Origin of the sequence: Pseudoalteromonas sp. MMG024, from assembly GCF_021654175.1 — a bacterium.
Classification (GTDB): domain Bacteria; phylum Pseudomonadota; class Gammaproteobacteria; order Enterobacterales; family Alteromonadaceae; genus Pseudoalteromonas.
Genome location: NZ_JAKFZO010000010.1, coordinates 1 through 203,872 on the forward strand (window position 1 = coordinate 1; position 203,872 = coordinate 203,872).

188 protein-coding genes and 4 pseudogenes are annotated in these 203,872 nt (G+C 41.2%); 109 read left to right on the forward strand and 83 right to left on the reverse strand.

Translation table 11 applies throughout. The features are described 5' to 3' along the window. A partial coding sequence (locus L1068_RS10945; RefSeq protein WP_237130291.1) for a hypothetical protein occupies positions 1-288 on the forward strand: 288 nt, incomplete at its 5' end. 496 nt (positions 289-784) lie between these two features. On the opposite strand, the gene L1068_RS10950 is transcribed toward L1068_RS10945, so the two are convergent. Further along, entirely contained in the window at positions 785-1,828 is a 1,044-nt protein-coding gene (locus tag L1068_RS10950) for an IS110 family transposase (protein ID WP_237130292.1), read from the reverse strand. Positions 1,829-2,014: 186 nt separating this feature from the next. Here L1068_RS10950 and L1068_RS10955 point away from each other — a divergent pair, with 186 nt between their 5' ends. Next, positions 2,015-2,524, forward strand: coding sequence for a hypothetical protein (locus L1068_RS10955; RefSeq protein WP_237130293.1), 510 nt, complete (start codon positions 2,015-2,017; stop codon positions 2,522-2,524). Positions 2,525-2,751: 227 nt separating this feature from the next. Here L1068_RS10955 and L1068_RS10960 read toward each other — a convergent pair whose 3' ends face one another. Further along, positions 2,752-3,255 carry a lactoylglutathione lyase family protein gene (locus L1068_RS10960; protein WP_237130294.1) on the reverse strand — a complete coding sequence of 168 codons (504 nt, stop codon included), beginning with the start codon at positions 3,253-3,255 and terminating at the stop codon, positions 2,752-2,754. 102 nt (positions 3,256-3,357) lie between these two features. Here L1068_RS10960 and L1068_RS10965 point away from each other — a divergent pair, with 102 nt between their 5' ends. After that, positions 3,358-4,263 carry a LysR family transcriptional regulator gene (locus tag L1068_RS10965; RefSeq protein ID WP_237130295.1) on the forward strand — a complete coding sequence of 302 codons (906 nt, stop codon included), beginning with the start codon at positions 3,358-3,360 and terminating at the stop codon, positions 4,261-4,263. A gap of 20 nt (positions 4,264-4,283) precedes the next feature. Here L1068_RS10965 and L1068_RS10970 read toward each other — a convergent pair whose 3' ends face one another. The 4 genes and pseudogenes from L1068_RS10970 to L1068_RS10985 form a co-directional block, all read right to left on the reverse strand. Then, positions 4,284-4,637, reverse strand: coding sequence for a hypothetical protein (locus tag L1068_RS10970; RefSeq protein WP_237130296.1), 354 nt, complete (start codon positions 4,635-4,637; stop codon positions 4,284-4,286). Between the two features lie 132 nt (positions 4,638-4,769). Next, positions 4,770-4,898, reverse strand: a pseudogene (locus L1068_RS10975) (LysE family translocator); the annotation flags it as partial. Positions 4,899-5,204: 306 nt separating this feature from the next. After that, positions 5,205-5,333, reverse strand: a pseudogene (locus L1068_RS10980) (LysE family translocator); the annotation flags it as partial. Between the two features lie 9 nt (positions 5,334-5,342). Beyond that, on the reverse strand, positions 5,343-5,678 hold the full coding sequence (locus tag L1068_RS10985) for a DUF2834 domain-containing protein (protein ID WP_237130297.1): 336 nt from the start codon (positions 5,676-5,678) through the stop codon (positions 5,343-5,345). 426 nt (positions 5,679-6,104) lie between these two features. Between L1068_RS10985 and L1068_RS10990 the strand changes: the two genes are divergently transcribed. From L1068_RS10990 to L1068_RS22060, 5 genes are all read left to right on the forward strand, one after another. Beyond that, positions 6,105-6,809, forward strand: a complete 705-nt coding sequence (locus L1068_RS10990) for a spondin domain-containing protein (RefSeq protein WP_237130298.1) — start codon at positions 6,105-6,107, stop codon at positions 6,807-6,809. Between the two features lie 12 nt (positions 6,810-6,821). Further along, positions 6,822-7,532 carry a spondin domain-containing protein gene (locus L1068_RS10995; protein WP_237130299.1) on the forward strand — a complete coding sequence of 237 codons (711 nt, stop codon included), beginning with the start codon at positions 6,822-6,824 and terminating at the stop codon, positions 7,530-7,532. Positions 7,533-7,677: 145 nt separating this feature from the next. Continuing rightward, the gene (locus tag L1068_RS11000; RefSeq protein ID WP_237130445.1) at positions 7,678-8,412 is read left to right on the forward strand and encodes a response regulator transcription factor; all 735 of its coding nucleotides are present in this window, start codon (positions 7,678-7,680) and stop codon (positions 8,410-8,412) included. Beyond that, positions 8,409-9,884, forward strand: a complete 1,476-nt coding sequence (locus L1068_RS11005; protein ID WP_237130300.1) for a HAMP domain-containing sensor histidine kinase — start codon at positions 8,409-8,411, stop codon at positions 9,882-9,884. Before L1068_RS11000 ends, L1068_RS11005 begins: the two co-directional genes overlap by 4 nt. 153 nt (positions 9,885-10,037) lie before the next feature. Beyond that, positions 10,038-10,595 carry a prepilin-type N-terminal cleavage/methylation domain-containing protein gene (locus L1068_RS22060; RefSeq protein WP_275419480.1) on the forward strand — a complete coding sequence of 186 codons (558 nt, stop codon included), beginning with the start codon at positions 10,038-10,040 and terminating at the stop codon, positions 10,593-10,595. 15 nt (positions 10,596-10,610) lie between these two features. Here the strand turns inward: L1068_RS22060 and L1068_RS11015 are convergent, their stop codons facing one another. The 3 genes from L1068_RS11015 to L1068_RS11025 all read right to left on the reverse strand — a co-directional run bounded on the left by L1068_RS11015 (position 10,611) and on the right by L1068_RS11025 (position 12,871). Continuing rightward, entirely contained in the window at positions 10,611-11,735 is a 1,125-nt protein-coding gene (locus tag L1068_RS11015; RefSeq protein WP_237130301.1) for a hypothetical protein, read from the reverse strand. 86 nt (positions 11,736-11,821) lie between these two features. Further along, positions 11,822-12,589, reverse strand: coding sequence for a helix-turn-helix transcriptional regulator (locus L1068_RS11020; protein ID WP_237130302.1), 768 nt, complete (start codon positions 12,587-12,589; stop codon positions 11,822-11,824). 102 nt (positions 12,590-12,691) lie between these two features. Next, positions 12,692-12,871 (reverse strand): hypothetical protein, encoded by a 180-nt coding sequence (locus L1068_RS11025; RefSeq protein ID WP_237130303.1) that lies wholly within the window; start codon positions 12,869-12,871, stop codon positions 12,692-12,694. Between the two features lie 173 nt (positions 12,872-13,044). On the opposite strand from L1068_RS11025, the gene L1068_RS11030 reads away from it, so the two are divergent. From L1068_RS11030 to L1068_RS11050, 5 genes are read left to right on the forward strand one after another with little or no spacing between them, the layout of a single operon-like run. Beyond that, complete coding sequence (locus tag L1068_RS11030) at positions 13,045-14,403, forward strand: DASH family cryptochrome (protein WP_237130304.1); 1,359 nt, start codon at positions 13,045-13,047, stop codon at positions 14,401-14,403. Next, positions 14,404-15,855 carry a deoxyribodipyrimidine photo-lyase gene (locus tag L1068_RS11035; protein ID WP_237130305.1) on the forward strand — a complete coding sequence of 484 codons (1,452 nt, stop codon included), beginning with the start codon at positions 14,404-14,406 and terminating at the stop codon, positions 15,853-15,855. Beyond that, the gene (locus L1068_RS11040) at positions 15,855-16,007 is read left to right on the forward strand and encodes a DUF2256 domain-containing protein (protein ID WP_237130306.1); all 153 of its coding nucleotides are present in this window, start codon (positions 15,855-15,857) and stop codon (positions 16,005-16,007) included. Before L1068_RS11035 ends, L1068_RS11040 begins: the two co-directional genes overlap by 1 nt. Then, complete coding sequence (locus tag L1068_RS11045; RefSeq protein WP_237130307.1) at positions 15,997-17,556, forward strand: cryptochrome/photolyase family protein; 1,560 nt, start codon at positions 15,997-15,999, stop codon at positions 17,554-17,556. Before L1068_RS11040 ends, L1068_RS11045 begins: the two co-directional genes overlap by 11 nt. A gap of 54 nt (positions 17,557-17,610) precedes the next feature. Next, positions 17,611-18,267, forward strand: coding sequence for a flavin reductase (locus tag L1068_RS11050; protein WP_237130308.1), 657 nt, complete (start codon positions 17,611-17,613; stop codon positions 18,265-18,267). 76 nt (positions 18,268-18,343) lie between these two features. On the opposite strand, the gene L1068_RS11055 is transcribed toward L1068_RS11050, so the two are convergent. From L1068_RS11055 to L1068_RS11065, 3 genes are read right to left on the reverse strand one after another with little or no spacing between them, the layout of a single operon-like run. Next, positions 18,344-19,534 carry a hypothetical protein gene (locus L1068_RS11055; RefSeq protein WP_237130309.1) on the reverse strand — a complete coding sequence of 397 codons (1,191 nt, stop codon included), beginning with the start codon at positions 19,532-19,534 and terminating at the stop codon, positions 18,344-18,346. Between the two features lie 16 nt (positions 19,535-19,550). Continuing rightward, complete coding sequence (locus L1068_RS11060; protein ID WP_237130310.1) at positions 19,551-19,961, reverse strand: phosphate ABC transporter substrate-binding protein; 411 nt, start codon at positions 19,959-19,961, stop codon at positions 19,551-19,553. Between the two features lie 14 nt (positions 19,962-19,975). Further along, positions 19,976-21,055: a porin gene (locus tag L1068_RS11065; protein WP_237130311.1), complete on the reverse strand. Its 1,080-nt coding sequence runs from the start codon at positions 21,053-21,055 to the stop codon at positions 19,976-19,978. Positions 21,056-21,213: 158 nt separating this feature from the next. On the opposite strand from L1068_RS11065, the gene L1068_RS11070 reads away from it, so the two are divergent. Further along, the gene (locus L1068_RS11070; RefSeq protein WP_237130446.1) at positions 21,214-22,827 is read left to right on the forward strand and encodes a HAMP domain-containing methyl-accepting chemotaxis protein; all 1,614 of its coding nucleotides are present in this window, start codon (positions 21,214-21,216) and stop codon (positions 22,825-22,827) included. 53 nt (positions 22,828-22,880) lie between these two features. Here L1068_RS11070 and L1068_RS11075 read toward each other — a convergent pair whose 3' ends face one another. Further along, entirely contained in the window at positions 22,881-23,411 is a 531-nt protein-coding gene (locus L1068_RS11075) for a GNAT family protein (RefSeq protein WP_237130312.1), read from the reverse strand. Positions 23,412-23,619: 208 nt separating this feature from the next. Between L1068_RS11075 and L1068_RS11080 the strand changes: the two genes are divergently transcribed. Further along, on the forward strand, positions 23,620-24,405 hold the full coding sequence (locus L1068_RS11080) for a hypothetical protein (protein ID WP_237130313.1): 786 nt from the start codon (positions 23,620-23,622) through the stop codon (positions 24,403-24,405). A gap of 294 nt (positions 24,406-24,699) precedes the next feature. Continuing rightward, positions 24,700-25,239: a hypothetical protein gene (locus tag L1068_RS11085; RefSeq protein WP_237130314.1), complete on the forward strand. Its 540-nt coding sequence runs from the start codon at positions 24,700-24,702 to the stop codon at positions 25,237-25,239. Between the two features lie 133 nt (positions 25,240-25,372). On the opposite strand, the gene L1068_RS11090 is transcribed toward L1068_RS11085, so the two are convergent. Further along, positions 25,373-27,220, reverse strand: a complete 1,848-nt coding sequence (locus L1068_RS11090; protein WP_237130315.1) for a TonB-dependent receptor — start codon at positions 27,218-27,220, stop codon at positions 25,373-25,375. Between the two features lie 178 nt (positions 27,221-27,398). Here L1068_RS11090 and L1068_RS11095 point away from each other — a divergent pair, with 178 nt between their 5' ends. Then, positions 27,399-27,920: a peptide-methionine (S)-S-oxide reductase gene (locus L1068_RS11095; protein ID WP_237130316.1), complete on the forward strand. Its 522-nt coding sequence runs from the start codon at positions 27,399-27,401 to the stop codon at positions 27,918-27,920. Positions 27,921-28,384: 464 nt separating this feature from the next. On the opposite strand, the gene L1068_RS11100 is transcribed toward L1068_RS11095, so the two are convergent. Further along, positions 28,385-28,693: a hypothetical protein gene (locus L1068_RS11100; RefSeq protein ID WP_237130317.1), complete on the reverse strand. Its 309-nt coding sequence runs from the start codon at positions 28,691-28,693 to the stop codon at positions 28,385-28,387. 244 nt (positions 28,694-28,937) lie between these two features. On the opposite strand from L1068_RS11100, the gene L1068_RS11105 reads away from it, so the two are divergent. After that, positions 28,938-30,857 (forward strand): S9 family peptidase, encoded by a 1,920-nt coding sequence (locus L1068_RS11105; RefSeq protein ID WP_237130318.1) that lies wholly within the window; start codon positions 28,938-28,940, stop codon positions 30,855-30,857. Between the two features lie 425 nt (positions 30,858-31,282). Here the strand turns inward: L1068_RS11105 and L1068_RS11110 are convergent, their stop codons facing one another. Together L1068_RS11110 and L1068_RS11115 are read right to left on the reverse strand one after the other, a co-directional pair. Continuing rightward, the gene (locus L1068_RS11110) at positions 31,283-31,495 is read right to left on the reverse strand and encodes a cold-shock protein (RefSeq protein WP_138632900.1); all 213 of its coding nucleotides are present in this window, start codon (positions 31,493-31,495) and stop codon (positions 31,283-31,285) included. A 285-nt stretch (positions 31,496-31,780) separates the two neighbouring features. Then, on the reverse strand, positions 31,781-32,428 hold the full coding sequence (locus tag L1068_RS11115) for a peroxiredoxin-like family protein (RefSeq protein ID WP_237130319.1): 648 nt from the start codon (positions 32,426-32,428) through the stop codon (positions 31,781-31,783). 106 nt (positions 32,429-32,534) lie between these two features. On the opposite strand from L1068_RS11115, the gene L1068_RS11120 reads away from it, so the two are divergent. After that, complete coding sequence (locus tag L1068_RS11120) at positions 32,535-33,416, forward strand: LysR family transcriptional regulator (RefSeq protein ID WP_237130320.1); 882 nt, start codon at positions 32,535-32,537, stop codon at positions 33,414-33,416. Positions 33,417-33,465: 49 nt separating this feature from the next. Here the strand turns inward: L1068_RS11120 and L1068_RS11125 are convergent, their stop codons facing one another. The 4 genes from L1068_RS11125 to L1068_RS11140 form a co-directional block, all read right to left on the reverse strand. Continuing rightward, positions 33,466-35,115: a hypothetical protein gene (locus L1068_RS11125; RefSeq protein WP_237130321.1), complete on the reverse strand. Its 1,650-nt coding sequence runs from the start codon at positions 35,113-35,115 to the stop codon at positions 33,466-33,468. Positions 35,116-35,413: 298 nt separating this feature from the next. Next, positions 35,414-36,676, reverse strand: a complete 1,263-nt coding sequence (locus L1068_RS11130) for a peptidoglycan DD-metalloendopeptidase family protein (protein ID WP_237130322.1) — start codon at positions 36,674-36,676, stop codon at positions 35,414-35,416. Position 36,677: 1 nt separating this feature from the next. After that, positions 36,678-37,988 (reverse strand): M23/M56 family metallopeptidase, encoded by a 1,311-nt coding sequence (locus tag L1068_RS11135; RefSeq protein ID WP_237130323.1) that lies wholly within the window; start codon positions 37,986-37,988, stop codon positions 36,678-36,680. 3 nt (positions 37,989-37,991) lie between these two features. Beyond that, positions 37,992-38,366: a BlaI/MecI/CopY family transcriptional regulator gene (locus L1068_RS11140; protein WP_054980283.1), complete on the reverse strand. Its 375-nt coding sequence runs from the start codon at positions 38,364-38,366 to the stop codon at positions 37,992-37,994. 350 nt (positions 38,367-38,716) lie between these two features. On the opposite strand from L1068_RS11140, the gene L1068_RS11145 reads away from it, so the two are divergent. After that, a complete protein-coding gene (locus tag L1068_RS11145; RefSeq protein WP_237130324.1) occupies positions 38,717-39,931 on the forward strand; it encodes a hypothetical protein in 1,215 nt (404 codons plus the stop codon). A gap of 60 nt (positions 39,932-39,991) precedes the next feature. Here the strand turns inward: L1068_RS11145 and L1068_RS11150 are convergent, their stop codons facing one another. The 3 genes from L1068_RS11150 to L1068_RS11160 form a co-directional block, all read right to left on the reverse strand. Next, complete coding sequence (locus tag L1068_RS11150) at positions 39,992-40,756, reverse strand: transporter substrate-binding domain-containing protein (protein WP_237130325.1); 765 nt, start codon at positions 40,754-40,756, stop codon at positions 39,992-39,994. A gap of 123 nt (positions 40,757-40,879) precedes the next feature. Next, positions 40,880-41,188 carry a hypothetical protein gene (locus L1068_RS11155; RefSeq protein WP_054980280.1) on the reverse strand — a complete coding sequence of 103 codons (309 nt, stop codon included), beginning with the start codon at positions 41,186-41,188 and terminating at the stop codon, positions 40,880-40,882. A gap of 226 nt (positions 41,189-41,414) precedes the next feature. Next, positions 41,415-42,716, reverse strand: coding sequence for a hypothetical protein (locus L1068_RS11160; protein WP_237130326.1), 1,302 nt, complete (start codon positions 42,714-42,716; stop codon positions 41,415-41,417). A 234-nt stretch (positions 42,717-42,950) separates the two neighbouring features. On the opposite strand from L1068_RS11160, the pseudogene L1068_RS11165 reads away from it, so the two are divergent. The 5 genes and pseudogenes from L1068_RS11165 (at position 42,951) to L1068_RS11185 (ending at position 47,551) form a co-directional block, all read left to right on the forward strand. Beyond that, positions 42,951-44,009, forward strand: a pseudogene (locus tag L1068_RS11165) (peptidase M42). 561 nt (positions 44,010-44,570) lie between these two features. Continuing rightward, the gene (locus tag L1068_RS11170; protein WP_237130327.1) at positions 44,571-45,602 is read left to right on the forward strand and encodes a nitronate monooxygenase; all 1,032 of its coding nucleotides are present in this window, start codon (positions 44,571-44,573) and stop codon (positions 45,600-45,602) included. Next, positions 45,599-46,180 (forward strand): Crp/Fnr family transcriptional regulator, encoded by a 582-nt coding sequence (locus L1068_RS11175; RefSeq protein ID WP_237130328.1) that lies wholly within the window; start codon positions 45,599-45,601, stop codon positions 46,178-46,180. The genes L1068_RS11170 and L1068_RS11175 overlap by 4 nt, the downstream gene beginning before the upstream one ends. A gap of 50 nt (positions 46,181-46,230) precedes the next feature. Further along, positions 46,231-46,734 (forward strand): YgjV family protein, encoded by a 504-nt coding sequence (locus L1068_RS11180; RefSeq protein WP_237130329.1) that lies wholly within the window; start codon positions 46,231-46,233, stop codon positions 46,732-46,734. A 163-nt stretch (positions 46,735-46,897) separates the two neighbouring features. Next, positions 46,898-47,551 carry an XRE family transcriptional regulator gene (locus L1068_RS11185; protein ID WP_237130330.1) on the forward strand — a complete coding sequence of 218 codons (654 nt, stop codon included), beginning with the start codon at positions 46,898-46,900 and terminating at the stop codon, positions 47,549-47,551. A 21-nt stretch (positions 47,552-47,572) separates the two neighbouring features. Here the strand turns inward: L1068_RS11185 and L1068_RS11190 are convergent, their stop codons facing one another. Together L1068_RS11190 and L1068_RS11195 are read right to left on the reverse strand one after the other, a co-directional pair. Next, a complete protein-coding gene (locus tag L1068_RS11190) occupies positions 47,573-48,349 on the reverse strand; it encodes a transporter substrate-binding domain-containing protein (protein ID WP_237130331.1) in 777 nt (258 codons plus the stop codon). A 184-nt stretch (positions 48,350-48,533) separates the two neighbouring features. Beyond that, positions 48,534-49,733, reverse strand: coding sequence for a PQQ-dependent sugar dehydrogenase (locus L1068_RS11195; RefSeq protein ID WP_237130332.1), 1,200 nt, complete (start codon positions 49,731-49,733; stop codon positions 48,534-48,536). On the opposite strand from L1068_RS11195, the gene L1068_RS11200 reads away from it, so the two are divergent. Beyond that, positions 49,718-50,161 carry a hypothetical protein gene (locus L1068_RS11200; RefSeq protein ID WP_237130333.1) on the forward strand — a complete coding sequence of 148 codons (444 nt, stop codon included), beginning with the start codon at positions 49,718-49,720 and terminating at the stop codon, positions 50,159-50,161. The genes L1068_RS11195 and L1068_RS11200 overlap by 16 nt on opposite strands. A gap of 29 nt (positions 50,162-50,190) precedes the next feature. Here the strand turns inward: L1068_RS11200 and L1068_RS11205 are convergent, their stop codons facing one another. After that, complete coding sequence (locus tag L1068_RS11205; protein WP_237130334.1) at positions 50,191-50,487, reverse strand: DUF6482 family protein; 297 nt, start codon at positions 50,485-50,487, stop codon at positions 50,191-50,193. 202 nt (positions 50,488-50,689) lie between these two features. Between L1068_RS11205 and L1068_RS11210 the strand changes: the two genes are divergently transcribed. Further along, on the forward strand, positions 50,690-51,412 hold the full coding sequence (locus tag L1068_RS11210) for a hypothetical protein (RefSeq protein WP_237130335.1): 723 nt from the start codon (positions 50,690-50,692) through the stop codon (positions 51,410-51,412). Positions 51,413-51,788: 376 nt separating this feature from the next. Continuing rightward, positions 51,789-52,157: a hypothetical protein gene (locus L1068_RS11215; protein WP_237130336.1), complete on the forward strand. Its 369-nt coding sequence runs from the start codon at positions 51,789-51,791 to the stop codon at positions 52,155-52,157. 449 nt (positions 52,158-52,606) lie between these two features. Here the strand turns inward: L1068_RS11215 and L1068_RS11220 are convergent. Beyond that, positions 52,607-52,720: pseudogene (locus L1068_RS11220) on the reverse strand (IS110 family transposase); the annotation flags it as partial. A 342-nt stretch (positions 52,721-53,062) separates the two neighbouring features. On the opposite strand from L1068_RS11220, the gene L1068_RS11225 reads away from it, so the two are divergent. From L1068_RS11225 to L1068_RS11260, 8 genes are all read left to right on the forward strand, one after another. Next, complete coding sequence (locus L1068_RS11225) at positions 53,063-53,326, forward strand: hypothetical protein (protein WP_237130337.1); 264 nt, start codon at positions 53,063-53,065, stop codon at positions 53,324-53,326. Between the two features lie 284 nt (positions 53,327-53,610). After that, positions 53,611-54,444: a DUF3626 domain-containing protein gene (locus L1068_RS11230; protein ID WP_237130338.1), complete on the forward strand. Its 834-nt coding sequence runs from the start codon at positions 53,611-53,613 to the stop codon at positions 54,442-54,444. An 81-nt stretch (positions 54,445-54,525) separates the two neighbouring features. After that, positions 54,526-55,371, forward strand: a complete 846-nt coding sequence (locus tag L1068_RS11235; protein WP_237130339.1) for an alpha/beta hydrolase-fold protein — start codon at positions 54,526-54,528, stop codon at positions 55,369-55,371. A gap of 217 nt (positions 55,372-55,588) precedes the next feature. Continuing rightward, positions 55,589-55,891 (forward strand): hypothetical protein, encoded by a 303-nt coding sequence (locus L1068_RS11240; protein WP_237130340.1) that lies wholly within the window; start codon positions 55,589-55,591, stop codon positions 55,889-55,891. After that, the gene (locus L1068_RS11245) at positions 55,891-56,430 is read left to right on the forward strand and encodes a hypothetical protein (protein ID WP_237130341.1); all 540 of its coding nucleotides are present in this window, start codon (positions 55,891-55,893) and stop codon (positions 56,428-56,430) included. The genes L1068_RS11240 and L1068_RS11245 overlap by 1 nt, the downstream gene beginning before the upstream one ends. A gap of 642 nt (positions 56,431-57,072) precedes the next feature. Next, positions 57,073-58,698, forward strand: a complete 1,626-nt coding sequence (locus L1068_RS11250; RefSeq protein ID WP_237130342.1) for a chitinase — start codon at positions 57,073-57,075, stop codon at positions 58,696-58,698. Positions 58,699-58,995: 297 nt separating this feature from the next. After that, positions 58,996-59,784 (forward strand): hypothetical protein, encoded by a 789-nt coding sequence (locus tag L1068_RS11255; protein WP_237130343.1) that lies wholly within the window; start codon positions 58,996-58,998, stop codon positions 59,782-59,784. 377 nt (positions 59,785-60,161) lie between these two features. Continuing rightward, positions 60,162-62,408 (forward strand): TonB-dependent receptor, encoded by a 2,247-nt coding sequence (locus L1068_RS11260; protein ID WP_237130344.1) that lies wholly within the window; start codon positions 60,162-60,164, stop codon positions 62,406-62,408. 569 nt (positions 62,409-62,977) lie between these two features. On the opposite strand, the gene L1068_RS11265 is transcribed toward L1068_RS11260, so the two are convergent. After that, on the reverse strand, positions 62,978-63,748 hold the full coding sequence (locus tag L1068_RS11265) for a hypothetical protein (RefSeq protein ID WP_237130345.1): 771 nt from the start codon (positions 63,746-63,748) through the stop codon (positions 62,978-62,980). Positions 63,749-63,958: 210 nt separating this feature from the next. Here L1068_RS11265 and L1068_RS11270 point away from each other — a divergent pair, with 210 nt between their 5' ends. Next, the gene (locus tag L1068_RS11270; protein ID WP_010558275.1) at positions 63,959-64,756 is read left to right on the forward strand and encodes an ion transporter; all 798 of its coding nucleotides are present in this window, start codon (positions 63,959-63,961) and stop codon (positions 64,754-64,756) included. Between the two features lie 132 nt (positions 64,757-64,888). Then, positions 64,889-65,356, forward strand: coding sequence for a YHS domain-containing (seleno)protein (locus tag L1068_RS11275; protein WP_138630656.1), 468 nt, complete (start codon positions 64,889-64,891; stop codon positions 65,354-65,356). Positions 65,357-65,359: 3 nt separating this feature from the next. On the opposite strand, the gene L1068_RS11280 is transcribed toward L1068_RS11275, so the two are convergent. Then, on the reverse strand, positions 65,360-66,286 hold the full coding sequence (locus L1068_RS11280) for an AraC family transcriptional regulator (protein ID WP_237130346.1): 927 nt from the start codon (positions 66,284-66,286) through the stop codon (positions 65,360-65,362). Positions 66,287-66,633: 347 nt separating this feature from the next. Here L1068_RS11280 and L1068_RS11285 point away from each other — a divergent pair, with 347 nt between their 5' ends. Further along, on the forward strand, positions 66,634-66,987 hold the full coding sequence (locus tag L1068_RS11285) for a glutaredoxin domain-containing protein (RefSeq protein WP_343221915.1): 354 nt from the start codon (positions 66,634-66,636) through the stop codon (positions 66,985-66,987). 110 nt (positions 66,988-67,097) lie between these two features. Further along, a complete protein-coding gene (locus L1068_RS11290) occupies positions 67,098-68,156 on the forward strand; it encodes a kelch motif-containing protein (RefSeq protein WP_237130348.1) in 1,059 nt (352 codons plus the stop codon). 99 nt (positions 68,157-68,255) lie between these two features. On the opposite strand, the gene L1068_RS11295 is transcribed toward L1068_RS11290, so the two are convergent. After that, on the reverse strand, positions 68,256-69,881 hold the full coding sequence (locus tag L1068_RS11295; RefSeq protein ID WP_237130349.1) for an endonuclease: 1,626 nt from the start codon (positions 69,879-69,881) through the stop codon (positions 68,256-68,258). Positions 69,882-70,107: 226 nt separating this feature from the next. On the opposite strand from L1068_RS11295, the gene L1068_RS11300 reads away from it, so the two are divergent. The 4 genes from L1068_RS11300 (at position 70,108) to L1068_RS11315 (ending at position 72,514) form a co-directional block, all read left to right on the forward strand. Next, positions 70,108-70,704, forward strand: a complete 597-nt coding sequence (locus L1068_RS11300) for a Crp/Fnr family transcriptional regulator (RefSeq protein ID WP_237130350.1) — start codon at positions 70,108-70,110, stop codon at positions 70,702-70,704. Between the two features lie 82 nt (positions 70,705-70,786). Next, positions 70,787-71,413: a nitroreductase family protein gene (locus tag L1068_RS11305; protein WP_237130351.1), complete on the forward strand. Its 627-nt coding sequence runs from the start codon at positions 70,787-70,789 to the stop codon at positions 71,411-71,413. Then, positions 71,410-71,862 carry a DMT family transporter gene (locus tag L1068_RS11310; RefSeq protein WP_054980244.1) on the forward strand — a complete coding sequence of 151 codons (453 nt, stop codon included), beginning with the start codon at positions 71,410-71,412 and terminating at the stop codon, positions 71,860-71,862. The genes L1068_RS11305 and L1068_RS11310 overlap by 4 nt, the downstream gene beginning before the upstream one ends. 4 nt (positions 71,863-71,866) lie before the next feature. After that, positions 71,867-72,514 carry a GNAT family N-acetyltransferase gene (locus L1068_RS11315; protein WP_054980243.1) on the forward strand — a complete coding sequence of 216 codons (648 nt, stop codon included), beginning with the start codon at positions 71,867-71,869 and terminating at the stop codon, positions 72,512-72,514. Here L1068_RS11315 and L1068_RS11320 read toward each other — a convergent pair. The 5 genes from L1068_RS11320 to L1068_RS11340 form a co-directional block, all read right to left on the reverse strand. Further along, positions 72,503-72,985, reverse strand: a complete 483-nt coding sequence (locus L1068_RS11320; RefSeq protein ID WP_054980242.1) for a DUF2938 family protein — start codon at positions 72,983-72,985, stop codon at positions 72,503-72,505. The genes L1068_RS11315 and L1068_RS11320 overlap by 12 nt on opposite strands. Before the next feature lie 141 nt (positions 72,986-73,126). Next, complete coding sequence (locus tag L1068_RS11325) at positions 73,127-74,464, reverse strand: DUF3526 domain-containing protein (RefSeq protein WP_237130352.1); 1,338 nt, start codon at positions 74,462-74,464, stop codon at positions 73,127-73,129. Beyond that, entirely contained in the window at positions 74,461-75,861 is a 1,401-nt protein-coding gene (locus L1068_RS11330) for a DUF3526 domain-containing protein (protein ID WP_237130353.1), read from the reverse strand. The genes L1068_RS11325 and L1068_RS11330 overlap by 4 nt, the downstream gene beginning before the upstream one ends. 3 nt (positions 75,862-75,864) lie before the next feature. Further along, on the reverse strand, positions 75,865-77,880 hold the full coding sequence (locus L1068_RS11335; protein ID WP_237130354.1) for a TonB-dependent receptor: 2,016 nt from the start codon (positions 77,878-77,880) through the stop codon (positions 75,865-75,867). 22 nt (positions 77,881-77,902) lie between these two features. After that, complete coding sequence (locus L1068_RS11340) at positions 77,903-78,607, reverse strand: ABC transporter ATP-binding protein (protein WP_237130355.1); 705 nt, start codon at positions 78,605-78,607, stop codon at positions 77,903-77,905. Positions 78,608-78,854: 247 nt separating this feature from the next. Here L1068_RS11340 and ltaE point away from each other — a divergent pair, with 247 nt between their 5' ends. Then, positions 78,855-79,856, forward strand: a complete 1,002-nt coding sequence (gene ltaE, locus L1068_RS11345) for a low-specificity L-threonine aldolase (protein WP_237130356.1) — start codon at positions 78,855-78,857, stop codon at positions 79,854-79,856. A 97-nt stretch (positions 79,857-79,953) separates the two neighbouring features. Here the strand turns inward: ltaE and L1068_RS11350 are convergent, their stop codons facing one another. After that, a complete protein-coding gene (locus L1068_RS11350) occupies positions 79,954-81,015 on the reverse strand; it encodes an OprO/OprP family phosphate-selective porin (RefSeq protein ID WP_237130357.1) in 1,062 nt (353 codons plus the stop codon). Positions 81,016-81,129: 114 nt separating this feature from the next. Between L1068_RS11350 and L1068_RS11355 the strand changes: the two genes are divergently transcribed. Then, complete coding sequence (locus L1068_RS11355; RefSeq protein ID WP_237130358.1) at positions 81,130-83,091, forward strand: methyl-accepting chemotaxis protein; 1,962 nt, start codon at positions 81,130-81,132, stop codon at positions 83,089-83,091. A gap of 85 nt (positions 83,092-83,176) precedes the next feature. Here the strand turns inward: L1068_RS11355 and L1068_RS11360 are convergent, their stop codons facing one another. Continuing rightward, the gene (locus L1068_RS11360) at positions 83,177-84,373 is read right to left on the reverse strand and encodes an AraC family transcriptional regulator (RefSeq protein ID WP_237130359.1); all 1,197 of its coding nucleotides are present in this window, start codon (positions 84,371-84,373) and stop codon (positions 83,177-83,179) included. 146 nt (positions 84,374-84,519) lie between these two features. Here L1068_RS11360 and L1068_RS11365 point away from each other — a divergent pair, with 146 nt between their 5' ends. Continuing rightward, on the forward strand, positions 84,520-85,188 hold the full coding sequence (locus tag L1068_RS11365; RefSeq protein WP_237130360.1) for a DUF2306 domain-containing protein: 669 nt from the start codon (positions 84,520-84,522) through the stop codon (positions 85,186-85,188). Positions 85,189-85,354: 166 nt separating this feature from the next. Here L1068_RS11365 and mtnK read toward each other — a convergent pair whose 3' ends face one another. Continuing rightward, positions 85,355-86,557, reverse strand: coding sequence for an S-methyl-5-thioribose kinase (gene mtnK / locus L1068_RS11370; RefSeq protein ID WP_237130361.1), 1,203 nt, complete (start codon positions 86,555-86,557; stop codon positions 85,355-85,357). 121 nt (positions 86,558-86,678) lie between these two features. Here mtnK and mtnA point away from each other — a divergent pair, with 121 nt between their 5' ends. Further along, complete coding sequence (gene mtnA / locus L1068_RS11375; RefSeq protein WP_237130362.1) at positions 86,679-87,701, forward strand: S-methyl-5-thioribose-1-phosphate isomerase; 1,023 nt, start codon at positions 86,679-86,681, stop codon at positions 87,699-87,701. A 52-nt stretch (positions 87,702-87,753) separates the two neighbouring features. Here the strand turns inward: mtnA and L1068_RS11380 are convergent, their stop codons facing one another. Genes L1068_RS11380 through L1068_RS11390 form a run of 3 tightly spaced genes read right to left on the reverse strand, consistent with a single transcriptional unit; the run spans position 87,754 to position 89,590 of the window. Further along, complete coding sequence (locus L1068_RS11380) at positions 87,754-88,296, reverse strand: acireductone dioxygenase (RefSeq protein WP_237130363.1); 543 nt, start codon at positions 88,294-88,296, stop codon at positions 87,754-87,756. Beyond that, positions 88,293-88,979 (reverse strand): acireductone synthase, encoded by a 687-nt coding sequence (gene mtnC, locus L1068_RS11385; RefSeq protein WP_237130364.1) that lies wholly within the window; start codon positions 88,977-88,979, stop codon positions 88,293-88,295. The genes L1068_RS11380 and mtnC overlap by 4 nt, the downstream gene beginning before the upstream one ends. Further along, positions 88,976-89,590, reverse strand: coding sequence for a methylthioribulose 1-phosphate dehydratase (locus tag L1068_RS11390; RefSeq protein WP_237130365.1), 615 nt, complete (start codon positions 89,588-89,590; stop codon positions 88,976-88,978). Before L1068_RS11390 ends, mtnC begins: the two co-directional genes overlap by 4 nt. A gap of 154 nt (positions 89,591-89,744) precedes the next feature. Between L1068_RS11390 and L1068_RS11395 the strand changes: the two genes are divergently transcribed. The 3 genes from L1068_RS11395 (at position 89,745) to L1068_RS11405 (ending at position 92,255) form a co-directional block, all read left to right on the forward strand. Next, entirely contained in the window at positions 89,745-90,839 is a 1,095-nt protein-coding gene (locus tag L1068_RS11395; RefSeq protein WP_237130447.1) for a methionine aminotransferase, read from the forward strand. Continuing rightward, a complete protein-coding gene (locus L1068_RS11400; protein ID WP_237130366.1) occupies positions 90,827-91,618 on the forward strand; it encodes an amidohydrolase in 792 nt (263 codons plus the stop codon). Before L1068_RS11395 ends, L1068_RS11400 begins: the two co-directional genes overlap by 13 nt. Positions 91,619-91,724: 106 nt before the next feature. After that, positions 91,725-92,255: a CIA30 family protein gene (locus tag L1068_RS11405; RefSeq protein WP_237130367.1), complete on the forward strand. Its 531-nt coding sequence runs from the start codon at positions 91,725-91,727 to the stop codon at positions 92,253-92,255. Positions 92,256-92,464: 209 nt separating this feature from the next. Here L1068_RS11405 and katG (L1068_RS11410) read toward each other — a convergent pair whose 3' ends face one another. Continuing rightward, a complete protein-coding gene (gene katG / locus L1068_RS11410) occupies positions 92,465-94,732 on the reverse strand; it encodes a catalase/peroxidase HPI (RefSeq protein WP_237130368.1) in 2,268 nt (755 codons plus the stop codon). A gap of 329 nt (positions 94,733-95,061) precedes the next feature. Here katG (L1068_RS11410) and L1068_RS11415 point away from each other — a divergent pair, with 329 nt between their 5' ends. Beyond that, positions 95,062-95,970 (forward strand): hydrogen peroxide-inducible genes activator, encoded by a 909-nt coding sequence (locus L1068_RS11415; RefSeq protein WP_237130369.1) that lies wholly within the window; start codon positions 95,062-95,064, stop codon positions 95,968-95,970. Between the two features lie 358 nt (positions 95,971-96,328). After that, positions 96,329-98,488 carry a catalase/peroxidase HPI gene (gene katG / locus L1068_RS11420; RefSeq protein ID WP_237130370.1) on the forward strand — a complete coding sequence of 720 codons (2,160 nt, stop codon included), beginning with the start codon at positions 96,329-96,331 and terminating at the stop codon, positions 98,486-98,488. Between the two features lie 132 nt (positions 98,489-98,620). Here katG (L1068_RS11420) and L1068_RS22070 read toward each other — a convergent pair whose 3' ends face one another. The 12 genes from L1068_RS22070 to L1068_RS11470 all read right to left on the reverse strand — a co-directional run bounded on the left by L1068_RS22070 (position 98,621) and on the right by L1068_RS11470 (position 110,166). Further along, positions 98,621-98,755 carry a hypothetical protein gene (locus L1068_RS22070; RefSeq protein WP_267884436.1) on the reverse strand — a complete coding sequence of 45 codons (135 nt, stop codon included), beginning with the start codon at positions 98,753-98,755 and terminating at the stop codon, positions 98,621-98,623. 25 nt (positions 98,756-98,780) lie between these two features. Continuing rightward, the gene (locus L1068_RS11425) at positions 98,781-98,921 is read right to left on the reverse strand and encodes a hypothetical protein (RefSeq protein WP_157813533.1); all 141 of its coding nucleotides are present in this window, start codon (positions 98,919-98,921) and stop codon (positions 98,781-98,783) included. Between the two features lie 605 nt (positions 98,922-99,526). Further along, on the reverse strand, positions 99,527-100,036 hold the full coding sequence (locus L1068_RS11430; protein ID WP_237130371.1) for a helix-turn-helix domain-containing protein: 510 nt from the start codon (positions 100,034-100,036) through the stop codon (positions 99,527-99,529). 307 nt (positions 100,037-100,343) lie between these two features. Further along, complete coding sequence (locus L1068_RS22075) at positions 100,344-100,478, reverse strand: hypothetical protein (protein WP_275419482.1); 135 nt, start codon at positions 100,476-100,478, stop codon at positions 100,344-100,346. A 26-nt stretch (positions 100,479-100,504) separates the two neighbouring features. Next, a complete protein-coding gene (locus L1068_RS11435) occupies positions 100,505-100,645 on the reverse strand; it encodes a hypothetical protein (RefSeq protein WP_157813533.1) in 141 nt (46 codons plus the stop codon). Between the two features lie 253 nt (positions 100,646-100,898). Then, entirely contained in the window at positions 100,899-101,570 is a 672-nt protein-coding gene (locus L1068_RS11440) for a hypothetical protein (RefSeq protein ID WP_237130372.1), read from the reverse strand. A 189-nt stretch (positions 101,571-101,759) separates the two neighbouring features. After that, on the reverse strand, positions 101,760-104,870 hold the full coding sequence (locus L1068_RS11445; RefSeq protein ID WP_237130373.1) for a CusA/CzcA family heavy metal efflux RND transporter: 3,111 nt from the start codon (positions 104,868-104,870) through the stop codon (positions 101,760-101,762). Between the two features lie 16 nt (positions 104,871-104,886). Next, complete coding sequence (locus tag L1068_RS11450; RefSeq protein ID WP_237130374.1) at positions 104,887-106,131, reverse strand: efflux RND transporter periplasmic adaptor subunit; 1,245 nt, start codon at positions 106,129-106,131, stop codon at positions 104,887-104,889. Between the two features lie 7 nt (positions 106,132-106,138). Further along, positions 106,139-107,416 carry a TolC family protein gene (locus L1068_RS11455; RefSeq protein WP_237130375.1) on the reverse strand — a complete coding sequence of 426 codons (1,278 nt, stop codon included), beginning with the start codon at positions 107,414-107,416 and terminating at the stop codon, positions 106,139-106,141. 83 nt (positions 107,417-107,499) lie between these two features. Then, the gene (locus L1068_RS11460) at positions 107,500-108,462 is read right to left on the reverse strand and encodes a M56 family metallopeptidase (protein WP_237130376.1); all 963 of its coding nucleotides are present in this window, start codon (positions 108,460-108,462) and stop codon (positions 107,500-107,502) included. A 3-nt stretch (positions 108,463-108,465) separates the two neighbouring features. Next, positions 108,466-108,852, reverse strand: a complete 387-nt coding sequence (locus L1068_RS11465) for a BlaI/MecI/CopY family transcriptional regulator (RefSeq protein WP_237130377.1) — start codon at positions 108,850-108,852, stop codon at positions 108,466-108,468. Positions 108,853-109,815: 963 nt separating this feature from the next. Next, positions 109,816-110,166, reverse strand: a complete 351-nt coding sequence (locus L1068_RS11470) for a hypothetical protein (RefSeq protein WP_237130378.1) — start codon at positions 110,164-110,166, stop codon at positions 109,816-109,818. A gap of 299 nt (positions 110,167-110,465) precedes the next feature. On the opposite strand from L1068_RS11470, the gene L1068_RS11475 reads away from it, so the two are divergent. Continuing rightward, positions 110,466-110,981 carry a M23 family metallopeptidase gene (locus L1068_RS11475; RefSeq protein WP_237130379.1) on the forward strand — a complete coding sequence of 172 codons (516 nt, stop codon included), beginning with the start codon at positions 110,466-110,468 and terminating at the stop codon, positions 110,979-110,981. Here L1068_RS11475 and L1068_RS11480 read toward each other — a convergent pair. After that, positions 110,978-112,723, reverse strand: coding sequence for an MFS transporter (locus tag L1068_RS11480; RefSeq protein ID WP_237130380.1), 1,746 nt, complete (start codon positions 112,721-112,723; stop codon positions 110,978-110,980). The two genes, L1068_RS11475 and L1068_RS11480, sit on opposite strands and share 4 nt — an antisense overlap. Positions 112,724-112,946: 223 nt before the next feature. On the opposite strand from L1068_RS11480, the gene L1068_RS11485 reads away from it, so the two are divergent. The 3 genes from L1068_RS11485 to L1068_RS11495 all read left to right on the forward strand — a co-directional run bounded on the left by L1068_RS11485 (position 112,947) and on the right by L1068_RS11495 (position 116,043). After that, entirely contained in the window at positions 112,947-113,753 is an 807-nt protein-coding gene (locus tag L1068_RS11485) for a methyltransferase (protein ID WP_237130381.1), read from the forward strand. 147 nt (positions 113,754-113,900) lie between these two features. Then, positions 113,901-115,421 carry a tryptophan 7-halogenase gene (locus tag L1068_RS11490; RefSeq protein ID WP_237130382.1) on the forward strand — a complete coding sequence of 507 codons (1,521 nt, stop codon included), beginning with the start codon at positions 113,901-113,903 and terminating at the stop codon, positions 115,419-115,421. A gap of 301 nt (positions 115,422-115,722) precedes the next feature. Continuing rightward, entirely contained in the window at positions 115,723-116,043 is a 321-nt protein-coding gene (locus tag L1068_RS11495; protein WP_343221914.1) for a GNAT family N-acetyltransferase, read from the forward strand. Between the two features lies 1 nt (position 116,044). On the opposite strand, the gene L1068_RS11500 is transcribed toward L1068_RS11495, so the two are convergent. From L1068_RS11500 to L1068_RS11510, 3 genes are all read right to left on the reverse strand, one after another. Then, positions 116,045-116,290 (reverse strand): TIGR03643 family protein, encoded by a 246-nt coding sequence (locus L1068_RS11500; protein WP_237130384.1) that lies wholly within the window; start codon positions 116,288-116,290, stop codon positions 116,045-116,047. A gap of 156 nt (positions 116,291-116,446) precedes the next feature. Beyond that, positions 116,447-116,746, reverse strand: a complete 300-nt coding sequence (locus L1068_RS11505; RefSeq protein ID WP_237130385.1) for a hypothetical protein — start codon at positions 116,744-116,746, stop codon at positions 116,447-116,449. Between the two features lie 116 nt (positions 116,747-116,862). Then, positions 116,863-117,216 carry a MerR family transcriptional regulator gene (locus L1068_RS11510; protein WP_237130386.1) on the reverse strand — a complete coding sequence of 118 codons (354 nt, stop codon included), beginning with the start codon at positions 117,214-117,216 and terminating at the stop codon, positions 116,863-116,865. Between the two features lie 90 nt (positions 117,217-117,306). Between L1068_RS11510 and L1068_RS11515 the strand changes: the two genes are divergently transcribed. The 6 genes from L1068_RS11515 to L1068_RS11540 all read left to right on the forward strand — a co-directional run bounded on the left by L1068_RS11515 (position 117,307) and on the right by L1068_RS11540 (position 122,523). Then, positions 117,307-118,110, forward strand: coding sequence for an aminotransferase class IV family protein (locus tag L1068_RS11515; RefSeq protein ID WP_237130387.1), 804 nt, complete (start codon positions 117,307-117,309; stop codon positions 118,108-118,110). Between the two features lie 189 nt (positions 118,111-118,299). Then, positions 118,300-119,976: an ATP-binding protein gene (locus L1068_RS22135; RefSeq protein ID WP_237130388.1), complete on the forward strand. Its 1,677-nt coding sequence runs from the start codon at positions 118,300-118,302 to the stop codon at positions 119,974-119,976. 122 nt (positions 119,977-120,098) lie between these two features. After that, the gene (locus L1068_RS11525) at positions 120,099-120,347 is read left to right on the forward strand and encodes a hypothetical protein (protein WP_010558230.1); all 249 of its coding nucleotides are present in this window, start codon (positions 120,099-120,101) and stop codon (positions 120,345-120,347) included. A gap of 222 nt (positions 120,348-120,569) precedes the next feature. Continuing rightward, positions 120,570-121,301, forward strand: a complete 732-nt coding sequence (locus L1068_RS11530) for a cytochrome b/b6 domain-containing protein (protein WP_237130389.1) — start codon at positions 120,570-120,572, stop codon at positions 121,299-121,301. A gap of 8 nt (positions 121,302-121,309) precedes the next feature. Beyond that, positions 121,310-121,828 carry a hypothetical protein gene (locus L1068_RS11535; RefSeq protein ID WP_237130390.1) on the forward strand — a complete coding sequence of 173 codons (519 nt, stop codon included), beginning with the start codon at positions 121,310-121,312 and terminating at the stop codon, positions 121,826-121,828. 80 nt (positions 121,829-121,908) lie between these two features. After that, positions 121,909-122,523, forward strand: coding sequence for a flavin reductase family protein (locus tag L1068_RS11540; RefSeq protein WP_237130391.1), 615 nt, complete (start codon positions 121,909-121,911; stop codon positions 122,521-122,523). A gap of 30 nt (positions 122,524-122,553) precedes the next feature. Here L1068_RS11540 and L1068_RS11545 read toward each other — a convergent pair whose 3' ends face one another. Both L1068_RS11545 and L1068_RS11550 read right to left on the reverse strand, forming a co-directional pair. Further along, the gene (locus L1068_RS11545; RefSeq protein ID WP_237130392.1) at positions 122,554-122,979 is read right to left on the reverse strand and encodes a response regulator; all 426 of its coding nucleotides are present in this window, start codon (positions 122,977-122,979) and stop codon (positions 122,554-122,556) included. Between the two features lie 35 nt (positions 122,980-123,014). Beyond that, positions 123,015-123,962 (reverse strand): glycosyltransferase, encoded by a 948-nt coding sequence (locus L1068_RS11550; RefSeq protein ID WP_237130393.1) that lies wholly within the window; start codon positions 123,960-123,962, stop codon positions 123,015-123,017. Positions 123,963-124,160: 198 nt separating this feature from the next. Between L1068_RS11550 and L1068_RS11555 the strand changes: the two genes are divergently transcribed. The 16 genes from L1068_RS11555 (at position 124,161) to L1068_RS11630 (ending at position 144,110) form a co-directional block, all read left to right on the forward strand. Beyond that, on the forward strand, positions 124,161-125,324 hold the full coding sequence (locus L1068_RS11555) for a glycosyltransferase (protein WP_237130394.1): 1,164 nt from the start codon (positions 124,161-124,163) through the stop codon (positions 125,322-125,324). Continuing rightward, complete coding sequence (locus L1068_RS11560; RefSeq protein ID WP_237130395.1) at positions 125,314-126,705, forward strand: oligosaccharide flippase family protein; 1,392 nt, start codon at positions 125,314-125,316, stop codon at positions 126,703-126,705. The genes L1068_RS11555 and L1068_RS11560 overlap by 11 nt, the downstream gene beginning before the upstream one ends. After that, positions 126,692-128,086 (forward strand): O-antigen ligase family protein, encoded by a 1,395-nt coding sequence (locus tag L1068_RS11565; RefSeq protein WP_237130396.1) that lies wholly within the window; start codon positions 126,692-126,694, stop codon positions 128,084-128,086. The genes L1068_RS11560 and L1068_RS11565 overlap by 14 nt, the downstream gene beginning before the upstream one ends. After that, the gene (locus L1068_RS11570; RefSeq protein ID WP_237130397.1) at positions 128,076-128,777 is read left to right on the forward strand and encodes an acyltransferase; all 702 of its coding nucleotides are present in this window, start codon (positions 128,076-128,078) and stop codon (positions 128,775-128,777) included. The genes L1068_RS11565 and L1068_RS11570 overlap by 11 nt, the downstream gene beginning before the upstream one ends. A 10-nt stretch (positions 128,778-128,787) precedes the next feature. After that, complete coding sequence (locus tag L1068_RS11575; RefSeq protein ID WP_237130398.1) at positions 128,788-129,897, forward strand: glycosyltransferase; 1,110 nt, start codon at positions 128,788-128,790, stop codon at positions 129,895-129,897. 121 nt (positions 129,898-130,018) lie between these two features. Next, positions 130,019-132,055 (forward strand): LruC domain-containing protein, encoded by a 2,037-nt coding sequence (locus tag L1068_RS11580; protein WP_237130399.1) that lies wholly within the window; start codon positions 130,019-130,021, stop codon positions 132,053-132,055. Positions 132,056-132,064: 9 nt separating this feature from the next. Beyond that, complete coding sequence (locus L1068_RS11585) at positions 132,065-132,505, forward strand: hypothetical protein (protein ID WP_237130400.1); 441 nt, start codon at positions 132,065-132,067, stop codon at positions 132,503-132,505. A gap of 173 nt (positions 132,506-132,678) precedes the next feature. Further along, positions 132,679-134,145: a GNVR domain-containing protein gene (locus tag L1068_RS11590; RefSeq protein WP_237130401.1), complete on the forward strand. Its 1,467-nt coding sequence runs from the start codon at positions 132,679-132,681 to the stop codon at positions 134,143-134,145. Positions 134,146-134,156: 11 nt separating this feature from the next. Then, positions 134,157-135,233 carry a glycosyltransferase gene (locus L1068_RS11595; protein WP_237130402.1) on the forward strand — a complete coding sequence of 359 codons (1,077 nt, stop codon included), beginning with the start codon at positions 134,157-134,159 and terminating at the stop codon, positions 135,231-135,233. Between the two features lie 10 nt (positions 135,234-135,243). Further along, on the forward strand, positions 135,244-137,037 hold the full coding sequence (locus tag L1068_RS11600; RefSeq protein WP_237130403.1) for a sugar transferase: 1,794 nt from the start codon (positions 135,244-135,246) through the stop codon (positions 137,035-137,037). A gap of 148 nt (positions 137,038-137,185) precedes the next feature. Continuing rightward, positions 137,186-137,509, forward strand: a complete 324-nt coding sequence (locus L1068_RS11605) for an STAS domain-containing protein (RefSeq protein ID WP_237130404.1) — start codon at positions 137,186-137,188, stop codon at positions 137,507-137,509. A 15-nt stretch (positions 137,510-137,524) separates the two neighbouring features. Further along, positions 137,525-138,367, forward strand: a complete 843-nt coding sequence (locus L1068_RS11610; protein ID WP_237130405.1) for an OmpA family protein — start codon at positions 137,525-137,527, stop codon at positions 138,365-138,367. A gap of 5 nt (positions 138,368-138,372) precedes the next feature. Beyond that, positions 138,373-140,460 carry an SLBB domain-containing protein gene (locus L1068_RS11615; protein ID WP_054981068.1) on the forward strand — a complete coding sequence of 696 codons (2,088 nt, stop codon included), beginning with the start codon at positions 138,373-138,375 and terminating at the stop codon, positions 140,458-140,460. Beyond that, on the forward strand, positions 140,457-141,167 hold the full coding sequence (locus L1068_RS11620; RefSeq protein WP_237130406.1) for an AAA family ATPase: 711 nt from the start codon (positions 140,457-140,459) through the stop codon (positions 141,165-141,167). The genes L1068_RS11615 and L1068_RS11620 overlap by 4 nt, the downstream gene beginning before the upstream one ends. Before the next feature lie 2 nt (positions 141,168-141,169). Then, positions 141,170-142,639 carry a SpoIIE family protein phosphatase gene (locus tag L1068_RS11625; protein ID WP_237130407.1) on the forward strand — a complete coding sequence of 490 codons (1,470 nt, stop codon included), beginning with the start codon at positions 141,170-141,172 and terminating at the stop codon, positions 142,637-142,639. 37 nt (positions 142,640-142,676) lie between these two features. After that, positions 142,677-144,110, forward strand: coding sequence for a sigma-54 dependent transcriptional regulator (locus L1068_RS11630; RefSeq protein ID WP_237130408.1), 1,434 nt, complete (start codon positions 142,677-142,679; stop codon positions 144,108-144,110). Positions 144,111-144,127: 17 nt separating this feature from the next. On the opposite strand, the gene L1068_RS11635 is transcribed toward L1068_RS11630, so the two are convergent. Further along, on the reverse strand, positions 144,128-145,135 hold the full coding sequence (locus tag L1068_RS11635; protein WP_054981064.1) for a glycosyltransferase family 4 protein: 1,008 nt from the start codon (positions 145,133-145,135) through the stop codon (positions 144,128-144,130). A 25-nt stretch (positions 145,136-145,160) separates the two neighbouring features. Between L1068_RS11635 and L1068_RS11640 the strand changes: the two genes are divergently transcribed. After that, entirely contained in the window at positions 145,161-145,478 is a 318-nt protein-coding gene (locus L1068_RS11640) for an Hpt domain-containing protein (RefSeq protein WP_054981063.1), read from the forward strand. Here L1068_RS11640 and L1068_RS11645 read toward each other — a convergent pair. Continuing rightward, on the reverse strand, positions 145,475-146,365 hold the full coding sequence (locus tag L1068_RS11645; protein ID WP_054981062.1) for a gluconeogenesis factor YvcK family protein: 891 nt from the start codon (positions 146,363-146,365) through the stop codon (positions 145,475-145,477). The genes L1068_RS11640 and L1068_RS11645 overlap by 4 nt on opposite strands. Positions 146,366-146,837: 472 nt before the next feature. On the opposite strand from L1068_RS11645, the gene L1068_RS11650 reads away from it, so the two are divergent. Then, positions 146,838-148,841 (forward strand): PAS domain-containing sensor histidine kinase, encoded by a 2,004-nt coding sequence (locus L1068_RS11650; protein ID WP_237130409.1) that lies wholly within the window; start codon positions 146,838-146,840, stop codon positions 148,839-148,841. A gap of 255 nt (positions 148,842-149,096) precedes the next feature. Here the strand turns inward: L1068_RS11650 and L1068_RS11655 are convergent, their stop codons facing one another. The 3 genes from L1068_RS11655 to L1068_RS11665 all read right to left on the reverse strand — a co-directional run bounded on the left by L1068_RS11655 (position 149,097) and on the right by L1068_RS11665 (position 151,535). Then, positions 149,097-149,309: a hypothetical protein gene (locus tag L1068_RS11655; RefSeq protein WP_237130410.1), complete on the reverse strand. Its 213-nt coding sequence runs from the start codon at positions 149,307-149,309 to the stop codon at positions 149,097-149,099. Positions 149,310-149,488: 179 nt separating this feature from the next. Then, positions 149,489-150,997, reverse strand: coding sequence for an ATP-binding protein (locus L1068_RS11660; RefSeq protein WP_237130411.1), 1,509 nt, complete (start codon positions 150,995-150,997; stop codon positions 149,489-149,491). Continuing rightward, the gene (locus L1068_RS11665) at positions 150,987-151,535 is read right to left on the reverse strand and encodes a heme NO-binding domain-containing protein (protein ID WP_237130412.1); all 549 of its coding nucleotides are present in this window, start codon (positions 151,533-151,535) and stop codon (positions 150,987-150,989) included. The genes L1068_RS11660 and L1068_RS11665 overlap by 11 nt, the downstream gene beginning before the upstream one ends. 115 nt (positions 151,536-151,650) lie before the next feature. Between L1068_RS11665 and L1068_RS11670 the strand changes: the two genes are divergently transcribed. The 3 genes from L1068_RS11670 to L1068_RS11680 all read left to right on the forward strand — a co-directional run bounded on the left by L1068_RS11670 (position 151,651) and on the right by L1068_RS11680 (position 157,372). After that, positions 151,651-152,937, forward strand: coding sequence for an HD domain-containing phosphohydrolase (locus L1068_RS11670; RefSeq protein ID WP_237130413.1), 1,287 nt, complete (start codon positions 151,651-151,653; stop codon positions 152,935-152,937). A 278-nt stretch (positions 152,938-153,215) separates the two neighbouring features. Next, a complete protein-coding gene (locus tag L1068_RS11675; protein WP_237130414.1) occupies positions 153,216-156,311 on the forward strand; it encodes an efflux RND transporter permease subunit in 3,096 nt (1,031 codons plus the stop codon). A gap of 2 nt (positions 156,312-156,313) precedes the next feature. Continuing rightward, positions 156,314-157,372, forward strand: coding sequence for an efflux RND transporter periplasmic adaptor subunit (locus tag L1068_RS11680; RefSeq protein WP_237130415.1), 1,059 nt, complete (start codon positions 156,314-156,316; stop codon positions 157,370-157,372). Between the two features lie 52 nt (positions 157,373-157,424). On the opposite strand, the gene L1068_RS11685 is transcribed toward L1068_RS11680, so the two are convergent. Next, positions 157,425-157,649 (reverse strand): hypothetical protein, encoded by a 225-nt coding sequence (locus L1068_RS11685; protein ID WP_054980836.1) that lies wholly within the window; start codon positions 157,647-157,649, stop codon positions 157,425-157,427. A gap of 148 nt (positions 157,650-157,797) precedes the next feature. On the opposite strand from L1068_RS11685, the gene L1068_RS11690 reads away from it, so the two are divergent. The 3 genes from L1068_RS11690 to glnD all read left to right on the forward strand — a co-directional run bounded on the left by L1068_RS11690 (position 157,798) and on the right by glnD (position 162,506). Continuing rightward, on the forward strand, positions 157,798-158,724 hold the full coding sequence (locus tag L1068_RS11690; protein ID WP_237130416.1) for an AEC family transporter: 927 nt from the start codon (positions 157,798-157,800) through the stop codon (positions 158,722-158,724). Between the two features lie 352 nt (positions 158,725-159,076). Beyond that, positions 159,077-159,916: a putative beta-lysine N-acetyltransferase gene (ablB, locus tag L1068_RS11695; RefSeq protein ID WP_054980838.1), complete on the forward strand. Its 840-nt coding sequence runs from the start codon at positions 159,077-159,079 to the stop codon at positions 159,914-159,916. Positions 159,917-159,959: 43 nt separating this feature from the next. Further along, entirely contained in the window at positions 159,960-162,506 is a 2,547-nt protein-coding gene (gene glnD / locus L1068_RS11700; RefSeq protein WP_237130417.1) for a [protein-PII] uridylyltransferase, read from the forward strand. A 39-nt stretch (positions 162,507-162,545) separates the two neighbouring features. Here glnD and L1068_RS11705 read toward each other — a convergent pair whose 3' ends face one another. After that, positions 162,546-163,040 carry a MarR family transcriptional regulator gene (locus L1068_RS11705; protein ID WP_054980840.1) on the reverse strand — a complete coding sequence of 165 codons (495 nt, stop codon included), beginning with the start codon at positions 163,038-163,040 and terminating at the stop codon, positions 162,546-162,548. 239 nt (positions 163,041-163,279) lie between these two features. On the opposite strand from L1068_RS11705, the gene L1068_RS11710 reads away from it, so the two are divergent. The 4 genes from L1068_RS11710 to L1068_RS11725 all read left to right on the forward strand — a co-directional run bounded on the left by L1068_RS11710 (position 163,280) and on the right by L1068_RS11725 (position 167,786). Further along, entirely contained in the window at positions 163,280-163,675 is a 396-nt protein-coding gene (locus L1068_RS11710; RefSeq protein WP_054980875.1) for a DUF2391 family protein, read from the forward strand. 150 nt (positions 163,676-163,825) lie between these two features. Beyond that, a complete protein-coding gene (locus L1068_RS11715) occupies positions 163,826-166,477 on the forward strand; it encodes a PAS domain-containing protein (protein ID WP_237130448.1) in 2,652 nt (883 codons plus the stop codon). 2 nt (positions 166,478-166,479) lie between these two features. Beyond that, the gene (locus L1068_RS11720) at positions 166,480-166,878 is read left to right on the forward strand and encodes a response regulator (protein ID WP_054980842.1); all 399 of its coding nucleotides are present in this window, start codon (positions 166,480-166,482) and stop codon (positions 166,876-166,878) included. Next, positions 166,875-167,786, forward strand: a complete 912-nt coding sequence (locus L1068_RS11725; RefSeq protein WP_054980843.1) for a GGDEF domain-containing response regulator — start codon at positions 166,875-166,877, stop codon at positions 167,784-167,786. Before L1068_RS11720 ends, L1068_RS11725 begins: the two co-directional genes overlap by 4 nt. A gap of 128 nt (positions 167,787-167,914) precedes the next feature. Here the strand turns inward: L1068_RS11725 and L1068_RS11730 are convergent, their stop codons facing one another. The 3 genes from L1068_RS11730 to L1068_RS11740 form a co-directional block, all read right to left on the reverse strand. Next, on the reverse strand, positions 167,915-168,115 hold the full coding sequence (locus L1068_RS11730) for a hypothetical protein (RefSeq protein ID WP_237130418.1): 201 nt from the start codon (positions 168,113-168,115) through the stop codon (positions 167,915-167,917). A 64-nt stretch (positions 168,116-168,179) separates the two neighbouring features. Next, on the reverse strand, positions 168,180-168,491 hold the full coding sequence (gene maoP, locus L1068_RS11735) for a DUF413 domain-containing protein (protein ID WP_237130419.1): 312 nt from the start codon (positions 168,489-168,491) through the stop codon (positions 168,180-168,182). After that, complete coding sequence (locus L1068_RS11740; protein ID WP_237130420.1) at positions 168,491-168,751, reverse strand: hypothetical protein; 261 nt, start codon at positions 168,749-168,751, stop codon at positions 168,491-168,493. The genes maoP and L1068_RS11740 overlap by 1 nt, the downstream gene beginning before the upstream one ends. A gap of 288 nt (positions 168,752-169,039) precedes the next feature. Here L1068_RS11740 and L1068_RS11745 point away from each other — a divergent pair, with 288 nt between their 5' ends. Beyond that, positions 169,040-169,867, forward strand: coding sequence for a LysR family transcriptional regulator (locus L1068_RS11745; protein WP_237130421.1), 828 nt, complete (start codon positions 169,040-169,042; stop codon positions 169,865-169,867). Between the two features lie 9 nt (positions 169,868-169,876). Here the strand turns inward: L1068_RS11745 and L1068_RS11750 are convergent, their stop codons facing one another. From L1068_RS11750 to rimK, 5 genes are all read right to left on the reverse strand, one after another. Beyond that, positions 169,877-170,824, reverse strand: a complete 948-nt coding sequence (locus L1068_RS11750; RefSeq protein WP_237130422.1) for a zinc transporter ZntB — start codon at positions 170,822-170,824, stop codon at positions 169,877-169,879. A 14-nt stretch (positions 170,825-170,838) separates the two neighbouring features. Next, positions 170,839-171,729 carry a mechanosensitive ion channel domain-containing protein gene (locus tag L1068_RS11755; RefSeq protein WP_237130423.1) on the reverse strand — a complete coding sequence of 297 codons (891 nt, stop codon included), beginning with the start codon at positions 171,727-171,729 and terminating at the stop codon, positions 170,839-170,841. 129 nt (positions 171,730-171,858) lie between these two features. Beyond that, on the reverse strand, positions 171,859-172,290 hold the full coding sequence (locus L1068_RS11760) for a RimK/LysX family protein (RefSeq protein ID WP_237130424.1): 432 nt from the start codon (positions 172,288-172,290) through the stop codon (positions 171,859-171,861). After that, complete coding sequence (locus L1068_RS11765; protein ID WP_237130425.1) at positions 172,287-173,321, reverse strand: succinylglutamate desuccinylase/aspartoacylase family protein; 1,035 nt, start codon at positions 173,319-173,321, stop codon at positions 172,287-172,289. Before L1068_RS11765 ends, L1068_RS11760 begins: the two co-directional genes overlap by 4 nt. Before the next feature lie 20 nt (positions 173,322-173,341). After that, positions 173,342-174,247, reverse strand: a complete 906-nt coding sequence (rimK, locus tag L1068_RS11770) for a 30S ribosomal protein S6--L-glutamate ligase (protein WP_237130426.1) — start codon at positions 174,245-174,247, stop codon at positions 173,342-173,344. Positions 174,248-174,384: 137 nt separating this feature from the next. Between rimK and L1068_RS11775 the strand changes: the two genes are divergently transcribed. From L1068_RS11775 to L1068_RS22080, 4 genes are all read left to right on the forward strand, one after another. After that, positions 174,385-175,227 carry a LysR family transcriptional regulator gene (locus tag L1068_RS11775; RefSeq protein ID WP_054980852.1) on the forward strand — a complete coding sequence of 281 codons (843 nt, stop codon included), beginning with the start codon at positions 174,385-174,387 and terminating at the stop codon, positions 175,225-175,227. Between the two features lie 192 nt (positions 175,228-175,419). Then, entirely contained in the window at positions 175,420-176,145 is a 726-nt protein-coding gene (locus L1068_RS11780) for a GGDEF domain-containing protein (RefSeq protein ID WP_237130427.1), read from the forward strand. Continuing rightward, complete coding sequence (locus L1068_RS11785) at positions 176,121-176,300, forward strand: hypothetical protein (protein WP_237130428.1); 180 nt, start codon at positions 176,121-176,123, stop codon at positions 176,298-176,300. The genes L1068_RS11780 and L1068_RS11785 overlap by 25 nt, the downstream gene beginning before the upstream one ends. A 269-nt stretch (positions 176,301-176,569) precedes the next feature. After that, positions 176,570-177,706, forward strand: a complete 1,137-nt coding sequence (locus L1068_RS22080; protein WP_054980855.1) for a methyl-accepting chemotaxis protein — start codon at positions 176,570-176,572, stop codon at positions 177,704-177,706. A gap of 59 nt (positions 177,707-177,765) precedes the next feature. On the opposite strand, the gene L1068_RS11800 is transcribed toward L1068_RS22080, so the two are convergent. The 7 genes from L1068_RS11800 to L1068_RS11830 are packed head-to-tail and all read right to left on the reverse strand — an operon-like array spanning position 177,766 to position 185,109. Then, entirely contained in the window at positions 177,766-178,371 is a 606-nt protein-coding gene (locus tag L1068_RS11800; RefSeq protein WP_237130429.1) for a DUF3365 domain-containing protein, read from the reverse strand. Between the two features lie 12 nt (positions 178,372-178,383). Next, positions 178,384-179,013, reverse strand: a complete 630-nt coding sequence (locus L1068_RS11805) for a hypothetical protein (protein ID WP_237130430.1) — start codon at positions 179,011-179,013, stop codon at positions 178,384-178,386. Then, the gene (locus tag L1068_RS11810; protein ID WP_237130431.1) at positions 179,006-180,634 is read right to left on the reverse strand and encodes an ATP-binding cassette domain-containing protein; all 1,629 of its coding nucleotides are present in this window, start codon (positions 180,632-180,634) and stop codon (positions 179,006-179,008) included. The genes L1068_RS11805 and L1068_RS11810 overlap by 8 nt, the downstream gene beginning before the upstream one ends. Then, positions 180,624-182,285 carry an ABC transporter transmembrane domain-containing protein gene (locus L1068_RS11815; RefSeq protein ID WP_054980859.1) on the reverse strand — a complete coding sequence of 554 codons (1,662 nt, stop codon included), beginning with the start codon at positions 182,283-182,285 and terminating at the stop codon, positions 180,624-180,626. The genes L1068_RS11810 and L1068_RS11815 overlap by 11 nt, the downstream gene beginning before the upstream one ends. After that, complete coding sequence (gene cydX / locus L1068_RS11820) at positions 182,278-182,394, reverse strand: cytochrome bd-I oxidase subunit CydX (RefSeq protein ID WP_010603848.1); 117 nt, start codon at positions 182,392-182,394, stop codon at positions 182,278-182,280. The genes L1068_RS11815 and cydX overlap by 8 nt, the downstream gene beginning before the upstream one ends. 10 nt (positions 182,395-182,404) lie before the next feature. Next, positions 182,405-183,538 carry a cytochrome d ubiquinol oxidase subunit II gene (gene cydB / locus L1068_RS11825; protein WP_138628254.1) on the reverse strand — a complete coding sequence of 378 codons (1,134 nt, stop codon included), beginning with the start codon at positions 183,536-183,538 and terminating at the stop codon, positions 182,405-182,407. Further along, a complete protein-coding gene (locus tag L1068_RS11830; RefSeq protein ID WP_237130432.1) occupies positions 183,535-185,109 on the reverse strand; it encodes a cytochrome ubiquinol oxidase subunit I in 1,575 nt (524 codons plus the stop codon). Before L1068_RS11830 ends, cydB begins: the two co-directional genes overlap by 4 nt. A 257-nt stretch (positions 185,110-185,366) precedes the next feature. Here L1068_RS11830 and L1068_RS11835 point away from each other — a divergent pair, with 257 nt between their 5' ends. The 13 genes from L1068_RS11835 (at position 185,367) to L1068_RS11895 (ending at position 203,583) form a co-directional block, all read left to right on the forward strand. Next, positions 185,367-186,701 carry a sigma-54-dependent Fis family transcriptional regulator gene (locus L1068_RS11835; protein WP_237130433.1) on the forward strand — a complete coding sequence of 445 codons (1,335 nt, stop codon included), beginning with the start codon at positions 185,367-185,369 and terminating at the stop codon, positions 186,699-186,701. A gap of 382 nt (positions 186,702-187,083) precedes the next feature. After that, entirely contained in the window at positions 187,084-188,103 is a 1,020-nt protein-coding gene (trpS, locus tag L1068_RS11840) for a tryptophan--tRNA ligase (protein ID WP_237130434.1), read from the forward strand. Between the two features lie 312 nt (positions 188,104-188,415). After that, positions 188,416-188,715: an isoamylase early set domain-containing protein gene (locus L1068_RS11845; protein ID WP_010558178.1), complete on the forward strand. Its 300-nt coding sequence runs from the start codon at positions 188,416-188,418 to the stop codon at positions 188,713-188,715. Between the two features lie 5 nt (positions 188,716-188,720). Continuing rightward, positions 188,721-190,727, forward strand: coding sequence for a 4-alpha-glucanotransferase (gene malQ / locus L1068_RS11850; protein WP_237130435.1), 2,007 nt, complete (start codon positions 188,721-188,723; stop codon positions 190,725-190,727). Further along, positions 190,714-192,912: a 1,4-alpha-glucan branching protein GlgB gene (glgB, locus tag L1068_RS11855; RefSeq protein WP_237130436.1), complete on the forward strand. Its 2,199-nt coding sequence runs from the start codon at positions 190,714-190,716 to the stop codon at positions 192,910-192,912. Before malQ ends, glgB begins: the two co-directional genes overlap by 14 nt. Further along, positions 192,912-195,038 (forward strand): glycogen debranching protein GlgX, encoded by a 2,127-nt coding sequence (glgX, locus tag L1068_RS11860; RefSeq protein ID WP_237130437.1) that lies wholly within the window; start codon positions 192,912-192,914, stop codon positions 195,036-195,038. Before glgB ends, glgX begins: the two co-directional genes overlap by 1 nt. Before the next feature lies 1 nt (position 195,039). Beyond that, the gene (locus tag L1068_RS11865; RefSeq protein WP_237130438.1) at positions 195,040-197,550 is read left to right on the forward strand and encodes a glycogen/starch/alpha-glucan family phosphorylase; all 2,511 of its coding nucleotides are present in this window, start codon (positions 195,040-195,042) and stop codon (positions 197,548-197,550) included. Beyond that, positions 197,543-198,862 carry a glucose-1-phosphate adenylyltransferase gene (gene glgC, locus L1068_RS11870; protein ID WP_237130439.1) on the forward strand — a complete coding sequence of 440 codons (1,320 nt, stop codon included), beginning with the start codon at positions 197,543-197,545 and terminating at the stop codon, positions 198,860-198,862. Before L1068_RS11865 ends, glgC begins: the two co-directional genes overlap by 8 nt. Before the next feature lie 9 nt (positions 198,863-198,871). Next, complete coding sequence (locus tag L1068_RS11875; RefSeq protein WP_237130440.1) at positions 198,872-200,419, forward strand: glycogen/starch synthase; 1,548 nt, start codon at positions 198,872-198,874, stop codon at positions 200,417-200,419. 145 nt (positions 200,420-200,564) lie between these two features. Continuing rightward, the gene (locus L1068_RS11880; protein WP_237130441.1) at positions 200,565-201,440 is read left to right on the forward strand and encodes a polysaccharide deacetylase family protein; all 876 of its coding nucleotides are present in this window, start codon (positions 200,565-200,567) and stop codon (positions 201,438-201,440) included. Between the two features lie 36 nt (positions 201,441-201,476). Beyond that, positions 201,477-201,863 carry a peptidyl-prolyl cis-trans isomerase gene (locus tag L1068_RS11885; RefSeq protein WP_237130442.1) on the forward strand — a complete coding sequence of 129 codons (387 nt, stop codon included), beginning with the start codon at positions 201,477-201,479 and terminating at the stop codon, positions 201,861-201,863. After that, on the forward strand, positions 201,857-202,765 hold the full coding sequence (locus L1068_RS11890) for a hypothetical protein (RefSeq protein ID WP_237130443.1): 909 nt from the start codon (positions 201,857-201,859) through the stop codon (positions 202,763-202,765). The genes L1068_RS11885 and L1068_RS11890 overlap by 7 nt, the downstream gene beginning before the upstream one ends. 188 nt (positions 202,766-202,953) lie before the next feature. Further along, positions 202,954-203,583: a hypothetical protein gene (locus L1068_RS11895; protein WP_237130444.1), complete on the forward strand. Its 630-nt coding sequence runs from the start codon at positions 202,954-202,956 to the stop codon at positions 203,581-203,583. The last annotated feature ends 289 nt before the right edge of the window (positions 203,584-203,872 follow it).

Consider the following 203,872-nt stretch of genomic DNA (forward strand, 5'->3'; position numbering starts at 1 on the left):
CAACCCTCAAGAACGACTGTGAAGCATGACTCTAAAGCAAAGCTGGATCCAAACACCGCTTTAATGATTAAAGATCTTTATAGGTCAGTTCAAGCTACCATAAAAACTGATAATTTTCGTGGAATGGATGGTTCAACATGGTGCTTCAAGCCCAAAAATGGAAATACTTACTCAGAAACTTGCCTTTGGTCGCCTTATTCAAATACAGAACGCAGGAATTTAACTGATTTGGTAACACTTGGTAATAAACTGTTTGAAATATCTAATTTTGAAAGTGTTCAGCAATAGGCATATAACACATATGAACCTTCTCCGGTCAAGTAAGCATAACGATTCTTTTTAGCTGCGTTTGAGCAGCTAATTTGTTTTAGCAATCTTTTAAATCTGTTCAACTTCGCTATGTCGGTTAGCCGTTAAAATCGTTTACGACAAACACATATAGGGGCGTTACGCAGTAATCTCTTATTGCGATCTCATCGCTGCCTAAATCAGTCGATACAACTTATCGTTTAGGGCCACTAGACATTCATCGGTTAACCTTAATCTGGCGCTACTCAAGGGGATGGCTCATTCGTCCAGTTAGTTAAAGGCTCAGCCAAGGTGTAAACGATTCAATTCATTGCTTAAATTAATGCGCACCAATGGGGTGTCTAATCAAGGCCAAATAGCTTATTACTGCGACAACACTTACCTGTCACATTCAGCTTTTGCTGACTTAAACACAAATAACGCGTGGTTGTTCATGTTTATCTAGTTAGGTGTAAAGCTCACCCCATTGTGCGACTTAGCTTTTTAAAAAACGTTCATCATCGAATACCGTTTTGTTCTTCAACATAAAATAAACACAGCGTCCTAATTTATGAGCGAGTACTGAGAGTGCCTTGGCTTTGCTCATACGTTTTTGTAATTTGTTTAAGTAGCGTCGAGCTTTGTCGTTGCCACGTAAATAAAGTACTGCAGCTTCACTGAATGCCCACTTTAAGTGGCCATTGCCAATTTTATTGCCGCTGGTGCCATAGGTTTTACCAGCAGATTCCGCTTTGCACTTAACGAGCCGACAATAAGACGCGAACGTTTGTACAGATTCAAAGCGGTTAATGTCACCAATTTCATACAAAATTGTCATGGCTAAAATAAGCCCAACACCCGGTATGGTACGCAGTTGTGCATAATAGTTTGGTTGATGCTTTTTAGCTTTGCTTTCTAAATAATATTCCAGCTTTTTAAGCTCTTCGGCGTAGGCATCGAGAATGGCTATATCAAAATTAACATTGCGTTGAACAGCTTGGTCGTCAAAGCGCGTTTGGAATTCTTGGCGAACACATTTGTTTTTCATATGCAGTTCAAGCGGCGGGTAGTTGTACTGACTATTTGTGTTAACTATATGCGCTTTCAGTTGTGCGCCATGCTGAACCAGTCGTGTTCTTCTGCGAAGTAAATCGCGTGTTGAACGCATATTAGCAGGATAATTGTAAGCTAGCGGGAAATTGCCACCGCGCAATAGGCTTGCGATTTTATAAGAATCAATCTTATCATTTTTGGCTTTGCCACCATGAATGGCTTTCATATAAAGGGCATGACCAAGTACAAAATCAACATCATGCTCAGCACATAAGTCACTCATCCAATACCAACAATGCATGCATTCGACACCAATAATAATATCTTCAAGGTATGGCGTAATTAAGCTAAGTAATTCAGTTTTATCGGCTTTTATTTTCTGATGAACCACTTTATTGCCACGCTCATCAAGAATGCACACGTATAAAATGCGTGCATGAAGGTCAATTCCACAATAATATTTGTGAAAAGTAGTATAGAATTTCATTGAGCTTTCTCCTTTTGGTTTGGTCGCCTTGAAGTTTAGCTGTTCGCTAAACTTCGGGGAGAAGGTTCAATAAGTATCAAGTGCCTAAACAAAAGGACGCAAAACAGCAGGCTTGCGCTCCTTCGTCGCTAATTTTAGCCTGCTATTTCGCGCCGGTTAGGCAAGCGTTATAAGTCTTTGGGTAATATGGAACATTTAAAGATCGCATTGCTTTTTCTCGCCATCATTTCAGCACCCGTTAGTGCTGAAAAATACCTGTATGTGAGCGGCGTCATTGGTGATAAAGAGTTCTACCAAATGGACTCCGAAGCCCAAACTATCAATTTTGGAGGTGACTCTAAATCAGCCGCTGACTTTTGCGATGGTAAGGAATTTCACTGCTTTATCAGCTTAAGGCTTAGCTTTTCTGTTCCTACATCTAGCATTCCTAGAAAGTGGAGTTATAGGGGGATTCACTTTTCCTCTTCCGAGTGCAACGAAGTTCTGGTTGCTCTAGGAAGAAAATACTCAGACATTTGCGTTATTGAGGGGCCGATGGGTTCCAGAGAAACCAACAAAAAAATGCTATGGTATTACTCGATTAAAGATGGTCTGATTGCATTCAGGGCTGTCAATCAGACAGAGCTACGTTCAGTCTGGGATATGCACTTTTTAGCTGGGACTTCTGGTTTTGGCGCATCAAAAAAAGACTTATAACAAGCTAGTGTAGCAAGGGCCAGCAAGCTGGCCGGGACACTCAAGGCCAACCCATTTTTTGCGCAGGCTCCGCCATTTTAGCGCAAAAATCTGTGTTACCCTTGGTGCCCCTAACTAAGGCGTTACGAATGACAGCTAATGGCACTTTTAAGCCTTTAACGGCGACTGTTAAAGGGGCTGATTACTTAACTAACTGTTACATAATCAGCCTAGCAGGAATGTAACAGTTAGTTATAGGCACCACTTGCATAGTGTAATTCGTAACTGTGGCTGTATATTTCTAAGATATTGCCAAATGGGTCTTCCATATAAATCATACGGTAAGGTTTTTCACCTGGGTAATAATAGCGTGGTTTTGCCATGCGTTTTTTACCGCCTGCGGCAACGATTTTTTCAGCTAACCCCTCTACATCTGGGTCTTGCACACAAAAGTGGAAAATACCTGTTTTCCAATATTCAAAGTTATCTTTTGGGTTTTCTTGGTTCTTAAATTCAAATAGTTCAACACCAATACGGTCACCAGTAGATAAATGAGCAATGCGAAAACGCTGCCAGCCAGCGCCAAACACATCGGTACACATCTCGCCAATTGGTGAGTCGTCTTCAATAATTTCAGTTGGTTTCATAATTAAATACCAGCCTAACACCTCAGTGTAGAATTTTACTGCGGCTTCTAGGTCAGGTACTGAAATACCAATGTGCGAAAAACTTCTAGGGTATGTGTGTGACATTGTGTTTCCTTTTTTAACAAGAAAAATTACTTGTGCTAAGCCTAGTTAATCAACTAAATTAATTAAAATTATTAAATTTTAGAAAACCTATAATTTAAAATTATGATGTTAAATAACATATGGTTAAAAACTTATATCACCCTAGTTGAGACAAAAAGTTTTACCAAAACCGCAGATTTATTAGCAATGACACAACCGGGTGTTAGCCAACATTTGCAAAAGTTAGAGAGTTATTGCGGCCAAGCTTTAATAAAGCGCTATGGCAAAGCATTTGAAATTACCGAACAAGGAAAGTTGGTATATGACTATGCATTGTCGACGTTTAAGGGGCAGATTGATTTACTCGAGCAACTAAGTTTTGATGATAAACACAGTGGGGTGTGTCGTATTGCATGCTCTGGCGCAAATGCATTATCTCTGTATGAAAAGCTTATTGCACAACAAGTTAAGTTGCCAAAGCTGGTGTGCGAGCTTGAAATTGCGCCAAACGAACGTATTTTAGAGCACATACAACAAGGCTCAATTGATTTAGGCATTGTTAACCACTATTCAGCTGATAAAGGGTTTTCAGCAACGCCCTTAAGTCATGAAAAAATTTCTGTGGTGATGGCAAAAGCTTGGCAAGGCACGATTACATCGTTTGATGATTTATGCCAACGCGGGTTTATTAATCACCCAGATGGCAAGCACTACCTAAGCATGGTGTTTAATCAACTTGATAAACACCCTAGCAGTATTGAACTTATGCCAGTTAGCGGTTATATCAACCAGCTCAATCAAATTCTTTTACCTGTATCTAAAGGGTTGGGTTTTACCGTTTTACCGCAAGTAGCAATTGCTCATTCACCTTTTAAAGACGTGCTTTGTGAATTTGAATTACCTAAACCAATTTCACAGCCAAGGTATTTAGTTAAAAAATATCAGCGAGACTTACCTGCTCGTTTCGACCTCGTAATGGATATAATAAGTGAGCATTTTGATGGTTCAACCGATGTATTATTTAAGTAACTGGGAAATAATCTCGTGCATTACCGGTAGTACGATAACACCAATAAACCAGCCATAGATAAATTAAATATGCGCCTGTGGCTTTGACTATTGAGTGCGTTTTGCAGCATAGAACCGAACAACAGCCACACGCCAACACAAGACACAATAAAAAATGTCAGTGAGATAATTAATAGCTGAGTGAATAGATCGCCACCGCTTGAGGTAAACGCTGCTATAGCAACTGTTGCAACAATCCATGCTTTAGCATTTACCCATTGAAACAGCGCACCTTTCATAAACGAAAAAGGGGTTGCTTGACGGCTCTTTTCAACATCTGAGCTGCTACTTGCAATAAGCCAGGCTAATACCAATTCACTTAAGTAGCTGATCATCCTAGCGGACTAAATATCATGCTAACTGCGTTAGAATTTATCAATGTAGAACACTACATAAGAAAAATTCCGCCTTGTTACCATTTCATTTATCCAGCGCTATCCCTGATCACATACTTAACAGAATTGGTATAAATATAGTAAATAGCCAACGCCCACGCATTTAATAATGAAATGTAACGTGGGATAAAGGGTAAAAAGCTGAGCGAAACCAAACCCTACAACCAGCAGCATTACGCTAAAACCAATACAAATACTTAGGGTCTGTTAATCTTTGCTGTTCTATTTTTGTTCTTTTTGAGCGTGCTTTTATTGCGGCGCTCGATGTGTGGCCTAGCAATCAAAGCTAATATCGAGCAAAGCTTCTGCGTCCTGCTCACGCCTCTTACCTACATCCATGTAGGCAACAATGAGAAAAGTGCGCTCAAAAGAACCGTTCGGCAGCGCTTGATTGGATTTTCTACTGTGTTATCGCCTGACTTACATAGAATAGCTATGCCACGCAGCCTCTGCCTTGTATAAAAGCCAATCAAACTGCTGCAAAAACGAACTTGAAAGATCAACAGACCCTATTAGCAGTGGCAAGCTTTTTTGAACACCAAAATTCACCCCAGAGGTCATCACCATAATATTGTTAGGACCCGGTGTAACCGATGATGAAATAGCAAAAAGCGTTACTGCCAGCAAATAATCCATGTAAATTCTTTAAAATGACTTTGCGTGAGTTAGGCGCGTATCTTGCTCACGGGTACGCAAATATAAATAAAGTGGTAAACCACATGACACGCCCACACATACTGTGCCCACAAGCGCTAAGTACCAATACGCAACTTTATTTGTTTTTGCATCGACAATAATAAAAACAATTAAGATAATTGCGGCAATTAACACATCAAGCCAAGCGAATAGGCTAATGGGATTGGCCGATGCCGATTTAACAAATAAAGATAGATTTGCGCCATTTTCGATTAGCCAAGGTAGAAACGCACCATAAGGAATAATGCTGCCTAAAAGTGCAGCTGCGAGATAAAGGTACTTCATATTATGTTGAACATCCATTTCATGTTTTATGCAGTAACCTAACCTGAGTTCGGGGTAATAAATTACTTTCTAGCAGCTATTTTTACTTATTACTGCGTTAAATTTGTTTGCAATAGACTCGCTATTGACGCACAAATTTGCCTTGTTACTGTGAAAAACTATCAAGCTAGAAGGTATGAAACAACATAGCTCAAATATTTCAAATGTTTAGTTAACTTCTTAACCCGAATTCAGGTTAGCTAGCCAAGGCGTATTTTGCGTTACAGATTAATTTATATGTTGCCAATGCTCAATTGAGCAATTCTTATTCATTTATCGCAAGTTAAAATTTTTTATGAAATCGTGATGAATTTGTGAGATTTCGGTGATGGCATTGAGAACTTTGTTTTTCATAGTGAAAGGGTCAAAAACAACCGAGAACAAATTATGAAGACACAAATCCTTTCACTTTTTGCTACGAGTGCACTTCTTGCAGCTGGCAATGCAAGTGCTGCAGATATAGATGTAAAAATTACTAACTTAACCCAAGGTATTTACTTCACGCCGTTACTTGTTACGGCGCATTCGAGTGATGCCATGTTGTATAAATTAGGTGAAGCGGCTTCACCTGAACTGCAAGCAATGGCCGAAGGCGGCAGCTTAGATGGGCTTGTAGCTATGGTAAATGGTATTGGTGCAGATACCATGGCAAATCCTGCGGGTGGTTTACTTGCCCCAGCCATGAGTACCATGACCAACTTAATGACAACCGACGGCAATACCCAATTATCAATTGTCGGTATGATGCTGCCAACCAATGATGGCTTTGTTGGCCTAAACAATTGGAGTATTCCAAGCGAAGTGGGCACTTACACCGTTTATTTAAATGCCTATGATGCGGGCACCGAAGCCAATAATGAGTTAGTAAAAAATGGATCTGGTGCACCGGATGAACTTGGTATTCCGGCGTCTCCTGGAGTTGCTCCAGGCGAAAATGGCACAGGCGTTACCACGACCGAAGAGAATAAAATGATCCATGTTCACCGCGGAAACCTTGGCGATGACAATGCTTCTGGCGGTAGTAGTGACTTACATAATACAGTTCACCGCTGGTTAAACCCAGTTGCAAAAGTAACAGTCACTGTGAAGTAATTGGGGGTCATTATGAGACTTAGTAAAATTTTGATCCCAGCAGCATGTTTAGCGCTTGTTGCCTGTGGGGATGACGATAACGACAAAATGAAGGTTGAGCCACCAGTAGTCACGCCGCCAACCACTATGACCTATGAATTTATGGTAACTGCCGTGAATTTAACGCAGGCACAACCTATGTCGCCGCTAGGCAGCGCTTTACATACCTCGGGTCAATTCTGGCAAATTGGTGAAATGGCATCTGAGCCACTCGAGGTACTGGCAGAATCAGGTGATAACTCGGGCCTTTTGGCGTTAGATGTGGTGAATGCAAGCACATCAAGTGACGCAGTATTAATGCCGGGGCAAAAAGTTGAGCTAATGCTCACAAGCGAGATGCTTGAAGGTCAAAAATTATCATTAATTTCCATGATGGTGAATACAAATGATGGCTTTACCGGTCTTAATGCCATAGATGTTTCTTCAATGAGTGTAGGGGATATGCAGTACTATAAAACCTTTGCTTATGATGCGGGCACAGAAGCCAACTCTGAAGCGCCAGGTACCATACCAGGGCCTGCCGATGGAGGTGAAGGTTTTAACAGTGCACGTGAAGAAATAAATAAAGTTGCGATGCATCCGGGGGTTGTTGGACAAGATGATGGGCTTAGTACTTCGGTATTAACAAGTCTTCATAAATTCGACAATCCGCTATTGGCTGTCACCGTAACACGCGTTAAATAGGCCGGCGATTTGTTTTGCCACGTTGAATAGTGTGCTGCAGTAAACCCGAGTTAGCACTTTAAACCACTGTAGCGCACTTATTTAGTGTACCTTGTTGTTGTCTTCGTCGGCCTATCTTATTTCTATAATAAGCAGAGGTGTGATGATGCAACACTCGGTACTGATTGTTGAAGATGATCAAGATATTGCGGGGTTACTGCAGGTTCATTTAAATGAACTTAACTTGCATGTAGATCATGTTACAACTGGTGAAGCGGCACTGGCCCAATTAGCAAAACAAGATTATCAAATTATCTTACTGGATATAATGTTACCCACAGTAGACGGGCTAACCTTATGCCGCGAAATAAAAACCAAAATGCCCGAGGTGAGCGTGGTACTACTCACATCTAAAAGCAGTGAAATGGATCGTATTATTGGCCTAGAAATGGGCGCAGACGACTATATTTGCAAACCGTTTAGCTATCGTGAATTTCAGGCGCGTATCAAAACGCAAATTAGGCACATCCGCTTATTGCAGCAAAGCCAAGCGCAGAGCATGCAAAACAGCGAGCAGCCGCAGGTGCTTAATTTTGGTGCCCTGCACATCGACCCCTTTAGTCATGAAGTGCGCTTTCAAGGGGAAGACTTACCGCTTACCGCAACCGAATTCGACTTAATGGTATTTTTTGCAAAACACCCAAATCAGGTGTTTTCAAGAAGCCAATTGTTAGAGTCAGTTTGGGGTTACGACCATAGTGGCTATGAACATACCGTCAACTCACATATCAATCGGTTGCGAGGCAAACTCGAAAAGCATGCTAAACAGCATGTTATTGAAACGGTTTGGGGTGTTGGTTACAAACTCAATGCGAAATCTTTGGCTGTTGCTGCACTATGAAAAACTCGCTTTATACCAAGCTCTCACTCACATTAGCGAGTATATTCATTCTTACTGCCAGCCTTTTTTTATGGTGGACACAAAGTGTATCGCAAGTAAGCCGCGCACAGGCAGAGCAAGCACTGCACTTGGGTTTGGCCGAACATTTAGCCAATGATAATCCACTGTTAAAACAAGGGGTATACGATTACAAGGCATTAGAGAATTTGTTTCATACCTTAATGGTACTTGGCCCTGCGTTTGAGTTTTATTTTGTTGACCCAAGTGGCAAATTACTGACGTTTTCAGCGAAACCAGGGCAAGTTAAACGCCAGTTTATCGATTTAGCGCCACTTGTTACCTTAATTGAAGATCAGTCTAATTTACCCATTTACGGTGATGATCCGCGCAATTTTGACCACAAAAAGATTTTTTCAGTGGCCCCTGTGTATAACGGCGATACACTACAAGGTTATTTGTACGTGATTATTGGCTCATCTATTTATGATTCTATTTTTGCGTCGATTAAAAGCTCAGAGCAAATTTTAGTAAGCAGTATTTGGTTGGTATTAGGTTTGGGCTTTTTGCTGATTAGCATGTTAGTGATTTTTCGCACAATTACTAAACCACTTAAAACCTTAAGCAGCTTCATTAAAAAAGTGGATAAAACCGAATTTGATATTTCAGAACTGCCTTTACTAGATTGGCCGAAGCAACATAATGAAATTCATCAACTTGGTGCGGCGGTAAATCGCATGCTTATCACCATCAATCAGCAAATGATGCAGCTCACTAAACTTGATGAGCAGCGCCGCGAGTTACTTGCCCATTTATCTCATGATTTGCGCACGCCACTTGCCTCGCTGCAAGGCTATTTAGAGTTACTAAACAAAGAAGCGCCCAATGCTAATGAAAAAGCCGCTCATTATTTAAATGTAACATTGAAAAATTGCGGTCAATTAAAAGTCTTGATCGATCAAATCTTTGAACTTGCTCATCTTGAATCTGGTCAAACCAATATTAATCTGGAAGTGTTTAACTTAGGTGAGCTGATTTACGATGTGATGGCAAAATTTGCCCTACGCGCTGAAAAAGCCGGCATTCAATTACAAGTGCATCCAAAAGAATGCGATTTTAGTGTTTATTCAGATATCGCAAAGTTAGAGCGTATTTTAACAAATTTAATCGAAAATGCGCTGCGTCATACTAATCAAGGCGGAACAATTAGCGTTAACGTTATTTTAGACTCGAACCAGTACAAAATTGTTGTTGCCGATAGCGGCGTGGGTATTAGCAGCGAAGATTTACCCTATATTTTTGAAGCGCGATACCGCGCAAGTAACAGCCTAGGTTGTAAAAAGTCCCATGCGGGATTAGGGCTTGCAATAACAAATCGCTTAATTCAGCTGATTAAATCCGACATCAAAGTAAAAAGTGAACTTGGCAAAGGCACTGAATTTGCGTTTACCTTACGTGCTTCCAAACCTGTTTAAAGTTTATTTGGTATTTTAATTGGTATTAGTGGAACACGGATGTTCGCTATTTTAATTATTTGAACATTTCCCCCAGAAGGCTTACTCTGTAAGACATACATAAGGATTTCCCTTATCCATTGAATGCTTAACGTTAAAAGATGTACAACGGCTATGACTTCTCACCGCGGCTTTACCTTAATTGAATTGATTTTAGTGATTGTTGTACTCGGCGTGTTAGCCGTTGTTGCTGCGCCTAAGTTTCTTTCACTTAATCGCGACGCAAACATTGCAACACTTAAACAAGTTGCTGCAGGGTTAGATCAGCTTACCGATGGCATTTACGCTAAAGCTGTAATTCAACATAAGCACAAAGTCAGCAATGAGTCCGTTACCATTAATGGGGTGACCGTTAATACCTATTTTGGTGCGCCGCAAGAAATTTGGAATAACGCATTGGGCGATTTAATGGACGGTGATTTTAGTTATGTGGGCAATGGTTATTTTGATTTAGGTGCAAGTTTAGTTGCGAGCTATAACTGCCAAGAGCGCTTGTGTGTGATAGATCAAACCCCGGCATCTTATGTAAATAGCAGTATTCAGGGCTGGGGATTATTTATTTTCCCTAAAGGCTACAGCTTACAAGACGAATGCTATGCCTATTACGCTTTTGCAGAAAATGGCAGCCAAGTTACCAGTAAAGTGGCCTCTACCGTTGATACTGGCTGCTAGTTTAGATTGGCCGAATCACTTTTGCTGAATACTAACACCCTCAAATTCGGTTAGTTCCAATGGCTGCGCCTTCAAATAGTGATTAAAAAAGCGCTGCATATGCTGTTTTACAATGTTATGCATGGTGTTTTTATCAACCTCGCTCGGATAACCAACAATCCAGCGGTTTTGGTCGGTAAAGTCATTATGCTGGCTGCCGTGAATTGATACCAAAATGCTGTCACCTTGGTTCGCGTGATAAATTGGCTCTAGCTGTGAAAAAGGATTTTCCGAGCGAAATAGTAAAAGTGGTTTGTTTAATGGATTTACTGCCACGTTGCCCAATACGATACCATCCATATTTGCTGCGGCCTTACATACTAAAAGTTGCTGGCAGGCATTCATTGCAGCACTTGCGCCTAAGCTAAAACCTAACGTGCCTACATTGTTTAAATTGAGCTGATGTTCAAATTGCCCGCTTTCTTGTGCTAACCACTGGTATGCAGCGAGCACATCTTTAGCAATTTCAGGGGCAACGAGATTATCAAAATATGCGCGACCAGTGGGTGTTTGCACATCGTGTTTGCCAGTTGGTAAATACAGCCCTTTTTGCTCGCCATTTTGAAAACTGGTAACGCCAGCCAAATAGGTGTGATTAATTGAAACCACAGCAAAGCCATGGCTCGCCAGCACTTCTTGCAGCTCGGTGTTGTCAGCATTAAAAAGTCCTAAGCCATGAGAGTAAAAAAGCACCGGCCAGCCATTTTCCGGATGATATGCAATTGGCGCTTTTGAATTTGACCAAGACAACATGCTTTGCAGTTCATGTTGCTGTGGGTGAATTGGTGCATCTTGTGGCCTAAGAGCAGATAGGTAATCGACTTGGTGTTGCCATTTATCAAAGTAGGGTTGGTAGAGAGTTGAACGTAATTGGCTCGGGTAATGCACACGAAGCGTAAACTGTCGCAGTTCGCCGAGTTCTGGAGCCAGTTTATCTTCGCGGTAGTCGGTAATATCAAACTCCATAATACCAACACGATATTGCCCGCTTGGTGCGGGGTAAACATGTTGTGCAGATGGGTTCTCAAACAGTGCATCATCGCTATCACACGCAATTAATAACAACGACAAACAAAGCGCAAAAAGTGTTTTGTAGTTCATAAAGTTCTCCTTTTGTTTAAAGGCTTTATGGTGCTGCGTTTCGCGTTTGGTGTCGTCTTATTGGCGTTTTTGTACGTACAGATTCGCTAATCTGTACTTAATACTTGGGATTTATACTCGCTTGGGGTGAGATTGCGATATTTTTTAAATGCCGCATTAAAGGTCGATTTAGCATTAAAGCCCGCTTGCATCGCAATTGTTAACATTGGCATATGTGGCTGATTTTTAATTAGGTTGCAAACGTATTCAATTCGCCGTTGATTAATTAAATCAATAAATTTTATTCCCAAGTGATGGTTTAACACCTGCGAGAGCAAATAGGGTTTCATTGCCAAGTGTTCGGCAAAGGTTTGTAAATTAAGATTTGGATCGGTAAAAAGCTGCTGCTCATCAAGCAAGGTTAAAATGTGCTCGGCAAGAAATGCATCTTCACTCGCGTGCAATTTTTCTTTGTTAGTATTTGCCACTTGTTTAGCTTTAAAATCAAGTAGCTGGGGTTTTAGTAATAACACATAAGTAATGGCATACATCGCACAGCACATTAGTAACTGGGGCAAAGGTAAGCTGGTTTGCAACATATATTGAAACGGAATAACAGAAATAGCTAAAAATAAGCTGGCGCATATTCCCCACAACAACAGCATATTTTCGTTGCTAAGAGTGGCTGAAAAGCGCGCTTGTTGTTTGCGATATCGCCTGACCGTTACACATGCCCAAATGGTAAAATAAAGATAAATAATCAGTAAAAAGTAGCCCGATAATTCGTGCCGTAATGACAACACAGTGCTTTTAGGGTTGTAAAGAAAATCAATAACAGAAATATTAAGCGCCAGCCAAGGCGCGAAGTAACACATAATTTCGCGTTTTGACGGCATCGAACCGATGCAGCTGCGAATAAAAACAAAAAATAAAATGGCGTAAATTGCTCCCCAACATGCGTTTAGACGCGACGAAAGCTAGTTATGCTGACCGGCAAATACCAAAAAGAGGTCTAAAGCAAAGACCAAATGGATCAGCATTAAGATTTTAAACTGCTTAAGTTGTTTTGATTTATTGTACAAAAAGCCAGATAACACCAAACTCTGGGCAAAACCGGCTAATAGAATCGCTGTGATCACATTTACTTCCTCACTCATACCGCTAGCGACACACAATACCAAGGCTAATTGACAATAATGTTTAAACAAGCCCTTTGTGATAAATGCACAATGCTATGGGGCGGTTTAAAAAGGCGCTCTATTGTGTTGAACTTTTTAACCTTGAGTTGCGTACTTATTGCTATAGTTTGCAACAGGTTCGGTTTGAAATAGTGCTTAAAACCCTTTATTGGTTTACCCATGATTTACGCTTAAGTGATAACGCTGCGCTTGAATATGCGCTGAAAAACAGTGAACAAATCGCCTTTGTTTATGTGCTCGATCCCAGCACGAAAATTGCCAACAATTATCACAGTCAATTGCTCGGCTATCATCAAACACGCTTTATTTTAAACGCCTTACAAGAACTCGCCGACGAGCTACAAGCACTGGGTCATCAGCTAATTGTGTTAGAAGGCGAGACTCAAAGTGAAGTAGGTGAGTTTATTTCTGATCATGACATTAATCAGCTGGTGGTTGCAGAGCAAGTGGGTGAATACGAAAGGCGTAAACTAACTGAATTACAAAGCACCCATGCAAACGTTAACTTCACGCAGTTTTGGCAACATACACTGTTTATACAGCATCAAATTGCTGAGCTCGACTGTATGTCGGGCAGCTTTAGTAAATTTCGCAATAAAGTTGAGAAAAAGCCATTAACAGTTTCAACACCAACCTCATTGGAAAATACTTTAACGCCAGAGCATTGGCCCAAAGCTATTAAGGTTAATGACAATCGTGTGCTGCTTGCTTGGTTTGAGCGTTATGGTGGGGCTTATACAATGCCCAATGAAATGCCGTTTTTTGCAGGAGAGCATGCGGGTAAATATCACTTAGTGAGTTACTTAAATAGTGGTGCAGCAAAAACCTACAAACAAACCCGCAACGAACTTGATGGCTGGCACAACTCGACAAAATTTAGCCCTTATTTAGCGATAGGTAATTTATCACCACGGCAAATTTGGCATGCGGTATTACAATATGAACAATCGGATGGCGCCAACGAATCAACGTATTGGATTAAGTTTGAACTGTTATGGCGCGAGTATTTTCAGTGGCTTAGCTTAAAATTAGGCGAGCGCCTTTACGCGTTTTCAGGCCTCAGTGAAACAAAACCACTCACTAGCTTTTTTGCCGAGCGATATCAAAAGTGGTGTAGCGGTAATACGCCTTACCCGTTAGTTAATGCACTTATGAAGCAACTTAACGCTACCGGTTATATGTCCAATCGTGGCAGGCAAATTGCGGCAAGTTGTTTTGTAAATGAGTTACAGCTTGATTGGCGCTATGGTGCTGCTTATTTTCAACAGCAACTGATTGATTTTGATGTGGCGTCAAATTGGGGCAATTGGCAGTACATTGCAGGTGTTGGTGTTGATCCGCGAGGCGGGCGGCATTTCAATATTGAAAAGCAAACCGAGCTGTTTGATGCAAACGGCATGTTTATTCGAAAGTGGCAAGGTTCAGCGGTTGGCTCACAGCTTGATGCTAATGATGCAGCAGATTGGCCAATTTTAAGCGATGTAACTTAAATGAGCATTGCAGTTGTTTGGTTAAAACGTGATTTACGCCTATCTGATCACGCGCCATTGTTTGAAGCAGCAAAAACGGGGCTACCAGTATTATTGGTGTACTGTTTTGAAGACATGTTGCTTGACGATGCGCACTATTCTGAGCGCCATTGGCGCTTTGTCTCGCAGTCATTACGCGATATGGCAAACAAGTTGCCAGCAGGCGCTTTGTATGTCGCAAAGGGTGATGCGCTAGCAGTATTTCAAGCACTTAATCTTAAATACGATATTTCGCAGGTGCTTTCTCATCAAGAAATTGGCCTTGATAACACCTTTTTACGTGATAAAGCGTTTGCTACTTGGTGTAAAAGTAATCAAGTCATCTGGCATGAAACCCCGTTAGGGGCGGTACAACGCGGCTTAACCCATCGCACTCATTGGGATGAAAACTGGCAGCAGGTAATGCGTGCGCATTGTTTGAATCTTGATTTAAACAAGGTTAATTGGTTTAAAAATAATGAGTTTGAATGTCAGTTGCCACACTTTGAAACGCGCTTTCAAAATATTCAGGGACAGTTCCAAAATGGCGGCGAAAGCGAAGCATTTAATGTACTCAATGATTTTTTTACCGCTCGCGGTAAAGAGTATGCATTTAACCTTTCAAGCCCAAGTTTAAGTCAAATTCATTGCTCGCGATTATCGCCGTATTTGGCGTGGGGCAATATTAGTTTGCGCCAGGTGTATCAAACGGTACTCAGTCACTGGCAAGTTCCCGGCTGGCGTAGAAGCCTTGTTGCTTTTACATCACGACTTCATTGGCATTGCCACTTTATTCAGAAATTTGAAAGCGAGTGCGAGATGGAATTTCGCCACGTTAACAAAGGGTATGACGACTTACCACGGGTGACAGGTGGTTTAGCAGAGCAAAGATTGCACGCTTGGAAAACGGGGCAAACTGGTATTCCTATGGTTGATGCCTGTATGCGCTGCCTAATTGAAACTGGCTATATTAATTTTCGCATGCGCGCTATGTTAGTTAGTTTTTTGTGCCATCACTTAGAACTTGATTGGCGCAGCGGTGTAGCGCATCTTGCCAGTTTATTTTTAGATTTCGAGCCCGGTATTCATTACAGTCAATTTCAAATGCAAGCGGGTGTGACTGGCATTAATACCATTCGAATTTATAGCCCCGTAAAACAAGGGGAAGAAAAAGACGTGAAGGGCGACTTTGTTAGAAAGTGGGTGCCTGAGCTTTGTGAAGTACCAGCGCCATTGATCCACAGCCCGTGGCAGCTATCACAAATGGAACAAATGATGTATGGCTTTACATTGGGTGAAGATTATCCTAAGCCGATTGTTGATGTAAAACAAAGCTATAAAGATGCACAAGCGTTACTTTGGTTATGGCGTAAAAAACCAAAAGTTGTGATTGAAAGTAAGCGGTTACTTAATCGCCATGTTAGGCCAAATTAGTGAAAAAATCAGAACTACCCACAAAAATATGCCAAGTGTGTGAACGCCCATTTACATGGCGTAAAAAGTGGCAGCGAGATTGGCACAACGTAAAATACTGTTCAAAACGCTGTGCGGGTAACCGACACAAAGGAAAGTATAATGACCAATGATCTTCGTTTAATTTTAGGCGATCAGCTTAATGCGCAGCATTCATGGTTTAAAGAAAAGTCGCACAATGTGACATATGTGATTGCAGAGTTACATCAAGAAGCGAGTTACACCACCCATCATATTCAAAAAATATCGGCGTTTTTTGCGGCAATGCAGGCATTTTCCAGCGCATTAGAAAAAGCTGGCCACAAAGTGATTTACTTAACTTTAGACGACACGCAAAAGTACGCTGATTTACCCGACTTATTAAATCATTTAATCAAAGAGCACGGTATTCGTTCTTTTTGCTATCAACTGCCAGATGAGTATCGTTTACGCGCCCAGTTAAGTGATTTCTGTCAAAGCCTTTCTATCGACTACAAGGTGTTTGATACCGAGCATTTTTACTTGGCTGATAATCAATTAGGCGGGTATTTCAAGCAAGGTAAAAAACACCGGTTAGAGCATTTTTATCGTAAAATGCGCGCGGAATTTAATGTTTTAATGGATGGCGATGAACCCCTTACGGGGCAGTGGAACTTCGATAGTCAAAACCGCAATAAGTTAAAAGCCTCTGATCTTGCCGATATTCCTGAGCCATTAGTGTTTGCTAATGATGTCCGTGACATTCTGACACGCATTGCAAGGCATGGCATTAAAACTATGGGTAAAGCGGAGAAACAATTGCTGTGGCCAATCAATCGCAGTCAAGCAAAGCAGCTGCTCGTTTTTTTCTGTAAGGTGCTATTACCAAAATTTGGTCAATTTCAAGATGCGATGACAGGCAAGCTTATTGAGTTTGGCGAGGATAAAGGTTGGAGTTTATACCACTCGCGATTATCGTTTGCCATTAATGCAAAAATGATAAGCCCCCATAGCGTCGTGAATGCTGCAATTGACGCATTTGAACAAAACGACGACATAGATATTGCCCAAGTAGAAGGCTTTGTTAGGCAAATTTTAGGCTGGCGTGAATTCGTGCGCGGTATTTATTGGGCTAATATGCCCAATTACGCATCGCTTAATGCCTTAGATGCTAACTTGCCACTGCCAAGTTGGTTTTGGAGTGGAAACACCAAAATGCGCTGCCTGTCTCATGCGATTACGCAATCACTTGATTTTGCTTACGCTCACCATATTCAACGCTTAATGGTAACAGGTAATTTTTGTTTAATTGCAGGTATTCACCCAGATGAAGTTGATGACTGGTATTTAGGTATTTACATCGACGCCCTTGAGTGGGTTGAAATGCCAAATACCCGTGGGATGAGCCAGTTTGCCGATGGCGGTATTGTTGGTTCTAAAGCCTATGCCGCAAGTGGTAATTATATTAAAAAAATGAGTGATTATTGCAGTGATTGTCACTATAAAGTAGCTAATACTGTGGGTGATGATGCTTGCCCGCTTAATTCACTTTACTGGCAATTTATGGATAAACATAAAGACAGTTTTACCAATAATCCACGCACTAAAATGGTGTTAAGTAACTGGCTTAAAAAGCCACAAGATGATCGCGAGAAGGTGCTGAGTCGCGCGCAGTTTTTACTGCAAAATCTTGAAAATTTGTAATCGATAACGTGTGGTTAAGCGTATAGCAAAGCAAATGACTTTAAGGCAAATGCAATGATAAAACACATAACTCAAGATGATATTAAAGCGATGGAACAGCGAGAGCGTGCGCGGTTAATTAATAGTTTATCTGGCTTTAAAAGTGCAAATTTAATTGGTAGCCAAAACGCATCTGGCATTACCAATTTGGCGATTGTAAGCTCAGTATTTCATTTAGGCGCAGATCCTGCGCTAATAGGCATGATTATCCGCCCAGATACTGTTCCCAGAGACACGTTAAGCAATATAAAAGCTACCGGTGTCTACACCATTAATCACGTAAATTCATTAATTTGGCAACAAGCTCATCAAACATCAGCCCGTTACGATGAAAGTGAATCTGAGTTTGAGAAAGTAGCGCTTACAGAGCAGTTTGAGAAAGGCATAGATGCGCCATTTGTTGGTGAATCGCAAGCCAAATTTGCTCTTGAATTACGCGAAATTAAACCGCTCGAAATTAACGGCACGGTATTAGTCATTGGTGAAATAACCCATATTATTGTGCCGGATATTGCACTTTGCAAAGACGGTTATATTGATATTGAAGCGCTTGATACCGTCGCGATTTCAGGTCTTGATAGCTATCACACAACCGATCGACTAGGGCGATTAAGTTATGCGAAGCCTAATACAAAACCACAGTTATTGAACATTGAAGGTGACGTTTGCTAATCACATTGGTTTAACCTATTCCATAAAAAAGCCCTACTCAAAAAGAGTAGGGCTTTTGCTTTTAAGGAAATAATAATTAGAACACCAGGTCCACACCAAAGGTCACTAAGTCGGCGTCGTTGTTGCTTAAATCATCTTCAAAGTGGGTGAATTCCACTTTAAATGCTGCTGATGGATGGAAGTCATATCGTACGGTAAACGAATATGCATTCGATTTAGCAGCTTGTGATGCGAGCGCTAAGTTAGTGGCATCTTGTAAATACAGTGGTGGATTTGTACCAGGGGCAACAACAGGTATTTGTACACCGCCAGGGCCTGTTATGCTGCGTGGTACTTGGTTAAATTGATCGTTTGAATTTTCATCATCGTTGCCTTCATACGTTGCACTTAATGTGACTGAATCCATACGATAACCAAGCGACACATAATATTGTGTTTGTTTGGCTAAAATGCTGTTATCAATCTCAAATTGCGTGTATTCAGCGTCGAATAGAATATCGTTGTAATCAATGCCAATTCCAATTGCTGCAAAATAAGCGTCGTCTTCTTCGATGGCTAAGTTATTGTACTGCTGATTTAAGCCATAGGCTTGCAGGCCATTAAATAACCCTGAAAGTTCGCTACTGCCGCTAACATCAATACTGGCTTCAGAAACAAAATAAGCAACCCGTCCTGTTAGCCAACCGTTTGATAAACTCCAGTTAATACCAATTGTGTCTTTAAGTTCAGCTGCGTCTGAATAGGTAACTGCGGTAATATCTGTATCAACCGCGCCTACCATCAGCTGTAAGCTGCTATCAAGTTCACCTATGGTTGAGTTATGCAGGTAGCTTAATCCTTCATAGGTCGAAAACGACAAGTTATAAACCGATTGCGGAGGTCTTACCCAGCGATAGGCGTAACCTACGTCAAGAAAATCAGAGTAACGATAAAATGGAATTCGCATTTTACCGGCACTTAGTTGTGAATTTTCAGATACTTCATAGGTTAAATATGCCCACTCAAACTCGGCATTAAAATCATCACTACCTCGGGCTAACAGCTGTGCGGTTGCGGATAGCCCATCCATCACATCGGCGCTAACTTGTACCGCAAACAAACTGTCGTTTTGCCAGTCTAGTTCATCTGAGTAATTGTATAAGGCATCATCGCTACCAAGGGTTTGCCCACCGTAAATAGAAGCAAAACCATTAATTCGGATATCTGCGTAACTCTGTGTCGCAAAACCTGCTAATAGTAGTGAAGTCATTAAATAACGTTTTTTCATATTAGCTTCACCTCAGTTAGAAAGATTGAACAACCTTTACACTGCCATCGGCACTGCCTTTTGTAACAAAACCAATTAAATTTGGATTTTTTGATACTAAGCTCACTACTTCTGCATCATTTGCTGCTTCTTCCGGTGGTGTACCCTTACCAGTAAATACTAACTTTGACCAATATGCTTTTAATTGGCTTGACGATTTGTTTAGCACGTTTTGGTTAAATTCATCGGTAATAGGGTTGCCATCGGCTTGCGTGATTGGGAGAGCTTTCGAACCATCCGCAAACGATTTTGCTTTACCGGTAAAGATTTTCTTAATATCACCCGCTTCAATTGCATTTGCATTTGATGGGTGAACAATAACATCTACCGCTGCACTTAATGAGCAAGATGTAAATAAAACAAGTGTTAAAATAATTAAATTTTTCATTACATTACCCTCAATTAAAATACCATATCAACGCCGATAGTAATGGCTTTGCTATCACCTGCCACAGCCAACTCATACGAATTATCTTCTACTTCGTCGTATTGAATTTTAAATGCTGCGTTAGAATGAAAGTCCCAACGAACCCCAAGTGATGTGGTGTTGTGATTTTCACCATCATTGCCGTCTTTTTGGTCAAAGGTAGAATAAGAAACAAAAGGTGTAAAAGAATCAATCCGGTAACCTAACGTGATCATTGCTGTATCGAGGTTGCCATCAAGGTCGAGGCGGTTTAGTTCGCTTAGTACGAAAAAATCACCAAAATCAGCATTTACTGCTAAGCCATAGAAATTACCGTCTCGGCTATCTTTTCCATCCCACATTGAAGGCTCACCATCAATGTAACGTTGGTTTGTATAGGTCATGGCGGTTGCGCGAATTTCTAACCAATCGTTGCTGGTTTGAATAACGCCGCCAATAATATCTTTCCAGATCTCACGGGTTTGAGCACTAAAGAAAAAATCTGAAAGCAGTTTATTCTCTTTGTCGTCTTCACGACCCATGTAGATATTACCAGATAGCGACCAATCACCGATGGAGCCTGTGTAAAGGGCGTTTACACCGTTGTAGTTAAAAATTTGCCAAGTGTAATTGTCTGCTGGAGCACGCATCCAAACATAAGCATAACCAACGTCGTAAAAATCAGAATAATAGAACAGGGGTAGGCGTTTTTTACCAGCTTGTATAGTCCAATTTTCGTTTATTTCGTAGGATAAATAGGCCCATTCAAACTCGGCATTAAAGTCGTCTGCGCCTCGGGCGACAATTTGTGCCGTAGCGCTTAACCCTTCACCAACATCGGCGCTGACTTGCAGGCCAAAAAGAGATTCGGGTTTAAACGTAATGTCTTCGTTATAGGCACTGACTATCGGGTAGTCAGCAAGAAAGGTTGGCTCATTAATGCCATAGTGAGGAACACCCGTGCCGCTTAGTACTTTGCCTGCATTTATGCTAGTAAAACCAGATATATTAACATCTGAAAAGCTTGGAAAAGCCGCAAAACACAATGCACAACCTAATAAAACTTTATTGTTCATAACTGTTTCCTAAATTGCTTAATTTGCGTTGTTAGCGAAGTAAGTATAGTTAATTAAACAGAATTACTAGCAAAAATTGAAAAATAGGCGACAATTTAAGAGTTGATGTTTACGAACAAATAATCAGCAAAGTTAATCTACTAGGAATAACAGGCGTGATGAAACTAATAAGTAATTTAAGCATAAACAAAAAGATTCATTTAATCACAGGCTTAACCGTTATTTTGCTGCTTGCAATATTAACTGTTAGCCGAAGTACTATGGTCGATAACGAAAAATCAATTAACGAGATTTCATCTGTTAGTTATGAAGTAGTTAAATACGCCACAGCCAATAAATATTTGGTTCAGAAACTTGATGAACTCTACACTCAGTCGGTAACGTTTGGTGATGAAGAGTTAATCGCTAAGGCTGATGAGACAGGTGAATTGATCAAACAAAACTTAGAGCAATTGTCTAAGTTGTCCCCGCGGGATGCCAGTAGCAGAGATATAAATTTGTTACAGCAATACAGCAAAATAGCCAAAAATATTGCATCGGGCATGATCAACGGAACTGCAGATTTTTCAAAAATTCAGCAGCAAGCACAAGAAAAAACTGCAAAATATGAGGAACTTGTTAGCCATTTTGAAGCGTTTCAAGCAAAATCTGACGAACGTTTTCAAGCACTAATAAGCGACACGTTAGAGCGTTCAAGTGATGCCATCAGTGTAACCATCGGGATTATTGTTATCGCCATTATTATGTCGGCCTTACTGGCAATCTATATTGCACAAGCCATAAGTCAATCAGCCAAAGACGTCGCATCTTCACTTGAACAGTTAGCTAATGGCGGAGGCAGTCTAAGCAGTAAGTTAGAAGTGCGAGGTGAAGATGAAATTGGTCAAGTATCGCAAAACTTTAATGGCTTTATATCGTTATTGAAAGACGCGGTAGAAAATGTGGTGTCGGTTGTAAGCCCGTTAATGGAAAACTCAACGCGTTTAGTACAAGGCATGGAAAATGCTGAGAATGCAACTAATCAACAATCACATGATGCAGAGATTGTACGCCAGTCAATGGAAGAGATGAAATTAAGCGTAGGCGATATTTCTAACTCGGCAGCGAGTGCCGCAGAGGCAGCAAGAAGTGCCGAAAAAGAAGTGGAAGTTAGTGCGCAGCAAATTGAATCTTCGGTTACTGAATCAAATGCACTTCGAGATGAAATTGAGGCGGCTTCAGGTACTATTGATCAATTAGCCAATGACACTCAAAACGTAGGGCAAATCTTAAACGTAATTACCTCAATCGCTGAGCAAACGAATTTACTCGCGCTTAATGCCGCTATTGAGGCGGCGCGTGCAGGTGAACAAGGGCGAGGCTTTGCCGTGGTTGCTGATGAAGTGCGTGAACTTGCATCGCGTACCGCAAAATCGACGAATGAAATTCGCGATTTATTAAATGTGTTAACAGTTGCTGCTAATGATTCTGTAACCGCTATGAACTCAGCAATGGAAAAAGCAAAACTGAATTCAGATAATGCAGCAAAAACAGGAGAGTCTATTCGTAAAATCGCTGAACAAATATTGGCGATAAATGGCATGAATGCACAAATTGCCACTGCAACAGAAGAGCAAACGTCAGTTGCTTCAATTGTGGTTGATAATGTGTCAAATATGCACTCGTCGTTTGAATCTACATTAAACTCACTTGAACAAGTACGCAGTGTAGCAACAAACCTACATGATTTATCAGACAAGTTACTGGATGCAACATCCCGCTTTAATCTTTAAATAAGCGCTTAAAAACAAAAACACCTACCACTTTCTATTGTAGGTGTTTTTGTTTAAGAAAACTCGCTTTTCAACATGCCAAATTTCAGATCGTGACACCACTTATTATTTATTTTGTAGTTGTCTCTGAGTATACCTTCAGGTTTAAACCCTAGCGCAGTTAATAATCGACTTGATGCGTCGTTGCCCTGTGTAACAGTAGCAGTTACTTTGTGATAATCACATTCATCAAATGCAAATGCCATCACTCTAAGAGTTGACTCTTTTGCATAACCTAATCCTTGAAATTCAGGGTCAAGCATAAAACCAAGCTCGGCTTGCTGATATGATTGCCACAGTGACAAAAAGCCGGTTACGCCAATTGGCGTCATGGATTTTTTATCGAACATAGTGAGTGTAAGCCATTCATTAGATTGCTTTTGCCAAGAAATACAGCGTTCATCAAATCGTTGCTTTATTAAATCAAGCGTAGGCATATCGCTTATAAAACGCATAACCGCTGGCAATTGGTGTAAATGTTTGAAAAATTGCCAATCGTCAGAAGAAAGCGATCTAAGAATAAGTCTTTCGGTTTCAAGTTCCATTTTGTAGATAGGTTGCTCGTTATGTTTTTAGCATAATATGTCAAAATTATTAAACTAGCTCAACGAATTAGGGGGTTGGTTTTAAGAAAAAGCGTTATCAATTATTTAATAGTATGATGAGGTGCATATTTTTTAAATTGTTTGAATACAATCTTCGCTTATCTCGGTCTAAACTCACAATGTTGTAATTTAATTTTTAAGGTGCGTTATGCTTGAAAATGTATTTAATTATATGTTTTTAACAGTACTCATTTTTTTATCGTTGCACACGCATGGCACCAGCAATAAACAAGTCACATTAACTTATTGTTATGAAAACAAAACGGTTTTACCTCATTTTTATGGTGAAGGCCCACTAGTACCTGAGTCTAAGCCCGGTCCGGCAATTGATATTTTGAATCAAGTTGCGACTTATCATCCCGATTTAACCATTAAATTTGTTCGATACCCTTGGAAGCGTTGTTTAAACGACCTCGCTAGTGGCAAAGTAGACGCTGTGGTGGGGCGGTATCATCCGCTTAGAGAAAAAATCGCCCATTACCCAAAAAATAGCGATGGCGAATTAGACAATCGTTTAAGTTTTTCGAATTCTGCATCGTGTTTGTTACATAAAGCGGGCAGTATAAATTGGGATGGTGAAACACTGACATTTGACAAACCAATGAGCATGTCTATTCCAAATGGCTACGGTGTAATTGGTGAAATGCGTAAAAAAGGCTTTGATATATACGAATCACCATCAATAAATAAAGCCCATGAGTTACTTTTCAAAGGTCGTGTGGCTGTTTCGCTTAGCAATTGTCATATGGAAGATGTGCCGACTGGCTTTGAACAAAATGCCATTCCAATTAATCAAAGCATTGGATATTTGATGTTTAGTCATCAATTTTTTGATCGCCAACCGCTATTGGCGAATAAACTTTGGCAAACGCTGTCTGAAATTGATGCTGAGGCGTTTTATCAAGACTACTTTAATCAAGCCCTGGCACATTAAGCAGACAACAATGCGTAAAAAAAAGCGGGTTTCCCCGCTTAAACTTTCCCCAAATACTAGAAAACTCTTTCTAGCGAATTCGTAAGCTAACTTTTTGCACAACCTTTCCTTTTTCATCAATTACAAATAGTTGATCTGCTTGCGGCAACTTGTTTATAAGGTGTTTATTTTTAAGTATGAGTAATTGTTACATTTTGTTTTGATTACTAAAAATTAGTTTTTTATTAAACCTTTTCCCTTTTGCTCGCGACTAAGATTTTAAACTAATACATTTACTCAACAGGATTAAACGCTATGAAACAGTTCGCCCTTGTTATGTTAAGTTCGGCTATTCTTACAGCTTGCGCGGTTGCAAATGCAACATCAGACAATACATTGGAGAATGATGCACCAAATATCTATGTGTTTAAGGATTGTAAGCGCCTAGATACTATCGCGATGACAGATTCACAACTGACCGCTTACCATGCAATGAAAGCGGATGAAGTGAAGCTAAAAACGCTTGAAAAGCCGATGAAAAATATGGAGCGTGAACTTGCAAAACATGAGCATACGTTAGATAGCTTATCCGGTGATATGGTTATTGAAGATGGCGATACTGTGGTTGTGAATAAACAATTAATTAAACAACACGAATACATCGCTGAAAAAATGGAAGCGATAGTCCGCTCTCATAGCAAAGATATTGAAGTCCTTGAACTGCATGCACGCCAGTTTGAGCGCACCGCTCGTGATTTTGAAGCGGCAATTCAGCCATCAATTAGCAAATATGGTGAAAGCAATATTCAAATCTCAATTGGTATCGAAGCACCTAATTGGCAATGCGAAGTCTAATCTGCTGCTGGCAAAACGTTGTGTAAAGAAAGAATCGATAACTTCCATTGTCTATAAATTTAACCAACCAATTTAAAGCCCCTAAAGGGGCTTTTTTCGGCTTGTTCAAATAGCGCAAGTTAGGTTTAAATACTTACCAAGTATAGTTTGCAGTAATCGAATATTGTTCACCGCGACCTGGTGTACCTGGTACTTCTTCGAATTTTTCATTCCATAAATTATCAACGGCAAACACCAAATTTACGCCTGGTAATTGGCTTGGTGTGTAGGTAGCTGTTAAGTGTGTGAATAGCGCGTTGTCATCGCCGTTTCGTAGGGCATTATCTTGCTGTTTGCGCCATTCATTATCAATGCGCAGTACCACACTGTCATGCAGGTGCCATACGGCGCCAAGCGTTACTCGATGCGGTGGATAATTTAACGCATAAAAACTGGCGTCTACGGTGTCGTCAAAGTAGTTTTCAGATTTATCTAAATAGGTATAACTAGCGACAATATCTGCGTTACCAAAACTTTTAATCGCAAAAAGTTCAAAACCTAGCGTGTCAATATCAACGGCGTTGGCTGCACGCGCTGAAGTTGCATCAAAACTGTATGTCCAGTCAGTTAAATCGTTATCAAAACGATAAAAAAGTGCAGAATCGAAGCGCCAGTCTAGGGCATCAAGCGACATCCCAACTTCAATATTCTTACTTACTTCACGTTTTAAATTGTGATTACTTCGAAATAGACCGCCTGTTTCGCTGCCACCAATTGCGGTGTAGCCAGCAACTTGTGTAGCTTCGGCGTACGATAGATAGAATTTACGTGTCGAGTTATCTTGATTACGTGTTAGCCATGAAATATCACCGATCACAGACACATGAGAGTCATCACGATTAGTGTCGTCAAATGCAACGCCAAGTCGAGCGCTTAGGTTCTGGTTCGCATCAAGTGAGGTGGTGTATTCAGGTACAAGGCTCAGTTTGTAATAATCACGCGAAGTAAAATTGTTTTCAAGGGTGGTTGATTCAATTGAATCAGCCATCGCTTGCGCTGAATACAATACGTTAAATTCGCTATTTACACTGTGCGTGCCTGATAAAGCAAAAGCGTCTACTTCCGTTTCATGAAAAGCCTCAAACATTGATGGGTTTTCTCTAGAGAACACATAATGATCTTGATGTTTTCTGTGGTACGCGGTTAGCTCAAAGTGACTATCATTTGTGTATTGTTGCGTGTGATTTATCATAAACAGCTTAGTTTTTAACGCTTCTGTTTCATTCACGTTAAATGGCGTATACATATTTGGCCAGCCGAAGAACTTCTCTTGTTGACCATAAAAAACATCGGTTTGAGACTGTTCGCTGGCGAGTTGCACGCGTCCAGAGGCACGGTCAAAATCATGATCGCCAAACTCGATGGTACCATCACTTTGTGAGTGAGAGTATTCACCTTCCACGCCTAAAGTCCACGAACGGTTAGATGCAAGCTGTGTGCTGTATGCACTATGCAATCTAAACAGTTTAAACCCATTGTTACCAGCTCCTGCTGATACATTGCCACCGCTATTAATGGTATTCCATTGATAAGCGATTGAACCTACAGAACTATTAACACCGTAAAGAGCGTTATCTACGCCAGTGAATACCTGTGGTTTAGATAGCATTTCAGGCGCAATAGGAATTTCAGCAAAGTAATGGCCTGTTTGCGGGTCGTATAAGGTTGCACTGCCAATGCGAAAACCTGTATTTTCAAAAATACCGCCGCGGATGGTAACGTCAGCCTGCGCTTCAGCCATATTACGCGACTGCAAATCAACGCGCGGGTCGTATTCTAAATTTGAAACAGGTGAGTCAAAGGTGCCGACAGGACGGTTATTAGCTGTGGCAGCGCTTTGAACGGTGATTTTTTCGATTTCGGTAGAAGAGGTAAGGTCGTTTGACGCGAAAGAGTGAGCTGACAGCGTGCTTAAAAACAAAGCGTTTGCAACGCGAAACATGTGATTTCCTTTTAGACGTAAGTAACTACATTCAGTTGTTGTAAGGGCTACTAGCCAACTAGCTGGCTCAAATAAAACACAGGGGAAGTTCCCATAAAACAACATCGCTAATTTGGCGCGCATTGTATATGATCTCACTTCCAAGGCATATACGAATCATTCTCAACTTTATATATTTATGAATAAACAAGCCATACAACGCGGCTTCGCTGACGAAAACAAGTTAGAAAACACCATTTATTTTGCAGGGGGCTGTTTATGGGGGGTGCAAGAATACCTAAGACATCTTCCCGGCGTAATAAACAGTGAAGCAGGCAGAGCAAACGGCACTGCCAACAGCACACATGCGCCATACGATGGGTATGCAGAATGTGTGAAGGTACAGTTTGATCCAGAACGTGTCACGATTGCGCAATTGATGACGTATTTCTTTGAAATTATCGACCCGTACAGTATTAACAAGCAGGGGCAAGATATTGGGGAGAAATACCGTACGGGAGTTTATAGCCAAAACCCAGCACATTTGGGCGCTGCTGCTGCGTTTATTAATGCTCGAGATGATAAAGAACAGATTAAAGTAGAAGTATTGCCTCATACCAATTACGTAAAAAGTGATGAAGAACATCAAGATAGGCTTACTCGCTGCCCTGATGACTACTGCCATATTCCGCAATCGCTTTTACACAAATACAAACAGTAAATTTTTGATCTTATAAATTGGTTGTTACGAGGTGGCTATGCAGAAAGGTTCTTACTGAGTATTTAAGATGTCTGGCGCGAAGTATTTAGCTCGGTTTATGCAGTTTGTAATAAATTAGGGTCTGTTGATCTTTGCTGTTCTATTTTTGTTCTCTCAGAGCGTGCTTTTATCGAGGCGCTCGATGTGTGGCCTAGCAATCTAAGCCAATATCGAGCAAAGCTTCCGCGCCCTGCTCACGCCCCTTACCTACATCCGTGTAGGCAACAATGAGAAAAGTGCGCTCAAAAGAACCGTTCGGCAGCGCTTGATTGGGTTTTCTACTGTGTTATCGGCTATCTCACATAGAATAACTATGCCACGCAGCCTCTGCCTTGTATAAAACCCAATCAAACTGTTACAAAAACGAACTTGAAAGGTCAATAGACCCTAGGAATCAACCTCATAGCTACTTTGTTTGGTGATTGTTAATTATCTTGTTGCTGGTTTGCATTATTAAATTTGTGGAATGTTATACGTTGCCAAACAAACCACTGTGCAAATAAAGCGATAATTAATACAGGTACAAATGCGTGCAACATAGGTATATCGTTGGCAGCAGTGAAAAGACCATAAATAAACCCTAATCCCGCAGAAGTTAGGCTGATATTCTTCCATTTTTTACTGATATCAATACGCTTTCTACAGTTTGGACAGTGATAATTCCACGGATTAATATTTCTAAAACTTTGCAAAAAAGTGATTTCATTATTGCATTCTGGGCATGTAGGTTTCATTTCAATACTCCCTGTTTTTATTATGTTTACGAGTCTAATCAAACACCTGCTAATAACTAACGTTATGTGTTTAACGGTTTGGTTAAGTGATTAATGGCAAGTATTGAAAGTGAGTAGTAACAGCCCTGTAAAATTACCCGTTACGCATTTCAACATTTTGAAACAATTATTCTCACGTGATACTTGTGTCTAAATTTTGTTCAGGTAACAATCGGAAGCGGATAATTCATAAGGAATAATTATAATGAAAACGCATTTTCAATTAGCCGCAGTAGCCTGTGCGCTAGGGCTTGCACTAGCAGGCTGTTCACAAACAAGCACTACATCGCAAGCTGTAGAGGCAGTACAACAAACACTAACGCAATATGATGCTGAAACTTTCTTTGACACCACCTCTATTATGGGCAGCAGCTTTTCACCAAGTGGTGACAAAATTCTGGTGAGCAGTGATGAAAGTGGCATTTATAGTCTTTATGCTGTTGATATTAAAACTGCAAAAAAAACACGCTTAACAGATTTTCAAGACAGTACCTACGCGGTGCGTTATTTCCCAAATGATGAACGCGTGATTTTTACCAAAGACTCAGGCGGTAATGAGCGTTTTCATGTGTATGTACGCGAAGTGGACGGCAGCGTTAAAGACTTAACACCGGGCGGTGAAACCCGTGCGCGCTTTGCTGGTTTCACAGAAGATGGTTCTCATTTTTACATTACCAGTAACCAGCGCGATGCTAAGTTTATGGATTTATACCGTGTTTACGCAAAAAGCTATGAAGTAACCCCTGTTTATCAAAATAAAATGGGTTTAGATGTGGGTGCAATTAGCCCTGACGGCCGTTTTATTGCGCTTTCTAAAAATAACTCAAACAAAGATAGCGACGTGTTTATTCTCGATACGATGAAAAAAACACTTAAACCAGAGTTGATTGCAGGAAAAGGCGTTGAAGCCACATTTGGCCCTGAAACCTTCTCGCGAGACAGCAAGGCACTTTATTACTCAACCAACGCAAAAGGCGAATTTGCGCAGATTTGGCGCTACGATTTAACCTCGGGTGAACATCGCCTTGCACTCAAAGATGAATGGGATGTTAACTTTATTTACTTCTCTAAATCAGGGCGTTACCAAGTTAGTGGTGTCAATGCTGATGCCAGCACAAAAGTCACTGTGATGGATACACAAACAGGGCAATCGATTGCGATGCCAAGTTTACCTGCGGGTAATTTACGTGGTGTAAATTTTTCGGCAGATGAAAAAACCATGGCGTTCTACTTAAACTCCGATACGTCACCGAATAATTTATTTGTTTGGCAGGTAGGATCATCAAACGCATCACAACTTACAAACAGCTTAAGTGCTGCAATTGATCAAAATGATCTGGTTGAAAGTACCATAGTGCGTTTTAAAAGCTTTGATGGGTTAGAAATCCCAGGCGTGTTATACAAACCAAAACAAGCAAATAGCAATAATAAAGTGCCTGCACTTGTGTGGGTGCATGGCGGACCAGGTGGACAAAGCCGCACCGGTTATAGTGCCATGCAGCAGCACTTAGTAAACCATGGCTATGCTATTTTTGCGGTGAATAACCGTGGTAGCTCGGGCTACGGCAAAACCTTCTTCCATTTGGATGATAAAAAACACGGCACCGATGACTTACAAGATATCGTGTACGGCAAAAAACACTTACAAAGCTTAGATTGGGTAGATGGCGATAAAATTGGCATTATGGGTGGCAGTTACGGCGGCTTTATGACCGCGGCAGCACTTGCGTTTGAGCCGGAAGAGTTTAAAGTGGGTATTAATATTTTTGGTGTAACTAACTGGGTAAGAACGCTTAATTCTATTCCACCATGGTGGGAGAGCTTTAAAAAAGCGCTTTACGATGAAATGGGCGACCCAGCAACAGATGGTGATCGTCACCGCGCTATTTCGCCATTATTCCACGCTAAAAATATCACCAAACCATTAATGGTAATTCAAGGCGCAAATGATCCTCGTGTACTTCAAGTAGAAAGTGATGAGCTGGTGGCAGCGGTCAAAGCTAATGGTGTGCCGGTAGAATATGTATTATTTGATGATGAAGGCCATGGTTTTACTAAAAAAGAAAACCGCATTGAAGCATCAAATGCTTACCTTAAGTTTTTAAATACCTATTTAAATAACTAGGGTCTGTTGATCTCTCAAATTCATTTTTTAAATTGCAAAAAGCCGGAGTAATCTCCGGCTTTTTTGTGAATGCGAATAATCATAGGGAAGCTACTTGTGTTTAACGGTTTGCACATTAGATCTCGCGGATGAAATGTTAAATAGTCGTAAGCCAGTTTAAAAACTGTTTTTTCTCGAAGGCAGTTTCAAAACGAACATTCTTACGTTCGGTATTATCGGTAAAGACAACACTATTTTTATTTACGGAAATGGATAAAATTGGCGGCTGAGCATTTATGCTAGCGGCATTAAATGTATGTATCATATTAGATCTTTTATATTTTTATTGAGGGGGTACTGTAAGACAAAAACTGATGGGTTAATTCAAGGAGGCGTATTACGGTGATAATAAGGCTAGTTGTTACTAGCCCTGGAAGAGCACTTAATTATAGTGCTACAACATTTGAAGCTTGCGGGCCTTTTGGACCTTGCTCAACAGAGAATTGAACCTGTTGACCTTCGTCTAATGATTTATAACCATCAGAAACGATTGAGCGAAAATGTACAAACACATCTTTGCCGCCGTCAGTTGGTGTTACAAATCCAAAACCTTTTTCTTGGTTAAACCACTTTACTACGCCAGTTACTGAATCAGACATATTGAAACCTTTTATTAATTAATTTGTGGTGAAATCTCACCGGATAAAGCTATAGATAAACAAGTAAAACAGTAACCAATAAAGCAAATATGGATACCAGTTCGACTTAGAATTAATAAAGAAGAAAGAGAAACAAAACGTGCAGTAGTAGATAAAGCTTTAAATTTCTAAAGCCTGTGCAGTGTACGGTAGTAATGTGTGTTTGTATACTTTTTAATTAATTTTATTTATAAAAGTTGGTTTATTAAGAGAAACCACTTGGTGATTTCTCTTGATAAGTAGAACTTATTTAAGCTTTTTAACCGCAGTTAGTACGTCTTCAGGTTCAGCTCTTAAGGTGTAATCTTCTTTTGCAAAGGCAAATTGAATTACGCCATTTTGATCGATGACATAGGTTGCCGGTAGAGGCAATTCATAGCTGTTATCGCCATTCGCTTTTGGAATATCAAGACCAAGTTGGTGATAAACCGACACTAAACGCTCATCAAGGGTAAATACTAAACCACAGGCTTTTGCTAAGGTATTTTCCACATCCGAAAGTACAGTGTAGGCAAGCTCATTTTCGTTTTGGGTAGAAAGTGAATTGTCCGGTAACTGTGGTGAAACAGCAACTAACTGTGCGTTATGTGCTGCAAATTCAGCTGAAAGTGCATTAAGCGCACGCAGCTCTAAATTACAATAAGGGCACCAACCACCACGATAAAAACTAAGCACCAATGGGCCTTTTTCTAATAACGCGTGTGAACTAACTAAAGTGCCATCGCTATTTGGTAAGTTAAATGCTGGCAGCGTATCGCCCACTTTTAGTGCATGCTGGCTTAACTGCGCCGCAATTAGTTTATCTGTTGTGATATCCATTAAATCTAAAATATCACTATTAAGGTTGGCTTTCTTTTCAACTTCAAACGCGTCGATTTGGCTTTTTAATGTCATGTGTATTCCACTTTTTATGTTAACAATGGGCTCAGTATAGAGTTTTATTTTTTTAGATATACAATAGAAAAACGAAACCTAAATTCGAAAATATTAAATCAAAGCTATGTACAGTTTATGTGATTTAGAAACCTTCATTGCCATTGTTGAAAATCAAGGGGTGGTTGTTGCTGCAAAAGCACAGGGCCTTTCCCCTGCAACGGTCAGTCATCGTTTAAATAAGCTAGAAAAAGCGCTTAATACGGTACTTATTTTTAGAGATAGTCGGCGTCTGCGACTTTCGCCTGCAGGAGAGGTGTTTTATCAACGTGCAGTGGCAATTTTAGAGGCGTTATACGATGCAGAGCATCAAATTGGTGCCCGGGGCTCAGCAATTTCGGGTGTGCTGAGAGTGACCATGCCACCGTGGGTTTTTTCTAAATTTGTATTGCCCGCACTTGCAGCGTTTGAGTCAAATTATTCCGATTTAAAACTGGATTTTATGATCACCGATCAATTTGTGAATGTGGTGGATGACGCGCAAGATGTGGCGATTCGAGTAGGACAATTGGCCGATTCTAATTTACTGTCGCGTAAGATTGCCCGTAATTCACGTATTTTGTGTGCATCCCCCGCTTATTTGGCTAAACATGGCATACCAAAATCGATTACCGATCTTACTAATCACCAATGGGTCTGTTTACCATGGCAACGGCAGCTTAAATTTAAAGATAATGACCGCGTTATTAACCACAGTGTAACCACTCAACTGACTATCTCTAACTCAGATAATATGACACAAGCGGCGGTTGTAGGGCTTGGCATAGCGATTAAATCGCGCTTGGCAATTCAAGATGAATTAGCAGCTGGACAATTAATTGAGATTTTACCAAATACGTTAATGGATGATGACGCGCCAGTCTGGTTTTTAAAACCACAAAACAGTTTAATAACACGTAAAACTGAAGTGTTCTATGAATTTATGAAGTCGTTGTTTGAAAAAACTTAGGGTATATATTCAACGGCAAGGGCTAGCTGAAATGCTAGCCCTTAGCATGTTAAAGCGGTGAAACGATTAGCCCCTTGGTTAAGCTGCTAAAACTGTAGGTTCGACTGCCACCTAATCGTTGCCCCCCGTTTTTAGCGTCGTAATAACCACCTAACTCAAGTGTTGAGCGTTTGCTGCAGTTGAAGCAAGATGCCGAGCGGTGACGCACAGTAATTAAATCTCCATTTTGTACGAACCCTGGCGATGTTGTGTAAGGTTCATTATTAATGGAGTATTCGCCTTGTTCAATTGTTGCCATAACTTTGGCACCAGACGTTAAGTCACTTACAGTAAATGGAATAGAGTATGTCCAAGTATTAAGTGCGACAGATGTTCGGCGTCCAATTCTTGCTGGACGCGGGGATACATTAAGAGCTGTATCTTCAATAGCTGTCACAGCAAAATTGTTTAAATAAGGGCGTTCGGTAGTGGCTACCTGAATGTGTCCATTTGATTGTAAAACCGAAAAGGCTGCGCCATAAGCATTCACGGTTCCGGCAAATGGCGGTTGACCAACGATAGCAACACCGCCATTTGCAAAGTTTGCTACTGGTTGACCTGAGTTATCAAAGCGTGCGACTAAAAGTTGATGGTTATTATTTTGTTGAATACTTCCTGTAACGATAGGTGCTGAAGTCGGTCTCAATGTAAGACCTAAGCATAGTGATGAACTGCCATTGGGCATAACAACGTTTGCTGCTCCGTTGTTGCCAAAAGAAGTATCTAACACACCATTTGTCGTATATCGTGACAAAACGCAGTTCTTGGTAAGCAATAAAGTGCGGTTATTTACGTCGCGCTTTACACTGACTAACTCTTCACCATTTGCAGCGGGTAAAATAATATGGCCTGAGTTACTAAAGTTAGTTACGAGGCTTCCGTTAGGATCTAATTGTGTCACTACTTTAGTTGTTAACGCAGTTGATGAACCAGTAAGCACCCAATAGCCATATGTAATAGTACCCAGTGGGTCTATTTCTAAACTAACGGGCATATGAGAAAATTGACCACCAAGTGGATATGAAACGGCCAATACTCCGTTATTTGCAAAGCTATTATCAAGTGTGCCAGACGGCGTAAAGCGCGCAACCAATGTGCCATATAGGCATCTGGTGGCAACCAAAATGTGGTTATTAGCATCAACGGCAAGAGCATAAGGAATTATATTACCTTGACCAGTAAACGGTGCGAAATTCCTTAATGTTAAGGCTCCTACACCATTGGCAAAAGTGCTATCTAAGTTACCGTTTGCATCTAACTTAGCAAGTACGCCATCGCCACCAATAGAGCCAAGGTTATATCCTGTAATAATTGTTTCTTGATTATTGGTGCGCGCCATATCGGTTAAATTGAAGTTACTAATACCGAGTACTGATGGTAGGTTTATTTCAACATGCCCTGAACTGCCAAAGGTTGCATCCTCAGTTCCGTCACTTAATAGTTGGGTTATTCTAAAGTCACTCGGATGATGGCCTATTCCAGCAACGATAATCCCATTATTTGAAGTGGCAGATGCAGCAATAACGTTAGCACCCGACGGCGTATGAACTATGCCTCCAACACCATAATTAGTATCAACATCCCCTTGAGCCGCTGTTGCATTCCCAGAGAACAAAAATACAAAAATGATCAGGTGACTTAATAGATTATGTTTTTTCATATTGAATTCCTTTTAATTAATTCCTTGCTCGGGAGTGTCCCGCGTTTAAAAAGTAGTCAACCTGTGCTTCTTTGCGTACAGACAAATGCCTAAAATTGGGCGCGTTATCTCTTAAAAGTCAGGGGGGATTTGCGATGTTTCAACAAAGCACTAAATACTCTTCTAAAAATTAGTTAGTTACGTTTTTTATTGCACTTTTAGATTGAAAAGGCACATCGTTTTTTGAAAAATCAAAAATAAACTTTGCGGTGATAGATAGAGTAGGATCCAGTCAGAATTTACCTGACTGGGTTTTTGATTAGTCTAAAGCACTTTTATTATTGCTATTGTAAACCAACGCCGCATAGCGTTTATCAATATCATTAATATGCACTTTGAATGCGTGTAACTCGTTGCCCGTTAATTGAATATTACTTGGTTGCTTCATTTTTAATGGGTTAATTACTTTACCGTTTTTATGCACTTCATAATGTAGATGGCGTGCGCTGGAAAGCCCCGTATTGCCTAAAAAACCAATCGTTTGCCCTTGGCTTACACGTGCACCATGCTTGATACCTTTAGCAAAGCCTTTTAAATGCGCATACAAGGTTCGATAGTCGTTGCCGTGATCAATTAACACACGATTACCAAAGCTTCTGCTGTAGCTGGCTTTTAGTATTTTGCCTTTGCCTGCTGCCATAATTGGCGTACCAATTGGTGCGCTAAAATCAATGCCTTTATGTTGCCTTGTGTAGCCTAAAACAGGGTGCTTTCGTTTACCAAAGTTTGAGGACAATCGCGCGCCATTAAGTGGCGTTTTCATTAAAAAGCTTTGTGCTAGCTTGCCATCTTTAAAGTAAAAAGCGTCTTGGTAATGGTAAAGCTCGTAATGTTTACCTTGGTTGATAAAGGAAATAGCGACTAGCTGTTGTGGGTTACTAAAGGTACTAAATAAATGTACATCTTGCGTAATTGTTTCTTTATTAAAATTTAAGGTAATGTGATCGCCTTGTCGAATCTCCCTTTGAAAATCAACAAAATGTGACATCGCTAATATCGCGCTGTTAATCACATTATTGGGTACTTTAGCATCGCTCGCAGCTTGATAAAGGCTGTGGTTTATTGCAAAAGAGCGGCTTATTTGCTCCGTTTGGGTTATGATTGCACTTTGCGTAATTTCCCAATTTCCTTCCACTAATTTTGCGTTAATAACTTGGGCGAAACTCGTTGCAAAGCGAATGGTTTTACTGTTTGGCGTTTCAATTACATCAAACTGAGTGTGCGACTGAATTTTCTTAAAATCATAGAGCGGCTTAATCGCATCGGCTAAAGTGTAAACCTCTGAAAATGAAAATCCCGCCGAACGTAATAAATGGGTCAGTGTATCACCTTTATTTAGGGTATAGGTTTGACGTGTTATATTGGCGTTATGCGGAGTTGTACTGTCTTTTTTGTGCGAACTTGCTTGCGTATGTGTGTTTTCTATGACGATGCTTTTGTTTTGCGTTTCATCGTTACATTGGCTTTGTTCATCACAGCCTACGAGTAATAATGCTACTAAAATAATACGTGAAAAATGCATGTTATTTCTCGTTTAAATAAATGAGTGGGTCAACTGTTTGACCATCTTTTGCTAGTTCAAAGTGCAAATGTGTGCCTGTTACTTTACCGCTATCGCCCATTTTTCCAATGAGTTCGCCACTTTTAACCCACTGACCTTGGGTAACTGAAATGTCGTCTAAATGCGCATAGAGCGATTGCCAGCCATTGCTGTGCTGGATCACAATGGTTTTACCAAACGCAGCGGCCATAGTCTCGTCATCGGCAATAATCACTTTGCCGGTTTTTGCGGCAACAATGTGAGTGCCTTTTGTATCAACTAAATCAATGCCGCGATGTGGGCGGTTTTTGCGAAACGAAGTAACATGGCCATAATGAGAGCTGATATCAATATTTGCGACCGGATATTGCCACTCATCTTGTCCTGCATAAACTTGCGATATTGCACCTTTTGCCAGTACAACAATTAATAGCGCGCAGCTGAAAACATAAAGTGATTTTTTAATTTGGATTGGCGCGTGACTAAAAATAAACGTGAAACGTTGCTTGTAGTCAGCCACCTTGATGGTTTGCCCTGTAAAATGAGCTGCAAATGGGTTTAAAGCGCCTTGCTGCGATAATTTTATACTGAGCAACAAGGTATTAGCGTAATCTTGCGGCGTATAGCGATGGCACGAGATTGTTTGCAAATCACAACGCTGTTCCATTGCATTTACATACAACTCGCTGAGCTGTTTTATAGCGGGATTAAACCAACAAACTTCTACCAAAACTAACCAGAGCCAAGTATGAAAATGATCTCGGTTAGCAATGTGCATCTGTTCGTGGGCGAGAATAATGCCCTGTTGCTGTTTGCTTAAATGCATAAAATACTGCGGTAACACCAGCGTAGGTTTATGAAAACCAATCACAAATGGCGATTGATTCATCGGCATCACCATGCAAGGCACAGTGCTTAAGTGATATGGAGTACCCGTTGCAATCAATGCTTTAGCGTTACGATAACGTTTAGTTAGTCTCATTAAGCGATATGCTGATGGGATAAAAAGCCCCCCAAAAAGCAACCAATTAATGTTAAAGCCGTTTTGGCTGGTGGTTTGCTCTGCCACTTCACCAACAAATTGCATTTGTTGTTGCGCACTAGAATTAAGCCAAACAAAGTTGACTTCTGTCACCTTAAAAACGTCGAAATTTGGTAAAAATACCGCACATGGAAGGATGAGTGCAGCCCAACAAAAGAGCGGTGAAAGGCGTTCTTTTTGCGCTATTTTTTTTAATAAAGCAGCTAGTGAAAAGCTAATTACTAGCCAACATAAAAATGAGATTAACCACATAACTTAGTTGTTTTTCTGTTGTTGTAATGTATTTAAATGAGCCTCCAAATCAGAGAGTTCATCTTGTTCAAATAATTGGCTGCCAGAGAACATGGCAACGGGTAAATTGCCGTCTATTTCAAGTACGCGTTCAGAGAAGTCTTTCACAAATGCGGCGAGCGTAGGCACTTTATCAAGTAATGCTGAATAGATTTTTTTATTCCCTTGCGTTTCTACACTGACATAGTTTTTTTGCGCCATGCGCTCTAATGTTTTGCGGGTAGATGAATAACTCCAACCGTAGAGTGACTCCATCCGTTGGTGAATTTCTTTACCCGTTAATGGCTGTTGCTGCCATAAAGACTTGAGAATTTCGAGTTCTGGGCCGGTAAGTTGCAAAGCAGTTTCCTTTTTATATTTATTCGAATATGGGAAGTCACAATTTGTGTGACAGTTGTCGCAATTTAGCAGTGTTTTTAGTGTGACACAAGTCGCATATTGAGTTTTATTTGTTTATTGCCACGTAAAATTGGCTTTGAGAAAGAAGGGAAGCTTATGTTAAAACTTCATGATCATTCAGTAGATTAGATTTAAGCTGATATGGTTTAAAATGCTAACGTTTGGCTTTTTTGTTTAGTGTATTTCACAATAAAAATTATTAAATGACGAAATATCATGTGGTTACACTTTGGTATGCGCCTTGCTTTAAAAGCGAATATATTCTAAAAACAATAGTGGATTACAATTTTATGCACATATCTCTTTTTAAATCGTTTCACCTTACAAGCTTAGCCGCCGTCGTTTTTATTGCGTCAGGGTGTAGTGGCGTTGTCAGTCATCAATACATCAAAACCGATTCAAATGGCGCAATTACCGAAATTAAAAAGAATTATCAGCAATTTGGTGATGAATATCAGGTTATTGCCGAAATTAACGGCGCAATCACCTTAAGCTCAGACGCGTTAACCATAGCAAGTATGAGTGAAGGCAGTTTTGTTAAGATTAAGCATTTCAAATCTGATGATTTTTTGATGATAAGCAATAAGAATGGCGAAGTCACTTATGGTGATCAAAGAGGAAATACGCCAAGCAAAAACGAAATTGAACAGTTTATGACAAGCGTGTTTGATAATACCCCATTATTTGCCGTTGAGCGTACGCAAACGTTAATTGAACAGCAGGGAATACCAGCTGCACTTAACCAAATGGAGAGTGCAAATAACGACGATACAAAATCGGCGTATATCACAGCAATTAGCGCCAATAACTTAGACTTACTGGCGCAAAAGCGAGTGTTGGCTGTACTTGCTCAAATAAACAGTGATTACAGCCAAAGAGTGACGGTAGAGCGTTTTTTAGATAAGCAAAAGCAGCTTCCAGAGCAAGCATGGCTTACGCTTTTACGTGGATTAAATGGCATGAGTTCAGATTATGAAACACGTGTTTTGCTCAGTAAGCTAGCACCACAACTGCCTAATGCGCAAACGATTCATCAAGCTTATTTTGATGTGTCAAAAACCATTGATAGTGATTATGAAAAATTCAGATTAATAAGTGAAATATCGTCACAATCAACACACTTATCAATTGCCGATATGTTTACTGCAAGCGCTGATATTGGTTCAGATTATGAGGCTTACCGCGTCGTAAATGCATTAGCGAGCGAAGTTAAAACACCAGATGATTTTGAAGCAATGCTAACGTTTATGCAGCACATTGATTCAGATTATGAAATGAAAAGGGCTTTTCTTTCGCTGCCGTATCAAACAATGGACCGGGCAACTACCGCTCAGTCGATTGAATTAGCCAGCAAGTTTATTGACTCTGATTATGAATTAAGCAAAACGTTGATCCATATTTGTCAAAAATCACCTCATAAAGCGCAACTAACTGAAACGGTTAAATTAGCTCTGCAATCTATCGGTAGCGATTCTGATAGGGTGAAAGTGTACGATGTTTTGTAAATAACCTTAGCTTAGGTTAAATCGTTAAAAGGCGCGTATTCACGTAATTATTAAGTGAACTTAATGCGCCTTTTCGTTTAGGTTCCATTTAGTTAACAACATTTGGTATTGCCCGTTGTGTTTAATGGCGTTGAGCGAGTTTGTTAGTTTTATCGCGAGTGTATGCTCTAATTTTTTGTTTGCCGTGATATGCAGTTCATTTGGAAAGTCAGGTAAATGCAGTTTTTTCTCAATTTTTGTTGGATCAAGGCCAATACTGGTAAGTTCTTTATCGAGATGTAAGGTATTAGTTAGCACTAAATCGGTACGATTTTTATAAAGCATTTTCATTAAGCTTTCAGGCTCTGGCGCAAGCACTAAATCGCGTTCAAGTGAAAAACCAGCGCTTTCTAAATAGCGTTGGCTAAAATACCCTCGCACTGTGCTAACGCGCAATCCTCGTGCACTGTGTAAGTTAAATAACTCAAATTGATTTCTTTTTAAACCAACTAAATAGGCGTGTGCGTGAAATACCGAACCTAAAAATAAGTATTTTGTTTCACGACCGGGAGTTTTAAGCAGCGATATCATAACTACATTCGGCTGCGACTGTAGTTCACGAAACGCTCTTGCTTGCGGCATTATTTCAATTTTGCCAGCGCACGCGCAGTCATCAAGTACCGCGTTAACAACATCAACTAAAAAGCCGTCTGGCTGGTTATTTTTATCTTTAAAATGAAGCGGGTATAAGTTTTCAGCGACAAAGCGCAGTTGTGTGGCAGAGCAAGTGACACTGGAAAAAAGAGTGAAAATAAGTATGACACATACAAGAACTGAACTTTTCATAAAGAACACACGACAATTACAACCCATTGCACACTTTGCCTAAATGTATGCGCTTTTTCCAGCCATCTAGCCTGATATGAGTCAGGCTTTAATTGTAGCTCAACACAAATAAACGCAAGTTGCTTAATCGTCTGGGCCTTTTAAGGTAAACACCAAGTGCTTGCGCATGTCTTTTAGTACCACACCTTTTTTCACCAGTGCCGCACTTAAGCGTTTTTGCCAAGTAAGCAGATTAGGCTCTGCAGCGACTAAGGCTTGCTCATTTTCGAACTGAAAACACAATAATAGTGAACCTGGAAACAAGTGATATTCAACATCAAACCAGCATTGCACCATACCCGGAATTTCCGCTAAGGCTTTTGCTTCTAGCGCATCGGCAATACTAAGCACCAAAGCTTGTTGTTTTAGTTGAACTTTTGAGAGTTTTTTCATTGTTTTTCGATGCTCACTAAGAAAATATCAAATGGAGGAAGCAAGGCGTTCAGCCTGCGAAACGTTGATTATACCAATTCTGTTAAGTATGTGATCAGCTACTTAAGCGATTTGGTATTATAACCAAGGATTTAACAGGCTACCAATGTTAGATTATCGGCTTTTATATATAAGGATTGTGAATTAAGCGCCAACAGCGTTACCTGCACAGTTGGCGAACAAGGGGTTAAGAAATTGACGGTAAATAGTGCGCCATCAGCTGCTTTGCGTCCGCTTGATACTCTTGGTACGACTTAACCTTAAAGAAAGTGCCTGCGCGATAATCCTCTCCCTGTCTGGTTTGATACATTTTTTCTAGCACTGTTTCATCATTCAAAAGTGCAAACAGTTGTGTTGCAGCTTGTGCATCGTCTAGCGGGTTATAGGTCTCAGGGTTGTTTTCATCGCGTTGGGTAAGATTTTCTAAACCAAGAGTAAAGGTGTCTAAATAAGCGATTTGCTGCTGGCGTGGATGATTTGTTAAGTCTTCGCCAAATTTGCTCAGCTGCCCGTCAGAAAACTCGTAATCTTCTAACAAATTAACGGTTTTACTCACCATATCTTGCACTGTTGTATACATGTTGTCGCCATGGCCTTTACGAAGATAAAGTGGGTTATCGGGGTCACGAGACGAAAAGGCGGAAAATTCTAAAAAGGCGCCCGATTTTTGCGTAATATCACCTAAAAATGAAACGATGTTTTGACGTGCGGCTTCATCTTCGTCGTGTAACTGATCAAGTAAACGTGTTCCAAGGTGATTATCAAACCCCAGTACATTTAACATTGCACTTTGCTGCTGCTCACTAAAATTAGTTAGTTTGTCGACTAAATCACCTGGGTTATCTGACGAAATGACACTTGATACAAAATTTTGTAGGTTATTCGCGCTTGAATCGGTACTAAAGTACAGATTGATTTCCGAGTAGGTACCGTCATCGCGACTATTTTTTTTGTATGTATTTACGGACTCGCTATAAAGTGCCGCTTGCGAAATAATTTTGTCTCGGTTTACTTCATTTTGGTTGGCAATCACGTCAATAAATTGCGCTATTTTTTCTTCTTCCGTGCGCGGAGGTTGGTATTCATTCACATGCACAAATAACATGCTTGCAGGCACAGACAAGCCCGAAATAGCACTTACTAATCCATTTAAATGCTCGTCGTCGAGCTGCCCTGACAATGATAAAAATTGTTCGTTTTTAAGAACATCTGTTTTTGCTAAATTAATGAAGTCTTCTTCAGAAAGTCGCTCATACAATGATGTAAGCTGCTGTTTTTGGTCATCGGATAAATTGGCTTGGTCGGGTTCAGCTAACCAACTGTTAAAGTCAAAATCAACAAGGTAAACCTGGCTAATAAATACAGAATCGGGTGCTATTTGGTCATTAGCGTTTACTTTTGCTGTGTTTACGGCTTGTTCAATACTGGCGTTTTTATTTTGCACCGCATTGGAGGGGTTTTCATAACTATTTATGCTAGGTAATTTCATAATCACGTCCTTGTTTGTGAATCAATATGTTATCGGCAGATTACCCCAATAATTTAGTGTTTATTTTGGCTTTGATTTTACTTGCTAGTTTGTAGATTCAGGCAGATACTTGCAGTTAATTCGGTGCTTTAAATTTAGCCATAAAACGCTTGTGCAAAGATATCGAACTAGGCAAAAAATGACGGCTTCTCGCTAGGCTTTTAAACTTAGTAGGGGCTATTTAGCGTGAAATTAATGAGCACATTAAGCCAAGAGTATATCGATTTATTAAAAGAAATTATTCGCCATCCGAGTGTGGTCGGGGCGGAGCATTCGTTTTTTCGTGTATTGCAGCGCGAGCTTGAAGAGCGAGGAGCCACTGTAACTTGGTACGAAGGACTATTAGTTGCGCAGGGTAAAAAGCCGTTCAGTGCAATGTTTTCAGCACATATTGACCGCCACGGTTTAATTTGCACAGGGCCGAACGAATTTCAATATGCAGCATTTATTGCTGCAAACCGCACTGATTTGCTCAATAACTCAGTGTCTGAAGAACTCATGACTAAAATCACCGAACGCTATAAGTCTACCCCGGTGTATGCTTATGAGCCTTGATCTGGTGCATATCGCGGGCAAGGCATGATCAAGCATTCCTATGTGTGTGAGTATCGAAATAACCTTATTTTTGAAATTGACGGCCTTGAAAGTGCCGTTGCCGGAACACCGGTTGCGTTTAAAGACAAACTGCGTATTTCCGAAGAGCGATTAACCGGTCAGCTCGATAATGTACTGTCGGCGGCAGCGCTCGTGCATTTATTTAGTTTGGGCTTTGAGGGCACAGTGTTTTTCACCGCGCAAGAAGAGGCAGGTAAAAGTTGGCGCTATTTATTGGAGTGTTTTCGTCGTTTTGGTGGCTCAACTAACCGCTTATTTGTGGTAGATACGAGCCCGTTTCCCGATGTTGAATCGGCCAATAAACAACATTTAGTGCTGCGAAAAAAAGATGCCAACGCTTCGTTTAATTCAGCGGCAACTAAGTTAGTGGAAAAAATCTGTAAAGAGCAGCAGTTAAGCTACATCTATAAAGATGAATATATGGAAAAAATAAATAAAGAGCTTGCCGCGCGGGGAGAAGCGCCACGCTCTATTGGTAGTACTGAGCTTGGTCGTATTATCGCCAGTTCGAATGGTTTAGTGGATGGTACAACTATTCAAGTGCCAACAACCAGCTACCACACAATGGATGAATCGGGCTCAATCGCATCGGTAGAAGCCTTTTTGAATGTGTTAATGGCCTTGTCAAAAAGAGGTTAATTATCAATAAAAAAGCGCCAGCATATGCTGGCGCTTTTGTTTTATAAGGTTATTGAGTTTATGCCAGTAGCAAAAAGCCAATCAGAAGCGGAATGTTCGCATTAACCGCAACCGCAAGAGTCAGTACAACAATGGGTGGAATTAAGCTGATAACGCTCGGCTCGGTCATTCAAATGGTTCCAATATTATGGTTACCTTTAAAGGTGTAAATCGCAGCAGTAGGCATGCGGATATCTGCTTAATATTGGGTTGGCCAGCGCTTAGTATGGCCCTTCTTGAAACATCACGGCGAAAATAAACAGGATTGCGTTTTGCGTCAATTTAAAATTTTTGTCTTATCAAAAAATAGTTTTAATCAATGGGTTTAATTATTAAATTTCAATATGTTATTAACCATTAAATGTGAGTATGCAAAATGTGGCGCTACGGAAGTTTTATTTTTCACTTAACAAAAACAGTTTAATTTAAACACCTCAACGCAAACTCAGTTACTTTAATTTATTTGAATAGCATAATGCGCTAACACTTTGGCTCTTCTTCATTACAACAAGGACTGTAACAATGACAAAAACGTTTTTTAATACTGAGCTTGCGCTTATTCAAGCGCCGATGGCGGGAGTACAAAATGCCAAATTGGCCGTTGCGGTTTGCAATGCAGGAGGGCTTGGGTCGTTGCCATGCGCCATGTTGACAAAAGAGCAGCTAGTTAGCGAATTAAACTACCTAACCTGTCATACTGATAAGCCCTACAACTTGAACTTTTTTTGCCACACCACGCCAAATTATAGCAAACAGCAACAAATGGATTGGCATCAATTACTCACCCCCTATTTTGCCGAGTTTCATATTGATGCATCAGGATTTTCAACCAGTGCATCGCGCACGCCTATTGATCAAAGTGTATTGGAGATTATCGCGCCATATAAACCGCCAATAGTGAGCTTTCATTTTGGCTTGCCAGCCAAGGAGATTGTGTCGCAAATTAAAAAGTGGGGTGGGCAAGTATGGTCATCGGCAACCACGTTTGAAGAAGCGTGTTTTTTAAAAGAAAACGGTGTTGATGCCATTATTGCACAGGGCATTGAAGCCGGTGGTCACCGCGGCCATTTTTTATCGACTAACATCACGCAGCAGCCAACAACCAAGCAATTGGTAAAACAATGTGTCACTTTAGACGTGCCAATTATTGCCGCTGGTGGTATTAGTAAACCTGAAGACGTTACGGCATTTCAGCAACTAGGTGCAGCAGCGGTACAAATTGGCAGCGCGTACTTATTAAGTAATGAAGCCACAACAAATGAGCTCTATCGCGCGGCACTAAAAAAGCCACACCAAACAGTGCTGACGACGGTATTCTCTGGTCGCCCTGCGCGCGGAATAGTAAACCGTGCGATAACTGAGCTTGGCAGCATGCCGTCACATGTGCCGCCATTTCCGTTTGCGTCAATTGCGATGACGGCGATCCGCGCCCGTGCAGAAGCTGCTGGCAAAAGTGATTTTTCGCCACTTTGGTGTGGTCAGCATTTTGTGGTGCGTGATGGCGTAAATGCAAGTGAGATTACTCAATTATTAATGCGAGGTTGGCACAATTGAATACGCCAAAAATCCTTGAGCTAGGCGATAGTTATCATCAACTTGCAAGCTTATTTGAGCAAAAGTTAGCGAGACAATTTGATATTAAAACCTACGCCAAAGGCGAGGTACTATTACAACAAGGCGAAACGCAACAGGCTGGGTTTTTAATTTTGTCGGGGGTGCTGGGTGCTTTGCACGCAAGTTCCGATGGCGGGCAAAAATGCAAAGAGTTTTATTTTAAAGATGAATTTGCACTGTTGTATGGCAATTGGCTAACGCACAGTCCTGCGCTTTATCAGCTAAAAGTAATACGTCAGGCTCGCGTAATTAAGGTGCCATTATCGTTAATGGAAAATGCAGATTGGCAGCCTATAAAACAACAGCTTATAACCCAACAGTTATTATTTAAAGAAGCCAAAGAGGCTTTTTTATTGCTCAATACGCCCGAACAACGCTATCAATATTTACTCGACAATAAACCTCATTGGTTAGAAACGCTCAGTTTGAACGAAGTGGCAATGTACTTAGGAGTGTCGGCAATATCATTGTCGCGCATTCGCCGTCGTTTAAATTTAATCACAATTAACTTAAGTTAAGGTTTTTACATTCGCGCCTGATTAGACTGCCCCTTTTTACAGGAGCCGTTATGTTTATTGTGTCGCAGTGTTTGGTAGCAATTGCTACTTTGCTTGATTTAGCCTCGTTTCAATTTAAATCGCGCAATGCGATTTTAACCTGCTTATTTACTTCGGTATTGTTTACCGCAGTGCACTTTTTCTTACTCGATAAAATAAGTGCTGCATGTTTAATGCTGCTGGCGGCATTGCGTTTTGGTTATTGTATTTTTGCACGAGATCCTCGTGTAATGCTTGGCTTTATGGCGATGAGTATTTCTGCGGTTTATATTACTTGGCATAGCTGGATAAGCCTAATTGCGCTGCTTGCGGCTTTACTGCAAACCTATGCGTCGTTTCAAGCAAATGATTTTACTTTGCGCTGTTTTATGATTGTTGGCACCTTATGTTGGATTTTGCACAATGTGTTGGTGTTTTCGCCAGTAGCTGTACTGATGGAAAGTGTTTTCTTAATGAGTAACCTGATTGGCTTGTGGCGTTTTTATGCCAAAAAGCGATTATCTGCTAGCGCGTAGTTAGGCTGTAAGGATTCGCGTCTAAGCTCAGGTGCATTGGCTGCAAATCCAACAATGTGTTTAAAAATAAGGCATACAGCTAAGAGTTTAGCTTGGTTACGTTGAATTTAGTGTGAATATCGGTAAAGTCAGCCTCCACTAAAATTTTGGAGCTGAACTTACCATGAGCACTGCCTTTTCTCGCCGCTTTCTTTCGTTAATAGACCAAATCACAGAAGGTAACAAAAAGCGTTTTGCTGAAGTAACCGGGCGCTCGGCTTCAACTATTTATCGTTTGTGTCGTGGTGGCAGCCGTCCATCGCTTGCTTACTTAGAACAATTAAGTGAGCAATTTAGCATTGATTTAAATTGGCTTATTACGGGTCAGCGCGCTACCGACGACGTTACCAACAACACTAAACCCGATATGGTACTTGCACCTAAGTTTGATGTAGAAGCCAGTGCGGGCTTTGGCCAAGTTGGCGCAGGGGAAGAGGTTTCTGACCATTTTGGTTTTTCGAAACAGTGGTTATCATCGCAATTAGGTGTGCATTCAGAGCAATTGGCGTTTGTTTCTGTACGCGGAGACAGCATGCAACCAACCCTAGAACACGGCGATATGATTTTAGTGGATATGTCGCAAAAGCAAGCGCATAAAGAAGATATTTATTTAGTACACACCGAAGATGGTTTACTAACTAAACGCTTAAAACCATTTAGTGGCGGCGTAAAAGTAATAAGTGATAACCCAGAATACCCAAGCTTTGAAATCACCCATGCTACAGGTGAACAAGCACGTATTGTTGGTCGAGTTGTGTGGTTTGGTCGCGATATTTAATTTAATCTAAATTGGGTTAAATTAGTTGTGAGCTAAGATTTGCTCACGGCTTAATTGCATGTGGTGCCAAAAGCGCGCGACATCTTCTTTATTATTGTTATAAAAATCGCGATTAAACGGCACGTACCAATAGGTGCGTTTTAACACTCCCTGACTGCTTATTACATGGTCTTGCTGATTTAATGCCTCAACCTGCGCAAGACCAATACGTTTTTCAACTATGTACCCATCAAGGCGACCGATAGCAACTTGATGAATACCTAAACTGAGGTCGTAGTCACTGTTTGCAGCGATGTTATGCTGTTTAATATATTGCTCAACTACGTAACCTGCCGGTGCTTGAAGGCCAAACTCTTTAATTTTTTTATAATAATTGACGTTAAATTCACCTTGTTTAGAAAATAGTTTTCCTGCTAACTCCGCTCGATGTAAGAATGAATTTCGTTTGTATAAAATCACATAATCTGCAGTGTTTATGTAATGTTGTTGTGTCATTGGAAACGCAAACTGTTTAGTGCGTTTAGGGGTTTTGATCATGGCAAAAAGGCCGTCATAAATGCCATCTTTAACCGCTTGTTGGCAACGTTTCCATGGCAATGCTGTAAAATAAAGTTCAATATTCGAGCTACTTGCCGCGTGTTCTAAAATATCCACTAACAAACCAGACGATGCTGAAGCTTGATTGTCACTTGAAATATAGGGAGGATACTCTTTATCTTCATGACAAAGTTGCCAAGGCTTAGCATTAATACTAAAGCTAACTAAAAGTAGCAATGTGAGCAAGGCGTTTAATATCATAGTATTTCGTTGTCGTTGAGTAGTGGTAATTATATGTGACTTGCCTGAAATAGCCATGCAAAAAAGCAGCTTACAAAACGCATTTTGGTCAACATTTGGTTAATTGTGTAAAACATAGCTAAGCACTATGTTTTTACGTTACTAACATATTTCAGTGTGACAGCGCTTATCGATTTTAGTTTAGTTACTTAGCCGCAGAAACAAGTAGCAATTTGGCATCTTTGCCATCGGTTAAAATGGCGATATTACCGCTATTGCTAACAAATACGTCGCGCAAGCGACCGCTTATTTCGGGGAATACGGCGGTTTGTTTAAAGCGATTATTGTTAATATCAACTGCGTACAGTTTTCTATCAACCAGCGTGGTAATAAATAGGTGTTTTTGCAGTGATGGGAACGCGCTATCTCGTGTGCCGTAGTAAGCCATGCCAGAAGGGGCGATAGAGGGTGTCCAATTAATGCTTGGTTGTTTCATACCCTTGTACTCAGTAAACGGAGAAATTCGCGCTTGTGAATAGTCTTTACCGTAGGTGATCACCGGCCAACCGTAATTCTCACCTGCGCTTAAAAAGTTAAGTTCGTCACCGCCCGCAGGGCCATGTTCATGACCTACAATGCGTTTTGCATCGTAATCGTACACAAGCCCTTGTGCATTGCGATGACCAAGAGAAAAAACCGCATGAGCACTTGGGTTTGTGTGAGCTTTAAATGGGTTGTCGTTAGGTATGCTGCCATCTAGGTTTATGCGTAGCATTTTTCCTAATTGACTCGTTACAACTTGTGCTTGTTCACGATAATCAAAGCCGTCGCCACTTGAAAACAGCAAGGTATTGTCAGGCAATATTAGTGCGCGCCCAGCATAATGTTGAGGTGTGCCTTTATCGGTAGCCACCGTATACATAATTTGAGGTTTTGAAAATTCTGTGCCATTAAACTGTGCTTTTGCGATGACTAAGCGGTTAGCACTTAAGTCGCCTTGAGCGTAGGTAAAATAAACGGTGTTTGATTGCACATAATCAGGTGCAAGCAGTATATCAAGTAAGCCACCTTGCCCTGCAAGGTACAGGCCTTCAAAGTTAAGGTTTACCCGTTTTTGGCTGTTGCCTTTTACCATTACAACATGGCCGTCTCGTTCAGTAATCAGCCAAGTTCCATCGGGTAATTCTACCATGCTCCAAGGCGTGTTTAATCCGGTTGCAAGGGTATGTATGTTGTAAGTTTCTAACGGTAAGGTGGTGTTCTTTGCAATGGCGCTTTTTGAAACACCAACAGATGTGACAAAACTTAAGGCGATACAAAGCAACCATTGTTTACAACCTAAGTGTTTGCTAGTGTGAGGGAATATTCCTTTGTTGAGTTGCGCTAACCTTGTTATTTTTAACACGTTTATTACCTTCGTTTTTAGTTGCATGGCTGCTGAGCTTTACCATAGCTAGCTTGTTCCATAGCCAATATGTTGTCAATCAGTTAGTAAATGTTGGGGTGGCGGTACCATTGGCTGATCGTCTTAATGTAATGGCGCAAGATTGGCTTGGCATGATCACAACCTATGGCGTGATCATCGCAGTTGCGTTGGCAATTGCGTTTACGGTTGCTAATTGGCTTAGCAAAAAATACGCTATTTCGCGCGACGTATGGTTTACCTTTGCAGGTATTGCGGCGCTTGCTACTGTGTTAATTGCGTTTGAACTTATTATGAAAATTAACGTGATTGCGGGCGCAAGAAGTTGGGGGTTTTATACCCAATTACTCGCTGGCGCCGCTGGTGGCTTTGTGTTCTCAAAAGTAAGTGCCGCGCTAACACATAAGTAGTTAAATATTAGTTTTAATTTAGGCTTATATTAGTACAGCTTATTATCTCCAAGCGACACTTCCATCTCGTTATTGCCTTTAACTGGGCCGCCAATCATTTCATCGTAGGCGCTGCTTTGGCGCACCACCTGTTTTTTAGCTTTTACATTTTGAAAACGCTGCTGTAGAGCCAATAGATTATGGTGTTTTATGCGTTCACCTCGCTCGTCGGTAATGATGTACTCTTGCCCTTCAACCACAGCACTTACGTTGTAAAGCGCTAAATCAAGGCTATTAAAAACAAGTTTTTCTACTTCAAAGTACTTTTCTAATTTGCTCAGTTTCATTGTCGTATTCTTATTTAAACCATAACTTTGTTTATTACGTAAACTATTTCAAATTAGATTAACCAGTAGCGTTAATTTTTATATGTTAGACAAGCTAATAGTTTGTTCTATTTACATATTTAGTAAAGCCAATAAAATAGGCAAGGCAACAACGGAATCGCCGTTAATCAAAACAACCATCGCTAACACAAATGGATTTAATATGCGCTCAATTGCAAAGCACTCGCACGACCTTGATTTAACCGAGAAAGATTGGTTTAGATACGCTTCCTTTCAGGGTAAATCATCGCTACAAGCAGATTCAGTAACGCGACTTCAGTCTTTGCCTGCGTTAGCGGTGTTATCAGGTTGGGCTGAAGTGTTTTTTGCCCTTTTGGTGATGGCTATTGCGCTATCAAGTTTGTATTTAGTAGAACATTACCCGCGTGGCATCGCTTTTTTAATTTGTTTAGGCAGCTTTTTAACGGTGTTTATTATTAAGCGCTTAGTAACGATTAAAAAGTATGGTTTTGGTAGTAAAAAAGTGATGACCATTAGCCAAAACCACATCGAAATTGAAGAACTTGCTAAAAAGGTCAAAAAAGGTGGCAGTGAGTTAGTCAATAAAAACGATATAAGCGAAGTGGTTTTTAACTACACCTATATTCGCAAAAACAAGCACCGAGTCGGTGGCGTTGCTAATAAAACACGCGCTGTTTTACATACTTGCGATATTCATTTACACGACGGTAAAACCATCTCCATCGACGCCATGCGCGTTGGGTTATTTAATGTTTTGTACCTATTAGTATTTCATCAATACCCACTTAAATTCAGAAACACCTCAGCCGGTGGTATAGGCACCATGTCGATTATTTTACTGCGATTATTCGCACTTGGCGCAATCGGCAATGCGTTAATTTTGTTAGGTAACAAGCTGTTTTAGTGTTTGGGTTTAATAATTTGCTTTAAACCTGACGTGTATTTGAAGCGAATATTTAGAATATGGTGGCAGGGCTTTAAATATTTAATGTTGATAGGAAACCCTCCAATTACACTGAAGAGCGAATAACGGACCTTTAGATTTTTTAAACCCTTACTTTTCAGCCTCTGAATTTAAACCTTTCCCCCATATTCAAGAAAGAGCGCAAATTTCGCACTTTTATCTTTCTCAAAAAATTAACCGCATGTATTTTTAATAATACTGGCAACTATTTATCAACTTTGTTAAAACTAAAGCATTCAGAAAAGTGCGCGATTGCAAATCAGAGAAATGCGCAATTTGCGCACTATTAAATTGTTATGAACCAAAAGGAAATATCATGAAAAAGGAAATTTTAATATCTTGTCTTTCGCTGTTGTCAGCTAATTCATATGCAGCTAAAGGTGATGCGGCCGAGTTAGCTATTAAGTTTCAACAGACTGTCAATCAAGGTAATTATGTAGATGCCATTCGTTACTGGGAGTCTTCTAAGCAAGACGAAATGTCTGTAAACGACGGACAACTTATCGGTACGTTGTTTTCTGGCGTAAGTTTACAAAAAGACACGATTGATACTCATTGCAGTAACAAAAATTGTATGGTGTCGGCTCAACACAAAGATGACGCTGGTAAAACCCGTAAAATCACTTATACATTCGTCATGAATGGCAGTTTGTTTCTGAGTAATATTCAAACTACTGGTTCATAACACATATGAACCTTCTACGGTCAAGTAAGCATAACGATTCTTTTTAGCTGCTTTTAAGCAGCTAATTTGTTTTAGCAATCGTTTAAATCTGTTCAACTTCGTTATGTCGGTTAGCCGTTAAAATCGTTTACGGCAAACACATATTGAGGGTCTCTTATTGCGAGCTCATCGCTGCCTAAATCAGTCGATACAACTTATCGTTTAGGGCCACTAGACATTCATCGGTTAACCTTAATCTAGCGCTACTCAAGGGGATGGTTCATTCGTCCAGTTAGTTAAAGGCTCAGCCAAGGTGTAAACGATTCAATTCATTGCTTAAATTAATGCGCACCAATGGGGTGTCTAATCAAGGCCAAATAGCTTATTACTTCGACAACACTTACCTGTCACATTCAGCTTTTGCTGACTTAAACACAAATAACGCGTGGTTGTTCATGTCTATCAGCTTTTATTTTCTGATGAACCACTTTATTGCCACGCTCATCAAGAATGCAAACGTATAAAATGCGTGCATGAAGGTCAATTCCACAATAATATTTGTGAAAAGTAGTATAGAATTTCATTGAGCTTTCTCCTTTTGGTTTGGTCGCCTTGAAGTTTAGCTGTTCGCTAAACTTCGGGGAGAATGTTCAATAAGTATCAAGCGCATAAACACGGACGCGCCCAGGCGGCATTTTTTGGGTTGGCGGGGTCGTGTAAACGAGTTACAGTCTAATCAATAAGTTAGTCAACGGGCGCGCCAGTTATGCGGGGCGTTACGAATGTCAGTTGTTGGCACAAAGCGGAAGTAACCCTCTGAATTTAAATATGTATCCTACAGTAATGAGCCAATAACGGTTGTTGATAAAACTATTATGGACACATGCAAAATGCAAAGCAGTTCCCCATTTTTAAAGGAGAATAGATTGGGATTAAAAGTAAATATATATTCAGCCAAAACAACGAGCTCTTCATATTCTTTAGATATCGAAACTCTTTCTATTGAGTTTGCAATTGGCATTATTTGTACTGTAATAGCTATTGCGGGTTATCAATCGCAATTATTATTAATTTTTATCCCATTTCTAATTATTGCAGTTGCCTGTTTTTCTCTAATTTCATACAACTTATATCAGTATTTTTCAGATAAGAAAAACAGCCAAAGTTCATCTACCAAAAAGTCAGATTAACTGATTCACAAAGCCTATTGTATGGAGATAATTACCAGAAATTCTGAGAGTTGTTATTCGTTAGCTTTATTTGCAATTAATGGGGGGATGTTGATTTTTTCTCGAACGACCGAATTTGGCACTCTGCTGCCATTGATTCAAATTAGCAGGTTATACTTTCAATTTCGTTGCGCTCGATTGTTAACATATAGCTACATTAAGCGTTTGCGCTTCAATCTTAATCTATTGCTTCTAGTATTATTCAGTTAAAGTGATAAAGGTGGTCTTTTCGTTGAAGTAATGAAATGATGGAAAATGCTGTTGAACAAGCAATTGAAAATATTCGCTTAAAGTCAAAAGGGGTGTTGAGCGTTATTGACTGCCCTGTGACGATTAACTTTCACCCTGATCGTTTTACTAATCAAAATGAGCCGCTGTTGCTCGCAATAGCAAAAACGGATTATTTACAATCGCAATTTGAAACAGGCACCAGTAATGGCGGTTTAACAGCGTATGCTGGTGGAGAGCGCTGGCTTTGGGAGCAGTGCGTATTTGATGGCGCATACGATAACGCTGCAAACGCATTAAGGCCAAAGTATGGCGCGCTTAACTTTCGCAAGTATGAATTTGGCGCATCCCCGCGTTTTGGTTCTGCGTATTTTCAGTTAAAACCACATGTACTTAGCCGTACTACTTTTTGCTACCCAGACAGCTATTTTGAACCCGAAGACTTTGCCGTGTTTAGTCATGTTCAATCACTAATAGATAAAGCATATGTAGCAAGTGAAGACTTACTTGATGACTATATCGAAGCGCATATTCATGGTGAAATCTCGCTACAAGACGATGTTGAATGTGTGGTACTCGATCCTATCTATCGCGGTACTGAAATTGAGCTGCAAGCAAACACATTATATGTGCCTGTAAAGTGGCACCAAGGTTTTTCGCTTAGTATAGAGGCGATGCAGCAATACCCAGATTATCGCGGCTTGCAGTTTATTGAATTGGCAAAACGGCTTGCTATAAACGGCAAAATTAATGCAAAAATAGTCGGCGAAGCAGTGACAAAACTTGATTATGATGAACAAGATATCAAAAAAATATGGCACTATTTAGCTAGGTTTGGTTATCCGTCGTGATATTTTAATTAAATACTTTTGACTCATCTTTATAAATTACTTTAGCTCGCTAAAACTAGAACAAAAACCAGGGAAGAGAAAATGAAAAGTGTAATTTCGATTATCTTAATGCTTTTGTTTCAAGCATCAGTATATGCTTCGGAAATAATCGAGTTTGGCATTGCAACATCTATAAAATCTGAGGTGATGAAAGAAAATAGACCTTACATGGTTTATTTGCCGCCTTCGTATGAAAAAAACAGTAATACTTATCCGGTTATTTATCTTTTAGATGGTGATATTCATAGGTTTAAAGGCTTTGTTGGAGTACTTGAATCGCTAAGTAGCCAAACGTTAGACAATCAAGTCAAAGAAGCCATTGTTGTTGCTATACCTAATACCAATCGCTCACGAGATCTTACACCTTCTATTTTAAAAGAATGGACGTTTAGAGGCCGCGTTTTAGATACGTTTGACCAAACGGGTAATGCGCTTAACTTTACTACTTTTCTTAAAACAGAGCTTATCCCGCATATTGAAAAAACATATCGAGCCTCTGAAAAACGTGTGTTAGTGGGAGAGTCATTTGGCGGTTTATTTGCATCTAATGTGATTGTATTTACGCCAACTATGTTTAGCGATTATTTAATTATTGACCCTACCGCGCTTTGGGATAACGACTATTTAAATAGAGCTTATTTAGCTAACGCTAAAAATACAAAGCTTGATATCAATGTGTTTTTTGCTTTCGCAAATAATAGCCACCTTGGTGATATAGGCTTAACAAATTATGCGTGGGGTTCAGCCTTTGCCACTTCAATAATTAAGCATTCAAATGATATTGCTAAGCAGCGGTATTTTGAAAGCGAAACCCATGGCACTGTTGCTTTGCTGGCTTGGTACAATGGCCTTAAAACACTTTTACCATCAGAAAAAAATGAGCATTAGATAAGTATCATATTAAAAGCTTGTTACAAAGTAAGGAAGAACAAAAGCTGAAGCAAGTTGACATAACTTACAACACGCCTTAGCATGCGGTTAAGGTTTTAGAGACGCCTTCTCCGCTAAAGACGATGTCACTCTCATCAAAATACATTCAAACGTTCGAAACAAATAAGTTTGGTAATCGCGGAACACCAAAAGAACTTAGGAGTTTTGATTTGTTATGAATCTGCAATCTTACCCCCGTAATTTTGGGTTGTTATCTGCCAAATTACATGAATCTTTTCGAGCAGCACTGCCGTTAGCTGTATTACTATTTTATATTTATTCCTTTTATTCCTTTTATTCCTTTTATTCCTTTTATTCCTTTAATTACTTTGGCTTTGTGGCGTTTTTAGAATTGCCATTTGTCACTTTATTTTCAATATTAAGTGATTATGGCCATACATTTATAGTGCTTTTAACGGCTGTTTTAGGCGCGCTGTCGATTTACCAAATGGCGCAAGCTAGCAAGGAGGTGCTTTAATGGAATATGCATTAAAACACGCCAAATCATTAGCAAAAACGCTGCTAAAAGAGGCAAAAAGTGGTAACGCAAATGTATTAAAACGGCTAAAAAAGTATTACAGGCTAGATGAAAATCACCCGACAGAGTTAAAGCTAAAAATGTGTCAGCACCTTGTTGCGAAAGAAGCGGGGCTATTTGATTGGCAACAGTTGCATCAGCTGTTATCGGCAGAAGTTGCTGATAATACTGGGCAAACTAATTTTGGTAGTGTGTTGCATTCAAGTGCATGCGACCGTTTTTTAAATAAATGGTTTGCAAGTTATCAAGAGGCGCAGCGGGCATTAACGAAACACAGTTATTTAGTGCCGTTTAAGCATCAATTTATGGTGGTAAAAGGTCATTATTTCGCTGAAATAGGTATTAGCAATATGCCAGGACTCAGTGAATTTAATAATGACTTGGTAAAAGCGTATCCAAGTGAAACATGGGATAAACTAGTAGCGCAGGTATTTGCCGCTAAGCGCTCAAAGTTGAAGCAAACAGCTAACCAAACTTAGTTTGTTAACTGCCAGCACTGAAATTAAGTGAGAGACATAAAACACTCATGTGTCATTAGCATGAGTGTTTTTTATGGTATTTTTAGCTGTTGATTATGAATTCCCTGTAATCAAACAAGGTATCTTCCAAAACTCTTACTTTGTTGTTTATTAATTACTTTTTAACGCTGTTACCTTATGCGCTTTTGTTACAGCGCGAAAATCCAAAACTAACAATGTTACGTGTAACTGCCCATACTCATTTTACCGTTCGTGATAACGATAAGGCTTGCCCGAGTCTGTAAGCCTTTTTTATGGTTTTGCTAAACCAATACTACTGATAAGGCCCTTATTAAAAATAGCGTTTGACAACGCTGTCAAAAAGTACCAGTATTCGGTACGTTAATTTATTGTTAACGTTTCCAAGAATAACTAACCTCAGGCTCAGATAACAAATAGTGAAAGTACATAAGTTGAAATAGATAAAGCTGTTTTAAAGCGCTTGCGACAAGTGTTTGTAAAATTCAAGGCATAGACCTTGGAACAATAGCGCGCATTAAGAGTGAATTTATTGCCAACACATTTTACGGTTAAGCCAGTAAAAGTAACCGTTAGAAGCACATTCGTTATCTCCACTTGAGGTTAACCAATAAGGGCAGAAAAATGAAAAGAACACAGTTAGCGTTGGTGGCGCTAAATTTAGCGCTGTTAACGCCACTTGCGACGCACGCACTTAATGTGCAACCCGACCCACAAAACCCAAATGGTTATGTGCTGTTAAAAAGCGAAGTAGCGACTGCGGCACAAACTAAAACCGCAAACCCAATGTACGCAATTTGGTCAGATGCGCTACGCACCGCTGATAACACGTTAGTTGAGGCGATTTTGCCAAATGCCGCTAGCAACCCCGCCAATGTAAAGCGCGCAGAGCGGGTTTTTGGTCAAGCGCAATGGGACTTTTTAACTCAAATGGCTGCACCTGAGTATACTTACACGCGTTTTTTACGCGCAATTGGTAAGTTCCCAGCGTTTTGTGGTGATTATAGCGATGGACGAGATGCCGATGCGATTTGTCAACGATCAATCGTCACCGCATTTGCCCATTTTGCCCAAGAAACGGGCGGCCATATTGCAAAAGATAATACTTCAGATAACCCGCAAGGTTTGGAAGAATGGCAACAAGCGCTTGTACACGTACGAGAAATGGGCTGGTCTGAAGGGCAACCCGGTTACACCACGGGATGTGGTCAAAATGACTGGCAAAATCGTCGCTGGCCATGTGCACCAAATCAAGGGTATTTTGGTCGCGGTGCAAAACAATTGTCGTATCATTTTAACTATGGCGCTTTCTCAGAAGCGATGTTTGATGGTGATGCCACGGTACTGTTAAATAACCCAGCACTGGTTGCAGACTCATGGTTAAATTTAGCCTCGGCGATTTGGTTTTTCTTAACGCCACAAGCGCCCAAGCCGGCAATGTTACATGTGATAGATCGCACATGGACACCGTCAGAGCGCGAAACATCTGCAGGGATCGGATACGGTTTTGGCACTACCATCAACATTATTAATGGTGGCATTGAATGTGGTGCACAAAATAAAGATAAAGGTCAGCCGGTAAATCGCATTCGCTACTGGGAAGGGCTTTCTGCGCATTATCAAATACCGATTGAAATGGATGAGGAAAATACGTGTTGGCAACAAACCCCGTATGGCAGCTTAAATTTAGAAGGCGCAACCGACGTGCTTTACACCAACTGGGAAGGCGACTGGGCGTATTACGCAGATAGACCCGGTGGTTATGCATTTGAGTGTAAACTAGTGGCATATCAAACGGCGTATTCGGCGTTAGTACCGGGCGATTATGAAAAATGCGTTACTAATTTCTATGCCTCACACGCCAATTGGCCTGAAGTAAGGTTAGTTGATACCTTGCCCGATCCAGTCGAACCGCCATCAACAGGCAACGCTTGGTCTGCGGATAAGGTTTATGTGCAAGGCGATAAAGTGGTGTATCAAAACGCTGAATACCAAGCAAAATGGTGGACACAAGGTGATGTACCAAGCGCGGGTGGTCCATGGCAATTAATTGGTGAGGTAACTCCGCCAACAGAGCCACCTAGCGAACCGCCTGCTGAGCCACCAGTCGAGCCACCAACAACGGTTGCACAGTGGCAATCAACAGCAGTTTATGTGGGCGGCGACAAAGCGGTGTTTGAAGGCAAAACCTACACGGCAAAATGGTGGAATCAGGGCGAACAACCAAATACCAGCAATGCTTGGCAATAATTAAGCGGCTTTTAAGCAATTAGCCGATTTAAATTAACCACAAATGAAAAAGCGCACATAGATGAGTGCGCTTTTTTTGTTCACATGGCGAAGGGGTAATAAATTTGGCTAGTGTAAAGGTGAGCAACACCTTATCGACCCTTCATTTAGTTAAACGTTACAATTTATAAAAACGATCAATTAACGTTTAAATATGCAAATAAAATATCTAGGGTTTTGTTTTTATAAATATATTTTTACAGTGTACTTTTTCGGTGTACCCTAGTCACTCACATTTTTTAACGCAGGATGCGCATTATGCCTTTCAATTTGCGACCATTCGGTCTTTTCTTTATTGCAACTATGGCTCTGAGTGGCTGTGGCGAGACGCCTTGGTATGAAAAAGACAGTGACGGTGACGATATACTGGACGTGATTGATGATTACCCATTTGATGCAACCAAACATCATTATCCGGTATTTATTGAGCAAGAACCGAATGATAATCCAGGCATTGCGACACCTGCGAAACTCGATGATGGCTTTATTGCTGCTGGCACAATTTCATCGCGTGTTGATAAAGGGGATTTATTTGGCTTTGATGCGTCAGAAGGAACGATGATCACTGCTTTTTTTACGACACAAGCAGAGCGCTTTTCTCCACAAGTGTATATTTCAAATGCCGATGGTTTGGTTATCGATAGCTATGTTATGAAGCCATTTTCAAAAGATGGCACCTATGTTGTTCACTTTCAATTGTTTAAAGCGGGCCGTTATCAACTAAGCGTAATGGATAACAACTATGCGGGTGGCGATGATTTAAGCTATAAAATTACCGTATTCCACGACACGGATGTAGATGCCTTTGACGACCGAAAAGAGCGTAGGTTATTGAGCGATGTAAATAAAAACGACCAAGATAATGATGGCATTATTGATGGCTTAGAGTATTTGTTAGCGCGCTCAGTAAAGCTGCTTGATGTTGATAATGATGGCCAATTTAACTGGCAAGATGACGACTCAGACGGTGACGGCACAGCCGACAAGCAAGAAGGTAAACAAGATAAAAATAATAACGGTCAACCAGATTTTTTAGAAAAGGGTTAGTTAACTACCTTCGAATCTGCTATTAGCGCTTTTTTTCGATTTAAAAGTCTATGATTTTTTTTAGGTTTTATTTAACGTGCACCTAAAAACATAATTATTCATCACTTTCTAGCCCTACGTGTATTGGATTCAGGTTTGTATTTGAAAGAGAGCCAACTTTTAAAATTTGCGTAGTATTTTAGCGTTGGCTATTTAGTTACGAACGTTATGAAATTAAAACATGCTATTTAATAATCATTGATGTTTTAAATTTGATGATGAAAAAGTACTTTTCACAAAAAGTAATTGCAAACAGTATTGAGAATGGTTTCTATTAGCTGTAATATTCGCGCTTGATAATTCATCTTACTCAACTACTTACAATTACGTGATCAACTATGAATAGTTTTAAGTTTAAGTACCCAAATTTATTATTGGCGACCAGTATCGCTCTATCGGCTAATGCAATCGCTAACGAAGCAACTCAATCTACAAAAGAAGAAATGGAAGTTATTACGGTAAGTCCTAAAGGGCTTATCTCGTATGTTTCTGCGTCAGCGTCTAAATCGGACACACCGATTGTGAAATCGCCCGTATCAGTATCGGTATTGACCGAGAAGCGTATTGCTGATTTAGGCGCCGAAACACTTCAAGATGCGATTGGCTATGTTGCTGGTGTTTATAATGGACCTTATGGTGTTGATACACGAGGTGACTGGGCCCACATTCGTGGTGTTGCGCCTGTTCAGTACTTAGACGGGCTGCAAATGATGTTTGGTTATTACAATAATGCACGTCCAAACCCATATAACTTTGAGCGTATTGAAATCCTAAAAGGACCTTCATCAATGTTGTATGGCCAAGGCTCAACAGGCGGTATTATTAACTCTGTGAGTAAGCGTCCAAAGCAAGGGACATCGGGCGAAATTTGGGCTCAACTTGGTAATTTTTATCGTAAGCAGCTTGCATTTGATTTTAATACAGCAGTTGATAGCAATGAAGATGTGCTAGTACGCACAGTAGCTATGTACCGCGACAGCGAAACGCAAACAGAATATGTTGATGACAATACATTATTCTTCGCACCAAGCCTAACTTGGCATGTTACTGACAACACGAGTTTAACGGTACTAACAAACTTCCAAAAGAATGAATCGGGCTCAAGCACACAGTTCTTCCCTCACGAAGGTACAATTAACTCTGCACAGTATGGTCAAATTCCAAGTGAACGTTTTGTTAGCGAACCAGGCTGGGATCAGTACGATACAGAACAAAAAGCTGTTACTTTAATCGTAGATCACTACATCAATGATATGTTTTCCGTTCATTGGTCGGCGCGTAAAATGGACTCTGAGGCAACATATCGCACCATGTATGCATGGCCACCAAAGCTTCAAGAAGACAAACGTTCAATTGTGCGTAACTTTAGCTTAAGTGATGCTGTTGCAGATTCAATCACAACGGACCTACAACTGCGTGGCGCATTTGATACAGGCATGGTTAGTCACACGATTGTAACTGGTATTGATTACCAAAGCGCAGATACTGATACAGATCGTTTATACCTTACACCAGCGTCTATCAAGCAGTTTGTCGGTATCGACGTAGATACTTCGCTGGATTTATACGACCCAGTTTATGGCCAAATTGGCTTCTTGCCGACGGGCGATATGATCCCAGACACACCAGGGCAAAACGATAAGCAAATTGGTATTTACTTCCAAGACAGCATGGAAATTGGCAACTTTATCGTAAACGCCGCCCTTCGCTACGATGAAGTTGAAACACAAAGCGATGCTGCTGGAGCTGTAAAAGACGAGCAATCAGCAACTACAGGTCGTTTAGGCATTCTTTATACCTTTGAAGATTACGGCATTGCACCTTATGTGAGTTATTCAGAATCATTTTTACCTCAATATGGCGCACGCCCTGATGGCTTAGACGAAAATGGTCAAGTAAAGTATGGTACTTACAAACCACGTGAAGGTGAGCAACTTGAGGCGGGAATAAAATATCAGCCGAAGGGCACTGAACACCTGATCACAGCATCTGTGTTCGACATAACACAAAAGAATGCACCGCGTAGTATCGCACCAAATCATGAAGTTCAAGATGGCTCAACTAATATTCAAGGTATTGAATTAGAAGCGCAATTAGAGTTCAATGAGTTTGATGTGTACGCAGCCTATGCCTACACTGATTCAGAACAAAATACCTCAGATAAGTCTAAAGAAGAGCTACTTGGCTTAATTCTGCAAGGCCAAACATATCTGCAAAATCAACTTATAACTGATTCAGCTTCACTTGCCGCAGTGCCTGAACATTTATTTAATATTTGGACTACTTATCGCCCTGAAAGCTTTTTACCTGGGCTCAAAGTAGGTGCTGGTATGCGTTATGTGGGTGAAACTTTTGACGGGAGCCGCACTATTGAGGCACTTGGCCAAACGTTACACACAGCAGTTACTACAGATGCATATACCGTGTTTGATCTGATGGTTGGCTATGAGTTCAACAATTTCGACATTAGCTTAAACGTTGATAATGTTGCTGATAAAACAGTGGTCACAAGTTGCTTATACCGGGGCGATTGCTTCTATGGTCAACAACGCACAATAACAGCGAATGTAAAATATCGCTTTTAGCAGCTAAATACTGTTAACGAAATTATGCTAACACTTCAAAGGGCATGTAAATGCCCTTTTATCCACTCAAATTTAACTTTGTAACCCGCTGTAAATTGACGACTCGCAGAATCACATTATTCACCGATTGCTTGGAAATAAAAGAGGTTCTGCAAGCTATATGCATAAATAAGATTAGCTTTAGCTTTAGCTTACGATTACCACCCTAATATTAAATAAATACAAATGAAAAACCGAATAGACACTTTTTTGCTTCTGCACTGTATGGTTGCTTTGGCATGCCTCAGCAAGTTGAGAATTTTGAACGCGATAGATATTTACGTAAATGGTACAAAATAGCGAGACTAGCCCACTCGTTTGAGCTAGGGATAACTCAAATATAGGCTTAGGGTAAACCCTATTTTTAAAATACTGATGTGGCAACGTTAAAGTATCGTTTTGCTTGTATCGGAATTTGTATAAGTTAGGAACATCAACCTTTTTGCAAGCCGCAGTAATTCCTTTAAAGCGACTTAATTTTGTTTATATAGCTGGGCCAAATTATGCGTTGGCCCTTTTTCTGCCTGATTCTAAAGTTGAGCTGGCTTTGCTGCGGCAAGCTTACTCTCTAAGCGTTGCAATTGCTCTGCGAGTGCATTTTGCGTCATTTCTAATTCGGCTATGTTGCCACCAATTTCAACTTGTTTGACGTCGCGGCTTTGTGATTTAGACTTTATTTGGTCAAGTTCGGTATTTACTGCAGCTAGTTGATTTTTAAGTGCTTTAGTTGCTTGTTGCTGCTCTTCAAGTACCGAAAGCTTTAATGTGAGCTCAGTATGGTTTTGCGACAGTGTTTTAAGCTCAGAGTTAACATTTGCTTGCGCTGTTTTTTGGTTTTTAGTGATGTCGCTAGCTTGATCTTTTAACTGTTTAATTTCAGATTGGTTGCGTCGCCACGCAGATGCCCAAAGCTTGTCCATTTGTGTCCACAGTTCGTCGGTACGCTTGCTAAGTGCACTTACCTTGGCTTTAATGGCGCCTGCTGATTCACCCATTTCTTCGCCTGTAGCAGAAAGTGCGCTTTCTAATTCAGCAATGCGTTGATTTGATGCAGCAAGCTGAGCTTGGGTTGCAAGATTTTGTTGGTAAAGTGTGTATCCACCTGCTGCTAACGCAATAATGGAAATAGCACCCAGCCAGGTAAATACATTGCTACTTTTTTTAACGGCAGGTGTGTCAGGTACGTTTTGCGGCGCGCTTGGCGCTTGCTTACTCGATTGTGCAATCGGCTCTTTTGATTGCGCAACCTGATCTAGGTCGGGCGTACTACCAAATAGTTCAGGTTCAATTCGTTTATTCAACACGTACTCCTAATGTTGTTACTTATTTCTGGCGTTGAGGCAGCTTACTGCAAAATGCTGAAAGATGGAATTACTATACCTAAAATGTTCGGCATACTTAAGCTGGCGGCAATGGGGGTATTTGCTTGTTATTGCTAGATTGAGGCTTGAAAAATGTCTTTTAAAACCAGATTATGCAAATCATAAACTAGTTTATAAATTTACACGTAAATGGAATCAACAAATCCCTTTCTTTCTAAGTTAACAACCTTAGTTGAAAATAAGCTGTTCAATAACTTTTTAGTGGCGGTTATTTTATTTAATGCCGTTACGTTAGGTTTGGAAACTACACAGTTTGGTAAGCAAAACGCAAACATACTGCACGCGTTAGATTTTATTATTTTAATCATATTCACCATAGAGCTGGCACTTAAACTGATTGTGTATCGGCTGCGCTTTTTTAAATCAGGCTGGAATTGGTTTGATTTCTTAATTGTGGCCATTTCGTGGGCGCCAACCAGTGGGGCGTTATCGGTACTGCGTGCGTTTAGGATTTTACGGGTGTTAAGGCTATTTTCGGTGGTGCCACAAATGCGCCGTGTAATTGGTGCGTTGGGTCACTCACTGCCAGGTATGGCGTCGGTAATTGGCGTACTGGGTATTATCTTTTATGTTTACGCGGTGCTTGCTACTAAACTGTTTGGTCAACATCCAGATGCGAATATGCAAGAATGGTTTGGCAGTATTGGCGCGTCGGCGTACACCTTGTTTCAAGTAATGACGTTAGAAAGCTGGTCTATGGGGATTGTGCGCCCAACTATGGAGCTGTTCCCGCAATCTTGGCTGTTCTTTGTGCCGTTTATTATTATCACCAGCTTTGCGGTGCTTAACTTGTTTATTGGTATTATTGTTGATGCAATGCAAGTAATGCACGAAGAAGAGGGCAAGCCAGAGCAAACCTTTGCCACCAAAGAAGATATATTGCGCCTTGAGGCAAAAATTGACGCCTTAATCAACAAGAAACAGTAATCACCCGCCAAAAAAGCTGAAAGTGAAGTTCGGATTTTCGGACATAATTTCAGTTTTTTTGGATATAGTTTGACTAAATGAGTGCACGTATCATTTCTATGCATTAACAAAAACGCATTAGGAGCACGTGTTATGACATTTTCTCATTCATTAAAAACAATTTTGGCGGTGGCTTTTATTGGCCTTTCTGGCTTTGCTGAAGCAGGCTACGACACAGAAACTGACAAAAACGGCGTAATTTTAGCGGGTCACGATGTGATTGGTTATTTTACTGAAGGCAAGCCGGTGTTAGGTAGTGCCGATTTTACAGCCGTTTATAACGATGCAATTTATCGTTTTAAATCTGCCGAAAATCGTGATTTATTTACACAAAACCCAGAAAAATACGCACCACAATATGGTGGTTTTTGTGCCTACGGCATGACCTTTGGTAAAAAGTTTGAAATAGACGGAAAGGCATTTGAGATTGTTGATGGCAAATTGTTTGTAAATAAAAATCAAGATGTTTACAAAGCATGGGCAAAAGCCGTACCTAAACATATTTCCGAAGCAAATAATTTATGGCCAACGGTTGAATTAACTAACCCAAGCGAGCTGTAATCGTTAGTGGGCACCACTTCGCACACTGCCAGGTGCGTGCCCTTGATGTTGTTTATACGCTTTACGAAATGCGGCTTCCGATTCATAGCCGCTTTGCTCTGCAATTTGGGCAATGCTCAAATCGCTCGTGATCAGTAATTTTCGCGCGTTGATCATCCGCCATTTTACTAAATAATTCATCGGGCTACTGCCCACTAATTTGCTAAATTTATCGGCAAAATTAGAGCGACTCATCGCGGCTTTTTCTGCCAGTTGTGCCAAATTCCAGTTATGTTCTGGCTGTTGGTGAATAGCGTTTAACGCGCTACCAATACGTGAGTCAAAAAGCGCAACCAATAAGCCGCTTTGCAATTTGCCGCTTTCTACTTGTACGCGTAACACTTCAACAAATAATAAATAGGCAAGCTGATCAACAACCGTGTAGCAGCCAGCGCGTGATTCACTTAACTCCATAATCATTAAATCAATGAGGGCAAGGGCTTTACTGTTGCTAGGTGTTGCAGGCAAATGAATAACGCTTGGCATTGCATCTAATAATGGATTGATTAGGGTGTTTTTAAACTCGAAAAAACCGCACACCATATTGGTGGTTTCGCCATCATTACTCATTGGCGCATTGATTAAATGCGGTTTAGGTGTTGCTGCACTGTTGGCAATAATATGCTGATGGTCGTGCGGAAAAATAACCAAATCGCGGGCGTCTAATTTGTGCTTTTCATCGCCCATATGTAGCCACGCTTCACCTTTACCAATCAGGTGAAATGGTATTCGACGACTGCCTGATGTATCGACCGCCCACGTGCCACAAAAATCACCGTTTACATACACTTCGGCGTTTAACGACAAACGCTTTAGCAATACGCTGAGCGGATCGGGATCATTTAGGTAAATATTCGGACTTTCAGACATAAATTTAATCAGGTGCGACATGTTTTTAGAGTAAGCCCCTATTTAAACTTGGTATTGAAATTTAATCAAACAGGAATCCCTCCAATGAGCAAGATTAAGATTTATGCGAAAATGAGGGGCTGTTTATCTTTGTTGATATTTTCAGCAACAAGTGATTTATTTCGCTAACAAAGCGGCATGAATGTAGTTTAGTTGTTCTAAATGAATGAAATGCCAATGCAGTTAGGGGAATAAATAGCTATTGCCCTTCGGGCTGAGGCTAAAATCGTCTTACTCTTCGTTAAAAATAATTTATTTAGAGGGCCAAACCTCATCATTTTTGCCTTGATTAGGACGATTTTTTCTCTCAGCTGAATTATTAAACAAAAATATACAGCCCCTACCGTCCCTACTGTAAAACGGCGAAATCATTGATGGATGGTTTAAATTGGCAATATGAAGAGATTGATGTCACCCATAACTCGCATGAGTTTAAGCAAATGGTGTTGTTAAGTGGTCGTAAAACGGTTCCCCAAATTTTTATTGATGGTGAGCATATTAGCGGTTGTGATGACTTTAAAGCCTATCTTACTAGTAGGGTAATGTGTAATGGGGCGGCAATATTAGCGAGCTTCGCACTCGCTAATATTGTCGTTTTTGTATTTATTGAGTACCTAACTGATGACCTTTTTTTAGTGGGTTTAGATTTAGCTAGATCTCAATTCCGGCTTAATATAAAGTGACGAATATCTGTATTTTTCTAACTAATTCTAGTTATTAATCATTTGATTACAGATGAACTTGTAGTTGGTTGCTTACGTACAAACTACAGAACACTTTTTAAGGAATTTAGATGCGTCTTTTTTCTGCCGGTCACATGTTATTACTACTTGCTTCTATGGCTTTATTTAGCAGTTCACTTGCTGCAAACCAAGCCAATTCTCCAACTGACACTACGCAGCAAATACAGTGGCTTGATGCGCCTGAATTACCGATTGCGTTACAAGAAATTTATCCCGCGGTATTTGAGGAACGCATTGTGGTCGGCGGCGGTTTTACGCCTTCTAAAACCCCCTCTTTTTTTGGTTTAGGGCCAAGTGATAAAGTATTTATTTTAAATCCTGCCCGAGCGCGTTGGCAAAATGCCCCAGATTTACCTGAGCCCAGACATCACCTCGGTATGGTAAGTAATCATCATTACTTATATGCCATTGGCGGTTTTACTGGCAATAAAGAAAATGCTTGGCAAGTTCAGCGCTCGGTATTTCGCCTAGATGGTAACTTGCAGCGTTGGCGTAAAAGTGCGTCACTGCCGATCCCATTGGCTGAATCGATTTATGCTAATGTTTCGCAAAATATTCATGTAATTGGTGGTAAAACGTTGTCACCTGACACTGGCAAACACATCGATAGCACATCGCATTATGTGTTAGTGAGCAATGCGTATTGGCGAAAAGCAAAACCGCCTACGATTGCCAGAAATTCGGCCGCAAGCGCGGTAATTGGCGATAGAATTTACGTGATTGGCGGGCGCACTTCAGGGCAATATGCGAAAGCACTAAGTAATGTAGAAGTTTACGACGCAAGCACCGATTCGTGGTCTGAGGTTGCGCCGTTACCAATTGCCGCTGGTGGGCTTTCGGCAAGTGTGGTAGATGATAAAATTATTGTTACAGGCGGCGAAGTCTTTGCAAATAATGGTGATTGGCGCGCTGGCAAGGCGCTTGATTCTGTATGGCAATACGACCCAGCCCTTGATAGGTGGACGGCGCTTGCTAGTTTACCCAACACACTTCATGGACACGGCAGCGTTACGCTAAAAGGTAATCTTTATATTCTTGGTGGTGCAACAAATGTAGGGCCACAAGAAACAACAAATAAAGTAATAACAGCAGCGCCTGTGGCGCAGTAAAAGCGGCGGATTTGAGCTGCTAGTGCTTATACTTTAAAGAAAAAAGCTAACGGAATACGTTAGCTTTTTTGCTGTTATTTGTTGTGTGATGAATGGCGTTTACCAAATCATATCTACAAATTCAGGGTGGTCGACAAATGGGTTGCGGTTACCTTGGTAATCAAAAGCCGCTTGGTTGCGGTCGCGCTCAAGTTGGCTTACAGGGTCATTGTTGTGCCACTTTAATAAAAGTGCCACTACCCAGTTTTCAAATACCTGATTAGTTGTACCATTTAGCACATCATTGGCGCTGCTGCTATTTCCTTGCCACGAGCCAATCACGTTTTGATAACGCGTAGCCATGTAAAAATAGGCGCGTGCAAAGTCACCTTTAAACTCGTCAATCGGTTCAAATACAGTACCGCTATAGCCTGTTGATGAGGCAGCGCTACCGAGTTTACTGCCATTGTTTGACACAAAACTAGCGCTACTGACTTCACCAAATGGATAGCTGCCACGTTTTGCGTTGATATAACCATCGGTTGCAAAAATATGGTGAATATCAGAATTCATTGGCTCTACTTTGCCGCCAAACCAGCTTTTCGGGAAAGAGTGTTCTCGGTTGTAACAATCGGCTTCGCTATTGTAGCTGCCGCACTGATTGGTAACAGCAATGTAATTGTAGCTATCTTGCCCAGTTGGGTTTTCTGAGTATCTATCGAGAATGGTGTTGTCGTTCTCGAAATATTTATCGCGTGATGCGCTATCGTAAAATCCCCAAATAGCTGAGTAGCCGCGTGAATTATGATTTTTGATAATATTGTGTAGCTCGGTTTTTAGCGCAAAACCTGTTAGCCCTTGGGTTGATGCATAATAATCTGATGGCGTTGTTGGAGGTTCAGGGTCGGTTGAGTCGCCAAGTGTAAACGCTGTTGTTTGTGAACTTTGAAAGCTTGCGCCACTCGCTAACACAGTATTTGCATTGGTTAAACTGTAACTGCCGCTACCGTGGGTGCAGCAAATGCCATCGCCATAGCTATCAAAAATGGTGAAGCTGTAGTCGCCTGATGCTAAACACATTTCTTGGTTGTATTGGGTGTTTGCTTGATACCCGTTGCCAGATTCAACTACATTGTTTTGGCTATTGGTAATTTGCCAGCTTGTTTCCTCGCCGTAACTGTCGGTTTGTAGCGACAGTGACACGCTATGATCATTACACCCTGTACTTGGTGGCGGTGTGCTGCCTGACGAGGGTAAAAAGGCATCAACATAAACTACTTCACTGCCATCAAACCCGCTTACATCATAAAAACGCAAACCCACATCAATGTTTGTGGTTGTTGATGCAGTGTATTGATAGCTTATTTGCTGCCATTGTTGTGTAACGGATGCATTAGAATAACTTTGATAGCCATCAACAACTAAGCGCGCTTTTATGCCGCCTTCCGTGTGATAAACCCAAGTAGAAAATTGATAGGTTTGACCCGCTTCAACTGCAACGCTTTGACGTATATCTGTGCTACTTTGCGATGCGGTATTTACCGTTACTTTTGCGGCATAACTGCCCGATTTTACAATATTGCTTTCTGGTGCAAGTGTAATACCGCTATCAATAGTGGACCAAGTACTTGGTGTGTTATCTGTCCAAGTTTCAAAATCACCATTGTTTACAGTAGCGAAACTCGCCCCTGTAACACTCATTAGGCTACTTGCAAGCAGTAGCTTTTGCCATTTTCCGTAAATCATAGTGTGTCCTTTAAACGTGTTTTTGACGATAAATCAACCAGCAGTATAAGCTAAATGAAATTTGTTACAATAATGTTAAATTTGGCGTTTGAGATTGCTGCGAATTGAGATGGTTTAATGCATTGCTAGCAAGTAATGGAACCACAAATAAATAAGCGTCATGTATTTATAAGCAATGGCTTAACGCTTTAGAGTTCGTTAGGTAAACTGGCGTTACTATTTCGATTTGGCTGTATTTATTTTGGATGCAATATCTCACCTTAAAACCACGTTAAACAACTATTATCCTCTTAGCGAAGAAGCGTTTTTAGCTTATAAAAATTGCATCCGACTACGCACGGTAGAAAAGGGCGAAGTATTGTATGAAATTGGCCAAACTCCTAGCCACTTTGCGTTTTTGCACCGTGGATTGATGCGTGCATATGTTATTGATGAGCAAGGCAATGCATTTAACAAAACCTTTTTTGCTGAAGGGCGCTTTCCCGGTAGTATGACGGCGTTACTTACTAATAAGCCAAGCTTTATGGCAATTGATGCCCTCGAAAAAAGCGAGATTTTAGAAATAGACTTTAAACAATTTCGTCAGGCGTTGTTTGATAGTAATGAGTTGATGGCATTTCATATTAACTACCTTGAAACCCATTGGTTACTTGAAAAAGAGCCAAAAGAAATCGGCTATTTGCAATTTGAAGCAAAACAACGTTACTTAAATTTTTTGGAAGAGTTTAACGCAATAATCAACCGCTTAACGCAGTATCATATCGCCAGTTACTTAGGTATTACGCCAACTCAGTTAAGCCGCATTAAAAAAGATTTAAAATAATGATGGGTTATCAACATATGTAAAGGAGATAAGAATAAAGAGTGCGTAACCTTGCCGTATCAACTTAAACAAGGGCAAGGCAATGGACTTTATTAATTCACTCAATTGGCGTTACGCGGTCAATAAATTTTCTTCACAACAACTCTCACAAGCGCAGTTGCAACCACTTATCGATAGCGTACATTTGAGCGCAAGCTCTTATGGTATGCAGCCCTATGAGTTACTTGTGATAAGTAAAGATCATATTAAACAGCAGCTAGTGCCGTTTAGTTACGGGCAAGATAAAATTGCACAGTGCTCACACTTATTGGTGTTAGCAAACCGTGTTACCACCTCACAGCATGATATTGATAGTTATATTTCGGCGCTGGCAGAAAATCAGCAAATTGATGTTGAAAAACTAGCGGGCTACAAGCAAACCATTAGTGGGGATTTGTTATCGCTATCACCATTTGAGCAACAAAAATGGAGTGCCAACCAATGTTATATCGCGCTTGGCAAATTGCTCAGTTGTGCCGCAATAAATCACATTGATGCGTGCCCAATGACGGGTTTTGATCAAAAAGCAGTTAGTGATGCCCTTGGGCTGACAGAGCGTGAGTTAAACGCTGAAATATTATGCCCTGTAGGCATTCGTAGCAGAGACGACCACAGTGCGCTTAGAGCAAAATATCGCAAGCCAATAAATCAATTAGTGAGCCTATTATGAACGCCCTTTGGCCTGTCGCTTTTATCGCAGGGGCGTGTATTGCAATGCAAGCTGCGATGAATGCGCGCTTAGGGCAACTATTAAAAAGTTCATGGCTGGCAACAAGTTATGCATTTTTAACTAGTTTTATTTTGGTGTCGCTGGTGCTTTTGGTAATCAATGCAAAAACGCTCTCGGTCACGTTGCAAAATGTACAGCTGAGCAATGTACCTTGGTACTTGTGGGGGTCATGTGTATTAAGTGTTTTAGGCGTTGGTAGCATGTATTGGCTTATTCCCAAAATGGGCGTAGGTAATTTAATGAGTTACGCATTAACCGGGCAAATTGTCTTCGCTATGTTAATTAGCCACTTTGGTTTATTTGATAGCCCACAAAAGCTTATTAGTATTACCAAAGCGTTGGGCACAGTGTTGTTAATTGCTGGCATTGTATTGATAAATAAGGATTAAATTCATGACGTTATTAGATAGGAACCTGGCAAATTTACACCAATTTTGGTCAACATTAGCGCATACTAAAACCTCGAATGTGCATCGTCACACTAGCTGGCCAAACAAAGTATGGCGCAGCGATTTTAAGGCAATTGACCAAAATGCGTGGCACCAACATGTATGTGTAACCACTGAACCTAATGATTTTCAACGCGAGAACTACCGTAATAAACTGATTGCAATGGGCCTTGAAGGTACACAAAAACTCGCTATCTCGAATAAGTATATTGAACGCATCACGTCAGAAGAGCGCTTAAAACAGTGGGCCAACGTATGCGGTGAGGCTTTTGGATATTTGATTGATTATAAAACCTTGCGGCCATTACTTTGTGATAGCAATGCGACAATTTTCGCCTACATTGAAAATGGTGAAATTTGCGGAACAGCCATCGCTTACATTACTAATCAGACGCTAGGTGTTCATCAAGTTGGCGTGCCAGAACGTTACCAAGGCAAAGGCATTGGCAAGGCAATAATGCAGCATTTACTTTGGTTTTCAGAGCAAAATAGTTGCGATTTTATTAGTTTGCAGGCCTCGCAAGCTGGCCTGCCAATGTATCTTTCAATGGGGTTTCTAGAGCTAGGTGCTTGCTACCATTTAGCCGAGTAGCAACAAGATCATAATGTAAAGCCCAACACCAAATGACAGGTGTGCAAGCAGGCTTTTTAGTCTGATTTGCAGCGGGTGTGGGGTTTTACGGGCTGCGATGCCAAAACCAAAACACGGTTGCATAACAAAAAAGGGCATTACCAGCGTTGAGAGCGTAAACAGTAATAATAACGCTATATTGCCAATGTTAAGTGTGAGTATGTTTGCCAAAATCAAATACATATATGCGTACACAACCCCAATTGCATAATGACTCAACCAACCAATGGCAAGCTCATGCTTTTCACTGGGTGATGCCATAATCGGATTATGGCATAGCTTTCCACGCGTGATACCGATTAACCAACGCCCGACAAAAGCATAATTTAATGGCTGAATAGCGAATAATCGCAAACATAACCAAGCGGCTAAGTCCATTACAAGCGTAGCGCCTACACCAATTATCAGGCTATTTAATAATATTGAAGTCATCATTTTATCCTTAATTTTCAACTAAAAGGGGATTTTGCAACTTCAAGTCAGCTTTAAGTCAAGGTTTTGATGTTATAAAAAAGGAAGCAAATGCTTCCTTTGGGTGTGACAACAGAATCCAATTTTTGGCTAGAATTGGAACTAGGATTTGCGTTTGTAACTTAGCGCAATTAAACACGCAGTAAGTAACAGCAACCACAGCAATTGCAGCGCATCTTTAGATGTACTTGCTAAATAACTAAACTTTGGTGCATCGGCAATGGCTTGTGGCGAATAGGTTTTATTAAAAAATAGGTAAGGGTACCAGTGATCTTTTAGTGCGTTATACCAATCGGTTACTTGCGTTTTCATATCTAAATCGCTTTGCCTATCGGTATTGGCAAGGCGGGTTAGCAATAAATCCACATTTAGCACAGGCGATAGAGCTCTAAAAACAGGCGCTTTGTTGGCGTTTTCAATATGGGTTAGATAATCATTTGCCATTGGTTTAGCGGCATCGTCACTTAACGTTTGCATGGCGTAATACCATTTCCAGTCGAATGCTTCGCCTAGCTTGCTGGTTTCTTGCCATTTTGGATAAGCCGCTAAAAAGGTATCGAGATCTGCCTGCTTATCTCTATCCCAGCTATCGTTAATACTTTGGCGCTGCGTCATTAATAGTGATACGCCAGTATTACTTTGGCTTACGTCTAATTGGCTTGAAAAGCGCGCAGAAGGTATGGCAATTGCGAGTACCAGCCAGCTCACAACAAACGCCAGCACTGATAAATTAGTCTGCTTTACCAACTTGCTAATGAGATAACTGACACTTGACCAAAACAGCATATAGCAAAACAAAATGGTCAGTAACCACAAGGTATCGAGCGATAGCGTAATATCCGTAAAAGCGGTAGCCGCTAAAAGTACCATTACATTTAAGATAAACAGCACACTTACGCTGATTGCGATGCGTGTTATCAATAATTTACTGCCAGTTGATAGGTTGGCAGAAAATAACTGCCAGCGCCCAGTTTGTTTATCTTCGGCAAGTCGCGTTACGGTGATAAAGCCAATCAACAATGGCAATAAATAAACCCATACAAAGCCTAAATCTAACCATGTAAGGCGCAAATGTTCGCTGTTATTTATTGGTTCGTTGTAGAGTTGTCCTTGCAGCGCTAGTAAACGAATGCGATTGATGGTGAGCAACTCTTGGCTTTCACCTTTAAATAAAATTGACCATGGGCTCGGTGTTTTAACCGCAGGGCTATGTAAATAGTAACCAAGTCCACCTGGTGTTGCTTTATCGCCAGCGGCTTGCCACGTTACAACATCTGCCGCAGCAAACTGATGTTGTTTTTCGATTTCGGTAAGTTGCTTGTTGTAATGATTAAAGCCAATGACAACCGCACCAAGCGATAAAACAAGGTATACCGCCAGTTGCAAAAGAAATCCGCGATTTCTAAATAGCAGTTTTAGTTCTAAGTTAACTAAACTCATGATTGCTTTGCTCCTACACGGTAAAACAGGCCAGCGATAAGCATTAGCCAGACTAAAAACGGCAGTAAGTTTTTAAGTGGAAGCTGAGCAGGTTTCATTTCAAATTCAAACAGCGCCATATCTCGCCATACATCGCCACTTATTTTTTGCACGCGATCGTTATGGTGATCAATTTGCTCAGTATGTACTTTATTAAGCGCTTGGATCAGTGATAAACGATAGGCCTCGGCTTGTTTTGCAAACTCATCAATACTGGCGCGGTCGTTACCGCTCAGTAATACCGATACTTTGCTTAGCACTAAGGTAGGTGAAAGCCATGATAACCATTGATGGGTGCGTTCATGCTCTGCGAAGGTTTGCTCTAACGTGTGTAAATGACGCTGGTAAATATCGCTTGTGATGCGCTCGCCCTCAGCCATGATCAAGCCGTTGTAATTAACGGGTAGTTCTTCAATCGTATCTACGCCATATTGGTCAAGTACGGATTGTTTAAAGCTATTGAAATAGGGATCGTTTGGATTGTGTGAGTCGCCGACTGCCTTTACATCTTTTTTCAGCTGACTGACAAAGTTAGCGTGCTCAGGAACAGGCGCTAAGCTTTGCCCAATTGGTGCAGCCATTTTTGGCACGAGCACACAAATAAACAGCCAAACCGCTAAGCTGCTTAACAAGCTTTGCAGGTTGTTTTTGGCAACTGCCGACACAGTAACGATGATCAGAACCCACATAATGCTGTATAACCAAAAACTTGCCATCATTGCTGTAAAAGAGAACCAATGTTGGGCAGATACATGTGCAGTTAATGCAATAAACAGTGCGGCAACGGAGGCAATAAACGCCACAATAATCGTACTTAACACAATGTAAAACACCGCTTTGGCAGACATTAACGTACGTTTTGTGAGGCCAAGGCTTAACAGCCAAGTGTAGCGATTCATTTGTTTTTCGTCGCTAATTGCGCCGTACGCCAAGATAATTAATACCAAAGGCCATACAAACCAAAAGAAGGTGGCAACAGACGGAAAACCAATTGCGAGGCTAGAGGCGTTCACTGGGTAGCTTTTGATTGCGCTGGCATTTTGTTTGTGTGCTTCTAAAAATAAGAAGTTGCCATTAAATGGCGCGACACCAACATCGAGAAAGCTAAGCGGTGAGTGTTCGCGAAATACCACGTGGCCATAGTGTGCAACGCGGTGCGGATGGCGCTCAGGTTGTGCTTGCCAAAATTCATCGGCGGTTTGCTGCCATGTTTGCTGTGCATCAATGGCATTTTGTTGTAGTTGCCAATGACTCAATACAATGACGCTTACCAATACAACAACCAGAGTTAACACGGCTTGCGCTAAACGGTGGCGACGTAATCGCCGCCATTCTTGTTTGACTATTGTTGTTAACATAATTTAGAAACTCATAGAGAGGGAAAGGCTGGCATTACGGCCATCGCCAGGTGAATGAACGGTGTCAGTTTGGTACACGCCGTTGCTATCTACACCACCAAAATCGTATACATATTCGTAGTACTCATCAGTGAGGTTATTAAGCTGCAACTTTATGGTGGCCCAGTCTAGGTGGTAATCGGCGCTGGCATTGAGCAAAGTGTAATCACCGTATTTTTTGCCAGCATTTTCTTCATTAACGTAATAATCGCCTTGGGCATCTAAGTGAACGCGTAAAACGAGTTTTTCTGTGGCGTCGAAACTTGCGCCAAGCGATGCGGTAAAATCAGGAATACTTCTTAATTGATTGCCTTTAGTTACGTTTGCGGTATCACTTGGCGTGACAATTTCAGTATCGATATACGAGTAATTTGCCCATACGGTAAATGCGTTAGATACCTGCCAGTTACCTGCTAAATCAATACCGTTTCGCGTTGTTTCGCCAACGTTCTTTTGTTCACCATCAATTAATACAAACTCGTTTTTGGCTTTTTGTACCCAATACGATGCGCGTAGTTCAACAGCATCTGCACTCCATTGCGAGCCGATTTCTGCACCGTCGTTGTGCGTCATTTCGCGGGCGTTAATATCGCCACTGGTAAACGCGGCTTTACCTGTTGGGTGTTGAAAGCTTCTGCCAGTATTGAAAAATACCGCTGTGTTATCGGTAAGTGCGTAAATCACATTAAGTTTAGGTTGAACAACTAGGCCAAAATCATACATTTCACGGTCGCTGTGCGTACCATCTGCGGCAAACTCGCTGTAATCACCCGAGAGGTCATCAACACGTAATGCTACATTCCAGTTCAGTTTGTCATTTGGCTGATGCTGAAGTTGCAGGTAACTGCCTTTTGTGTCGTAACTAAACTGACGGTTACGTTTCACAACTTGATCATCACGCTCTCGCGTTTGACCCACTGTGCCAAAACGTTGCTCAATAATCTCTTCGTTTTGTAGGTCAACGCCCCATAACAGCGTCCAATTTGGGTCAATTTGCCATGTTAACGTTGAAATTGCGCCGAGCATATCTTGATCATCAAAACGGTTTTGAATATCACTGTGCGCTGAAAAACGTACCCAACGATTACGCTGAAAGTTTTGGCTATAAACTTTTACTGCCCAATCAACTTGGTTATTAATAGCGGTATCGTAATGCAGGCTAATATGATGATTTTCTTTCACGCCACCATCTTGGTTTGCATAATCAGCCGACATGGTTGGGTTATCCCTTGCTTCTTGTTCGCTCAAATAACCTGGGGCTGAACCTTCATATCGGCTATAGCGGGCAATTGCACCAAGTGTTGAGTCGCTATTTAATTGCCAGTCCCACCGGCCCGAAATGGCTTTTTTGGTAATGTCGGTGTGGTCACGATAGCCTTCATTCTTACGATAACCTAAAGAGTAGCTATGTGATAACGTATCACCTTCTTGGCCAAAATAACCTTGAATTTCACGGGTATTAAAGCTGCCTAGGGTCAGCTCTAGGTCAGCACTGCTGTCGCTTCGTGACTTTACTTGATAGTTACCGGCAATATTAAATAATCCATAACGGGGATCGCTGGTGGCACGAAACATTTCGATATGATCAATGGCAATCGGGAATAACTGGTCGAGTTCACCATAACCTGCGTGCATATTCGCTGGAATGCCGTCGATCAATAATTTAGCGTGAGGGCTGGCCCCGTCTCCGGCAAAACCACGAATTGATAAAATGGTATTCACGATGCCTTGGTTAAAACGCGATAGATAAACTCCCGGCACTTTAGTAAATAACTCTTTTAAATCATCAATATGTTGATAACTAATTTCTTCACGGCCCATATAATCAAATGAACCCGCAAGGTTAGATGAGCTAACCGATGACGATTTACCAATTACCACAATTGATTCAAGTGACTTGTCTTGATTTGCCACAGCGAATTGAGCGCAAAGTGCAATCGATATGGCGCTTAGAAATAAAGGAAGGCGGCTGATTTTCACAAACTACTCCGAAAATAAACAATTAAACAAGGGATAAATAGGTGCTTTCAAGTGACTCGAATGATTCGCTTTGCGGCAGTTCGGCAACTTGTTTACCTTGGTGCAAAATACTGATGCGGTCAGCAAGTAAATGAGCACAACTGAGATCGTGTGTGATCATCACGGTCATTACCCCTTTTTCGCCAAGTTGTTTAATTAAGGCGACAAATTCGCGCGTAGCAACCGGATCAAGGCCGCTAGTTGGTTCATCAAGTAGCATTAGGTTGGCATTTTTTAATAGTGCCAATGCGATAGCGGTTTTTTGTCGCATGCCTTTTGAATAAAAACGCGTTGGTCTATCGAGCGCTTCTTGATTTAAGCCACATTGAATAAGCGCATCGCGTAGGGCGCGGTCATCAACATCAAGCGATGCCAGTGAGGCAAGGTATGCAAGGTTTTCTACTGCTGAAAACTCTGGGTATAAACTAACGTTTTCAGGTAGATAAAAGATATGCTGATCTAATTTAAAATTGCTAGCAAAAATTGAGTCGCCGTTAAGCAGCACTTCACCCGCATCGGGTAGCGTATTGCCCAAAAGCATATTAAATGTTGTTGTTTTACCGGCGCCGTTAGAACCAAGTAGGCAGTAAACCTCGCCTGAATGTAAGTTAAAGCTCAACTCGCTCACTGCGGTTTTGTTGCCAAACTGCTTGGTTAAGGCCGAAACACTAAGAGTGTTGTTTTGCATAATGCTTGTACAACCAAAAGTTATTAATGAATGAAACAGCACTAAAACGGGACTGAAGATAACAAGTGTTTTAGTGTTACTGAGAAAAATTGATTTATGTTATATTATAACATTAAAGTAAAGTAAACCTTTGTGCGATGAGAATCGCTCGCATTACGCTTTATTTGATTAGCGCAATGTAATTGTCTTTGTTGTGTTGCCAAGCTACAGTGAGGCCTTCTCAGAACCAGTTTAAAGCAATGAAAATATGATAGATTTACGCAGTGATACCGTAACCACACCGTGTGCAACAATGCGCGAATTGATGGCCAATGCTCCTGTCGGTGACGATGTATTTGGTGACGACCCAACGGTAAATGCGTTGCAGCGCAAAGCCGCAGAATTAACCGGCCACGAGGCCGCATTATTTGCGCCAAGTGGCACGCAAAGTAATTTATTGGCTCTTATGGCCCATTGTCAGCGTGGTGATGAATACATTGTTGGTCAAGACGCCCATACCTATAAATATGAAGGTGGTGGTGCAGCAGTGCTTGGCAGCATTCAGCCACAGCCAATAGAGTTTGAAAAAGATGGCAGCTTGTCACTCGAATTAGTTAAACGAAAAATTAAGCCGAACGATCACCATTACGCGCGCACGCGTCTTTTGTCGATTGAAAATACGGTTTCGGGTAAACCGCTGCCAATGGCTTATTTATCCAACGCCCGCAAGTTTTGTGACGAACATGGTTTAGGCTTGCACTTAGATGGCGCGCGGGTATTTAACGCTGCGGTGCATCATCAAGTTGCGATTAAAGACATTACCTCGCAAATGGATTCGGTATCGATTTGCCTATCGAAAGGCCTCGGAGCGCCGCTTGGTAGTGTGCTATGTGGTTCAAAAGCCTTTATTCATGAAGCACATAAGTGGCGTAAAATGCTTGGCGGCGGCATGCGCCAGGCAGGTATTGTTGCAGCTGCGGGTTTGTATGCCCTAGAAAACAATATTGACCGCTTGGTTGAAGACCATGAAAACGCCGAGTTTTTAGCGACAGAGCTGTCTAATATCGACGGTATAAGTGTTACTTTGCAGGCAACCAATATGGTGTTTGTGCAATATCATGCGACTAAGCCAGTTACTGAATTTGCCGACTCACTTTATCGTCAAGGCGTTAATATTTGCCCTGGCGAGCAAATTCGGTTGGTACTTCATAAAGATGTGACACGCGAAGATTGCGTTTCAGTGGTTGCTGCAATAAAGAACGCACTTTAGTTATATTTGCATTGAATTGTTAAAATAAACGTTAAGGCAGATATTGGTTATCTGCCTTAGTATGAGTGTAATGTGGCACTAAGTTACGCTTTAGTATTTACCAGTAGTAATCGAAGGTAAGGTACCACGCCGCAAAGTCCCCTTGATTGATTTGCATATTGCGGTCGAAATACGCATCTTGATTGAGGTATTCAAGGTATAGCCATCCCGGGCCATAGTCGTATCGCACGCCCGGCGCAAACGCATAAACAGTGTCACCGTCTACACCATTGGTGTTTGATTTAGCTAAGGTCACATCTAATACAAAATACCAATCACCCAACGTATAACCAATTTCGCCAGCATAGCGGGTGTTGTCGATTGTGCTTGCGACATCGGGATTGGCTGCAAGATAAGCCTGTGGTAAATCGCGCTTACCGTCAATGTAACTGAGTTTGGTAGTAAGCTGGTCAAATTGGCCTTGGTAGTAAATTACATAAGCGCTGTGTTCGCCATCGGTACGTCGGTCTCCTGTGATCAACTCCTCTAGTTTACCGTTTTGGTAGGATGCGGCAAAGGTGTGTTGTTTGTTAAATGTGTAAGAAAAATCAACAACTGCGGTGTCTACTTTTCGGTAGGTAGAACTGCTGCCCCAGTGGCGATTGTCATCGGTGCTGTCGGTTGATTTACTTGCCCAGTCATCAGCCAAATAATAGGCAAGTTGGTAATTGAATTGGTTAACACCACCTTGGTATTTTACGCCGACATCCATTTGGTCACCGTAAGCGGCTAAAAATATGTCCCCTGGCCAAAAATTAGCGGTTTTCCAGCCAAATGGCACTTGGCTTTTGCCAAAGGTCAGTGAGTTATTGTCATTAATAGCATAACCTAGCCATGCTTTATGCATAACGTATTTTTGCCCGCTTGAATTGTTATCAACGTCGGTAAAACTGCCGGGCCCTAGGCGAAATTCTGCAGAGTAAAACCAAGGTGACTTATCTGATTTTGCACCATCCAAGTAACCAATAATTGCTTGGTCGCCAAAATCGGTTTCGTGGGTGTCTTCGTTAAAGCTGTAGTTAATCCAAAAGCCGCCTGCCAATGAGGGCGATGCTGCGAGCGGCGCCGAAATTGTAAGTGCAAACAGCGAGGTAAATAAAAGGGGTTTCGAGTTCAACATAAATACCATGTAAATAGATGACTTTAAAATAGCTTAGACCATAAATTATGAAGTTGACTAGCACTAGATTGCAAACCATATTTAATTCAATACTAGTCATATGTAGTTAGATCAATGTCGATTTCCAAAAAACTTATCATTGCTTTTTTAGTTACCATAACACTGCCTATTGTTGTGATTGCTGTGATCATGATTAATCAGACCCGCAATTTAGCGCACGATAATTTTACTATTGCCAATACGCGAGAAGTGACGCAGATAGACAAAGCGATTTCGCTTTTTTTCGAAGAGATCAGTAAAGACGTTGTGTACATTGCGAAACACCCCGATTTAGTGGCGGCCAAAAGCGGTATTAAAACATATATGAATAGCGCATCCTCGAGTCAAATTACGCCAGAACAAAACGACGTAATTGAACAACGGGTATTCGATTTGTTTTCACAATTTGGTGAATCACACGAGGGCATTTCCTATATTTACATGGGTAATCAACAAGGTGGCTATACGCAATGGCCAAAAGGCAGTGTGAGCGCTAACTATGACCCACGACCGCGCCCTTGGTTTAAAACAGGCACAGGCGCGACAACGAAACCGATTCGTACCCAAGCGTATTATTGGGAACCTGATGACGCGGTGATTGTCTCCACCGTGATGTCTATTAAAGATAGTGCAGGTAGCAATTTTGGTGTAACGGGCATGGATGTGTCGTTAAAAGGCTTAACGAGCATGATCCAAAATATCAAAATGGGTGAGTCGGGTTTTTTAATGTTAATAGAAGATTCGGGCAAAATTTTGGTTGATGCCAAACACCCTGAGAATAATTTTAAAGAATTTGCGAGTGTTAAAAACAATCTATACGCTGGATTAAGCCGCATGGAATCTGGCGATACCACCATTGAAATTGATGGCGATGTTTATCTTGCCAATGTGTATACCTCAGCCAAACTCGATTGGAAGTTTATCGGCCTGCTTAAAAAATCAGAAGTAATGGCGAAAGCAAATACGCTGATGGTGATAATTATTGTGGTGAGCTTAATTCTGATTGGTATCTTTTCTGTACTCTCGGTGTATATTTCTAAATTAATATCTCGTCCGATTGTTGAGGTGACCCGTGGTCTTGAAGATATTTCGCAAGGTGAAGGCGATTTAACCCAACGTTTAAAAATTCGTACGCAAGACGAAACTGGACAACTGGCTAATAGCTTTAATCAATTTTTAAATTCGATTGCTGATTTGGTGCGAGAGATTAATGGCTCTTCTGCTAATGTAAGCAACGCATCGGAAGTTAGCTCACGTTTAGTTACGTCGATGAATTCATCGTTAATGACGCAACAATTAGCGCTTGAGCAAGCTTCTACCGCTATTAATGAAATGGCGGCGACCGCCAACGAAGTTGCATCAAGCTGCGCATCGGCAGCAGATTCAGCCAATTCAACTAAACAATCAGCCGTTGAAGGGCAATCGTTAATTAATAAAACGGTATCTAGTGTGTCGGGGCTGTCAGACACTATCGCAAGTACAGAGCAAAATGTGCGTGATTTAGACAGTGAAAGTGAAAGCATTACCACAATTTTAGATGTGATCCGTGGTATTGCTGAGCAAACAAATTTGTTAGCACTTAATGCCGCAATTGAGGCAGCGCGCGCAGGCGAACAAGGCAGAGGCTTTTCGGTGGTAGCAGACGAAGTACGTGCGCTTTCACAACGTACATCCGAATCAACAGAAGAAATTGCACAGCAACTTGGTAAACTTAGAAATATGACCCAAGCGATTTCAAAAGAGATGTCACAAAGCCTCGATATATCCTCGCAAACCGTTGAGTTCACAAAACAAGCGCAAGCCAGTTTTGATTCCATTACGCATTCGGTTGACCTTATTAGTGATATGAACTCGCAAATAGCCACCGCAGCAGAAGAGCAGCAACATGTAGCGGAAGAGATTAATCGCAACGTTGTGGATATTAAAACCGGTGCGGATGAAATTTCCGGGCTTGCCAATGACGCTGATGAAAATGCCAATAGCCTGGCATCGCTTTCAGCCGCTTTAACTGCGTTGGTTAAAAAGTTTAAAACCTAACGCTTGTTTGTCAGTTATGGTGAGAAGAGGCTGTAGCAGGTGGTAAAATAGCGCGAGCTACTCTAAGCACTGCAGCTTCGATGCGTCAGAGGCTAGTGTGCTGCTTGCGATATTGCATTGGGGTGAACCCGGTGTATTTTTTAAACGCGGTGTAAAACGCTGATTTAGAGTTAAAACCCGCATCCATTGCAATATCGAGAACAGTTTTATTACTATTTGTGAGTTCATTCTTAGCGTGTTTTACACGGTAGCCATTTACATAATCAAAAAAGTTGACTTTTAAACGCTCGTTCAATGTTTGAGAAATATAGTTGGATGAAGTATTGATACTTTTTGCAAGTACTGGCAATGACAAGGCGGCGTTTAAATACTCTTGGTCGGTCTGCATTGCGTTTTCCAATTTGTTTGCAATGTGCTGTAAATTATCTTCACTTAATACCGAAGTTTTATATTTATTCTGCTCCGCTGACAACACAGTAGGTTCATCATCTTTACTAATGTCATCAAATATTTCTTCAAAACCTGGCTTTTGGCGAAGCGCCCAAGTCGCTAAAAAGATTACGGCTATGAGTAAGAGTAAGCTTGAAAAGGGCGTATACATTTCACTTGGAAAGAGCAAATTATTGAGTGTTAAATTGATGGCAAATAATCCCCAAGGAATACCTACTAAAAGTGCAAGCGCTGTAAGCCAACCCATTTCTTTTTGTTCTGTTGTCGCAAAAATATCTTTTAAATGTGTGCGGTAGCGGTTTAAACGAATAATGGTTTTAACCACATAAAATGCCGATTGTAATACCCAGCCAATCACCAATAAAAAGGTGATAATTAATCCAACATACACACTATATCGCAAGAAGGGTGATACGCTTTCAAGTACCACATCATCACCGTCGACCAAAAGTCCGTGTTGAATTTCGTTAGGTAAAACTAATGTGAAAAGTGAAATAAATAGTCCGATTGCGGGCAGTGCAAAATGCCATTTGTCGTGTTTGGTAAGCGTCCATTTCGATTCTGCTGTAAGGCTTTTAATGTAAAACCAAAAGCTCGGGGCAATGATTAATAATGCAGGTAACGATACGATAAGTTGCGTTTGCCGCCACTCTGGTGCGAGTAATTTTAAGCTGGGTTGGCATATCACAATTGCAATGGCAATAAAGCAGCAAGAAAGGTACGCATAGCCGAAATTTTGGCGTTTTTTAGTAATAAGTAAACTTGCGTTAAAGCCTAATAAGGTAATTGTTGCAATGTTAATCGCAAATAAGTAAATCTCTGATGGTTGCAAGTTAAATCCTTTTATTTCTTTATAAACAATATCTTATTTTTTTGTTGTTTCTTTGTGGTTCTGCTCAACAGATTAGAACGATATTGCTTTAGGTATTTTACATAATCGTTTCTAACTTAACTAGCGTATGGCGTAAGGATGAAAAAATGACATACCAAAATACAATGATGATAGAACCAAAAGAATTAAAAACACCGTTTAATTGGGCTGGCGTTAGCTTTTTACTCTTTATGATAGGTATTCCTGCAATACCGGCAGTATTTATTTTTGCTTTAGTTGTAATGGGTAGTGGTGTTGAGTCACCACTTAGTGAAATGATTAACGCGCGCTATTTTGATATGCCACTGGTGATTATTTGCCATGGCATATCAGGTATTGTGTTTTTTTTAACAATGCCATTTCAGTTTTCACCAAAGTTAAGACAAACAAAACCGCGCTATCATAAAATTAATGGCTACTTTGCTTTTATTTCAGCATGTGTGATGGCGGCGTCTGGTGTGTGGATGCATCATGTATTTTCGCCTAATGAATTTGGCGCGCGCTATGTGAGTTTGGTGATAGTTGCGATAGCTATTTTCTTAACGTTTGTTATTGCTGTTAAGTATGCAATTAAAAAGGATTTCAAACAGCATCAGCGTTGGGTGTATTTTGCAGCAGCTGCTAGTTTAGCGGTTGTTAGCCCACTATTTTTAGAAATTATTGCGATGTTAATGGGCAAAGTTGGAGCTGAACTTATGCATGATTATGGGCGTTTAATCGGCTTGGTTGTGAATCTTCAAATTGCACATTGGTTGTTTAAAAAGAACCATAGCTAGCGATTAATTGGTAAACCTTGAGGTATTTAAGGGAAATTAAGATGTTTAGAGGTCGCTACTAAAGTGGGAAGATACATAAACTAAAACACTTTAGAAAAAAGCCAGTAACAGGGTTACTGGCTTTTTAGGCTGAAACTTATAGAGCTGATTTTTACTGAGCTTCTTTTTACTGAACAAGGCTAATAATCAGATTAAATGCTGATTCTTTATCGTGAGCAGTCTCAGCATGTAAAATAAGTTGCTCACCTAGTATTAATGTTTGCTGCTGTACTTGCAGTCGTGCTGTTTCATCTTCAATACCATCAATGTCTGACACATGGGCAAGGCCAATGGTGCGGCGCACAAGCTCAGTGCCGCCAAAGCCAAGCGCATCTTTAATGATTTGATTGACAAAATATTCTGCATAGCCTGGTGCCTGAAGCGATAAATCACGGGTATGCTGTTTAGCAAGTGAAAGCCAGGTTGCTGTAAATTCGTTGATTACTTGCTGAATCGTCGTCAGTAAGTAGGTTTGCATTTGGCGGCGTTTTGGAATTTCACTAATACGGGCATTTTGTGCACAATAATTAAGTAAAAAGTTACCAATAAATGAGCCTAAATCAAAACCAATTGGGCCAAAAAAACCAAATTCTGGATCGATCACCTTAGTCGACTGCGCATCAACAAAAATGCTGCCTGAATGCACATCGCCGTGCAATAAGCTTTGTGGCGACGATAAAAATAGCTGCTTTAATTTAGCCACTTTAACGAGCAGTTCGGTGTTTTGCTTAAGCTTCTTTACCTCACTTTCAAGTGTCGCTGGGTAGTTATTGCGCAGAGAGGTGCGGTACGGATCATCAAAGAATAAGTCTTCAGTGATGGCGCACAGCTCAGGGTTTGTGAATTCACTTACTAAGGCTTTCTTTTCTGCAGGTGTTAAGTAAAAGTCTGAGTAATAGAAACTGGTGGTTGCCAGGTAATTTGCAAGTTGGCTGCCTAAGTTTGGAAAGGTTGTTGCCTGATTTAGTTCGCCACGCAAAATCGCCATATGGCCTAAATCTTCCAAAATGGTTAGGGCAAGTTCGGTATTTTTGTGCAGCACTTTTGCTGTGAATGGTTTGCACACCGCGACATGCCTTTCAAGTACAGCCGCTTCAATACGTGCTCTATCAAGGGTTAACGGCCACGACTCACCAACACAACGGGCATAGGGTAATGCCTGCTTTAAAATAATGCTGTTACCGTTTTCATCAGCGATGCGAAAGACTAAATTGAGATTGCCATCACCAAACTCATTACAGGTTAATTGTGCATTTGGGGCAAAAAATTCGTTTAACTGTGCAACATAGTTAAGTGCACGCTCATTATCAAAAGCAATATAGTCAGCCATGGTGTTCGCTATTCAAAAATACAGATAATTACAGAATTCCATACTGATGAATGTTTAGATGTCTATACTTCTTTGTGTCTTGGTGTAAAATGAGCGCGTTAATATTTCGGAGTTTCACAGCATGCAAAATTTGCTCGCGCGCAGTCTTAAATATCAAGGCGGACAGTTATTCGTTTTAGATCAGTACCTTTTACCACATCAGCAGCATTGGCATGTGTGTAACAGTGTGGCTGAGATGCAAGAATTGATTTTGACGTTAAAAGTGCGTGGGGCGCCGCTAATTGGTTTAGCTGCAACCCTGTTAGTTGCCCATTTAGCAGAGCAAGGCGTATCGCATAGCCAGCTTGCAGAAGCAATAAATGATTTAGAGGCAACGCGTCCAACAGCGGTTAATTTAATGCATTGCATGAAGCGTATGCGCCAAGCATTAGCTGAAACTAATTTTGTTGATGCATTGGTAACTACTGCCGAGCAGCTATTTAATGAAGATATTGCGCTGTGTGAAGCCATGGCAAGCCTAGGCGCTACGCTTATAAAACCGGGCGATAATATTTTAACTCACTGCAATACTGGCGCGTTAGCAACAGCAGGGGTGGGCACAGCACTGGGTGTTATCCACCACGCCCATCAAAAATACGGTGATATTCATGTTTGGGTCGATGAAACACGCCCATTACTGCAAGGCGGTCGTTTAACGGCATTTGAGCTTGAAAGTTGGCAAATTCCGTACACCCTTATTTGTGACAATATGGCCGCAAGTTTAATGGCTGCGGGTAAAGTAGATAAGATTTTTGTGGGTGCAGATCGCATTGCAGCTAATGGTGATTTTGCCAATAAAGTCGGCACCTATAATTTGGCCGTGCTGGCACATTTTCATAATGTAGAATTTTATGTGGTTGCACCAATCACCACTTTAGATGTTGACTGTGAAAGTGGTCAACATATCCCAATTGAAGAGCGTGCTGATGCTGAGGTAAAAGGTGTCAGTGGTAGTTTTGGTGAGTGCCAATGGGCACCAAACAATGCCAAGGTGTTTAACCCTGCCTTTGATGTAACGCCAGCACACCTGGTGACGGGTTGGGTACTTGATACCGGAGTTTACAATTTGCAGCAAGCAAAAAACGGCGCGTTAAAACAGCTCTAATAAGCCTTATTAAATATAAAAAGAGCACCAAATGGTGCTCTTTTTTGTTTACCTAATCTAAGATTGGAAACTCAGTGGCAATCTTGCTTTCGGTGCTTTGTGCCACCCAACCGGCTTCGTTATCGAAAAAACGGATTGCGGTAAATTCAGGATCGCTGCCCATATCAAACCAATGCTTAGTGTTAGCCGGCACTGAAATTAAATCACCTTGTTGGCAAAGCACTTGATACACTTTGTTGCCTAAATGCAGGCAGAATAAGCCTTGGCCTTTGACAAAAAAGCGTACTTCGTCTTCGCTATGCGTATGCTCAAATAAAAACTTCTGTCTTAATTCAGCTGCCGCCGAATTACCTTTAGTAAGTGAAATTACATCCACCGTTTGGTAGCCGCCGTCGTGTTGCACACGTTTAATATCGGCGTCATAGGCGTTTAAAATATCATCTGAACTATGGCTTGCGTCAATTTCAAATGCTGCTTGCCAGTTTTCAAATATCACACCTACTTGATTAAGTTGTTGCTGAATTTCAGTAAAGTTTTCGCTCTCTAGCTGTGCGCTTGCTGCATCGTCGTGACGGTAAATAGTGAGTTTGCTCATACAAATAATGCTTCATCAAATTGGTTAAAATCGTCAATTGCTGGGTGTTGGTCGCTTTTTTCTTGGTTATCACGCCATAGCTGCAAGGTGTGCATGCCCGCACTTTGAGCAGCATCAAGTTCTGCCACGGTGTCGCTTAAAAACAACACCTCAGAGCCAGCAAAACCAATCTTTTCAAGAATATTGGTGTATGAACTTGAGTCTTTTTTAGCGCCAACATGGGTATCAAAATAATCGCTGAACAGTGGGCGAATATCACCATAGTCAGAATGTTCAAACAATAAATGCTGTGCTTTTACCGAGCCAGACGAATAAACAAAAAGGCTTATGCCCGCATCTTTTTGCTGGTTTAAAAAATCATAGGCATCTGGGTAAATATGGCCTGTGAAATCACCTTGTTGATAGCCCGTTTGCCAAATCAGGCCTTGCAATTGTTTAAGTGGTGTAATTTTTTGATCCGTTGCAATCCAATGTTGCAGTGCATCTATGACCTCGGTAAGGCTGGCGTCTGGCCTAGCAAGTTCAGCTTTTACTGCATCAATTTGCACGCTTACCGTGGCATCGCTTTGGTTTTCTTCAACAAATGCAGCAATATGTTTTGCCGCATACGGAAACAAAATATCTTTTACAAATGAAATGCGGGTAATTGTGCCTTCAATGTCGGTAATGATGGCCTTAATCATAGTGATGACTCCAACTTAATGCGCTCAAGTTCGCATGCAAATAAAAACTCCAGCCCTTCAATGTGGCGACGTGTTTCAGCTACACTGTTGCCCATCGCATATAAACCATGACCTCGAATAAGCACACCATGAATAATTGGCTCTTGCTCGTGGCGTTTTGCAACAAGTTCTGCCAAGCGATCAATATTTTGGTCATTATCAATAATGGCTATAGAAAGCGTACTTTCGTGACTGTTGATGCCGCGTAATGATTTTTGCATTTCATAGCCGTGAATTGCCAAGGTATCACCTTTTATAAAACGCGATAACACAGTGGCGGCAACGGAGTGGGTATGTAATACACATTCAGTGCTTGGCTGAAGTTGGTACAATTTTAAATGAAGTGCCGTTTCGGCAGATGGCTTTCCTTGGCCTTTGCTAATAGCGCCTTGCTGATCGAGCTCTAAAAAGTGTTCAGGGGCAAGGTATCCTTTATCATGGCCACTTGCGGTGACAACAAAACCTGTGTCTGTTTTAATTGAAAAATTACCACCAGTTGCCGGTACCCAGCCTTTATTGCTGACCCAACGACCCACTTCAATCAATGCACTTTTTGCGGCATCATTATGCATAATAGGTTACTCGAAAATAAAAACTCAAAACATTTAGACGGCTATACATCCGTTTTTGGCAATGATAGCATCGCTTTTGTTAAAGCACCATCAAGATTAGAGGTATCGTGTGCAAAGTAAATTACCAAATTTAGGCGTCAGTATTTTTTCGCAAATGACCGCATTGGCAAATGAACACCAAGCGCTTAATTTATCGCAAGGTTTTCCAGAGTTTGATACGCCTGAAGCGCTTAAAAACAAACTGAACCTTTACAGTGCACAAGGGTTTAATCAATATTCGCCATCCAGTGGAGTACCCGCATTACAGCAGCAAATTGCTGATTTGGTTTTGCGAAAGTACGCTTTAACTATTTCACCAGAGGCATCGGTAACCGTTACATCAGGGGCAACAGAAGCGCTTTATGTCGCAATTCAGGCACTCGTAAGCCCAGATGATGAAGTGATAGTGTTTGACCCGGCTTATGATTCTTATCAGCCAGCGATTGAACTTGCCGGTGGTAAAGCGGTTCATATCGCGTTAACAGCGCCCAATTACCAAATAGATTGGCAGCAGGTCACGGGCGCAATTACCGATAAAACCAAAGCGATTATTATTAATTCGCCACATAACCCAAGTACTAAAACGCTAAAACAAACAGACATTAATGCGTTGAAGCTACTGCTTGAACAGCAGGATTTGTACCTCATCAGCGATGAAGTTTACGAGCATATTTGCTTTGATGGTGCCACACATTTAAGCGCGCTTGGCGATGACGCACTGTTTTCCCGCAGTTTTGTGGTTTCGAGTTTTGGTAAAACCTTCCACTGCACGGGGTGGAAAATGGGTTACTGTGTTGCCCCTGAAAAGCTGATGGTGGAGTTTCGTAAAATTCACCAGTATGTGACATTTTCTAGCTTTACCCCCGCGCAACTGGCATTAGCCGATATGCTTAAAGAAGAGCCAAACCACGTTGACGAATTAAGTGCGTTTTATCAGCACAAGCGCGATGTGTTAAGTAATGCATTAGCAAATAGTCGTTTTACACTGTTACCAAGTGAAGGTACCTATTTTTTATTGCTTGATTATTCCGCCATCTCAGAATTAGATGATGTGGCATTTTGCGAGTATTTAGTAAAAGAAGTTGGTGTTGCTGCCATTCCTCTTAGCGTGTTTTATGAAAATGCCCCTGGCGATCGTGTGATTCGCTTATGTTTTGCTAAGGAAGACGCCACCCTAATCGCCGCTGCGGAGAAGTTATGTCAGCTATAAATAACAGCTTAAAAGTCGCCTTAGTGCAAAGTGATATTGCATGGCTAGACGTTACTAAAAATTTAAATAGCTTAAGCGAACAGCTGAGCAATCTAGATTCGGTTGATTTAATTTTGTTACCTGAAACTTTTGCTACAGGTTTTGCCATTAATTTAGATGTTGCAGAGCCAAAGCAAGGACCAATTTTAGATTGGATGTTAGCACAAGCAAAAGGTTTAAATGCAGTATTGGCGGGTTCGGTGTTAGTGAGCCAACAAGGCAAAAAAGCGAACCGCTTTTACTGGTGTAGGCCAAATGGCACGGTGGAATTTTACGATAAACGCCATCTGTTTTGTTTAGGTAACGAAGGTGATTTTGTAAATGCCGGTGTTGAGCGAAAAATCATTACGATAAATGGTTTTAGGTTGTTACCTCAGGTGTGCTACGACTTACGTTTCCCAGTATTTCAACGCAGTCGCAACGACTACGATGTAATGGTTAATGTGGCTAATTGGCCTGCAGCACGTCGCCGTATTTGGGATACCTTATTGCAGGCGAGGGCAATTGAAAATCAATGTTACGTACTCGCTGTTAATCGCGTCGGTGATGATGGTAATGGTGTTGCACACAATGGCGGTACGGCTGCCTATGACTTTACGGGTGAAACGCTCGTTGCCGCCGAGGATAACCAAACGCAAGTAATCACAGTTGAACTGACTAAATTGGCATTAAACGCATTCAAAGAAAAGTTTCCTGCCCATTTAGATGCGGACCAATTTACACTCCCTAATATTAAATAGGTAAAAGTGAGTTTGGTTACCACTCGCTAGCTAATGTTTGTTGTATTAAACCTAAAAGCTGTTTTAAGCGTATTACTATTTACCCTTAAAACAGTTTAGGTGTTCAATGAAATTGTCTCTTGCTACGGGGTTGATGTTTATGGCAGCAAACACTCACGCTAATATCAATCTCAACCAATTAGAATGGATGGTTATAAACGACTCGGTGATGGGAGGCGTTTCAAATAGCCGCGTAATTGTTGGCGATAATAAATTAACCTTTACGGGTGATGTGTCACTTGCCAACAACGGTGGTTTTGCATCATTTCGAGCGCCTATTTCATTTGAGAATACCAATATTGATTCCCTTAGTTTGAAGGTTGTAGGTGATGGTAAACAGTACCAGCTGCGTCTTCGGGTGGATGGTTATTACGACGGCCCTGCGTTTGTGTATCATTTTAAAACTGAAGCAGGTAAAGAACATACGTTTAATTTGTCGGACCAAGACTTTGTTTTAATGTTTCGCGGTAGGCAGTTTGAGTCGGACTATCAACTTCGTTTTGATGATGTGCGCTCGCTTGGTTTTATGATTAGCAATAAACAAGCAGGTGATTTTAGTTTGCAGGTAAAGCACATAGCACTATTACAAAAAGTGTAGTCGCCGGAAAGCCGTTAATTTTAGGTTAAGTTTACTATTGGCATACTAGCCACAACTTCAACGAATTGTTTTTTAGAATTTGTTCAAAGTTAGTTTTCCCAAGTAGTTGTTTTACACAAGTACACCATTTGCCCACAACCTTCTGTGGGCTTTTTTTTGGCTATAAAAAAGGCGCTAAATGCGCCTTTGTTTGATTGTAGCTTCACTCGTTATTTAATATCAAAACGGTCAAGTTGCATTACTTTTGTCCATGCTTTTACAAAGTCGTTTACAAAACGTTCTTTTGAATTATCAAACGCATATACTTCAGCAACCGCACGTAATTCAGATGAAGAACCAAAGATTAAATCAACAGGTGTTGCTGTGTATTTAACAGCGCCTGTTTTACGGTCTTTTCCTTGGTACACATCGCCTGCTTTTTGCCACTGAGTAGACATATCAAGCAAGTTGACAAAAAAGTCATTGTTTAGTGTGTCTTTTTTATCTGTAAATACGCCATTGCTTGAGCCGTCTGTATTGGTATTTAGCACCCGCATACCGCCAACTAATACCGTCATTTCAGGTACAGTTAGAGCGAGCTGATCTGCTTTATCTACTAAGGCGTCGGTTGGTGATTTGTAATAACCTTTTTCATAGTAGTTTCTAAAACCGTCAGCACTTGGTTTTAGTAATGAAAATGAGTTTACATCAGTTTGTGCTTGGGTTGCATCACCACGCCCGGCAACAAATGGTGCGCTTACTTTAACCCCTGCATTTTTAGCTGCTTTCTCAACTGCAGCTGCACCTCCGAGTACTATCATATCAGCAAGTGAAATTTTGCTGCGACCAAAAGTTCGGTCATTAAACTCATCTTTAATTTCAGTAAGTTTGGCAATGACTTTCGCAGTTTGTGCTGGGTTATTTACTTGCCAATCTTTTTGTGGCGCAAGTGCGATACGTGCACCATTTGCACCGCCGCGCATATCAGAATCACGGTAGCTTGATGCTGACGCCCATGCTGTTGCGACGAGTTCAGATACTGAAAGACCTGAATCTAAAATTTGCGCTTTTAGTTTTTTAATGTCTTTATCACTTACTAGTTTGTAATCTGGTTTGTCGATAGGATCTTGCCAAATATGCGCTTGTTTTGGATATTCGTCACCTAAGTAATTATCAAGTGGACCCATATCGCGGTGGGTTAATTTAAACCACGCTTTGGCAAATGCGAGGCGGTATTCTTCAGGATCTGCCAAAAAGCGCTCTGCAATTTTGCGGTATTCTGGGTCAAATTTTAACGCCAAATCTGCTGTATTCATCACAGGTGGATTGTACTTGCCCTTAACGTGCGCATCCGGAACTGATTTATGTAACGACTCATCGGTAGGTACCCAAATAATCGCACCAGCAGGGCTACGTGATTGTTTCCACTCAAAATTAAGTAAGTTTGATAGGTATAGTGATGTCCACTTGGTTGGTGCTTGTGTCCACGCACCTTCTAATCCACTGGTAACTGTGTCTTCTGAATGGCCTTTACCGCATTTGTTTTTCCAGCCAAAACCTTGTTGCTCAATTGGCGCTGCACCCGGTTCTTTCTCTAAACACTTATTCGCTTTGTGAGCACCGTGCATTTTACCAAAGGTGTGGCCACCTGCGATAAGTGCAAGCGTTTCTTCATCGTTCATAGCCATACGTGCAAATGATTCACGAATATTTTTAGCTGAGCCAAGTGGATCGGGTACGCCACTTGGGCCTTCAGGGTTTACGTAAATTAAGCCCATATGAACTGCAGCCAGTGGGCGCTTTAATTTGCCATCGCTATCGCGACGATCGCTTGCTAACATTTCAACTTCTGGACCCCAGTAAACCATATCCGGTTCCCAGTCATCATCACGTCCAGCGGCAAAGCCGTACGTTTTAAAGCCCATATTTTCTAAAGCTACATTACCCGCAAGTACAATTAAGTCACCCCAAGAGATAAGCTCACCGTATTTTTGTTTTACAGGCCACAGTAAGCGACGTGCTTTATCTAGGTTACCGTTATCTGGCCAGCTGTTTAATGGGTTGAAGCGTTGTTGACCACCGCCCGCGCCACCACGGCCATCAAGCGTACGGTAAGTGCCCGCGGCATGCCACGTCATACGAATAAAAAATGGGCCATAGTTACCCCAGTCGGCAGGCCACCATTCTTGTGAGTCAGTAAGCACAAAATCGATGTCTTTTTTAAGTGCATCCATATCAAGCTGTGTAAATGCCTTTTTATAATTAAAGTCTTCACCTAATGGGTTTGAGCGCACATCGTGATCGCGAAGTGGTGTTAAATCGAGTTGATTTGGCCACCAAAATAGGTTCGATTTCGCTTGGTTAGGCATTACTTTGCCCATACCAATCGCGCCTTTGGGCTTGCTCATCGTGTCTTTAGCAAATGCAGATGTTGCGCTTAAAGATAGTGCTACAACAGCGGCAATAGAAGTATATTTTAATATCTGAACGGATTTCATTTTTGAATTCCCCTTATGATTTATGGGTGTATTAACGCAGCAAAGTATAGAAGGGAATTTAAATAACTAAATTTGATAATTACTAAGTTGATATTCGTTTTTTTAGATAATTGTTATGTAAACATTTTTCCTGCCATATTTTTTTTGAAAACGCTAATCAAAAAAACACATAGTCACCATCGGTATTTTTGAATTATGGCTTAACTTATTGAAGTTTAGTTGTTTTATTTTCATTTTAGTGTTGGGAATAGAAACAGCCGAGTCAGTGATGTGGTTATTTCGTGTAAATCGATTATTATTGAAAAAACATTCGATTTATAAGAACTATAATGATTTCATTGAAACAGCTTCATTACGCCTTAGCCGTTGAAAAAACGCTACATTTTAAAAAGGCCGCAGACAATTGCCATGTTTCGCAATCAACGCTTAGTACCGCGGTACATGAGCTAGAAAAACAATTAGGTGTGACTATTTTTGAGCGTAACAATAAACATGTGTTTATTACTGACGAAGGTAAGTTAATTCTTGAAAAAGCCAAGCGCATTAAACTTGAAGTAGACGAACTGACGTTGCTGGCAAAGTCCAATAAAGCGCCGCTAGCAAGCCCGATGACGATTGGTGTAATACCGACGATTGGCCCTTTTTTACTGCCAAAGGTATTGCCGAAAGTGCGCACTGAATACAGCGACTTTAAGTTGAAAATCGTTGAAGACCAATCACATGTATTGGTTGAAAAACTGCGCGAAGGTGAGCTTGATGCTGCAATTTTAGCCTTGCCATACGATATTGACGGTTTAATGGCATTTAATTTTTGGCAAGAAGACTTTTACTGGGTGAGTCATAAAGACGAATGTGCACTAAATTTGCGTGAAATTACCACCAATGAGTTTGATCTCGACAAATTAATGTTGCTAAAAGATGGCCACTGCTTAAAAGAGCATGCACTAGCGGCATGTAAATTAGAAAACACCAACAACGACAATCAACTAGACTCAACCAGTTTACACACATTAATTCAAATGGTTGCCGGTAAACTAGGCACAACCTTAGTACCTCAAATGGCCCTTGATCAACTAGTGAAAAACGAAGGTGAGCTGGCTGCGGTACATTTAAACGAGCCAGGTCCGCATCGCACAATAGCGCTTGTGGTTAGGCCTAATTATGTAAGAACCAGTGATATTGTATTGCTACAGCAGCTTTTTGAAAATGAATTAAAAGACAAATGTTATGCGGGTTAAAGCCGTAATCTAAGTATTTGCCAGATCATGAATTTTGATGTTTTTTTGACCTTGGCACTGCAAAACAGCATTTGATCCTGTATAACTAATTGAGCGTATAAATATTTTTACGTTCACCGACATGAATTGTTAACTGATTTTAACGAGCAAAATAAAGCAATTTTGATGCGTTTAATTGAGGTATGAGTGGTTCGGTTATCTCAATTCAGAATGCTTCCCCTGCATTCTTGCCTAGCATTATTTCCACATAGGCAATTGGCACACGGATTCTTTTAAGCGTGAAAAAACGCTGCTTGTTAGTCGTTTTAATAAAAATGTCGTCTCAATGAACCCGTCAGACAAACAAAGGAGATGCGCGATGTCATCAAGTAAATGCCCATTTACATCAGGAAGTATTACGCAAACTGGAAAATCGAACACAGATTGGTGGCCTAATACCCTCAATCTCAATATTTTGCATCAACATGATTCAAAAACTAACCCACTCGGTAGCGATTATGATTACCGCGAACAATTAAAGCAGCTTGATTTTTCTGCGCTGAAAGCCGATTTAACCGCACTTATGACTGACAGCCAAGATTGGTGGCCTGCTGATTGGGGCCACTATGGCGGTTTAATGATCCGCATGACATGGCATGCTGCGGGTAGTTATCGCGTTGCAGATGGTCGCGGTGGTGCAGGCACTGGCAATTTACGCTTTTCACCGCTTAATTCATGGCCAGATAATACCAACCTCGATAAAGCGCGTCGTTTACTGTGGCCTATTAAGAAAAAGTACGGCAACAAGGTAAGTTGGGCAGATTTAATTGCCTATGCTGGCACCATCGCCTATGAGTCGATGGGGTTAAAAACTTATGGCTTTGCGTTTGGCCGTGAAGATATTTGGCACCCAGAAAAAGATACTTATTGGGGCGCAGAGAAAGAATGGCTTGCCACATCAGAAAATGACAACAGTCGTTATTCAGGTGAGCGCGACTTAGAAAATCCATTAGCTGCAGTAATGATGGGATTAATTTATGTTAACCCAGAAGGGGTTGATGGTCAGCCTGACCCACAAAAAACCGCCCACGATGTGCGTGAAACTTTCGCTCGAATGGCAATGAACGACGAAGAAACAGTGGCGCTTACTGCTGGTGGTCACACGGTAGGTAAATGTCATGGTAATGGTGATGCAGCGAAACTAGGCCCTGAACCAGAAGCAGCTGATATTAACGAACAAGGCCTTGGTTGGAATCATCAAGAAGGTAACGGCTTAGGTGCAGATGCAATAACCAGTGGCCTTGAAGGGGCGTGGACAACCAATCCTACTCAGTGGGATAACGGCTATTTCGAATTACTACTCAACCATGAGTGGGAACTTAAAAAGAGCCCAGCAGGTGCGTGGCAATGGGAACCTGTCGCGATTAAAGAAGAGGATAAGCCGTTCGCGGTTGATGGCAACGGCAAACGTAATAATCCCATTATGACTGATGCTGATATGGCGATGAAGGTTGACCCAGAATATCGCAAAATTTCAGAGCGATTCTATAACGACCCAGCTTATTTTTCTGAGGTGTTTGCACGTGCATGGTTTAAATTAACGCACCGTGATATGGGGCCAAAAGCGTGTTATATCGGCCCTGATGTGCCAAAGGAAGATTTAACATGGCAAGATCCTATTCCAGCTGGCAATACAGCTTATGATGAACAAGCGGTTAAAGCGGCAATTAAAGCCAGTGGTTTATCTATTACTGAAATGGCGACAACCGCATGGGATAGTGCGCGCACTTTCCGTCACTCAGATAAACGCGGCGGCGCGAATGGCGCGCATATCTGCTTGCAGCCGGCTAAAGATTGGCAAGGCAACGAGCCTGAAAAACTTGCTAAGGTGCTAAGTGTGTATCAAGCAATCTCAGATGAGCATAATATAAGCGTTGCTGATGTGATTGTACTTGCGGGTAATGTTGCAATTGAACAGGCGGCAAGTGCAGCCGGCTTTACAGCAAGTCTAACCTTTAACAAAGGTCGTGGTGATGCTTCTCAAGAGATGACCGAAGTAGACTCGTTTGCTTATTTAGAGCCCCTACATGATGGTTTTAGAAACTGGCAGCAGCAAACGTTTTCTGTCAGCCCTGAAGAGTTATTGCTAGAACGTGCCCAATTATTAGGGTTAACGGCGCCAGAAATGACCGTGTTAATAGGCGGTTTACGTGTACTTGGCTGTAATTATGGTGACTCTCAAGCAGGTGTGTTCACTGACCGAGTAGGGCAACTTACTACCGACTTTTTTGTCAATCTCACAGACATGCATTATGAGTGGCTGCCAACAGGCGATAATCAATACGTACTGCGTGATAGAGCGACTAAAGAGGATGCTTGGCAAGCTACGCGCGTTGATTTAGTGTTTGGCTCAAACTCAATTTTGCGTGCTTATGCAGAAGTTTATGCACAAGATGATAATGGTCAGAAGTTTGTAGATGACTTTGTTGCGGCATGGACTAAGGTAATGAATGCCGATCGCTTTGATTTAGCAAGCTAGCATTTCGCCAAATAAAAAAGCCTTTCTATTTAATTGAATAGAAAGGCTATTTAAATTGTTTTTTGATGATATAAATTAACTTTCTTGTTTTTACCATAGGCATGTTTCCTTAAATGTTGGTTTCACTTTATCTTATTTAAATAACAAGTAGCTTCCACCCACAGCCACACCCGTTACAATCGCAGCGGTCATACCCGCGGTTACTAAACCAACTACCACAAACGCAGTTAAAGCTGCTGTCATTACAATATCAAATACGTTGTTCATTTTTTATCTCCGAGTAGTTTTAAAGTTATTTAGTTAACATGTATGTGCCGCCAATTGCTGCACCTGCCATAATTGCGGTTGTCATGCCTGCTGTTACAAGACCTGCTACTACAAATGTTGTTAAACCAGCTGCCATTAAAATCTCGATTGCGTTCGATGTATTCATTGTTCAATTTCCTAGTTAATACCAATTCACTTAAGTAGCTGATCATTCTAGCGGACTAAATATCATGCTAACCGCGTTGGAATTTATCAATGTAGAACAACTACATAAGAAAAATTCCGCCTTGTTATCATTTCATTTATCCAGCGCTATCTCTGATCACATACTTAACAGAATTGGTATAAGTTTGAGTAAAGCGTGTTGCTTGAGTTAAATATTAGGCAATTGAGGTGAGGATTCTGCTGCTTTGTGATGTTTGGCGATTTGAGGTGATATTTGGTTTTATTGTGGGATGAAATAATGTCTCATACAGAGAATGAGCAAGGAGTTTTATACACGAGCAAGTATTTAAGCAGTTTTCAAAGCCTATGCTTTATGTATTTTAATACGCGTTATTTCACTGCTTTATTTATTGGGTCGTTAAGTCATTACAGAATTAACAAATATTGCAGTTAGCATAAACCCTACGCCTACAGCGAAACCAATTAATGATGCTTTCAAAATGGTCGACTTTTTATTTGTTTTTGGTGGCTGATTATTCATTGTGATTTATTTCTCTATTTTGAGCATTCAATTTCGTAAAAAAGGTGATGACATTAAGTGAATGGTTATTTTGTATTTGTGCCATTCTTGTGCTCATCACCTTCAACAATTTGAGACAGCTTCTTTTGTTCCCACTTTTCACCGAATGGTTCAAATACATAAAATGCGAAACCCGCAATCATGACAGCAAATGACAAAAAAACGGCTACTAAAGAACCAAAATTCTCCCCGCCATTATAGTTAGGTAACATAAAAAATATAAATACGACAGTTAGAAAAGTGCAAAGGCCATAGAAATACTTAATCAATTTAACTTTTTCTTTCGCGTTATTTAATTGCTCAGTAGTTACATTTTCTTGCGCTGTTTTTTGGCTTGTTTTAGCGGGCTGAGTCTCTTTGTTAATTAACTCTAAAAGCTCAGATACAGTGATTTCATAAACAGCTGCCAATGACTTTAAGGTTTCGCTCCCTACTTTGTCTCCTCTTTCAACTCTTTGTATCGTTCGAACGTTTAAGCCACTAAATTGTGCTAATTGTTCTTGTGACCAGTTTCTTTTGAGTCTGAGATATTTCATAGACGATTCCTGTTTATAAAAATTGTTTACATACTATACCAAATTGGTGATGACAATAACGACATTTAGCCGACAGTTACCTGACAAGAGTTCAATAGACTCAATATAGTAGTGTGATAGGTGGAATTTTAAGGGGTTATTGTTTATGAGATGGGAGGGAAGGGGATATGTCTATTGTTACTTTTTAACAAAAAAAGCCTGTCTATTTAATTGAATAGAAAGGCTATTTTGTTTGCTTTTTGAATTTATAAATTTGCTTATTTGTTCTTACCATAGGCATATTTCCTTAAGTTTTGTTTAATTCATCTTACTTAAATAGTAAGTAGCTTCCACCTACGGCAACGCCCGTTACAATTGCTGCTGTCATACCTGCGGTCACTAAACCAACAACCACAAATGCTGTAAGTGCTGCAGTCATTAAAATATCAAATACGTTGTTCATTTGTTTATCTCCGATGTGTTTTACGATTATTTAGTTAACATGTATGTGCCGCCAATTGCTGCACCTGCCATAATTGCGGTTGTCATGCCTGCAGTTACAAGACCTGCTACTACAAATGTTGTTAAACCAGCTGCCATTAAAATCTCGATTGCGTTAGATGTATTCATTGTTCAATTTCCTATTTAAGTGTGAGTAAAGCGTGTTGCTTGAGTTAAATAATAGGCGATTGAGATGGGTATTCTGCTGCTTTGTGATGTTTGGCTAATTGCAGTGATATTTGGTTTTATGGAGTGATGAATGAATTGTGTTATTGGCGAATGGTTGATTCTAGAGCGCAAAGGGCAACACGCTTTAATGTTGTACAAATGAAAAAACCGATGTAGGTGCATCGGTTTTTTTAGCGTTTATTTATTCGCGTCGTTATTCTTCGACTAACACTTGCTTGCCGTCGCTATTTACAACCAGCAAGTAAGACTCACCAAAGTCGCCGGTGCATAAATCGATGGCGCGGCCATTAATGGTTAAGTCGAGTGCACAATTATCTAGGGTTAAAAAGTCAGATACTTTGCCGCGTTCAGTGGTCATTACTTGGCTACCTTTTAACGTAACGGGGTAAACACCATTAGCGAAAATGCGTACGTTGAAAGTGTTGGCGTTATCACGCTCTTTTTTCTTAAGTAAGGTGATGTGTTTTTCAACACCATTTTGCCAAGCAATAACCCAATGTTCGTCATCGTCGCTTAACGTTGTATGCATTTTTACTTCATTTTGACTGCTCATAGCTGAGCGCATACCAATGTTGACAATGTTCATTACCGCTGGGAAGTCATAGTTATATTCGCTTGAATAACCATTAACTTGAACATTACCAGCTACGCGGTTTTTACTATCAAATAAGCCACTTGAACCTGCAGTGATGGTGCGTTTTTGCAAATGAAAGTCAACACTGTAATCCATTGCATTGATAAACGAAAACTCTGCTTCATGGGTTAATGCATCGTCTAAATCATCTGTGATTGAATCACTACAGCCAATTGCCCCAAAACACAGCGCACTTACAATAAGTGCTACCTTCCCTGAATTTTTAATCATAATATGCCTAGTTCCAATCTACCCCAAAAAAATCTAGCGCGATAATAACATAGTGCTAGTTTAAAAAGCGTGAAGATGGCAATAAACACGTTAGTCTTGTGTAAGAAAGTATTTAAATTCATTACAGATTCTTACGTTTATAGGCTAGGCGCAAAGATGCCCTCAATAGAGGGCATAGCATATTTATAGTCAGTTCTTGTTATGCAATATGCAATAAAGCGCTGGCAAAACAAAAAGAGTTAGCAAGGTGGATGAAATCACCCCGCCAATAACCACAGTCGCAAGCGGCCTTTGCACTTCTGAGCCAATGCCAGTGTTAAGTGCCATTGGAATAAAGCCAAGCGAGGCAACAAGTGCGGTGGTCAGTACCGGGCGTAATCGCGTTAGCGCCCCGGTAATAATGGCGTCATTTAAGCCAAGTTGGTTGGCTCTTAACTCACGAATAAACGATACCATTACTAAGCCATTTAAAATTGCTATACCAGACAGGGCAATAAAGCCCACAGCAGCCGAGATTGAAAACGGAATATCTCGCAGGAATAGCGCGAAAATACCGCCAGTGAGTGCCAGTGGCACACCGCTGAAGATAATCATTGAGTCTTTAAATGAGCCAAGAGCGATTAACAACAGCGCCACAATAATCGCTAAAGTTAACGGTACAACTAAGGTTAAACGCTTGGTTGCTGATTGCAGTTTTTGGTATGTACCGCCGTATTCTACCCAGTAACCTGCGGGAATATCTGCATTTTGTTCAATCGCCATTTGCACATCTTTAACAAAACCACCCAAATCGCGGCCACGCACATTGGCTGTTACCACAATGCGGCGTTTACCATTTTCACGGTTAATCTGATTTGCCGAGTTAACTTTTTCAATGCTTGCTACTTCCGACAGCGGCACATAATCGCCATTAGCTAAGGTAATGGGTAGGTGTTTGAGATTATCGATATCTCGGCGTTTATCATCGGGTAAACGCACAACAATATCAAAGCGACGATCGCCTTGATAAAACTTACCAACATCCACGCCGCCCATGCTAATGGCAATTTGCTGTTGTAAATCGGCCTTGGTTAAAGCATAACGCGCTAACATGTGATCAATTGGATTGATGGTTAAAATGGGCAAGCCTTTAACTTTTTCCACTTGCACATCGCGAATACCAACAACGTTTTCAATTGCACTTTCAATGCGCTTTCCAACAATCGCAAGGGTATCAAAATCATCGCCAAAAACCTTAATCGCAAGCTCAGAGCGCACACCCGAGAGCAGTTCATTAAAGCGCATTTGAATCGGTTGTAAAAACTCATAACGGTTCCCTGGAATGGTTTCAACTAGTTGCTCAAGCTCTGTTACCAATTGGGTTTTTGGCTTAGTTGGGTTTGGCCATTCAGCACGCGGTTTTAGCATAATGAAGACATCTGCAACGCTTGGTGGCATAGGGTCGGTGGCCACATCAGGTGTACCAATCTTTGAAAATACACTTAACACTTCGGCTTTTTCAGCAATTTTTTGCTCTAACAGTTCTTGCATTTTAATCGACTGAGAAAGTGACGTGCCCGGTATGCGCATGGCATGCATAGCAATATCACCTTCATCTAAATTAGGCACAAATTCGCTGCCGAGTTGGGTACTCATAACGCCAGCAAATGTCATAAGCGCAAGAGCGCTGCCAACAACTACCCAACGCATTTTTAACACAAAGGTTAAGATTGGCTGATAAAGCGCAGTGCTTGCCTTCATTACGATATTTTCTTTTTCTTGAACTGGCTTTTTAAATAACAGAGCAATGCATGCAGGTACAAACGTAATTGATAAAACCATGGCACTCACTAGGGCAATTACCACTGTCATTGCCATCGGATGGAACATTTTGCCTTCCACGCCGGTTAGGGCAAAAATCGGTAAATACACTGCGGTAATAATAAACACACCAAATAGGGCAGGGCGGATCACTTCACGGGTGGCATCAAACACCAAGGCTAAACGCTCGTTTAATGGCAAGGGCTGCGCTGTGTTTTGACCATTATGTGCTTGGCTTAAGCGGCGCATACAGTTTTCTACGATAATAATTGCGCCATCAACCAGTAGGCCAAAATCGAGCGCGCCTAAACTCATTAAGTTAGCACTTACTTTACTTTGTACCATTCCTGTAATGGTCATTAACATGGCAAATGGGATCACCATCGCGGTGATAAGTGCCGCTCTAAAATTACCGAGCAGTAAAAACAAAATAACAATGACCAGCAGTGCGCCTTCAAGCAAATTGGTTTTAACGGTATCGAGGGTTTTATTTACCAGTTTTGTGCGATCGTACGCAGGGTTAATCACCACCCCTTGCGGTAAACTTTTACTTATTTCTGTTAAGCGTTCGCCGACCTCTTTTGCCACTTTTTGACTGTTTTCACCAATTAACATAAAGACGGTACTGAGCACCACTTCATGGCCATTTTGTGTGGCTGCACCAGAGCGTAGCTCTTTACCTTCTATCACATCGGCAACATCTTTAATGCGAATAATCGCACCTTGCAAATTTGTTATGGGTACATTTTCAAGCTGGGCTAAATCGCTTAATTGACCGGGAATGCGCACTAACCACTGCGAACCATCACGCTCAATAAAGCCCGCCCCACGGTTTTGGTTATGACTGCCAATGGCATCAATTACATCTTGTTGCGACAAGCCAAATGCCAACAGTTTTTCAGGTTTTATGGCGATTTGAATTTCGCGCTCAAAGCCGCCAATGGGGTTTACTTCAACAACGCCTTCAACTTGTACTAGTTGCGGGCGAATGATCCAGTCGTGCACGGTGCGTAAATCCGTTGCCGTAATTAGGCTGCCATCGGGATTTGTTGCACCTGGCAATGCATCAACCGTAAACATAAAAATTTCACCCAGCCCTGTGGAAATCGGGCCAAGCTCTGGCTCTACGCCAAAGGGTAATTCAGATTTTGCTGAAACCAATCGCTCATTTACTAACTGGCGGGCAAAATAGATATCGGTGTCATCACTGAATATGGCAACCACTTGTGATAAACCATAACGTGAAATAGAACGTGTGTAACTTAAATTGGGCACGCCAGCCAGTGCAGTTTCAAGCACGTAAGTAACGCGTTGCTCAACTTCCAGCGGGGTGAAACCGGGCACTTCGGTATTGATAACGACCTGAACATTGGTAATGTCGGGCACGGCATCGATGGGCAGTTTAGTAAACTGCCAAGCACCCAGTGCTGCAACTAACATTACCATTGCAAGTACTAACTTACTTCGCTCAATCGCGAACTTTAAAATGGACTCTAGCATAAGTAATTACTCACTTTTAGTGGTCGTGTGACGCGCCGGACTTTTCAATGTCGGCTTTTAAGATATAACTGTTGTCGGTGGCATATTCGCTGCCAACATCAATACCACTTAACACTTCAACCCACTCACCGCTGCTGCGGCCAAGGGTTAACATGCGAACCTCAAATTGGTCGCCGAATTTGGCAAATACCACATCAAAATCACGAAACGCATGCAGTGCTTTTTTCTCAACTGCCATCGGCACCGTAAAAGTTTCAAGAGTGATTTCGGCGCTAACAAACTGGCCTACTTGCAGCTGATTGTTGGGATTAGGGATAAAGGCACGATAAGTTTTTGCTTGATTGCCAGCAACTGAAAAAAGGCTGTCTTTAATGGTGGTATTTATTGACGTATTTAAGCCATTTACATTAACGCTTACTGCTGCGCCTTGACTGATATTTGCTGCATCACTCGGAAAAACCTGTAACTCGGCAACAAGCTCAGTCATATCGGTAATTTCTATTAAGCTGCGCCCAGCTGTTTGCTCACCAAGCCCCACGTTTTGTTTAGTTACAATGCCATTAATTGGGGAAATAACGCGGTAGCTTTGTAAGCTGTCGTTACTTTGAATGGTCATTATGTGCTGACCTTTTTTCACCTGCATACCCAATAGCGCAGTGAGTTTGGTAATTTCACCATCAAAACGCGCGCTTATTTGGCGTTTTGCACCTGCTGGCAGGGCGAGTTTGCCATACACTGGCAAGGTTTTTGTCAGGGTTTTTGCTTGCACGGTATTGGTGTTAATGCCCAGTTCCTTAGAAATGGGGGCGGCAATTTGAGTGCGTCCTTCAAAATTATCAAAATGCCATTTATAGACTTCGCCTTGATAAATGGCGCTTATTTCAACGCTAAATGAGTGAGGTTCGTTAATCAGTGACGTACCCTTTAAAAAGGCGCCATTTGGTTTAAATGAAATGGTGTCTTTTTTGCCACCTAATCGGTTAAGGATAACGGTAACGTCCACATCAGTGGAGGCGACTGTTTTTTCGCGATCTTTTACAAATACGCGGTATTCGGGTGCTGTTCCTTGTTCAACTAGTTGCAGCTCCAAAGAGAAGTCACCTGTTTTGAAAAGTCGTCCACCGTTTGGCCCGGTAACAGGTGCGCTGTGCTCGCTTCCATCTTGCTGGTGGTCGTGGTCGCTTCCGGCGACCACATCAAAATTTGGTAACGTGAGTAACAGGCTCACTAAAAATACATTGAATAGATTTGATAATTTCATCGCAATCTCACTTAATTATTAGGCTAGCGCCAGTTAAGCGCTCAAATTCAACATTGAATCGTTGAATATTGGTGTAGGCTTGTATCAGCTCCAATCGGGCTTGTAATAACTCTTGTTTTACTGCATACCAATCGGTGTAACGGTAACGCCCTTGCTGGTAGGCAAGCTCGGCTTGTTTACTTGCTGTTTCAAGGGCGGGAAGTGATTCTTTTAAAAGCGCATTGGCAATATGGGTATTGTGGGTGAGCTTGTGGTTAAGTAGCAGCGCTTGTGTTTGGGCACGCGCAAGCCAGGCTTTTGCCTCGGCTGCTTGCTGCTGTTTACTGGCGTTAAGCGATGCAATTTTCCCTTCGCTACGAGACGCACCCCCTAACGGAATTGAAACGCCAGCGCTTAGTGAAAAGTCATTAAGCGCTTGGTCGCGCGTAATGCCCGTATTGATTTGCCAAGTGGGTTTGCTCTCAGCTTGTGATAGTGCAATTTCTGATGAGATTACACGCTGTTTTGATGCAAAGAGTGAAAAACGCGGCGTGTTTTTTAATTGTGCTTTGGCATCTTCCAGCGAAAGGGCATTAGGTAATTGGGTTAAATCGCCTGTTACATCAAATTCAGTAGTGCCTTGCCATTGGGCTGCCAACTGTGATTTTGTTGCTTCAATTTCAAAGTAAAGATCTTCAACTACTAATGTTTGCTTTGCTAAATCAGCCTTTGCGCGGTATTTATCAATGCTGTTTACGCGGCCTGCTTCTACTCGTTTGGTAATCTCTGACAGGGCTTTTTTGGCTTGTTTTTCTGCCAAAGTAGCCAGTTTTAACTGGGCTTGCTGCGCTAATAAGGTAATAAATAAATTGGCCGTTTCGGCTGATAAATCTAGCGCTTTGGCCTCTTTTTCAACGTCATAAATCAGCCCTTGTTGTTTGGCGAGATTCACTCGTGCATCCACTTGCTCACCATCGAGCAACCACGCAATACTCAAACTTGTTTGGCTATTGGAGAAGCCCTGATAATCGCCAGTGCCAAGGGCATCTTCAACACTTACATCAAGGGTAACTGGGCTTGCAACCCCTGCTTGTTGAATAAGCCCTTGATTTGCTTGTTGCAAATAAATTAGCGGCGTTAAATCAGGGTGGTTTTGTATGGTCTTACTGATGGCGGTTTTTAAGCTCACGACTTCGTTTGCGCTAGCACCCTTTGGTGCGAGCAAGAGGCTCGCAACGACAAGGTTTAACCCTATCAATAACCGACTGTTAATCGGTTTTCTTTTTGTGACAAATTTTATCAGCATATGCTCACTCCTAAAATTTAGGCTTTATACCGATTATTAATCGGTTTTTTGAATTTGCAGAAATACTTTTTAAATCCATGATCTTAGTGACTCGTGAAGGTTTCGATAAAGTGGTGGATGCTATCGACTGAGCTCAAGCATAGAAAAAATGCGGCAATTGCAAGCAGCATCATAAGCAAGTGATTAACTGGTTTTAGCGATAATTGCCCAAGTAAAAAATACACTCGTTGCTCTAGCACATCGGCGCCAAAATTAGCCACCATGTCGGTATTTTTAAGGTTACTGCCTGTGGCATTTAGCCTTGCTACTTTTACTAAGGTACCGGCAATATCGAGCGATGAAGTAGTGCTTGAAACCACGGCGTTGTCTGCATCTTGCTCCATTGCTAAGGTCATATGTAGGACTAATCGCTGTTTAATGTTTGGTATAAAAAACGCGGCAAGCAGGGCAAATAACCATTTTTTAAATGGGTCACGCTTATTTGCATGGGCAAGTTCGTGTTGCATAACAATATGGTATTCAGTCTCGCTAATTTGCTCGCGCATGCCTTTAGTAACAAAGCACTTAGGGCTGATAAAACCTGCAGTAAATGCTGCGGCATCATTTGAATCTATTTCGAATGTGTTGTTATCAACTTTACGAGAAAGCGCCATTAAGCTTTTAATTTCATGCTGATGGGTACGCAGTTTTAGCAATCTTGAACTAATTACATATGCCAAAAAGCCAAGTGCGCATGCCGTCACTGCGCCGTGCCAACTGAACCATGAAAAACTGTCGATATGATGCCAGTGATCCATACTTGAGGCACTTTCAAACGGTGAAAGGCCATTGGCTGCGTAAACAAAATAGGCGGCGGTTGAAAAGGCGCTAAACCAAGGTAAGGTCGCTAAAAACCACAAGGTGATTTTGCGTGATTTAACCTGCAGTTTTAAGAATCGCGTACTTAATAAAGTAACTAACGCAGACACCGCAATGTTGTGCAGCACAAAGCACACAACGGCAATGGCTAATACATTTAATAATAAGGTTAGGGTATCTGCGCTCATAACTTAGCCTTGTTGCTTAAGTTTTAATTTTTGCTGTTCGATCAGCGATTCTAATTTGTTCAATTGTTCAACGTTGAACTCTGACGACATCGAACTAAATGCGGCAATTAGGCTGCTACCATCGTCTTCACCAACAAAGTCAGTGGTTACTGATTTTATTAGTTGCCCTATTAACTCGTGGCGCTCAACGCGGGCTTTATAATGAAATGCGTGACCCTCTTTGTGGCGCGATAACAAGCCTTTTTTGTAGAGGCGTTCAAGGGTGCTTTGGTAGGTGTTTAAACTGCCACCGCGGGTATTTTCAAAGTGAGCAAACACGGTTTTTACGTCAGAGCAACCGTGTTGCCAAAGGTAGTGTAAAAGCAATTTTTCTAAATCGCCGAGTTTCATTGTGATCACCTTAAACTAAAAACCGATTAACAGTCGGTATAATAGGTTTAATAAAACCGATTTGCAATAGGTTTTAATTTTACCACTAAAAAGCGGGCAGCAATAAGTCTAACTAAAATGTCGTCAGGCTTTTTAATTGAAGCGAATTTATTAAGTTTTATACGCTTTGGTGAGTTGAAGATTGAAAACGATGCAGCGAAACAAAGCCTATTGCAAAACAGCAACCTACATAGAGCCAAACGCTACTGGCAACGAGTTGCCATAGGTCGATTTGTGTTGCTTTAATGACTATTGTAAACCCGAGTAAACCACGCAGTATACATATTATAGCAATAACAACTAACGCAGATTTTAAAAAAGGAACTCTGTGAATAATGCCCATTGCTGAGAATGCAAATAGCGCGCATGCACTCATTAACAATGCACTAGTGTAGTTGCAATAGGTGCAAGCAGGGTGTGTTGTTTTGATGATGCGATTATAAATTCAGGGGCACGCGCAAACAGATACCAGCTCGGGCCGCCCATACCAATTCTGTTAAGTATGTGATCAGAGGTAGCGCTGGATAAATGAAATGATAACAAGGCGGAATTTTTCTTATGTAGTTGTTCTACATTGATAAATTCAAACGCAGTTAGCATGATATTTAACCCGCTAGAATGATCAGCTATTTAAGTGAATTGGTATAATGCAGAGCAAATGCCAAGCGGCAGCTGCTAAGGCAATTATACCTGCACTGAACAGTAATTTTGAGTTCACAGGAGCGTGTATAATCTGTTGATTTGATGACAGCAAATTAAGTTACCTATCAGCCCTAAATTGACAATATTTCGTTATTTTCATCTTGTTTGGCGTATATACTGCGATATCGTTCATTTATGTAGAGTAAATTACACGGCATCATTCTGCCTTGTTTAAATACCAAACAAACTGCAGCAGAAATAGGCAGAAAAGATCATCAGGCTCTAGTCAATACCGACACAGGCTGTGTAGCGTTTTGCGATTTTAACGACTTGGTCTTTGGATTCGATAATTTCATTATCGTTTTTGAAAATACGCTGTTCACACATGCCACGCATGTTCGCGTATGTTTTTAAGCACTCTTTTACACTTTTTCCGCCCGATGTTTGATATGACTCATCGTTGCAAAATTGTAATGCGAGTAAGTTAGAGCCAAGCTTGATTTCACCTAAGCTAACATCGCTGGTTTCAGCTTTTGCCAAAAGGTCTTGGTAGTTGGCGATATGTTGTGAGCTCGCATTGCTATAAAAATACATTCCGCCTAAAAATAGGCCTAGAAGTACAATAAACTTCATAATCATTCCCTTGATATTGTTTTTATTGAATTTAAATCGGTGACGAAAAATTTAGCGCATTACGTTACCGCTTTTTTGGTTGAAAAGCGAACAGTTTTTAAAGCGCTTAAAATTAATTCACCTTAATAATGTTATTTTATGCAATTGTTCTTATTTAAAGTATTCATCTTAATGAACTTATAGTTACGTTTTGTGTTCTGATTGGTATAAACAGTAAACCTCTATCACAACCTAGTAAGCATCTTATTAAAGCCAGGAGAAAAACGAGAGCGCAAAGGTAAACACGCTCTAGATGAATTATGACGAAAACCAAAGTAAGCGTATTGATACTAGCCGGATTGTTTTTTGGCATTCTATTTATGCCCGTATCTCAAATAATCCCGGTTCAAGGTGCAACACACAATGATTGGCATGCAAAAACTTTTTGGTATGAGCCTTGGGGCAGCTCAGGGGTACACAAAGGTATCGATATTTTCGCCAAAAAAGGAACGCCCGTAATAGCGTCTACGGCAGGAATTGTGATTTATTCTGGCACTTTGCCTAAAGGCGGTAAGGTTGCCGTGATTTTAGGACCAAAATGGCGAGTTCATTATTATGCGCATTTAAAGCAAAACCAAAGTAAAACAGGTCAGTTAGTTGCGAAGAGAGAGGTTATTGGCACTTTGGGCGATTCGGGAAATGCCAAAGGTAAGCCTGCACATATCCACTACTCGGTCGTTACATTAATACCTTACCCGTGGCGCTTCACCACAGAAACGCAGGGTTATAAGAAAATGTTTTACTTAAACCCTGCCGAATTATTCACACATCACTAAGCTAAATTATTTACACGCTTTGAACTATGTTGTGACTGTTCTAATTTTTCTGCGGCAAAACTATTAAATAGCCAAAGAGCTAGCGCGGTAACAAACGCAATAGCGGCGCATAAGAGCCAAAAGTTCGCGGGTTCATTAGCTTCAACAGCCCATTTGTTATAACCCCAACCAGATAGCTTACCTGCAAACAAAAAGCCAATGGCAGATGCCGTGTAAAGATAGCCTTGATACATCGCTGCTTTGTCTTTTGGCATTACTGAGGCTACATACTCTTGTTGTTTTGGCGATGCCATCATTTCACCGAGCGAAAAGATAAGTAAAGCGGCGACTGCTAGCGCGCCGCTTACAATTGCTCCAGCCTCTGAATTTGCCAGTAATAAATAACTGCTGGCAATCATTAGAGCGCCCGCAATAATTACATAAAAGGTTTTAAAACGCGCGCTCAGTGCTGATACTAATACTTGTAATAGTACAATAGAGCCAAAGTTTACCGCTGCAATGTATTCAGGTTTAAACTGACGATAATCACTTGCCCACTTGGTTGCGAGTGCGCTGATTTCAGCTTGAGACAGTGCACTTAAGCTTGGTAAATGCGCCTGTAATACATCTTTTGGAATGCGCACATTGTAGTTAGTCAATTCAAGATAGGCTTTATGAAAACTGTTTGCTTGGCTGTAATCAAATTGGCTTGCAAGCGCAGTGATTGCAGTTGTTAGCTGTGGCACATTAACAAACGAAGCGGCTTCGCCAAACCCCGCATGAATTGAATTCGCTAGCATGACAAGATCACTGCTATCAACATAGTCGCGAATAAAAAGCGGAAGGGTGATAAAAATTTGCATGTAAACCAGCCAAAACCCGCTCAAAATTAAAATAAGTAACAAAAATGGCTTATTGCCCATTTTTATTTTGCTGCTATACCAATGTGTTCCGGCTTTTGGCGCTAATATGTGCCAGACTAAGTTTAAACCTAGCCAACTCGTAATAAATCCGTAAGCGAATGACTCAGAAATTAATTTTGTACCGGGCAACATAAACGCAATGAGGATTGGAAAAACAAGTAACGCAAAACGACCATTCCCCAGTACTTCTCGCATTTCAATCATAATATCTTTTAATGGCTTAGCCGGGGTGTTTTTACGAATTTCAGCCGTTGGATCGCGATAAAATAAGGTGACAGGGATAAAGTTAATAGCTATCCACACGGCTGCCATAATAAACACCATATCCCAGCTTGTGTCTCGCATAATACCCGCAATAACAGGCCCTAAAAAGCCACCCACATTGACCATCATGTAAAATACGCCAAAGCCTATACTGCGATTGCTATCGTTGGTGGCATGCGTCACAGTGCCGGTGATCAATGGTTTGAAAATGCCAGCACCAATAGCAACACCCATAAAGGCTAGGAAAAACGTGCTATAGCCTGATACTTGACCAAGTAAGTAATAACACGGGGTCATCATGGCAAAGGCAAGTAACAGCATTTTTTTGTAGCCGTAACGATCGCCTAATGCCCCAGTTAATGCTGGTAACAAGTAGATACAAAATGGCACTAGCCCTTGCAAAAAACCGCGTTGCTCATCACTAAAACCCATACCGCCTTGTAGTACAGGGCTGGTCATATAAAGGGACGATACGGTAAAAAAACCGTACCACGCTAAGCGTTCAAATATTTCCATAATATTGGCAATGTAAAAACTGCTGCCAAATGGACTGCGCAAAGGTTTGTGTGTTGTCATAACAATTTTTCTTTTTTTGAATATTGTATGCAATATATCAGAGGTGGTTTTTTTAGCAACAATGATACTATTTTCTGTGTTTAATAAGAGATGTTTGAGTAGCTAAACTTAAATTAAATATGTGCTAACTCATTAATAAATGAAAATATATTTCGCAAAAGTGAGCGATTTATGTAAAAAATCTGTATAACAGAAACATTGTTTATTAATTGAGTAATTTAAAATGAATTATAAAAACACATTACTACCTGTTTCACTTATCGCTGCCGCGGTTTTCTCTTTCTCTACCGTTGCCAATGCACCAGCTGGTATTGATAACAGCCACCGCAGTGAAACAAACCAAGCACGCGATACATTTCGTAAGCCATACCAAACGCTTGAGTTTTTTGGTGTAAAAGCTAATTCAAAAGTTGTTGAGATCATGCCCGGTGGCGGTTGGTACACCGAAGTATTAGCGCCAATGCTTGCAGCAGAGGGGCAGCTTGTTGCAGCTCACTACCCAATTACGACAAGCTCAAAATACCGTAAGCGCTCACGCGAAAACTTTGAGAAAAAGTTAAGCGATAACAAAAAGGTATACGGCAGTGTTGTTATCGCTGATTTTGATCCAAATGTGTCAATTGATGAGAAAATAAAAAACGCAGATGTAGTTTTAACCTTTAGAGGCTTGCACGGTTTACAAAACGGTAACCAGTTAGCTGCTGCATTTAGTCAGTTTAATCAGATGCTTAAACAAGGTGGCAAATTAGGCGTTGTACAGCATCAAGCACCTGAAGGGTTTGATCCGGTAGCAACAGCGAAAAAAGGCTACTTGCCAAAATCACATGTAATTGCAGTGGCAAAAGCGGCGGGTTTTGACTTAGAAGCTGAGGCGTATTTCCATAACAATGCGAAAGACCGCATTATTATTGATAATGTTGAAGCAGGTGTATGGGCACTGCCGCCTTCACTTAATGCAAAAGAAAACAAAGAACAGTATAAAGCGGTAGGTGAATCTAACCGCATGACATTACTTTTCAAAAAGCGTTAATTGAATAAGGCCTAAACCTTCAAAACGGATTGGGACCTAATACAAATCACGCATTTAGGGCTTAAAAATTGGCCACTATTGGCTTAGTTTTTCAAGCCCGTTTAGTTTATATTGAAAACAATAAAAATAAGCATAAGAAGACGAGACGTGGCACAAGCAGTTAAAAAAATCGTTATTGTTGGTGGGGGAACAACGGGTTGGATGGCAGCGGCGAGTTTATCGCGCTACATTCAAGACAAAGACATGTCGCTCACGCTAATTGAATCACCTAACATTAATACGGTTGGGGTGGGCGAAGCAACCATTCCTAATTTTGTCGATTTTAACCGCAATTTAGGCATTAACGATGCTGAATTAATCAAAGCCACACAAGCGACGTTTAAACTTGGTATTGAATTTGAAGAGTGGTCGCAAATAGGCGAGCGTTTTTTCCATCCTTTTGCAGCCTATGGCGCATCCATTGAAAATTTGGATTTTCACCAATATATCAACAAGCTAAATGCAGAAGGCAAACAGCTTGATATTGAAGATTATAGTTTCCCAATTCAGCTTGCCAAAAAAGGCGGATTTGCGCAGCCAAACCCCAATAAAAACAACCCACTAGCGCAATATTCTTACGCCTATCATATTGATGCTGTGTTATATGCTAAGTTTTTAACCGAGTTTTCAGTAAAACGCGGTGTAAACCATATTTTAGCGAATGTGAGTGAGGTCAAACTAAACGCTGAAAATGGCTTCATCCAAGCGCTTACCCTTGATAACGACATGCATATTGAGGGCGATTTATTTATTGATTGCTCAGGTTTTAAAGGTGTATTAATTGAAGGGGCAATGGGGATAGGCCTTGATGATTTGAGTCATTTGCTACCTTGTGACAGCGCTGTCGCAGTGCAAACGGAACTGGTGGGTGAACCTAGACCTTATACCCGCGCAATTGCAAAAGAAGCTGGGTGGCAATGGTGTATCCCGCTGCAGCACCGAATGGGCAATGGCTACATTTATTCAAGCAAATTCATTACAGATGAAGAAGCGAAACAAAGCCTGCTCGATAGTGTAAAAGGGCGGACAATTACCGATGTAAAAACCTTTAAGTTCCCACTTGGCAGGCGTAAAGTAAGTTGGCATAAAAACTGTTTTGCCCTTGGTTTAGCTGCTGGCTTTTTAGAGCCTTTAGAGTCACTTGGCATTTCGTTAATTCAAACCGCGCTTGCTAAGCTGATGACTTTCTTCCCAGATATGTCGTTTAATCAAGCTGATATTGATGAAGTTAACCGTTTGCATAATGATGAGTTAGACCGCATTGTTGATTTTTTATTAGTGCACTACAAATTAACGCAGCGCACCGACACCGCATTTTGGGGTTACTGCCAAGAGATGCCCATTCCAAAAACGCTTGAGCATAAAATTGCCATGTATAAAAATCGTGGCCATGTGGTGATGTATGATAACGAGTCTTTCCAGCAAGCAAGTTGGCTTTCAATGTTTTATGGCTTTAACGTTACTCCTTCGCGTTACGATGTACGTTTAGATCACTTTAACTCAAGCGCGATTACTGAAAACTTGGCGCAAATGAAAGCACAAATTGCTATGGCCGCGAATAATTGTTTGAGTCATCAAGCATTTATTGATAAACATTGTAAAGCAAATAATGATGTGAAAAATCGATAATGTTAGTACCGTTTACAAAAACCCACATAGAACCACTTACGAGCTGGTTTCAAGATGAAGCCAGCCTTTCGAAGTGGTCTGGCCCAGGATTCCGTTACCCTTTTACAGAAGACACTTTCTTTCAAGATTTAAACACAGAGAAATGATACCAATTCACTTAAGTAGCTGACCATCCTAGCGGACTAAATATCATGCTAACTGCGTTAGAATTTTTCTTATGTAGTTGTTCTAAATAAGAAAAATTCCGCCTTGTTATCATTTCATTTATCCAGCGCTATCCCTGATCACATACTTCACAGAATTGGTATTACCTTCATTTTGCTTGCTTAGCGAACAAGGTGAGTTTGTTGCGTTTGGACAATTTTATAATCGCCTAGAGCGAATTCACCTTGCGCGCTTGGTGGTAAACCCAGCGTTTCGTGGTAAAGGTATCGCAGAGCGTTTAATTAATAGTTTGATTCAAAAAGGGAAAGCTCAACTTCAGTTAAATAGCGCTTCATTGTTTGTTTTGTCGGATAATTTACCTGCAGTTGCGGCCTATCAAAAATCGGGTTTTATTAAAGCGCAGTACCCAACGCGTATACCGTTAGAAAACTGCGAATACATGGTTAAAACTTGCTAACTTAGCGATGTTTGTACTGGGTTTTGCAATATCCACGTGAAATGCTCGGGTTTCGCAGCTTTAAATGTTTAGTGTTGCGGCCAGTTACACGTGCTCGCCACAAACGGAAGCTGGCGGGTTTTAATGCGCTGCGCATTAATTTAATAACGTTTTTTTCAGATAACCCATAAAGTGTTTCGATGGCTTCAAATGGGGTTCTGTCTTCCCATGCCATTTCGATAATGCGTGATTGATCAGATTCAGTCATTGGTGTGTAAATTAATTAAATGAATATTCTGATTACGCTAAAAACCGTATTTTTGATCAGTTGTTAAGGTAATTCGCTGGAAAGTCGTTTTATGATGAGATTAAAGGAAAAGTATTTCAGCAGCTAAAGCAAAGGCGCTGCTGAAATATGTTAATACTAGTTCGTGAGTAAATTCACCCACTCATCAGAATTACTGATGATAAATTCATAGGTTTCATTGTTTGTGCACGTAATGCGAATTGCATCTGAGGTAATAGGTAAAATGCCAGCCCCTTTGCCAACGCACTTTTCTACTTTAGCGATTGAAGCTCGCTCAACGTTATACGGGCCTAAACCTAATTTCTCGTTAAATGGTTTAAAACAAATACCGTATTGTGACACTGAAAACTGGCCATCAGCTTTTGTCACACCATTTTGAATGGTTGCCGTTGATGATTTTAAGGTACCTTGTTGCATCTCACTTACTCCATGTAACCTAAATACACGTTAAAACTAAATTTAACTTAAATTTGGTTTATTACCTTAAGCGTAGAACTCACTTCAAACAAGTTAAAAAGTGTTAAAATCAAAGGCTAAGCATTTTCAATTTCGGTTAAGAACTCGCTAAGAATGGCTTTGCTTTTTGCAAGCTCTTTCATTTTGCTATTGGTTGCCGAAATTTGCTGTTGTAACACTGTACGCAGTTCATCACATGGCTCAAAAATTGGACGTTCAGCGCGAATACAAGGTAAAAATAGCAACATTGTTTTTAATGTCATACCTGCTGCGCTAAGTAATTTTACACGTTCAATGGTTTGGTAATCTTGCTGCGAATAGATTCGGTACCCAGTATCTGTGCGCTTAGGCGTTAAAATGCCTTGCTCTTCGTAATAGCGCAGCATGCGTACGCTGACATTTGTTTTCTTTGCCAATTCACTTATTTTCAACTTACACCTTGACCTTAACAGTACTGTGAGGGTTTATGCTAGCGGCTCATTGTTACCTTTTCAATATTAAATAGCTGATGGAGACGATACATGAGCAAGGCATTTTTTAACGGTCAATTAATTGAACAATCAGAAATTAGCAATTTGGCGTTTACAGGATTTGCCCATTTTACCGCAATGCAAGTGCGAAATAAGGCTGTAAAAGGGCTCGATTTACATTTGGCGCGATTACGCGACGCATCGAAACTGTTATTTAACAATCATCTTGCGGATGAGGATATTATCAATGGGTTAACCAGTGTGCTTGATCATTCAGATAGCGATTTATCATTAACCATTACTTTGTATTCACCAAAAGGTGAATTTAATACAGCAAGTATGAACGTTACGCCAAACATGCTGATAAGAACAAGTGCACCGTCAAATGGGCCACTTGGGCCTCTCACCTTAGCTGCGATTGAACATCAACGCACATTAGCAAACATAAAACATGTAGGCGAAATAGCGAAAACACACTGTTTACACTTAGCAAAACAGCAAGGGTTTGATGATGCTGCTTTTATCAACCAATCCGGCGTGTTGAGTGAAGCAACTATTTGGAATTTAGCTTTTTGGGATGGCGAAAGTGTTATTTGGCCAAAAGCCGATATGCTCAAAGGCACTATGATGGGCATTATCCAAAGGCAATTAACGGCACTCAATATACCGCAAAAAACCATGACTATTTCATTGCACACCTTGCGTAATTTTACGGGGGCTGTCGTTATGAACTCTTGGACACCCGCTGTGAGTGTTAACAAAATTGCCAATATGCAATTTTCACAGTCGCAAGCGTTGCAAAAGTTACTGCATAATGCATATGAAAATGAACCGTTTACCAATCTCAATCAGTAAATGCTAAGGAACAATGCGTAAGCTTAATTGCTTACGTTTTTATCGTGATAAATAGATTGAAGTAACACCGGCTTGTGAGTTGTTACAAATCCAGAGTCGTTACCACCCTAATAAATAGAATAACCACTTAAATAGCCACTTCTTGACTATACTCAATTGCAGTGTGTTTTTGCTGTTCGAGGTAACTGAGTGGCGTTTAGTAAAGCAGAAGAAATTTTTAAAATAGTTGAATCCAACAGTGCTAATTTACTCAGCAAATCAAAATGGTTATTTATACTCGTTATTGTATTAATTCTAATTACCGGATTATCAGCCTATTACACCTTTTTATCTCTATCGACACTTGAGAAAACCGAGCAGCAGCGCTATGAAATGTTACAGTTGAGCAATCAAGTACGTTTAAGCTCCGATAACCTCACGCTAATGGCGCGCGCTTATGCCGCAACTGGAAAAACTAAATACCTTACCTTCTTTAACCAAATTTTAGCAATCCGTAATGGTGAACACCCAAGGCCGAATCATTATGGACGTGTTTACTGGGACTTTTTGATGTCTGAACATGGGCTTGCGCCAAGTGAAAACGGCAAGGCGATCTCGTTAAAAACAATGCTGAAAAATGCAGGCATTACAGAAAGTGAACGGCAAATGCTGAATGAAGCGCAAGCGGCATCTGATAAGCTGGTTGAAATTGAGCAAAAGGCATTCTCTTTAGTTGATATAGGGTTAACACAAACGCCTAACTACAATCAAAGTGAACAACGTTTATCGGCGCTCGATTTACTTTATAGCGAAACCTACTTGCAAGCTAAGGCGCATATAATGGCGAAGGTAAATACATTTTTGCAGCTGCAAGGTCAGCGAACTGAAGCGGCTATGCGCGATGCAGGTAAAGTGAACAAGGTTGCGACGTTATTTGTGCTGCTAAGCTTTGTAATGCTTTTTGTCGCTGTTATTGCATATGCCTATTTTAGGCAGCTGTATAGCAGACGGCTTATTAACTTGTTGAAAGAATCGGTGGATGGTCAATTTGATTTATTGACGCAAAAAAATGAGATTTTGGCTGAAAATGCCAAAGTAATGAAAGACACATTTGAGCAATTAGTCGAAGCCGAAAAAATGGCATCGCTTGGCAGTTTGGTTTCGGGGGTTGCTCATGAGGTAAATACACCGCTTGGTATTGCGGTAACGGCTGGGGATTACATCGCAAATGAAACCCGTACTTTAGAAACACAGTTTGGCAACGAGACTCTGTCGCGAGATGATATTACACGTTATTTTTCAAATATGAGTGAATCGGTGCGCCTTTTAACAACGAGTTTGCAGCGTGCCGCAGAGCTTATTCAGTCGTTTAAAAAAGTGGCGGTTGATCAATCTCATCAGGATATACGATCCATTAACCTAAAATCGTACCTTGATGATGTATTTGCCTCGCTTACACCGCTATTTAAAAATAAAGGCATTACTATTCGTAATTTGATCCGCGATGATCTGTTATTGCAGGTTGAAGTTGGGTCAATCGGGCAGATTTTTACAAATCTTGTTAATAATTCAATTATTCATGGCTTTGAGCAAGGTAATCGTGAGGGTGAAATCGCCATTTCCACCACTGATAATGAGCAACAGGTTGTGATCTCTTTTCGCGATAATGGGGTTGGAATGAGCGAGCCTGTTTTGAGCAAGGTTTTTGAGCCTTTTTACACCACCAATCGCAGTAATGGTAGCAGTGGCCTTGGAATGAGCATTGTCTACAATTTAGTAACAGCAAAATTGCACGGCTCAATTGAATGCTCTAGTGAGGTAAATGCGTTTACTGAAATTACCATCACATTACCTAAAGCGCTTACAACGACTAACCCGAATAACTGATGTAACGTATTTGTACTGGTTTGTATGTTAATTGTTCAAGTGTTGCGTGTGAGCCGTTATGTAATTTCACCCGATGCACAAACCTGTTACCCTACGCACATTGATACTCTAGAGCAGCAAACATGATTAAAGATAACGAACTGATTAATACATTAGACGAGCTAGAAGCGTTTTTACTGTTAGTTGAAAATGGCGGTTTAGGCCTTAAAAATGTTGAAGGTGTGGCACTTGCTACAAATAACAGTGATGGTCGCCCATTTATTGCGGTATTAGATGATAAGCATCAATTATTGCTAGGTCGTTGGGTATCGCAAGACGTGTATGAAAATGGCAAAGATATGGTGCGTTACGGAGTGAAGAAAACGCATTAAAACCGTTTATCATTAAAAGTGTTGGTGGTAACCAATAACCTTACACCAGCACTTTCAACCCTTTTTTTAATCTTAACTATATGTAATATAAAGTCTATTTTTATTCTTAGGTCAAATGACTTACGTCAACCACCTCCCAGTTGGGCGTTTGTCCAATGTCAGAAAAGGTCAATTTCGTTACTGTTTGTTAAGTATTTTAACGTTACAAACAGGATGCATTTTATGACTCGTATCTATGATTTACCGACACGAATTTTCCACTGGTTATTTGCCACTAGTTTTATCGTAGCTTTCAGTATTGCGAATTTGGTAGATGATGAACTAGCTATTTTTGCTTACCATATGATTGCAGGAGCGACGCTTGGCCTTTGTATAGTCTGGCGTTTTATTTGGGGATTTATTGGCACTAAACATGCGTGCTTTAGCGATTATGTTTTAAAGCCAAAAGCGCTTATTTGTTATTTTAAAGACAGCTTTACCAAGCATAAAAAGTTATGGAATGGCCATAATCCAGCCTCAAGTTGGGCCGCAATTTTAATGATGCTGTTAGCATTTTTCCTGATTGTTAGCGGTATTTTAATGACTACCGGGCCGTTTAATGAGGCGATTGAAGAGCTTCATGAATTTGCTGCTAATGCTTTTATGCTGGTTGTGGTGTTGCATATTCTTGGTGTGCTAGTACACACCGTTAAACAACAAGACCCTATCGCAAAGAGTATGATTTCTGGCTATAAAAATAATATACCTTCAGGTGTCGAGTCCGTGAAATTACATGCTTACCTAGGCGCAATGTGTTTGATTATTACGCTCACATTTACAGGCGTATTAGTTATAAACTTTGACCAGAACCAAAAAACAACTTCATTGTTTGGTGTAAAATGGCATTTGCAAGAGTTTGAAAACGAACATGATCAACATCATGAAAATAATATCCATCAAAATGAACACGAGTAAATCACCCTATGAGTAACAAAGACCGCCTAATTTTATTAACTACTTTGCTACTCATTACATTGCTGATTGCGATAGACCTTGCAACCGACCTTAACGAAGGGGGGGCTATCTGGCATTTAGTGATTGAGGGGGCAGCCGGAGTAATGGCATTGCTGGGTATAGGCTATATTTTTCGCGATATGGTGAATTTAAAACATCAACTTCACCACCAACGCTTGCTTACCGAAAATTTACGACAAGAAGCAACCGAATGGCGGACACGCTCAAAAGAATATCTTGATGGTCTTTCGCACTTAATCAACGAACAATTATGCCGTTGGCAGCTTTCACCCGCTGAAAAAGAAGTGACGTTTTTACTTTTAAAAGGTATGAGTTTAAAAGACGTTGCAGCAATTCGAGGCACCAGTGAAAAAACAGCAAGAGCACAATCAATGGCGGTGTATGCCAAAGCAGGATTAAGCGGGCGCTCTGAATTGTCTGCATTTTTTCTAGAAGATCTGTTACCTCAAAAATTTGAAAATGACTAACATGCTATCAATACTTCCGTATTTTTAGGCGTATGAATATGATACTATTTGCCTCAATTCTTACTTTATAAAGCTTTGTTATGAATCTTAATTTTTCTGACTTTTCACCAATGCAAATTTACCATTTAATGACGCAAACCATTATTCCGCGTCCAATTGCATGGGTTATGACTGATTCGGGCGAAGCTAATTTTAATTTAGCGCCATTTTCTTATTTTACGGCAGTATCGAGTAACCCCCCTTTGATGATGTTTTCAGTTGGCAAAAAGCCGACAGGTGAAGTAAAAGATACTGTTAAAAACATTATCGAAACGGGGCAGTGTGTGATCCATATTGCGTCAGTAGATGATGCCAATTTGGTAACGCAAACCGCAGCAACTTTAGATCATGGACAGTCAGAAGTCGCAATTAATGATATTGCGCTATGTGAATTTGAAGGCTTTTCTATGCCGCGCGTGGCAGGTTGCAATATTGCCTATGGTTGCGAGCTTTATGAAGTTAAAGAAATGGGCGATGTGCCACAAACGTTAGTGTTTGTTGAAATTAAAACCCTATTTTTAGGCGATGAAGTTGTCTCGCTTGATCATAAGAAACGCATTAAAATTGACGCCGATAAGGTAAATCCGTTGGCGCGTTTAGGGGGCGGCGAATATTCAGGCATTACGTCAGCATTTGGCATTGAGCGCCCAGAATAACATGAACGTTTACAGTGAGCGTACGCCCGCTCACTGTGAAGTTAGGCTAAGTTGATTGAGTTTTTGCCTAAGCTCGGTATTTTCTTTTTGTAACTGACGAGCGTTCAGTACTAAGCGCAGTACGTTTTTTAGCTCAAAGTTGTCCCATGGTTTTGCCAAAATAATGGATGCAATATCATCAGTTATCGCGCGTTGGCAAAGTTCCATATCCGAATACCCCGAGAGCAGCACACGGCCAATATTTGGATCATATGCTTTTACCTGTGACAGTAGCTCTACGCCATCAATCACTGGCATACGAATATCAGAGAGCACTAAATCAATGTCATTTTGCTTTACAATGTCAAGTGCGTTTTCTGGCTCGCTACATTTTGTGATGGTGTAGTCTTTACGCAGTAAGCGCGCAATTGCATTGGTTACTTCTGGTTCATCGTCTACCAGTAAAATATGGGCCATATATCACTCCTTCCTATTAATAATAAAACACTTTTTTATACTTGGCACAATGCATTCACGCGTAAAATCGCCAACCGCTTTAGATCAGAACACAGATGTTTTAAATGACGTTTATGTGGATACTGTTTAAACGCCTTATACGAAAATGAAATCGCAGTGGTCAAATCACCATTTTCTCGATGCATTTCACCGTAAGACTCCAGTAAGCGGGCATTGGCTTTACGGCGAACGGTTTGGCTTACATTTCCTAATGTACAGATGCGTTCGGTGATTTCGGCCATCGCATCAATGCGATTTTGCTTATTGGCGGTGATTGAGTTGGGTCGCATTAGGTAATCCATCGTGATGTCTTCGCTAAATCCAATCTCACTAATCAGCGCGATACGAAGCCAACAGTCCCAATCACTGGCGCTACGAAGACTCGGGTCAAACCCCCCTGCACGTTCGATAATGTCTTTATTAACCATGACACATGATGTGCCAATTACGTTGGCAATTAACAGCAATCCAATGGCATCGTGCAAAGGCTGATAATCACCATTGTTTTGAGTACGATGGGCTGCAAATTCAGGCCAATATGAGTAACAATCAATGATTTCTTGGTATTGAGTCTCAACGTGCTGATAGTTGGTGAAAGTTAGCCCGCAGTTGGGGTTCGCTAACATATAGTCTACTTGCTTGCGCAGCTTGTTGGGGTACCAGTAATCATCTGCGTCTAAAAACGCGATAAACTGACCATTCGCTTTTTTAATTGCCCGATTACGTGCAGCGATAACACCCTGATTAGGCTGGGTTAAAACGCGTAACTGATTGTATTTTTGCTCAGCTGCTTTTAACCATTCAAGCGAACCATCAGTCGAACCGTCATCTACTACAATCAGTTCAAATCGTACATCTTGTTGCTGTAACACACTGTCTATGGCTTTTGGTAAATACTCTAAACAGTTGTAGTTAGGCATGATAATCGACACTTCTTTACACATAACAAATCCTCCATAGTATGGAGTACTTACGCAATGTGTGTGCCGCGCTAAACAAGGTCAAAATGCACGCAAAAAGCAAAATTGCTTTGCAAAATGCGAATGGTTGGTTGCAAATCGGCAATTTAGTGGGGTTAACATGGTATTTTTATCGGCATAAAGATTGCGATGTGCTCTTTACATAAATGTGAGGAGAGCGTTATGAAACATATTGCTATTTATGTCCCACAGTTTCCGGTCGCGTCCGAAACCTTTGTGGTCACCGAAATCGAGGCATTGCGTGCTGCAGGTCACAAAGTTAGCGTGATCACGATGGAGCATTTAGACCATGAGAGTGACTTTGATTTTGATGTCTTCGAATTAAAGCGCGAGCGCATTACGACCACACTTAAAGGGTTATGTTGCACCAGTATTAAAGGGGTGTCGAATGCGTACAAAGCCGCATCTAGTCAGCACGCGATACGCAATTTATCACTGCTTTATTTCGGTCTTCAGATTAATTACCTGATTAAAAAACAGCAAATCTCACATATTCATTGCCATTTTATGCACAGTAGTTTGGCGTACGGCATTGTTGCTGCTAAGTATGCAGGAATTAGTGTGTCGAGTGTCGGACATGGACATGATGTATATGTAAACGCGAACGACTTGAACGCTAAGCTGGCGTTTTGCGATTTTAATGTGGCGGTTTGTCAAGATATGTACAACCTGCTGCAAAATATTAAAACCCATTCTGTGCATTTGTTGCATTGCGGTGTAGACGTTAACAAGTTTCAGCATTATGACAACCCAAACAACAGTAGGGTAAAACTGCTATTTGTTGGCCGCTTGGTTGATAAAAAAGGCATTGAGTTTGCACTCAATGCGCTTTCTGAGATTCCATCTTCGAAACGACCACAACTTGATATTATTGGCAGCGGGCCCAAGCTGGCGGAGTTAGTTGGTTTGGTCAATCAATTGCATGTTAACAATTGGGTGCGCTTTTTAGGACAGCGTACATCAAGCGAAATTATTGCGCTTTCAAAGCAATATGATGCGTTTATTGCGCCTTTTTGTATTGCTGATAACGGCGATAAAGATACCGGCCCGGTCGTGCTCAAAGAAGCTATGGCTATGGGGTTACCTACAATTACAACCAATATCATGGGGTGTACTGAAATTGTCGATGGTAGCTGTGGCTACACTGTACCAAGTAGAGATAGCGATGCGTTAAAACAAGCCATTTTAACCTTTTGCCAACTGCCTGAAAACGAGCGTATAAAAATGCGCAATGCTGCACGAGACCGTGTTAACAGGCATTTTAATGCAATAAAACAAGGTGTTAAGTTATCGCGCTTAATTGAGCAGGTGGCGTATGAAAGTTAATGCTGCGTTTGTCCATTACGGTATCGCCATTGCTGGGCTAAAAGGGATCAGCCTACTGATGTTGCCGATAGTGACGCGCTTTTTGGCGCCAGAAAGTTACGGCATGCTTAATTTTCTCGTGAGCATTGGCGCCATGTTGAGTATTTTCTTGGGTTTTGGCATGGCTGAAGTGATTTTTCGCTTTGCGGTAAAGCTGCCAAGCAACATACTCGACTCATTCATTGCCAGTAGTGTTAAGTTTACATTTTTGGTGAGTTGTGTGTTTTTGCTCTGTGCAATCATTGGCGCGGATATCTGGTTGGCTTTAATGCCGTTGCCAATTGAAAAGTCGTACTTTTGCCTGTTGATGTTTAATTTGGCGCTCACTACATTGCAGGCCATTTACTTAACGCGCTATCGCGTATTGCAACAATCAAAACCCTACATGTATGTTGCCCTTGCCCAAGGCGTCGTGCAAGCTCTGCTTACTTACACCTTATTGTTAAATGATTACGGTATTTTAGGTGTATTAATAAGTGGTTGTGTCACCAGTTTTGTTATTACCTTCGCTTTAGTGATTTACCACCGTGCGCTGTTATTGATGAAGCGGGAACCATTAACAGGCGAACATATTCGCTATGGTGGCTTTATTGCGTTGTCAGCGCTTTGTTTATACGGGCTAGGTGGCGCTGAAAATTGGTTTATCGCGAGCTATTTAGGATCATCGCAGCTGGCATATTATTTTATTGCAACGCAATTTTCATTGGCATTGTCGTTAGCGTTTGAGCCATTTCGCTTATGGTGGTTCCCAATCCGTTTCAAACGTTACTTTGAAAACACAGAATTAGCAGCGAGTGGGGCTGTTACAGGGTGCTTTATCATCACTATGCTGGCATTAGCAATGATGATATTCGCCCCTTACCTTATTAGTTGGTTGTTACCGCAAAGCTATCATAACAGCAGCCAATACATTGGGTTGCTGTGCATTTTATTGGTTATTAAAAGTTATGCAGAGTTACTGAACTTAGGCTGTTATCTAGATAAAAACGCGCAATATGTACCTCTAATAAACGGCATATGTGCCACGGTAGCTATATTAATTATTGCGTTTTTGACCCCTAGCCAAGGCATTTCCGGTGTGTTTACTGGGCTTTTTGTTGGGCATACACTGCGATTTTTAGCGTTCTATATTATTAGCCAGCGTATGGCGCCGCTCAAATATCATCTCGGTACAGTGTTACTTGGTTTTGGCTTATTGGTCGTGCAAATCGGTATCGTAGGCGATGCAATTTGGCTTAATGTAATCTTGCTAATCGTCGCATTACTGCTGTCATTTAAATATGCAATAAAGTGCAGCGCGATAAAGCCCAATAAATTGGGAGGCAAGTATGGATACTCTTAGCCAACAGCATTTATCAAAATCGCCGATTAAACTTGCGCTGCTCGGTGTTTTAATCAGTGTCACCATTATCGGGCTGTTCAAAGTTGCGGGGCCTGCTGCGCCTTTTGCTCTATTGATGCTGCCGTTTGCGCTGTATTTTACTGTGCGATTTAGCGTTATTTTTGTCATTTTATTTATTCTTTTTAGTTATTTCCGTATTCACGAAGCATTCCCCGTATTAATGCCGCTCAAGATTCCAAAATTATTGGCTTTGGCGTCACTGTTCGGCATTGCGTGGCATTTGTTTTTAAGTAAAAAGCTCACACCGTTTTGGCACCCAGCACACAGTGCGTTTATGTTCTTTTTTGCTTGGTTAACCTTATGCGTAATGATGGCGACAAATCGTGGTATGGCGATTGAGTATTGGAGTTCAACCCTAACCAAAGTATTGATTATGGTGTTTGTTATTAGCTGGTGGATCAATACGCCAAAAGCGTTTGGCATTGCCAGGTTTGGTATTATGGTGAGTGGGGCGTTAATTGCTTGTGTTGCAGTCTCTAACAAGCTGAATGGTATTGGGTTAGTGGAAGGTACACGGGTCACGATTTCGCGTCATTTACAATCGCAAATTGGCGACCCAAACGATCTTTCCTTGGTGCTATTGTTTCCGGTCTCGTTTTTGTGTGCCGAGCTTTTTAACAAAGAAAGCAAAATGATTTACCGTGTATTTGCATTTATCACACTGTGTTTGGTGGTGTACGGCATTATTGCAACACAAAGCCGTGGCGGATTATTAGGCGTAATGGCAATTGTTGCGTACTTTTTGGCGCGCACCATCAAAAACCCTGTGGTATTAGTGTCTATTTTAGGGTTTGGTTTAGCGGTGCTCTTGGTGGCAGCGGGGATCAGCGACAGACAAAGTGGCGGTGCAGCAGAAAGCGGTATTGATGAATCAGCAATGGGACGAATCTATGCGTGGCAGGCGGCAATCAACATGGCGCTATCAAACCCATTCACTGGCGTAGGGGTAAACAACTTTTACGTTAACTACTTCTTTTACAGCCCGCACTGGGATGGCAAAAATCACGCGGTGCACAGTACTTGGTTCCAAGTGCTTGGTGAAACCGGGTTTGTTGGAATTTCGCTTTTTGCAACGCTAATCGCAACGATTTATCGCACATTGAAGCGCAGTGGCTCCAAAGTGAAGTTTTGTCATCAAGCTAATTTGCTTGTCAACGTACAAGCGCTAAAGGCGGGATTAATTGGCTTTGTGGTGTCTGGTACCTTTTTAACTCAGGCGTTTACCTGGCCTATCTACATTATTTTATCGCTCAGTATTGCTTTGGAACAAATGCTGCAAACGTTAAGTAAAGATACGCAGGAGAATCGTCATGATAGCTGATGTTAAAAATTGGGTGAAAAGCAGTGATTCAGGCTTTGGCAAATTTTGTCGCGGTAGTTTTTATGCAATTAAGCATATTGAAATGCCGGTTGTGCCTGTGCTTTACAAAATATTGTTTGCACTTCATCGAAGTAGCAAAACGATTTGGCACAATACACTGCAATTTATTTATTTTACGCCCATGTTTAAAAGCCAAGTAAGCGGCAGTAAAAAGCGCTTAACCTTACAGTGCGGTATGCCACAAGTTATTGGTGCACTTGCAATTAGCTTAGGTGACGATGTCAGAATGTCGGGCATTGCAACCTTTTGTGGCCGCTATCACTCAGGTAGCATAGCAAAGCTAATTATTGGCAATAACGTGGACGTGGGCTGGCAAAATGCATTTTCTGTCGGCACAAAAATTGAGTTACAAGATGATGTGCGTTTAGCTGGAAAAGTATTTTTAGCAGGCTTTCCTGGTCACCCGTTAAATTGCGCCGAGCGCGCCAAAGGTGAACCCGATTTACCAGAACAAGCGGGCGATATCATTATTAAACAAGGTGCTTGGATAGGCACAGGTGCAACGGTTTTGGCAGGCGTTACTGTTGGCAAAGGAGCGATAGTTGCTGCAAATGCAGTTGTCACCAAAGATGTGGCCGACTTTACACTTGTTGCAGGCAATCCGGCCAAAGTGATTAAGCGTGTAGATTAAGGAGCAAGTTATGAAATTTGTCGTATTTGCAGAAGACTGGGGGCGTCATCCAAGCAGTACCCAGCATATTTTTAAAGTGATTGCCGAGCGATACGATGTAACTTGGTTTAACTCTGTAGGCATGCGCAAACCTAAAATTAATTTTACCGATATTAAGCGTGTGTTGGGTAAGGTTAAATTGATGATGGCTGGAAACGTTAAAGCACCGAGCGACAAACTACCAGTTGAAGCGCGTAATCCCCTAATTTTGCCTTGGCATGATAACAAGTGGGCGACGCGTTTTAATAAGCGTCAAGTTACCAAAGCTCTCGACTTGTCGTCCCATGAACCGATTATCTATTGGGTCAGTGTGCCAACCGCCATCAATATGATTCAACTGCGCCCACAAGACCGCTTAATTTATTATTGTGGAGATGATTTTTCCAGCTTGGCAGGAGTCGATTATGACTTGGTAAAAGCAAGCGAAGAGCGCCTTATTCACATGGCTCATAATATTTATGTGGTGAGTAAAGTGCTGCTCGATAAAATGCCCAAACATAAAACGCAAATGCTCGAACACGGCGTTGATTATGATTTATTTAGTGATATCAAAAAGCCACATTCACAACTTCATAACTTGAGTAATGTAATTGGTTTTTATGGCTCAATCTCAAAGTGGTTAGATGTCGATTTGTTAATAGAGCTTGCCAAAGCGAGGCCAAGTTATCATTTGGTACTGATTGGAAAGGCTGACATTGATATTAGCGCGCTCGTTGCTTTACCGAATGTAACTTATATTTCGCAAATCGCTCACCATCAATTAGCGAGCTTTTCTCAGCATTGGCAAGTATCGCTGTTACCGTTTTTAGATAATGGTCAAATTAAAGCGTGTAACCCACTAAAATTAAAAGAATATTTAGCCGCTGGTAAACCTGTTGTGTCAACCCTTTTTCCCGCGGTTGAACGCTACAAAGACATGGTGCTCATTGCGAAAGATCACGCTGGGTTTATTGCCCGAGTTGATCACGCGATGGTGATATCTAAAAACCCCTTTCTCGATTGGCGCACACCGTCACAGCAGCACGTCGTAAGACACAGTTGGCAACAAAAAGCTGCATTTGTGCTGGAGCAAATTGAGTAAAGCGTTGCATATTGCAACGCTTTTTGTTTTCCCATTTGTTTTTTCTATATAAATCAATTTATTAATTCTGGTTTCTAAATTGCAGCTCAACGTTCAATAGGTTAAAAGTTTGGAGACATAAATGAAAAGCTCAATTGTTAGTTTATTATTTATTGCCGCAGGAAGTAGCGCGGCACCGTTTGATACCTGTCCGTCAAAAGCATTTTTAGTTCAAGGCACTACAGCAACTATTTTTGGTGTAAACCTAGTATCAGGCTCGTACAACAGATTTGCAGATAATGTAGGCACAAATCAAAAAGTAAATGGTTTTGGCTTTAGTGTTCACGACAGATATTTATATGGCTGGGATTATAGCCGAGGCAATATTGGTCGCATTGGTAAGGACTATGCGTTAGAGCCGCTGAACGCGTCGGGTTTACCAAACACTAACTTTTACGTAGGTGATGTGTCTGTGCAACAAAACGCGTATTACGTTTATCGAAAAGGATCAGATTATGGTTTATATCGAATTGTACTCGATGAAAACGACAGTGATTATCTTGTTGCGTCAAAGGTTATTGACGGTAGTAGCCTTAATCTGAATATTTTTGACCTAGCGTTTCATCCTGATGAAAATCTCGCCTACAGTGTTGATAACCGAGGTAACTTGATTGCCATTGATGTGACTACGGGCAGTAATTTTAATCTTGGTTTCACTGGCGTGACAGGCACATTCGGTGCTGTTTACTTTGATGTTGAAGGTTACTTATATATTAGTCGCAATAGCGATGGACACATCTTTCGTATTGATATTAACGACCCAACTTCAACAACCTTATTTGCATACGGACCAAGCTCAGGCAATAACGATGGTGCCCGTTGTGCTACTGCGCCAATAATTGACGAAAGCGAAGCACCAACCCTTGATTATGGTGATGCGCCCGATACGTATGCAACGTCAATAAGCGCTAATGGCGCACGCCATGGAAAAGGGAATCTGTACTTTGGTAATGGCGTAAGTGCCGAGCACACACCTAATCAAGTTGATGACGATGACGGTGTTAATTTTGTAACAGGACTTGAAACCGGCTTAGATACCTTAGTTTCTTATCGCCTTTCAGCGCCTGGCTATGTAAATGCTTGGGTTGACTGGAACGGCAATGGCCAATTTGATGAATCTGAACAAATCATTACAGAGCACCTAGGCACCGTGGGTGAAAATCGTATCTTAATCGAAGTGCCTATAGATGCGAGAGAAGGAACAACTTGGGCACGTTTTAGAGTATCAAATACTCCATCAATCTCTCCTTTAGGTGGTGTTGATAGTGGGGAAGTCGAAGATATAAGTGTGTCAATCGTCGCCAGTGGTGTTGTCGAAACAGCAACTGCGTGGCAAACAGCTGCATTTGAAGATTTATGGCCGCAACAAGGTGACTATGACTTTAATGACGTAGTGGTGAAATACCGTATTTTCAAAAGCCAGATAGGCAACCAAGTGGTGCGTTTAAAAATTGATGGAGAGTTACTTGCGGTTGGAGCAAGCTATCATAATGGGTTTGCATTTCGCTTTGCGAATATTTTGCGAAATCAAATAGATGAACCGCTTGTTCGTTTAACAATTAATGGCCAGCAAATTGCCAAAAATCCATTAGAAGCAGGACGCAATGAGGCGATATTAATAGCGCTTGATGACACCAAAGTGATTGCAAATACGCAATCTGGATGTAAGTACTTTAGAACGGAATCGGGTTGTTTGAATCAACAACCTATTCCATTTAGCGTTACCTTACCGTTTAAAAATACTGTCACTGACAGTGCGTCATTGATAAGTGGAGTTAGCCCCTTTATCTTTGCCGTAAATGGTTTTGACCATGGGCCGTTCGTTGATAGTAATAATGCACGGGCATGGGAAGTACATCTCAAAAACCACACACCAACAGAAGCCTTTAACACCGGTTACTTTGACCAAGGCGATGATATGTCGAGCACCTATGGCAATTTTCAAACTGCTAATGGCTTGCCTTGGGCATTAATTATTGGTACCAGCTGGAACCACCCTAAAGAAAGCACTGATATGTTACTGGCATATCCCGAATTTGGCGGGTTTGCAGAAAGTGCGGGCAGTGCCAATACAAATTGGTTTCGTTCAGCAGTTGGTCAACACTCGGTTCAGAATTAGGAGAATGATATGAAACAGTTATTAGTGTTATCAATTGCTTTTATTTTAACTGGATGTGGTGGTGGAGGTGGTGATAGTACACCTGTGACGCCGCCAGCAGCGACAGTTAATTCAGATGATAACGAAGCTCAGGGAACTGCAGCACTCAATGTGGCGCCAGAGTTTGACTTTAAAACAGATGTAAATGTAGCGCTTAATGTTGCAGCAAACTTAGTAAATGAAAGAGCGTTTATAAATATTTGCCAAGCAGATGCGTTGTTAATTAATGCCGATACCTGCTTTGTAAGAGCACCACTTGATAGCGAAGGGCTGGATCTTTCGTTTGTAGTACCCCATCAGGATCAGAAGCTAAAAGCGCAAATTTGGTTTTACGATACGAGCATGGCACCGCTTAACTATGAATGGCAGTTTGATGAAAGCCAATCACAGCAAAGCTGGTTAATTAACTAAACATTCAATTTACTCCCTCGATTTTAGCGCCAATATGGCGCTTTTTTTATGTTTGCTAATAGTTGGCGCTGAACTTGCGATAGTTATATCAAAGGGGTGAAAAAACGGTGTTTTTCACATTTTGATATAGCAAATCGCTAAATTGCGTTGCAATTTGCGAATTAGGATTAGAAATGGTTTTTACGATTGCGCAAATTAAAAAGCTTATCTACCTAGCCTTATACACCATGTATGAGCGCTGGCAGCTTATTGCGTTACCGATGATCATTGTACCGATTGCAGTGATTGCAATTTCACTTAGCAGTGAAAAGCAATACACCAATCACGCAACTATTTTGATTGAAGAGTCTGCGTTGCTTAATCCTTTCTTAGATGAGCTTGAGTTTTCATTTGAATTGTCGGCCCGTATGGATGCGCTACGTACTTTGGTGCTGAGTCGTAAAAATTTAACTGAAGTAGTAAAAGAGGTTGGTTTAGTGGATGACTTAACCAATCAACTTGAAGTTGAAAAAATGCAGCAAAAACTAGCCAGTGCCATTTCAATTTCACTGGTGGGTGATGAGTTAGTGCGCATTCACTTTAAATGGAACAAGCGCCAACAAATGAAGCCAGTACTTGAAGCACTGGTTGAGAAATTTATTGAGCGTTTGTTAGCGCCAACTAAAGCGTCCCTTGATACGTCAGAAACATTTTTGAAAAACCAACTTGAAGAGTTGCGACTACAACTTGAACTTGCTGAAGATAAATTAGCAAAGTTTAAGCGTGATAACCGTGAATCGCTGCCTGAATTATTAAATGTGAACCAAGATACCCTAGCGCGTTTAGAGCAAGAAAAACAGCAAAAACTAGTCGACTTAAGCGGTGCAAAAGCACGCCTAGCTACGCTCAAAAAACAACTTGCCAAAGCGAATCCTGTAAAAGGCCGCTTAGTTGATAGCATTATGCGCATTGAGGCGGATATTGCGCTATTGCGTACCCGTTACACAGACCAGCATAGCAAGGTTCAGGCTAAATTACGCGAACTCGAAACCTTACAAATTCGCAAGCAAGAAATAGAGAGTCAAGCAAAGCCATTTGAAGAGGCTGATTTAGATTCACTGTGGCAAATCGCCAATAGTTTACCGTTAGGTGCTAATGCCAAAGACAGCGCATTACTGGTTGCGCAGCTTATTACCTTAGAAGAAGCTGAAAATAATGTCGCACAGTTAAAGAATGAAATTGAGATGCTAAGCGAACAGCTATCGGTTGTGTCAACACGTCTTTCAAGTTCAAGCGAAATTGATAAAGCACTGCGCCAACTGCAACGGGATTATCAAGTGAAACAAACCTTGTATTCCGAAATGCTTGAGCGTTATGAAATGTCAAAAGTGACAGGGCAATTAGTACGCTATGAGGGCCCTGATAAAGTAAAAACCATTGAACGCGCATACAGCCCAACATCACCGATTAATCAGTCGTTGGTGGTAAGCATCATTCTGGGCATTGTACTTGGTCTATTTAGCGCTGCGGCACTCACATTTGTTGCCATGATCACCGATTTACGTGTACGCGATGAAGCAACGATAGAAACGATTGCAGGGCAACGCGTATTAACCAAATTACCCATTGTGAATGATGTCACTGTACATCGAATCGACTAATTGGAGGCATTATGAATAACATTATTCAACTGATTCAGCACCCACAGGTGGGCGGGCTTGAAAAAATGGCATTTGGCCTGTGCTGTAGTGAAATAACAAATTCAAAAATGTTTTTAGTAGCGATGGAAGGCACTAAAAAAGGGGCCATTAAAGCATGGCCTCAACTCGAAGAATTAAACAACTTTTACTGTTTAAATAAAGCGCCGGGCGTGAGTTGGCAAACAGTTAAAAAGCTCGTAGCTCTTATTGATAAGTTTGATATTAACGTAATTCACAGCCACCATATTGGCCCCATGTTGTACGCCAGTTTAGCCAAAATGCTAAGACCCAAAATACAGCATATTCATACCCTGCATGATGCGTGGTATTTAACAGACTTTAAACACCGCATGTTCACTAAAGCGATTGGTAAATGCACCCCAATTACCATAGTGGCAGATGCGAAAGCGGTCGCAGAGCTTGCTCAAAAAAAGGCCAAAATTAGACCAGATCATGTGGTGCACAATGGTATTGATACAGACTACTTTACGCCAATCTCTCGTTACAGCGCTCGTAACAAATTAGGGCTGCCACATAATTACACGCTAATTGGCTGTGCCGCCCGTGTTGAAGAGGGCAAAGGTCATAAGTCCATGCTTCGAACGCTTACAACGCTACCTTATAAGGTACATATGGTGTTTGCCGGTAGCGGCAGTCAACTTGAGAAAATGAAAGCGTATGCGGAACAACTAGGTGTTGCAGATAGGGTTTACTGGCTTGGGTGTGTATCAGATATGCCAAGCTTTTACTCGGCCATTGATGTGTTTTGCTTGTATTCAGAGCGAGAAGGGTTGCCACTATCGATTTTAGAGGCGATGGCTTGTAATCGCCCCGTCGTTGCCAGTGATGTGGGGGGGATTAGCGAGGTTGTGAATACACCACATGGGTTTATATTACCTATAAATCAAGAACAATTACTTGCGCCAAATTTATTAAAAGCACTTTCACTGAATTATGGCACTCGTATTCGTCAATATGCGTTATCACAAGCAACACTAAAAGTGATGGCAAATCGTTATAACAAAATCTATCAACACGCGATGGTATAAGGAGTTCATTATGCTTTGGTTTATCATAATATTTGTTGCTGTTTTATTTGTGTATCATCATTTTATTTATCCAAAGTTGCTGGAGATGTTTGCGGCAAAAGCGCCGCAACAGGTGATTGACTACACGCCGCTTAGCCATCGTGAAACGCCGTCGATTGGGGTTTTTATCGCGGCCTACAATGAGGCCGATTACATCGAAGAAAAACTGCATAATTTGGCTTCGCAGCTTTATCCAAATGATAAAATGGGCATTCATATTGTTGGCGATGGCTGCACTGATGCAACTGCTGATGTTGTAAAACGTGTTAGCGCGCATTTACACGAGCAATTTATTTATTGTACATACGATGAAATTGCCGTGAACGCGGGTAAAGTGAATGCGCTCAATACCCTAATAAAACGCTATCGCGATGAGTACGACATTATTGTTTTCACTGATGTAAGCGCATTGATGAGTGTTAACTGCCTTGAGCAAGTGGCTAAATCGATGGTTAATAAAGACGTTGTTGCGGTTTCAGGTAATTATTTACCTAAGAGTTCAGCGCATGGCTGTTTAGATAAGTACTGGCAATATCAAAACGCCGTACGTCGACTTGAAGGGCAACTTGGTGCAGTAAATGGGTTTGCTGGAGCCATGTTCGCCATGCGCGCAGACAAGGTTAAACCACTTTTATCAAAAACTATTAACGATGACTTTGTGCAGTTGGTGTCAGCGCTTGGCAAAAAGCAGTGCGCCAGTTTTAACGATCAGATTGCCATAATCGAATGCGAACAAGACAATCAAACACAAGATTTCAGCCGTCGTATTCGCATCGGTGCAGGAAATTGGCAGCAATTAAACACCATATTCAAGCGCGTAAACCAGTTTAGTTTGGCGCAAACGTTCAGCTTTTTTTCTAATAAAGTACTGCGTGGAGTCATGCCCGTAATGCTGTTTAGCGCATTTGCCGCATTAACTATGTTAGCTGTTTTAGGTGATATCGCGGCGCAACTGCTGCTTGGCAGCATGCTGTTTATTAACCTAATTGGGGTGATAAAAGCGATGTTTAAATGGCGTACAGCCTTACCATTAATTGATTCCGTTAACTATGTAATAACCAGTTACTTAGCGGGCTTGATTGGCATTGTATCACTTTCTCGATACAAAACAGCTTGGCGCAGAGTGTCGTCATCTAAACCTGGAGTTTCAATGATTACGTTTTGTAAACGCAGTATTGATATTATCGGCGCAGTGGTTGGTTTAACCTTATTCTCGCCAATCATAATGCTTGCTGGTATTGCGATTAAACTCGATTCAAAAGGAGGCGTAATTTATAAGCAATTACGTGTCGGGCGTATTAACGAAGATAGAACCGATTTAATTTATGTTTACAAGCTGCGCAGCATGCGTTTTGACGCAGAAAAAGCAACCGGCGCCGTGTGGGCACAGGGTAACGATCCTCGTATTACCCGTGTTGGTCGCTTTTTAAGAAAAACTCGCATTGATGAATTACCACAGTTTTGGAATGTACTAAAAGGTGATATGTCGCTGATTGGCCCGCGCCCAGAACGTCCGAGCTTTTACACTAAATTAGAGCGTGAAATTCCGTATTTTATTCAGCGTACCTATGGCATTAAACCTGGTATTTCGGGGCTTGCTCAAGTGATGAATGGCTATGATGAAAGTGTAGAAGATGTACGCAACAAAATTGCGTGGGATTATTCGTACGTTTTATCAATGTCGCGGTTTTCAACCTGGCTTAAAATGGAATGTGACATCTTATTTAAAACCATTAAGGTAGTGGTACTTGGTAAAGGACAATAGCATTGCAAAATGCAACGAGCTGCGTCTAGCTTGTTGCATTTTGCTATTTAAAACATTTTTTAAAGTTTAACCTACTGAAATTTAAGTAAATAAATTTTGGCACTCTATTTGGTTGTTATTAGTCATAGTCTCAAAAGAGGATATGATTATGAACAACTTACTTCCCACTAAAGAGCAAAACAACACCTTAACGGTTGAGCTTCCGCATGATTTTTCGGGCTTAAATGTAGATAAATATCGCGAGCATTTTGAGTGTTTTGCTGCGACACAGCATGATTCGGTGGTGCTTGATTTTGGCAATACCGAATTTATCGATTCGTCAGGTATTGGTGCCATGGTGTTTTTGTTCAAACGCATTGAACAGCGTGGCATTTCAATGTCGCTGCTTGATGTGTCAGGTCAACCGGAAAAGCTAATGAAGCTGTTACGTGTTGACGCCACCATTCCATTTATTAGCTCAGCTGCTGCTTAAATAAGGAATGCCATTATGGATAAGTTACTGCCTATTGCCTGTGTTGTTGGTATTTGTTCTGGATGTACTACATGGCCTGAAGAAGGTCGAGGTGGTTGGGCAGAACTTTACCATCCTGATGCACCACAAAATATTGATGGCTTCGAAAGTGCGTTGCCATTTCAAGTGATGAATGAATTCGAGCACCTTTCTTTAAAGCTCGACTGGCTAAAAAGTCGAGGTATCAAGCACTGTATGCCCGGGCAGCTCTATCAAGCCGAGTTAATGTTGACGCGAATTAACCGCACAATAGCTGCGGATATGTACTCGCAAGCGCAACTTGATATGCGTACCTTTTATCATCAGTTACAACAGCTAGAGAATCACTTTGAGCGTGTAATCAGTAATACGTACTGTATTGCTGAAAGCAAAAATGATGACCAAAAACTATTAACGAAATTGGAAAATTTGCTTAATAGCGATAATCAGTTTGCTTTTGATAGTTTTGAAGTGACCCCAAAATACCGTGTGCGATTAACGCAAAGTGCTGAATTATTGAAAATGTTACCTGCAACACAAGTGTTATTGGTGGGGCACACCGATATTAAAGGCAGCAAAGTAAGTAATTTTGAACTGGCATACAAACGTGCTGAAAGCGTAAAAAGCTGGTTAACCCTTTATGGTGTGAACCCCGAACAGATCAATACGTTAGCGCAAGGTGCACAAGTGCCATTTAGTAACGAAGGTGAATCAGTGCAAAAGCAGCACTCAGATCGTCGTGTAAATGCCTATATTCTTGCAACCTCGGCAAAAGCCGCAGAACTTACTAAGGTAAAGCCTTTGACCGAATGGACAAGCGCTTTGGAAGATAAGGAGTGATCGTCATGAAATTCACTATTTATTTAATACTACTGTGTTGGTTTTTAAGCTTTTCGCTTGCTGCCAATGACGACGATGCGGTGATTGAAGTAGGTAATAAAATCTATTTTAATGTACCGGGTGAAGTTGAATTTGAGAGTACCTTTGAAGTTGACGATAAAGGCTTTGTTGAACTGCCTGAAATTGGCAAAGTAAAACTTGCAGGTAAAACGCCTAATCGTGCTGAATCAGAAGTTAAACTTAAGCTTGCCGGTGTGTACAAAGCGCTCGGTAAGTTTTATTTAGAAGTGCGTTCACGCGATTTACTGGTTACTGTGCTTGGCTATGTAAATAACCCTTCGCAAGTAAGTATTCCTGCTAATGGCAATATTCAAATGGTGATTGCAAAAGCCGATGGCATTAAGCCAGGGGCCCAGCTTAATAAACTGCAAATTCGCCGCGATGACACCACCACCACGTTCGATTACAAAGCGTATCTTGATAGCGGTGATGTCGCTTTATTACCTAAATTACGCTCAGGCGATACAGTGTTTGTACCTGTGTCACCGCTTTTAGGTAATGTGCAAATAGACTTTGATGCGCAAACACTTTCAAGCGCAGGCGATGCCGACGGCCAAGGCCAAGCAGTAACATTATTTGGAGAACTGCACAGCCCTGGTAGTTTTTCGTATAAACCAGATATGAATATTATTGATGCGTTAATGCGTGCTGAGGGCGTAACGCGTTACGCCGATGTAACTAAAATTCGCGTTATTCAAAACAACACGCCAACTATCTTTGATTTGAAGCAGTACTTGGATTCAGGCGATACTAGCTTGCTGCCAAAAATTGGCGCGGGCACCACGATTTTTGTGCCGATTATGGTAGATGATGTTAACACCACAGCGCGCACCGTCTACATTATGGGCGAAGTGCAAAAGCCGGGTGCTTATGAGGCGAGCAATCAAATTGGCTTTTTGGATATCCTAGCAAATGCAGGCGGTCCAACACGGTTTGCTGAAACCCGCCAAATCAAAATATTAACCCCAGCAGGTAATAATGTTCTGTTCGACTTACAAGCATATAGCGAAGGTTATCAGTCTATGTCGATCCCTGATATTGCGCCTGGCGATGTGATTTTTGTTCCCGAGAAAACCGATTTAAATGAAAAGAGCTGGCTAAAAGTAGCGCCGACTCGTGCAGTTAAAATTATGGGCGCAATCCATCATCCAGGTCGTTACGAATGGAGTAACGAAATGGACTTTACCGATTTATTTGCCCATGCAGGGGGGCCAACAAAAGGTGCTAATGTAAACGATATTAAAATCATTCGCCAAGGCCAGCTGCTACAGCGCTTTAGTTTAGATGAATATGCAAATAGCGACGGTGACAGCTACCCACTACCAACGATTATTGCTGGTGATACCATTATTGTTGAAGAGTTGCCACACGACCCGAAAGACAATAAGTCGCAGTGGGTGCGTCAAGATGCGAAAAGTTCTATTTATGTGTTAGGGCAGGTTGGCGCACCGGGTCGCTATGCATTTGATAAGTCGTTACATTTTCTTGATATTATCTCTGCGGCAGATGGCCCTACGGACGATGCCGACTTACGCAACATCCGTGTGACACATCGCAACGGCACGCAATCGCGCGTGAGTAAACTTAACTTAGCACTATACTTTGAAACTGGCGACGAAACCTTATTCCCTCGCGTATTACCGGGCGATACGATTTTCGTACCGGAAAAAAGCAAAGACTGGTTACGTCAACCAAAAGACCAAGTAGTGCGCATTATGGGCGCGATTAAACAGCCAGGTCGCTATAGCTTTGATGATTCAATGTCATTGCTTGACGTATTAGCCGAGGCAGGCGGACCGACTTCCGATGCCTTAATCAGTAAAATTGTGGTAATTAACCATGGCTGTTGCAAAGAGCAATCGCGCCGCTTCGATTTAGAGAAGTTTATCAAACAGCCTAATTCAGCGAATATTCCGCTGCTGCGCGCAGGCGATACGGTCTATATTCCAGATCAAGGTCAAGATTTTACTCAGCGTGCTAAAAACTCATTAGTCGACATTTTAACAGTAATTGCATTGGCGGTGAGCTTATGAGAATTATTCCAAAACAGTATCAAGAGCTTGAGCTTATTTTTGAGTCTATTAACAGTGAAAAAGCACGTTGTATTGCATTTGCATCACCGAATGGTCACTCAGGTGCCACGTCTTTGACAATCAGTGTGGCGAAACGTTTAAGCGGGCGTAATGAACGGGTTTTGGTGATTGATCTAAACACCTGTAACCCACTAACAGGGAAAGATCTTGTTAGTATGCCAAATGCATTAGCCAAATGGTCATTTGGTGATATTAGCTGTCAGCTAAATGCGCAATCGATAGATGACTTTTACTTTTTAAGCATCACGCAATTACAAGACTTAGCGCTCGTGCGCGAAAAAGACGTGTTTGATATGGCGGTTCTGATGCTGAAACAAGAGTTCGACTATATTTTGTTTGATATGTCGCCAATTTGTAAACGCAATCACGCGAATTTTCCGCTTCATTTATTAATGTCGGTAACCGATTTATTGCTGTTAGATATTGCCCTTGGTAAAACAACACAAGAGACACTCGATGCGGTAATTAGTGAATTAAAATCGGCTCACTGCAAGCGCTTTGAAATTGTGGTGAGTCAAATGTATATGCCACCACTTGGGGAGCGTTTGATTGACAGCATTAATCGCCGCTTTAGACGATTACCTAAAGTGAAACATCGTCTGATCAATATCGTTAATCGCCAGCAGTGGTTGTTTCAAGGGGTGTAATAATGAATGTATTGTTTTACAGGCGCTTTAACTTAATTTGGTCGACCTTACATTCAGTGCGTGAAATTTTACTCACCTTGCTTGCAACTATGGATGTTGAAAACGACGATATTGATAACACCGGCCTTGTTGTCACTGAATATTTAACTAATCTTATTCGCCACAGTGAAGGGGAGGACGAAGCGGTTACCTTAGTCATAGGGCGCACGCTCAACAGCATTAAAATTGAGTTAATCGATCCAACTAGTTATTTTCACCCAACGACTTCAAAAGGCCAACATACCGACCTCGCAGATGGCGAACTACGCGAAGGGGGAATGGGGCTTGCGTTAATCGAACATTATTTTCCTGATTTTCGTTATTTTGAAAAACACGGTAAAAATCATTTTAGCTTTGCCTTACCGCTTAAAAAAGTGAAAAACCGTGTCGTAATTATTGATGATGAACACGCCAGCTTACAGCTCGTAAACGCCTATTTAGAGCGTGATTATGACTGTCACGCTTTTACGGACGAGCATCAAGCGTATCAATATTTGATGGCGCACAATGTTGATTTGCTATTAATTGATATGAACTTAAACGCCATGCTGGCCGATGAATTTATCTCTAACATTAAACAGCTAAGTCATCTAAACAATATTGGTATTGTGGTGATTTCGGGCGATGGTAGTCGAGAGACCATGCTAAAGGCCCATTTATGTGGTGTTGATGACTATTTAGTTAAGCCTGTAAAAAAAGAGCAGTTAGAAATCGTTTGTGAGCGAGTAAAAAGCCGTTGTGTCTCACGTTCGGTTAATATTTCAAAAGGCGAGTTGGCAGCCCACAAAGATCAATTTGAGCTCGGAGCGCTATCGGCAATTTCATTTGGCAATGTTGCTGCGGGCAGTGGCGGCGATGTTTTAGTATCGGTAAAAAAAGATCTCCACAGCTACGTGTTCTTTGGCGATGTTATGGGTCATGGCGAAAGTGCAAACCGCGTTGCGCTGCAACTAAAAGGGTACATACTGGGTTTACTTAACTGCCCATTTGATTCACTTGCTGATTTTGTAAACGGATTGGCAAAGAGCTTACCTAACCAAGAGTTTATGCAGCAGAGCCTTGTTACGTTTATCGCATTGGAAATTACCGAGCGCAATATCTCGCTAATTAACGCAGGGCATCCGCTACCGATTGTGTTATCACAGCAGCAAACAGTAACAAACATCGGCAACAGCCAACCCTTACTTGGGCTCGATCGAGGCTATGAATATCACAGCGAATGTTATCAGCTCGAGCACGGCCATTCATTGGTAATGGCGACCGATGGTTTGTTTGAAAATCATGAAAATTGCTTTGAGCTACAGCAGCTAGTTGAGGCGATTAACACTGCTAATATAAGCGCAATAGGCACAGATTTAAGTCAACTTTGGTATAAATGTTTGCCAAGATTATCAAAAGAAATTGACGATTCGTCTCTACTAGTACTTAATTAGAATAAGGAAATACTTAAATGTGATCAGGAGTTTGCCTATGCCAAATAAGATCTTAATTGTCGAAGATACGGAATCGTTAGCGCTGTTGTACCAGTCATACCTTATTCCCACTGGTATGCACAGCGATGTCGCGTACACAGGACAAGAGGCCTTAGATTATTTAGCAAGCAACAAACCTGACCTGATCATGCTGGATGTTATGCTGCCCGATATGAGTGGCATGGACATTTTAGCGCAACTTCCCGTTAACGATAGACCAAAAGTCGTGGTACTAACCGCCCATGCCAGTAAAGAAATGGCGGTTGATGCTATTCGCTACGGCGCCGCCGATTTTATTGAAAAGCCTGTTGATGCTGAGCGTTTTCGCATCACAGTTAATAACGCATTAAAGCTTAATTCGCTAAGTGAAACCGTTGAAAAATACCAATCACGTTTTGAAAACGGTCGATTTTGTGAATTGATTGGCAGCTCAGCGCCAATGCAATCGGTTTATCAAATCATCAGCAATGCCGCTAACAGTAAAGCGACGGTATTTATCACAGGTGAAAGTGGTACCGGTAAAGAGCTGTGCGCGCGCGCGGTTCATCAATGCAGTGAACGCAGTAAAAAACCATTTATCGCGATAAACTGTGCGGCGATTCCAAAAGATTTGATTGAAAGTGAAATTTTTGGTCATGTAAAAGGTGCGTTTACCGGCGCAACAAACTCTCGTGAAGGTGCCGCAGGCATGGCTGACGGTGGCACCCTGTTTCTTGATGAATTGTGTGAAATGGATCTCAATTTACAAAGTAAATTGCTGCGTTTTATTCAAACGGGCTGCTTTCAAAAGGTTGGCAGTGAGCAGCAACAACAGGTTGATGTACGATTTGTCTGCGCGACTAATCGCGACCCATGGCTAGAAGTGCAAGCAGGGCGTTTTCGCGAAGACTTGTATTACCGACTTTATGTGATTCCCGTTCAGCTACCGCCGCTACGTCAGCGTGGTACTGATGTGATTCAAATAGCCGAGGCATTGTTTTCACGTATAGCTAAAGAAGAAGGCCAAACGTTTGAGGGGCTAAGTGATGATGCCAAACAACATTTAATGGCCTACAGTTGGCCTGGCAATGTACGTCAGCTTGAAAATATGATCCGCAACACCGTGGTACTGAATAGCCAGCCGTGGATAGAAAAACGCATGTTTCCGCCATTTCCACAAAGTAATATGTCAACAGAGCCAATGGTTGCTGCGCAGCCAATGGCAAATATGACGCCGCAATCAACTGCCGCGAGTATCGAAACCACTAACCTGTTACGCAGCTCCGATATTGAACCTTTGTGGATTGTTGAAAAGCGTTATATCGAAAAAGCGATAGCTTCGTGCAACGATAATGTGCCAAAAGCTGCAGCGCTTTTAGATATTAGCCCTTCCACCATCTACCGAAAAATGAAAACTTGGGATCAAATGGAAGAGCAAGGTGTTATTAGTTAACGAGAACGTGTTGACCTTTACGGTTTGAAATACAATTTACTGAGTTGAGTAAATTGCTCGCGACCTGAGTAAAAGCGGTGCAATTTGCTGGTGGCATTTTTAATTAAGTAATTACGTTCTTGCTGCGACATAAACAATAATGTTTTTAAGCGATTAACCAGTGCGACTTGGGTTTGGTCATCGGTTAACAGCCCGGTTTGATTATGTGCAATTACGCTGTCGATGGCGCCTACTCGATTAGCAATGCACACTATTTTATTGTCCATGGCTTCTAACAGCACCATTGGTAACCCTTCTTCACGTGAACAAATAACTAATACATCAATTGATTGCCAAAGTGACTTATCACTTTGATGACCGTGAAACTGTATGTTCTTTGGAGCATTACGTTTAAGCTCAGACGCCATATCGCCGTCACCATAGATATGAAATTGTAAACGCGGTTGCTGAGTGAAATGCTGCGCCAGCGCGACAAAACGGTCGGGCCCTTTTTCATATGATAGCCGGCCAACAAAGGCAATATTCAATACGCTATTGGGCTGTTTAAGTTTAGGGTTGTTTGGCACGATAAAATTAGCAATAAATTCACTATTTTTAACCGTGTTTTTAAGATGTTGAGCAACAACCAAATTTTGCGAAAAACCACTGGTGAGATGATCAAGCCAATTGTATAGCCTTACTCGGCCTGCGCCTTTTTCACCGGCATGATATGTTGAAATACATAAGTTTCCGGTTACTTTGCAAGTAAGTCTACCAATAATGCCCGCTTTGTAACCATGGGTATGCAACACTGTGTTGCTGTGCTGTTTTAAATAATGATGCAAGCTAAGTGGTTTGCCATCTAAACATTGGTAAGCGCAATTTAAGGCTTCAAGTAATTTATAGAGTTGCATATTGTGATGATCTTGGTAAAACAGTACTGACACAGGTACGTTGTTACGCTGCATTAGTTTCACTAATTCAACAATATGCGATTCAATGCCGCCAAATAGGCTAGAATCTAAGAAGAGCACAAGATTTCGCATAAATACCTCCCCAATAAGGAATGCTATGTTTAATCAAACAACTGTAAAACAACTTGAAGCCGACGTTGGTAAAGATGTTTTAGGCCAACTTTTCGCTGTTTTTAAAAGTGAAGCAACCAAACTCACCGAACAGATTATGGCAGTTACAACCCTCGATAACGACGCTGTGCGTTTTAGCCACAGTTTAAAAAGCTGTGCTCGTTCATACGGTGCAGACCAACTTGGTGCCCTTGCAGAAACCCTTGAGGCCCATGCCAAAAATAACGACACTGCCTTTTTTGCTGAGCGTGCATTACTACCCGAAATACACAGTGCCACCATGGCTGCAATACCCATTTCCTAATGCACTTTAATACTGTAGTTCGGCTGTGTGTCATCTTGATAGGGCAGTAATTGCTCAATAATGTGTTTTAACTGCGACTTATTATGCGTGCTACTGTGCTGTTCTTTTTCGATTGCTCTTAAGTCCATCGCTTCAAATGCGTCTGGGGTTAAACACACATCAAAAAATTTATAACCAAGAATTTCCACGGCTTTCGTTACTTGTTCATTTGCCGGAATTGAGTCAACAGCGCTGTGTTCAGGTACCAAATTTTCAATAAAAATTCGGCAGCCTGAAGTGCGACTTAACGCGTCACGAATATCGCTCAGTAAAAGCGGAGGCATAACACTTGTTAATAAGCTACCAGGGCCGAGTAAAATTAAATCTGCGTGAAGAATCGCCTCTACCGCTTGTTGGTTGGCAACAACCGCTTTAGACAAACTTAATTGCTTAGGAAAGGTTGAAAGCGCGTCGATGTGGCACTCGCCAAAAACACGCTCGCCACTTTCACTTGTCGCCACTAAATCTACAGGGCCATTAGCCATGGGTAAAATAGTGTGTTTTACCCCCAGCATGGCACAAAAAATCTTGATGGCGTCGCTGGTGTTATGCGTGACTTGGCTTAGCGCGCTTAATAATATATTGCCAAAACTGTGACCATTTAAGTCGTTGTTTTGTTCAAAACGTTGTTCGCTCAGAATAGTGAGCATATTTTCTGGGTTGCCAAGTGTTTCAGCGCAGCGACGAATATCACCAAAGGCAATTTGGCTTGGGTCTTGGCGCAGTCGTCCTGTGCTTCCACCGTTGTCAGTTGTAGTTACAATTGCTGTGAGTTCACATGGCATATTTTTTAGCGCATCGAGCACCTGTGAAAGACCATGACCACCACCTATACATACAATTTTCATAATACGCCCTCGCCAAATTCTCTACAGAAAGTGATACAAGTTATGTACCAGTCAAAAATAGGTGAAAATATGACTTTATTTGCATTTTGCAATGCAGCTTGCAGGTACTTTCGCTAAACTGAATAGCATAAGGGTCTGTTGAACTTTCAAGTTCGTTTTTGCAGCAGTTTGATTGAGTTTTATACAAGGCAGAGGCTGCGTGGTATAGTTATTCTATGTGAGTCAGCCGATAACACATTAGAAAACCCAATCAAGCGCTGCCGAACGGTTCTTTTGAGCGCACTTTTCTCATTGTTGCCTACATGGATGTAGGTAAGGGGCGAGAGCAGGACGCGTTAGCTTTGCTCGATATTCGCTTAGATTGCTAGGCCACACATCGAGCGCCGTGATAAAAGCACGCTCAAAAAGAACAAAAATAGAACAGCGAAGCTCAACAGACACTAAGCAAATTAATTTGTTTTAAAGAGGTGTCATGGAAAGACTAAATGCGAACGACATGCTGCGAGTGGTTAACGAACTACTAAGCAGCAAAAACGCAGCTGAATTATTAGTGAAACTGCAATTAGGTTTAAAGCCAATTGCTGAAATTAGCGATATTTTGGTACTTACCCAAGACGCAAACCAGTTATGTGCGTTAACCAGCACCTATGAACCATTAAGTGGTGTGTGCTTACTTGAGCCCTCCTTTGTTAAAAAGGCGTTCGAGCGTAACGTTTACGCCGTTAATATTTGCCAGCTCCCAAGTGATTGGATTTTACCTAGCCACTGCCACGAAACCGTTATTTTTGTTGCTAATAACTTTGCAGAACGAAAAGGTGTTTTTGTTCTGTTTATTAAAGATGGTGATGATATTGGGCAAATGGAAAATGCATTGAGTGCAGTCGATACTTTGTTTCGCCAAGCATTTTTACAACTTGATCAGCAGCATCAAATGTCACAAATGTTGTTAGACCGCACTTATGCGTTAACGCAAAGTCAGCAGCGCTTTCAAGCCTACGCAGAGCTCGCATCAGACTGGTTTTGGGAAACTGATGAAAGCATGTGCTTTACCTATTTGTCGTTTTTAGAACAAACCAAACCAAGCAATTTTTCACACTTTTTACACAAAAGCCCGTTAAATATTCGTAGCGACAGTGAAAGCACGCAATTTAAAAAGTGGGAGCATTTTTTACACCTTGTAAGGCAGCACAGTGAAATTCACGAATTCGAGTTTGAAGCGATTGATAATCAGGGGCATCGTGTTTGGGTGTCAATTAGCGGTAAAGCGAAGTTTAACGCAGACAACAGCTTTGCTGGGTATTTAGGCATTGCAAAAGACATTAGCTTTGCTAAACAGCGTGAATATGATCTAAAACTTGCAAAAGAAAAAGCCGAGAGCGCCAATAAAGCAAAATCGCACTTTTTAGCCGTGATGTCTCATGAAATTCGTACTCCAATGAATGCTATTTTAGGCATTTTAGAGTTGTTAGAAGATACTCAGCCGAATGAAAAACAGCTTGAATTAATCGATTTTATGCGAGATAGCGCCAAGTTGTTGCAAGGGGTGATCAGCGATACCTTAGATTTTGCCAAAATTGAATCAGGCACCTTAGCCCTTGAGAATAGCAATGTTAATTTGCATAAGCTGATTAAAAATTTAGTCCAACAATTTGAAACTCAGGCAGTTAAAAAAGGCATTCATTTTAACGCTATTTTAGGTGGTGGCGTGCCGGAGCAGATTAATACTGATGGTGTGCGCTTGTCGCAGGTTTTGCTTAACTTACTCGGTAATGCATTTAAGTTTACCTTAGAAGGCGAGGTAAGTTTGTTGGTAAACCGCAGTGATACTGAACTGTTTATCACAGTGAAAGATACAGGGGTCGGTATTGATGAAGCGCATATTCAAACCCTATTTGAGCCATTTTCACAATTGCATGATAAACAGGTAGGCAGGCAACAAGGTGTTGGGTTGGGGCTCAGCATTACCAAGCGTTTGTTGGAATTAATGGAAGGCAAAATTGAATGCGCTAGCGAAATTGGTGTCGGCACCGAGTTTGTTGTCACTATTCCACTGATCCCACTAGTCATCGCTGACAGACATGTGAAAGACGCGAAAATTGAAAATAGCATTCCTAGTTATCGCATTTTGGTTGCAGAAGATAACCCCGCAAACCAGTTTATAATTAAAGCGATTTTGGAAAAGCGAAATCATTTGGTTGTACTTGCTGATAATGGTGAAAGTGCTGTTGCGGCAGTGAAAAAATCCCGCTTTGATTTAGTTTTAATGGATATGGTAATGCCCATAATGGATGGGGTTACTGCTGCGCGAACAATTCGAACTGAGCTTGGCGAATTAGCGCCGCCTATTATTGCACTAACCGCCAATGCAGGCCTTGCTGATAAAACTAAATGTTTAAATGCAGGTATGCAAGATGTGCTAACCAAGCCACTTAATAGTGCATTGCTCGATGAGAAGATAAAAGCCTTGTTTTCATAGTTACCCTGAGTCTGGGATAATAATTTACTTTTTGACAGCTACTTGTACTTATTAAAACGTTAAATTTGTTTGCAATAGGTGTTATAGATGCACAAAATTACTTTGTTACTGTGAAAAACTTCCAAGCTAGCAGTTATCATTTAATTAGCTCATATGTTTAGGTGTTAGTTAACTTTTCAACCAAAGTTCAGGTTAGTAAAAAAGCTCGGTTGGTTGTTTTAAAAGAGGGGATCCAACCGAGTCAAGTTGCCAGCATTAGTTGTACCCAAGAACACAATCATAATCTTCACGTACGCTTGGCTCTGCAAATTCGTCTTTCAGTTGTTGCAGAGCGCGTTCTTGCTCTTTAAAGCTAAATATCACTTTGCGGCGATAATCAATTGAGTGATTAAACAACTCTAGGTCAATATAAGGTCTCATCGCTTGCAGCTTTTGGTCAATTGAGAATGGTTGGTTACCGTTTCGCATAATGTTTCTCCAAATGTTTGCTCACTAACATTACAGCAAGATACAAACCAAATTTAATATATTGAAATTTATGCGAAAGTTAACAGCATCAGGGTTGTTGATTAAAATTGCGTTGCAAAATGCGAAGTGGTTTGGCGTGAAATAAGTCGTATTATTTAGCGTGTTTTATAAACATTGACTCAAATTGATTCATAAAACGCAATTTCAAATTCAGTACCCACGCCAACTTCACTATGTACTTTCACTTTGGCATTGTGCTGCTGCAAAATACCATAGGAGATAGCGAGGCCTAAACCGGTACCTTCTCCGGGCGCTTTGGTGGTAAAAAATGGCGTAAAGATATCGGCGAGATGGTCTTTTTCAATCCCATGTCCCTGATCTTTGACCCGCACAATAATTTTATTACGGTCTTTCTCACAGCTAATGGTCAGCGCACCGCCATTTGGCATGGCGTGTTTTGCATTAACAAACAAGTTAATAAACACTTGCTGTAATTTACCGGCATTGCCAAGAATATTCGCTTCAGGTAGCAGGTGTTTTACTACTTCATGGTGATATTTGAACTCGTTACTGACCACGTTCAATGATTTCTCAATCACTACATTTAGATCAATACTATCAAGTTCGTCATTATCCATGCGTGAGAAGGTGCTGAGATCTGACACTATGTCTTTAACGCGTTCAAGCCCCTGCACTGAGGATGTTAATATTTCTTTGCTGTCATCAAACAAAAAATCCCCATCTAATGACTGCCACTTAGCTTGCATCGCAACAACTTTTTCCTGTTCAGATATGTTGTCTGCGTTAAGTGGCGCCATAATTTCAGCAAAATCAGAAAAGTACTCTCGCATTGTATCTAGGTTACTTAATACAAAGCCAACAGGGTTATTTATCTCGTGTGCTACGCCCGCCGCTAGCTGACCAAGTGATGCCAATTTTTCTTGTTGCACAAGTTGTTGCTGTGTTTGTTCCAACATTTTATTACTGGTTTCAAGGTCAACAAGACGCTCTTGTAGCGCTTGTTCTGCGCGTTTACGCTCAATCGCAACTGATAACATACTGCGCGATGATTCAAGTGTTTGCAGCTTAACGATATTGATATCGTCTTGTGATTCATACAATAAGATGGCAATACCCACACCTTTGCCCGAGGATAAATCTAAACTGTACAAAGGCACTAAAACGCAATCACTAAACTGTTCATTGGCGCTGTTACTAATGCTTTCGATTTCAAAAATTTGTGATTCGGACTCACTGCTTACTTGCTGATACAGTTCATCACGCTTAAATTGACGCAATACTTGTTTATAAGAGTCGGGCAACGAGGAAGCATGCTGTTTTGTGCTTTGGCAGTAGTACTGAAATTGATGATATGACAAATCCGCGTGTATTTCGACAAACAGATTATGGGCGTTAGTCATAAAGTTATTAGTGCGCTCAAGGTAATTTGCGACAATTTTATTTAAGCTAGGTTGGCGCCAAGTTTCTGCTAATAAGCCCGTTAGAAATTCAAGCTGTCCCTGTTGGGTTGCCACTTCTTGTTGCGTTTGGTTAACCGCCTCTTCCTGCTGGTAGAGCTCACGGGTGTAGTCTTCTAGTTGTTTTTCCGCTTCTTTTCGTGCCAAGCGCTCACGGGCTAAAATACGTTCTAGCGCTGTCAATTTGGCAAGTGTTTCATTATTTTCCATTGAAAACGACTTCTATCTCGCAGTGTTCGCCACCTTGATGCATACATACAGGTTGAGAAAGGCTTACGGTTTCACCAAAATGTTGTGCCGCGCCTAAAATTAATCCTTCCGATAAAAAGCATAATTTGCGTGGTGATTGATAAATCATAGTTAGTTTGTCATCAATATGTTCGTCGTAGCTAAAATCGGGTAGTTGTGCGTCTTTATAAAGCTTTTTAACTTCAACGTGAATGAGTTCGTCTACCATCATTAAAAATGTGCGTAACGACGGCGCATTTTGCGCTTCTTGTGGCGCTTGCGGCATCAAGCGTGAAAATAAGAAAGTACCAAATGCGCGTACTAATTCAGGTACCGGTACCGATAATTGCTCTGATAAATAACCCACTATGGCAAATAACTCACTGTCATCATATTGTTTTGTGGATGTGTAAATACCATGCGAGGGCAGTGTGTTATTACAAAGTGCGTCGTCCCAAACTTGGTATCCGTGCCCTTGCTCAACAAATTCTTGTAATGCATTAAATATCGCGCCTTTCATAACCGCTTCCTTTTTTACACATAATCAGGTTGATCTATTTAAAAAATAGTGTCACTTTTTAGTTAAGGCAATGTTTTTAGAGTAAATAGCGTATTGGCTTCGTTCGAGGATTACTATGACAGATAAGTTAAAATTAATGATCGTCGATGATGAAATGGAGGTGCTTAATGCACTGAAAAGGCTATTCAGAAAAGACTTTGAGGTTGAGTCATTTAGTGATCCGGAAGCTGCAGCACAACAGTTATCTGAATCTACCTATAGCGTGATTATTTCAGATATGAAAATGCCCAAAATGAGTGGCGCTGAGCTGCTTTCTAAGGCATTTGACGTTTGCCCCGACACCCCTCGCATCTTATTGACCGGCTATTCAGATATCGATTCTACTGCGATGGCGATAAACCAAGGTAAAATTAATAATTACGTGAGTAAGCCATGGAGCAACGACGAGCTCAAAAATGTGGTGTTACAAGCGTCTGAGCAGTTTCAATTGAAGCAATCAGTAATGCGTTTGGAAAAAGAGCTGCAATTAAAAAACGAATTACTGCGCAAACAAAACCAAGATCTTGAAAGCAAAGTGCAAGCGCGCACGCAATCATTATCAAAACTCAACGATAAATTAAAATCAGCCAACAATCGCCAACGTAGCTTGTTTTATGATGTTATTGAAATGATCAACTTGATCATTGAAGACACAACTGGAGGCGGTGAAGGCCACGTAAAACGTGTTGCCAGTCATTGTCGTACGCTAGCGGAAGCCATGGGACTTGAGAAAAACCAAGTTACGCAAGTGTACCTTGCAGGCTTGATGCATGAGATTGGTAAGGTCTCGCTGTCAGATACGCTAGCAAAAAGTATTGAAAATGAATTATCTCGGGCTGAACTGGTAGAAAAACAAACCCATGCAGTGAAAGGCGCTGAAATATTACAAACGGTACCGCATTTAAAAGCGATTGGCATGGCGGTAAAGCATCAGTACGAGCGCTTTGATGGCAGCGGTGTGCCAGATCATTTAATTGGCACCAATATTCCGATTGCGTCGCGTATTCTAACCGTAGTAAATGAGTTTGATAAGTTAGTGCTTGGGCGAATTAGTGAGCAAAAGCTTTCACAGCAGCAAGCTATTGATTTTCTTAAAAAGGAAAGTAAAACTTATTTTGACCCAGAGGTCGTAAAAGCCTATGTAAACCTGCTCAATAGTGAAATTTCGCTCGATCAGCACAATATTGATCTATGCCTAGGTGTCAATATGTTGGAACCGGGCATGCATTTGAGCCAAGACTTACTTAATAAACAAGGTGCAGTGGTATTAACACAAGGCACTGAAATTACCCCAACACTTATCGAAAAGTTAAAATCCTACGAAAAAGAATGGCGTTATATCTTTAACGTATTTGTTCACTGATTTTGTTGCGAAATATGTTGATGATAAAGGGCCTAACTGGGCGCTTTATCGCAATTATTTGTTAGTTTACCTAATGTGATACATTTAAATTTCTTATGGTTAACAATTGAGCAACTTGGTGTGTCAAAGTGTGACCAAAAACACACTTACTTACCTAAAAAGCCTATTTTGCAGCCCGTCTTATTTCTTTGAGGGTTAAACTATTTCCCACTTTCTTGCGACTAATTTCTAACTATAGTCAAGCACGTTGTTTGCGAAAAAATAAAATAGGGAACGCAATGAACATTACAACTCGGGCTTTAAAAAATCCGGCGGGGGTGGCAATTTTTGTAACCCTATGCTTGGTGTTAGGGGTAGTGAGCTTTACTAAACTACCTATTCAACTTTTTCCAGATATTGAACGACCTCAGATTACTATTTTCACTAGCTGGCGACAGGCGTCACCAGCCGAAATGGAATCAGAAATCTTAGAACCTCAAGAAGACGTACTGCAAGGACTACCAGGGCTCACCAGTTTACGCACCTTTGCAAATTCAGGTTCATCGTTTATTAATCTTACATTTACGCTTGATACCGACATGGATAAAACCCTGATCGAAGTGATCAGCCGTATGAATCGGGTGCCGCCATTACCACGCGATGTAAATCCACCGGTGATAAGTCTCGGTGGCTTTAATGGTGGTGCACCAGCACTGACCTATTTTTTCATACAAGCGTTGCCCGGCAATGAAAAACCGATCGGCGAATATGCAACATTTTTCGATGACACCGTTCGCCCTCGGTTAGAGAGTATTCCTGGGGTTGCTCGCGTTCAATTGCAAACGGGTAACTCGCGTGAGCAATTACAAATCGAATTTGATGCTTATCGCGCAGCGGAACTTGGCATTAATTTAACACGAGTAAGCAATTTAATTGGTTCAGCAAATGATGCATCGGGTGGGTACGCCGATATAGGTCGCCGCCGTTATACGCTGCGCTTTGCTGGTCGTTTCGACCCAACTCAGCTCGGTAATTTGGTACTGGAATGGCGTGACGGTAAACCAATTAAACTCAGTGATATTGCTGAGATTAAAGTCACTCGCGATTCAGACAATGGTAGTGCGGTGCAAAATGGTAATCCGGCAATGTCGGTGCGCATAGACCGTGAAAGTGGCGCCAATGTGTTAGCAACGCTTGAGCGTGTTAAAGCAGAGGTCGACAAAATTCGCAGCCAAGTGCTTGAACCACAACAACTTACAATGCACCAATCCTTCGATGCCTCAGTATTTATTTATCGTGCAATTAATCTTGTTTCGAGCAACTTAGTACTTGGGATCCTGCTTGCTGTAGGCGTACTTTGGTGGTTCTTACGCCAGCGCCGCGCGACCTTGATTGTGGCAATGGCGATACCTATTTCAATTATGACCACCTTTATTGTGTTGAATATCACAGGCCGTTCGCTTAACGTGATTTCATTGGCTGGATTGGCATTTGCCACAGGCATGGTGCTTGATGCGGCAATTGTGGTGCTTGAAAATATTGTTAGGTTGAAAACCCAGGGCTTGCGCGCTGATAAAGCTGCTGCGAAAGGCACACAGTTGGTGTCGGGGGCGTTGATGGCCTCTACTGCGACGACCATTGCGATTTTTGTTCCGGTGATATTTTTACGTGATGTGGCAGGGCAATTTTTTGCGGACTTAGCGCTGACCATCGCCATTGCAGTATTTATCTCCTTGCTGGTGGCACTGACTATTTTACCTGTGGCTGCGAAAATGTGGCTAAACCAAACAGTTGAAGAAGATAGATTAGAAGGCCTTTGGCAAACTATCACACGCAAAATTATGGCGTTGACTAACTCAGGTAAAAAACGCCTTGCGGTGATTTTCACCTTGATGGCGGCGCCAGTTGCGTTGACTGTGTGGTTGTTACCCCCACTTGACTACTTACCACCCGTAAAACGTGACGCAGTAGATGCATTTGTGCGTTTACCAACGGGTTCAAACCAAGAGTTTGTTGAGCGCGAGTACATTAAGCCTTTGGTTGAGCGTTTACAGCCCTATATGGATGGCACGAAACAGCCAGCGCTTAAAAATTACTATATTTTATCATTTCCTGGCAACGCAAACTTAGGTGTGCGCGCTAAAGATCAATCACAAGTGAAAGAACTTGAACGCGTAATGCGTGAAGAGATTTTGGTTGATTTACCAGATACCCGCGTGTTTTCACAGCAAGGTAATTTATTTGGCGGCCTAGGCTCAGGTCGCAGCATTCAAATTCACTTGCAAAGCCGCGACACGCGCGCCATGGCTGATGTGGCCGATAAAACACGCGAAATCTTACAAGCACGTTTTGAAGACAGTAACATAAATATCAACCCCGGCACCCAAGATGCAGAGCCAGAACTACGCTTATTGCCAAATGACCGTCGCATGATGGAAGTTGGCTTTAATCGCCGTGATTTAGCACAACTTACCCGAGCAATGGGCACAGGTCTTTATGTGGGTGAATATTTTGATGGTAATAAACGTCTTGATATGATTTTCAAAGCCGAAGGTTGGCAAAACCCTGAAGAATTATCGGCAATGCCGATTACTACTCCAAGTGGCACTGTAGTGCAGTTAGGCGAGTTAGTTGATGTTACACGAACGGTTGGGCCGTCACGTATTCAGCGAATTGACCGTCGTAGAACCATTACAGTTAATGTAAACCCACCTGAAGGTATGTCGTTACAGCAGGCGATGGCTATTATTGAAACTGAGATTGAACCGCAAATTCAAGCGCTTATGCCTGCAGATGGTTCGATTAACTATGGCGGTAGCGCCGACAGTTTAAAACAATCGATTAAAACCATGGGGCAGAATTTTATTTTGGCGCTTGGGCTACTTTTTATTCTGATGGCCGGTCTTTTTAAATCGTTAAAAGACAGCTTAATGGTAACGCTATCCATTCCACTGGCAACCGTTGGTGGTGTTGTGGCATTACAGTTAATGAACCTTATTCAATTTCAGCCGCTCGACTTGTTAACCATGATTGGTTTTATTATTTTACTTGGATTGGTTGTAAATAATGCGATTTTATTAGTCGACCAAACTCGCCAAGGTGAACGCGAAGGGTTAAGCCGCGAAATGGCAGTCGAGCAGGCACTTAAACTGCGCTTACGCCCTATTTTTATGAGTACATTAACCAGTATTTTTGGCATGTTGCCGCTACTTATTATGCCAGGCGAAGGCAGTATTATTTATCGTGGTCTTGCGGCGGTAATAGTTGGCGGCATGGTGTTTTCAACCTTATTTACTTTGGTACTGCTCCCGGCATTACTAAAACAATTTTCAACGCGTAAAAGTGTTCAACCAACCTCTGTTACTTCTACTCAAACGCAACTGGAAGGGAATTAGTTATGAGATACGTTATTTCGACAATTATATGTGCTGTGCTGACATTACTTAGTTGTTTTGCAACAGCCAATGAACGCCCAGCTCCTTTGGTTGCTCTAAGAGATGTAGAGCAAGCTGAAATCGCTGAACAAATGTGGGTACCAGGCACTGTGGTGAGTCGTTTTGATTCGCGTTTAACCACTGAAGTTTCGGGCGTTGTAAAGCGCATTGCAGAAGTTGGTGAGCGCTTTAAAAAAGGCGATACGATTTTACTGTTGGACGATGCGTTTTTACAGCTCGAAAAACAACAAGCCAGTGCCAGCATAAAAAGTTTTAGCACACGTGTTAGCTTGCTTGAACGCCAACTTACTCGCATAGAAAAATTGGGCAAAAACGCCTCGTTGGATGCCCTTGAAGCGAAAGAAGCGGAGTTAATGATGGCAATGCAAGAGCTTGAACAGGCAAAGATCAGTTTACAGCGCATTGTATTGCAACTTGATAAAACTAAGCTAATCGCACCCTTTGATGGCACCATTGTTGAGCGCTACAAGCAAGTGGGTGAATTTAGCCAAACAAACTCACCTGCAGTACGGTTAGTGAGTTTAGATGACTTGGAAGTACGTGCAAATGCACCGCTATCCCATACGCAATTTAATAAAGTGGGTGATAGTGTATTAATTGCCAATAAAGATATGCGCTTTAGTTCAACACTGCGTGCTTTGGTACCGGTAGGAGATGAGTTAAGCCGCACTATGGAAGTACGCGCATCGTTAACTGAGCAATCTTTACCTATTGGCAGTGCGGTAAGAGTGAGCCTTGCAAGTAGCGCTAAGCATAATGCGTTAACGGTTCATCGTGATGCGTTAATTTTACGCCAAGATAAAGTATACGTGAATGTGGTAACCGATGACTTAACCGTAAAACAAGTGACAGTAGTACCCGGCAGCGGTTTCAATGACTTTATTGAAGTGAAAGGTGAACTTGCGCTAGGTGAAAAAGTGGCAATACGCGGCAGTGAAATGCTAAAAGAAGGTGCAAAAGTGCGTGTTAAACCATCTGAACAGTTACTTGCAGTACGTTAGAAAAATTAGTTAAGAAAAAGCGCGCGACCAAGTTACTTGGCCGCGCCTTTTTTTATCTGATATTGATCTCTGGATTAACAGCAACATCGCCAAACTGGTCAATCGTTGCAACGCTCTCGCCTTGGGTTAGTACCGCAAGTTTGCCTTGCGCTGTAGTACGTACAAACGCCAAATCATAGCCAAAGTTGTATAGATCATACATCGCGATCCGTTGTTCATCACTCAATAAACCCATGTGCTCATTAAAGCTAGGTGTATGATGTCTGCGTTCAAACATAACGAGGTCCTGCAAAAATCCTGCATGCTTTAACTATAGTGCGCTCTGTTGGTTGTGTGAAATTTGTACAGCCGGGGTGTGCCAAACGGTTGCTGTTTTGCACGTAATTGATTACAGTCTCGACACTTTTTATCGCATGACTAAATCCATGTTTTCGTCTCTTTTTCCGTTAGTCATAGTGGCCTTGCTTGGTTATGTTGCGCTTCGCAGCCATTATGTGTCTGCCCAAACCATTGGTGATCTTAGTAAAATTACCTTTAGTTTGCTGTTCCCTTTGTTTCTATTTATTAATATCGCGCAAGCCGATTTATCGGGTATTATCTCGTATTCAGTGTTTTTAACGTTTTATGCCGTTGTTATATCGACCTTTATAATAACGACGTTGCTCGCACCTCGACTTTTCAAGATACAGTCTGCTGGTAGCGCTGTATTTGCGCTAGGCAGTACGTATTCAAATACCATTATTGTTGGTTTGCCTGTGTTAATTAGCTTGTTGTCGCCGTCTGTTGCGGCGCTGGTGTTTTTAATCATCAGCTTTCATAGTGCTGTTTTATTTGGCGCGACCAGTATTTTTTCGAGTTTTGCGACGGGTAATTCGTTTCAATTTAGGCGCTTTTGTAAAGGTTTACTAAAAAATCCATTATTAATCGGGATCTACAGTGGGTTAATGGTGAATATGTTGGGTATTGATGTACCTGGTTTTATCGCAAGTACCTTACATTTAATTACCCAAGGCGCGTTAGCGCTTGCGCTATTTATTTTGGGTGCCAACCTGTATCAATATCGTTTGGCTGGTAATTATCAGCAAATTATCAGTGCCACGATTATTAAACTGATTGTATTGCCTTTGGCGGTTTTGTTAGTGGCGCGTTTGGGCTTTCATTTAAGTGATGAAATAACGTTAATTTTGGTTGTGCTGACAGCATGTCCAACTGGTGTAAATGCATACATCGTTGCTTGTCAGCAAAACAGTGGGCAAAGCCTCGTTGCAGGAACCGTGATACTCAGCACATTAATGAGTGTTGTAACTATTCCGCTATGGATTTATGTCTTGCAAACCCACTTGTTTAGTTAACTGCCAACTTCACTCCCGTTTTACACTTCTACTCATTTTATCTTTACTAAAGCACGATTTGGCATGCGCCTTATCGTGCGTGGCTGCGCCCGCTGTTTGACAAATGTTCAGCTAATTGATTAGTGCTCTAACTAATGTTATATTAATTAGAATTCTAATTAATTTTGAAGTGGTTTGTTTTGTGTAGAACAATTAATCGTTCTAATAACTTGATTTTATTGAGTCAACCCCGCCTATGAAACGATATTTATATTGCTATCAACTCTAAATATACAGTGCCTTTTAGATTAAATTTTAATAAAGCATAGATTGAATAATATTTTTATACGAATTAACAGCCAGGATATAAATCATGCAAGCGACGCAATTTGATAGTGAAACCACGCTAACAGGTAACACTATCCGTTTCGGCAAATTAAATGACCGTGTTTACATTACCGATGCAACAATTGAAGTACCAAACACCTTTCATAATGAAGTAGAAAGCTTTGCTAAAGAAGGCGGTTACAGCAAAATAATCGCCAAAGTAAAAGACGCACAAGTATTGCCATTTCTAAAGCGCGGCTACCAAATCGAGGCGACCGTGCCTGGTTATTTTGGTTTGCAAGACGCTATTTTTATTTCTCGGTTTTTTGATGAAGAGCGCGCTTCGTGCGATCACATGGATTTAAGTGACGGTATTATCAACGAAGTTCAAAATGTTGATTTATGGGAGCCTGGTTCGTTCTCTCAGCCTGTGCTATTTCGCAAGTGTAACCAAAGCGATGTACGTGCGTTATCTAAACTTTATCAGTTAGCATTTTCGAGTTATGGCTCACCAATCGGTGATGAAAACTACATCATAAACAGTATTGAAAACGGCGTAGACTATTTTTGTGTTGAATATATGAACGCCATAGTTGCCTGTGTGCGTATTGAATATGAGAAAGATGCACCAAATGCAAGGCTTTACGATACCGTTGTGTTAAGCCAATTCCGTAATGAAGGTATTGCCTCAGCGCTTATTTTTGAAGCGAGCAAATACCTAAAAAATAACGATGTACAGTTTATTTATTCGGTTTGTCGCGCGTCGTCTTTTGCTATAAATAAGGTATTTGCGCGATTAGGCTTTGAATATGGTGGCAGACTAATCAATAATAACTTAGTCAATAACAAGTTGGTGTCAATGAATGTGTGGTCTCAAAAGCTTTGATATCAGTTTAATTAAACGTAATTAATCTGAGAGGAAGCAAGGAATGAGAACGATATACAAAGATCAATTAGATAAACTAACCAATTCGCAAAATGAGCGTTTTTTTTCTAGCTCTATCAGTTCGTTATTACGTGAACGTGCAGATGAATTGGATAAAATGCTAATTGATATGTGGCGTGAATGTGGCTTAGTTAATTCGCCTTGCTCACTCAATGCCGTTGGCGGTTATGGCCGTGCAACATTGCATCCTTATTCAGATATTGATATTGCGATTATTACGCCCGATGACGCAAGTGAATTTCCCGAAGATAAAGTGAGGCAGTTTGTTACTGGGCTTTGGGATCTAGGGTTGGATATTGGCCATTCCGTTCGTAATTTAGCAGAAGCGAAACGTTTCGCCACCGAAGATATTACCATAGCGACTAATTTACTTGATATTCGCTGTTTATACGGCAACAAGCAACATGCAGAGTCGTTACTAAGCTCTTTGTACGATGAAACCACACTAAGCGATTTTGACTTTTTTAAGGCAAAGCTAGAAGAGCAACAAGCTCGCCATGAAAAGGCGCTCAATACCGCACTCTACCTTGAACCAAACATAAAAACTAATCCCGGTGGTTTACGTGACTTTCAAACCATTATTTGGGTTGCGCGCAAACATTTAAAGTTATCAAACGCTGGTTTATTTGAGCATGGCGAACTATTGCAAGAAGATGAACAATTTGAGCTAATTGAAGCCCACGACTTTATTTGCCGCATTCGCTGGGCGCTGCACTGCGTGGCTAATCGCCCGCAAGAATTATTATTATTTGAATACCAAGCTGATGTTGCGGAATTTCTAAAGTTTGGTCGTGGAGACAGTGCACAACAGGCAATCGAGCGTATGATGCGACAATTGTTTCGTGCCATGACCCGTTTGCAAGAACTTAACCAAATTCTCTGTGAAAATGTGAGCCTGTGTATTTCGCGCGATAGCGAAAAAGAAGTACTGCAAGTTAACGAAAATTTTGCCATTGTTGATGGTTTGGTTGATGTGAACTCATCAAGTGTATTTATTGATAAGTCGCAAGTGATCAAGTTATTTGGCTTATTGGCAAATCACCCTAAGGCAAAAGGGATATCGTCCAATACATTGAAGTTGCTGCGAAAAGTAAGGCACCGCTTGCTGGGCGAATTACAAGATTACCAAAGTTGCCGTGAAGAATTTATTCGCCTGTTTGAGCAGCCTAAAACCCTTAAAAAAGTACTGGGTTTAATGCACCGTTATGGGGTGCTAGAGATGTATGCGACGCAATGGGCGCAAACCGAAGGGCGTATGCAATTTGATATTCATAATGCCTACACGGTTGACGAGCATGTATATAAAACCGTGTCGTATATTTCTGACTTTGCAAATCATCAAGATGATCATGAAACCTATCATATTGCTTACGGCCGTGTGCAAAATAAATTGGCGTTATCGCTTGCTGCGTTTTGTCATCATTTAGCCGGTTCACAGGATAGTGAAAGTCATAGCACCAGTGCGATTTTGGCAAAAGAGTTTGCCGCATTCCACAATTTAAAAAATGCGTCGGTGGAGTTAATTGAGTGGTTGATTGAAAACCAAGAGTTGTTAATCAACACCAGTCGCACCTTAGATATTTACGACCCGCGCACAATTCGCAGCTTAAACAAACAGGTTAAATCGTTAGAGCGCTTAAATGCCCTGTATACGCTTACGGTAGCAGATATTATGGCGACTAATGAGGATGCTTGGAACGACTGGCAAGCTGCCATATTAGAACAACTTTACTTAGCAAGTCGTGAAGCATTCAAAACCGATGGGCAAAGTATTTTCGAGCAGCGAACAGTGATCCGCGAAAATAAAGCGCAGGCACAAACTATTCTATCAAACAGCGATATTGCTCTTAACGATGTCACTCAGTTTTGGTCAACCTTGCCTAATAGTTTTTTCACATTTACCAGTGCAAAAGAGCTTTCTGAAATTACAGCTAAAGTTGTTAACGCCACCCAGTTTCCTTTAGTATTTTTAACGCAGAGCGATCAAATCGGTTGTTCGACCTTGGTGGTGTATACGCCTAATAGGCAAAAACTCTTTGTCGATATTTTTAACACGCTTACCCAAGCGAAAGTGAGCGTTAAAGATGCTGAGCTACTAGAAACCAAAGACGGCAACGTGCTTGAAGTTTTCCGAGTGCTTGACGTTAATGATGAGCAGTTAAGTGAAAGTTACCGCATTAAACGGGTTATTAGCCAAATCGAACGTGTTATCGAATCTGGTCATAAAAGCTGTAAATTACCGGTTGCTAAAAAGATTAAAAGCTTTGATTCAGAGCCTATGGTGGAGTTTATTCCAACGCCAAAACGCGATAGAACGCTGCTCAAAGTCACGACGCTTAATAACCCTACTTATGTTGATAAAATTTGTTCGGTGTTTCGCAACTTAACTTTGTCTATTCATTCGGCAAAAGTAACCACACTAGGTGAGAGTTTAGAAAGTGTGTTTTTGCTTTCAGATAGCAACAATGAGTGTTTAAAAGAGGATTTACGTAGCCAAGTGATCGACGCATTTGGCTACAAGTTATCTTAATGTGCGCGTTGGTTTGACTGACGACGCACATCGATTACATTAACTTTTATTGTTGTCCTCTGAGCTTACAGTCATTGGCGCAATTTCAAGTACCGGTGCTGCATCAAGGTCAGTTGCATCCATCATATTAGCGATACGCTGCATTGAAGAAAGCAGCAGGCTTTGTTCCCACTGCTCAAGCGCACAAAAATTTTGAATAAAGTGTTCTTGCAGTGGTTGCGGCGCATCAATTAATGATGTTTTGCCCTTATTGGTTAAAAACAAGCTAACGCGACGTTTATCTTCATTGCTGCGCACACGCTCAATTAAATCACGGGATTCTAAACGGTCTAAGATATTCGTTACAGTTGCGGCACTTAGGTTAATCTCTTTTGCAACTGCACTTGCGGTAATACCTTTCACGCGGGCAATCTCTTGCATAATAAGCAGCTGAGGGCCGGTTAATCCAGACGATTTATTAAGTTGTTTAGAGTGTAAATCAATAGCTCGAATCACTTTACGGATTGACACTAACAGTTCTTCGTATTTTTCCATGGCTAAAGTAGTAACTCGCGTTTTGAACGGGAAATTTAAATTATTGGGTGATGGTATCAAAAATGCCACGTGCAAAACATAGCTTTAAACAGATGGGTGAAAATAACATTACAATTGCTCAATTAAAAAACATAAATTGGGTTTACAGCAGACAGGTTTACCTTACTATCTGTAGATGAGCTATTTACTTTGAACTTAAGCGTTTAGAATTACTATTAAACAGCAGCGATAAAATAATGATGAAAAGCAGTTTTAATTTTGAAGATATTATTCAGATTTGTGTCGGTGCATTTGCACTTGCAGTGCCGATTTCATTTTCAGAAGAAGCATGGCAGCTTGCACAAACATTACCGTTTACCAATTTATTGCTGCTATTAAGCTTGTCATTTCTATTTTTAAGTTTATATACCTTTGAGAGCGTATTTCAACGCAATATCCGAACGCGACGTTTACTATTTGTGTCGCGTATTATCTTTGCTTATGTCATTACGTTTTTTATTGTGGCGCTAGTCCTTTTAAGCATTAATAAATTGCCACTTCTTACAGAACCTCTTGTTGCCCTCAAACGCATTGTGGTTATTTCAATGCCGGCGTCAATGGGCGCGATTATCGTTGATAGTTTTGATAAGGAATAAGCGTTTTTAACGACGTTTTCGCTCCGCTTTACAGTTAATTTAACCCTTGATTTAACGTATAAAAACCCGCCTTCAAATTGTATTTGCAAGGCTATCTGCCATACTCAAATGTAAACCTACTGCAAATGTAAGGGATTTCCGTTGAGCACGATGACAGAGCAGTTTTTTCGCGGTGATTACATGCCTCATGGTCACTGTTACTTATGGCAACCTCATATTTTATGGACCCATGTTGTTTCTGATTTACTGATAGCGACCGCCTATTTTTCAATTCCTATTGCGATCGTTATCTTTATGAAAATGCGCAATGATATTGGCTATAACAATGTGTTTTTACTGTTCTCATTATTTATTTTATTTTGCGGTATCACTCATTTATTTGGTATTTGGACTATTTGGCAAGGGGTGTATGGCTATCATGGCATGGCAAAAGCTGTAACTGCGCTGGTGTCGATGACTACTGCGTTTTATCTGTACAAACTGTTACCTGAATTACTTAAAGTACCCACTATTTCGCAATACGAAGGCATTAAGTCGGAGTATGGTGTTTCTCGTCAAGAAAACAAAAAACTAACCAGTTTACTCGAAGGTCATATTCAAACTAAATGGATGCTTGATTCGCTACCACTTAATTTTTTACTAGCAAATGAACAGGGTGATGTGGTGTTTGCAAATGAGTATTTTAAATCAGAGTTTGGCGATATAAATGGCAAGTTAAGCAATTATTTAAAGGCAAATAGCCAAGAATTTGAAACCATAATCCAATCGAGTGGAAAAACCCTTGCGCTAAACGAAAATGCTAGCTTTGTTGGCCAAATCAAAACAGATAAAAAAAATCAAATTGTTGAAATTATTCTTACCAAAAAGGAGTATGCAGGTGAGGTGCAGCTACTTATTACCTTAAAAGATTTAAAAGAAGTGGCGGCATTAAAACAACAATTGGTTGAGTCAAATGCCCTTTTTGCGCGAGCTACTTCAGCCACAAATGATGGTATTTGGGATTGGAATATTCAAACCGGTAAGCAAGTGTGGTCGCCAAAACTATTTGAGTTAATCGGTGTGCCTGAAAACCAAGAGGCGAATTATGAAACTTGGTTTAATCACGTTCACCCCGATTTTCAAGACATAGTACAAAACGCGGTAGATGCGCATCTAAAATATAAAGAACGTTATGAAGTTGAATACCTTGGTCGTAACGCTCAAGGAGAATATAGCTGGTTTCTAACACGCGGGGATTCAATTTGTGATAGTCACGGCAACCCCGTCACCATGTCGGGTGCACTCAGAAATATCGATGAACAAAAGAAAGCGCAGCGCTTACTTGATGAACGAACACAATTTTTAGATGCCTTATACATGGGCACAAATCACGGTATTTGGGTGGTTGAATATTTAGATAACGACTTTAAATTTACTACTTATAATAATACCGCGCTTAAATGGGCGGGTATTTCGCAACAGCAGATTCTGAATAAACGATTATCTGAAATCACGTTTTTTCCTGCTGAAGTTAAGCAACATTTGCACGCAAAATATTTAACCTGCGTCGAGCAAAATTCGCCGCTCGAATATGTCGAGCATATTCCATTTGAAGGTGATGCTCGCTGGTTTAAAACGTCACTTTATCCGGTTAAAAAAACCGGAGATAAGCGTAATACATATCTCATCGGTAGTGCGGTAGATATTACTTCTGAAAAAGAAGCGCAGCGTCAGCTTGCTGACAGTCATAACTTTTTAGAAAGTCTATTAGACAGCTCTGTATGTGGTTTTTATATTTTTAATTTAGACACGCAACAAAATGAGCGAATTAATAAAACCTACACAGAGTTACTCGGCTACGAGTTAGATGACTTTGCAAATGATATTGATTTGATGGAGAAGTTTCACCCAGACGATCGCGCGAGCATGATTGAACATATGGAACTGATCACCCAATCAACCGGCAATGAAAAGTACTTTTTAGAATATCGCTTTCGCCATAAAAATGGTCATTGGGTGTGGTGCTATTCGGTTGATTCTGTATTGGAGCGAGATGAAAACGGTAAGCCCAAACGTATGCTAGGCACATTTGTCGATGTAAGCGACAAAAATGAATTCTTAGGTAAATTAAAGGCATCAAATGAATACTTAGAGCAGTTTGCCTTTATTGCATCACACGATTTACAAGAGCCGCTGAGAAAAATATCAGCATTTAGCGAGTCGATTTATCAGCGATTACAAGGTCAATTCAAATCGGACCCAGATAGTGAGTTTGAACTTGAGCGATTGCAGTTAGCTGCTAAACGGTTAAGTAAAATGATTGAAGATTTGCTCAAACTGTCGCGTATTAACACTAACGCTTTGTCGCTTGAAACCGTGTCATTTAATACAGTGTTAACACCGGTACTCGAAAATCTTGAGTTGAGCATTTTTCGAACTAAATCAGAAATTGAGTGCGACAACCCAGAGCTATTAATTACCGCTGATGCGGGGTTATTTGAACAGGTACTGCAAAACTTAATTGCTAATGCAATTAAGTTTACTAAGCCAGATAACATACCTGAAATCAATATTCGGCTCACTGAGCATGAATCGTCAGTTGAAATTGTTATTGAAGATCAAGGCATTGGCCTCGACCAAAGCCATGCGAAACGCATTTTTGAACCTTTTAAACGACTGCATACGCGAGAAAAATATGAAGGCAGTGGTATTGGTCTTGCTATTGTTGCACAAATAATCAAAGTGCATAACGCGCAAATTCGCTGTGAGAGCATAGAGGGGACAGGCACTCAGTTTATTATTAATTTGCCGAGAGAAGTGTAGCAATGCTGAACCTAATTTTAATTGATGATGATCCCGATGAGGCTTACATCATGCGTCAGGCGCTAAAAAAGGTTGATGATGAAAAAACGCTTGCACATTTTGATGATGGTAGAGAGTTTGTTGCATCTATTGACGCTTTTGCAAACGCGAATAGCTTAGTGTTACTCGATTTGAATATGCCGCAATGCGGCGGCTTTGACGTACTAAAATTAATTAAACAAAATAAACACGCGACTAATTTACCGGTCGTGATATATTCTAATTCAAATAGCCCTCATGATATTGAGTTGTCGTATCAGTATGGTGCTAATTCTTACGTGCGAAAGCCACAAGGCTTAAATGAAACCGTTGAATTCTTAAGCTCGCTGTTGAATTACTGGCAAAGGATCAATAAAACTTGAATGATCAACAAAAGTACAAATCTAATCATCTGATTTACTTGCTCGAAGATGACAGCGATGATGCTTACCTGATTAGGAATGCACTAAAGAGTGATAAAATTGTTAGTCACTCAATTATGACTTTTGATTCATTGACGAAACTGGTTCAAGCGCTCGAAAATTTTAAGCCTGACTTAATTATTATGGATTTGAACGTCACGGATAGTGATGGTTTTAATACCATGTTAACGGTAAAGCACAGTGCACAAGCAGTGCCTATTGTAGTCGTGACTGGAGTGGCCGATGAAGCCATGGGCGACCGTCTGATTCAACTTGGGGCGCAAGATTATGTACCTAAGTCAGAGCTTACATCGTCGCTATTGCAGCGCGTAATTCGCTTTTCTAAAGAACGTCATCACCTTTTACAAATACTTGAAAATTCAGCAAACCGTGATGCACTAACTAAACTATATAGCCGTAAAGCACTGGATTTAAAACTTGAAGAGCTGGTTGAACATGCGCAGCGTTACGGTGAAATGTTTGCCATTTTATTTATAGATTTGGATAACTTTAAACCCATTAATGATGAGTTTGGCCATGATGCGGGCGATCAGTTGTTGCAGCATGTCGCTAATCGCTTAGCTCTATTTAGTCGTTCCACAGATTTTGTTGCGCGCTTCGGTGGCGATGAATTTGTTACTTTGCTGCCGCACGTTAAAAGCACTGCTGATGCAGAGCAAGCAAGCCAACAGCAACTCAATGCCATTTGTGATGAATTTTATATTACTGACGTTGATGGTCAGGCGCAAAAGGTCGCACTTTCTGCGAGTATTGGTTTTGCCTTGTATGAGCAAGATGGCTACACCGTTGCTGAGCTTATTAAAGCTGCCGACACCGCGATGTATAAAAATAAACGTAAGCACGATTAATTAAAGTGCTTGCTGATCGGGATGGGTCAGAAATAAACGGGAAATAACCGCCAAGGTGACGCTCTACTCATAAAACGTCAGTCTTGGAGGTTAGTTGTTAATTACCTTGAACATATTGCTAATTCAATTTAATCGTAATAATCAAAGTGGCTATCGGCAATTTGCTTGTTGAGCCTAGCTTTGTCTTTTAATAATTCTATACGCTGCCAAGGTGATAACCGTTTTTTACGGTGCACTTTCATTGGCGCGGGTTTTCCCGATGTGTAGGAGGTTTGATATTTAACTTCCAACTCATCATCATAGTCAAAATCAGATACGTCAATATCCATTTTTTACTACCTTCTATCTCATTGCTTCGTGTTTGTTAACAACGATTAAGGTTGATAATACCGGCTAAAAAGCCGCTTTTTTACTTGGCGATAAACTGTAAAAGCTATTGCTTTTTGTAATCACTATTAGAAATTTTTTCCATAACTTTACAGCGTCAAGGGTTGCGGTTTCATCGCTGTTTAATTCTGCGACAAACATCGCCTCTTCGGCATTTTCTGGCGACAACAAGCCGTTATGCAGGCCGTATAAAGTATCACCGTATTTAATCAGCTCTTCTGATTCGCCAATACTGAAATAGCCGCTGCGTGACAAACCATAAGGAAATGTGTCGCTGGCATAAAACGGTATTTTGCCTTGTCGGATTGCCGTTTCCATTAGTCTTCACCTAAACCCACATACGTGAGTAATTCACTGTATGTGGCGAATGTGTCAAATCCTGAACCTTCAAGCTCGGTATTCACACAGTTTAATAAGTTAGTCTCATGTTCGCCGTCATTTTCCGCTAGGATATCTTGGCAATATTCCAAGTAATTTAACGCAATTGAAGGCGGTGCCTTTGTGCTATTTTCAGCGATAACAAACGCCGAGCTAAGTGATACAATCAAACCGAGCGCGACCATTTTAGTGAGTTTCATTACCAGTCCTCTGGGTTAACTTCTGCGCTAAATTTAGGGCTTGTTAAGGGAAATGAAAAGCAAATAATTATTGTCGATATAACAAAAAATCTTTAAATTATTGGCTGCGGTTTTAATACTAATTCGCTTAATTAATAACGCTGTTTTGCAGCAATAAAACGTCGTTAATATCATAGGGTGAATTGCATTATCTATTTGTTTTAAATGCAAATTTAAAATAAATTAGCAGCAGATGAGCCCCCTCTAAGAGATTAAGTGTTATTGCGAATTGGTTTACTAGGTGAAAGTATGGATATTAAGGTTTTTAAGACGTTTATCGCGGTTGCGGAAAACAGGCATTTTGGCAAAGCATCTGAGCAGTTATACATTACTCAAGCTGCTGTGAGTGCACGCATAAAACAACTTGAAGAATTTTATGCCACGCCGTTATTTATTCGCGAAAAAAATAATCTGACCTTAACGCCTGCGGGTAATGCGTTACTGCCTTATGCTCATCTGGTGATTGAACAAATCGCACAATCAAAAGCTATGGTGGGCTTGGCCAGTGAGCAAAAAACGGTATTTAATATCGCAGCAACACCCAATGTATGGGATGCATATTTGTGCTCTCGCATAAATGAAATGAATACGGTATTTGACTCGGTTGTGGTCGGTACGGAAATTTCAGTGCGAGAGGCAATCCAACGCAAACTTGATGATAAAAGTTTGCAGCTCGCTTTTTTAACAGACCCAATTAAAGACAGTGATTTTATTAATACCCATGTTGGTGATTTTGATATTTCGCTGGTTGGCAGTTGTGCTGAGTTCAGTGAAACATGCGACAATTATATTTATGTTGATTGGGGCATTACGTTTGCCAAAGAGCATGCGGCTCACCATAAAGTGCAACCGAGTCATCGCACCTCAGCAGCAACCATAGCGTTAGATTTGATGTTGGCCAATGGTGGTTTTGCGTATTTACCGAGTGATCTAGTCAAATCCTATATAGCAGAAGGGCGTTTATTCAATATAAACAGCGCCATGCAGTTAAAGCGACCAGTTTATTTGACCTATAAAAAATCAGCGCCACATTCGGCGCTGACAGATGAACTTTGCAATTTACTCGCAAATAGCTAAGCGTACTAGCTATAGGAATTTCCAACGGCGAAACATCACTAATGCAACAACACCTATGCCAGTTAATACACCGCAAAACCAATAAAAGGCATTGGGGTTATCAACGCCTGGCATGCCGCCCACATTAATACCGAACAACCCGGTTAAAAAGCCAAGTGGTAAGAAAATGCCGGCGATAATCGACAGCATGTAGGTATTGCGGTTCATCACTTCGCTGTTAATTTGCGCAATACGGTTATTAATCACGTCGATTTGCGCAATGTAGAAATCGATGGTGTCGACAATACGAGACAAGGTATCAAGCTCGGTCGCAAGCTCTACATGATAGTCATTAAATGCTGCCACATTGTTTTTACTCAATGCCGATAGTGCATACAATTGCGGCTTTAAAAAGCGATTTAAACGCAGTAGTTTACGGTGCTTAACACTTATCTCAGCAATGGCGTCTGAGCTAAACGCATCGTTATCTTGTGCGTTAATAAATTGCTCAATTGGCTCAATTACAGATTCAATTTTGGCATTTAGTTGGCTTAATAGCTCAATTACCAAAGATTCAAGGGTATCGGGTCCTTTATTCTTCTTTAACTGAGACGCTACCGCTTCAATTGCACGTAAGCGCTGAATGCTACACGTAACAACGCGCTCTGGCGTGTAAAGCAAACGCACAGTTAACATATCGTAGGGCTCTTTTCCGGCATTTAGGTTTACACCTCTTAAAATAAGGAAAAAGCTGTTCTTATCAATTTGCTGAAAACGCGGTCTTGTATCGGTGGCAAGCAGTGATTCAATAATTGATTCATCAAAACCAAGGGATTTTAACCAATGCTCAAATTCAGCCGATGAGCGATCACAGTGCACCCAATAATTTTGCTCTGCTAGTTGCTGTTCTGACGTAACAGCATTAGGCCTGTCGTTATGATTCATTTGCCAACCTTCAATTATAAAATCATGCTTCATGGTTATTTCCTAAGTTAGCTGTCAGCTTTGTTCATCGGTTCTGACTTATTAACAATATTAAGTGTGCCATCAAGGTGAATATCCCGCTGCGGGAATGCAATCGTAATATCTGCTGCTTTAAACGCTTCGTCTAACCCAAATCGAATATTGCTGGCAACTAATCGTAAGCCACCTTCAACTTGTGAGTTAATCCAAAAATACACTTCAAACAGCAGCGAGTTATCGCCAAAATCTTGAAAAAAAACTAACGGTGCCCGGCCATCTTCGTTTAGTGTGTCTGGTTGCGCGTTGGCAACTTCTAACATAATACGTTTTACACTTTGACAATCGGTACCGTAGGCAACACCTACAGCTACTGTACCGCGCACTAATTTGTCGCGTAAGGTCCAGTTGGTCACCGTGTTCTCTAATAGCTTGCTATTTGGGATCAGCATGTGAACGCCATCAACACGGCGAATACGTGTTGAGCGGGTATTAATTTCTTCAACAACACCCTTTACGCCTTCAACTTCTAAAAAATCACCAATGCGGATTGGCTTTTCGCCCATTAAAATCCAACCACTAATAAAGTTATTGATAATGTTTTGTGCCCCAAAACCAAAACCAATCGCGATTGCACCAGAAAGAAATGCAAATGCAGTGATCGGCACATTGATCATCGAAAGGGTTGTCATAAAAATAATAGCGAGCGCCACCACATACAAAATACGCTGTACTAAGTGAACAATATTAGGATCTTTATTTTTCTTTGTAAGGCGTTTACCAATCATTTTTATAATGAAGTGGGAAAGCCAAACACTGGCGATTAACCAAAGCGGAACGGCGAGCACTTCAATCAGTGTGACAACACGTTCATTAAATTTAAATAGCGGGAAATTGAGCCAATATTTAACTTGTTCTAACATTAATAAGTCCTTGTTAGGATTAGTTTTTTGCTATTTTACAACAATCAGTATACACAGGAAAATTTACAATCCGTGTTGCTTGCAGCTAGCACGCAGCACCACTGGTCCATACGTCTAACTGCATTACTGTTAACTTTGCGAGGCGACAAAGCCATTTGCAGGGTCAATAAAAAAGTGGTCGCCCATCGCTTGTCGACCTAATAACATTAAATAGGTCATATCTGAGCGATCGGTCAATGTTATTTCAATATTCCATTTATGCTCGCCAAGTATCGCAGGCGTTTTAATTACATAGCGCTGTTCGCTCATACCATTCGATGACTTTACTTTGCGAATATCATGCAAAATAGCGGTACAGCGTAAGGTTTTGTCTACGTTATGAATTTCAGGGTGAATATCAAACGATACTGCAGGCTTTTTATCCAATTTAGTTCGTTGAATATTATCAACATGCAGCGACGATGTTTGTGCGCCTGTGTCTACGCGCACTGTCATTTGCGTAATGCCTAAATCGGGTAGATCAATGTTTTCTACATGGCCGATAATTATTCTGTTATTCATAACAATCCTTCACTGTTCACAATATGGTTCACAAGTTCTTCTTCAACACTGCCAATATGTTCAGCAATTTCTTCATCATCTTCTTTAAAGTAAGCAATGTGGTACATGGCTTCGCCTTCTTGTACCAAAGGTATATTTTGTTTACCTATAATGACGCCACTTTTGTTTGCCAACACTTCCGTTAAAATCTCGCCGTACGGGCTACCGATCTCAGCAAGCACTTGGCCTTTTTTAACTTGGTCACCCAAGTTAAATAAATGGGTGACAATACCACTGCTGGTTGCGCGTACCCAACCACTGTTATTGGCGACAAATTGGTTAATTGTTTTTTTGCGTGCTCTGCCTTTTGGTGTCATTTTCAAATGGCGCAGTACATTAACTATGCCTTTAATGCCGGCGCGAATTGAAAACTCATCAAATCGCAGTGCTTCTCCCGCTTCGTATAACAACACCTTAGTGCCTTTATCAACCGCAGCATCACGCAATGAACCATCGATTATTTTCGAATTTAAAATTACTGGTGCACCGAATGCATTAGCAAGTGTTAAGGTTTCTTCATCCGCTAGTTGCGCCCTAATTTGTGGCAAGTTTGAACGGTGAATAGCACCTGTATGTAAATCAATACCGTAATCACAGTGGCTAACAATTTCTTTTAAGAAAATATTAGCGACACGTGCTGCCAAAGAGCCTTTCGCTGAACCTGGAAAACTGCGGTTAAGGTCGCGTCTATCAGGCATGTAGCGGCTTTGGTTGATCACCCCGTATACATTCACCATAGGCACAGCAATTAAGGTGCCTGCTGAAATTTTAAAGCCTTTTAAATTGATAAGGCGTCTGATGATTTCAATGCCATTCAGTTCATCACCATGCACCGCGGCGCTAATAAAAATTGTTGGGCCTGCTTTTTTACCGCGAATAATATGTACCGGTAAGTGCACATCAGCATCGGTGTACAATTTGGCTACTGGCAAATCAATTTTCTTTGTTTCGCCAGGCATAATTGTGTGTTCACCAATAATCAATTCGTTCATAACTGTTCCAATCGCGTTAATTAACCTTGTCCTTTGGTTTTTGTTGAACCAGACTTAGCCGTCTTTTCAATAAACTCAATGAGCTTACCTGCCACGTCTAATCCCGTTGCATTTTCAATGCCTTCAAGACCTGGAGATGAATTTACTTCCATTACCATAGGGCCATTGTGTGAGCGCAGTAAGTCTACACCGCAGAAGTTAAGTCCCATTACTTTGGCAGCGTTAACCGCAGTTGCACGTTCTTCTTTGGTCAGTTTAACCAGTTCCGCTCTGCCACCACGGTGCAAGTTTGAACGGAATTCACCTTCTGCACCTTGGCGTTTCATCGCTGCAACAACACGGCCACCAACAACTAAGCAGCGAATATCAGCACCGCCAGCTTCTTTAATATACTCTTGCACGAGAATGTTAGCTTTTAAGCCCATAAACGCTTCAATAATGCTTTCAGCTGCTTTTGCTGTATCAGCGAGTACGACACCAATACCTTGGGTACCTTCCAATAGTTTTATTACTAAAGGCGCGCCACCCACATTTTTAATTAAGTCTTTAATGTTGTCTGGCTTGCTTGCAAATCCTGTGCGTGGCAGACCAACGCCTTTACGCGACAGTAACTGTAGTGAGCGTAACTTGTCGCGAGAGCGGCTAATCGCTACCGATTCATTCACGTTAAATGTACCCATCATTTCAAACTGACGCGCAACTGCAGTGCCATAAAACGTAACTGATGCACCAATACGCGGAATAATCGCATCGTATTTTGGTAGCTCTTGACCGTGGTAACGCACCGCAGGGCGGCTACTGGTGATATCCATGTAGCAATGTAGTGTGTCGATAACATCAACCTCGTGGCCACGTGCGATACACGCTTCTTTTAAGCGGCGGGTTGAATATAGGTTTTCATTTCGAGATAAAATAGCAATTTTCATAATTTGGCATCCTTATTTTGGCGTTTATTTGTGCAATAAAATTTATGTTGGGAAAATTAGTTGAAAATATCTAAAAAGAAAAACAAAATAAAAATCACAAATTGATAAAATAATTTTATTAAAATGGGTGTTTTCGAATGAAAATTGAGCTTTTAACGACGTTTTTGGAAGTGAGCCAAACCTTACATGTGCGAGTCGCAGCCGATAACTTATACCTAACGCAAGCCGCTGTTAGTAGCCGTATTAAACAGTTAGAAGAAGAGCTCGGTGTGCAGTTATTTGATCGCACACAGAAACGTTTAAAACTTACCGCAGAAGGCCACCGCCTCGTTAAACATGCCAATGAAATGCTAATTATGTGGCAAAAGCTGAAACAAGATGTCGGCGTCGCTCAGCCTAACGCTTATCAATTGTTTGTTGGTTCAATGATGTCAATTTGGGACATTGTACTGCAGGATTGGCTGCAAAAAATTCACCGCAATCTAGATGACGTTCATTTATATACCCATACATATTCGCCACTAGAGCTTAGAAAACAAGTAATTAGCCGTTTAGTGGATATCGCGTTTTTATTCGAACCGCCATTTACAGAAGACATAGTGAACGAGAAGGTTGCAACGGTACCTTTGCAACTCGTGTCGACTGACCGCGATATGACATTACACAATATTGAGAACATGGTTATGGTTGATTATGGTGAGTCGGTAAACAGTCAAATTTTACGTGATTACAGTGAGTTAAATGCTATTCGCCATCATATGAGTCAACCGCGGATCGCGTTAAACTTTATTTTAGAGGCATCGGGTTGTGCCTACCTGCCAAAACAAATGTGCTTTGAGCATATTCGCAAAGGTAAATTACATGCGGTTGAGGGTGCACCTGAATATAGCCGTGATATCTATGCGATTTACCTTGCGAAAAGTCATAAGAAGCAGTTGGTGCAAGATGCGCTTATGTTATTCCCATACGTGCGTAACTAACGTATAAGCCGGAATGTTCAATAAATTTAATTTATCAAAAATCTAATATTGAAAATTTATTTTTATTACTGCCTATAACTTAACCGTTTTAACACCAAAATTTTGAAGATTTTTTTGATCTTATTTTTTCGTAGGCAATATTTTGCTTTTATTTAATAATGAGCAAAAACAAAAATCGTTTTTAGCGTCTTTATGAATAATCCGAAAATCCGTCAAGTGGGTATTTTTACCGAGTCAGAAGAAATAACCCATTGGTTAGCGTGCACACTCAAGCTTACAACGCTGTCGTTTGATAGTATATGCATTCTCAATAAATCGAGTGATATTGCGAAAAATAGCCCGTCGCTGATTATTGTTACCGAGTGTAAATTCAGAGCGCTGTACAATTATTTGAATAAAGCAAACACGTTACTGCCTGTGCTGGTAGTAACGCGAGACTTTAATGGTTTTAGCGTGCCAAACGCCAATCGTTTAACTATTGATTTGTTGCCATTACCTGCAGCTACTATTGGTTTGCTTGAACATAGTATTAAAGCCGTATTTCAAGACTTTAAGCTGAATCAGGAGTTAACGAAGCTTGCCCACTATGATGCACTAACGGGTGCTGCAAACCGATTATTATTTCAAGACCGCTGCAAGCAAGCGCTGAAAATGGCAAAACGCAATAAGCGAGCGGTTGGTTTATTGTGTTTTGATCTCGATGAGTTTAAACCGATTAATGATACTTATGGCCACGATATAGGCGATGAGCTATTAAAGCGATTTGTTGAAATTGTTTCTTCGGTTAGCTGTGAAACTGATACGTTAGCGCGCCTTGGCGGCGATGAATTTGCTTTGTTGCTGCCGGATACTGCCGAATCTGAGCTGACGCAGTTTTGTCAAAAAGTGGTGCAGTGTTTAGCGCAGCGCAGCAACTAAATGAACAGTTAATTGAAATAAAATGCTCGATAGGTGCTGTTTCGACCTCAAAAGAAGAACATGTAACCTTAATCCCGCAAAAGCTTATCAAGAAAGCAGACCAAACAGTTTATCGAGCAAAAGAAATACAAGGCACTAGCTTTGTTATTGTTTAAACGTGTTTTTTTATGATTGTCGACTAGAATTTTGTTATGGCCTAGACGTTAATTGCGCATTTTGTTGCTTGAAAACGGCGAAGCATCTTAAATGTGCTTGCTAAAAACAATAAATTATTCCTAATATAGTGGCGTTTTATTTTTATATGCCGATAACTAGGTTCTTTATACGCCGCACGAGTCAATCTTGAAACAAAGTAACACACAATGATCTGTATTACTTTTTTAGGTTTCGTAGCGTTAATCTGTTATTTTTTAAGAGGTGCTTAATGTTTTTAAATTGGGTGAACAAAAGCGAGTTAGAAAAACTACAACAAGAAAACCAGCGCCTAAAACAAGAAAACGCCGAATTAAACCAAGCGTTAGCGCGTTCTGAACAGGATAGCTTGGGATTCAATAGTGATTTAGATATGTTGTCGGAGCGCGCACAACATCAAGAGTCTTTGTGTAAATTGTCGCTGCAATCAGGTGAGTTACTTGGTCAAATTCGTGAGAGTCTCGCTGCTTCATCTGCAGAATTAATTGCACACCGCGATGACTTTAACGCGTCGCAACAGTTATTTGATCAAATTAAAGACTTGCTCGCCGCTACAATTAGTGCGACTTCGGTGATTTCTAATGACTCACAGCATGCGTCAAATTCGGTAGACGAATTAAATGAAGTGACCAAAGGCATTAATGATTTCGTTAATATTATTAAAGGGATCTCTGATCAAACGAACTTGTTAGCACTCAATGCTGCAATTGAAGCCGCGCGAGCAGGCGAGCAGGGCCGAGGTTTTGCTGTTGTGGCAGATGAAGTGAGAACCCTTGCTCAGCGCTCTGCCGAAGCATCAAATGAGATTTCAGTATTGATTGAACAAGTAAACAGTCAAATGAAAGATGTGGTTAGCAGTATTAATGGTGTTGGTGAAAAAAGTGTCAAAATTAAAGACAGCACAAGTTGTATTGATAAAACCGCAAATCGAATTGTAGATTTTTCACAAAATATGTACACGGTAATCACTAATTCAACCGCTGATGCATTTTTACAAACAGTAAAAATGGATCATGTTGTATGGAAAATGGACGTGTACCAAGTAATGTTGGGGTTATCTAATAAATCACCAGAGGACTTTGCGGATCATACAATGTGTCGTTTAGGCAAGTGGTATTATGAAGGTGAAGGTCACAGTAAATACACTAGTTTTTCGGCATTTAAAAAACTTGAAAAGCCTCATGCTGAAGTGCATCAAAATGGCTTAGCTGCACTAAATGCAAATCTTAAAGGCGATAAAAGTACCGCCGCTCACCATCTTGCTCTAATGGAATCAGCAAGCTTTGAAGTGGTTGAACAATTAACGCAACTGTCTCATCAGGTGGCAGGCGAAGTTACTTTAATAAAAGATCATACTGAACTGTTTTAACCTAGCCCTTGCTTTGGCGGAACAATAATTTGGCCGCCAAAGTAAAAGAGCACGACAAATTACTGCGCGTTTGACGACTGAAAATAGACTTTAAACGCGCCTCTTAGTTCGTCAAGTTTAAAGCCTGTGGCTGTATCTTTTGGGTAATGCGCTTTGATTTTTGTCTTTAAGTCGTTGCTAATATTTTCGCCATGGCAAGCAAGGCAAAGTTGCCCGGTTGGAATAGCTTTCATAAATTGGTATTCGCCGCTTTTGGGGTTTAAGTTCGAATAAGACACTGTTTTTGCAGGCTCACCGCTAGCAAGTCGCTTGGCAAAATCTTGTAGTATCGCTATCTCCTTAATATTGGGGGTATTCTGACTGTTACGAGTTTTCAAACTTGTACGGCTGATTTGCCAACCATGACTCGAGTATTTTTTGGCAATTTCAGGGGCTTGCTCTTGGCATACCTCAACACCAGCAGATAGCCCGCCTTTTGCCACGGCTGTCATTAAAGTAGCTTTTAGCTCGGTTGCAAATGCATTGGTGATCTTTTTGGCTTGCATATCGAGCTGTGCTTTTTGCGCGATTGCATCATTAGCGTGAACGGCGCCTGCAAATACTATTAAAGATATTGCACAGGCATTAATCGCTGTTTGTATCGTTGAACAGTTGGTTTCGGTCATCTTGCTACCTATCTAATTTGTTAAAGTGTCGGTTAAGCTATTTCGGCTTTGCAGGGTTTCGAGTTGCCAAAAAGTGCGCTTTGAGCTCGATAAAGGCAAATCTGCTGTGAACACGGGGCAATAAATTTCACTGAATTTATCCCACTTTATGCTGCTTTTTTTGAGTACATTTCCCATGTGAATGGATGAAAACTCAAGTACATTAGATGGCAAACAGAACACCATGTTGTCACAAACAAGTAGCGATACTTTCGAGCTATTTGCTTTGACATATTGAATGGTGAGCATAAGGTGACCTAAATGCAGCATTTCATTATGTTCAAGCATGTCACCATTCTTTATATCTAACGGGGCATAGTTTGGTGTATTTGTTAAAGACGCTTTTGCTAGCATCAATTGCCCTGTAAATCGCTGCACTAACTGGTTCACCCACCTTAGTTGTGTGTTGGCATCGCAAGCGATTAACCACCACTGTGTTTCACACGGGCAGTTTTCAAGTCGCTCAACCATGTAGTCGTGTTTTTTCTGATCAGAAATACAAAGTGCAATTACCGCACAATAAGGCGTTAACGTATCTCTAATTAGATAAGCAATTAGTTGGTTATCTAAAACTATCTCAATGACATCTAAGGACTCAGCCATAGCACTTTTCCTCTGAGCCATTTTCTTCAGAAAATACGCGATCATTCTCAATATCAATACGTTGATTAAGCATTAATGTTTGCGGCACAATATGGCTAGCAATCAGCACGATACGGGTTTTACTCAATTGATTCATAAGCCGAACCATAAGTGCAATATTGTGATTATCGAGCGCTTCAAACGGTTCATCTAGTAGCACCACGTCGGGCTTAAATAACAATGCCCTTGCAAGGTTCAGGCGCTGTCTTTCGCCACCAGAGAGCTGTCTGCCACCTGAGCCTAGCCATTGCGTTAATGCGCCTAGGTAAGACAAATTAACGTCATTAAGTACCTGCTTAAGTGCGTCTTGCTCTATTTTATGACCTAAAGAAAGATTTTCAGCCAAGGTGCCATCTAATACGGGAGCTGATTGCCCGCAGTACACAATGCGCTCATGTAATTTGCCAAATTGTTGAACGATGGATTGTTGATTAAACGAGATATCGCCCTGAAATGGCTGAAGCCCGGCAATTGCTTTTAATAACGAAGACTTACCAGCTCCTGAGCTGCCTTCAAATACATAGCAACCGGTATTATTTATTTCAATTGAAATGGGCAATCGTTGCACGCTGCAAGCGGTTACATTATTAAGGCTCAGCGCATGAATTGCTTGGCTATGTCGGGTAATTTTTGGTGACCATGATAGCGCTTCTTTGTCGACTGTATTCACCAGAGCTTTTTCAGCGTCACCTTGTTTGGCTTGAATAAAATCTACTAGCCCAGATTGTGAATGCAGTAGCTTGCCAAGCCAATCGTTAATGCTTAGCAATAACATGGGCACTAAAATAAACAATGCATTTTGCGATGCCGCGCCAGCATACTGCTTGAAAAGCAGATACAAAGCTAAAGTGGCGAAAAGCTGCAAACAGAGTTGGCCGTAAAAAATCGCCTTTTGCTGTGTTTGTTGCGCGTTTAACAGTTGAGAGGTTGATGCAAATTGATTGTTTTTTTGTTGAATATGTTTATCTAAAAACTCAGTTTGAAGATGCCAAAGCGGTGAGCTATGTAACTTATCATCAAATTCAGTGATAAAGCGCTCTTTTTGTTTGGCAATTTTGCCCGCTTGTTTTAAGCCAAAAATAATGAGCAGCGCGTAAACTAAAATAAAAGCAAATGTTACACACAACACATAAGTAAGATGACTAGGAATAAGCAGGTTAATACTGATATTTAGCAGCAGTAAGGTTATAAACATCGCAGCATTTTGATTTACCCAAGCAATCCAGAGCGCCGCTTGTTGCTCTGTGGTGGTGCTCATTGCCTCAACCTGCGCGCTGCTTTTAACTTGCTCAAGCAAGCTTAAGTTATCCAAACTTTCTGCAAATAGTGTCATACGTTTGGTTTGTAACGATTTAAAAAAGCCACTGTGACCAACCAACAAAGCCGCATAACCCGACGCAATGCGAATAAGTGCTAAAGCCCGAATAATAACAGCGGGTAACATGTAATTTAAGCTACTGCCCACTACACTTGCCGCGGCAATAAACCAACTCGAAACCAGCAATAACCCCATTGCCGCTAGGCTATAAGCCACACTCAGTAACAGCGCCAATAAGTTGGTTTTTAATGTATTAGTTTGCATGACAAAGCACCTCGCCAAGCTCGTTAATGTGCCAAATATGGCTAAACCAGCCCTGCGACTGTGGCTTATGACATACCCAAATAACGGTTTTATCTTTTAGAACCGTTTCAATTAACCTGCAGAGTCGCAAATGTTGCGCGTCACTTAAAAACGCGGTGGGTTCGTCGAGTAAATACAGGTCGGCATCGCACAGTAACAGCCTTGCTAAACTCAAGCGCTGTTTTTCACCGCCAGAAAGAGGCGGACACTCGTCCATCGGCGTGTTAAGCCCCTGCTTTAAATTTTTATACCAAGCCATTAGCTCAACTTTTTCTAACATCGCAAAAAGCGCTTTATCAGCAATTGGCCTGTTGAGTGTTAAGTTGTCGCGAACAGTGCCGCGTAAAATGCAGGGAGATTGTGTCAGCAGCGCCACTTTCTGTATGGTTTGATGGCTTGCTTGTCGCTGTTTGCTAAGCGCTTCAAATAATAGCGTTTTGCCAGCACCTGATGGTGCACTTAGCCAAATATGCTGGCCACGCTCAACAAATAAATGCTTTGCAAAAACCGCGGTATTAACAACCTGAAAGTCATGCCAATCTATGCTAGGAGATTGCAGTACATCGGCACTTTGTTGACTGTTACAAAGCACACTAGCCAGCTCTGATGCTGCAACCTGTGCAGCCGCTTTTTGGTGGTATAAATTGCCTAATTGTTTAAGCTCGCTAAACACCATAGGCACCGCGATGAGTAAAAATAAGCCATCGGCAAACACCAGTTTGGGCCCTAAATTTATCTCTTCTAACAGGTTAAACCCAACATAAACGGCAATGAGTGCCATCGACAGCGTTGAAAAAAAATCTAAAACAGTTTGGTTTAAAAAAGCCACTTGAAGCACTTTTAAGGTGCTGGAATTAAGCGTGTTTGAACTTTGCTCAAGGCGCTGTGTTTGTTGCCTGTTGGCAGAAAATACATTGATCAATTCAATGTTGCTAAGGCGATTGGCAAACATACTGCCTAAACGCTCAAATGCCACAAAATAGGTGTTATGTAAGTGCTTTGTGCCTTTGCCTATGATGATCATAAACAGCGGCACCACAGGCAAACACACTAATAAAATAACAAACACAAACCAGTTCACATAAGCAATCACGCCAAGCAATAACAAAGGCGCAACCACCGCAAGCCATTTTTGTAATTGAAATTCACTGATAAATTTCACTATCGCATGAAGGTGCTCGGTGCTGAGTTGCTGCCAGTAAAAATGACTATGTTGACGAACTAACGCGTGCTGGGCTTGTTTAAAAGCGCCATGTAACTTCGCTTCTAAATAGGCCAAGCTGCTTGCTTGTAATGCCATTAGGCGGTTATGCGCAAAAAGGTTAAGAATCACGCTTGAAACTAATGCCCCAACCAATATATTGAGCGCCCATTCATAGTGTGTGTTTGCGCTAAAAAAGTGACTCATAACCAGACTATTAACATCACTTGCGAGCAATCTGGCCACTAAAAAGCTAAATGCTGCGAAAGCCGTCAGCTGGCATAAAAAGGCACCGCTTTTAAGAGCTAACACACCCTGCAGCGCATTTTTTACTTTTTGCTGCTGGCTATGTAATAGCTCGGTAGCGGCGACCTCCATGTCGCCATTTGCTGCGTGATTGTGTTTAATCATCGCTGGTGTCGTCTCTGTCCATGTCTTCGGTGGCTTCTAGCCACATCGCATTAATAATGCCGAAAGAACACGCTAATAAAACACCTAAAATCCAAGTGAAATACCACATAAGCCACTCCTTAATAAATTGTGTGTGGTTTATCTAAATCTTGCGCTTTAATACGCCCGCGCATCACATAAAAGCTGTATGCGGTGTAACTCAATACAATTGGCACAAAAATACAGGCAACAATAAACATGGTTTTGAGCGTTAAGTAACTCGATGTGGCATCCCACACTGTTAAACTCGCGTTTGGCATGCTGCTACTTGGCATAAGGAACGGGAACATGGCAGCGCCTGCGGTTAAAATAATGCCAGCCATCATCAATGACGACATTAAAAACGCCCAGCCACCGCGCTGTTGCTTGCTAAACCATGCAGAGCCAAGCCCCGCAAAAATGCCAAGTACAGGGGCAACTAGCATCCACGAGTAAGTGCTGTAATTGTTAAGCCACGCGCCCGATACTACTTCAACCGTTTTGGTCAGCGGGTTTGATGTTGCTAAAGGGTCAACACTTGAAGTGATCACATAACCGTCAATATTGGCAACGACCACACCCGCTAACATAAAGAGCAACACAGTCACTAATGACAAATAGAACGACACAATGCGCGCGCGTGCGAGTAAATTTCCCTCGGTTTTAAGCTGCAACCAGTTAGCGCCATGGGTCAGCAACATCGCGACCGATACCAGCCCTGCTAAAATGGCAAACGGATTAAGCAAGCCAAAAAAGCTGCCGGTATAAGTCGGACGTAAGGTATTATCAAATTCAAATGGTACGCCTAGTAGTAAATTACCAAACGCCACACCAAAGATAAGCGCGGGCACTAAGCCGCCACAAAATAGTGCCCAGTCCCACGCTGTGCGCCAAGTTTTATTGGGCAATTTACTGCGGTAGTCAAAGCCAATTGGGCGCATCCATAAGGCAATGAGCGTCAGCGCTAAAGCGATATAAAACCCCGAAAATGCTGCCGCATAAATAAGTGGCCAAGCCGCAAAAATTGCGCCGCCAGCAGTAATAAACCACACTTGGTTACCGTCCCAATGGGGGCCGATTGTATTGATCATCACGCGACGGTCTTCGTCGCTTTTGCCTACTAACGTAAGCAGTGCACCTACGCCTAAGTCAAACCCGTCGGTAATGGCAAAGCCAATCAGCAATACGCCTACTAAGCCCCACCACACTAAGCGTAAAAATTCATAATCAATCATGATTGTGCTCCTTCAGCCGATAGTTGCGCATTGCCATCGAAAGGTGTGCTTTGTTGCTCTGGCACTGGTCCTTTTTTGGCGTATTTCTTCATCAAATAGAAGCCAATAACAAACATCACCGCATAAAAACTGGTGTAAGCAATTAAGGTAAACCACACTTCACCCACGGTTAAATTTGATACCGAAGCATGCACAGGTAGCACCTCGGCAATTGACCACGGCTGGCGACCAAACTCAGCAACAAACCAACCCGCTTCAGAGGCAATCCAAGGCAGAGGTAAAGAGAACAGCGACAGCTTTAACAGCCATTTGGGTTTGGTGATTTGATGTTTAGTGCTGTAATAAAATGCTGCGGCAAAAACGAATAGCATAACAAAGCCAGAGAACACCATAATTCTGAAGCTCCAAAATAGTGGCGCAACAGGTGGAATGCTGTAATTGACTGCTTTTTCGATGGCTTCTTCACTTGGGCTGACAAAGTCGTTGGTAAATGGTTCTAATAACATGGCATAGCCCAAGTCTTTTTTATGTGCTTCAAACAGTGCCATTTGTGCTTCTGTTGCGTTACCGCTGCGCACGGTATCGAGTAAGTTTTTGGCAACCAATCCAGATAAAATACGTTCACGATGCAGTACTTTGTGCTCTTTAATGCCCATCACTTCTTCATCAAGCGAGCGCGTCGCGATAATGCCCATCAGCCAAGGAATGCGCACCGCATATTCGGCTTCTTCTTTTTCATCATTGGGGATAGCAAACAACGTAAATGGCGCAGGTGCAGGATGGGTATCGTATTCGGCTTCAACAGCCGCGAGTTTTACTTTTTGTACATCGCCAAGCTCATAGCCACTTTCATCACCGAGCACAATCACCGATAAAATTGACGCTAAACCAAAGCTTGCTGCAATCGCAAATGAGCGACGCGCAAAGGCAATATGTTTATGTTTTAAGAGGTAATAGCTTGAGATAGCTAGCACAAACATTGCGCCTGTGACATAACCCGCTGATACGGTATGCACAAATTTAACTTGGGCAACGGGGTTAAACATCACCTCAGCAAAACTGGTGATTTCCATACGCATCGACTCGAAGTTAAATTCTGCGCCTACCGGATGCTGCATCCAACCATTGGCAATTAAGATCCAAAGCGCCGAAAAGTTAGAGCCTAACGCCACAAGCCAGGTTGCCATAAGGTGCCTGACCTTTGACATTTTATCCCAGCCAAAAAAGAACAAGCCAACGAACGTAGATTCTAAGAAAAACGCCATTAACCCTTCAATTGCCAGCGGTGCACCAAAAATATCACCGACATAATGCGAGTAATACGCCCAGTTCATACCAAACTGGAACTCCATGGTTAAACCCGTAGCCACACCAAGGGCGAAGTTAATACCAAATAACTTTCCCCAAAACTTAGTCATGGTTTTATAGATTTCTTTGCCTGTCATCACATATACCGATTCCATAATGGCCAGCATAAAACTCAGGCCCAAGGTCAGCGGTACAAATATGAAGTGGAACATGGCGGTAAGTGCAAATTGCCAACGTGACAATTCGACCAATGCTTCATTCATTTCGAACTCCTTTAGATTAGGTTACTTCCTGTAATGGCAGAAAACATACCAACCTTAGGTATAGTCAACAAATAAAATAAAACATTGTTTTTATTGATTAATTTAACATTTCAAAAATTCATTCGATAAAGACAAACTAATTAAACGACATTTCTGACAGCTAAAAATGGCGAAAAGACACTTTTGTCACAACTGTGTTTTTGCAGTACACTCGTTTTAATTGAACGGTAACAAACTAACTTGGGCAAGTGTGTAATATGGCAAATTCGGTGATCCAAGGGTTAATCAATATTATTGATAAGCCAGCAATTTTTATTGACCTTAATTATGTGATTGTGGCAGTAAATAACGCCTATCGTGATACTTATCAAACGCCAATTGAGCTCGGTAAAAGTACCTGCTTTGCCGTATCGCATAAGGCCAGTAAACCCTGCGATCAAATGGGTGAAGCCTGCCCTATGCTAGAGTGCAAAAAAACCAACAAGCCAACCAGTGTCGTGCATATTCACGACACCCATTTAGGTAAGCAATATTGCGATATTGTGATGAAGCCTATTTTTGACGAAAACGATGCGCTGATGGGTTTTGTTGAGATCCTCGATAAAATCGACTTTGCCTCAGTAAAAGCGCAAAAGAATAAAATGCTCGGCAAGTCTGATGCCTTTAAAACGCTACTCAATAAAGTAAACCGCGCTGCAAAAACCGAAATCTCGGTTTTATTACAAGGCGAAACCGGCACAGGTAAAGAACTCGTTGCCCGTGCCTTGCACGATGCCAGCCCTCGTAAAACAAAGCCATTTATAGTGATTGAATGCTCAGGCTTACCCGAGCAGTTATTCGAGTCTGAGTTATTTGGTCACGAAAAAGGCGCGTTTACTGGCGCCACAAGCCAAAAGAAAGGCTTAGTCGAAATAGTCGAAGGCGGCACCCTCTTTTTTGATGAAATAGGTGATGTGCCGCTTAATATGCAAGTAAAATTATTGCGATTAATTGAAACACAAAGCTTTCGTGCCGTCGGCAGCTTAAGACAAAAACGCACAGATTTTCGCTTAGTCTGTGCAAGCCATAAAAACCTGTTAGAAATGGTTGAAAAAGGCGAATTCAGAAAAGATTTGTATTATCGAATAGCCACTTTTCCGATAAATTTGCCGTCACTGCAAAGCCGCCAAGCTGACATTGCATTGCTAGCTAAGTTCTTTTTAAAACACTCTGAATTTAAAGACAAACAATTCAGTGAAGCGGCACTTAAAAGGCTCTCGCAATATGCTTACCCCGGTAATATTAGAGAGTTAAAAAGCATCGTATTGCAAGCTGCTATTTTGGCCGATGACGATGTCATTTACGACACCGACATCCCTTTTGAAAACACAGCTAATTTGCAGCCTACAGCAGAGCCTAACGCAGATTTGGCACAGCCAATTTATGGCGAAGTATTTGAAGTGCTATCGCTAGAGCAGACTGAGCAAAACTACTTAGCAAAAGCCATTGAACAGTTCCAAGGTAGCACCGAAGCGCTGGCCCTTAAACTCGGTGTCAGTAGCCGTACTTTATATCGCAAGCTCACTAAATATGGTTTGTCGCTTACAAAGTAGCTAATACCAATTCACTTAAATAGCTGATCATCCTAGCGGGCTAAATATCATGCTAACTGCGTTAGAATTTATCAATGTAGAACAACTACATAAGAAAAATTCCGCCTTGTTACCATTTCATCTATCCAGCGCTATCTGTGATCACATACTTAACAGAATTGGTATAAACAAAATCTTTGATTGTGAAATTTGTAGAGGTTTGCTAACGTGTTGGCGTTATGAAAAATACATTACATATTTCTACTATCACATCATTCACATCTTGGTGGCGCTCACAATAGAGCGGCGCAGGATTTTTACATTCTTAAGCTGCTGGTAGGTAGCTTAAGCAACGTGTCGTTTTTGTATCTCCAGTAGCGGTTTTTTATCTTGGAGATACACAATGAAACAGACAACATCACAGCAAAAAGAAATAATTTTAACGGGCGACAGAGCCACAGGCCCTTTGCATTTAGGACATTTTGTTGGCTCATTAAAACAACGTATTCAGCTGCAACATGAGCACGAGCAAAGCATTTTAGTCGCCGATATGCAGGGCCTAACCGATAACGCCCACACCCCTAAAAAAGTCAGCGAAAACATTTTAAATGTGGTGGCTGATTATTTAGCCGTGGGTATCGACCCTGTTAAAACCACTATTTGTTTGCAATCAAAACTGCCAGCACTTGCCGAGCTCACCATGTTTTACAGTAATTTAGTTACCATTTCCCGCTTAGAGCGCAACCCCACAGTGAAAAGTGAGATTCAAAGCAAAGCCTTTAATCGCAGTGTTCCCGCTGGTTTTTTAACGTACCCAATTTCACAAGCAGCAGATATCACCGCGTTTAATGCCACGCTTATTCCGGTAGGTGATGATCAACTGCCGATGCTTGAGCAAACTAATGAAATTGTGAGAAAAATCAATTCACTTGCGGGCAAACCGATTTTAAATGAATGCCGTGCGTTATTGAGTAATGCGCCGCGCTTACCAAGTACTGACGGCAAAAACAAAATGTCTAAAACCATGGGCAACACCATTAATTTAGGCGCAAGTGAAAAATATATTCGCGCTGCGGTAAAATCGATGTATACCGACCCAAATCACTTGCGAGTAGAAGACCCTGGGCAAGTTGAGGGCAATGTAGTTTTCACCTACCTTGATGCGTTTCACCCAGACGCCGCCTATGTTGCTGAGCTTAAACAGCAATATCAACAAGGTGGTTTAGGCGATGGTACAACCAAAAAGATTTTAGAAGACTGCTTGCAAACACTTATTGCCCCAATTCGCGAAAAACGCGCGATGTATTTAAACGACAGAGCCCAACTAATCGATATTTTACGTAAAGGCAGCGAAAACGCCGACCGTAAAACGCAGCAGGTTTTGTTTGATGTAAAAGAGGTGTTTGGCTTGAATTTGTTTTAACCCATTTGTTAACTGTGAAGCGATGATCGCTCACAGTTAACTTGCATATTAATATATGAAATTAATTCACATTCGCATTAGTTTTATTCGCTTGTACCTTTATTAATAACTTCTATACTCAATTGGCTTATATTTTGCGTTAAAAGGATATATAGCGAATATTTCGTCTTGTTTGAGGTTGTCTGCATCAATTTTGTGCATAAAAAGTTTTTTATGCACTGTCACGAAGCGTAAATATTCCTATGTTTAGATAATCACAGTTTATACGCTGGGCAGTTTGAAGCGTGTTAGTTAAATGGAAAGGAAAAAACAATGTTAACTAAACGATTTTTTAAGACCAAGCAAGAAGCAGAAGTAACATTTGAATTTGCAGCAGAAGCTGATACCCATGTGTCGTTGGCGGGCGAATTTAACGACTGGCAACCTGTTAGTATGAAGTACGTTAAAAAGGATCAGGTTTTTCGTACCAAACTTCGCTTACCTATCGAGCAAGACTTTCAGTTTAAATACCTCATTAATGAGCAGGAATGGCAAAATGACCATGCTGCAGACCACTATTTACTAAACGAGTTCGGCACTGATAATTCAGTTGTTTCTACAACACGAGCTTAACGTGCGTGAATGAAGTAGAACAATTGTGCTATCTACAAGGGGTAGCACTCGATTATGTCGACTATTACGGCCAACAAAAGCGTATTGACGATGACGTAAGGCGCGCCATTCTTACGGCATGTGGTCACCATGTGCACGATAACGAGTATGTTCGCGATAAAAATCGTCAATTAGATGGTTTACCTTGGCAGCAGGTGTTGAGCGAGTTTCAAGTTACATCATCAGAAAACACATATTTGACAGTACGTGCACAAACGTTTGAGCCTGAAAAGCAACTCGAATTAGTAATTGCAGACAGCCAACAAGAGTGCTGCCGTTTATCGGTATCACTTAACGATAGTATGGAAGAGGGCAATTACGTATTAGATGGTGTGCGCTATTCTCAGTACCGCATTACGTTGCCAAAACTAACGCCTAATTATTATCAGGTTGAGCTAATTTATCGCTCTAACATAACCACATCGCAAGCCTTTAATGGCACGCTGGCAGTTGCCCCTGTGAGTTGTTACTCTTTGACTGAGCAGCAAAAGGTGTGGGGCATTTCGTGTCAGCTTTACACCCTTCGTGATAAACGAGAAAGTGGCTTTGGCGATTTTTCATCGTTGAAAGAGCTTATTCAGCGCAGTAGTGAAAAAGGCGCGGATTATATTTTGCTTAACCCTCTGCACAAACTGTTTGTCACTGAACCAGAGCGGGCTAGCCCTTATAGCCCAAGTGACCGCAACCAAATTAATCCACTTTATATCAGCCCACGGCTGTGCGTTGATTATTCATTGCCAAATGGTGAGTACCAAAGTAACGCAACGCACATCGATTATCGCCAAGCAACCACCCATAAATTTAAATGCTTTAAAGTGATGTATTTAAATTTCTGCAAATTGGAATTAGCAAACACAACGCAACGAGCAAACGAGTTCCGCGAGTTTGTTGAGCGCTATCAAACCTGGCAGCTTTCTGAATTTGAATATTATTTGCAGTGGGTTGCCAAAGAGCAACTGGATTACTGTCAGCGCTATGCCAAAACCAAAGGCATGACGATCGGGCTTATTTTAGATCTAGCCGTAGGCTGTACCCGAGATGGCGAAGAATATAAGCGCAATCAAGCGCTGTTTGTGGAACATGCAAATATTGGTGCGCCGCCTGACCCATGGGCCCTTGATGGGCAAGATTGGGGATTGGCTGTGCCCGACCCGTTGAAACTAAAAGAAACTAATTTTGCCCACTTTATCAGTTTAATTCGCGCCAATATGATTGCCGGCGGCCTGCGCATTGATCACGTTATGGGCCTATTGCGGCTTTGGTGGTGTGTCACTGTCGATGAGCAACCAGCTGGCTGTTATGTGTATTACCCATTTAATGAGTTACTGGCGATTTTATGCCTAGAAAGTCAACTAAACCAATGTGTTGTTATTGGTGAAGATTTAGGTGTTGTGCCACAACAGATTAAGCAAAGCTTAGACAAGGCGCATGTTTATGGTAACGATATTTTTTATTTTGAAAAAGATCAGAACGGGCAGTTTATCGCGCCACAAGCGCACCGTAAACATGCAATGTTGATGATAGCAAATCACGATGTCGCGCCATTTTATGCGTGGTGGCAACAGCGTGATATCGAAACACGAAAATCGTTTTCGCTTTACTCAAATCCAGAGCAATTTGGCTACGATATAACGCAGCGCGAGCAAGATAAATTAGCCTTGCGCGAATGGCTAAAAGCGGCAAACACATTACCAAATTCAGATGATGCGAGTGCTATTTATGCCGCAGTTGTTGCGACACTGAGTGCATCAAACTCGCAATTTTTATGTTTACAACTGGATGATCTTAGTGGCGAAACCTTCGCAGTCAATATTCCAGGAACCGATCAAGAATACCCTAACTGGCGACGTCGCCTATCACGCAATTTGCTTACTATTTTTGGCCCAATGTCCCATGAAGAGCAACAAACCAGCGTGCAACAACAGCGATTTTGGCAGTTGCTAAATGCTAGGAGAAATAATGTCAGTAGCTAACTTTGCTTCGCTCAATGAACTTAACGAAGCACACAACACGTTAGAAAAAGCACATTCGCTGCACCGTGGCGATTTTATCGATGCGTTTAGCTTTTTGGGTAAACACACTATTAATAATGAATTAGCGGTAGTTCGCTGCTATATACCAGGCGCTAAAAAAGTCGCGATTTGTAGTGACAATCAACAATTAGCTTTGGAAAAGTATCAAGATACCGCGCTTTTTCAGTTGGTAGTAAGTCACAATAAAGTCGCCGAGCCAATTAAACTTGATATCGATTATGGTGATTGTCAGGTGCAGCGTTACCATGCATATAGTTTTGAATCGAGCCTTGATTGTGATGCAATGTATTTGTTTAATCAAGGCACGTTGGCACATGCATATCGTCACTTTGGCGCACATTTTGTAACCCAGCAAGGGGTTAAAGGCACGCGTTTTACCGTGTGGGCACCCAATGCAAAAGCGGTGTCAGTAATTGGTGATTTTAATCATTGGGATGCCAGTTGCTACCCTATGCGTTTTCACCCAGCATCTGGGGTGTGGGAAATTTTTATCGGGGAAGATTTAAACGATAAAAATTATAAATACAGCCTGCTAACCGAGCACAACCAGCGTATTGAAAAAGCCGACCCATTTGCGCTGCAAATGCAGTTGCCGCCCCATACGGCCTCGCGGGTAGCTAGCTTACCAAAAGCTCCTGCGCCAATTTCGCCAATTAATAAATTCAATCAAGCAATTAGTATTTATGAAGTGCACTTAGGTTCGTGGCGTCGCAATGTTGAGCAAGGTAACGGTTATTTGAGCTACCAACAACTTGCCGAACAATTGATCCCGTATGTGTTAGATCTTGGTTTTACCCATATCCAATTAATGCCAATCAGTGAATTTCCATTTGATGGTTCGTGGGGGTATCAACCTGTTGGCCTTTATGCGCCCACCAGTCGCTTTGGCGATATTAATGAATTTGCAGAGTTTATTCGCCAAGTAAAAGCCGCGGGGCTAGGCGTATTGATTGATTGGGTACCGGGGCATTTTCCAAATGATCCGCATGGCTTAGCCATGTTTGATGGCACTCATTTATACGAACATGCCGATAAACGCCAAGGCTACCACCCTGATTGGAATACCCATATTTATAATTACGACCGCGCTGAAGTGCGTAGCTTTTTGCTATCAAACGCCACATATTGGCTAACAGAATTTGGTATAGATGGTATTCGTGTCGATGCAGTTGCATCGATGCTGTACCTTGATTACAGCCGCGAAGAAGGGCAGTGGGTAGCAAATTGTTATGGCGGCCGCGAAAACCTCGGAGCCATTAGTTTACTGCAGCAAATTAATGCCAGTGTTTACGGCGAAAACCCAAATATTGTTACGGTTGCTGAAGAGTCTACTGCATGGCCGGGGGTGACCAAGCCAACCGATCAGTCAGGCTTAGGTTTTGGTTTTAAATGGAATATGGGCTGGATGAATGACAGCCTAGAGTATATGAAAAAAGATCCCATATACCGCCGCCATCACCATAACGAGATGACCTTTTCATTAGTATATGCCTTTAGCGAAAATTATATTCTGCCGCTATCGCACGATGAAGTTGTACACGGTAAAGGCTCACTAATAAATAAAATGCCGGGCGATGACTGGCAAAAGTTTGCGAACTTACGTGCATTTTATGGCTTTATGTGGGCACATCCCGGTAAAAAACTACTGTTTATGGGCGGTGAATTTGCTCAATATGATGAGTGGGATCATGATAAGAGCCTAGACTGGCATTTACTTAATGAGGCTAAACATCAAGGTATTTCTAACCTTATAAAAGCGTTAAACACAACGTATAAAACCACTCCGTCACTTTACGAAAAAGATAATAGCGGCGAAGGTTTTCGCTGGATTGATGGCGGCAACGCCGATCAAAGCGTGTTTAGTTTTATTCGTAAAAGTAGTAGCGAACCAAATGTAATAGCGATATGCAATTTTACGCCCGAGGTGCATGAAAACTTTAAATTAGGTGTACCAAAAGCAAAACGGTATCAGTTGGTATTAAATACCGACGACACGCAATTTGGTGGCAGTGGCGTATTAGTTGAAAACGAATTACCCGTAATCAAAGAAGATAATCACGGCTTCGAGTACAGTATATCGTTAACGCTTGCACCACTTGCGACCTATTATTTGGTGGCAAAATAATGGTCTCAGCCCGTTTTGCAATTCGCCCGGGAAACACCTCGCCACTGGGTGCAACCCCAAGTGAAAACGGCACTAACTTTGCTATTTTTTCTGAACGCGCGACTAAGGTTGAGCTGTGCTTGTTCGATCAAAGTGGTCACAGCGAGATAGCGCGTATTCCACTTTATCGCGATGAGCAAGATATTTGGCATATTTTTATTCGCGGGGTGGGGCAAGAACAGCTCTACGGTTACCGAGTTTACGGCAAATACAACCCGAAAAAAGGGTGTTACTTTAATCCCAACAAACTGCTGTTAGACCCTTATGCAAAATCATTGTTTGGTGAGTTTAGCTGGGGCAATGCGCACAGTGCAGATGAAACGTTTTGGCAGCTTGATTCGGCAATGGATATGCCAAAATGTAAAGTATCAACACTGCCTTATTACACGGGTACTAAACCGAATATTCCGTGGCATAAAACGGTTATTTATGAATGCCATGCCAAAGGCGCCACTAAACAATATACTTCTATTCCCGAGGAATTACGCGGTACTTACTTGGGTTTAGCTCACCCCAACTTTATTTGGCATCTAAAAAGTTTAGGCGTAACAGCGATTGAATTGCTACCGGTGCATAGTTTTATTAGTGAAGCGTTTTTACCTGAACGGGGCCTCAGTAATTATTGGGGTTACAACACCCTAAACTTTTTTACGCCGCACTTAGCCTACGCCCATACCAAGCAAGAACAAGAGTTCCAGCAAATGGTATCGGTGCTACATGAAGCGGGTATTGAAGTGATTATTGATGTGGTTTTCAACCATACCGCTGAGGGTAACGAGCAAGGGCCAACCTTGTCGCTTCGCGGTATTGATAACCAAACTTACTATCGATTGCAGCAAAATAATTTTGCCTATTACGTTAATGATACTGGTTGCGGTAACACGCTAAATATTTCACACCCTAAAAGTTTACAGCTGGTAATGGATAGCCTGCGCTATTGGGTGCAAGTGTATGGAGTTGATGGCTTTCGCTTTGATTTAGCCAGTATTTTAGGCCGTGACCAAGACGGCTTTAAAAAACACCACACTTTCTTTCAAACCCTCGCGCAAGATCCCGTATTAAAAGGCGTGAAACTGATTGCAGAGCCTTGGGATTTAGCAATAGATGGTTATCAACTCGGTAATTATGTTGCTCCGTGGCGTGAGTGGAACGACCAATACCGTGACACAGTACGCAGCTTTTGGCGAGGTGATACCAGCATGCTGCCAGAGTTTGCTCGTTTCTTTCATGGCTCAAGCCATTTGTTTGAGAAAAAAGGGCGTTCGGTTACCTCGAGTATTAACTTTATCACTGCCCACGATGGCTTCACCTTAGCCGACTTAGTCAGCTATACCAATAAACATAATCTAGCCAATCAAGAAGAAAACCGCGATGGTCACGACCATAATTTATCGACCAATTGGGGCGTTGAAGGGCAAACCGAAAACAGTGAAATCAATGCATTGCGTTTGCGTGCACAAAAAAACCTGCTGTTAACCCTGTGTTTATCTAATGGTGTGCCAATGCTATGCGCTGGCAGTGAAGTGGCACATTCGCAAGGTGGCAACAATAACGCCTACTGCCAAGATAACGAAATAAGCTGGATTGATTGGCACGCTAACGGGTTAGATGAGCCGCAACAGCATCCGCTGTACCAGTTTATTAGTCGCGCTCTAAAACTACGCAGTGAATTTTCTTTATATCGCCAGAGCCACTTTATTCACGATGATGATCCGCGCTTTAGTGTTACTTGGTTAAACGAACATGGTGCGCTCATGCAAGATAGCGATTGGCATAATCCAGACGGCCATTGCCTTGGTTATTTAATGGAAGATATTCAAGACGATAAAGCACTGTTACTGCTGTTTAATGCATCCAGCAGTAACGTAGTGTTTAAGTTGCCAGAGCAAGAAGCACATCATTGTTGGCGCGTTCGATTGTCATCGCACTCTAACGAACGGGATGATGAATGCGTAACGCCTGGGCAAACGCTCACCCTGAGTAGCTACAGTGCATGGGTGCTTTCAAGCAACATTAAAATGCCCGCCAGTAAGCAGCATGCAACTAATACATCCCAAACGTTCAATTTAACTAAGCAAGGAGTTTAGTGTGAACAAGCAATCAAATTTAGCCGATAAAAAAACGCCTTTACCTTCAAGTATTATCGAAAACTCAGCTCTAAGTGAAGACTTATATCGCCATTTTTATTACACCTTAGGACGCGACCAGGTCAATAAATCGCAGCGTTATTTGTATCAAGCATTAGCACTTACCATTCGTGATAGGTTGGTGGCAAAGTGCCGCCAAACCAACCAACAGCGCGATAGCGTGCCACATAAACAAGTGGCGTATTTATCGCTCGAGTTTTTAATGGGCCGTGCACTTAATAATGCGATTTTAAATTTAGATTTAGCACCTGAAGTGACCGAAGCGCTCACCCAATATGGCAGCGAATTAGAGCAAGTTGCCGCGGCTGAACACGACGCAGGCCTTGGCAACGGGGGTTTAGGGCGTTTAGCCGCGTGTTTTTTAGATAGCTGCGCAACACTAAAACTGCCTGTAGTTGGCTACGGCTTACGTTATGAATATGGCATGTTTAATCAATCACTAGAGCAAGGGCGTCAGATTGAACAGCCCGATCATTGGTTGCATGAAGGTCACCCGTGGGAAATTGCTGCACCAGAGCAAAGCCAACGTGTAAAATTCTTTGGTCATGTGGAAATGTATAAAGATAAACATGGCCGCGAGCATCGTAACTGGGTAAATACGCAAGATGTGTTAGCTGTGCCCTATGATGTGCCTATTCCAGGTTATCGCAATGATGTGGTGAATCGCCTGCGCCTTTGGAAAAGTGAAGCAACAGAAGAGTTTGATTTAAGAGAGTTTAATGCGGGCAGTTACCCAGAAGCGGTTGCCAAAAAGAACCAAGCTGAACAAATCACCATGGTGCTTTATCCAAACGATGCCAGTGAAAACGGTAAAGAACTGCGTTTACGCCAGCAATACTTTTTATCAAGCGCAACACTGCAAGACATCATTGCTAAATGGGTAAAACAATACGGTGAAGATTTCCATAACTTCCCTAAATACCATGTTTTTCAACTAAACGATACGCACCCAAGTATTGCCGTGGCTGAGCTGATGCGCATTTTACTTGATGATCATCAGCTCGATTGGGATAAAGCATGGCAAATTACCTCAAGTACCATGGCGTATACCAATCATACCTTATTGCCTGAAGCGCTAGAAAAGTGGCCTGTCAGGCTATTTGAGCGTTTACTGCCGCGTTTACTTGAAATTATTTATGAAATTAATGCCCGCTTTTTACAACAAGTAGCAACCTGCTGGCCAGGCGATACACAAAAGCAGCGCGATATGTCGCTAATTGAAGAAGGGCCAGAGCCTAAAGTTCGCATGGCATATTTAGCCATTGTCGGCTCGTATTCAGTAAACGGCGTTGCTGCACTTCATACTGAACTGCTCACCAACGGCTTATTTAGCGACTTCAATGCCCTTTGGCCAGAGCGCTTTAATAACAAAACCAATGGGGTAACACCACGGCGCTGGTTGTCGCATTGTAATCCTAAATTGGCGCAATTAATAAACCAACAAATTGGCGATGAATGGGTCAGTGATTTCAGTAAAATTAATGCGTTACGAGCAAAGTTTGATAATAAATCGCTGCATAAAAAGTGGCAAAACGTGAAGCTTGAAAACAAACGAACACTGGTAGATTTAGTCAAGCGTGAAACTGGCGTTGAGTTTGATGCAACCATGCTGTTCGATGTGCAAGTAAAGCGTATTCATGAGTACAAACGCCAGTTACTTAACATTTTGCATGTTATTCATTTATATGAGCGTATTCGAGAAGGGGAACTTGAAGGCTTTACACCACGCTGTGTGCTATTTGGTGGCAAAGCAGCGCCGGGCTATTTTATGGCGAAGCTCACAATTCGATTAATCAATCATGTGGCGGATGCCATAAACAATGACCCAGCTGCCAAACCTTATTTGCGCGTCGCATTTTTGCCTAATTATAACGTTACGGCGATGGAAACCATTTGCCCTGCGACCGATCTTTCTGAGCAAATCTCGACCACAGGCAAAGAAGCGTCAGGCACTGGTAATATGAAGTTTATGATGAATGGCGCACTGACTATTGGCACATTGGATGGCGCAAATATTGAAATTTCAGAAGCGGTTGGGCTTGATAACTTTTTCTTGTTTGGTGCTAAAGCAGAACAGCTTGCGCAAATTCGTGAGCATTATAATCCAAATGAGATTATTGCTAATTCTCCCAATCTCTCAAGGGTTATGGGGTTATTAGAAAGTGGGCATTTTAACTTATTTGACCCAGACTTATTCCAGCCGCTGATTAATTCTATTCGTGATAATCATGATCAATGGTTAACCGCATATGACTTTGACAGCTATGTGAAAGCACAAGAAGACGCAGCAGCACTTTACCAAGACCAAAGCGCTTGGACTCAAAAAAGCATTTTAAATACGGCCGCATCAGGTATGTTTTCGAGCGACCGCACCATTAGCCAATACAACAATGATATTTGGCAAGTACAGGCAATCGAATTCAACAAGGCACAAGGAGAACGCAATGCCTAATTCCGCAAATCGTTATATTAGTAACCTTACCCGCGATACGTATGCACTTATATTGGCAGGAGGTCGAGGTTCACGTTTAAAAGAACTAACCGATTGGCGTGCCAAGCCTGCGGTGTATTTTGGTGGTAAATTTCGCATCATCGATTTTCCCCTTTCAAACTGCATTAACTCAGGAGTGCGTAAAGTGGGTATTGCGACACAATATAAGTCGCACAGTTTAATTCGCCACGTTAATCGTGCATGGGGTCACTTCAAAAAGGAACTCGGTGATTCAGTGGAGATTTTACCCGCATCGCAACGTTACAGTGACGATTGGTATTGCGGCACTGCCGATGCGGTTTATCAAAATATGGACATTATTCGCCACGACTTGCCAAAGTACGTAATGATTTTATCGGGTGACCATGTTTATCGTATGGACTATGGTGAGTTGATTGCTAAGCACGTAGAAACGGGCGCGGACATGACTGTGTGTTGTTTAGAAGTGCCCGTGGAAGAAGCGGCAGGCGCGTTTGGTGTGATGGCCGTAAACAACGAAAAACGTGTTCAACGATTTGAAGAAAAACCAGCAAACCCCGCGCCATTACCAAATGATCCAACTAAATGTTTAGCGTCGATGGGTAATTATGTATTTAATACCGAGTTTTTGTTTGAACAATTGAAAAAAGACGCGCAAAACAGCTGCTCTGGTCGCGATTTTGGTCACGATATTATCCCATCTATCATTGAAGAGCATAATGTGTATGCGTATCCATTTAGAGATACCCGCCAAGGTGGCACACCATACTGGCGTGATGTAGGTACGCTAGATTCGTTCTGGGAAGCCAATATGGAGTTAGTGTCACCTACACCTTCACTTGATTTATATGATAGAAACTGGCCAATTTGGACCTATCAAGAGCAGTTACCGCCCGCTAAATTTATTTTTGATGATGAAACGCGCCGAGGTATGGCAGTGGATTCAACGGTGTCAGGCGGTTGTATTATTTCGGGCTCAACAATCCGTAAATCGCTACTTTTCTCAAATGTGCATGTGCATTCGTATTGTACGGTGGAAGAAGCAGTTATTTTACCGGGCGTGGTAATTAACCGAAATTGTGTGATTAAAAAAGCCATTATCGACCGCAGTTGTGTGGTACCTGAAGGGCTAAGCATCGGTGTTGACCACAAACAAGATGAAGCTAATGGTTTTAGAATATCAAGTGGTGGCGTGGTGCTTGTTACCCGTGACATGATTGCTGCACTGACAAAAAAGTCGCAACAAGTGGGTGCTAAAAACACCGAATCACAAAGCCAAGTAGCGATTGCATAAGAGGACACTATGCGAATTTTGATGTTAGCGGCTGAAAATGATTGTATTTCGGGCGCGAAAGTAGGCGGTGTTGCCGATGTAATTCGCGATGTGCCAAAGGCACTTGCAGAGCATAACATTAATGTGGATGTGGTGATCCCCGATTATGGTTATTACCACAGCCATTACAACGGTGAGTGTGTCGCAGAAGTGAGCTTTTCATTCGCTCACCAGCAGCACACTGCCTACCTTTATAAATTGCACGCAATTTCAAATGACAACGTAACCCAGTATGTGGTGGTACACCCGCTCTTTCAACAAGCAGGAGAGAGCCGCGTTTATTGTCATGATGAAGATAACCGCCCATTTGCCAAAGATGCCACCAAGTTTGCGCTTTTTTGTAATGTTATTGCCGAGTGCATTTTACAAGGGCATTTAGCGGCAGACATTTTTCATTTGCATGATTGGCATGCGGCAACCTTAGCTGTGCTTTTGAAGTTTGATACACGCTATCGCGATTTTGCCAACACTAAGCTGGTATACACAGTACATAATTTAGCGCTACAAGGTACGCGACCATTTAACGGTGATGATTCAAGCTTAGAGGCTTGGTTTCCAAGCTTAAGCTACGACGGCCAACAATTATGCGACCCGCGTTATCCGTTTTGTTATAACCCAATGCGCGCAGCAATCAGTTTGGTTGATAAAGTACACTTTGTATCAGACAGTTATGCTGAAGAGGTGCTGAGTGCCAGCGACCATCAAAATGGCATTTATGGCGGCGAAGGGCTGGAACAGGTACTTGTAGACAATAGCGATAAACTTGTTGGCATTTTAAATGGGTGTGAATACAGCAATGAGCCTGAGCCTAAAGTCACGCTCGATTGCTTTTTACGCAGCAGTAAATCTTGCCTTCGAAACTGGATGAGTCGTTTTGAGCAATTGAAAACCGTGCATTATCTCGCTAATGAACAAATTTCACTATGGCAAGATAGCCCACAGTTTAAAGGCCCCATTGTTTCAAGTATTGGCCGATTAACTGAGCAAAAAGTGCGTTTGTTACTTGAACGCGCTGATGGTGAAGTGGCACTAAGTAAAATGCTTAATCAATTAAGCGAAAAAGGCGGCCGCTTTATTATGCTTGGCAGTGGCGACAGCCATTACGAGTTTTTGTTAATGCAGCTTATGGCAAAGCACAGTAACTTTTTGTTTTTAAATGGCTATGGGCAAAGTTTGTCGGACGATCTATATCTACTTGGCGATCTTTTTTTAATGCCAAGCTCGTTTGAACCATGTGGCATAAGCCAAATGCTCGCGTTAAAAGCAGGGCAGCCTTGTATTGTACATGGAGTAGGCGGGTTAAAAGACACGGTCAAACACCGCGAAAATGGCTTTGTGTTTGAGGGCAATACCATTAGTGAGCAAGTGCACTCGCTGCAAAGCGTATTTAACGAGGCGCTAAACTGTTACATGAATGACACTGCGCAGTGGCAAACTCTGGTGCACACCGCTAAAACCAGCCGCTTTAGTTGGCAAAGCAGTATCGAGCAGTATTTAACTAAACTCTATAACCACTAATGTTATAAATAACAGTTAGTTGCATTGTTTAAATTAAATACCAATGTTAGGGTGACTAATTAAAATAAGTCACCCTTTTTTGTGTATGAAATCTTTATTGTTTATAGCGTCTCTCTTGTTCTGTTTGTGTTTTTCAAGTGTTTCGATGGCAAAGCAAATAGCCTTTACCTTTGATGATGCGCCGAGGCAAGCTAACGGTTATTTTGATGGGCCAACACGTGCTAAAGCCCTGATCAAAGAATTACAGGAACACGGTATAAAACAAGCGGCGTTTTTTGCAACCACAAGCCATTTAAATGAAGAAGGCAAAGCGCGCTTAAAGGCGTATGCCAATGCTGGGCATGTTATTGCCAATCACACCCATACCCATCCAGATATCAACAAAACCAGCTTAGAAGATTATTTGCAGGAAATAACAACCGCCCATAATAAAATTAAAGACTACCCAAACTTTAAACCTTGGTTTCGTTTCCCCTATTTGCGAGAAGGCGACACCCAACAAAAGCGCGACGGCGTGCGTGCTTATTTAGCCCAAAATGGCTACCGCAATGCATATATCACGCTCAATAATTACGACTGGTACATTGAAAATTTATTTCAAGATGCACTAAAAAATGGCAAAGAAGTCGACTTTGAGAAACTAAAAAATTTTTACATCGATGTAATTATACAAGGCGCACAATACTACGATGAATTGGCAGTAAAATATTTAGGTCACTCGCCCAAACACGTTATTTTGCTGCATGAAATGGATATTACCGCCCTGTTTGTTGGTGACTTAGCTGATGCTTTTCGCGAAAACGGGTGGCAAGTCATCTCGCCAGAAAAAGCCTACCAAGACCCAATTGCCAGCTACCAAACCGAGCGTATTATGAAATATAACCCTGGGCGCATTGGCGAAATTGCAAAAGACAAAGGCCAAACAACACAGCTCTGGCACCACACCTTAGATGAAGCGTATTTAAAAGCGCGCTTTGACAAGGAAGTAGTTAAAGAGATAGATGGTAAAGATAAGCAATGATAGTTTTAAAGTGAGTTTTAAAGTGGGAGTTTTAAAGTGGGTGTCTTTGTTAGCTTCCATGTAAAACTCGCCACAAATACTGAATGGTGGATGCAAGAGTTTAAAACCAAGCAAAATAAAAGAAGTACAGGTAAGTTAGAAAAAAGCTATACCAAAGCTGATTTTGCAAAATTAATAGAAGCATTAAGTGTGCCACCAAAAGGGCGCGTGATGCTAGGCTCGTTAGGCTACACCAAGGTTAAAGAGCACGACAAATTTGTAAAACGGCTAAAAAAAGGGCGCGTGCTTAGGCCATTTAATATAAAAAATTGGATATTAAGCCCTCAAGTAAAAGCAATGTTATTAAGTGAATTTATTGACGTGTTGGCTGAAACGTATGATGGGCAAACGTCAAGCGACTATGAATGGGAACCGCAATGTTAAAAAACGTGATTAATCAACTGGATAAATCTGCATGGCAGGCAGATAACCCTGAATGGCTTACTGAGAGAGAAGCGCAGTGGAAAATCGTGGAGCCTAAACTGTTACATGGCAGAGAATACGCAAAACAAGATGTGGCGAAACTTAAACAATACTTTATGCACGGTGAAAACTTAGCTGATTTGTCATTAAATTTTAACCCCTTGATAGAGGTGCTCTACTTACACCCCGACCAAAGCGATGAAAACCTAAAAAGCATCATTAATTCATTTGATGAAAACGACTTTGGTTTTTTTAAATACCATTTTTATATGTTCACTTCAAATATAGCGCCCACAAAGGAGTTTGAACCCGTTAGAATATTCGGTGAAAAGCGCTATGGTGAAGAGGGTATTTTAAACGGCAAAGAGCACTTTTATAGCCAGTATTTTACCCCCGATTTAACCCTTGATGGCAAAACGGATGCGCAAGTAAAAAAAATTAAAAAAGAGGCGCAGGGCTTTTTTGAAAGTTTTTGTACAGACATGCATTATTTTTTACTAGATGACACCGAGTTCAATGATCATAAATACAGTTTTAAACAGTACCAAATCGCGACTTGGCTCCAAGCAGCCCCAATGGCAGACTATGGTAAAAAACGCGTTGTAACACTGATCTGCTTTTTGCACCAATTGTATTATTGGCGAGAACTTCATCCGAGTATAGAGACAAAACCTGAGCGATTAGCGTTTGTGAACACCGTCACTGACATTTTAGACAACGACACCAGTTTGCCGTCAGAGCTGGTGAAAAAGTGGCAGATGATTAAAACCGAGCAAGGCAGATACCATCCAAAAGTTGTTGAAGAGTTTAAACTAGATCGCCCCCCCGAATTGTGGCAAAAATTTAATTTAAAAGGTTTGTAAATACTCAAAGAGAGAATCAAAAAGGCATATATGGACGCTGATAGACTGTCAATCCATATATATCATGGGGCTATGATAAAAACTAAAACAGGGACATTAGCCCCCGCCGTGACGGATAAATTTACCGAAAGACAGCCTTTAGCGCTTTAATAAACATTGATTTTAGAAATAAAAAGAGGAATGTATAAATGGACTTAGTACAAAAGGAAGCCGATATCGACGTGTTTTTCGACTTGACAGTGGGAGAGCGTTTTACTTTGGTGCATGATTTGCTGGCAAGCAATGTGGCGACCCCTGCATTACCTGCTGATTATGAATTAGCAAATTTAAAGCCTTTGTATTTGGCAGCATTGCCAGAAGATGAAATAGATTATTTTGATGAAGATGTTTTTGCGCACTTTTACGCCAATCCGGGGTTGAATGAAATTCTCACCTTATTGCTTCCTAAGCATAAACTTAAGTATGAAGCAGAAAGCATAATGCAAGATGCCGAGCTAACCGTCTATCAAGAGGTGTGGCAAGACATGCTGCGATTTGCCGAAGTTGAAACTGCTGCTATTAAAGCTGATTATGATGATGACGGTGATGTAGTGGTCACATTTGAGTTTGCAGATAAAGCATGGCGTTATGATTACGAAGGTGGTGAAGAGTACCTTACTCACAACATCTTTAATGATTTTAATGACTTCGCCGAGCAAGCAGGATTAGAACAGCGATTCCTCCCCGATTTGGTTGATGAATATTGGCTGGCAACATTTTTGTTACCGAAAGCCGCTTACCAAACGTTAGAAAAATACTCACCGATACCAGGGTATTAGATTGATAGATTGGAAATAAAAAGAGATCTAAAGTGACACTCACCTAAACGGAAATAAAGTTAATAATAAAGAAATAACAAAGACACCCACTCTAATTTGATTTAGTTTGGGTGTTTTTCTATGTTTAAGGGATGTAACACTTCTTAAGGATGAGAAGTCATGGCGGTTCCAAGAAAACAACAAATCAGTCTGGTTGATACTCCCTATTACCATTGTATTTCTCGTTGTGTACGCCGCGCTTTTTTGTGCGGTGAAGATAAAAGCACAGGGCAATCGTTTGAACATCGAA

Bases quoted from the DNA above. Each gene is read 5' to 3' on its own strand.
- L1068_RS11145 (WP_237130324.1), top strand. From the start codon at position 38,717: ATGCACATATCTCTTTTTAAATCGTTTCACCTTACAAGCTTAGCCGCC.
- L1068_RS10970 (WP_237130296.1), bottom strand. From the start codon at position 4,637: ATGATCAGCTACTTAAGTGAATTGGTATTAGCCTGGCTTATTGCAAGT.
- L1068_RS11295 (WP_237130349.1), bottom strand. From the start codon at position 69,881: ATGATTTACGGAAAATGGCAAAAGCTACTGCTTGCAAGTAGCCTAATG.
- L1068_RS11675 (WP_237130414.1), top strand. From the start codon at position 153,216: ATGAACATTACAACTCGGGCTTTAAAAAATCCGGCGGGGGTGGCAATT.
- katG (WP_237130370.1), top strand. From the start codon at position 96,329: ATGTCATCAAGTAAATGCCCATTTACATCAGGAAGTATTACGCAAACT.
- L1068_RS11765 (WP_237130425.1), bottom strand. From the start codon at position 173,321: ATGAACGAATTGATTATTGGTGAACACACAATTATGCCTGGCGAAACA.
- L1068_RS11875 (WP_237130440.1), top strand. From the start codon at position 198,872: ATGCGAATTTTGATGTTAGCGGCTGAAAATGATTGTATTTCGGGCGCG.
- L1068_RS11550 (WP_237130393.1), bottom strand. From the start codon at position 123,962: ATGTGTAAAGAAGTGTCGATTATCATGCCTAACTACAACTGTTTAGAG.
- L1068_RS11205 (WP_237130334.1), bottom strand. From the start codon at position 50,487: ATGAAACTGAGCAAATTAGAAAAGTACTTTGAAGTAGAAAAACTTGTT.
- L1068_RS11115 (WP_237130319.1), bottom strand. From the start codon at position 32,428: ATGACATTAAAAAGCCAAATCGACGCGTTTGAAGTTGAAAAGAAAGCC.
- L1068_RS11455 (WP_237130375.1), bottom strand. From the start codon at position 107,416: ATGCTGATAAAATTTGTCACAAAAAGAAAACCGATTAACAGTCGGTTA.
- L1068_RS11810 (WP_237130431.1), bottom strand. From the start codon at position 180,634: ATGCAAACTAATACATTAAAAACCAACTTATTGGCGCTGTTACTGAGT.
- L1068_RS11110 (WP_138632900.1), bottom strand. From the start codon at position 31,495: ATGTCTGATTCAGTAACTGGCGTAGTAAAGTGGTTTAACCAAGAAAAA.
- L1068_RS11215 (WP_237130336.1), top strand. From the start codon at position 51,789: ATGAAAAAGGAAATTTTAATATCTTGTCTTTCGCTGTTGTCAGCTAAT.
- L1068_RS11515 (WP_237130387.1), top strand. From the start codon at position 117,307: ATGAGCAAGGCATTTTTTAACGGTCAATTAATTGAACAATCAGAAATT.
- maoP (WP_237130419.1), bottom strand. From the start codon at position 168,491: ATGGAAACGGCAATCCGACAAGGCAAAATACCGTTTTATGCCAGCGAC.
- L1068_RS11690 (WP_237130416.1), top strand. From the start codon at position 157,798: ATGTTTTCGTCTCTTTTTCCGTTAGTCATAGTGGCCTTGCTTGGTTAT.
- L1068_RS11845 (WP_010558178.1), top strand. From the start codon at position 188,416: ATGTTAACTAAACGATTTTTTAAGACCAAGCAAGAAGCAGAAGTAACA.
- L1068_RS11730 (WP_237130418.1), bottom strand. From the start codon at position 168,115: ATGGATATTGACGTATCTGATTTTGACTATGATGATGAGTTGGAAGTT.
- L1068_RS22075 (WP_275419482.1), bottom strand. From the start codon at position 100,478: ATGAACAACGTATTTGATATTTTAATGACTGCAGCACTTACAGCATTT.
- L1068_RS11355 (WP_237130358.1), top strand. From the start codon at position 81,130: ATGTCGATTTCCAAAAAACTTATCATTGCTTTTTTAGTTACCATAACA.
- L1068_RS11805 (WP_237130430.1), bottom strand. From the start codon at position 179,013: ATGGCTGAGTCCTTAGATGTCATTGAGATAGTTTTAGATAACCAACTA.
- L1068_RS10990 (WP_237130298.1), top strand. From the start codon at position 6,105: ATGAAGACACAAATCCTTTCACTTTTTGCTACGAGTGCACTTCTTGCA.
- L1068_RS11710 (WP_054980875.1), top strand. From the start codon at position 163,280: ATGAAAAGCAGTTTTAATTTTGAAGATATTATTCAGATTTGTGTCGGT.
- L1068_RS11715 (WP_237130448.1), top strand. From the start codon at position 163,826: ATGACAGAGCAGTTTTTTCGCGGTGATTACATGCCTCATGGTCACTGT.
- glgX (WP_237130437.1), top strand. From the start codon at position 192,912: ATGGTCTCAGCCCGTTTTGCAATTCGCCCGGGAAACACCTCGCCACTG.
- L1068_RS11650 (WP_237130409.1), top strand. From the start codon at position 146,838: ATGGAAAGACTAAATGCGAACGACATGCTGCGAGTGGTTAACGAACTA.
- L1068_RS11325 (WP_237130352.1), bottom strand. From the start codon at position 74,464: ATGAGTTTAGTTAACTTAGAACTAAAACTGCTATTTAGAAATCGCGGA.
- L1068_RS11525 (WP_010558230.1), top strand. From the start codon at position 120,099: ATGATTAAAGATAACGAACTGATTAATACATTAGACGAGCTAGAAGCG.
- mtnC (WP_237130364.1), bottom strand. From the start codon at position 88,979: ATGATTAAGGCCATCATTACCGACATTGAAGGCACAATTACCCGCATT.
- L1068_RS11230 (WP_237130338.1), top strand. From the start codon at position 53,611: ATGATGGAAAATGCTGTTGAACAAGCAATTGAAAATATTCGCTTAAAG.
- L1068_RS11895 (WP_237130444.1), top strand. From the start codon at position 202,954: ATGGACTTAGTACAAAAGGAAGCCGATATCGACGTGTTTTTCGACTTG.
- L1068_RS11560 (WP_237130395.1), top strand. From the start codon at position 125,314: ATGAAAGTTAATGCTGCGTTTGTCCATTACGGTATCGCCATTGCTGGG.
- L1068_RS11210 (WP_237130335.1), top strand. From the start codon at position 50,690: ATGCGCTCAATTGCAAAGCACTCGCACGACCTTGATTTAACCGAGAAA.
- L1068_RS11880 (WP_237130441.1), top strand. From the start codon at position 200,565: ATGGCAAAGCAAATAGCCTTTACCTTTGATGATGCGCCGAGGCAAGCT.
- L1068_RS11240 (WP_237130340.1), top strand. From the start codon at position 55,589: ATGAATCTGCAATCTTACCCCCGTAATTTTGGGTTGTTATCTGCCAAA.
- L1068_RS11425 (WP_157813533.1), bottom strand. From the start codon at position 98,921: ATGAATACATCGAACGCAATCGAGATTTTAATGGCAGCTGGTTTAACA.
- L1068_RS11290 (WP_237130348.1), top strand. From the start codon at position 67,098: ATGCGTCTTTTTTCTGCCGGTCACATGTTATTACTACTTGCTTCTATG.
- L1068_RS11310 (WP_054980244.1), top strand. From the start codon at position 71,410: ATGAACGCCCTTTGGCCTGTCGCTTTTATCGCAGGGGCGTGTATTGCA.
- L1068_RS11620 (WP_237130406.1), top strand. From the start codon at position 140,457: ATGAGAATTATTCCAAAACAGTATCAAGAGCTTGAGCTTATTTTTGAG.
- L1068_RS11150 (WP_237130325.1), bottom strand. From the start codon at position 40,756: ATGAAAAGTTCAGTTCTTGTATGTGTCATACTTATTTTCACTCTTTTT.
- L1068_RS11060 (WP_237130310.1), bottom strand. From the start codon at position 19,961: ATGAAAAATTTAATTATTTTAACACTTGTTTTATTTACATCTTGCTCA.
- L1068_RS11470 (WP_237130378.1), bottom strand. From the start codon at position 110,166: ATGAAGTTTATTGTACTTCTAGGCCTATTTTTAGGCGGAATGTATTTT.
- L1068_RS11000 (WP_237130445.1), top strand. From the start codon at position 7,678: ATGCAACACTCGGTACTGATTGTTGAAGATGATCAAGATATTGCGGGG.
- L1068_RS11275 (WP_138630656.1), top strand. From the start codon at position 64,889: ATGACATTTTCTCATTCATTAAAAACAATTTTGGCGGTGGCTTTTATT.
- L1068_RS11760 (WP_237130424.1), bottom strand. From the start codon at position 172,290: ATGAATAACAGAATAATTATCGGCCATGTAGAAAACATTGATCTACCC.
- L1068_RS11660 (WP_237130411.1), bottom strand. From the start codon at position 150,997: ATGGAAAATAATGAAACACTTGCCAAATTGACAGCGCTAGAACGTATT.
- trpS (WP_237130434.1), top strand. From the start codon at position 187,084: ATGAAACAGACAACATCACAGCAAAAAGAAATAATTTTAACGGGCGAC.
- L1068_RS11680 (WP_237130415.1), top strand. From the start codon at position 156,314: ATGAGATACGTTATTTCGACAATTATATGTGCTGTGCTGACATTACTT.
- L1068_RS11685 (WP_054980836.1), bottom strand. From the start codon at position 157,649: ATGTTTGAACGCAGACATCATACACCTAGCTTTAATGAGCACATGGGT.
- L1068_RS10950 (WP_237130292.1), bottom strand. From the start codon at position 1,828: ATGAAATTCTATACTACTTTTCACAAATATTATTGTGGAATTGACCTT.
- L1068_RS11080 (WP_237130313.1), top strand. From the start codon at position 23,620: ATGCTTGAAAATGTATTTAATTATATGTTTTTAACAGTACTCATTTTT.
- L1068_RS11020 (WP_237130302.1), bottom strand. From the start codon at position 12,589: ATGTGTTACTTCGCGCCTTGGCTGGCGCTTAATATTTCTGTTATTGAT.
- L1068_RS11475 (WP_237130379.1), top strand. From the start codon at position 110,466: ATGACGAAAACCAAAGTAAGCGTATTGATACTAGCCGGATTGTTTTTT.
- L1068_RS11670 (WP_237130413.1), top strand. From the start codon at position 151,651: ATGACAGATAAGTTAAAATTAATGATCGTCGATGATGAAATGGAGGTG.
- glnD (WP_237130417.1), top strand. From the start codon at position 159,960: ATGAGAACGATATACAAAGATCAATTAGATAAACTAACCAATTCGCAA.
- L1068_RS11745 (WP_237130421.1), top strand. From the start codon at position 169,040: ATGGATATTAAGGTTTTTAAGACGTTTATCGCGGTTGCGGAAAACAGG.
- L1068_RS11600 (WP_237130403.1), top strand. From the start codon at position 135,244: ATGCTTTGGTTTATCATAATATTTGTTGCTGTTTTATTTGTGTATCAT.
- L1068_RS11170 (WP_237130327.1), top strand. From the start codon at position 44,571: ATGACAAAAACGTTTTTTAATACTGAGCTTGCGCTTATTCAAGCGCCG.
- L1068_RS11315 (WP_054980243.1), top strand. From the start codon at position 71,867: ATGACGTTATTAGATAGGAACCTGGCAAATTTACACCAATTTTGGTCA.
- L1068_RS11595 (WP_237130402.1), top strand. From the start codon at position 134,157: ATGAATAACATTATTCAACTGATTCAGCACCCACAGGTGGGCGGGCTT.
- L1068_RS11045 (WP_237130307.1), top strand. From the start codon at position 15,997: ATGACCAATGATCTTCGTTTAATTTTAGGCGATCAGCTTAATGCGCAG.
- L1068_RS11320 (WP_054980242.1), bottom strand. From the start codon at position 72,985: ATGACTTCAATATTATTAAATAGCCTGATAATTGGTGTAGGCGCTACG.
- L1068_RS11305 (WP_237130351.1), top strand. From the start codon at position 70,787: ATGGACTTTATTAATTCACTCAATTGGCGTTACGCGGTCAATAAATTT.
- L1068_RS11665 (WP_237130412.1), bottom strand. From the start codon at position 151,535: ATGAAAGGCGCGATATTTAATGCATTACAAGAATTTGTTGAGCAAGGG.
- L1068_RS11180 (WP_237130329.1), top strand. From the start codon at position 46,231: ATGTTTATTGTGTCGCAGTGTTTGGTAGCAATTGCTACTTTGCTTGAT.
- L1068_RS11390 (WP_237130365.1), bottom strand. From the start codon at position 89,590: ATGCATAATGATGCCGCAAAAAGTGCATTGATTGAAGTGGGTCGTTGG.
- L1068_RS11645 (WP_054981062.1), bottom strand. From the start codon at position 146,365: ATGAAAATTGTATGTATAGGTGGTGGTCATGGTCTTTCACAGGTGCTC.
- L1068_RS11255 (WP_237130343.1), top strand. From the start codon at position 58,996: ATGCCTTTCAATTTGCGACCATTCGGTCTTTTCTTTATTGCAACTATG.
- L1068_RS11585 (WP_237130400.1), top strand. From the start codon at position 132,065: ATGAAACAGTTATTAGTGTTATCAATTGCTTTTATTTTAACTGGATGT.
- L1068_RS11090 (WP_237130315.1), bottom strand. From the start codon at position 27,220: ATGTTTCGCGTTGCAAACGCTTTGTTTTTAAGCACGCTGTCAGCTCAC.
- L1068_RS11365 (WP_237130360.1), top strand. From the start codon at position 84,520: ATGACATACCAAAATACAATGATGATAGAACCAAAAGAATTAAAAACA.
- L1068_RS11630 (WP_237130408.1), top strand. From the start codon at position 142,677: ATGCCAAATAAGATCTTAATTGTCGAAGATACGGAATCGTTAGCGCTG.
- L1068_RS11435 (WP_157813533.1), bottom strand. From the start codon at position 100,645: ATGAATACATCTAACGCAATCGAGATTTTAATGGCAGCTGGTTTAACA.
- L1068_RS11430 (WP_237130371.1), bottom strand. From the start codon at position 100,036: ATGAAATATCTCAGACTCAAAAGAAACTGGTCACAAGAACAATTAGCA.
- L1068_RS11890 (WP_237130443.1), top strand. From the start codon at position 201,857: ATGTTAAAAAACGTGATTAATCAACTGGATAAATCTGCATGGCAGGCA.
- glgC (WP_237130439.1), top strand. From the start codon at position 197,543: ATGCCTAATTCCGCAAATCGTTATATTAGTAACCTTACCCGCGATACG.
- L1068_RS11755 (WP_237130423.1), bottom strand. From the start codon at position 171,729: ATGTTAGAACAAGTTAAATATTGGCTCAATTTCCCGCTATTTAAATTT.
- L1068_RS11120 (WP_237130320.1), top strand. From the start codon at position 32,535: ATGTACAGTTTATGTGATTTAGAAACCTTCATTGCCATTGTTGAAAAT.
- L1068_RS11055 (WP_237130309.1), bottom strand. From the start codon at position 19,534: ATGAAAAAACGTTATTTAATGACTTCACTACTATTAGCAGGTTTTGCG.
- L1068_RS11610 (WP_237130405.1), top strand. From the start codon at position 137,525: ATGGATAAGTTACTGCCTATTGCCTGTGTTGTTGGTATTTGTTCTGGA.
- L1068_RS11540 (WP_237130391.1), top strand. From the start codon at position 121,909: ATGAATCTTAATTTTTCTGACTTTTCACCAATGCAAATTTACCATTTA.
- L1068_RS11555 (WP_237130394.1), top strand. From the start codon at position 124,161: ATGAAACATATTGCTATTTATGTCCCACAGTTTCCGGTCGCGTCCGAA.
- L1068_RS11780 (WP_237130427.1), top strand. From the start codon at position 175,420: ATGAATAATCCGAAAATCCGTCAAGTGGGTATTTTTACCGAGTCAGAA.
- cydB (WP_138628254.1), bottom strand. From the start codon at position 183,538: ATGATTGATTATGAATTTTTACGCTTAGTGTGGTGGGGCTTAGTAGGC.
- L1068_RS11775 (WP_054980852.1), top strand. From the start codon at position 174,385: ATGAAAATTGAGCTTTTAACGACGTTTTTGGAAGTGAGCCAAACCTTA.
- L1068_RS11280 (WP_237130346.1), bottom strand. From the start codon at position 66,286: ATGTCGCACCTGATTAAATTTATGTCTGAAAGTCCGAATATTTACCTA.
- L1068_RS11565 (WP_237130396.1), top strand. From the start codon at position 126,692: ATGGATACTCTTAGCCAACAGCATTTATCAAAATCGCCGATTAAACTT.
- L1068_RS11245 (WP_237130341.1), top strand. From the start codon at position 55,891: ATGGAATATGCATTAAAACACGCCAAATCATTAGCAAAAACGCTGCTA.
- L1068_RS11025 (WP_237130303.1), bottom strand. From the start codon at position 12,871: ATGAGTGAGGAAGTAAATGTGATCACAGCGATTCTATTAGCCGGTTTT.
- L1068_RS11395 (WP_237130447.1), top strand. From the start codon at position 89,745: ATGACCGCATTGGCAAATGAACACCAAGCGCTTAATTTATCGCAAGGT.
- L1068_RS11160 (WP_237130326.1), bottom strand. From the start codon at position 42,716: ATGAAATTACCTAGCATAAATAGTTATGAAAACCCCTCCAATGCGGTG.
- L1068_RS11590 (WP_237130401.1), top strand. From the start codon at position 132,679: ATGGTTTTTACGATTGCGCAAATTAAAAAGCTTATCTACCTAGCCTTA.
- L1068_RS10965 (WP_237130295.1), top strand. From the start codon at position 3,358: ATGATGTTAAATAACATATGGTTAAAAACTTATATCACCCTAGTTGAG.
- L1068_RS11270 (WP_010558275.1), top strand. From the start codon at position 63,959: ATGGAATCAACAAATCCCTTTCTTTCTAAGTTAACAACCTTAGTTGAA.
- L1068_RS11445 (WP_237130373.1), bottom strand. From the start codon at position 104,870: ATGCTAGAGTCCATTTTAAAGTTCGCGATTGAGCGAAGTAAGTTAGTA.
- L1068_RS11085 (WP_237130314.1), top strand. From the start codon at position 24,700: ATGAAACAGTTCGCCCTTGTTATGTTAAGTTCGGCTATTCTTACAGCT.
- L1068_RS11740 (WP_237130420.1), bottom strand. From the start codon at position 168,751: ATGAAACTCACTAAAATGGTCGCGCTCGGTTTGATTGTATCACTTAGC.
- L1068_RS11485 (WP_237130381.1), top strand. From the start codon at position 112,947: ATGAATTATAAAAACACATTACTACCTGTTTCACTTATCGCTGCCGCG.
- L1068_RS22060 (WP_275419480.1), top strand. From the start codon at position 10,038: ATGACTTCTCACCGCGGCTTTACCTTAATTGAATTGATTTTAGTGATT.
- L1068_RS11530 (WP_237130389.1), top strand. From the start codon at position 120,570: ATGACTCGTATCTATGATTTACCGACACGAATTTTCCACTGGTTATTT.
- L1068_RS11065 (WP_237130311.1), bottom strand. From the start codon at position 21,055: ATGAACAATAAAGTTTTATTAGGTTGTGCATTGTGTTTTGCGGCTTTT.
- L1068_RS11405 (WP_237130367.1), top strand. From the start codon at position 91,725: ATGAAATTGTCTCTTGCTACGGGGTTGATGTTTATGGCAGCAAACACT.
- L1068_RS10960 (WP_237130294.1), bottom strand. From the start codon at position 3,255: ATGTCACACACATACCCTAGAAGTTTTTCGCACATTGGTATTTCAGTA.
- L1068_RS11250 (WP_237130342.1), top strand. From the start codon at position 57,073: ATGAAAAGAACACAGTTAGCGTTGGTGGCGCTAAATTTAGCGCTGTTA.
- L1068_RS11260 (WP_237130344.1), top strand. From the start codon at position 60,162: ATGAATAGTTTTAAGTTTAAGTACCCAAATTTATTATTGGCGACCAGT.
- L1068_RS11380 (WP_237130363.1), bottom strand. From the start codon at position 88,296: ATGAGCAAACTCACTATTTACCGTCACGACGATGCAGCAAGCGCACAG.
- L1068_RS11815 (WP_054980859.1), bottom strand. From the start codon at position 182,285: ATGATTAAACACAATCACGCAGCAAATGGCGACATGGAGGTCGCCGCT.
- L1068_RS11415 (WP_237130369.1), top strand. From the start codon at position 95,062: ATGATTTCATTGAAACAGCTTCATTACGCCTTAGCCGTTGAAAAAACG.
- L1068_RS11835 (WP_237130433.1), top strand. From the start codon at position 185,367: ATGGCAAATTCGGTGATCCAAGGGTTAATCAATATTATTGATAAGCCA.
- ltaE (WP_237130356.1), top strand. From the start codon at position 78,855: ATGATAGATTTACGCAGTGATACCGTAACCACACCGTGTGCAACAATG.
- L1068_RS11830 (WP_237130432.1), bottom strand. From the start codon at position 185,109: ATGAATGAAGCATTGGTCGAATTGTCACGTTGGCAATTTGCACTTACC.
- L1068_RS11105 (WP_237130318.1), top strand. From the start codon at position 28,938: ATGAAAACGCATTTTCAATTAGCCGCAGTAGCCTGTGCGCTAGGGCTT.
- L1068_RS11005 (WP_237130300.1), top strand. From the start codon at position 8,409: ATGAAAAACTCGCTTTATACCAAGCTCTCACTCACATTAGCGAGTATA.
- L1068_RS11185 (WP_237130330.1), top strand. From the start codon at position 46,898: ATGAGCACTGCCTTTTCTCGCCGCTTTCTTTCGTTAATAGACCAAATC.
- L1068_RS11625 (WP_237130407.1), top strand. From the start codon at position 141,170: ATGAATGTATTGTTTTACAGGCGCTTTAACTTAATTTGGTCGACCTTA.
- L1068_RS11575 (WP_237130398.1), top strand. From the start codon at position 128,788: ATGAAATTTGTCGTATTTGCAGAAGACTGGGGGCGTCATCCAAGCAGT.
- L1068_RS11615 (WP_054981068.1), top strand. From the start codon at position 138,373: ATGAAATTCACTATTTATTTAATACTACTGTGTTGGTTTTTAAGCTTT.
- L1068_RS11800 (WP_237130429.1), bottom strand. From the start codon at position 178,371: ATGACCGAAACCAACTGTTCAACGATACAAACAGCGATTAATGCCTGT.
- L1068_RS11130 (WP_237130322.1), bottom strand. From the start codon at position 36,676: ATGCATTTTTCACGTATTATTTTAGTAGCATTATTACTCGTAGGCTGT.
- katG (WP_237130368.1), bottom strand. From the start codon at position 94,732: ATGAAATCCGTTCAGATATTAAAATATACTTCTATTGCCGCTGTTGTA.
- L1068_RS11640 (WP_054981063.1), top strand. From the start codon at position 145,161: ATGTTTAATCAAACAACTGTAAAACAACTTGAAGCCGACGTTGGTAAA.
- L1068_RS11705 (WP_054980840.1), bottom strand. From the start codon at position 163,040: ATGGAAAAATACGAAGAACTGTTAGTGTCAATCCGTAAAGTGATTCGA.
- L1068_RS11605 (WP_237130404.1), top strand. From the start codon at position 137,186: ATGAACAACTTACTTCCCACTAAAGAGCAAAACAACACCTTAACGGTT.
- L1068_RS11480 (WP_237130380.1), bottom strand. From the start codon at position 112,723: ATGACAACACACAAACCTTTGCGCAGTCCATTTGGCAGCAGTTTTTAC.
- L1068_RS11100 (WP_237130317.1), bottom strand. From the start codon at position 28,693: ATGAAACCTACATGCCCAGAATGCAATAATGAAATCACTTTTTTGCAA.
- L1068_RS11400 (WP_237130366.1), top strand. From the start codon at position 90,827: ATGTCAGCTATAAATAACAGCTTAAAAGTCGCCTTAGTGCAAAGTGAT.
- L1068_RS22070 (WP_267884436.1), bottom strand. From the start codon at position 98,755: ATGAACAACGTATTTGATATTGTAATGACAGCAGCTTTAACTGCGTTT.
- mtnA (WP_237130362.1), top strand. From the start codon at position 86,679: ATGCAAAATTTGCTCGCGCGCAGTCTTAAATATCAAGGCGGACAGTTA.
- L1068_RS11350 (WP_237130357.1), bottom strand. From the start codon at position 81,015: ATGTTGAACTCGAAACCCCTTTTATTTACCTCGCTGTTTGCACTTACA.
- glgB (WP_237130436.1), top strand. From the start codon at position 190,714: ATGTCAGTAGCTAACTTTGCTTCGCTCAATGAACTTAACGAAGCACAC.
- L1068_RS11750 (WP_237130422.1), bottom strand. From the start codon at position 170,824: ATGAAGCATGATTTTATAATTGAAGGTTGGCAAATGAATCATAACGAC.
- ablB (WP_054980838.1), top strand. From the start codon at position 159,077: ATGCAAGCGACGCAATTTGATAGTGAAACCACGCTAACAGGTAACACT.
- L1068_RS22080 (WP_054980855.1), top strand. From the start codon at position 176,570: ATGTTTTTAAATTGGGTGAACAAAAGCGAGTTAGAAAAACTACAACAA.
- L1068_RS11505 (WP_237130385.1), bottom strand. From the start codon at position 116,746: ATGCAACAAGGTACCTTAAAATCATCAACGGCAACCATTCAAAATGGT.
- L1068_RS11450 (WP_237130374.1), bottom strand. From the start codon at position 106,131: ATGAAATTATCAAATCTATTCAATGTATTTTTAGTGAGCCTGTTACTC.
- L1068_RS11330 (WP_237130353.1), bottom strand. From the start codon at position 75,861: ATGTTAACAACAATAGTCAAACAAGAATGGCGGCGATTACGTCGCCAC.
- L1068_RS11720 (WP_054980842.1), top strand. From the start codon at position 166,480: ATGCTGAACCTAATTTTAATTGATGATGATCCCGATGAGGCTTACATC.
- L1068_RS11155 (WP_054980280.1), bottom strand. From the start codon at position 41,188: ATGAAAAAACTCTCAAAAGTTCAACTAAAACAACAAGCTTTGGTGCTT.
- L1068_RS11655 (WP_237130410.1), bottom strand. From the start codon at position 149,309: ATGCGAAACGGTAACCAACCATTCTCAATTGACCAAAAGCTGCAAGCG.
- L1068_RS11545 (WP_237130392.1), bottom strand. From the start codon at position 122,979: ATGGCCCATATTTTACTGGTAGACGATGAACCAGAAGTAACCAATGCA.
- L1068_RS11465 (WP_237130377.1), bottom strand. From the start codon at position 108,852: ATGAAACTCGGCGATTTAGAAAAATTGCTTTTACACTACCTTTGGCAA.
- L1068_RS11135 (WP_237130323.1), bottom strand. From the start codon at position 37,988: ATGTGGTTAATCTCATTTTTATGTTGGCTAGTAATTAGCTTTTCACTA.
- L1068_RS11125 (WP_237130321.1), bottom strand. From the start codon at position 35,115: ATGAAAAAACATAATCTATTAAGTCACCTGATCATTTTTGTATTTTTG.
- L1068_RS11035 (WP_237130305.1), top strand. From the start codon at position 14,404: ATGAGCATTGCAGTTGTTTGGTTAAAACGTGATTTACGCCTATCTGAT.
- mtnK (WP_237130361.1), bottom strand. From the start codon at position 86,557: ATGGCTGACTATATTGCTTTTGATAATGAGCGTGCACTTAACTATGTT.
- L1068_RS11340 (WP_237130355.1), bottom strand. From the start codon at position 78,607: ATGCAAAACAACACTCTTAGTGTTTCGGCCTTAACCAAGCAGTTTGGC.
- L1068_RS11235 (WP_237130339.1), top strand. From the start codon at position 54,526: ATGAAAAGTGTAATTTCGATTATCTTAATGCTTTTGTTTCAAGCATCA.
- L1068_RS11015 (WP_237130301.1), bottom strand. From the start codon at position 11,735: ATGAACTACAAAACACTTTTTGCGCTTTGTTTGTCGTTGTTATTAATT.
- L1068_RS10985 (WP_237130297.1), bottom strand. From the start codon at position 5,678: ATGAAGTACCTTTATCTCGCAGCTGCACTTTTAGGCAGCATTATTCCT.
- L1068_RS11440 (WP_237130372.1), bottom strand. From the start codon at position 101,570: ATGATTAAAAATTCAGGGAAGGTAGCACTTATTGTAAGTGCGCTGTGT.
- L1068_RS11075 (WP_237130312.1), bottom strand. From the start codon at position 23,411: ATGGAACTTGAAACCGAAAGACTTATTCTTAGATCGCTTTCTTCTGAC.
- L1068_RS11570 (WP_237130397.1), top strand. From the start codon at position 128,076: ATGATAGCTGATGTTAAAAATTGGGTGAAAAGCAGTGATTCAGGCTTT.
- L1068_RS11190 (WP_237130331.1), bottom strand. From the start codon at position 48,349: ATGATATTAAACGCCTTGCTCACATTGCTACTTTTAGTTAGCTTTAGT.
- L1068_RS11070 (WP_237130446.1), top strand. From the start codon at position 21,214: ATGAAACTAATAAGTAATTTAAGCATAAACAAAAAGATTCATTTAATC.
- L1068_RS11460 (WP_237130376.1), bottom strand. From the start codon at position 108,462: ATGAGCGCAGATACCCTAACCTTATTATTAAATGTATTAGCCATTGCC.
- L1068_RS11050 (WP_237130308.1), top strand. From the start codon at position 17,611: ATGATAAAACACATAACTCAAGATGATATTAAAGCGATGGAACAGCGA.
- L1068_RS11535 (WP_237130390.1), top strand. From the start codon at position 121,310: ATGAGTAACAAAGACCGCCTAATTTTATTAACTACTTTGCTACTCATT.
- L1068_RS10955 (WP_237130293.1), top strand. From the start codon at position 2,015: ATGGAACATTTAAAGATCGCATTGCTTTTTCTCGCCATCATTTCAGCA.
- L1068_RS11580 (WP_237130399.1), top strand. From the start codon at position 130,019: ATGAAAAGCTCAATTGTTAGTTTATTATTTATTGCCGCAGGAAGTAGC.
- cydX (WP_010603848.1), bottom strand. From the start codon at position 182,394: ATGTGGTATTTCACTTGGATTTTAGGTGTTTTATTAGCGTGTTCTTTC.
- L1068_RS10995 (WP_237130299.1), top strand. From the start codon at position 6,822: ATGAGACTTAGTAAAATTTTGATCCCAGCAGCATGTTTAGCGCTTGTT.
- rimK (WP_237130426.1), bottom strand. From the start codon at position 174,247: ATGAAAATTGCTATTTTATCTCGAAATGAAAACCTATATTCAACCCGC.
- L1068_RS11635 (WP_054981064.1), bottom strand. From the start codon at position 145,135: ATGCGAAATCTTGTGCTCTTCTTAGATTCTAGCCTATTTGGCGGCATT.
- L1068_RS11095 (WP_237130316.1), top strand. From the start codon at position 27,399: ATGAATAAACAAGCCATACAACGCGGCTTCGCTGACGAAAACAAGTTA.
- L1068_RS11500 (WP_237130384.1), bottom strand. From the start codon at position 116,290: ATGACTGAATCTGATCAATCACGCATTATCGAAATGGCATGGGAAGAC.